Here is a 230,686-nt window from a genome sequence, read left to right as displayed (position 1 = left end):
GGCACTTCCGCATACTTCAACATCTGGACAATTGTTGTTTAATTCCTCTCTTAACGCTGTAACAGCTTGTTTTTCGTCTTCTATGATTACTGCTTTCATATTACCATATGTTTAAAATTGGAAGCTTTATTATTACCTCTGTACCTTGATTATTTTCACCGTCTTTAATTTCAAAATTGATGTTTTCACTATTATGGTTTTCAATATCAATTCTTTCCTTGGTTATTTTTAAGGCTTTTGAGGTGTTCTCACTTTTTGCATTATTCTTTTTTAAGGATTTAGAATAGCCTACACCGTTATCAATGACCTTGCAGATTAATTTTTCACCAACTTTTTCGAATGTGATGGTTAACTTCCCTTTTTTATTTAAAGGTGCCAGCCCATGAATTATTGCATTTTCTACCAGAGGTTGTAAAATTAGGCTAGGTAAACCTGTTTCAGATTGATTAATTTCTGGATCAACTATAATGTTATAATCAAAGACATCTACATATCTGAGTTGTATTAGTTTTATATACAATGTTATTATTTCAATTTCTTTGTCAATACTAATTAGCCGTTCGTCATTTTCAAGAATCAACCTCAATAATCTTGATAGCTTTGTGATATAGCTATTGGCTTCTTTTAGATTACCGCCGGAATAATATCCTTTGATGGTATTGAGCGCATTAAAGATAAAATGCGGATTCATTTGCATTCGCAATGCTTTTTGCTCTAAATCCAGCATTTGTTTTTCAATTTGTATTTGCTGTTGTTTAGCCTTTAACATCTTGCGCTCCTTGTTAAATCCTTTTTTAAGAGATGCAATACGTTTTCCTATTAAAAAATAGAGTAAAGTAAGAAGAGCAATTAAGATTATAAGGATAAAGGGTACAGTCTTATAAAATGGTGGGTTTATTTTTAGTTGTATTTGTTTTGATTTGCTCCAAATACCGCTTGTGCCTTGTGCTCTAATTTCAATGGTTTGGGATCCACTACTTAAGTTTTTTATTTCTAAATTTCTATTATTGGTTGTATTCCAAGGGCCATCATTAATTCTATATTGGTAGATGAGTTTAGAAAAATCTGAAAATGATATACCAGTAAATACAATGCTTAAATTATTTTCTGAACTTTTGAGATCAAAAAGATTATTAGGTTTGGTATTATTTATTAAAACGTTTTGAATTACAATACTAGGTACTGCGTTGTTTGCTTTAATAGTTGACCAATCAAAGGATAACAATCCTTTATCCGTAGCCAGATATATTAACGAATCATTTATTGCAATGTCATTGATCTTCTCTTCATCAATTCTTAGCAGTTGGTTTATACTCGATACTCTTATCTCATCGTTTTGAAATTCTATTTTGTCAAGACCTTTATTGGTGCCAACAAGTAAACTTTCACCAAAAGGCTTAATGACATAACAAGTATTACTAGATAACTCTTGCCTTTTTGAAATGTGATGCTTTATGCGTTCTCCCTTTAAAATAGACACACCCTTAGAATTTGTGGCTACAGCATATTCCTTTGTACGACCATTAAAATGAATATCATGTATAGAAGAGTTCAGTTCTTCAGCTTTCTTGTTAATACGATAAATAGAATCGTTCTTGTAAACAAATAAACCAGTCGTAGTTCCAAAGAAGATACCATGGTCATCAAAGGATTCTAATACGTTAGTGCGTCTTTTAAAGATATTGTAGTCTTTAAACTTATGTTTGTTTTTTTCTTCGTTATTTGTTAATGATGGAATTTTGTCAACTTCACTTGGTAAACACTTATATACCATGGAAGAGGCAATAAAATAATGAGATCCATTAAAATGAAAATCGTTTGCACCAAAGCCATATGTTTTAGTATCATTATTATCTAAAATGAAAGATTTGTTATTGCCGGTAACGACTATATTATTAGAAAACGAGCTTATGTTTTTGATATACTCGTCTTGTATGATATTATTAAATGGTCTTACTAACTTATTAGAATCAGAAGTTAGATTGAACAGACCTTTTTCTGAACCTATCCACAAATTGTTTGAGTCGTCAAATTGTAGGGAAGTTATTTTAATACGTTCATTTAATGTATCGTATTGTTTTAGATGGAAATTAGGGATGAATTTTATTCCATTATTCAAGGTTGTTATCCAATAATTGCCTTGTCTATCCTTTAAACTATTGGAAATAATATCACCATGAAAATGTTTTTCAATATTAGATTCTGATTTAATGAGCAGGCCATTTCTAGTTCCAATCCAAAGGCCATTATCAATTTGCTCTAAATCAATTATGTCTTCGTTTATTTTAGGATTATCATGCTTAACAATACCTGAAGATGTAACTTCTAAAAGGCCAATTTTATTTGCGAATATCTTCTTACTGTTAAAATTGACGGTTCTATAAGCAAAATAAGGGTTCATTTGATCACTGAATGAATGCAAGAGCTTCATGTTATGATCTAAAACAGATTCTAGAGTTAAATAAATAGGCTGGTCGCCATCAATCCAATACCCAAACAAAGTTGCAGGTGTTTGAAAAGATTCAATGTGGTTGGTTTTTAAATTGATTTTTCTAATTTGACCGTCTCTGTACAGAATAAATAAGAAATCATCAATTTCAAATGCATCAACAACAAGTTTGTCATGCGAAGCATTTTTTAGGAGTGTATTGTTTTTTGTATTGTAGAATTTACCATCCTTCAAAAAAGAAAGTGAGCCATTTAAAGTTAAAAACCAGATTCGGTTTTGAGAATCTTGGTAAACATTAAATACCTCGTTGTCGGAAAGTCCATCATCTGTACTAAAATGCTCGAATGTGTAGCCATCAAAACGTAATACTCCAACGTCGGTTCCAAACCATAGGAATCCATCATTATCTTCAAAAACCGAATAAACGTTTGATGTTGGTAATCCTTCTTCTATGCCAAATTTTATCGAATATGGATCTTGCCCAAAAATTGCTAAGCAATGAAATATAAAGAGAAGGTATAGTCTTTTCAAAGATTTTGAATATATTATTAAATATAGGCTTTTCCCTGCCTTTTTCAAATTTCACCATACCCACATATTAGCGGTTTCAATACACTTTTCAATTAAAACAAACCAATTAGTAAATCAGGATTACCAGTTATGTTTAGAGATAATTTTTTACCGAATAAATAAAACTATCCACTTATCATAAAAACAAGCATTAAGAATAGATAATATGGAGTTTTACAAAACTCTAAATTTATTTATTATGAAAAAAAATCTACTTTTCTTAACTGTGTTTTTCAGTGTGGTATTTGGTTTTGCTCAGACTACTTTAGTAAGGGATATAATGAGTGGAGCCCCAAATGGTATAAATATTAATACCGAATTATTTAAATATAATGACAAGATTCTATTCAAGAGTTTTGCAGGAGAACTATCTTATTCTGATGGAACCAATTCTGGAACATTCTGGATAAATATAGGTATCGGTAGGGCAGAACCAGAAGGGTTTACACTAAATTCTGTTACTAATGAAGTTTATTTTAGTGCCAGAGGACCTGGTGTTAATGATACAACTGTTACGGAATTGTGGAAAACTGATGGAACTGCCGTTGGCACAATGTTGGTTCATGATTTTTCGCCATTTACGGGATGGAGTAGCACACCAACAGATATTTGCGATAACAATGGTGTTATTTTTTGTAACGCCTATGTCAACAGTACAGGTAATGAACTTTGTATTTCTGATCCAATAAATACATCAAATAATACTATTTCGATTGATCCGACTGGTAGTAGTGGAAATCCTGAAAATTTATTTTCTTATAATTCAAAAGTATATTTTTCGGCGAGTGGTCCTGCAGGTTATCGCGAACTGTATGTTTCGGATGGCACATATTCTGGAACAGGATTATTGAAAAATTTAAATCCAGTTGGTTTTGGTGATCCTGAAGAATTTGTAGAGTTTAATAATAAGCTTTACTTCACGGCCAAAAACGGTTCAAGTGGAAGAGAGCTATGGGTAACTGATGGTACATCAGCTGGCACATACATGGTCACTGATATTAATCCAGGAGGTCATAGTAATCCTAGTAATTTCCATGCAGTTGGTAATCGGCTTTATTTTAGTGCCACGAACGATAGTACAGGAACTGAATTATATTATATGTTAACCAATGAAAGTGTCATATTATATAGAGATATCAATCCAGGTACTGCGAGCAGTAACCCTTCAGGATTTACATCATATAACGGATACACCTATTTCAATGCTGATGATGGAACTAATGGTCAAGAATTATGGCGAACTAATGGAAGTATTTTTGGTATAGGACTATTTAAAGACCTAAATCCAACCGGTTCGAGTAGTCCAGGTTCATTTCAAAAATATAATGGTAACCTATATTTTTCTGCAGATGATGGTTCAAATGGTGAAGAATTGTGGATTACTGATGGAACTTTATCGGGAACTGTTATGATTGCCGATATTAATCCTGGTGCTGGTAGTAGTGCACCTAGATTTCTGGTTGATGTTGATGGTGAACTATTATTCCATGCTGATGACGGTTCAGTGGGTAGAGAATTATGGAAGTATGTTGATCCATCACTTTCAACAGACGATGTTGAATTAAGCTCAGAAATAAAACTACTACCCAACCCAACACAAGATTATTTTTCAATTTCAACACAATTAAATATTGAAGATGTACTTGTTTATGATATTAACGGAAAATTGGTAAAACAGTTTTATGGATTGCAAGATCAATACAAAATAGAGGATTTAAGTAGTGGTTTATATTTGGTGAATGTGTATTCTGAGGATAAAAAGGAAACACTTAAACTTATGAAGTTGTAATTTTTGTATCGACTTTTTGAAAAATATAAGCTAGAACTTTTTTTAACCGTTTTCTATACCGTAGCCTTTGTAATCATATGGTTATTGTTTAGATAGTTTTAAAGTTAGGGCGAGCCTCCTGGATTATTCTAGGAGGTTTTTGGTTTTAGAAATTATATACAATGGTCAAGGTAATCTTTCCCACCGTAATGTGCTATACATGGTGTTGCCTGCTAGTGTTTTTTACTTAAATTTTGAATATTGCCCCTACATTAAAACTCATATGAAAATTCTTCCCGCTTTTTTGTTTAGTACTATCTGCTAGACCAATAAAATTGGAATTCTCAACGATGACTAAAAATTCAGGTGCTATATTAAATTTGTATCCAATTCCACAGTTAATTCCGAATTGAGTCGGGTTTGCAAAGTCATTAATATCAACATAACCATTACCGTCATTATAATTAGCCTCTGCATTAGTCAAAATTCCAAATCCTGCTCCATAATTTATATACCAATTTCTATTTGTTCCAAAGTGATAATTTACAGTCAATGGAATCGTAAGGTAAGTTGTCCTTTCAGAATATTCGTCGGTGAAGATGAAAAAGTCCACACTATTAGTTCCCATTCTTTGATAAAGCAAACCAATTCGTATGCTCCATCTATTATTAAAAAAGAAATTTCCGTATGCTCCAATCTGTATTCCAGACACAGATGATGAACCAAATAGGAAAGAATCTAATTGGTTGGAAGCACTATAACCAATTATTGGTGTTAATTCAATATTCCCTTTTTCTCTAATTTGACCGTTGCATATTAGGCTACTGATCATTATCCCAAAACAGAGTAAATATTTCATATTTTTTTAGCAGATTTAAATTTGGGTGTTGGTTTTAAATTGTGGGCAACGGTCTCGACTATGATTTCTACCGTAGAAATCAAGTCATTTAAAGTTAAACTAATTTTTGGAATAGGTGAGTATTAGCAATGACACGAGCGTAGCGAACTGGCGAAGCAATTATAGCCATTTTTAGCGCCAGTATTTTCTATTTTTATTTAAGAATCCGAGAACCTTATTAGAAACGGCACTTGTCAAGTTATTTGTCACGCAATTAATAGTTCCAGATTCACAAGCGAATGTAAATCCAGGATTTTGGTCGTATACAGTCAATTTTTCATCAAGGACTATTTCGTCAAATTTTAGATTGTATAATTGGTATCTTATTTCCCCACTCATTCCATTCTCATTCTTTGAAAATTCAACTTTTGGAATATTTACAACCCAATTCATATTGTGTTTTTTCGCAATCTTTTTCAATTCCGATTTTGTTGAGTTATTATTTTCGTGAGCTGGATAAACCATATGGTTTTCGTGGTATTCAAAAAGTTTGTAACTGAAGTAGAAATTAAGTCCAAACGTGATTTGAGAACCTAAGTCCATTTTTTCCATAAACAGAATTTCCTTTTCTGATTTCAGTTCAAAATTTTCTCCATTACTCTCCCTAACTCTTTGCTTATGTTCTTCTGTCAATTTTTGTTTTCGCTCATACATTTTTGCAATTGAATCAAGTCCTTTGTCAGTAAAAGTTTCTTGAGGACTTAATACAACGATAGAAGGAACCCTATTTTCTTGTGAAAAAGAGGTAAAAGAGTAAATGAGCGATATTGTCAGTAGTAGATTTTTCATATTATTCCCACTATGTTTTATACCCTAAAATTAGAAGAAAAGACAGGTTTTACAATACGTAAGCATACGTATTTTTCTTACTAATTGAGATAGATGTTGGTTACCAATCTAGAAACTGTTGGGTGATCATTACCACCTGCTGGTTCTATAGTGATATTTAAAGATTCTGCATGGTCAATATAATTCATCGCCAACAAGTTTTTATCCTTAGAAATAACACCCATATTTATCATTTCGCCTTCAACATCTGCCCACATTTGGTAATCGTGCTCTGCATCTAAATCGGGTAATTTTTCTGCATTGATTACCACAGATTTTGTGGTGTGGTTAACATAGCTCACTACCTTTCCCTCTGGCATTAAGGTATTGCCCTTAAGGATATACTGTTCTGTGTCTGGGTGTGAGAGTGTAGCGTATAGAGTTGTATTACTGTTAAGCTCCTTATTTAACTTATCTATGGTATTGTTTAATTCACTATTGGTGCTTTCTACTGTATTGAGCTGTTGTTTTACCTCACTAAGTTGAGAAAACATCCAGATGCTACCAACTAATAGCAGACCAGCAACACTAGCCGCAATACCAAGATAATATTTGTCATTACCACCAGAGTATAGTTTAATTACTTTGGCTTTTGGTATAGTAGTTTTAGAAACGAGCTTTAAGATGTTTGATTTAACTTCAACAGGAGGTTCGATGGCATTTTCTAATCCCATGGATTCAAAATCCTGTTCTAACAAATCATATTTTGCTTTTAGTTCAGGATCAGACGCAAGCAATTTCTCAATTTCATTGCATTGATCTGCATTGAGTTCACCTAGAAGGTATTGTTCTAATAATCCGTTATCTAATAGTTTCTTCTTATCCATCATCACAGCGCATTAAGTATTAGTAATATTACACTTAGTGTCTTTACATACGATTCTCTTAGTTGTTTAAGAGCTTGTCTAACATAAGATTTAAAGGTGCCAAGGGGTACATTCATAACCTTATGTGCTTCTCTATGTGTTAATCCATTAAAGTAGACTAACTCTAACGCATTTTTATGATGCGTTTCTAATGTTGTTATGGCCCCTTTTAACTTCAAAAACTCAGGGTCTATATTACTAACGTCTTCCTCTTTATTAGCATATACACCAAAATCATCGGTTTGGATGAGTAAATCCTTTTTTCTTAGAACATTTAACACTTTGTTTTTCGCAATTCTATACACCCAAGTATAGAATCTTCCCTTTTCAATATCATATCGATCGGCTTTGTCCCAAACGGTAATAAATGTTTCTTGTAATAAATCTTGTGCTTTGCCTTCATCCTTAATCATCTTTAGGATAACACTGTAAATGGCTCCTGAATATTTGTCGTAGAGTAACGATAATGCACGCTCATCCTTGTTTTGAAGTTGAGTTATAAGCGTAATATCGTTTTGCATGTGTGTTAAAGATTTCCCAAAAACAAAAGGTTGCTCATCTGTGGCAAACAAGCTTGTGTAAATATAAACGAAAGCACTTCAAAAATGAAAAAAGTGCATAAATAGTTTAACCAATAATATAAAATTATGAAAAAGTTAGTTTTTATTTTAACAACGTTTGTAGCCTTAACATTTAACCAAACTGCTACAGCTCAAAAAACAATTGTAGATGTTGCAGTAAGCAATGAGAATTTTACAACTTTAGTTGCAGCTTTAAAAGCAGCAGATTTAGTAGGTGCTTTACAAGGCGATGGACCTTTTACAGTATTTGCTCCAACCAACGACGCATTTGCAAAGATTGATCAAAATGCTTTATCTAACCTATTAAAGCCTGAAAACAAAAAAGCATTAGCAAACATTTTAACTTACCATGTTGTACCTGCTAAATTAATGGCATCAGATGTAGTTGCTGCCTTAAAGAAAGGAAACGGAAAAGTAGAGGTTAAAGCATTAAACGGTACAGTATTAACTGTAATGCAAAAAAATGGAAAGATTTGGTTGAAAGACCAAGCCGGAAATTACAGTGAGATCACTGCAACTGACGTAAAAGGAAGTAACGGCGTGATTCATGTAATTGACACTGTAGTAATGCCTAAATAGTTGGTTTTAGTGTATTAATTATTAGTTGATGCATTACTACAATCTGTTATTAATTAATGGTTGGTTGATGGTGATTGATTAATAGCGACAGCAATTTTAGCGATAAAATTGCTATGAAAGAGAAAAGCACTTACCTTTTGGTAAGTGCTTTTTGTATGAAAATAGTTTATTAATTAAGCTTTATTAGCAACTAAAGTTACCTTTAACTCAATGTCATCATTGATAAATTTATCTCCTAAATTATCAAAGAAAGATTTAGATCCATATTGAATATTCCACTTAGAACGATCAATGGTAAATGTTTCACTCGTTAGCTTCATTGTATCACCTTCTACAGTTGTACTCACAGGAATACTAATGTTATTAGTTTTTTCTTTCATTGTTAAATTTCCTGAAAGCATTGTTTTTCCTTCAACAACAGAGATACCTGTTACTTCAAATTTTGCAGTTGGGAATTTTTCAACATCAAAAAAGTCAGCACTCGTAAGATGGCCTCTTAATTTAGCATTTCCTTCTTCCTCTGCAGGTATATCAGTAACCACTATACTGCCCATGTCAATAGTAAAGTTTCCACTTTCAATATTCCCGTCGTTTACACTTACAGAACCTTCAGAAATTGAAATTGTTCCGTTATGAGAGCCCGTTGGCTTAAACCCTTTCCATTCAATCATGGAGTTTTCAGTATTGGCATTAAAAGTAATTGCAGTCTGTTCTGCCACTGCAGCTTCTTCAGCAGCTTTTGTTTCAGCTTCTTTCGCTTTGTCGTTACCGCAACTAGTAAAACTAATTAATGCTACAACCGCGAAAATTTTAAAAAATGATGTTTTCATGTTAATGTTTTAGATGTTTTATTTGAAGTTGCAAAGGTAGCTATAACTATACTCTAAGAATTATAAAAAAATGTTAATGACATTTTGACATTATTATTAGAATGGCAGTACTTTTGCCACAAATAAATCGAAGATTTAAAAATTGAACTCAAAATGAGTAAAAAAGATAAGAACAAAAAAGCTGATGAACCACAAATAGATGAAGCTACAACTGCAACTGCAGAGGCTGAAGTGGAAACCCAAGAAAAAGAAACTAAAACTCCAGAGGAACAATTGCAAGATCAATTGGCTGCAGAGAAGGATAAATTTATGCGTTTGTTCGCAGAATTTGAAAACTATAAAAAGCGTACCAATAAAGAGCGTATAGAGTTATTTAAAACTGCAGGACAAGATGTAATGACAGCTATGCTTCCGGTTTTAGATGATTTTGAGCGTGCATTGATGCATATAGAAGAAGACAAAGAAGCTGAAGAATTGAGAAAAGGAGTGTTGCTTATTTATAATAAGTTGGTGACTACTTTAGAGCAAAAAGGTTTGTCTAAAATAGAAGTTAAGCAAGGCGATGTGTTTAATGCGGATGATCATGAAGCCGTGACACAAATTCCTGCTCCGAGTGATGATTTAAAAGGAAAAATTATTGATGTCATTGAACGTGGTTATAAGTTAGGTGACAAAGTAATTCGCTTCCCAAAAGTGGTTATAGGGCAATAAATTCAACATGTTTCCAAAAAAATTTGGGAATAAAAAACAACCCAATTATTTAGGGTAATTAGTATGAAAGAAGATTATTACGACATTTTAGGCATAAGCAAAGGTGCTTCTGAATCAGAAATAAAAAAAGCTTATCGTAAAATGGCTTTAAAATATCATCCAGATAAAAATCCGGACGATAAGGAAGCTGAAGAGAAGTTTAAGAAAGCAGCTGAAGCCTATGAGGTATTGAGTAACCCAGATAAAAAAGCACGTTACGATCAGTTTGGTCATCAGGCATTTGAAGGCGCAGGTGGCTTCGGTGGTGGCGGAATGAATATGGATGACATATTCAGTCAATTTGGTGATATATTCGGTGGTGCTTTCGGTGGCGGCTTTGGCGGCTTTGGTGGCGGCGGAAGACAACGTGTGGTTAAAGGCAGTAATTTGCGCATAAGAGTTAAACTTTCTTTGGAAGAGGTAGCAAATGGTGTTGAGAAGAAGATAAAAGTAAAACGTAAAAAGCAGGCGCCAGGTACAACCTATAAAACTTGTGGAACATGTAAAGGTTCTGGCCAAGTAACAAGAGTTACCAATACTATTCTAGGACGTATGCAAACGGCTAGTGCTTGCCAAACCTGTGGTGGTGCTGGTCAGGTGATAGATAAAAAGCCTGCAGATGCTGATGCACAAGGATTAAAAGTCACTGAAGAAACAGTTTCTGTAAAAATTCCTGCTGGCGTAGTAGATGGAATGCAACTTAAGGTTACCGGAAAAGGTAATGATGCACCAGGTAATGGAATCTCAGGTGATTTGTTGGTATTAATTCAAGAGGAAAATCATCCTACCTTAAAACGTGAAGGTGATAATTTACATTATGATATGTATGTAAGTTTGCCAGATGCTGTTTTGGGTACATCAAAGGAAATAGATACTGTTACAGGCAAGGTTAGAATAAAGATAGATGCAGGAGTACAATCTGGAAAAATATTAAGACTCCGAGGCAAGGGTATACCAAGTATTAATGGTTATGGCAAAGGCGATTTATTGGTTCATGTAAATGTTTGGACACCAAAGACTTTGAGCAAAAAACAAAAGGAGTTTTTTGAAGAAATGAAGAATGATGAGCATTTTGAACCTAAACCAGAAAGTTCTGATAAGTCTTTTTTTGAAAAGGTAAAAGATATGTTCTCGTAAAACTGCCTTGTTAAATAAAAAATATTATCTTTGAATTATCGCTAATGCTAATTAGCGGTAATTTTTCTTTTTCATAGCAATTTTTTCCCATCCTTATTTAATTATAAGGGTGGGTTTTGTTTTTTATGGAGTTAACAGATTTGAGAATTGATAATACTAAATCAATTTGTGTCGCATAAATAACGTAAAACTCTATAACATTTAATATATTTACTTTCTAACCTAGAATATAAACTCCAGACTATATGAACAACTTATTAGTTGCTGATTCCGTCTCAAAAAATTTCGGAAAATTTAAAGCACTAAACCAAGTGTCTATTGGTGTACCAAAGGGCAGTATTTTTGGATTATTAGGCCCAAATGGAGCTGGTAAAACAACCCTTATCAGAATTATTAATCAAATAACCATGCCGGACGAAGGGCATGTTTATTTAGATGGTCAATCCTTAAAACCAGAGCATATAAAGGATATTGGATATCTTCCAGAGGAAAGGGGTTTGTATAAATCTATGAAAGTTGGAGAACAAGCACTTTACCTAGCACAATTAAAAGGCATGTCAAAATCCGAGGCCAAGAATAGATTAAAATATTGGTTCGATAAACTGGAAATTGGTGATTGGTGGAATAAAAAGATTCAGGAGTTAAGTAAAGGTCAAGCCCAGAAAATTCAATTTATTGTTACGGTTTTACATCGACCTAAATTATTGATTTTTGATGAGCCTTTTTCTGGATTTGATCCAATAAATGCCAATTTAATTAAAGACGAAATCCTAAAACTAAGAGACGAAGGTGCAACGGTAATTTTTTCTACTCATAGAATGGAATCCGTTGAAGAATTGTGTGACCATATTGCCTTGTTGCACAAATCCAATAAAATATTAGATGGCAAGCTCAATGATATTAAGCGCAACTTTAAAACAAACACTTTTGAGGTTGGTTTGCAATCATCAAATAGTGAGTCTGTCCTTTCTGAAATTAAAAATTCATTTGAGGTCTTACCTGCGACGTTTAAAAACCTTAATGATGATATTAAATTGAACATTAAAATAAACGAATCTACCTCGCCGAACGACTTATTATCATTTTTAACCTCTAAGGCTGAGGTGCACCATTTTGTTGAGGTAATTCCTACGGCAAATGATATTTTTATCCAAACCGTACAAAATAATTAGGCATGAATCATTTACCCCTCATTATAAAGCGTGAATATTTAACCAAGGTTAAAAACAAATCATTCATAATCATGACCTTTTTGAGTCCATTGATAATGATTGCCCTTATTGCATTGGTTTCTTATTTATCCCAAATTAATAATGATAAAAAACGAACCATTTCAGTCTTGGATGAAACCGGATACTTAATAGATATTTTTGAAAGCACTGAAAATACAACCTATTTAAAACTTACTGGATTAAATTTAGATGACGCAAAGGAAATAGTTAAAGAGAAAGAAGATTATGGTTTATTGCATATTGGTAATGTTACATCATTAGATGACGTTGGTAAGAATATAAAATTTTATTCAGAGGAATCACCTTCCTTAACAATTATATCAGGATTAGAGAGAAAAGTTGAGAAGAGGTTGCAAGAGATAAAATTGCAAAAAGATGGTGTTTCACTTGAGCAAATAGATGCCTCTAAAACAAGTATTGATATTGCACAAGAAAGTTTTGATGGTGAGAAAAGTTCTAAAATTGATAACATTATTAAACTGGCATTTGGTGGTATTGCAGGTTATTTATTGTTTATGTTCATAATTATTTATGGCAATATGATTATGCGTAGCGTTATTGAAGAAAAAACCAGTAGAATCATTGAGGTTATTATTTCTTCCGTTAAGCCTATTCAGCTAATGATGGGTAAAATTATAGGCACCTCATTGGCAGGTGTAACACAATTTGCTATTTGGGTAATTTTAGGAGGTGTTATGCTTACAATAGTCTCAGCCATCTTTGGCATTGATATGGCCCAAGTTAATACACCACAACAAGAAATAGTTAATCAAGCAATGTCAGCGCAAGGGTCGGATGAAGTGCAAGCCATGGCAGAAAATATATTAACGGCAATAAATAATTTACCTATAGGTAATTTAGTAGTTGCCTTCATATTCTTTTTTATTGGTGGTTATCTTTTATATAGTTCACTTTATGCTGCTATTGGTGCGGCGGTTGATAATGAAACGGATACACAACAATTTATGTTGCCTATTTTAATGCCGTTAATTTTGGCAGTCTATGTTGGTGTTTTTACTGTGATTGAAGATCCTCACGGAACTGTATCAACGGTGTTTTCTTTTATACCATTAACATCTCCAGTAGTAATGCTCATGCGAATACCTTTTGGAGTACCACTATGGCAACAAGGGCTGTCACTGTTGTTATTAATTGGTACATTTATTTTCGCGGTATGGTTTGCGGCTAAAATTTATAGAGTTGGTATTTTAATGTATGGTAAAAAAGCAACCTATAAGGAATTGTTTAAATGGCTAAAATATTAGATGTCTAGAATAAAGGAAATACTAAATTATAAATTATCGTTCTCTGATGATATATCCATCAGTGTAAAGGGATTGTTGTTTGTAATTCTAGTAATAATTCTTACTTGGATAGTATTAAAAATTATTAAAAGAATTCTAACTAGAAACTTACCAAAAGAGGATAAGGCAAAATTTAATACAGTTTTTTCATATGGTAAGTGGGTAGTATACCTTGTTTTCCTATTAATAACACTTAATGCCATAGGTTTTAATGTGACAGGCATTTTTGCTGCTTCAGCAGCATTATTGATTGGTGTTGGACTTGCATTACAAACACTTTTTCAAGATATAATTTCGGGTATATTTATTTTGTTAGATCAATCCGTTCATGTTGGTGATATAATAGAATTAGATGGTAAGGTAGGACGAGTAGAAGAAATTAAACTAAGAACAACAAGAGCTGTTACAATAGACAATAAAGTTCTTGTAATACCAAATCATTTGTATTTAACAAACTCACTGTTTAACTGGACACAAAATGGAACGCTTACTAGAGAAAATGTTGAAGTTGGAGTAGCATATGGTAGTGATGTTCAATTGGTAAAAAAACTACTTTTAGAAGCAGCAAATAACCATCCAGAGGTAATTAAAGTGCCTGAACCACTCGTTGTTTTTACCGAATTTGGTGAGAGCTCTTTAAATTTTAAGTTAATTTTTACGTTAAATGACAGTTTTAAGGCCACATTTCCAAAAAGTGATATAAGATTTGAAATTGATCGTTTATTTAGAGAAAATAATATTACCATTCCATTTCCTCAAAGAGATATACATATTAAAAACAAATAAATATTTAATGAAAATTAGGCTTCCAAAATGTATAATTCTGCAACTCATCATTGGATTTTGTTGTACTCATTTTGCGCAGGCCCAATTAACGGATTTGGCTAGGTTAGAATATTCGTTTATACCTAGTAGTAAATCTGAAGACCAATATACGAGACTTAGGGCATCTTTAAATTTTCCAATTAAAATAAAAGATAAGGACTATTTAATTATCGGTGGAGAGTATAATAGAATAATATTAAACCTTGAAGAAGAATATCCTTTTGATACTGGATCTTTAGAAACTTTACATATTATAGATTTTAGTCTTGGATATACATTTAAAGGTAAAAATGACTGGAGAGTTGGTATAAATATTAACCCAAGAATTGCGTCTACATTGACCAACTCAGTTACTTCAGACGATTTATTTTTAAATGGTGGGATCTTTGCAATAAGGGATAGAACTAAAGCAACTGATATTGATAAACCATATAGATTTATTTTAGGTTTAACATATAATACTACTGCAGGTGTGCCTTATCCACTTCCGTTTATTAGTTATTATAGAAGAGTGAATGAAAAATGGTCTTATAACGCAGGTATACCAAAATCAAACTTAAAGTATTTTTTCAGCGAAAAAAGTATGTTACAAGTATTTGCAACATTAGATGGATACTTTGCAAACATTCAACAACCTATTGATGTTGATGGGCAAAAGGTTAATAACATATCACTTTCTGTTGCAGTGGCAGGACTTGGGTATGAATATTGTTTTACCAAACATTTAGTTGCTTATGTGTATTCAGGTTACACCTTTAGGTTAAACAATGTACTACGGAATAGCGATAGAGATGAAATATTTGGATTAAACGAATTAAATGCGTTTTATTTCAGAACAGGAATTAAATTTAAAATATAGATATGCCAAAAATTTTAATAATAGAAGATGAATCGGCAATTAGAAGAGTATTAGTCAAAATACTATCTGAAGAAAATGATACCTATACGGTTGATGAAGCTGAAGATGGTTTAGCCGGAATTGAAAAGATTAAGAAGGATGATTTTGATTTGGTACTATGTGATATAAAAATGCCTAAAATGGATGGTGTTGAGGTTTTAGAAGCCATTAAGAAAATAAAGCCAGAAACGCCAGTTGTTATGATCTCCGGTCATGGCGATTTAGATACTGCGGTAAATACAATGCGTTTAGGTGCATTCGATTATATTTCAAAACCACCAGATTTAAACAGGCTTTTAAATACAGTAAGGATTGCTTTAGATAGAAAAGAGCTCGTAGTAGAAAACAAAAGGCTTAAGAAAAAAGTAAGCAAAAACTACGAAATGATTGGTGAAAGTGATGCAATTGAAAATATCAAAGAAATGATTGATAAAGTTGCACCAACAGATGCCAGAGTTTTAATTACAGGGCCAAATGGCACAGGTAAAGAACTTGTTGCTCATTGGCTTCATCAAAAAAGTGACCGCTCTAAAGGTCCAATGATTGAGGTTAATTGTGCGGCAATCCCTTCAGAATTGATCGAAAGCGAATTGTTTGGTCATGTTAAAGGTGCTTTTACCTCTGCAAACAAAGATAGAGCTGGTAAGTTTGAAGCGGCAAATGGTGGCACTATTTTTCTTGATGAAATTGGGGATATGAGTCTTTCTGCTCAGGCTAAAGTACTGCGAGCTTTACAGGAAAGTCGCATTCAACGTGTAGGTAGCGATAAAGACATTAAAGTAAATGTTAGAATTGTTGCGGCAACTAACAAAAACTTAAAGAAGGAAATAGAAGATGGTAAATTTAGAGAAGATTTATATCATAGATTGGCCGTAATTTTAATAAAGGTTCCAGCTCTAAATGATAGGAGAGAAGATATACCATTATTGGTAGATTATTTTGCTGATAAAATTTCGAAAGAGCAAGGAACGGTGAAGAAATCGTTTTCTGCTAAAGCCCTTAAGTTATTGCAAAACTATGATTGGACAGGAAATATTAGAGAGCTAAGAAATGTTGTAGAACGATTAATAATTTTAGGTGGTAAAGAAGTTAGTGAAGGAGATGTAAATGCTTTTGCATCAAAATAATAGAATTATGAATAAAGTTAATATTGAAGATTTTAGAATTTCATCTCAAATTGATATAAAGAATTTACCAACTTCTGTTGATTTAGGTGCTGGTAAAAAAACAATTGAAAAAGGACTGAGGCAAATCAGTAAGGATTTAGCAGGTATACAGAATACAATGTATGCTCATGGTAAATATTCCGTTCTGATGTGTATTCAAGGTATGGACACAGCCGGCAAGGATAGTCTAATTAGGGAGGTATTTAAAGAGTTTAATGTAAGAGGGATTGTTGCACACAGCTTTAAAAAACCAACAGATCTTGAGTTAAAACACGACTATCTTTGGAGACATTACATAGCACTACCAGCACGCGGAAAATTTGGTATTTTCAACAGAACACATTATGAAAATGTGTTGGTAACAAGAGTTCATCCTAATTATTTGATGTACGAGAACATGCCTGATATAAATTCAGTGGATGATGTTAATGATGCATTTTGGGATAGGCGTTTTAATGAGATAAATAGTTTCGAAAAACATATTTCTGATAATGGTACTATTATTTTCAAGTTCTTTTTAAACATTTCTAAAGATGAACAGAAAAACCGTTTACTCCGTCGTTTGAATAAACCCAACAAAAACTGGAAATTTTCATCAGACGATTTGAAGGAAAGAAAACTTTGGGATAAGTATCAGGCTTGCTATGAAGACGTATTGAATAGGAGCTCTAAACAACACGCACCTTGGTTTAATATACCTGCTGACGATAAACCAACAGCACGCTATCTAGTGGCTAAGATATTATATGATACCCTAAAAAATTATACTGGTATAAAAGAACCAGAATTACCTGCCAAAGAAAAGGCAAATATTGGTCTATATAAACAAGAATTAGAAAACGAATAAAAATGAAAGTCTTAAGAATTGCGCTTCTTTTTGTTATTGCAACTACATATTGCATTGCACAGAATGATGAAGATGTATTAAAAACCATTTATAAAACGTCTTTAACGAATGGAAAGAGTTATGATTGGTTAGATTATCTATCCAATACTATTGGAGGACGATTGTCTGGTTCTACAAGTGCAGAACTAGCTGTACAGTACACTAAATCCGAACTTGAGAAATTAGGATTAGATAAAGTATGGTTGCAGCCAGTAATGGTTCCAAAGTGGGTGAGAGGAGAGAAAGAAATGGCTTATTTCGAATCGTCTGATGGATTTCATAAAGTAAATATCTGTGCCTTGGGAGGTTCAATAGCAACACCAGATGGTGGGACAAAAGCACAAGTTATTGAGGTAAGCACATACAAGGATATAGCTGGCTTAGGTGAAGAAAAGATAAAAGGCAAAATCGTTTTTATTAATAGAGCCCTACAGCCAGAGTTAATTAATACGTTTCAGGCGTATGGAGGTTGTTCTTCAGAACGCTATAGAGGAGCGGCTGAGGCAGCAAAGTATGGTGCTGTAGGTACTATTGTGCGTTCCTTGAGTTCTAGGCAAGATGATTACCCTCATACAGGTAGTATGAGTTACGGTGATTTACCAGTAGCTCAAAGAATACCTTCTGCTGCTATAAGTACTAACGATGCGGTTAAGTTAAGTGAGGCGCTTAAGAAGGATCCTAATCTTGAGTTTTTCTTAGAGCAAAGTTGCCAACAATTTGAAGATGTTTTGTCATATAATGTTATAGGTGAAATTACAGGCTCTGAATTTCCAAATGAAATAATTTTGGTTGGAGGTCATTTAGATTCTTGGGATTTAGGAGATGGAGCTCACGATGATGGAGCAGGAGTTGTACAGTCCATGGATGTGCTAAGATTAATGAAGGAAAGTGGGATTACACCAAAAAGAAGTATAAGGGTTGTTTTGTTTATGAATGAAGAAAATGGTTTAAGAGGTGCAAGAAAGTATGCTGAAGTTGCAAAGGAAAAAGGTGAGAATCACATTTTTGCATTAGAAAGTGATGCTGGAGGATTTACACCACGTGGATTTTCTTTTACTACAAATGAAGCCAATTATAGTCAAGTCCTCGACTGGAAACCATTGTTTAAACCATATCTTATCCATTATTTTGAATTAGGTGGTAGCGGTGCAGATGTTGGTCCGTTACGATCAGAATCGAATGTTTTGGCTGGTTTAAGACCAGATTCCCAACGCTATTTTGATCATCATCATGCATCAAATGATATGTTTGAGCATGTTAATAAACGTGAATTAGAATTGGGAGCAGCAACAATGACGTCCTTGGTTTATTTGTATGATAAGTATGGTGTGAATCCAGTGCCTAAATCATCAAATTTTAGAGATTAGAAAATGAAAATTATATTCGTTTTTATTGTATTAGCTTTTAGTAATGTTTTGCTTTGTCAATCAGAAGAGCAATTACCCTATTATGAAATCCCAGAATATTCAGAGGAATTTACTGCAGGTACGATATCAGCGAGAATGGTTGATGCCCTGGGTTTCAGGTTTTATTGGGCAACTAATAATCTCACGGAGCAGGATTTGAAATTTAAAGCTACTGAAGAAGGACGTACTACAAGGGAAACGATTAAACATATTTATGATTTATCTAAAATTATTGTCAATTCCACCTTAAAAAAACCTAATGATAGAACAAATGAAGAATTAAACTATTCTGAAATGCGATCTAAGACATTGGTAAATCTTAAAACAGCAGCAGATATTTTGAGAGATAGTGACGATATATCTCAATTCAACATAATTTTCGGTGATCAAAAAATTCCATTTTGGAATCAGGTTAATGGACCAATTTCTGATGGTATTTGGCATTGTGGGCAAATTGCAATTTATAGACGTACTACAGGTAACCCAATTAATCCAAAAGTGAATCATTTTACTGGTAAGGTAAAATCGTAAGATTTATTTTCTCCGTGTATAGTATTTTCCTTGTTTAAGCTTTTTTGATTTTTGACCCTTAAAGTAAAACGGAATAGAAATTCCATTGGCTTTATAAACAACCAAATGAAGGTGTGGTATGGTTGTAAATCCTGTCATTCCAGAGATGGCAATGGGTTCACCAACATCTACCTTATCTCCAACTTCAACAAGAGCGCCATTTAATTTTAAATGAACATAATGTGCCATTGTTCCATCCTTATGGAGAATATAGACTTTGTTGCCCTTATCAATACATTTTCGGGTTCTACAGTGTTCGTCTGAGTCTTCTTTTACAAAAAACACAATACCATCTCTAGAAGCTGTAATGGTATCACCGACTTTAGTCCCAAAATCTATTGCATATTTAGAATGTGGTTTATTATGTGAAAATTTACCACCAAAGGACTGAATGATTTTATATCGCTTGTTTTTGGGATAGGGTAATGTATAGCGATATTCGGTATCTGCGATTGATTTTGGATCTCCAAAATTTCCTTTAAAATTTATATAATGACTACTATTAATATTGGAAGTATCCTTCACCATTGATTTCGGTACTACAAAAGCACCATGAAGTGTATCCTGATAATTTAATATAGCATTTTGTCTTACTCTAATATATGCTTTTGTTGAGTCTAAAGCGGATAGCTTCATTTCAATTGGTGCATAGAAGGGATTTATAAAGTCTATATAAACAGAATCATTTTCGAAGCGCTTTTGACTCTCTAAAGTTTGTCCATATCCAATCTGAAATGTGATTAAAAGTAGTATTGTGATTAAAAAATGTTTCATAATAATAAGAGGATGCAATAACTAAAATGTTACATTTAAGTATTAAAAATAAAGAAAAATCATGACAGGGTTTTTAAAGGCTATTCATCCGGTATTACCAGTAAAAAAAGTAAATGAAGCAATTGAATATTATTGTGATAAATTAGGGTTTGCGGTTGCATTTAGAGATCCTACCGATCCAAACGGTTATGCTGGTGTTAAACGAGACAATATTGAAATTCATTTGCAATGGCACGACGAAAAAGAGTGGGTTGCTGGTTTAGATAGACCGATGTTAAGGATTTATGTTGAAAATATTGAAGGATTATTTGAAGAGTACAATACAAAAAACGTGTTTCATAAAAACACGAGTCTTAAGGAAATGCCTTGGGGGACAAAAGAGTTTGCCTTTTATGATTTGTTTGGCAATGGATTAACTTTCTATAGAGATTTATAGTTTTTAAGAATAAGTTCTCAATGATTTTTCTTATGGATTACTTTCATCATTGTCTTTATCCTTCCGCATTTTTATATACTGAGTCACTAACCTAACACCAAGTCTAGCGAATAGGATAATGGCAATTACCATTACAATGTCAAATCCATTCATCAATTAAAAAATTATATCATACAGTATAGGTATGAAAGATTAGTTTAAAGTTACAAATAACTTAACCACCATTTATCTTTATTTATCAATTTATAACGCATATACTTATAACAAATAGGGTATAAGATTAGTACAATCGTTATCCAAATGATGTATACCGTTAATAGGGAATAACCATAACCATGAAGGGCTCCCGAGTTCATGGTCTCATTATCAAGTATCATCAATTTCCAATCCTTACCAGTAATAACCAAACCTATAATAGCCCCAAGGTGAATTACGAAAATATGGAGGATGTAATAGAAAAATGGTACTCTGCCAAAAACAATTAAATAATCTGCAATCTTATTTTTTACGTTTTCAATAGCATACAAGAACAAAAAGGCAGGTCCTAATGTCATTAACAAATAGACTAAGGATGGTGGGTATTTAGTTGCATTAAAAAATGATATTATACTTTTTTCTGTAGATTCCTGATATGACCAAGGCACTAAATCTCCGTAAACATTCAACCCTCTTAAAACAAAAAATAATATAATAGAAGTAAAGCCCATTATAAGCAACCATTTTTGTCTGTAGGCTAATGTTATATTTTTCTTATATAACAAGCCAAAGCAATAACCTAACGACATAACTCCAATCCATGGCAATACAGGATAAGAAAACCATAAAAATTTTCCTTCGGTATAACTGAAACCGTTCATTTGGTGCAAGAAATACCAAATTATTGAATCTATACTACTGCCTTCTTTAACGATTCCGTCCAATAAGTTATGCCCAAAAACAATAAGTAACCCAATACTTAATATTATCTTCTTTGGTAAATGTATTAACAGACCTAAAACGATCATACAGATACCTATAGCCCATATAACTTGGAGGTTAGTAAAACCAAAGGAAATATCAAACCACCATAAAAAATTATTGATTAAAATCTCAACCAAAATGAGCCATATACCTCTTGTAATAAGAAACTTAGATAAATGTATTTTAGACTTGTTTTGACCATAAAGAAATGCAGAAGTACCAGCTAAGAATACAAAAACAGGTGCGCAAAAGTGAGTCACAAATCGAGTTCCAAAGAGAACGATATTAGTTGACTCCATATTTTCCGGATAGTTACCTGTAAATGCATTGATATGGAAGTAGTCTCTAACATGGTCTAATGCCATTAGAACCATTACTAGACCTCTTAAAAGGTCAATAGAGTTTATTCTTTTAGATTTGATTGATGACTTAGTCATTTTATTGATTTATGACTTCGGGTTTTTAAAGGTATTAAAAAAGCGCCACTTTAAAGTGACGCTTTTACTATTTAGCAGTTTTAATTGATAGCTTAGTTAACATTGAATTTAATTTCTGATCAGCATTTTACTTTAACACTAAAACTAACAGAATATCCAATCAAAAAAAAAAATTGTTTTATTAATCACATTGTACTGCTAAATATTTGAAAAAAAATATTGCTCTAATATTTAGTCAGTTTTAGACATATCCATATTTTTACTATAGATATAAGACCATGAGCCATCTACTGCAGCATTAAATTTTGCACGCATTTCAGCCGTTTTTTCTTCACCATGTTCTTTAGAATAAACTGCCCAAACACCATCTTGGTCCTTATCAAGATCAGCATACTTTTCAAATGGCCATGCTACAAGATAATCTGCGTCTTTTTCGCTACCACCTTGTACCTCATACCAATATGCACGTTCGTCACCTTCAGCTTTTTTTATTGCGCCAGATACGGCTTTAATTACTGACATAAAATCTGCATAATTACTTACTCTAAAATAAGTAACCCAAACTTTGGTTGCAGGATCTTGAGAATCGTTACTGATATCAGGCATGCTCATAGTTATCATGTAATTCACATCTTTCATATGTGGCATAATAGATTCCATCATAAGTTCTCTACACTTTCCACTTGCTTCATCCGGACCTTCATCCATTTCTGCCCAATTTGCCATCGTGTCAGTGACAGCATATACAGATGATGAACCTTGAACACGGTTCCAAAAATTCCATGTGTCCTCACCGCCGTTTTCTGCGTAACACTTTTTGTACTTTTTAACACCATCAATAAATTGAGCATCATGGCCCATTTTTACCTTAATGTGTGTTACATTGTTAATCATAGCTGAGTTGTCGTCTTGTCCCATAAGAAAGAATGGAACAACAAGTAATAGAATACTTAGTTTTTTCATAATGTGAATGATTTAGTTGATTAATTAATAGCCACCAAAACATAATCATTCCAGCTCTAGAGAATAGAAAAATTAAAGACTAGGTACAAGTAGCTAGGGTGCAAATTGTAAGATAATTCTTGCTAAGAAATTGATTGTTAAGGGAGTATAACACTACAATATAACCATATTTAGGTTAATATTGTTGAAAAATCCGACGAAATGGAATAAAATCTCACAAATGGTAACCCTTTATATTGAAATTTCTACTTGATTCTGTAGAATGTCCTCGAAAGTTTCGCGTTTTCTAATAAGATGGGGTTTACCATTATGTATTAGTACTTCTGCAGGTCTATAACGCGAGTTATAATTACTTGCCATTGTAAAACAATATGCACCAGCATTTTTGAAACAAAGAATATCACCTTCTTTAATTTCATTGATACGTCTGTTGTTCGCAAAGGTATCAGTTTCACAAATGTAACCTACAACAGAGTAGAAACGCTCCCTTCCGCCGGGATTAGTAATATTAATAATTTCATGTTGAGAACCATAAAGCATCGGTCTAATGAGATGGTTAAAGCCAGAGTCTATTTGAGCGAAAACAGTTGAGGTTGTTTGCTTTACAACATTTACTTTTGCTAAAAACACACCAGATTGACTAACTAAGAACTTTCCTGGCTCAAAAGCCAAGGTTAATTCTTTACCGTAGGATTTACAAAATTCATTAAATCGTTTAGAAAGTTTCTTACCAAGTTCTTCAATATTGGTTTCAATATCGCCTTCTTTATAGGGTACTTTAAAACCAGATCCAAAATCAATAAACTCTAAGTTTTTGAATTGCTTTGCTGTTTCAAATAAAATTTCACTAGCATATAAGAATACATCAATATCCAATATATCGCTTCCAGTATGCATGTGTATACCGTTAATATTCATCTTAGTATTCTCAACAATACGCAATAACAACGGTATTTGATGAATGGATATACCAAATTTACTATCAATATGTCCCACAGAAATATTGGTATTGCCTCCAGCCATAACATGAGGATTAATTCTGATGCAGACAGGTATATTTGGATGCTTAGTGCCAAATTGCTCCAGAATTGATAAGTTATCTATATTAATCTGAACACCTAGTTTCGCAACATTTTCTATTTCCTCTAAAGAAACACCATTGGGTGTGTATATAATATGTTCTGGTTTGAAACCGGCTTTTAGTCCAAGTTGTACTTCTTGTATTGAAACAGTATCTAAACCAGATCCCAATGATTTAAATAATCTTAATATGGATATATTTGAAAGTGCTTTTACAGCATAGTTTACCTTAAGATTTTTTACATTACTAAATGCCTTAGTAAGTCTATTATATTGATTAATGATGGTTTCTGAATCATATACATAGACTGGACTCCCAAATTCAGAAGCTATATTTAAAAGTTTTTTAGACATACAAAATGTTTTGTTCAAATATATTTTATAGATTAATTAAACACATAAAAGTGATTAGAAATATCAATATTTAAACATTTTGTTAATTATATAACAATATATTTTATTTAATTCCTTTGATAAAAATTCATTTTCAAATCCTTGACTAATCATTGGGTAAATTAATTTGAGAAACGTTTTAGGTTCCTTATTTTTGTGCCTTGAAATAAATTTCTGATAACAAATGAATTTACACGAATATCAAGGAAAAGAATTGCTAAACAGTTTTGGTGTACGTATACAACGAGGTATTGTAGCACATAGCGCCAATGAGGCAGTTGATGCTGCAAAACAACTAACTGCAGAAACAGGAACTTCATGGCATGTAATAAAAGCCCAAGTTCATGCAGGTGGACGCGGTAAAGGCGGTGGAGTAAAACTTGCTAAAAATTTACAAGAAGTAGAAGAAATAGCAGGCAATATTATAGGTATGAATTTAGTTACTCCTCAGACATCTGCTGAAGGTAAAAAGGTTCATCAGGTTCTTGTTGCTGAAGACGTGTACTATCCCGGTGATAGCGAACCAGAAGAATATTATATGTCGGTTCTTTTGAATCGTGGAGTTGGCAGAAATATGATAATGTATTCTACAGAAGGAGGAATGGATATTGAACAGGTTGCAGAGGAAACACCTCATTTAATTTTCACAGAAGAAATTGATCCTGCGGTAGGAATTCTGCCATTTCAGGCAAGGCGTGTTGCGTTTAATTTAGGATTATCAGGTACAGCATTTAAAGAAATGACAAAATTTGTTACAGCATTATATACTGCTTATGTTAAGTCTGATGCATCTTTATTTGAGATAAACCCAGTCCTTAAGACAAGTGATGACAAGATTTTGGCTGTAGATTCTAAAGTTACTTTAGATGACAATGCTTTGTACAGACATAGAGATTTAGCTGAATTAAGAGATTTACGTGAAGAAAATCCAATTGAAGTTGAAGCTGGTTCTTTAGGATTAAACTATGTTGACTTAGATGGCAATGTAGGATGTATGGTTAATGGTGCTGGTCTTGCAATGGCAACAATGGATTTGATTAAGCATTCTGGTGGTGAGCCAGCAAACTTTCTTGATGTTGGAGGAACTGCAGACGCATCTAGAGTTGAAGCTGCATTTAAGATCATTTTAAAAGATCCTAATGTAAAAGCCATATTAATAAACATATTTGGAGGCATTGTACGTTGTGATAGAGTAGCACAAGGCGTTATAGATGCATATAAAAATTTAGGGAATATCAATGTGCCTATTATTGTTAGGTTGCAAGGTACTAATGCAGATATTGCGAAAGAACTGATTGATAATTCTGGTTTAGACGTTTTGAGTGCTACTGAGTTTCAAGAAGCTGCAGATAAGGTTCAAGAAGTCCTATCATAAAGTTATTTTAATTATAAATATTAAGCACCTATATAATAGGTGCTTTTTTTTGCTCTAATGTTAATGTTCTCCTAATCAACGTTAAACAGTGTTAAGACCTGTAACATAATATAATTCCTTCAGTCTATTAAGTATCAATCTTATAAAAACGAAAATTATGAAAGCATTAAAAATGTTTGTGCTAGCCGTAGCAATTACGTTTAGCTCTGTACTTTCAGCAAGTACAAACCCGGTCAAAGATGTTGAACCACAAACAGTAACTCAAACTGTAGGAGAATTACTCAAGAACCCTGACTTACAGATTAGTTCTGAAGTTTATGCCATTGTAGATTTAGTTATTAATGAAGACAATGAAATGGTTGTATTAAATGTTGATACAACTCACGAAAATGTAGAGAATTACATTAAGTATCGCTTAAACTATAAGAAGTTATCTAAAGAGGCAATTGGTAATAATAGGTCTTTTAAGGTACCGGTGAAAATTATTAATACAGACTATTAATAATTAGTAAAATTTAAAGAAGCGCCTTATTTGAGGCGCTTTTTTTATAAATGTAAACCACATTCGGTCTTTGGGTTATTGTTCCAACGTCCGCTTCTATCTTCACCAGAAACGGTACAATGTGTACAACCAATGGAGTGATATCCTTTTGCGACTAATGGATGAAAAGGTAATTTATGTTCCTTGATATATGCATCACGAAATTCCTTAGAAATATCTAAAAGGGGGTAGAATTTTAAAATGTTACCACGCTGTTCAAAAATATTTAAGCTTGATCTATGGTCACTTTGCCATTCCATTAATCCAGACATCCAAATATTATATTCAGCTTTAATACCATCTAGAGGTCTTACTTTATTAATTGAACAACAAAAATCCGGATTTTTGCTCCAAGTTTGATCTTTGGTAGTAAAGGCATGTTCTTCTTTTATTGCCGAAATAGAAGTGACATTTAATTTGTATTTCTCCTCTAGTGTTTTTTTGTACTTCAAAGTTTCTTCAAAATGATAACCAGTATCTATAAAAAATACTTCTTGTTTGAGGTTAACATCAGAGACCAGCTTTAAAAGAAATGCTGAAGTTGCAGCAAATGAGCTAGTAAGCATTACATCTGTTGTCTGAAAATCATGGTACAATTTCTCAATACGTTGTCTCGCAGTGAGCGGTTTATAGGTATCATTTAAAACCTTAATTTCCTGAGCTGTAAAAGTCCGCTTTGAAGCAATATTGCCAGTTGTTTCAAACATGTATTGAACCGTTTAAAGGTACTGCAATGTAGATGCTTATTTCTTAATTGAAAAATTCAAAGTCCATTTTTATGAACTTCATAATTTCAGGTTACTTTTTTTGCTTTTTTGGCATTGGGCCCCTTAAATGAATGATTAATCCATTAAGAAAATTTCTTAATATTTGGTCGCCACACTCCATGTATTTTGGATGATCTTCTCTTCTGAAGAAGGCATTTAATTCGCTTTTTGATATTCTAAAATCAACCAAAGCCAAAATTTTCACAATATCATCATCTCTCAATTTGTGAGCTACTCTAAGTTTTTTAAAAATGTCATTATTAGTCATTAATTTTAATTTTTAATTTGTTTTATAAAGCCATTGGTATGCCTCTCCGAAATAATTTGACCAAAACTTTTCATTATGCTCACCATTTGTAATAATGTTATTTGAAATACTATCTTCATTAACACCTTTAGAGATGAGAAGATCGATCATTTTCTTTTGATTCGGAACCATTGATTCTCCTTCTGCAGTGCCTACTAGAAAATAAAACTTACTTGTTTTTGGTATGTCTGAATTTTCAACGAGTTCAAAAACTTCAGGATTTATCCAAAATGCCGATGAAAAAATACCGGCTTTACTAAATGTTTTGGGATATTTTATAACTCCATAAAATGAAATCAATCCTCCTAGAGATGAACCAAACAAAGTAGTATGGTTAGGTTGTGAAAGTGTTCTGTAGTTTTTGTCAATATGTGGTTTCAATGTGTTTTTTATAAATGATAGATAGTAGTTACCTTTTCCACCGCCATATTTTTCGTGTGTATAAGGTGTCAATTCATCAATTCGCTTTTCCCCTCCATGCTCTATACCTACTATTATACTTTCATTGGTTGCTAGTGAATCCAAGTACTCATCAACTTGCCATTCACCAATATACGAAGTTTTATCATCAAATAAATTTTGAGCATCGTGCATATAAATCACTGGATATGCTTTTTTAGAATTTTCATAATCTTTTGGTAGATACAACCAGATTTTTTTAACAGTATCTAATTGAGGTGTTTCAATTGTAAAGGTGATAACTTGTTTAGAAGCAGTACTTTGACCATTAATATTCATCAAAAAAACTAAAGAAAAAAATATCAAAAAACGCTTGAATGGCATGCTATAGTTAAGATTTAAAATGATGAACGTGTAAAAAACACGACTAAGTACACATAATTTTTCGACAAGATACACTATATCCACGACAACAAATTATCTTACCTCTTTAACTTTACATTGTTAATATAATCCCTCTATAATGATTAACCGAGCTGAAAAATTAAGCCTACTTTCTGAGATGATTGCATTCGCTCAGACGGACGACAATATAAAGACTATTGAATATAACTTCTTGCTAAGTATAGCTAGGCAACTAGATATTTCAAAAGAAGATTTTGAATATTTATTTCGACATCCTGTTACTTATGTTCACCTTAAATCTCATAGTGAACGTATCGTGCAATTTCACAGACTCGTTTTATTAATGAACCTAGACCATAAAGTTTCTAACAAACAATTGGTAAAGATTCATAATTTTGGTCTTCGCATGGGATTAAGCCATGAATCAATTAATAGAGTATTGGATTTAATGGATAGTTTTCCAAATAAGATTGTACCACCAGACTTTTTAATAGATATATTTAAGGTACAGTATAATTAAGATTTTATTTAACCTTTAGTTTTTCAAGTTTTTCTTGATAAGCCGTAATTTCATCTCTGAAACGTGCTGCTTCCATAAAATCAAGAGCTTTGGCAGCTTGTTCCATTTGCTTTCGTTTTTCCCTTATTTTCTTTTCTAACTGACTCTTAGTTAAATATTCACTTTCTGGTTCTGCCGCTAATTTTGCTTCTAATTCGGTTTTATATGTACTTACCGAATTTTTGGCAAGAGCACTATCCAAACTTTTATTTAATGCCTTAGGTGTGATATTGTTTGCAGTATTATAGGCAATTTGTTTTTCTCTTCTATAATTGGTTTCGTCAATTGTTTTTTGCATGCTGTTCGTAATTTTATCAGCATACATAATTGCCATTCCATTTAAATTTCTAGCAGCTCTCCCAACAGTTTGTGTTAATGATCTATTTGAACGCAAAAACCCTTCTTTATCAGCATCTAAAATAGCGACTAAAGAAACCTCAGGTAAATCTAGACCCTCTCTCAGTAGATTAACACCAACTAAGACATCAAATAGACCTTTTCGTAAATCTTGCATTATTTCTACACGTTCTAAAGTGTCAACATCACTATGTATATAGCGGCATCTTATAGATATTCTTGTTAAATATTTAACGAGCTCTTCTGCCATTCTTTTTGTAAGCGTAGTTACTAAAGTACGCTCGTCTTTATCAACACGGTTCTGTATTTCCTCAATTAAATCATCAATTTGATTTAAACTTGGTCGGACTTCAATAATAGGATCTAATAGTCCTGTCGGTCTAATTACCTGTTCTACATAAACACCACCAGTCTTTTGCATTTCGTAATCAGCAGGTGTAGCACTTACATAAATAACCTGATTTTGCAATGCTTCAAATTCTTCAAATTTCAATGGTCTGTTGTCCATGGCAGCAGGCAGTCTAAAACCATATTCTACTAAGTTTTCTTTGCGACTTCTATCTCCACCATACATGGCATGTACTTGTGAAATTGTAACATGACTCTCATCAACAACCATTAAATAATCCTCAGGAAAATAATCCAATAAGCAAAACGGTCTAGTACCAGGAGCTCGTCCATCTAGGTATCTAGAATAGTTTTCAATTCCCGAACAGTATCCTAATTCTCTAATCATTTCTAGATCAAATTCCGTACGTTCTTTTAATCGTTTTGCTTCAAGGTGTTTACCTATATCTTTAAAATAATCGTGCTGTTTTACTAGATCGTCTTGAATTTCAATAATTGCATTTTGTAAAACATCTGGCGAGGTTACAAACATATTTGCGGGATAGATGTTTAATCTATCATAACGCTCAATCACCTCATTGGTTAAAACATCAAATGCTTCAATTTCTTCTATTTCATCTCCAAAAAAGTGAATTCTAAACGCATTATTAGAATATCCTGGAAATACGTCTACTGTATCTCCCTTAATTCTAAAGTTTCCATTTTTAAAATCTGCTTCTGTACGAGAATATAAACTTTGTACAAGTTGGTGAAGTAGTTTTGTTCTTGAGATGACTTGATCACGTTTTAAAGTGATAACATTTTTTTGAAATTCAACTGGGTTTCCAATACCATAAAGACAAGATACTGAAGCAACAACCAATACATCTCTGCGCCCAGATAGGAGCGAAGAGGTAGTGCTTAATCTCATTTTCTCAATCTCCTCATTAATTGAAAGATCTTTTTCTATATAAACACCGGAAACAGGAATATATGCTTCGGGTTGGTAATAGTCATAATAAGAAACAAAGTATTCGACAGCATTATTTGGAAAAAACTGTTTAAACTCCGAATACAATTGTGCTGCCAATGTTTTGTTGTGCGCAAGAACTAGTGTTGGTCTTTGTACCTCTTCAATAACATTTGCAACGGTAAAAGTCTTACCAGAACCGGTTACACCAAGTAATGTTTGGTATTTTTCATTTTGGTTAATTCCATTAGCCAATTGTTTAATAGCTTCAGGCTGATCTCCAGTTGGTTTAAAATCTGATTCAATTGTAAAACGCATAGCGCAAAGTTACGATAAAGAAGGCTCTAAATCAATTATCGCCTAAGCGCAAAATGTCCTTTAATTTGGAAGGTTACACCGTCTTGTACAACATCAGCTATATACCAATAATCGCCTGCTGGCAGAGGCATACCGTTAAAAGTACCATCCCATCCTATTGAAGTGTGGTCTAACAATTTAATTACTTTACCAAAACGATCAAAAATCTGGACTTTTGTTCCGGGAAGTGTTGCAACGCCTGTGATATGCCATGTATCAAAATCGCCATCATTATTTGGTGTAAGGTGTTTTGGTGTATCAATTACTAATACTTCTCTGGTCGTACGGTCACAACCGTTTCTATCAATTACTGTAATAGTATTGTAACCAATAGGAACATCATTAAATACATTTGAAAATTGAGGAACACCATTGTTTAAAATATACATATAATCACCAATACCATTAATTGTAATGGTAATATTATTTGGATCTGAAAAATCGATAGTTTCAACAAAATCAATGATTGCAGATTCAGACTGGGTAACATTGAAAGTACTTGTATTTTGACATCCAAAGGTATTGGTTACAGTAACAGAATAACTTCCAATATCATCTATTTCAATACTTGACGTCGTGGCATTAGTAGACCACAAATAAGTGTCACCAGGATTATTGGTTTCAGCTGATACTAATAAAGGTGAATTGTTTAAGCATAAAACTTGATCCTCAATTGAGACAAAAGGTATTTCATTTAAAATTATTTGAAAACTGGTTACATCAAAACATCCCGTAAGATCATTTTCCAATCTTGCAAAAATATAATCTTCATTTGTAGCTAAATATTCAGATTCTAAACTATTTAGGTTTTGAGTTGCCTCATCTTCCGTTGTATGATAGCTAACGGTAAATTGGTTTTGGTCCTGTCCGTTAAGGATACTTGCAGTTTGAGATGTAAGATCAACTATTTGAAGTCCGTCTGTATCTTCATCACATTCTATAATATCATTAGGTTGGTATGCTATTGGGTTAGTTGTTACATTTAATGTAAAGGGATAAACAATATAACATTTGGTTGTACTAAAAGATATTCTCGCATATATAGATTCTACCGTATTTGAATAGATATAGTTATAGTCTAATGGATTTTCATTTGCGTCAGCATCATTTACATTGGTATGATATGAGATATTTACATTGAAATTGAAATCAACTAAAAGATCATTTATATCTTCCAAATTAACTGCATTCGATTCATTTTCGCAGATATCGAAATTCTGAATATCATTGACCTGAGGAGGTAAGTTAATGTTAAGATCAAAAGGAACAATAATAAAACATCCGGTAGATAAATTCCTAACCTTCACATAAATGGTTTCACCTTCATTTGTATTTATATATTGTTCGGGTGATAATATTGTGTTAGTCTCATTTTCGGCATCATTTTCAGATCTATAATACTCAAAAGCAACATTGTACTGTCTTCCGTCGAGAATGTCTAATTCTATATCTGTTAAATCCCATTCCAAGTTGGTATTATTATAATTGGCACATTGTGTTAACGATTGATTGAAATTAACATCTGGAAGGTCTAAAATATTAATACTAAAAGTTTCAATATTATAACATCCAGATTCGTTGTTTTCTATTCTTACATATAGTTTTTCGGGATTACTTGTACTAGTGTATGAGAGATTTACAGAATTAGTACCAAGATATGCATTCAATTCTGTTGTATGAAAAGTAATGTTTAAATCATTCGGACTACCATTATTTATTTCAGCAATTTTTTCGTTTAAATTTATTAAATATGGTCCATTTCCATTTGTTCCACAAACTGGTATATCTGAAGGCATATTATAAATTGGTGCCTGCCTTACCTCAATTAACATTGGGGCTATTGCAGCACATGTGTTTTGGTTTTCATTTTCAATTCTTACATAAATTGTTTGAGGATTAGAGATGTTTTGATAAGGTATCGATTTATCAATTGCGTTTGTATTGCTTAGTGCATCAGCTTCACTTTCAAAATAAAAAACCTCCATTCCTACCTGTCCGTTTATTATTCCTGTTTCACGTTCTTCAAAAATAAAATTAGCATCTTCGTTTATGTCTAATTGGCAACTTATAAAATCTGGTAAAGGTTCAACTTGTGGATTGTCAAATACCCTAACTTCAAAATCTACAATGGCAAAACAATTTAAATTTGGACGCTCTAATCTCACATAAATATTTTGAGTTTCAGAGTTATAATTTGTAGGATTAGTAATTTCATTACGGTCGCCATACGCATCATCAAAAGATGTGTAAAAGGCAATTGAAAACTCATCTAAACCAGAAGAAATTGAAGGTAATACATCTAAGAGATTCAGAGTTGTAAAGCCGTCCTGATCTTCATCACAAACAATTATAGGATCAGGGGATTGAAAATTTAGACTTTCAACAATATTTATATCTAATGTAGTAATCCAATAACAACCAGTATTACCATTAATTACTCTTGCAAAAAACTGCTGTGAGTTACCAGCAACATTATAAGTTTGTGTAATTTCATTTTCATCATTATTTGCATCGTCAAATGATTGATAAAATTTTACTTGAGGCGAAGGTGTATTCTGAACCATTATATCTCTATAATATCTCAGGTTAATTGTTGTGGTACCATCCTCGGGATTATAGTTCCCACAGGCATCAGCAGAACGCGGTTCTAACGTTGGGACATCGTTCAGCCTTAGAGTAACTGAGGAGTATTCAGAGCACTCGTTATTATAATTTATTCTGATATATAACTGAGTATCTTGAGTGTTCACATTAAAAGGAACATTCGGGTTTACCTGGTTAACATCATTTAGCTGGTCTTCTTCACTTAAATAATAGGTTAAAGTTATATCACCGTAATTATCTAATAATTCTTCCGTAACATTTGCTATGTCAAAATCATAAATACCATCATTTGAGGGATCATCACACCGGTTAACAACTGCATTGTCACCTAATATATTATATGTAACATTTTTATGAAGTTCTAAGGGAACTACTGAGGTGCAATATCCGCCTTGTTCTGCAACAGTCATATAAATTGTAAGTTCCGGATTTGAAAGGGTAATTATAGGATCTCCAACAAATAGAAAAGCATTGGTTTGTGAAAGTGCATCCTCTGCTGAAGGGAAAAAGTTCACTCTAGGATCGGGTATCCATTCTCGTATTTGGTCAATGGCATCATTTAAATAAAAAGTTTCTTCGACTATATTGTAATTCTCATCAATTGCTGTGCATTTATTAATAATAATTCTTTCGTCTCCAACATAAGGACTTTCGTTAAACTCCATGGTAAAAGGCACTACAGAATGGCAAGCATTAAAATCATCTACAACCCTGGCATAGAGCACTTCAGTTTGAGTAGGGTAAGGGTAAGGTGACGGAATTGCGTTTTCCGCTAATTGAGCTTCTTCTTCTGTATAGTGAAAGGTAACTGTTCTGTTAAATTCATAATTAGCAACCCAAAAATCATAAAACTCAAAATCAACTGCAGATATTGATGGTATATATAATTCCTCACATACTATAATTGGTTCAATTTCTAGAGTATTTGGTGCTGACTTTACCATAATGTCGAAAGTACCAATTTGAAGACAACTGTCGTCTAAACTTTCTATTCTGTAGTAAATGGTTTCAAAATCTTCAGAATTTTGATAAATACCATTTATAGGGCTGTTATTGTTTTCTGCATCTTCGAGTGATGTGAAGTAGGTAATGACATAATTGGTAGATGGTAAATTATCATAAATCTCATCATTTCTTACAGTGAAATCAAAATCATAAATCCCATCGCTTGGCGCAGGATCACATACAACCATTTCTGAGATTGGTTCTGCCTGATCAAATCCTAGAACTTCAATTTCAATAGAATCGCTTAGGGTACATGTACCTCCTTCGATAGGTAATGTGATTTCTACATCATAAATGCCACTTTCAGTAATTAGTAATGAATCCTCATTTGCACCATTTATTATAGAACCATTTTGGTACCATGCATAATCTGCCTGATTATTATTAATATTTGCTTCTAAAGTTAGTGCATTACCACAAACTGCTTGATCTGGACCTAAATCTATAGCATCACCAAAGCTATCTGCTTCAATGAATACTGCAGAATCAAAGCGCTGATCAATATGATCTGCGATTACGAACTTTACATGATATGTCTCTCCAGGAACAACATTGGTTGAGGCTGTCAAAACTGTTGAACTGGCATTAAAATTTGAACCTACGGGATCGTAACCCAAGAAATAAGGTTCGTTTTGTGCTTCACAAAAACCATCGATTGCTGGTCTGATTGTACTAGTACTTATCTCAGTAAGTGTGTTGGGTACTAATGCAATATTGGTATATGGATCATCTGTGTTTGCTGGCTTAACCAAAATAGCAAAAACATCCCTAAAATTACAGGGATAATCTTGTTGGTACTCCTCAGATGCAAATAAATATTTAAAGGCAATAAAACTATTAGATGCTACTAAATCAAATTCTATGGAGGTTGCATTTAATGTTTGGTCAATTCCTAATACATTTAACACATCAGGGTCAGTTTCCCAATTTAATTCTCCTTCACTTAATGATTGCGGAATAAATGAATTGCCTGCAGAATTGACGCTCCCAGTAGATAAAATAAGACCACTGGAAAGTGGAAAGTTGGATGATCCTCTTTCGAAGAATCCATAGCTGTTTATGTTATTTACTTGACCATTTATATTTGAGGAAACGTTAGAGGTTAATACACAACTTTCACCAACGAGGTTGTCTATTAGTTGTTGAAGTTGAAGTGAATTATCTGTAGTAATTTGCTGCGCAAAACCTACAAATAAGTGCGCAAAAAAGAAGAGAAATATGTATGCACTTTTCTTTTTCATTAAGATATCTTCCTAAAATAATAGCAATAAAGAGAGTTCTTTATCCTTCTTTTTTGGAGTTAAAGATAAGAAAATGAAAGGAAAAGGATGATTTTAATTAGTGGCTTTCACGTTTTAGAAAATGATAAAAATGAATTATCGTCTTAGTGAAAAATGACCTTTAACTTCAAAGGCTTCATTGCCTTGTTGAATTTTTGCAACAAACCAATAATCACTTGAAGGCATTTTATTTCCGTTATAAGTTCCGTCCCATCCTGGAGTGCTTGATCCTAGTTGTTTGAGAAGTTTACCGTAACGGTCAAAAATGTAAACTGTACTTCCAGGTAATGTCTCAATACCAACAATATGCCATGTGTCAAAATCACCATCGTTATTTGGCGTCATGTGTTTTGGTGCGTCTATAACAATAACTTCTTCGGTTACTTCAGAACAACCGTTAAGATCTATTACGGTAATGGTATGATAACCTAGGCCGACATTTTCAAAAATGTTCGATTCTTGTGGCTCAAAATCATCTAATTGATATAAATAATCTCCAATACCACTTACGGTAATTGTAATGTTATTAGGATCTGAGAAATCAACAGTTTCAGTAAATTCAATATTGGCGGCTTCAGATTCAGATACATTAAAAACTTGTGTGTTTTCACAACCAAAGGTAGTTGTTACTGTTACCCAATATGTACCAACATTATCAATCTGTATTTCTGGAGTAGTTTCTCCTGTTGACCATAAGTATTGATCATTTCCAACGTTTGTATTTGCTGAAACAATTAGAGGAAGATCATCCAAACAAATTACTTGGTCTGGAATATCTAATACTGGTAGAGGATTTATTACGACAGAGAATTGATCAACAGTAAAACACCCTGTGTTGTTATTTTCAAGCCTTACATAGATTACTTCACCATCGAAGGCAATATAATCTGTATCCACGGATGAGGTGTTACTATTTGCATCATCTTCGGTATTAAAATAGCTTATGGTGTATTGAGAAGGATTAAGTAGGCCAAGTATATCGTTATTTTGAAAAGTTAGGTCAAACTCTAGTAGTCCATCAAAATCATCATCACATGCAACTAAGTCATTAAGTTGACTTACTGAAGGTGAAGGGTTAACATTTAAATTAAACTCATAAATGGCATAACAGTGGGTTGTTGTAAATGCAACTCTAGCAAATATTGTATCAAAGTTCGTTTGATAAACATAATCTGTATCTAGTGGATTTGATTCTGATTCGGCATCAATTGCATTGGAATAGTAACTAAACTCTACATTGAAGTTAGAATCAGTAATAACAGAGTTTATTTCATTTAGATCAAAACTATTAGTGTTATTTTCACAAATATCATATACCTGAAAATCATTTACTACAGGTGGTAGGTAAACAACTAATTCTATAGGTACTGCTACGTAACAGTTTGAGATTGTATTCGTAACCTTTAAGTAAACAGTTTGTGGATTGTTGTTATTAGTGAAATTTTCAGGATCTGCAATTTCATTTGTATGATTTTCAACATCCGTTAATGATCTAAAATATGATATTTCAATATTATCTTGTCTAACATCTAGTATATCAAATTCAGCAACTGTCAAATCAAAAGTGGTCGATCCATCATAATTGGTATCACATTGTACGATAGGTTGCGAAGGATTGACCTCAGGTACTTGAATCACATTTACTTCAAATGATGTGATAGAATTACAAATTGTACCATTATCTATTTGAACATAAATCTGCTGTGGATTAACTGTATTTGTAAATTGTTCTGGTAATGGATTTAGTCCATTTTCAGCGTTAAATTGAGTAGTATAAAAAGTAACATTTAAATTATCTGGAATACCTTGAGTAATTTCATTGATTTTAGTAGAAAAATCGAAAGTTTCAAATCCATCATTTGATATGTCATCACATACAAACCAATCTGTTGGTATGTTGTAAGTAGGATTAGTTCCTACCTCGATTATAAAACTTGCAGTACCATAACAATCTTGATCAGTTAGGTTTTCTACTCTAGCAAAAATTGTTTGTGGGTTGCTTGTATTTTGATAGATTGAATTTTTGTTAATTGCATTAACACGATTATCTGCATCATTCTGGTTTAGATAATATAAAACTTGTTTACCCGTTTGGCCATTGAGGATTTCTGTGTCTTTTGTATTGAAGATAAAATCCCCTATTCCATCGCTACTGTCTTCACAAATCTTATAATTGCTAATTGGGTTAAAAACAGGAAGAGTGTTTACAATTATTGACAGCGTCTCAACTGAATGACAACCCGTAATTGTATTTTCAACTCTGACGAATATTGATTCTGTTTCTGCATTGTATGTTGCCGTATTGTTAATTGCATTTGTTCCGTTATCTGCATTCTGTTGACTATTATGAAAACTGATTGCTCGGTCATTGGTGTCGCTTACAACTTCAGAAATTACATTGTTTAAGTTAACAATTGAAAATGCGTCCTGGTTTTCATCACAAATTATAATAGGAGATGGCGCAGTAGTAATAGGTGCTTCTAAGACTGTAATTTCAAAATTATTAATATCATGACATCCTGTGTCTAATGACTGAATTCTTGTATATACTGTAAATGGATTTGATGTGTTTGTATAAAAATTTGCTAAAGGATTAGTATTGGACCTTGCATCACTTTGAGATAAGTAATAAGTTACACCAAAATTAGTCTGACCTTGAGTTACTTGATTGTCAAATTGAGACAAATTAATTGTTGTAAAACCGTCTTGATTTTCATCACATACTGTTTGACTAGGAATTGGATCAAATTCTTGTACAGGCACTAGTATAAGTTGAATTTCTGCTACATCCTGACATGTTGCACTTTCTAGTGCCAAATAAATAGTTTGTGGATTACTAGAAGGAATGAATGGCACAGACTGGTCAATAGCATTTATACCATTATCTCTATCGTCTTCTGTTACATAAAATTGCACCGTAACATCTTCTAGGTCATTAATAATTCCATCTGCTACATTGATCATATCAAATTCTTCTGAACTATCATTATCTACATCACATTGGGAGAAATCTCTAATATTCGTTCCAGTTAATAATAAATTGGTGTGTAATTCTATTGGAGTTATTGAAGCACAACCTGTAGCATTGCTTTCTACTCTAATAAAAACAATCTGAACATTTTGATCAATATTATCATAGTTAGTGCTATTGTTAATTGGGTTTATTCCAGATATTGCGTCCTCATAAGTTTCATGAAATGTAACAGTGATATCAGTTAATCCTTCCAATACTTCAGGAATTATTGTAGATAAGTCAAATTCTGAAAACCCATCATGATCTGGATCACATGCGTCAATGTAGTGATCGTCAGTATTAATAACAGGATTATCTAATACACTTATGTCTAAAGAAGTCGTGCTTAAACAACCTGTTTGAGGATTTTGTACACTAACATAAACTGTTTCATTCGTATTCGTATTAACGTATGGCATAGGTAATGGATTAATGCTATTTGAAGCATCATTGGCAGTACTATGATAAGTAACTACTAAGTTGTTTTGTCCATTAGTGATTTCATTGTCTTTGACGCTTAAATCGATCGTGGTATATCCATCTGCAGTTTGGTCGTCACAAACATCTAAAGGAGTAGGATCAATAATGTTTGGCAATTCATTGACTACCAAATTAAAGTCAGAAAACGCAAGACAACCATTATCCACATCCTCAATCCTCACAAAAATTGATTGAGGATTAGATGAATTTTGAATTGATCCTGAAATTGCATTATTTCCATTTACAGCATCAGCACCAGTAAGGTGATATGATATACTATAGTTTCCTGTGGGAACTGATCCAAAAACTTCAGAATCTTTTGTGCTTAAATCAAATGTTTCTATTCCGTCATTGCTTATGTCATCACAAATTTCATAATGTGAAATTGGTTCAGACGACTGCGTATTGCTTAATGTAATATTGACATCATCTTCAATGATACAAACACCATTTGGAAGTGGTATTTCAATTTCTACACTGTAATTACCTGATTGAACAGCATCAAAGGTTGGTGAGTTTGCGCCAGGGATAAGGGCATTATTAAAAAACCAAGTATAGGTTGCCTGAGAGTTTTGAATATCTCCATTCAGTAATATGCTACTAGCACATGTTTCAATATCATCACCTAAATCAACAGATGCATTAAAACTACTTCCTTCGATAAAAACTGCAGAATCGTAATTTTCATCAGTTTGATCTGCAATTACAAGTTTAATCTGATATTGAACATTAGGCTGTATAGAAGCAATTGCGGTCATTACAGTTGTTCTTCCGTTATAGTTAGTGTCACCAAGATTATAACCTTCAAAGTATTGACCATTTGAGGCATCACAAAAACCAACGATCTCATCATGCACAGTATTTGTATTTACAGGAGTAGATGTACCAGGAACTAATGCAATATTGGTGTAAGGATTCCCACTACCAGCTTCTCTAATCAAAAGTGCAAAACCATCCGAATATTGACATGGGAAATTACCAAAGTATTCTTCTGAGGCAAGTATATAATTAAATTGAATTTGATTTGATATTGAAACAAAATCAAATTCAATTGAAGTTGCATTTAATGTGCCTGTAATACCTAATGCTGTTTCAAGATCTACATCTGTTGTCCATGCATCATCACCTTCATTTAGTACTGCATTATTTTGTCCATTTCCTGCGGAAAGTGCATTACCTGTTGTAAGTACAATACCATTTTCAAATGGAAAAGAAGATCCAGCCCTTTCAAAATAACCATAGCTTCCTAAACCTGAAACGCTACCATTTATTGGAGATGATATGTTAGAAACCTCGACACAACCCTGAATAAGAGTATTTTCAACTAAGCTCTGTGGTGAAACAGAATTGTCTACAGTTATTTGTTGTGCAAAATTTATTGTACTTATAGTACAAAAAAGGATGAGGATAATGCGGTTAATGCGGTCCATATATTTCGGTTAAGCTAAAAGTGTAATTAGACTAGTTTGGGGCCAATACTTAATTCTACCTTTAATGTGCGCGGAAATTTAGATTTAAATTAGATAAAATACAAAAAAATACGATGAAATACATAAAACGTTAACATATTTCTCTTGAATAAAGAGGGAATCTTAGCCAAATGGTCTGTTTATTTCAATTTTAGAATTTAAAGAAGGAAAAAGAGTCTCATTAATTCTTATTCGTTTTAATAGTTGACATAGACCCAACCTACAAAAGATTCAAAATTTGGGTCATTTAAATTGAGAACATAATAGTAGGTGCCAACAGGTACAATATTTCCGTTCGCATTTATGCCATCATTTACAACACCAGACCATGGTTTATCATTATTACCTTTGAAGATCAGATCACCATATCTATTAAATATCAAGAGTTCATGTTCAGTGAATATATCATATAGCCCTTGTATATTAAACCAATCATTAGCATTGTCGTCATTAGGTGAAAATCCATTTGGTATTGTTGGCGGACAATTCTCGATATTCAAATTGAATTGATAAACCTCATAACATGGAGGACTAGATAACCTTACATAGACGACATCAGGAGCTGAGACATTATTGTAGTTGGTAGGAATAAGAATTTCATTGGATTGGTTTTCTAAATCATCTAAGTCCTTGAAAAAAGAAACGTCCTCCTCATTATAGTCTAATGATTCCAGTGCTTCAAATAAGTTAAAGGTTGAAATTTCAAGGCCTTCATTGCACTCAATTAACTCTGGTAATTCAATGATATCAGGAATAATGAGTAATTCAATATCCTCAAATGTGATGTTATTATCCTCATTAGTTTCAGTAATAATGCCATTCATAGTGCCATCATCATCAACAATGCCTATTATGGTTAAATCCGAATCAGTTCCTTCAGGTATTGTTATTATTGTAGAGTTACTCTCGCTTTCATTTATTTGAATATCGTTTACTGTTTGACTTTGTCCAATTAATAAACCATCTAGATAAAATGCAATGGGAGTATTAGCTGGTAGAATCGCTGTACTATTAAAATTATTTACAGTATAAAACAATTCTACACTATTATCACCACAGTTCACAATGCTACCATCTATACTCAATGTAGCATCAGGTAATTGACTGTTGAGTACAGTGATAATATTATTTATCATAACAAAATCTTGCCCAGATGTAAGGGTTATCGATGCAGAAGTATCTCCTATGGAAATGTTGTCTTGGATATTATAAACATCAATATCCATATTATAGAGGTCCATTGCACCTGTAAAAGAATTTGTGCCATTGAATGCATTATTAGCTGGATTTAAAGGTAAGTTACTAATCACATTGCCATTGATTGTGAGTTGTTCATTAACCGCTAATGAGCGATCACCTTCCCATGCAATAAATCCAATTTTGGCATCTTCATTATCTAGTACATTAAGATTGTCTAATGTTATATTTAGGATAGTTGGTACACTTTGTAAGCCATCATAAACATTTAGTTGATTTAGAGGTAAATTTTGGTCTTCATAAATAACCGTAATTGCCCACCCACCGAAATTTGTTCCTGTAGGACAATAGGGTGAAATTATACCGGAAAGATTGAAATCTGATACTGTATAATTTGAGTTTCCTTGTGAAATAATTAGCTCAGTAATATCGGTAAAAGCTGCAAAAAAGATTCGGTTTTCATCTAATGCGTCACTAAAGGTACGATCTGCTGTTATCGCTTCACCATTTAATAAAATATTGAAATCACCAGTACCAGACCCAGCCCAATATAAATAAGCGGCTACAATGTTTTGACTTGGTAATAAGTTTAAGGTTGCAGACGATGAAGATTGAATGGTACATGGAGTTCCTGGGCCATTTTCAAATACGTTTAATGTGTTTCCAATTGCTGTATAATCGTACCTTCCGTTAAATTGCTGAAAAAGGGTTACATCTTGTGCAAATAGGGGGATAGATACACCAAACAAAAGCAAAATCATTATGTATTGAATCGGTTTCAAGAACGATAGTTTGGTATAACTAAGTTACATATTTTTTATCGCTTTAATGTGAAGTGTTGTGTAAAGGTTCTGCCATCTTGGAGTTTAACCCTGAACCAATAGTCAGATGTAGGCATTTTGTTTCCGTTGAATGTTCCGTCCCAACCCGGTCCCAAGGGGTCTAGTTCTTTTATGAGCTTTCCGTACCTGTCAAAAATCAGGATCCTTGAATTGGCCTGGAACTGTTCGGTGATGCCATAGACCTGCCAGAAATCGTTCTTGTCGTCGCCGTTTGGCGTAAAGTACTTTGGGAAGCCGATGACTGAGACCAGTTCTTCGGCAATGCCGCAGTTGTTCCTGTCCCTTACATAAATGGTATATAGCCCTGGCTGGACATCGGTGAACAGGTTGCTTACCTGGTATGGGCCGTTGATGTTGTCAAGTGCATATTCATAGTCGCCCTCTCCGGAGACAAAAACGGTGATGGAATTGTTCCTTGTAGCATCTATTACCTCTATGTCCGTAATGGTTGCGATGTTTGATGGCAGTACGCTAATGGTCCTGTCCTTGAAACAGCCGTTCGCGTTGGTTACGCGTACCGTATAGGTTCCGGGCTGGTTTACTTCAATGGTTGTAGTGTTCTCTCCTGTTGACCAGTCGTAGCTGTAGTTGCTAGGTGAGTCGTTTATAACTCCTCCATCCAAAACAATGGTCTCCGGGAAGAAGTTGAGGCAGTATAGTGTTTCTGCCTGTGTCTCGATATTTGGAAGTTCGAAGACGGTTAACTCTACTTCGCTGATACCGAAGCAGACGTTGTTATTTTCTACCCTTGCGTAAATGGTCTGGTTGTATGCCACGGTATTGGTAAATGTGCTTCCCAATGGATTGTTCTCCACAAGGGCATCGTCATAGGTTTGGTAATAGACCACGTCAAGTCCTACCGGAGTACCGGCAAGTACAACACCGTCCGCATCGGATAGCTGAAAGCTTGTAAAACCGTCTTCCTGTCCATCGTCGTCGCATGCGGTGAGGCTGGCATCGTTAGTTTCGGTTAGGCTTACCTCCAAAGATACCTCGCAGAAATCGAAACATCCTGTGGAAGGATTGGTAACACGGGCAATGATTACCTGTGGGTTGACAAAGTTCTCAAAGGCATCGCCGTCTATAGGGTTGGATTCCGTATCTGCATCCGCTTGGGAGAGATAGTAATCCACATTTACCTGAGGGTTGCCACCCGTAATATCGTCGAGGAGTTGGTTGATGTTGAAAACGGTAAAGCCTTCGGGTATGCCATCCTCATCGCACTGCAATACCGATACATCGTTGGCTTCTGGGATAGGATTAACAATTAAATTGAATCCTCTTGTTCTAAAACATGCGGTATTTAATGTGTTTTCAGCTCTTATAAATATTGTTTCATTGAAGGGTTGAGAATTTACGTAACTTAATGGGACTGGTGCATTTCCCATGTCTGCATCATTTTGAGTTGTGTGAAATGTGACATTTATTTGAGAACTATCTTGAGAGCCAAGGACATCTGGAATTAAACTATTGAGATCAATTTCTGCAATGCCATCTGTTGGGTCTCCAAAACTATCGCAGAAAATTTCGTCATTAATGTTTGCAATCTGTGGTGTGTCAAATACTTCAATTTCAAAAGTATTTATATCAAAACAATTGGCATTATTTATATTATCCACCCTCACGTATATAGTTTGTGGGTTAGAAATATTGTTGTAGGGTAAAGCAATTTGATTTTCCTTGTTCGTAGCGTCTTCTAATGATTCATAATAACCTACAATAAATCTATTAGGATCTTGACCAAGCAAGGCCTCTTGATCTTTATTATTAAATGTAAATGCCGTAACACCATCATTTACATTGTCATCGCACAATGTTACATCAGTTAATGGGTTTGCAACAGGAATCTCAAAAATACCAACCACGGCACTTCCTTCAATTGGACATTCTCCATTATTAGGTTCTATAAAAACCTCATAGAAACCAGGTGTGTCTACAAATAAAAGCGGTTGGTTATTTCCTGCTATTGGTGTACCATCGAAAGACCATAAATAATCAGCACCAGGTAAATCGTCTGCTTGTAATGTGTAAGAATCTCCTGTACATAGTCTCAGCTCTGTTGTACTAATACCATTTCTTATAATATCGGTTTGAGAATTAAATAATGACTGAATAAAAGGTGGTAATCCGATCCTACTTGTATTTAGACCAACGGGATTTGTACTTAAAAACACACCTTGCTCATTATATATTACATTATTTCCATCTGCTTCTGGGTTTTCAATTACACCTAAGTAACGAGAAACATTATTGTCGCCTACAAAGCTGAATTGTGCTCTGTATATTCTTCTATCTATACCAAGTTGTAATGCACCTGCACTAATTGTGTTTGATGTGTGTATAACTTGCAGAGAATTAGGGATATCAGCACTTTCTAAATCCCATTGAAGAACTTGGCTAGTACCACCACCACCAGGCCCAAAACCAATAGTGGCGTATGCTTTTCTATTTTCTGCCGAGAATTCTACACCATATGGACTATTATTATTCTGGGCACTATAAATTTCTAATGGATTTGAGACAACTCCTGTATCATTATTAAAATCAAATAAATAAATTCCACCACCGGCATCTTCACTAAGAATCGTTGATTCTCCGAAATTTGCTGAAATAAGTTTGGTACCATCAGGAGAGGCTTTTAAATAACCCAAGGCATTTCGTCTATACCCTTCAATAGGAATATTTGGTCCAACTGTAGATATTACTGGAGTAGTATTTACGCCATTTTCATCTATTTTAAAGGCATAAAACGTGTCTCCAAAATGAGTCAAGACCCAAAATGAAGAACAATCATCTGCTCTTACAGCCGTAATTTTTTCAGAACATTTTAGTTCACTCTCAAGCTGATTCGTTGGGTCGTATGTTACTAATGGAATGTTTTTTTCTGTTGCATCAACAGCACCTAATCCACCATCATCTAGAATATTAATTCTTGAATACATAAAACCATCATTGATGCCATCATTAGCGCTCATAGTAGGAAATGCTGACGTATTATTATGATGTGGTTCGTCCACTGTGAATAAATAATAAAAATCAGAATCTTGGGGTTTTGGGACTATAAGACCGGATGATGTACTTGAATCGTCACCTTTAAGACCCGTACCATTAAGCATTACTTGATGGTTTCTGTTCCATATTGTACTACCATCAGAATAGAACAATAAATTACCATCCTCATCTGAAATGGAAGTACAGCCTTCCAACGTACTTAACTGTCCATCAGTAACTGCTGTTACCGTTCCCAAATCCGCATCAAAACGAACGCCTGCATTTTGGCCAAAGTACCAAAAGGAAGCTTCATTTTGAGCTAATAATGGTGCGTAAATAAATAGGAATAAAAACAGTAAACTTATTCTCTTCATAACATCTTTGGTGTGCAAGGCACAATAACATACTATTTAATTAAAAGAACTTAAAAACTCTTGTTTTTAGTATGTCGATTTTTATAGCAATAGCTATCAAAGATATTATAAATCTCTCTTTTTTAATAATCGATAGGATAAAAAGATAAAAAGCGCCGTCCAGCCTAAAACCACAGCTATTTCATACCAATGCACAGCATAGTCGTAAGCAATGTCTGTTTTCTCTGGAAACTTAGTCATTACTATTCGTTGAATAGGTTGATCTATTAGTTTGTACATGGACTCTAAGGGTAAAAGGTTCTTCACCTTAAACGCACTGTCAGCACTTCCCAACGCCTCATATGCTCCCCAAAATATTAACCATTCAAATATGTACAACACAAATAAAAATCCTAATGCAAAAGCCGAGCGTTTTAATAACATTCCAAAGAATAAACACAAACTAAAGAAACCAACAAGTTTAACAAAATAAGCTAATAAGAACTCGACTTCTCTAAATATAATAGCTGCTTCGGTATAGCTAGAATAGTATAGGCCAATTAAAAACGTGGCTAGACCAATTAAGACTGTAGCACATATTGAGAAGAATACAATTGTATAAAACTTAGACAATATGAATTCCTTCTTGCTTAGGCCATCAATGAGGTTTTGTTTAAGCGTTTTATTACTGTATTCATTACCAATCATACTCACAACTACAATAGCAAAAAAGAACTTAAAGTACGAAGCAAAGAATGTAGTGATATGCCAAATTATTGGAAAGTTAAAGATGCCTAACTCACCCAGTTCTAAGGTAAAAAAACCAAAGAAATTTATCTTAATTGAGGATAACACTAAAACGGTAAACGGTAATATAAATGATACAAAAATTAGGATACGACTCACTTTATTAAGCCATAATTTTTGTAGTTCTAATTGTATAAGTCGTAACATATTTTGATTGGTTTACTTCAATTAAATTGAAGCTGTTTTTTAATTGATTATTGGTCGTCGGTTAATTGTAAAAACTGCTCTTCTAAGCTTTCTTTGCGTTTAACTAAATGTGATAGTGTAATACCTTTTTCAAACATCAGTTTATTAAAGTCAGAGGCCGACATTGGTTCGTTTAAAAATGCAGTTATTAGGTCTTCTTCAACTTTTACATTGCTAAAGTTTTCATGAGTTTCAAGTAAATTGAAAAGCTCATCATGTTTTTCTGATTTTAATTCAAAGAACCCGTGACTGCTTATCATTTCATCTACACGACCAGAATATAATTTCTCACCCTTTCTTAGTACAACAACATGCGAACATACTTTCTCTACTTCGTCTAATAAGTGTGATGCTAATAAAATGGTTGTTCCGTCTTTTGCAATGTCCTTTATTATCTGGCGTATCTGATGAATTCCTTGAGGATCCAAACCGTTTGTGGGTTCATCTAGAATTAAAATTTCAGGATCATTAAGAAGGGCAGAGGCTATGGCTAAACGCTGTTTCATACCAAGAGAATACGTTCTGAACTTATGATCTTTTCGATCAAAAAGACCAACAACTTCTAATTTCTCTGCTATTTTACTTTCATCCACCCCCTTAATTTTACAGACCAATTTTAGGTTTTGTTCCGCAGTCATATAAGGATAAAAATTTGGACGTTCTATAATGGCACCAACTTGTTTTAAAGCATCATGGGTTGATGTATTTCCATCAAACCAGTGAAAGTCTCCACTTGTTTTATTTACTACGTTAAGTACTATGCCTAATGTGGTTGATTTACCACTACCATTTGGTCCAAGTATGCCATAAACATTCCCCTTGTTAATAGTGAAACTTAAATCTTTAACGGCCGTTAAATACCCGAATTTTTTAGTAAGATTATTGAGTGATAAGATTGGTTCCAATGTATGATTGATTTTAGTACTGAAAAAACATCAGTAAAAGTTGGTTATGAAGGTAAGACGATTGAAGTATTTTTTTGTTACAAAATTTAAATAAAAGGATTAAATTTAGCTAATGGCAGACGATATAAAAATTTCAAAGAAGAAACCTTCTTTTCCTGTATCTGAAAACTTAAATGCGTATCTCTCTGAGTATAGGAGAAACATAGAATTACCTATTTTATATTCGGATTTATTACGTTTTCAAGGTTCCGTAATTGTTTATGATGATAATGACGAGGATACGCTTTGGATAAGGGTTTATTATAGCGATTCGGATAGAAAGGAAATTGATCTTAGTTTAAAAAAAGTGTATTCTTATTTGGTTTCTGATGGTGGAGACTGGATATTAAAATATCTCAATGTAGATGCCATTGATTATTGTACATTCGGAAATTCTAAACCATTTAGAATTAAGGTTAGAAATATACTTAATGACAACTATACATATTTCTATGTAAAAAAGGCTGATGCCTCGAGAATTTATGGCTTAGAAATAGAACACATGTTATCACCATACAGTCTTAATTTTTTGGTTTGCGAGGACACACTAATTGAAGAGCATATTGCCGGAATACCTGGTGATGAATTCATTAAAAACAGTTTGGATGACCGCACGGAAATGGAAAAGGCGCAAATAGCAAAAGAGTTTATTAAGTTTAATGAGCGTTGTACAATTACATTGTTAGGTGATATGCGTTCTTATAATTATGTTATTATACCAATTCATGATTTTGACCAGGTTATTTTTAAGATTAGGGCAATAGATTTTGATCAGCAGTCTTATGAAGGAAAATTAAAAATATATATGCCACAGTTTTTTAAAGAGAACTTTAAGATGGTAAAAATGGTCCAAAGTAAAATTCAGGAAGAATCTATTGAGCAATATAAAATTGAAGAACGATCAATAGTAGCTAAGCGTATTATTAGTTACAGAAATAGACTGAATGCCTTATTAAATTGTATGCAGTCTGATAAAATTTCAAACAAAAAAAATGTGAATAATTTAAAGGAAGAAATCTATAATTATTCACATGACAAAAATTTTAGAAAATGCGAATCAATGGGTGAAATTGTGAAATTTATTTTGGATTTTGTGAAGCGAAATTATGAGAATGTGAGTACTAGTAGATTGTAGCTGTTAGTTCCAATTTTCATCAAAGTCTAAGTCGCTATAATCATCCACATCAACATCATCTTCAAATTCATCAAAAGCATCATCAGATTCTGCTTCAAAGGTTTTGTCTGGAGCCTGATCAGGTATTTGTCCGTGAACAAACATTAAGTTTGGATAATCAGTACCGTCCGCTTCATCTACGATTTCAGCAAGTTCTACATAAAAGGTCCACATACTTAGAAAATCATAAACATAAATAAGTTTCGGAGAAGCTTCATGCACTACATTTTTAATAATAGTCTGGCCCATTACCATAACTTCATTGCCAGCTTCACTCATATCAAACATGGCAATCTCTTCACCTTGGTTCCACTCATCATCACTGATGTAAAAAGAAGCCATTTCCATACCATCAAAACCAAAAGATTGTGTAATGATATTATGAAGATCTTCCATGGTGTCTGTTTCACGAATTTCTAAATCACGGAAAACATCTTCTTCGGTGTCATTATCTAATATGACTCTAAATCTGTAAATCATTTTGCAAAGTTAATTCAAATATTGACTATTTACTAAATCGGTGAAGTGTAAATATCATAAAACTCAATAAAATAAATGCACCAACTTGATGCAGTACGCCTAACCAAACAGGTACTGCTAATAATAAGGTTAGTACACCAAGAAAAAATTGAACTCCTACCATAATTAAAAGACCATTTATTCCTTTGGTTTGCAAAGTGGTTAATCCAATTCTTTTGGCTTTATACCAAATTGCTAATATGAATATTACAACTATGTAGGCCAAAGTTCTATGTACAAATTGCACACCGCTTTTACCTTCTACAAAGTTAAGGTAGGTAGGGTTTTGCTCAGTATATACAGTCTCATGGACTAACTTACCTTCATTCATAAAAGGCCAGTGATTATGAATCCATCCTGCATCCAAGCCAGCAACAAAGGCACCGTAGATTATTTGTAAAATAAGAACGGCTAATCCAATTCTTATAAAGTTTCGCAATTTCTTATCAACGGTCTTTTTATCTGGAAATATTAAGTCTAAGGCTACCCAAAATGTATATGCAAAGGTTAAAAATGCTGTAGTTAAATGCATAGCTAATCTATAGTGACTAACATCTGGCCTATCTACTAGACCACTTTTAACCATGTACCACCCTAAGAATCCTTGAAATCCTCCCATTAAAAGTAGGATTATAGATTTTTTAATAGTTGATGAACTGAGTTGCTTTCTAATTAAGAAATATAAAAATGGAATTATAAATACGAGGCCTATGAAACGGCCAATGACTCGATGAATCCATTCCCAAAAATAAATACCTTTGAATTCTTCTAAATTCATATTATAGTTCAATTTCTGGAACTCTGGATATTGTTTGTATAGGTCAAAAGCTTCATTCCACTCAATTTCATTCATTGGAGGTATAACGCCAGAGATTAATTTATAATTAGATATAGATAATCCTGAATGGGTAAGTCTTGTAATTCCTCCTACAATAACCATAATAAATATTAGCACACATCCTGTGAGCAACCAATAAACAACTGCTTTATTGTCCTTTTTCATTTTCAATCTTTTTTTTAAAACACACACTGTTTTTAACACCTATATATTGGCCATAGTTCTCAGTGACTTCATAAAAATTTTTCATGTAAAATTTCACAGCTTCCTTTTGTCTTTTACCTGTTTCTAGCACGCAAGACTTGAACCCTAGTTCAAAAGCCCAGTTTTCTAATTCCACCAAAATTTTTGTTGCAATACCTTGGTCCCTGTGATCCACACTCGTATACATGCGTTTAATTTCAACATTACTGGCATCAAATTTTTTAAAAGCACCACAACCAATAGCAACGTTATTTTTATACGCCAAAACAACATTGTCTAGAAATTCAATAGAGTTAAATTGATTATAAAAGCTATGTTCTTCACCATCAGTAATTTTTAAATATGCATCAAGCTTCTTTACAAGATTGATAAAATCTTCGTTTTTAGAATTTGTTCTAACGAGTTTTATCATAATTTATCTGTTTTAAGACCTAATGATTTCCCTTTTTCAATCATCAACTTATGTGCAGACTCATATTCATTGGGAATGACACCTTCAAGAATTGCTTCTTTTATAGCTTCTTTAATAATGCCAATTTCCTTTGATGGTTTTAAATTGAAGGTTTTCATAATTTCTTCTCCTGATACTGGAGGTTGGAAATTTCTAACATGATCTCGTTCTTCTACTTCAATAATTTTATCCCTAACAATCTTAAAGTTGTTATGATATTTCTTGAATTTTTTTGGATTCTTTGTAGTAATATCAGCTTCGCAAAGTGTCATTAAATCATCTACATAATCACCTGCATCAAAAACTAATCGTCTAACTGCAGAATCTGTAACTTCAGTAGCTAATACAATTGGCCTTGAGCTCATTAATACCATTTTTTGGACAAATTTCATTTTGTCGTTCAATGGCATCCTTAGTCTCTTAAAAAGTTTATACACCATTTTAGAACCAACGAATTCATGGCCATGAAATGTCCAGCCAACTTTTTTGCTAAACTTTTTGGTAGGTGCTTTGCCTATGTCATGTAATAACGCTGCCCAACGCAACCAAAGATTATCAGTTGTTTTGCTAATATTGTCTACAACTTCTAGGGTATGATAAAAATTATCTTTATGACTTTGTCCTTCCTTTTCGTCAATACCTTTTAGAGCGGTTAATTCCGGTAATATAAAATCAAGTAATCCAGTTTTTTCAAGTAGTTTGAATCCTACTGATGGTTTATTGCTTTCAAGAATTTTATTAAGTTCAACGACAATTCGCTCCTTAGTTATTATCTTAATGCGATTCTTGTTTTTACTAATAGCATTCAGAGAAGCCTCTTCAATTTTAAATTTTAATTGTGTTGCAAAACGTATGGCTCTCATCATCCGGAGTGGATCATCGCTATATGTAATGTCTGAGTCTAAGGGAGTTTTAATTATGCCTTTTTCGAGATCTGAAAGTCCACCAAATGGATCTAGTAAATCACCAAAATTGTCTTTATCCAAGTTTAAGGCGAGTGCGTTTATTGTAAAATCACGTCTGTTTTGATCATCTTCTAAGGTGCCGTTTTCAACAATTGGATTTCTGCTGTCTTCATTATAACTTTCTTTTCTTGCGCCTACGAACTCAATTTCAATATCGTCATATCTCAACATTGCGGTGCCATAGGTTTTAAAAATTTTAACCTTGGGTTTGTTGTCGAGTTTTTCCGATACTTTTTCAGCAAGCTCAATGCCACTGCCGATGGCCACGATATCAATATCTTTTGCGTCAAGTCTATTTAAAAAATAATCACGTACAAAACCACCAATAACGTAGCTGTCCATACTTAAATCTTGAGCTGCGTCAGATATAATTTTAAAAATATTATGACGTAATGCTTGTGCGTGATTCATACCTTTCTCAAACCGCAATTAATTTCATTTATTTTGAAACATTAAATGCTTTTTTTTTGATTGGGCAAAGATACGATATAAGCCTTATGTATTAAAGTCTGAAAGACTAATTTCTTTAAGTCTTTTAGTAATCATTTTAAGAATGGTATTTTTGCTTAGAATGCTATATTCAACTTTACGTTTAGTATTCTTTTGCTTAAAATGATAAATAATATGAGAAATTATAAATGAGGGAAAATAAGACTATACATACCAGTTTTATTTCTTTCTCTAATGAAATTGAGGATATCATTCATAATTATGATATCAAAGGCGAGGCCTATGGTAATCAAAATAGAAATTCCTTAAGGCTGTTTCAATTAAATGAGAAGACAGTAAATGTAAAATCATTTAAAATTCCAAACCTTGTAAATCAAATTGCATATCGTTTTTTTAGAAAAAGTAAGGCGCAACGATCATTTGAGTATGCGATGAAATTACAGGAGCTAGAAGTAGGTACACCACAACCAATCGCTTTTTATGAATATATGACTTCATTTCTCTTTAAGAAGAGTTATTATATGACAAATCAGTTGGACTGTGATTTAACTTACAGGGAACTAACATTAGATTTGGAATATCCAAATCACGATGAAATTTTACGTGCGTTTACAAGGTTTACCTATTGTCTACATGAAAAGGGTATTAAGTTTTTAGATCATTCACCGGGTAATACATTAATCAAAAAAATAAGTGATGATTATGAGTTTTATTTGGTAGATCTTAATAGAATGGAATTTAAGTCTTTGTCCTTTGAAGAGCGAATCGAGAATTTTAAAAGATTAACTATTCATAAATCTATGGTTGAGGTAATGAGTGACGAATATGCAAAGTGCATTGAAAAACCATATCAAAAAGTCTTTGATCTTATGTGGTCAGAAACCCAAAAATTTCAACGTAAATATAGAGCACGCAGAAGCTTAAAGAAGAAAATTAAATTCTGGAAAAGCTAGTTTTTGTTGTTACGATATAATTCTCTAAGCTTAGAATATTTTAAAAAGGTAATATTGGCGGTTTGAGCGCATATTACAAAACCATTAAACCCATCTAAGAACCCAAGCCTTAAGAAGTAGGCTTTAAAAAAGGCCCAAGTGGGATTCCAGATTACTTTCCAAAATGATGCAGTTTGCCCTTTATCATAATAGGCTTTGGCCGCGATTGTAGAAAAGTATTCTGTTTTCTGATTAAACTCGGAATAACTTTGATAGGTGTTATGTAGAATATCACCTTTAAGTCTACTGGTTTTTGTATTAGGAACTAATTGAAAATTATCATGCGGATTTATGCCAGCCCATTGTCCTTTCCTTCTGTCAAATACCCTAAGTTTTTTATTGGGATACCAATCAGAATATTTAATCCACTGGCCACAGAAATTATTAAAGCGGTTACAGTAATAACCATCAAATTTCCAGTTGTTTTTTATTTCTAAAATAGATTTCTGAAGTTTTTCGGAAAGTGATTCATCACCATCTAACGAAACAATATAATCGTTATTTGCTTGTTGTAATGCAAAGTTTTTTTGTTCTATATAGCCCAAAAATTCCTGTTCAATAAATGTTACATTGAATTTATTGCAAATGTCCTTTGTATTGTCAGTAGAATAAGAGTCTACAACTATTACCTCATCTACAACATTAATTAAAGAGCGCAAGCATTCTTCAATGTTTCGTTCTTCGTTAAATGTAATAATAACTCCAGATAGTTTTAACATAGTTGCATTTTCAATGCTGTAAAAATAGTATTTTTACGCTTATGCAATTTAGGCCTAAAGCTTCAGTAATAATTAGCACTTATAATCAACCAGAATGGTTAGAGTTAGTTTTGCACAGTTATCATATTCAAACACTGAAAAGTTTTGAAATTATTATTGCTGATGATGGTTCTAATGAACTTACGAAACTTGTTATAGAGGCTTTTTCTAACATTTCAGATCTCAAAGTAATTCACATCTGGCAAGAGGATAATGGTTTCCGAAAGACTAGAATATTAAATAAGGCAATAACAGCGTCAAATTCAGATTATTTAATTTTCACAGATGGGGATTGTGTAGCACGTGAAGATTTTGTAGAAACGCATTTAAAATTAAGAAAATCCCACACAGCATTATCTGGAGGCTATTTTAAGCTCACTAAATTAATTTCGAGCAGATTGTCTAAATCTATCATTAGTAATCAAAAATGTTTTAATAAAGATTGGTTACTTGAACAAGGACAACCAAAAAGTTTTAAACTTAATAAATTAACTAAATCAAAATTTAAAGCTAATCTCTTAAATTGGATAACACCAACAAAGGCTACATTTGACGGTATGAATGTTTCTTGTTGGAAAAGTGATATTACTGCGGTTAATGGTTTTGATGAGCGCATGCAATATGGTGGTGAAGATAGGGAAGTTGGAGAACGCATGATGAATAATGGAGTAAAATTTCTACAAGTTAGATATCGTACAATTTGTGTTCACCTTTATCATGAAAGGCCTTATAAAAATGAAGATAATGAAACCTTAAACCAAAGAATAAGGCATACTACTAAAAGAGAAAATGCAAAATGGACAGAATTTGGTATTGAGAGTAATTTCTAGTTTTATCTTATCTAAAGGAACTGATTAGCTGTAATTTTTTATAACTTTGATATGAGTTTTTAACTTTCTGAAAGTTGAAATACTGCGCCTTTTTGGAACATTGTGTGTTTTTAAATAGCTTTCAACAGCTTCGACCATTCGCAAAGCAGATTTACCATCGTTGTATGGGTGATAGTCTTTAATTATGCTTTTTCGTAACTGATCATAACGGTCTTTATTTAATGTATCCGAAACCTCTTCCTTTAAGTTATCATAGGTTGTTAAATCCTTCCATACAATATTATTTGATATACTATTAAATGTAATAGCGGGCTTATCTAACAGTAAAAATTCGTATACTACAGATGAGGTATCACTTATAATTATGTCTGATATAATCAGGAATTTTGTAATGTCATTTTCATTTTGGTAACTGATATTATCAGTGTTTTCAGCAAGTTGTTTATACTTTTCCACCCATTCTTTATCCATAAGCGGATGAAATTTTAAAAAGATCAGGTAATCTTTATACTCAGAAAGGCTTTTAATTTCATCTAATAAATGTGGAGCAGAGGTTAACTTAGGAGAAAATGTCGGAGCGTAGAGAATTATAGTTTTTGCATTATTCTTTTGAAGGAGACTCTTCTTTTCTGTCATTATGGCTTCATTGTTTTTATAATAGACATCTAGCTTTGGCCAACCTGTTTCAATAACATCGAAATCTTTATGCTCCTCTTTTAATTTATTGAATCTATTGGTAAAATATGGTCCTTGAGTTAAGTATAAGTCAAAATATTGTCGAATTCTAAAATGTCCTTTTTTTTCGCCAGCTAATCCATGGAATATTTGAGTTTTTAAACCTCTAAGAAAATAAGGTACTTCATTGCCAGGTGCAAAAATAACATCGCTTTCATATGTTCTAATTTCTTTAATTGAAGACGTATTTGCATCTGAATTATAAGGAAAACTCTTTCTGATTTTTGGAGCGACATACCAAATAAAATCATGATTCTTTTCTTCCAAAACCTCCTTTATTGGGTTTAAGATGGCAAATGCATAATTATTTAAGCAGAAGAGTACAATCTTCATTATAAAGTCTTGTTTACCTCATTAAGATCTTCAACAAAGTCTATTTCCATACAATTGTATTGAGAAATATCTACAGCTCGTACTTTAAGGTTATCTTTTTCAATTGCGATTTCTAAGCCACGTTCAAAGTAGTCATTATCATCGCACTCTTCTAAACGCACTATAAACGTTTTTATATCATTTGAAGAGATAAAATTAATACCAACTGCCTCACCTAAACCATTTTTTACGGTTTTGGATAGCTCATTAATATAACCATCTTTTAGCGTATATTTTACTTCTTCTTCAGCAACCTTACTTGTATTGACAGCTACAAAAGATTCATTAGCCTCAATATAAGGATTTAAAATATCTAGTAGGTCAACATCAAAAACCACATCGCCATTAAACCATAGCACAGATTTGTCTTTGTGCTTTTTTAGAGCCTGTAGCAAACTTTTAGAAGTATTAGTCCTATCAAAAAAAGGGTTGTATACAAAGGTCAATTCTGGGAAGCGTTCCATGATTAAGTCCTTCTTAAAACCTACCACGACGTTAATATCGTCTATGTCATAACGCGAAGCAATATTATCGGTTTGCATTCTCATAATACTCTTACCATTCTTTAATGGTGTCAATGGTTTAGGAAAAGGATTTCCTAGTCTAGACCCTATACCAGCAGCAAGTATTATTATTTTCATTTAAAGAAAGTTTTAAGTGCCCTCAAAGATAAAGCTAATAATGAAGTAACAAAATAGCTTTATTTTGCAATAAGAAGCTAAAGCTTTGCCTGATTAATTTTTACTAGTAATTTTGTTTTATGCTACAGCTGGAGAAAAAACATTATATAGGTGAAGGTGAAATAAGATTTTGTTATGAGCATCCTGAGAATTTAAACTTGTGTATAAAAATTCCAAGACCAGAAACCACTCGAGAGTACACTAATAAAGAACTGCTGTATTTTAAAAAACTTTCTAGGCGTAATACCTCGAAGTATCAATATCCGTTTTATTCTGATTTTCATGGTGAGGTTGATACTAATTTAGGCTTAGGGCAGGTCTTTGATTTGGTACGAGATGAAACCACAGGAGACATTTCTAAAACTTTAGAGTACTACCTTCTTAAAAGTAACGAAATAGCTGATGAAAGGCTAAAGTCTGCTTTAGACGATTTAAGACAACATATGATCAAATATAAAGTCTTTACACGAGATTTACGTGCCAGAAACATCTGTTGTAAGCTAAATAAAGATGATTCTGTAGAGCTAATTATCATTGATGGTATAGGTCATAGAGACTTTTTTCCGTTTGCAGACAGGTTTCATTATTTCTCAAAGAAAAAAGTGGATCGCACTTTTACGAAATGGCATTTTGATAGTTTGGAAGATCAACGAAAGTTTTTAAAAAAAATAGGTTAAGAAGTTCGCTTCTCCAACCAACCTAATAAATAGTCTAAAATTAGGTTTGGTGCTCTGTCTAAACTTTGCAATCCCAGGAACAATTTCTTTTTCCCTTTAATATTCAATTTAAATTTATACCAATACAAAGGTTTTTTATAAGATCTAAAATAAAGTAATTGAAGATCTTTTTTTAATACACAGGTCTTTTGTTTTATTTCTAAATGATTGGCAAATCCTTGAGGAGTAAATTGTTTTGGGTTTCTGAATTTATATTTGATGTTTTCAATAAATACTTCTGGATGTTTTTTAAAGTAATTTTCAAAGGTTGACTTTCTAAGAGGATGGGGTGTATGTCTAAAATTATAATATTTTTTAAATCCTAATATTTTAGCACCTAATTGTTGTGCATGCTTATGTCCAGTTTTTGCTTTCTTAAATTTATTTTTGAATTTATCTTCAGAGAACTTCAACCATTTTCCTCTAAGAATTGGCATACCATTTTTAAAGAAATCTTCTGGTTTTATTTCATTAATTAAAAAGAAATCATCATTAAAATAGATAAAATGCTCAGCTAATTCTGGGATACGGTGCATGCAGGTCTCAATAGGTCTGTTATTAAATGTTGGTAAATAGGCTTCATAATCTTTAAAAACGGTTTTGTGATCAACAATCTTAACATTACCATATTTATTTTTTCTTTCGTTTTCTTTTAAGAAAGAAGGTGTTTGATCGTCTGTAATAACATAAATATTTCTTATAAATTTGGCGAACTTTAAAATAGAATCAATGGTAAATTTTATCTCATTGACCTGATCATAGCGTGTTCTAAAACGTTTAGAATTCACCTTAGATTTTTCTTCTAAATAAAGCAACATCTTAGAACGATGTTTTTCATCATTACCATCTACCCAGAGGATAACAGCGTCAATAGGATGTTTTTGTTGTTCATGTTTCCCCATTTTTTAATATACTTTAGAAACTCTAGCTAATTAATTTCTGTTATTTCTTTTTGCCCTATTTTCAATATAGGTAATTCAATGTAATCTCCGATAATTTTATTGTACTCTTCTGGTATATAATCTTTTCTTCCATCTGACGGATAAAAGGTCATCTCTCCAAAAATAGTTTTACCCTCAATAGAGTAAAAGTCAACACGAACAAAAGGAAAATCACCAGCTAAAATTTCGGATAGTTTTATCATTTCATCCATGTTACTTGGTTTTTCTACTTTTTTGGAAATACTTTTTTCTAATGAAACATAGCGAAATGGTAAAAGGTTGAGTTCAAAATCATAAAAAGCTCTTTTATGATTATCTGCTCTATCCAAGTGTACTTCTAAAAACTTTGCTGTTCCTTTAAAGCAATAAAATTTATAATCTATGAGCGACCTTTCTTCTTTGTCCTTTAAAAATTTTTCGACAATTAATCTCGGTGGCACATTTTTATAAGCCCATTCTTGCCCAATTCTATAATATTGATTTTTGCCTAACCATTTTTTAAATGATTTAAGAGCTTTAGATTTGTTAAGGTTATTTTTATCAGCCACTATCAAATTATGACTACTTGTATGAGTTGCTTTAATTACAAATTTATTAGGTAATTCATCGAATGGAACATCATTAGGTTTGTTATAAACACCATAGATTTTGTTGAGATATTGTTCACCTATCTTCTCTTTAACATATTCTCTAACGGCATATTTATCTACTAATTGAGTGAGAATTTTTGGATGATAATAAACTTTTAACCACTGAATTTTCTCATTAAACTCTTCAGGATTACTTAAGTTTAATTTTTTACCTGTGTAGTATTGATACGAAATCTTTGTGTAGATTTTTGGTGGTAACCAACGCATTTTACGTAGCTGTTTTAAGAAGAACCGATGTAATTTAATTGGCATGTTACATTATTAATTTATAAACTATAGGTTTAGTCTTCTTTCCAAAGTTTTTCCAAGTTTTGATTTGCAAAGCAAGGTACTGTAGTTGTTACACTAAATTTAAATCCGTTTGTTATACCATTTAATTCTGGTTAATATTCAATTTTTTCTAAGCTGTTTATAACTGATTTTTCACGATTGAGTTTTGGTAACTTAAAATAATCACCTATTACTTTATTGTATTCTTCTGGATAAAATTTGTTTCTGGCATCTCCAGGGTAAAATGTTAATTCTCCGAATATTGTTTTCCCATTTACAGAATAAAGATCAACTCTAACAAATGGTAGTTTTTTAGCTAACAGTTTAGCTACCTTAACCATTTCTTCAAAATTAATAGGTTTTTGTAAATCTGAAGGACTACTATTAAACTTTTTACTTTTCACAAAAGGGAGCAGATTAAACTCTAAATCATAACACCCTGATTTATGATCTTCTTCTCTGTCTAAATGGACATCTATAAATTTTGGTTCTCCATTAAAACAATAAAACTTATAGTCTGCCAAGGTATCCGTGTCATCTTCCTTTAAGAATTTTTCAATAACTATCTTTGGTTTAATATCTTTATAGGCCCATTCTTGACCTCTTCGATAGTATTGATTTTTACCCAACCATTTTTTAAACTTTTTAATTACCTTTTTCTTATCTAGATCTTTCTTGTTTTTTACAATAATGTTATGACCATTGGTATGATTAGCTTTGATAATAAAACTATTAGGTAATTTGTCAAAATCAATTTTTTCTGGACTATCATAGACTGCATAAAGTTCATTAAGGTATTTTGCACCAATTTTTTCTTCCACAAAAGACCTAACTTCATACTTGTCTGCAAGAGTGGTTAAGATTTTTGGTCTAAAATACACTTTGTACCATTCGATTTTCGCGTTAAAATCTTGAGGGTTAGCGAGATCTAGTTGATCACCAGAAAAATACTCGTAATGAATTTTTACGTAGAGTTTTGATGGTAAAAACCTCATTTTTCTCAAATGTCTTAATAAAAAACGACGAATGTTATTTGGCATTGATTTTAGAGTTTATTTTAATAAAGTATATAATTATTTAGATTTAAACAGCCACGTCATATTCCCTAAGTGCATCGTTTAGTGAGGTCTTCTTATCTGTACTTTCTTTACGCTTGCCAATTATTAATGCACAAGGAACCTGAAACTCTCCAGCATTGAATTTTTTAGTATAGCTACCTGGTATCACAACCGATCTTGCTGGTACTACACCTTTCATTTCAACGGGTTCATTGCCAGTTACATCAATAATTTTAGTACTCATTGTTAGTACTACATTGGCTCCTAATACCGCTTCTTTTTCTACTCTAACTCCCTCAACGACGATACATCTAGAACCAATAAAAGCTCCATCTTCTATTATAACTGGTGCAGCCTGTAAAGGCTCTAAAACGCCTCCGATACCTACACCACCTGAAAGATGAACATTTTTACCAATCTGAGCACAGCTACCAACTGTAGCCCAAGTGTCTACCATTGTGCCCTCATCTACATATGCACCAATATTAACATAACTTGGCATCATAATGACACCTTTAGAAATAAAAGCACCATGTCTGGCAACAGCATGAGGAACAACTCTGATACCTTTTTCTTTGTAATTTCTTTTTAATGGTATTTTATCGTGATATTCAAAAATGCCTACTTCAAACGATTCCATTTTTTGAATAGGGAAATAAAGAACAACTGCTTTTTTTACCCATTCGTTAACTTGCCATCCACCTTCAATTGGTTCAGCTACACGTAGCTTACCTTCATCAATTAGGTCAATAACATTTCTTATGGCGTCTATTGTTTGTTGCTCAGATAATAATGAACGATCATTCCAAGCACTTTCTATGGTTTTCTGTAATTCTTTCATTTAATAATCAAAATTTGTAGTGCCAAAGATAACCCTACAAATAGGCATCAGGAAAAAAAAATTAAAAAATTGTGACCTATATTAAAAAGTGGTGTCTTATTAATAATTGAATCGAGGATAATTAACTACATAGTGAGTGTATCTGAGAATTTAATTAATAGCTAATTATGAAAACTCCTCTCCCCTTTAATTGAGGAGTTTTCTTTTAAGAAGAAAGAAAAAATATTATATAAACGTGACCTGCTTAAAAATTTAGTGTCTAATTAATAATTAACGACATGATTTATTTAAATGAGGGAAATAAAATCATAACTTAATTGATAGCTAAATTAAAAACGCTTCTGTAACAAGGAGCGTTTTTTTATTCAATAAGGTTGTACATTTGCAAAATATGGGAAGAATATTAGCCATTGATTATGGGACAAAAAGAACTGGTATTGCTATTACAGACGAGCTACAAATAATTGCATCTGGACTAACAACTGTAGACACAAAATCTCTTATTTCCTTTCTAGTTGATTACGTTAATGAAGAAAAAGTAGAAAAGTTTGTGGTTGGTTTACCAAAACAAATGAATAATACAGCTTCTGAAAGCGAGATTCATATACAATCCTTTTTAAATAAACTGAATAAAGCTATTCCCAAAATACCAGTAGAAAGGATCGATGAAAGATTTACATCAAAAATGGCCTTTCAAACCATGATAGATAGTGGTTTAAAGAAAAAGCAAAGACAGAATAAAGCACTCGTTGACGAAATTAGCGCAACACTAATATTGCAAAGCTATTTGGCTTCAAATTCTTAAATAAGAATTGTACTTTTGCTCCCGTAAATAAATAAATTATGATTTTACCTATTGTTGCATATGGCGATCCGGTATTAAAAAAGAAAGCAAAGGATATTGACAAGGATTATCCAAGGCTTTCTGAATTAATTGAAAACATGTACGAAACAATGTATGGAGCTTATGGTGTTGGTTTAGCCGCACCTCAAATTGGGTTACCTGTTCGTTTATTTTTGGTTGATACGGAACCATTTGCGGAGGATGATAGTTTTTCTGAAAAAGAACAGGAGCAACTTAAAAATTTCAAAAGAACGTTTATAAATGCACAGATTCTTGAGGAAGAAGGTGATGAGTGGGCCTTTAATGAAGGGTGCTTAAGTATTCCAGACGTGAGAGAAGATGTATTTAGACAACCTAAAATTAAGATTCAATACCAAGATGAAAATTTTGAGACACGTGTTGAGGAGTTTGATGGACTCATCGCACGTGTAATACAGCATGAGTATGATCACATTGAAGGTATTTTATTTACCGATAAACTTTCCTCGTTTAAAAAACGTTTGATTAAAGGAAAGCTATCCAACATTTCGAAAGGAAAAATAAAAATAGATTATAAAATGCGTTTTCCTCTTATGAGCAGAAAACGTTAATACAAGATATATGAGTTTAGAAAAAATATTGGCAATATCTGGTAAGCCAGGATTATACGAAATTGTTACCCAAACCAGAACTGGAGCGGTTGTAGAATCGTTGCTCGATAGAAAAAGACTTACGGTTGGTGCGCATAGTAACATTAGTATATTAAGTGAAATTGCTATTTATACACTTACTGAAGAAGTGCCATTAAAGGATGTTTTAAAGAAGGTAAAAGACAAAGAGAATGGTAATCCTACTTCTATTAGCCATAAAGACGGCAAAGATGCTCTTGAAGAATATTTCTTTGAAGTATTACCAGATTATGATGAAGATAGAGTCTACGCATCTGATATAAAAAAGGTTGTACAATGGTACAACTTACTTCAGAAAAATAATCTATTAGATTCTTTAGAGTCTGAAGATGAATCTGATACCTCTGAGGAGGAATAATTATGCCTGAGAAAAGTTCACAACTTAAAGCCTTTGAACGTTTATTGATTGTAATGGATGAATTGCGAGAGCAATGTCCATGGGATAAAAAGCAAACCATGGAATCCTTACGACACTTAACAATTGAAGAGGTATATGAACTTGGTGACGCCATTTTAGATAAGGATTTAGACGAGGTAAAAAAAGAACTTGGTGATGTGCTATTGCATATTGTTTTTTATTCTAGAATTGCCAGTGAAACCAATGACTTTGATATAGCTGATGTTTGCCACAGTATTTGTGACAAGCTTATTGAACGTCATCCGCACATATATGGTGACGTTAAAGTAGATAACGAAGAGGATGTTAAGCGCAATTGGGAACAAATTAAACTTAAAGAAGGTAAAAAAAGTGTATTAGAAGGTGTTCCAAGAAGTTTACCAGCAATGGTTAAGGCCAACAGAATTCAGGACAAGGTGGCTGGTGTAGGATTTGACTGGGAGAAGCCTGAACAGGTCTTTGAAAAAGTAGAGGAGGAGTTGGCTGAATTAAAATCTGAAATTGTAAGAGGTGATAAAAATGCTATTGAGAGTGAATTTGGAGATGTGTTATTTTCAATGATAAATTATGCGAGATTTCTAAAAGTGAATCCTGAAAATGCTTTAGAACGTACCAATAAGAAATTTATAAAGCGCTTCCAATACCTAGAGTCTAAGGCAAGAGAGCTTAATAAATCCCTAAAAGACATGACCCTTTCTGAAATGGATGTATTTTGGGAAGAGGCGAAATCAATTTAGTCCTTCAGTTATAACATGAGATTAATGAAATAATCAATAATGTTAAATCTTTCTAAATATTATTATTCTAACATCCAAGACTAACATTTGTGCGTAAATACTGTAAATAAAAACATAAACGTTTTTATATTCTTAGTAGGAGATCTTAATTATTATGTAAGCGGTTGTAATTAAGATTAATTTAGTTTAGTTAGGGCAAAACCCATCTGTTAATGGCAGATGGGTTTTGATTTTAACTATACATTCCTCTGATCTTGGTCAATTTAGCTTTCCAAGTATCTAATTCTTTCTTGTGCCTATCAATATTTTTTATAACATCCTTGACCAATGGGTTGGATTCATCAACATTAGAGAAAAATTGTAGATTATTTTCTAACTGTGTTATTTCACTTTGTACCTCACCAATTCTTTTACGAATAAAGTTTTGTTCATTGTCTAATAACCTTGTGTCGTTATGATTATTAGCAAGGTTTTCTAGTTTGCTTTCAAACTTTACCATTTCTAGCTTGGCCTTATCCATTTTAAGTTTATCAAAAGCCTCATCGATTGCCTTATAGAATTTACCATCTATATAGCGTTTATTCTGTGGTACATGTCCAATGGTTTTCCATTCGGAAATTTTAGATTTTAAAGTTTCAATAAATTCTTTATTGTCTCTTTTTAACTCTAAATTCTTAATACCTTCTAACAGTTTTACTTTTTTATCAAATGCATCATACAAATGCTGATTTTCAGCTTTGCGTTGAGAATGCATTCTGTCAAAATAATGGTTGCAGGCGTTTTTAAATTGTTTCCAAACTTTGTCACTGTCTCTTCGAGGTACATGACCTATCTTTTTCCAATCGTTTTGAATTTTCTTCATAAGAGGAGTAACAACAGCAAAGTCCTCACTTTCTTTATTTTCCTCTGCAATTTTAATTAACTCCTTTTTTTTCTGAAGATTTTCGTATTGTTCTTTCTTTAGATCTTTATAGAATTGATTTTTACTTCTATTAAAATTTCTAACGGCATCTTTAAATTTTGCCCACGTGGCTTCATTTACTTTTAATGGAACTTTGCCAGCATTAAAGAAAGACTCCCTCAAGGCTTCTATCTCTCGTATTTTTTTCTGCCAAGCACCATGAGAGTTTACTTTATCTTCTGCAACTGCCTGAATATTTGCAATAATTTCTTCTTTCTTTTCTAAATTCTTTTCGTAGGCTTTATCTAAATCCGCATAATATGCTTGTCGCTTATCATGAATTGTTTTAGTTGCACTACTAAATCGTTCCCAAATTTCTTCCCTATGCTGTTTCGCTACAGGACCTAATTCTTCTTTCCAAAGTTTATGTAAAACTTGTAATTCTCTAAATGAACGATTTATATTTTCGTCTTTTGCAAGTTCCTCAGCACGTTCAATGATCTTAAGCTTCTGCTCATAATTGTGCTTAAAGTCCATATCTCGCAAATCATTATTTAGATGCAAGAAATCATAAAATCGTTCTACATGGTGATGATAAGAATTCCAAGCATTATTGTATTTATCTCTAGGGATAGGACCTGCATTACGCCATTTCTCTTGTAGTTCTTTAAAATGCTTATAAGTTGTATTTATATTTTCTTCAACATTCAACAAACCCTTTATTTCCTCAATTATACTTAGTCTGTTTTCCAAGTTTTGCTTGAGGTTTTGTTCCCTTTCTTTATAGTAAGAACTTATAGACTGTTTGTATTCTTTGTAAAGTTGGTTGAATAATTTTTTGGTATCATCAGTGTAGAAAAAGTCTATTTCATTGCCACCTTCATTAACGAATTCTTCCTTCTTCTCATCTAATAACGTGCTAAATTTCGAGTTGAATTCTGCTTTTATTTGATTAACATGCTTTGATATAGTCTGAATTTTATGGTGGTTCAATAATCTATTAAACTCAGTAACCAACTGGTCTAATGTCATAGCGTGGTAATCTTTCTCTTCTACCTCATGACGTTCTGCATTAGACTCATCTTCAGCATCTTCAGCGTTAGATGCTTCGATTTCATCAACATGTTCTTCCTTTGTTTCAGAATCATTTTCACTTGAATTGGTAGTGTCTTCTGAAACTTCTGTTTTAGTTTCTTCTTTTGGAGTAGCATCTAAAACTTCTACTTCTTTTTTTCCTTCTGCTTCTTGCAGGTTATCATTCTCAGACATATGTCAATTATTTTAATCGAATGTTAAAGATACTAACAACTCCTTGAACTACAAAGGAAATGAATGGTTTGGTCTGTATTAAGACTTATTCCAGATTTGCCAGGACTTTTCTGCTTGAATTTCTAACATTTTAAGACCATTAATTGTTGTAGCACCTTTTTCATGACCTTTCTTTAAAAATTTAGTCTGTTCTGGGTTGTAAATTAAATCAAAAAGGACATGTTTTTTAGTAATTGCCATATATGGAATACTTGGACATTGATCAATGTCCGGAAAGGTTCCTAAAGGCGTACAATTTATGATTATTTGATATTTTGAAATTATATTGTTATCCAAATCTGAATACTGATATTCTACACCCTTTTTCTTAGACCGTGAGACATATGCATATTCAATATTTAATTTTTTTAAAGCATAGGCAATTGCTTTAGATGCACCGCCAGTCCCTAAAATTAAGGCACGTTTATGATGCTTTTTTAAATGCGGACTTAAAGAGTTTTTAAACCCATAATAGTCAGTGTTATAACCTATTAGTTTATTGCCCTTAAACTGTATAGTATTAACTGCGCCAATTTTTCGAGCGCGTTTGTTCAATTTATCGAGTAAGGGAATGACTTCCTCCTTATAAGGAATGGTTACATTAAGACCCTTTAAATTCGGTGTATTATTTATTGCATTCAAAAGATCATCAATAGATTCTAAATCAAAATTTACATAGGAGTAATTAAGATTTTCATTTTCAAACTTTTTGGCAAAATAACCTCTTGAAAATGAGTAGGAAATATTCCGCCCTACTAGTCCGAATTTAAGCTTTGATTTGTCGTGTGCGTTGTCCATACCATTCTAATCCTAAAACTATAAGGATACCAAGGGCAATATAAGCAATTGCAATATAAGTTTCAGTACTTGCTTCTGGTAAAAAACGCTTATAATTCAATATGATTTGTTTACCTGTAGAATCAAGAATGTAACCACCGTTGTCATTAGTCATGTATATGGTTTCCTTCCAAGGCCATACAACACCAAGCGATCCAATTATAAAACCAATTATGGTAGCGAGTGTAATATTTTTATAATGATGTAAAATGTAGTTTAAAATATGAGAAAAAGTTACAAGACCGGTAACAGAACCTAATGTGAAAACAGCTAAAACCTTCAACATTCGTATTCTAACAGCGTCTTTTACAAAATCAAAATCTCCAGTAAAAACATCTGCAATGGTATCATAAAGAGCGTTTACAGAATCAACAAGAAGCAGAACATAATTTCCAAGGAGAATTAGAATAAATGAACCCGAAAACCCTGGAAGCGTCATTCCAGAAACGCTAATTATTCCGCAGAAAAAAACAAAAATTAAATTATCATTCTCCTTGGCAGGATCTAAAAAACTTATGCTTAATCCAACCAGAGCTCCAATGATTAGGAAAGTTAAAGTTCTTCTATTCCAGCCTTTAAAATCTTTGTTTATGTAATATATTGATCCTAAGATCATTCCAAAAAAAGTACTCCAAACATAGAGCTCATAATTTATAATTAAGTAGTCTAGAATTTTAGAAACACTAAAATAGCTGATTATCATACCAAGGAAAAGTAAGCCTAAAAACTTACCATTCACGTATCTGTAAAAACTACTGAAGCGTCCATTAAACAGCAGTCTAAATGCAGTTTTATTAACACGTTGTAATGAATAAATAAATTCTTCATAAAAGCCCGCAACAAATGCTACCACACCACCTGAAACACCAGGAACTTTATTTGCCGCTCCCATTGCCAGCCCCTTAATTACCAAAAAAACCCGATCTTTAAAGCGTCTTGTGCTTTGCATTTAAACAGTGGTTTTGTTCTTACCTAGTCTCTCTAATATTAAAATAGTCGCAAACCCGATAACGATAAATACAATTGCTATTACTAATTGATTGTCTCCTTCATAGGAAGTAGGTAATATACTTCTATCTAGTAAGGTAACTTCTTCGCCTTTAGAATTAATGCGCGTTTTTAAGATTTCTTTCCAAGGCCAAATTTTATTTAAAGAACCAACCATAAAACCGGTTAGAATTGCCAATGTGAGATTCTTTTGATGCTTGAACATCCAGTTTAAGGCTTTTGAAAATACTTTTAAACCTATAACAGCTCCGACAGCAAGTAGGATAAAATTTAAAAATGCCTCTTTAAATAAGGTCATGTCACCCTGTAAAAGGCCATCTCTTAGATTATTAATTGTGTCAATAGCAGTTTGGTAGGCACCTAATATCAATAATATAAATGCTCCTGAAACTCCAGGTAATATCATTGCAATTATTGCAATAAAACCACAAAACAATAAATAGTACGGGCTGTCTGGCGATGCAAAAGGTTCTGCCAAGGTTATATAGTAAGATAATATTGAAATTGGGATAATAGCCAGTATTACTTTTAATGACCATTTGCTAATTTGTTTAGCTATATAAATAATACTTGCTAAGACTAAACCAAAAAAGAACGACCACAATATTATTGGTTCATTATGAAGTAACCATTTAATTATTTTGGCCAATGAAAGTATACTGATTGCAATTCCAAGAAATAAAGCGAAAAGAAAACTTCCATTAATAGATTTCCAAGCTGTTAGAAACCCTTCTTTTTTCCAAACTTTAAAAAAACCCAAATTAACCTTGTCAATACTCTCAATTAATTCTTCGTAAATACCTGAAATAAATGCGATTGTACCACCAGAAACTCCTGGAACAACATCAGCTGCACCCATTGCTATTCCTTTGAAAGTTATAACAAGATAATCTATTATTCTTCGACTCATTTTATGTGAAATAGTGAGTCGCTAAGGTATGGAATTTTTTAGTTGGAAGTCTTTTTAGAATCTGAAATAATAGCTCTAACAATTGCCCTTTCATTTAACTTAGGAAACAGCTCTGCTATAATGAAATTATACTCGTAATTGAGCTGTACCGCATTTTTTAAATGAAATCTCCCTTCCTCAATTTGGTGCATTGTAAAATATAATCCAGCAAGTCTATATTCAACCTCTGCATTTTCAGGGTAGAATTCTGATGCCTGCAATAAATTATATACAGAAGCCTCATATTCACCGAGAGAAATTAGTATATCAGACCTGTCAAGCCACGTGTCTAGTTCGTAATTTCCAAGTTCTAAGCTTCGTTTGTAGCCTCGTTCTGCTTCTTCGAGAAAGTTTAAGCGTTTGTTTACAGTTGCGTAAAGTTTCCAATAGAGTACATTATCGCCATCAATGTTAACAGCTTTATTTATGTAGTAAAGCGCTTTCTGATAATCAAGACGCTTCATGTAAAACTTTGTAATGGCCAACCAACCTTTATCTAAAAGAGGATCTTCGTCAACGGTTTTTTTAAGAAACTGAATGGCCATATCATCTTCACCCAGCTTTTCGTAGCAATGTCCAATTCTTAACAATGCAAATGATGTTGGTTCATCTAGTGCTAATGTGATTTTATAGTTTTCTATGGCATCATCATATTGTTTCAGTTTTTCTAAGACCTTACCCTTTTCAATATATGCACCTACAAATGTATCATCAGAAATTATTGCAAAATCAAATGCGGCGTTGGCCTTCGCATACTCTTTTATTGCAAAATACTGTCGTCCTAATTGGTGCCATGCCACTTCACAATATGGGTGATTATCCAAGAAACTATTTAAATAGGTTATAGCCTCGGAATTCTGATTTAAGAAATCATAACAATAAATGATATTATGTAGAGCAGAATAGTCTGTCGTATCAACTTCAACACACTTTTTAAAATATATTATTGCGTTTTCAAATTGGTCCAAAAAAAGATATTCCATCCCTATAAGAGCGTACAAATCACTATCATCATCTGGTGTTTTTGATTTGTCTATTGCTAACAATAGAATTTCAATCGCTTTTTCGTGCTCATCTTGTTTAGATAAAACATTGGCCTTCTGGATATAAACTTCTTCATTGTTTGGCTCTAAGTCATTTAGCATATCCAAAATATCATTTGCTTCTTCAAATTTATTTTCGATTACTAAAATTTCAACTTGATATAATCTAAGATTTATCGAAGATGGATGCTGTTCTAGACCAAGCTTAATTGCACGCTTTGCTAGTGCAATTTTACCACTCTCAAGATAGTGGTGAATGATGTTTTCGAATTCATTGGAGTCAAAAAACAAAATGTCATTTGTTTTTAACATTGATTCAAATCTAATAAGTGAGAAATTTTCGTCGTTCTGACTATATTCCATAAGCGGTTTTAAAATTCACTGAAATAAATTTACTGTTATCATGCACTAATATTAAAGAATTAATTTATTGTTTTTAACAAATTAATTAACATTAAAATAATGCTTTAATAAGCATTATTTTACTCTTGATTTTCAATAGTTTAATAGCAAAAATTAATTATGGATAGAATCTAAAACTGAGCAGATAATTTGACAACCTTTAACAATTTCTTCGTTAGAAATAGTTAATGGAGGTGTAATTCTTATTGCTTTCGATTCAAAAAGTAACCAGAATAGTATTAATCCTTTTTCTTTGCATTTTAGAATAACTTCATTTGTAATTTCAGCATTTTCTGTAATTGCGGCAAGCATTAACCCACGCCCTCTTATTTCTTTGATCAGAGGATGAGAAAGATGGTCTCGAATTAACTTTTCTTTTTTAAGTGTTTCAGCAATTAGATTGCTATTTGTAAGCTCCGTTAATGTTGCAAAGGCTGCACTTGCAATAACAGGATTACCTCCAAATGTTGTAATGTGTCCTAATTTAGGATTATCAGTTAGGTGCTTCATCATTTCGTGAGATGCTGTAAAAGCACCAATTGGAAGTCCGCCACCCAAACCTTTGCCTGTGACCACTATATCTGGTTTGCAATTATAATTTTCAAATCCAAACATTTTACCTGTACGGCCAATACCAGGTTGTATCTCATCTAATATTAATAACGCACCTACTTCATTACACCGTTTTTGAACACTGCTTAAATACCCTTCGATAGGTTCTATAAAACCTGCACCACCTTGTATCGTTTCCAGTATTACTCCAGCTGTTTTTTCTGTAATTTGTTCAAGACACCATTCGCAATTAAAGGCGATGTGCCTAATGTCAGGTAGTAAGGGTAGAAAAGGTCTTTTACGTTCTTGATAGTCCATAAGACTTAAAGATCCCAAAGTATTCCCATGATATGAATTTTTAGCGGCAATTATTTCAGATCTTCCCGTATAACGTCTAGCTAACTTTATACTTCCTTCAATTGCCTCTGTACCAGAATTGACTAAGTAAGTTGTGTCTAAGGGTTCTGGTAGTAATTCAGCCATTTTTTTGCAAAGATCTACAGCTGGTTGTTGTATATATTCACCATATACCATTACGTGTAAATACTTATCGAGCTGTTCTTTTACAGCATTAACAACCGCAGGATGACTATGTCCTAAGGTACAAGCAGAAACACCAGCAACAAAATCTAGATGAGGATTATCATCCGAATCATAAATATAAGATCCCTTAGCATACTTTATTTCCATTGCCAATGGATGCGGTGTTGTTTGTGCTTGATATTTAAAGAAGTCGCTTACTTGCATTCTGCATTATTGACTTGATTTTTTCTTTAATCCTGCAGGTACTTTTAACTGATCTGGTGATGGTATTTGTTTGTCTTTTTTGGGTAGATTACGAGCTGCCTTATTTGGTTTATTAGGAGTGTCTTTACCAGCATTTTCAATTCTTTCGGTTACTGAATCATCAATAAACTCTTCTGGAGGTACATAATCTTTTAATCCTTTAATTACAGGTAATACCAATGGTGGGTCATCTTTAAATAAGTCATCTACAGACATAGGACGTTCCTCACCACGCCAATCAAATCCGCGTAATCGCCTACCGCTTTTTGGAAACTTTGATTCAGGATAAAGTTCTCCATCAATTTGATTTATAAATCTAACCTCTTCTATGGCCTGTTCTTTTATTTTCATATTTATGCTGCCAGATTTAGACTTTTGTATGCCAACGAGTTCATTTTCCTCATTGCGCATGTAGTAAATCATTTCAGCATTTTTAATAATATCAACATTATAAAGCTCATTGTTCTCAAATAAACCTATCAATAATTTACCTTTTACTTGGTTAAAACCTGATTCACTAATGGTGTCCTTACTAACTAAAAAGGCATTATTAAATACTTTAAGTGAATCTAATTTTTCTATTTCAACATTTGAAATTAAATGGATAGTATCACCTGTCATCTGATTGCCCATATTCCATAGAATTGGTTTTCTTTTGGTGGCAAATGCATCATTAGAACTGAAACGGTCCAAATTAATCATCTGGGTTAATCCAGTCTGATGATTGACATGTATTGAGTCTGATTTACCGGCAAGATCACTCTTGTAAAGTCTAACATTATAAAATGCTCTGGTAATTCTATTATTTTCCTTACCAGTTACCATTAAGGTATCAGCATGGATGTATACAGAATCTTGTTCTTGAACGGTTATTCCTAAGGCTCTTTTGGTTATAAAAATTGAATCTCTATCTCTCCATAGTTCGGCATAATGACCTTTTACAACACTTCTGTTTATTGTATCTGTTACTGTTATGTTATTGGTTGCGGATGCAAAATTTCTATTTCTGTCAAAATAAATACTGTCGCCTTCTACTGTTCTGTTTTCATAATCGATACGTGCATTACGCTGAAAATGTCCTCTATCAGTCTTAGTGTTATAGAATCCGCGTTCTGTATATATATTACTGTCTTCGCCAACTATTGTTGATGGGCCAAATAAATATGCATGTCCATTTTCAGTGAAGAAATCTAATCGTTCTGTGTTAAGTGTGTAATCTGGGTTTACAAGAACAACATCCTTTACAAATTGATATTTGCTCGAATTTGTATAATATCTTCCAATCTGACTTGTAATTGTACCAGAAGAGTCTCTTACTACTTTTCCTTTAGTGTTGTAGTAAGCAATCTGTCTTGTTCTATCGAAATATAATTTTTCTGTTGTTAGTACTGATTGCGGTTCTGTCAGTACAACGTCGCCTCTTGCAAATGCTAACTGTGATTTACCACTATACTCAACATATTTTGCAACCATATTTATGGAATCGCCTTGTTTCATAACAACATTGCTGAATGCCTCAATGAAATCTTGGTCCTCGTAATAAATGGCTTTGTCACACCACATGTTAACGCCCTTATGTACGAAATGAACTTGTTGTGATTTGTCTCTTAAGAATACTTTTGCTCCTTCCTCTATTTCGGAGTCTGTATAGGCAGTACCTGCATACTCTATTGTAATTTTCTGTTTTTCTTGAGAAAAACCTAGAAACAAGGTGTTTAGAAAAATTAGTAAAAGAAGTTTCTTAAAACTATTCAAAACCATAAATTTTTTACAAAATAACATTTATGTAATAGCTTTATTATAGGTTAACAGAATTTTTAACACTAAATGTTAGCGAAAAACTAAACTGTCTTTCTTACTATTGTCTGTTTACGGTCAGGCCCAACAGATACAATTGTTATTGGAATATTCAGTTCATTTTCCAAAAACACTACATAAGCATTAAATTCTGCAGGTAATTGTGAAGCCTCTGTCATTTCTGTTAGATCTTCTTTCCATCCATCCATTTCGGTATAAATAGGTGTAACATTTTCAGCTTCAATATTATACGGCAAATGTGAAATAGTTTCGCCTTTGTAGTTGTATGATGTACATACTTGCAGTTTTTTAAATCCTGAAAGAACATCGCCTTTCATCATTATAAGCTGCGTTACTCCGTTTACTTGACAGGCATAGCGAAGTGCAACCAAATCTAACCATCCGCATCGTCTAGGTCTACCTGTAGTTGCTCCAAACTCATGGCCAACACGTGCCATTGTTTCTCCATTTTCATCAAAAAGCTCAGTCGGAAACGGCCCAGAACCTACACGTGTAGTGTACGCCTTAAAAATACCGAATACTTCACCTATTTTATTTGGAGCTACACCCAAACCTGTGCAAGCACCTGCCGCAGTAGTGTTTGAAGAAGTTACAAAAGGATATGTACCAAAATCTATATCTAAAAGTGAACCTTGTGCACCTTCAGCGAGTATTGATTTCCCAGAATTTTGGGACTGATGTATAAATTCTTCTGAGTCAATAAATTTTAAACTTTTAAGAGTTTCTATCGCATCGAAGAAATCAGTTTCTAACTCTTCCAAGTCATACTGAATGTCAACATTGTAAAATGCAATCATTGCTTCATGCTTATCTGCTAATGCTCTGTATTTATCTTTCCAGTTTGAAAGTTCAATATCACCAACTCTAATTCCGTTTCTACCGGTTTTGTCCATATATGTAGGGCCAATTCCTTTTAAAGTAGAACCAATTTTAGCTTTACCTTTTGATGCCTCACTCGCAGCATCCAGCAATCGATGTGTTGGCAGAATAATGTGAGCTTTTCTAGAAATACATAATGATTTTCTGTAGTCTACATTCTGTTCGTCTAGTTTGTCTAATTCTTTTTTGAAAATTACAGGGTCTATTACTACACCATTTCCAACAAGATTGGTAGTATTATCATGAAATATTCCTGAAGGAATCGTATGTAATACGTGTTTTCTTCCATTAAATACTAAGGTATGACCTGCATTTGGTCCACCTTGAAATCTTGCAATAATATCGTATTTAGAGGTGAATACGTCAACAATTTTTCCTTTGCCTTCATCTCCCCATTGTAGTCCTAGTAGTAAATCTACTGCCATTTTAATAAATTAGTTAGTCGTCCTTATTACGTGTGCCGTAAAAATAAAGTGAATGATTATTAATTTTTATGTCGAAAACTTCTTCGATTGTCTTTTTAATAGTTTGAATGCGCGGATCACAAAACTCAATAACTTCGCCAGAATCCGTTAGAATGACATGATCGTGCTGTTTGTCAAAATAAGACTTCTCGTAATGTGCTTGACTTTGACCAAACTGATGCTTTCTCACTAAACTACATTCTAGTAATAATTCGATGGTATTGTAAAGTGTTGCCCTACTTACACGATAGTTTTTATTCTTCATTTTAATGTAGAGTGATTCTATATCAAAATGCTCTTCACTATCATAAATTTCTTGAAGTATAGCGTAGCGTTCAGGTGTTTTTCTATGACCCTTTTCTTCTAAGAATTGAGTAAAAACTCGTTTTACGATTTCCTGATTGCTTTCTTCTTTCTTTGCATTCATAATTAAGGTGCAAATTTACATAATTTTATGCTCTTGATACCTTATCAATACCATTAATTTTTTTCAACCGATCTATTAACTTTTTTAGCATTGTTTGGTTCTTAACCTGTACCGTAATCTTACCTGTAAACACTCCGTCATCACTGGTAAAACTGATGCTTTTCATATTAACATGCATGTTCTCAGAAATTAAAGTTGTAATGTCGTTAACAAGTCCTAAATTATCGATTCCTGAGAGGTTAATTTGTGAGGTATATACCTGCTGTGAGGAATCAATCCATTTAGCTGGCATTATACGGTAGGCATAATTAGATTGTAAGCTAACTGCATTTGGGCAGTTCTTTTTATGCACTTTCATACCGTCATTTATGGTTAAGAAACCAAAAACTTTGTCACCTGGTATCGGGTTACAACAGTTTGCTAATTTATAATTTAGCTTCTCTTCCTCCTGACCAAAAACCAGCATGTCATATTTAGACGTGATTTCTTCCTTGTCAAGATCTTTTGAAACCTCTGGTTTTCTAATTTTATTTTTAATGTAGCTTACAAATGCATTACTCCTCGACGAAGCAAAGGCCTTTAATTTTGTATTATCTATGGTTCCAATACCTACACGGTAGAATAGATCTAGAGATGTACTTAATTTAAAATAATTGACTAGTTCGTTCACTGAACTTTCATTCAGTGTAATCTTTAACTGTTTTAATTTACGTCTAAGAATTTCTTTACCTTCTTCAGCAATAATTTTGGTATCTGCTTTTAAAGCTGATTTAATTTTACTCCTTGCCCTTGCCGTTGTTGCATAATCTAACCAGTTAGAATTTGGTTTTGCATTTTCCGAGGTTAAAATTTCTACCCGATCACCACTTTGTAGTTTGTGACTTAAAGGGACCAATTTGCCATTCACCTTGGCTCCTCTAGTTTTCATTCCAACCTCAGTATGAATACTAAAAGCAAAATCCAATGGCGTCGCTCCCTTAGGTAATGATTTTAGATCTCCTTTTGGAGAAAAAACGAAGATTTCTTTGGAATAAAGATTTAATTTAAACTGTTCAACAAAATCAACAGCATCGGCTTCATTATTCTCTAAAGCTTCCTGAAGCTTATTAATCCATAAATCTAAATTGTCTTCCTTGACATTTTGATTTTTGTACTTGTAATGTGCAGCATAGCCTTTTTCGGCTATTTCATTCATGCGTTCGCTTCTTATCTGAACCTCGACAAACCTGCTTTTAGGACCAACAACAGTAATATGTAATGCTTCGTAACCCGTTGATTTTGGAGAAGAAATCCAATCTCTTAATCGTGTTGGGTTAGGAGTGAAGTGATCGGTTACAATTGAATATATTTTCCAAGCTAAAAACTTTTCATTCTCAAAATCGGATTTGTAAATTATTCTTACGGCAAACTTATCATACACTTCATCAAAAGAAACACCTTGCTTAACCATTTTTCTTCTTATGCTAAAAATGGATTTTGGCCTACCTTTTATTTCATAATTTAGACCCTCTTTGTTCAAAGATTTCTCTATTACTTTAGAAAAGGATTTTATATAAGCATCTTGTTCTTCTTTGCTCTCTTGCATTTTCTCGGCAATGTCCTGATATACCTCTGGTTCTGTATATTTTAAGCCAAGATCTTCAAGTTCAGTTTTAATATTGTATAATCCTATTCTATGGGCTAGAGGCGCATAAATATAAAGTGTTTCTGATGCTATTTTTACTTGTTTATCCGCACGCATTGAGTCCATTGTTTGCATGTTGTGTAAACGATCAGCAATCTTTATGATAATTACTCGTACATCTTCATTTAAGGTCAACAACATTTTCCGGAAGTTCTCTGCCTGGAGAGAAACATCCATATCTTTTTTTAAGGATGAAATTTTTGTAAGACCATCTACAATCCGTGCAACTGCCTCTCCAAAAAGTTGTTCAATATCATCAATTGTGTAATTAGGATTGTCTTCTACTACGTCATGTAGAAGGGCAGAAGCAATAGAAGTAGCATCTAAACCTATTTCTTGAGCGACTATTTTAGCAACAGCAATTGGGTGAAATATATAGGCTTCACCAGATTTTCTTCTCTGATCTTTATGTGCATCTACAGCCACATCGAAAGCCTGTCGAATCAATTTTTTATCCTCCTTGCTCAATGTTTGATAGCTTACTTTTAGTAGTTCCTTGTAAGCTTTTGCAATTGCTGCATTTTCTTTTTCTATATCCACATCAGTCATAGAACTAAAGTAGTGAAAGCTTATTTAATGTGCAACGCTTTGTTGAAGTGAAATTTTACGAAAATTACTATTTCATTTTGAACTTTGAGACTTATAATCTTGGTAGCCTTTAATTGATACACCTAAGCTTGCAATAGTTCCAAAAATACCTATCATCAAGTTGTCTTGAAATATCAGAATTAAACCTGCAATTGTTCCTAAGAGACCAATAGCCAATGCTAGTTTACCGTTGTTTTTATTTTTTGCCATTCTATTTTATTTCCTAAGGCTCCAAATTTCATGGATTGGATCTCCTTTACTTGATAATCCCTTATGATGCCAGTTTCCATCAATTAACGTATAATTGAATTTTAGACTTAAACCAGCCTTGGAGTTATCTCTCGAAAAAAACTCGATATTCTCTGTATAATTACCGTCAATGGTTGTATATGTGCCACCACCAGTACCCTTAAATTCTTTTGTTTCAGTATTATATGCAATCCATTGAAACCGAGTACCTGATAATATTTTCATAGTTTTTCTTGGCCTGTTTGTATCCCGTGATTGTGTTTTGCCATCTCTAACTCGTCCAGACATTAACCAAGCACCTTGTAAATTGCCAGGTGAACCATCATCAATTCTTTTAAAGACTTCATTGCTATCTGCAATCTTAATTTCATTCTCCGAAATATCAACCTTAAAACTATGCTCATTACCAATGTTCACAGGATCATCAGAATTAAATTCAACTTTCTCCGTCATAACATCACCTTCCAATTTCCAGGAACCTCCATTTGTGTTTATGAATTCTCCAGTTGTTGCATTGTAAGTTGTTAAGACTTGAAATCCATCCGCAAACACGAGGACACTTTTCAGTTTTTCACCAGAAGATGTTGTTGAATAAGACTCCCATGCTCCGATAAGATTTTAAGCATTTATGCTAACAATGAAACATAAAAACGAAAGAGTGGAAATGATTTTTTTCATGACTTAATATTTTAGAATTAATTCTGTCGATTTGGATTTGGTCTTTACAATTATATTTTCATTATCAGTTACCGGCTGGATTGTGCTTTTAATTATTTTAAAAGTTGTTTTACCCTTTGATTTCGGCATTATTATTTCTACTTCCCATTCAGGATTTTTTTGATCAACAGTAAGTTTTAAGGTGCCATTAGATTTTGAATAGTGTACAGAAATTGAGTTATCTGATACGATAACATTTTCGATAGATGCATTATCCCACTTCTCAGGCATTTGTGGACTGATAATTATTTTTTTGTTTTGTGCCTGTGGTTTAATCCCAAAAAATTGTTGAACAATAGGAACTGCAAAACCATAAATATTCCAAGCTTGTGTTATCATACCGTAGTCTGGAGAAACTTCATAAATACTTCCAGGAAATGCATAGCTAAAAGTTCTTGTCATTCTTTGAATATAGTTTAGTGCCTTATCTGGGTTACCATAATTATTTTCAGCAACCGCCTGGACACTTGTAGGCAGTGTCATTACAGCGCCAGTATAAGAAAACACTTTAGTTCCTTTAAAGGAGCCATCATCAGACCCTGCCGATTCATCCCTGTCTATTCCTGTAACAAAAACACCAAATGGGTTTACGAATTTTTCAGTAGTTTTCAATGCTTTTTCTGCCTTATCCTTATCTGCAATGTTCATTTCCATTGGCGTATTTACAACCCAATTGTGGTGCAATACAAAAGGTCTTGATTCTGCAGAAGGATTTTTTAGAATTGCCGTTTTGGTGGCTTTGAGTTCTTCTACAGCCCAAGGCTTATTCAATGTTTCAGCTCTTTTTATGGCATCTTCAATTAAATGAAGTGCCTGCTCATCCGTACCTATAAAATCTGCATAGGAGTTGAACTCGTCTGACCAGAATTCTGAATTTATCTTTTGCTTTATCTTATTTGCCGTTAAACTATATTCTTCTGATAATTCATTTTCACCTAATTCATGAGCAATTTTTGAAGCGTCAACAAAAGCACGTTGAGTATATGCAGCAACATCTATCATTTCGCTATCCATACCATGAATTTCCATCATGCCATAACCATCAGGAAATAAATTATTGTTCGCATCGTTTTCGGTCATTAACCATTTTAGCCCTTTCTTAATAGTTGGGAAGTACGTTATTAAAAAGTCCTTATCGCCATTCCACTGATATACTTCCCAAATTAAAGAAGCAAATTGAGGTGTTTCGTTAATATTTCCTTTATTAAATACCGCACCATTGGTTGAAACTTCATGTACTATTCTGCCATTTCCGTTAGTCGCTTCAGATAGACTATCTAATAATCGAATGGTTTCGTAAACCGCATCGGTTTGACCTATCGCCATATAACCTTTCAATGCATATTCGCTATCTACACCGAACCACCATGGGTAATCTGGTATACCTGCGGTTATACCTGTCCCGATTTCAGGTACTTTTCTAACTAACCAATCACAATTATATTTTAACCATTCAAAAGCTTCCTCTATATCTTTATCTGGAATTGAAAGTTTGGATTGATTTGCCAACTCATTATATCTATTGAGCTTTGAACTGAAATTAGAATTGACACCCTCTTTCAAAGCAATATAGGTATCTATAGCGTCTTTTTCTGACGTATACGATCCCGCCACATAATAATTGACAATGTGGGTTTCACCAGCAAATAAAAACAAGGTATCCTCAAGGCTGTTAATACTTGTATTATCTTTAGTTGGGTATGAGTTGGTTCTTGATTCTTGTTCAAATTCTAAATCCGATCCATATACTGTATGCCAAGGGTTTAAGCTGTCCTTTACTTTCCATGCTTGGAATTTTTGATCAAATATAGCTTGGTCCTTGCCATCTATCATATCGGTTCGTTCTCCAAGCCAAGTAGGCCTTAAATCTGATGTACCGGTAAACTTTAATTTAAGCTTTTGTTCACCACCAAGGTTTTTAATTATTAGCTGAATAACGGCACCTTGTTTTTTATCTGGTATATATTGCCATCGTTCAATTTCAATATTTCTTTTTTCCCAATGATAATTGAACTTACTTGCCATAGGATAGTTGGTGAAGCTTTTGGCTTTATCTAGATGTAACGTGTCAATTGCATCATAAAATTTAATATCAAATCCATCCATTAATTTAATAGGATGATTCCATATCCCACCCATTTCACCTTTAATGTGCCAACCCAAATCAGGGAATGAACCATCTTGATGTCCAACTATATAAACTCTGTTGCCTGCGGTTACGTAAGGCGAGGTTAAATATTCTTTTTTTCCAGAAATACTAGTGCTACCAATGCTTAAGTCATTTAAATTGGTATTTTCTTTTTGACTACAGCTTACTATAAGGGCAGATGCCAGTATAAGTATTAACAGTATTCGCATTAAAAAACAATATTAAATTATATTCATTTTCTAGCTGAAAGATAATTAAAATGATAATAGTTTAATGATAGTCAGGTCATTTAGATTTCAACATCCTTATTCTGGCATCATTGACTAATCTTAAGATTCGTTTTTGGATTACAGTGAAAGTTTTCTCATAATAATGATAGGTAAACCAACTTACTAGTAAAGTAATACCAATACACAAGAAGAAAAATAATAATTGGTTGTTTTTTTTGTTGATGAACTGGGCAGAGTACCAATAAATAATGGCATGCATTAAGTAAATAGAATAAGAGATATGCCCCAATTTTAGTAGTAGCCAATGAAAAAGCTTATGAATTTTAATGTCTATTAGATAAAAGGCAGAAGTAAGAGTAAAAGCACATGCTGAAAAATAAATCCTATTATTTCCTGTAACCAGATTGATTAAGTCTCCGTCAACTTGATATAGAATAATAAATAACACACACAATAATAAAAAGGTTATTGCAATGAAGTTGTTTTTTTTATTTGAGAGATATTTCGCAATTATAGAACCACCAGCAAAAAGATAAATCTGATTTAACGGATTTATATAATTAGACCACTGACCTGAAAGACTTTCTGTTGGGACGAGCTTAAAATACGCGAAATATAAACCAACAATTAAGGAGATTATAAAAAAGAAATTATTTAAATAGTGTTTCCAACTTGAAGAGATAATTATTAATGGGAAAAGACTATAAAAAACCAGTTCATTCCCAATTGACCAAGCGCCTGTTGTGACATAGTTATCATGGTCTAAATAACCAAATAAACCAGTAAGATTTAGAAAAACAGTATTAAAGTCATAGGACTTATTTAATAAAAAAATATTCAACCCTACACTTAACCAAAGTAATGGTAATATTCTGAAGATTCTTTTAATGAAAAAATCTAAAGTATTTTGGAGTTTCAGCGATTTGTTATAAACATGATATAGTGTTAAACCACTTAATATGTAGAAAACTGAAACACCGTAGACTCCTGTAATTCCAATTATTGAATCTGCACCTAATTTATTGAAAGTCCATATATAATAATGATATATCATTATCCCTAAAGCCATAAGACCTCTGAGGTAATCTAAAGTATTGATTCTATTGACCGCCAATTAATAATTATATTTAGTGACTAAACCTTAAAATGAAAGTTGAAAATTTTACTGTATTTTATTGATAAACTCTAATATAATCTACTAACATAGCACTTTCTTTAAAGTTTGGGTCTATATTTGGTTCAATGGCTATGTTCAATATTAGATAGTAATCAGAGTCATATGGCCAGGTCTTTGAATTTTTAACCTTCGGATTATATTCATAATGATTTACACCATCTACACTAAAAATCATTTTTTCAGAAGTCCATTCGAGTGCGTATATATGAAAGTCATCTGTAGCATTTTTGATTTTTCTACCTCCAACATTTTTTACATGTCCACCATAACTTGATCCATTATGTAATGCACTCGATACATAATCTTGGTTTTTGCCCCAATGTTCAATAATATCTATTTCACCACAATTTGGCCACTTGGTTGTTCCTAGTCCTTTGTTATCCCAATGCGCACCGTCCTCATCAATATTTGTGTTAAGCATCCAAATTGCGGGCCAAGTGCCAACACCTTTAGGAAGTTTAGCTTTAACTTCCACTTTACCATAGGTAAAAGCAAATTTAGAATTTAACCTAGCAGAAGTATAGTGCTTGGTTTCACCTTGATCGGTTAATGTTTCTTTTTTTGCCACTAGGTTTAAGTACCCATTTTCCATATATGTATTTGTCTCACTATCTGTATAATGCTGAATAATTCCGCCCCACCAACTACCTCCTGGAGGTAACTGTGTTTGGTGAAACCATTTTTCAGAATTTAACTTCCCATTTCCATTAAATTCGTCTGACCATACTAAATTGTCATAATCAGAATTTGTCGTTACTTCTAAGTAATTCAAATTTTCATTTTGTGCGGAACTATTATCATTGAGTACTATATAGAGCAACACAAAAATGATTACTAATAATGAGATATATAAGCTTGATTTTTTTTTCATCCTTAAAATTTATTGTAGAGTGAAATCCATCTGATAGCATCAATTTTGTATTCATTTGGTAGGATATGGCCAGAATCAAAAAACTTTAACTCTTTTTCATTAATAGAAATATTATTGTAGAAACGTTCAGCATCCTCAACAGGTGTGAAGTAATCTCTCTTACCCATTAATAGTAGTATGGGTGTATTTTGATTTATAGCATATTTCATTGGTGTAATATCTAATTGCCCCTGAACTAAATCATCTGGCCAATCAAATGTTTCTATTCCCTTACCCGGAAGGTTAATTGGAGGTACACATGCAACAACAGATTCCACACGCTCATCGTGGTTACTCAACAAAATTGCAATATTACCACCCATACTGTAACCAATTACACCAAATGACTGGTTTTTCACCTTATTAAATTGTTGAACATAATCCATAATTATTCTTAAATCCTTTGCGGTTGATGTCATTAAGATTTCGAATAGTTTCGTGTCTTTTTCATTTCTGGATAGAATAGGAGGTAAAGACTCAGGTGGTCTAAAATCTAATTCATAATTACGCTCACCATGAAATTTGGCGTCTGGTATAATTAGGCTATACCCTAATGTTAAAAGAGAATCTTTAATTGAAGTCAAATTTTGACTCCATTCTAGATATGGTTCTGAGGGATAAACCCAACTTTCTTTTGAGTCTCCCAATCCATGAAGTAAAATAGCATAGTTAACTTTACTCTTTCTTTTATTGATATAATGATAAAAAGGAATTTTAGAATCAAAGCCATCCAACACTACTTTTTCAAAAATTGTGACAGAATCTAAATTTCTACTTTGAACAACAACTGCTAACTTTTCTTTTTCCTTGTCATAATCAAATAAATTTCTGTTAGACTGTGCAATTAAGTTACTAGTAAAGAAGAAAATAAAAAATAAAGCAATGTGAATTCTCATAATTTCTATGACTTTCTGAATTCATGCTTTACCCAATCTACTTCCATTACCCATTCACCTTCCATTGGTGAGTCAGTGATTTTAGCAAAATTCAAAATTGCAAACATAGGTTCTGGATATTTATCACCTTCACCTTCATTTCTATATACTTCATTACCGTCCAAGCGGTAAACAAGGTCACTGCCTTCCCATTCAACGGAATATTCATGAAACTCATTTAATGTAGCTGGGAAATTACGACGTTTGCTTTGCCAATCACCCTTATCACATTCACCTAAACTAACAATAGCACCAGTTGTGAATTCATCTTTCATATGATCTCCATGATGCTCAAAAATGTCAATTTCACCAGAACCGGTCAACGGCCAACAGATATTCTCATCTTCTTCTTGAACAGGTGGCTCATTGTTTTGTGCACCTAATAACCACCATGCTGGGAACATACTTGGTTCTCCATTGCTCGAAAGCTTAAGACGTGCTGTCCATTTGCCTTTTACAAATTCCTTGCGGTTTTTGGAGCAAATACGACCAGCCACATATTCGGTGTCAGGATGTTGAATACCATGCTTGTCAAAATTATCACAAGGTCTTTTCTCATCAATCTTTACTACTTTGATTTTTAATGTACCATTACTCACTTCTCTAGTTCCATATTCGCCATCAGGTACGTAACAATGATTTTCATTATTAACCCAAATGCGCTGGTCTTGCCAATTCTCTGGATTAAAGGTTTCAAATTCATCAAGGAAATCAACTTCCCAGGTATCCGTAGTCTCTTGCATAGTATTTTGTGTTTTCTTTTCATCTTTACAACTAAATAGTATTAGCGAAAGAATAATTATTAAAATGGTTGGAATTTGTTTCATTAGGTTTGTTTTATAATCTGTTTTCTTAAATATTATTTTAGTGATAATCTTATGCTTTGCGTAAAATTTTGTCCATTTTACGACCTCTTGCCAACTCATCAATCAATTTATCAAGATATCGAGTTTCTCTTGTTAGTTGTGTCTCTATATCCTCAATTCTATAACCACAGATAACACCTTTTATTAGATGTGCGTTTGGGTTTAAGTTTGCGCGTTCAAAAAAGGTTTTAAAGGTAACTTGCTCATCAATTAGTTGTTGTAATTTTTTACTATCAAATCCTGTTAGCCATTCTATAACTTGATGTAATTCTTCAACCGTTCTTCCTTTTTTCTCAACTTTAGTAACATAGTGTGGATAAACAGATGAGAACTTCATGTTGGCTACACGTGCATCATGTTCTGGTGTTGTTGTCATACCTTTATTCATTTAGTTAATTATTGTCTTGGATTTAATTGTCTTTTATTCTCAACCATTCTTCATAAGTAACCACACGTTTTTCACTGTTAGGTTGAGATTTACCAGTTAAAATTCCAATAAACTCAAGTTCGTGACCATCTGGGTCATTGAAATATATAGAAATTGCTGGCATCCAACAGAATACCATAGGTTGTTCAATATCATTATTTAAAAAATTCCAGAAATTTAGATTGTGTGATTTAAGAAAATCAACTGATTCGTTTAAAACCCAATCTGGCTCACATTCAAATGCAAAATGACGAGCATCTATTTCTTCTTTTGGTTTTTCCCATAAACCCAGCATATAATGTTTGTCTTTTCCTATCCATAAAAATGCTGTTCTGTGTTCTTCATTAAAACGACATAGCTTTAAACCCATTGTTTTAGAATAAAAATCAATTGATCGTTCTATATTCTCAACAAATAAATGTGTTTCGTAAAGACCCTTTATCATATTGCATTTCTAATTATTTGAAAAGGATGACATTAGAGTTAGTATTGAAATCCTAGACTAAGTACTAAGATAGAAAAAAGAAATCCAATTTTATTGTATTCTATTTCCTCAAGTTTCTAACCCTATCCAATAATGTTGGATGTGAGTAGTGCATAAAAACATAGGCCCTGTGCGGTGTTAGATTGCTAAGACTGTTTTTAGAAAGTTTTTTTAAGGATGTAATAAGTGGTTCAGCCATATATGTGTTTTTGGCATAATCATCTGCTTGGTACTCAAAAACTCTAGATACGTAATTCATTATTAACCCTGTAAGTTCTGAAATCGGCGAGTAGAGTAGGCCAAAGGCAATTAAACCAACATGAAAGCTTGGTGTTTCTACACCAATAGCATTGGACAATAATGGATTTGAAATAAAAATGGAGAGAATATACAATGTTAATCCCGTTAGTAAGATTGAAGTTGTTAAATTAAAAATGATGTGTTTCCGTTTATAATGTCCAACTTCATGTGCTAAAACAGCAACTATTTCTTCATCCTCCAAGTCATTTATTAAGGTGTCGTAAAGTGTAACTCTTTTTTCACTTCCAAAGCCAGAAAAATAGGCATTTGCTTTTGTACTGCGTTTTGAACCATCAATGACAAAAATTTTACTTAGACTAAATCCTACAGACTTGGCATAATCTGAAATTTTTTGTCGCAATTCCCCTTCTTCCAATGGTTTTTGTTTATTAAACATTGGCACGATAAGCTTAGAATAAAACATATTCATAAACACAGTAAAAAATGTAACAATTCCCCAAGCATATAGCCAAAACTGATTCCCAGTAAGTTGATAAAACCAAATGACTACCGCTAAAATACCACCTCCTAGAATTGCCAACATCAGTAATCCTTTAAGTTTGTCTAGAAGAAATGTCTTTTTAGTGGTTTTATTAAATCCAAATCTTTCTTCAATCACGAATGTCTTGTAATAAGAAAATGGAGTTGTAATTATATCACTGGCAATCATTATAATTCCAAAAAATAATAAACCAACTATTACTGGATTGTCCGAAACACTTCTGGCTAGATTATCAACAAATTCAAACCCATCTAATAATAAAAAAGCTAAGGTAATTGCAAATGAAAAAAGCGATGTCCAAAGATTAAATCCGTAATTGGTGGCTTTGTATGCCTGTGATTTTGCATAATCATCTTCATCATAAACATCACTTAACTCTTCAGGTATTGGATCATTATAATGTTTTGCATTTAGCGAATCGAGGATTTTATCTTTAATAAAATTGATAGTAATAATACCAATGATAATATAGAAGAGTATATCTGCAGTCATATTAGTTAAAATCGCGTTGTCTTTTGGCTTCAAAAATAAGGATTCCTGCAGCAACAGACACATTCATAGAATCAATAACGCCTTGCATTGGTATACTGATATTGGCCTTGGATTCATTTCTCCATTCTTGGGTTAAACCTGTAGCTTCTGTACCTACAACTATTGCTGTAGGTAATGTATAATTTTGAGTATGATAGGGCTCTGATTCTTGTAATATTGCTGAAAATATATTGAAGTTGTATTTGTTTAAAAAGTCAATAGTGTCCTTGGTACTAGCTATAGCAATTTCTGTTGTGAATACACAACCAACACTAGATCTTATAATATTTGGATTGTACAGATCAGATTTAGGATTGGCAATAATCACAGCATCGATATTTGCAGCGTCTGCTGTTCGCAATAATGCACCAATATTACCAGGTTTTTCGGGTGCCTCAGCAACAAGTATTAAAGGGTTTTTAGAAGTGAGTTTTAATTCTTCTATGGTATGTGGTTTAGCATTCACAATTGCTATTACGCCTTCAGTTGTATCTCTATGGGCTAACTTTTGAAAAACATCTTTCGAAATTTCAATAATTTCAATTCCATATTGAGACATGGCTCGTGCTTCACTTTCAGAAAACAAATCGGGATAAAATAATAGTGTTTCAATTTTGTAACCACCTTTTATTGATAAGGAAAGTTCCCTCTTGCCTTCAATAAGAAATTGCCCTTTTTTCTTGCGTTCACGCGATTTATCCTTTAATAGAACTAATTGTTTTATTAACGGATTTTGAGTGCTTGTAATAGCTTTTATCATAATTATAACAAAAGTAATGTAATTTTAAAGTTTGGTTGACGTCAAATACACAAAACAAAAATCAAAACATGAAACACATTTTACAAATGATCTTAATGTTAGTCATAGTTTCATCCTGTAAAAATGAAACAACTATAGCGTCTACAGCAATTGAGGATATTAAAAAAGAAGATATTACAACAAGTATTTTTCCAGATGTTATAACCAAAGTATTTGATGCACATGGAGGCATTGATACATGGAATACCATGCAGACCTTATCATTTACAATGAACAAGCCTAATGGTAAAGAATTGACTATAACACATCTTAAGACTAGGGCAGAACGTATTGATACACCTACCTATACAATGGGTAATGATGGTAATACGCTTTGGGTAAATGAAAAAAATGATATTGAGTATAAAGGTAATGCCAGATTTTATAAAGGACTAATGATGTACTTCTATGCAATGCCTTTTATTTTAGGAGATAGTGGTATTATTTACGAAGAGACAGAACCACTTACATTTGAAGGTACCACATATCCTGGACTATTGATTTCTTATGAAGCTGGAGTAGGAGAGTCACCTGATGATCAATATCTTGTATATTATGATGAAAAAACTGGTAAAATGGAGTGGTTAGGTTATACTGTAACATTTGGTAAAGAAGGTAAGAGTAAAGACTTTAGATTTATCCATTACAACAATTGGCATACTGTAAATGGTTTAGTTCTACCTAAAAGTATTGATTGGTATAAAGTTGAAGACGGTGTACCAACCGAAAAAAGAAATACAGTTAAATTTGAAGAGGTTACTCTCAGTGAAGAAGCACCAGATTCAACTTTGTTTATAAAACCTGATACTGCTAAAATTGTTGAATAAAATAAATGAAACAACAAAAAAGCGAACCAATTGGTTCGCTTTTTTGTTTTAGTCTTCTACACCATATTTCTTGGCGTATCGTTGCCAAAGTTCGGTTTGGTGTGTCTCTAAGCTTAATTTCCTACCATCAATAAAGGCATGCATCACTTTATTAGTGCGCATATCCAAGGCATCACCTTCACTTATAAAAAGTGTTGCACTTTTTCCTTCTTCCAAGGTGCCATACATATCATCAATACCTAAAATCTTTGCTGGATTTTCTGTAATGAGTTGTACGGCTTGTTCTTTTGTTAAACCATATGCTACAGTCGTACCTGCGTAGAATGGCAGATTACGAGAATTCATACGTTCCATTTGACCGCTAGGTTCTAACGCAACTAAAACTCCAGCATCAACCAATTTTTTTGCGAGCTTAAATGGTAAGTCATAGTCATCATCTTCTGCATTTGGTCTGGTATGCACACGTCTTAAAAAGACGGAAATATTATTTTGCTTTAAGAATTCGGTCATATTTCCAGCTTCATAAGCACCTACAATAGTTATGTTGCTAATACCATGAGATTTAGCAAAATTTACGGCATCGGTAATACCTTTTTCGTCATTTGCACTAATATATAGTCTCTTGGTACCATCAAAAACCCCAGCCATACCTTCAAAAGGTAGGTGTACATCTTTTGTTGAGCCGTTATTATAACTTTTCGCTTCCTTAAAATAGTTGTCTAACTCCTTTACTTGTTTAGAATAGTTTTTATTTGGTTTTAATCCAGGATCTTCACCTAGCCACCAACGGCCTCTGCTAAAACTATTTGGCCAATTAACATGTAACCCATTGTCGGTTTTAATAGCAGCATCTTCCCAATTCCATGCATCATACTGCACTACAGATGAGGTGCCGGTAATCCGACCACTTCTTGGAACTACCTGGCCTAATAAAACACCATTAGGTCTCATGGATTCCACAATTTTAGATTCAGCATTATAGGCAATTATACTTCTTATGTGTGGGTTAAAAGTTCCTAATTCCGACAAGTCATTAGAAGCTTTTACAGCATCTACTTCAACCAATCCCAAAGTACCATTAGCAACTATAAAACCAGGATAAACGTGCTTTCCTTTAGCATCAATAATATCCATAGCTTGTAGTGTGACTGCATTTGGCTGACTATTATCTAATACTCTAGTTATTTTACCGTTACTCACAATTATTAAACTATTGTCTATAACAGTTCCATTGCCAATATGTGCAGTTGCACCAACTATTGCAAAGTCCATTGCTTGATCTTTGGCTGGCGTCTGTTGTGCATAACTAAATGAGAAACACAACAGAATTAATACGAGGTTTATATTTTTAAATGTTTTCATCGTTTTATTATTTTTCAGTTGTGTTAAAATCCATGGAGTCGCAGTGTAGTAACACTTTTTCCTTCTTCCTAACAGGTTGAGTTTTCAATCCTTTGTTTTTGTCTTGTAGCATCATATTAACCAAAGTGCTTTTCTCCTTTTTTATGGTTTCTCGCATTTGCTTGTCCTTTTCTATATCAAAATAGGTGACACCTTCGATTATGGTCTTTTCTGCCTTCGCATAAACCGATAATGGGTGATCTGACCATAAGACAACATCAGCATCTTTACCAACTTTTATACTTCCAACGCGTTCATCCAGATGTAAGAGCTTAGCTGGATTTAGGGTAACAAACTTAAGTGCGTCCTCTTCACTTACACCACCATATTTTATTGATTTTGCTGCTTCTTGATTTAATCTGCGAGACATTTCAGCATCATCACTATTTATTGCGGTAACAACACCAACCTTATGCATTATAGCGGCATTGTAAGGTATAGCATCATTAACTTCATATTTATAAGCCCACCAGTCACTGAAAGTTGAACCACCTACACCATGTGCCTTCATTTTATCAGCAACTTTGTATCCTTCTAGAATATGTGTAAAGGTGTTGATGTTAAAATCGAACTTCTCAGCAACTTTCATTAGCATATTGATTTCACTTTGTACATAGGAGTGGCAAGAGATAAAGCGTTCCTTATTTAATATTTCAGCCAACACTTCCATTTCTGTATCCTTTCGATAGGGTTTGCCACTTTTCTTTAATTCGTCATAAGCCTTCGCTCTACTGAAGTAGTCCATATAAACTTGTTCAACACCCATCCTAGATTGTGGGAAACGCACATTAAATCTACTGCGTGATTGTTTTACGTTTTCTCCCAAGGCAAATTTTATAAACTTAGGAGAGTTGTCGTAAACTAAATTTTCTACTGATTCACCCCATTTTAATTTAATGATTGCAGAACGGCCACCTATTGGATTGGCGCTTCCGTGCAGAATCTGAATTGAAGTTACACCACCTGCTAGGTTTCGGTATATATCAATATCTTCATCATCAAGTACGTCTTCAATTGTAACTTCGGCAGAGGAGTTATGACCTCCTTCATTAATTGAAACTGCTCCTATGTGTGAATGTTCATCTATAATTCCTGCTGTAATATGCTTACCAGAAGCATCGATAACTTTAGCATTTCTGGCATTTAGGTCTTTCCCGACCTTAGCTATTTTCCCATCCTTAATTAAAAGATCTGAATTCTCTAAAACACCATCGCCTTCATTCGTCCAAATGGTTGCATTTTTAAATAAGATGGTTTCGGCTTTTGGATTTTCGGTAAATCCATAGGCCATGTTAGGATAGGTCACAGGACTCATGTAAGCATCTTTAGTTTTGCCATTTTCACCTTTTTTACCTTTTTCTCCTTCTGCATTTGCACTTTTAACTTCACTACTTGCATAGAAAGAGTAATCATTACCATTTGGCATTGTTGCTTTACCGCTTAGGCTTTTACCACTTGAAGGAGAAGCTACTATTCTAATAAATTCAGTTTTAGTAGTATCAGCTGTTTTAAATGTCATGGTCACCCAATCATTTTTATAACTCATTTTAGTGCCAAGTTCATTTTTACCACTAACCAGTTTAGCACTTGGCTTAGAACTACTGCCAGAGATCTTTAGCTGATAAAGTTTACCTGCAAGTTTAAAGTTGTAATCGCCATCAATATCTTTAATAGCCATATCTGTGATAAAGTGAGGTGTTCCTTGAACCCAATTTTCATAAAGCTTTGTTTTCTTATCAAAAATATCACCACTTGTAATTAAGAAATTAGCATAGCTACCAGCTTTTAAAGTTCCTAATTCGTTAGATTTCCCTAATAGTTGTGCAGGAACTGTAGTGAGCGCTTCAAGTGCTTTTTGCTTTGATAAACCACTTTCAATAGCTTTCATTAAATTATCCTTGAAGGATTTCTTAGATTTTAATCCATGCGTAGTTAGTGCGTAAGTAACACCATTCTCAGATAGAATTCTCGGATTATGAGGTTCTTGGTTCCATGCGCGCATATCACTCAGCGATAGTGTTTTTGCTAAAAAGGCGTTGTCTACATCATAAGCTAACTGAAAATCTATTGGTAAAATAAGTGTAGCATTTGTACTTTTTATCTCATCGATGCGCTCATATTCGTCACCACCACCAACAATGGTATATTGTATATTAAATTGATCTCCTACTTTGTCAGCACGCATTACATTCGCTCTACCATTAGCTTCAAATATTTGAAGAAGATTTTTATTGCCGTTTAATGCTTCTAATGAAAGATCTCTTGTGTCTACATTCCCATCTGCATACCACTTAGCATCATTATACATTTGTCTAAGGAGTGCCATACTACCCATTAATGAAGAAGGGTAGGACTGACGTGAGGCAACACTTTTACTAAACGATAAATGTTGAGCAGTTTCGCCATCAATGACACGCATGGAATTATCAGCATTATTGTTGAGTGCTATTAAGGCACCTGTACCTCTTACAATTCCATCAGGCATGTGGGTGTTTACTACTCCAAATCCAAGTTTGTGCATTTCAGAAGCAGCCTTATCGTCATATTTGAAACTTGCCATAACATCTTGTTCTGGCATTATGTGATCGTTCCAATAGAAGCCACTTCTACTCGCTTCATATTGGGGCAAATTACCTGTAGCTCTCTTTGGTTTTTTTACTCCGAATGAGGTATAAATATCAATAAATGAAGGATAAATCTCTTTACCTTCTAAATCAATTGTTGTGGTATTTTTTGGAATAGATACCGATTTACCAACACTAATCACCTTTCCTTCTTTTATAAGAAGGGTACCGTTATCAATAACTTCAGAAGCTGAAACATGGATTTTGGCATTGGTCAATGCCGTGTAATTAGTGTTATTTGCAATTACTCCAGAGTTGCTTGGAAAATAATCTTGTGCGAATAACGAAAAACTGCACATAAAGATGAGCAGCCGTAAATGTATTTTAATCATAAAAAAATGGTTAGTTAAATAAGATGTTTAAAGATAGGGATATATGATTAGTCTCTTCTTTTTGTTAAGAATTTTTAACGTTTGTAGTAATTAATTTATCTTATTACTACAAGGTCTTGTTTTCATAATAGTTAACCAATAAGGCCACGACATAATTATAACTTTTCATGCCATTCGCTTGGTTATTTACTTTTAAGAAACTATCAAATGTTTTTTCAAATAATGGCTCTAATGGATTTTCGTAGTCCATCCAAAAGGTTTGAACCTCTTGGTAATTCCTTATGATTCCATAATTCACTCTTGGCAGAATGTTGTAGTAGATTTCAGAATCTCTTCTAAATAATTCTGCTAAACAATATCTCAATGCGAAAGTATAGCCTGCATATTTAAAATAGTCATCCTTATTATGAATCGCAGCCAAACTACCTATAAAATTAGCCTCATTCTCCGCAGCATAACCAAGTTGATGGGCAACTTCATGGCAAGAGGTCGTAGGAAATTTATAGGTTGGTATTAAGCCATCTACTTGCGCCTCGTTAGTAAATGGATTGAGGTAACCTGAAAAGCCCATATACGTGAGAGGTATACTATATATTGATTTTTTAATACTAGCTGGATTATATTTTAAATGCGGATAGTTTTTGGCTAACTCATCATAACCATTATTGACAATATTGAAAATTTCGGTTTTTGAATATGGAATTTCAATCTTTAATGAATCATCTTCAGGGCTTAACTTGTTATGAAAACTGTTGGATTTTTCAATTAATCGCTCAGTAAATGTAACGAGCTCATTGGTGCTGTATTCCGCCTTAATACCCAAGGATTTGTTCAGTGGTTGTCTGTAATAATTAAATGCCCAAAGTATATGAAATGAAATAAAAGCTATTGACAAAGTGGCTAAAATATCTAACACCCAATTTAAGGTGTCTTTTACGATGCGTTTACGGTTGAGAATTAACCACCTAATAATGTATATTGTCGCGATGGTATAAAATACATCTCCAACTGAAAAAGGTAGCCATCCAAAGGTATAGCGCATAAGTTTAGAAATAAATATGTATACACCGTTACTGTAAAAGCGTTCAACAAATTCTGGATAGTGCTTCAAAACATTATTCAATAGAATTTGTAGTCCAAAAAGAAGAATTAAAACAAGCCTTTTGTTTTTTAACATGGTTCAAAAATAAGCAAAACTTATGGTCTATTAAACCACTGCAAATACAACTGGTTTTGTAATTTTGTAATTCACAAAAAATAGAGATATGAGTGCAGAAATTAGAGCATTAGAACCAAAAGTATTATGGAATAAGTTTGCAGATTTAAACGAGGTACCAAGACCTTCTAAAAAGGAGGAACGCGTTATTCAATTTATGAAAGACTTCGGCAAGAATTTAGGTTTAGAAACTCTTGAAGATGAAGTTGGAAATGTGATTATTAGAAAACCTGCGTCTTCAGGAATGGAAGATAGAAAGCCAATTGTGATGCAATCGCATCTAGATATGGTGCACCAAAAGAATAATGATACTGTTTTTGATTTTGATACTCAAGGCATTGATATGTTTATTGAAGGAGATTGGGTAAAAGCAAAAGGCACCACACTTGGTGCAGATAATGGTCTTGGTGTTGCAACCATAATGGCAATTCTAGAAAGTGATACAATTGCTCATCCTGATCTAGAAGCCCTATTTACAATCGATGAAGAAACCGGAATGACAGGTGCAAAAGGTCTTAAAGGTGGTATTTTAAAAGGCGAAATATTATTGAATTTAGACACTGAGGAAGATGACGAAATAGGTGTAGGTTGTGCTGGAGGTGTAGATGTTACAGCAACTAGAAATTATATTGTGGTTTCAGTATCGGATAACGCTGTTGGATTTAAGATTGAGGTCAAAGGATTACAAGGTGGTCACTCAGGTATGCAAATTCATGAAGGTTTAGGAAATGCCAATAAAATCATGAATCGATTGCTCTATACTGGTAACAAAAATTTTGGATTACAAATAGATGAAATTGATGGTGGCAGTTTACGTAATGCAATACCTAGGGAAAGCAATGCTGTTGTTGCAATTGATAAGGCTAAAGAAACTGAATTTTTATCTCAATTAACAAAGCTTGCCGAAACTATAAAACATGAGTTTAAAACCATGGAGCCAGACTTGGAGATTAACATTAAAAGCATTGAAACGCCTAATATGGTAATGGAAAATGAAGCTCAAGATAAATTAATTAGAGCACTTTATGCAGCGCATAATGGTGTATATCGTATGAGTCCAGACATTCCGGATTTGGTTGAGACTTCAAATAATATTGCAAGAGTTATAGTAAAAGATGGTAATATTAGAATTGGTTGTCTAACACGAAGTTCCGTTGAAAGCTCTAAGGCGGATTTGGCAAATGCATTGACATCAACTTTTGAGCTAGCTGGTTGTAATGTAGAATTATCAGGTGATTATCCTGGATGGGCTCCAAACATGGATTCAGATATTTTGAAGGTAATGGTTCCTATTTATGAAAGATTAAACAATGGTGAGAAACCTCATGTGGCAGCATGCCATGCAGGATTAGAATGCGGTATTCTTGGTACTAATTATCCTAAAATGGATATGATAAGCTTTGGACCAAACATAAAAGGTGCACATTCACCAGACGAACGTGCACAGATTTCTTCCACACAGAAATATTGGAAATTTGTGTTGGAAATTCTAAGGCACATTCCTAAAGCAAGTTAAATAAAGCAAATAAAAAAGCAGCGTTATCGCTGCTTTTTTATTTCAATAAGGATTGAGGTTATTTTTTAAGGCCTACCAATTCAATGTCAAAAACAAGATTGGTGCCACCAGGAATTAGCGGAGCTCTACCAGCATCACCATATCCTAAATAGTAAGGAATAAAGACTCTTGCCTTATCACCAATTTTCATGTTTAACATCGCTTCTTTAAAACCTGCTACAAGCGTGGCTGTTTCATTGTAAGGCATAGCAAATGGTGCATATTGTCCTGCATTGTCTTGTTGCTCGTTATATTGACCATTCTTTTCTGCAACATCTTTCATAGTGGTCCAGAATAAAGTGCCATCTTCAAAATATCCGGCACAATCAATATTCACGTAATCCGTAGACTTAGGTTTAATTCCATTAGACTCTTTAGTAAAAATCATCGCCATTCCTGTTGGAGATTCTATACGACGACCATCTAGAGCTTCGTTTTGCTTTAACCAATCAACTTTTGCTTGTCTCGCTAGATCCTCAGCTTTCTTATTCTGCTCGGCTCTAATTGCATTAAAGTTAGCTTCAACTTTTGGCATCTCCTCTTCAAATACTTTTGGTGCATCGAAGAATTTAGCATCATTACCTTTTCTTATGATATTTACCGTTTTGATTACAACATCTTCTACAGGTTTGTTTCTGCCTGCTACTTTTACATTAGAAATTGAATCTTGAACTTCAAGACCCATAACAAGTTCCCCAAATACTGAATGACAACTTACCCTAGGCTGATCACAAGGTTTTAGATTACCGTTTTCATCGTAAAAATTACCTCGTGGATAAGGTCTTTCAGTTATAAAAAACTGGCTTCCATTTGTTTTTATTCCACCTGCATTTGCCATTGACAAAATACCTGGCTTATCATGTTTTAATTCTGGACTAAAATCAGCGGCAAACTGATAACCAGGAGTACCGGTTCCCATACCTTGCGGATCACCACCTTGAATCATGAAATTATCCATTACACGATGAAAAATTATACTGTCATAGAACGGTTTTCCTTGGTATTGTTCCTCAGCTAAAGGATGATTTCCTTCAGCTAGTGCTACGAAATTAGCTACTGTTACTGGTACTTTATCATAGTGTAATTTAGCTACCATTGTACCTTTTGAAGTTATGATTTCTGCATAAAGTCCATCATCTAAATCAGGGTAACGTTCTTGGCAAGAAATATTAGCCAAGACGAGTAATACAACAAATACTGTTAACGTTTTTCTAATCATTGTTTTTATTTATATTATTTAAAGTTACTTCACATATTAATGGAACATTAGTCCCAATTTTATTTTCATCACCATAGTATCCATATGCTATTTGAGAAGGGAAAATAAATGTTACGCTTTCTGAAGGCTTCATTAGTTTTAATCCTTCTCGAAGACCTGTGAATAATTCCTCCTTATCCATGACATAGGTTTTGTTTTCTGATGCATATATTTCTGATCCTTCTAGGTTTGAAACATTGAAATCAAAGTCAATAACATCACCAAATACGGGTTGCAAGGTATCTGATTCAACTTTATTTGTGTAGAAATACCAAAATCCATTTTCTGAGGCTATGTAATCCTTGTCTGGGTTACTTTCCATTATAGATTCTATCATTTTCTGTTCTAAGGCATTGAGTTTTTTATTGCGTTCTGCAGACTCTTTTAGAAATGATCCAGATTTTACTGACTCTGGCATTCGAGCTTCTGGAGATTTGCAACTAGCAAGCGTTACAAGCAATATTAATATGAGGTAAAGGTTTTTCATTTTTGGGACAATTGTTCTTTATACTGTGGTAAGATACTAATAAATTTATCAATGGTTTCTTCTAAGTTGGTATGACTACGTCCACCAGCAGCGTTTGTATGTCCACCACCATTAAAATGGGCACGTGCAAATTCGTTAACGGAGAATTCTCCTTTACTTCTTAGTGAAATTTTTATAATCTCCTCAGCTTTGCTTTCAATAAAGATTCCTGCGAATATGATACCCTTTAACGATAAGGCATAATTTACAAACCCTTCTGTATCACCTTTCTTAAAGTTGAATTCATCTAGTTCTGCTTGAGAAAGTGTTATGTAAGCCGTTCTTATTTCTGGAATCACTTTTAGGTTTTGCATTGCTCTACCAAGTAATTGTAAACGTCCGTAACTATTGGTATCGTATACATTGTTATGAATTTCAGAATTCTCTGCGCCTTTATCAATTAGTGTTGCAATGACCTGGTGTGTTCTGCTTGTTGTTGATGGAAATCTGAAAGAGCCCGTATCAGTCATAATACCAACATATAAACAAGTAGCAATTGTGGCGTCTATTTTTTCTATATCACCAAGCATTTCAATGAAGTTAAAAACCATTTCGCAAGTAGAGGACATACTTACATCAGAGTAGACATATTTAGCATAATCATCAGGTTGCTGGTGATGATCTATCATTATTTTTGTTGCCTTCGAAGCTTTTAAGGATGCACCATATTCTTCACCAGCTCTATGTAAGGCATTGAAATCTAATGTAAAAATGAGATCGGCATTTTCAATGAGATCTGAACTTTCTTTTACTTGGGAATCAAATTTTAAAACCTTTTCATCTCCAGGTAACCATTTTAAAAACTCAGGATAATCATTAGGTGCTAATACGACTGCATTGTGACTATATTTAATTAAATAGTGACATAAACCTAGAGTAGAACCCATTGCATCACCATCTGGATTTTTATGCGGTACAATAACCACATTCTTAGGTGTTTTTAAAAGTGATTTTATTTCAGAGATGTGTGCTTTAATCATAGTTGACGAAGATACAATTTTTTATAATCTCAGTGGAGTTTTTGGGTTTTTGAAATGATAAAGATTTATTAAAATTAGGGACTTGATAAATTAAAGAAATACATTACTTTTGCACCACATTTAAAAAAAGATACATGGCAACTAACAGAACATTTACAATGTTAAAGCCAGATGCTGTTGAAAAAGGACACATTGGCGCAATATTAGAAAAAATTACTGCTTCAGGATTTAGAATCGTAGCAATGAAGCTAACTCAAATGACTGCTGCAGATGCAAAGGAGTTTTACGCAATACATAAAGAGCGTCCATTCTTCCCAGAATTAGTGGAGTATATGACACGTGGGCCAATTGTTGCAGCTATTTTAGAAAAGGATAATGCTGTTGAAGATTTTAGAACTTTAATTGGTGCTACTAATCCTGCTGAGGCTGCTGAAGGAACTATCCGTAAATTATATGCTGCTTCTATTGGTGAGAATGCTGTACACGGAAGTGATAGTGACGACAACGCTGCTATTGAAGGTGCATTTCATTTCTCAGGTAGAGAAATGTTCTAAACTCAATTTTATAAGATTTAAGAAGGCCATCAGAATTGATGGTCTTTTTTTTGCCTTAAAATCACTTAATTATTATAAGTCAGTTTGATTTTTTTAACTCATTAACCAACTTTTCAGTAATGACTCTAGCGGCTACTTTACTTCCTAATAAAGACGGATGAAATCCATCTGGTCCATAGTATTGAAAATTGTCAGTTCGGTCAAAATATGCTTTCCAAACTTCACCAACAGGTAGGAGAATAGCATCATTGAGTTTTGCGGCATCTCTATGATTTTTAATTACACCATCATAGGTGTGGTAATAGGTTCGTGAAGGCCAAACCATATAATAACATAGCTTGGTATTGGTTTTATCACAAAGTTGTTTATAGTCTTTACCAGATTCTATAAGCATTTGCCTACCTTCATATTGAGATGATGGTCCTTGTTGCAAAATCACATAGTCAAATTTTTTCTTAGTAATTAGTTTTTGCACTTTACCCTCTGCCCAATGGTCTACAATTGCATAATTGGGTTTTGCTACCATCTCGTATTTTACTCTAACATTGTATTCCCTTGCGGTTTGTTTTACCAATTCTGGAAGATTATTGTAATAGGTAAGACTATTGCCAATGAATAATATGGACACTGTCTTTTTTTGGTCATTATTTTTTTGACCAAAAGACAATGTTGCAGCAAACAATAAAATAAGGAAGGTTATTCTACGCATTGTATATGACATCAAGTTAAGCTTAAAGTTAGTGTAATAAGTTATTTATTTAAAATTTTAAGCTCAACTTAGATTCAATTAGGTATTTATAAAATCAATATTTTAAAATAAATTGATTCCTTTTACCTCTTAAGTGTTATAATCTCAAAAGACCAACTGCCATCATTTTTAAATTTCCGATTAAAATTGGGTGATTTTATGCCAGCATAGACCAAGCCAGCACCAGGTATTATGAGCCAAAAAGCAGTGCTGTCTGCCAATACTCCAATCAGTCCACCTAGACCAATAGTAATAGCACCTGCATATATAAAAAAGGAACTGGTGAGTATAGAAAGTAATAGTGGATTTCGCTTCATCTCAGCGATGTCTTCTAATTGAAATCGTTCTTCATCTATAATAATGGTATTATTTTCAATTTTTAAGCGACCTGTAATTTTGCGACCGTCCATGGTCTTAATTTTAACGCGCTTATTTTCCTTAATAATAATTTCTTTGTCCGAGTTCTGCTTTGTGAGTTTTATGGCTTGTTCTTGTGAGTATAGCGAACAGGATAGAAATAGTAATAGGCTAAAAATAATAGATCTTTGCATAACAACTGAGTTTTAGATTTAGATGTAAAAAGATACAATTGGTTGCGTACGAATTTTTCTAAAGAATTTAATCATTGGTTAGTGTTTGGTTATCTTATAGTACAACTGGTTTATCTAAACTTTTAGTTACAGGATTTAAGTTACTGTTTTTTTGTTTGTTCAAAAGCTAAAATAGTAATGAATAAAAGTGTTATGAGAAGTGTTTTTTTCATGAGTTTAATTTTATACAATTACTTTTTACCATAGCGGATGAATGTTAAGGTTTTTTATTCCCAAAGTGTGGATAAAATTTGTTTGTGACCATCCTTCAGAGAATTTTTTAAATTTCCAGATTTAGTGCCAGCAAGAAAGACTTTGTATTCATTTGTCCCAATAATACTAATATTTTGATCTGGAAGCATATAATCAATGTTAACGTTCATTACAGCTTTAGTACCATTAATAAATACCCAATCTATATTTTTAATGTCTGCCATTACCGAAATGACTGAATCATTTGGAAATATATACTTAGGAGAATAAAACAAGTCAATATTGATTTCTTCAGATAATTCCTCCACTGATTTTCGAAATACATCATAAATGTTTGGATCTCTTGAATTGCCTATATGTTCACCAATTTTTTTCACTTTTTGATAAGATGAACCTTCTTTTAAGGAAAAATATACTTTCTTGCTACTAAAGCTATCGGAGTTAATATAGTACTGTTTTTTTGTTTTACAGCTCGTAACAAATACTAGCAATAAAAGAAAGGAGTACTTGTTCATTAATCTAACCATGCCTTTATTTTAGAGTAGATTTTGGGGTTGCTTAATAAATCCATATGGTTATTCCCATAAGCGACCCAAGTATTTTCGTCTTTAAAGTCCAAATTTTTAGCAGGATTCTTGTGTTGTCCTAAAGCACTTTTTACATCAACTAAACTATCTCCTATTATGGCGGAGGATATAGGGTTTGTTGCTTTTCCGGTAACAGCGGCGATGCTATAACATTCTATCTGTTGAGGTAAGGGAATATTTTGTCTTTGGTCTCCATTTATTTCAAATCGGTCATTATCCTGCCAGTCTTCATCAATTAGGTTACCATATCTTAAGTCTGTAATACCAGCACTTCTAACTTTCCCTAATCTTGCAAAAGGTTTTGCATAAGGGATCGCACCAAGAATATTATCTACATAATTGCCTATTCGTTCCAAAGGAGCACCATGGTGTGGCGTTCCCAAGAAAACAATTTTCTTGAGGTGTTTTGTCCACGTTTTTTGTTGTTGTTGGCCATAATGTAGCGCACTTCGAACTACTAAACCACCCATACTGTGGGCAATAATAACCAGCTCTTCTACAGGTACCGTCCAATGAAGTATTAAATCTTCTAACAATTCATTTAAATTTTTCCCATTGGAAGAAATATGGCGACCACTGTTGTAATGCAAGTAAATCGGTGTTTTGCCTAAATCTTTTGCTAGTGATGTGCCGTGGTTGTGCTCTTGTCTGGTCCATTGAATATCATTCATACAAGAACCATGTACCATCAAAAGAATTTTGCCATTGATAGTTGGATAAGCCTCATCAATGCTTTTACTATCAAGTTGTATTGCCTCTGACATATGCCTGAATTGCATAGTTATCTTTAAGGGGTTTTCCTTTTCTTCCAAATAATCACCCACAACTCCATTTAAGGCAGAGCTTATCGCTTCCTTTTTATCCGTACTTTTTATTTTTCCGAGCACAGGAGCTAATTGCCCTAATCCATTGTCCAAGCTTCTACTTATGAGTTTAGTACTCCATCTTATATTTTTATATGTAATACCAGCAATACTGGTTATCAGATGTTGTATTGGTGTTGATGGTAAAAAAGGAGGATGTACAACTCGATTGTGCATGGTTTCAACTAGGTCTGTAATGCCTATTGTTGCATCCGCAATTAAACGGGTATAACCTTGTAAATAAGAGCTTGTATTTTTATTATTTGACATTTATTTTTTTAAAAAATAATCAAGGTGTTGTTTTTCTTTTTGACGAATCACAGAGGTTTTGGGTATGTTTTCGAATTAGAATGAAAGATAGCAAATTGCAATGACACGAGTGCAACGAACTGGCTTTAGCAATTCCGATTGAGTGAGTAATTCCGCAACTTGCTAAATTCCGTATTGAGTTCGGTTTTACTTTTCAATTCTGAGTTCACAATGTAATTGCTTTCTTCATAAAAACCCATTTCAATTGGGTTTGTTTTCCTGATTGAGTTTCATATTCTGTTATTCTTGGTGACAGCAAACCAGCAATTCCGCCACTAATAATTCCCTTATATGGACTTTCTAAATTATCAAATGCAAAAAGTAAAATAGTCCAAACGGCTAAAAAAATAAACAAAAAAGATAAGTTCCATAAAATTCTGGCTTTTGTATTCTTATTCATAATATTCAATAATTGTTTGAGTTCCACCAATGAATGCCAACGGTCTCAACTATGAGTAGTTACGTAGCAATTCCTTATAGCCATTGTTGTGCGTTCGTACTTTTTATTCCGATTTATGTACTTCCAGTTCGATTTCCACCATAAATTCAGGTAATGCCAATCCCTTTACTTCAAGCCAAGAGCCAGTTGGAAACCCGTTTTTATAAATTTCAGCTCGATATGCTGATTTTTCCAGCATTTGTGCCATATCAGTTGTAAAAATGTCTTCTTTTACCACATCGTCAAATGTGCAACCATAGTGTTTTAATATTTTTTCCAAATCCGCATAGCAGTTTTTCATTTGTTGTTCTATATCGCCAATTGCGGTTGGATTTCCTTCATTGTCCATACTAACAGCTCCAGAAATTTTTATATCATTTCCAATTTTTACTGCGTGGGAATATCCATAAGCTTTTTCAACTTCTGGTCGTAAGAGAAAATATTCAGGTTTTTCAGATTCAACTATTACTTCTTTTTCAACTTCTTTAGTTTCTTCCTTTTGCTTTTGTTCACAACTTTGAAATCCAAAAGTCAATGCACAAAGTGTTATGAGTAAAGTCAGTTGGTTCGTTAGTTTTTTCATAATTCTGATTATTTAATGCCTACTTTGGTCGGTTTTCGGCTATCCCGTTTTTCTTTTGAGTTTCCTTTTTCAGTATGACGCACAACGGTGTTGTGTATGGTTAGCTGTGTATTTTAGCAACTAATTTAGCAAACAAATCACAGATAGAAAATTCCAGCGGAATTTTCGTAAGTCGGCAGTGACCAAGCAATTAATTATGCACGGTGTTGTAAGTAGTTTTAAATTAATTAAACTAATAATATTCAATAATTCGTTCAATCAAATAGTTTGGTTTGTTTTTTTTGTCAAAGTGGATACATTTTATCCAATGCCCTCTGCTATTACTGGTGTATTCAAGAGTAATATTTCTCACAATTTTATTTTTTTTACTAAAGGTGTAACGTTTAAGTTCTCCCTTTGAATTGTATTCATATGTTGTTGTTCGGTTTGGAGAAATCCAACGGTTAGTGTATTTCGTTAATATGCCATCAATATTTTTTACTATTCGCCCCTTCCGAGATAAATTGCCTTCATTAAAGTATTCAATATCATGGATTAACCCATCACTTAAATACTTATGTTGTTCTGTGCTTATCGATGTATAATTTTTATGGAGGGAATTAATATAGTTGTTGATATTTGTAACTTTACTAATCTTATTTTCTTTATTGTATTGATATTTAATCGAATGTATTATAGAGTCTGGTTTGTAAGGAAATGGATTTATAGAATTTATTAAATATTTTTCTTCGACCAATTTATTTTTACCATTGTATAATCTGTAATAATTATTCAATTCTAGTTTACAACTTTTAAATTGATTTAGTCCAGTTGAATCATTTTCTAATAAATAATAATTGTTGTAAACCTTGTCGATTAGAGATTCATATGCATAATAATTACTATCTAATACATAATTTAATTTTGGTTCAGAAGCTTTCATCTTTTTGGTTTCAATATTACCTTGGATATCATAAGAGTAATAAATGATAATACTATCCTTTGATCTTGCAGGATCAGGATAAAGAATCTTTTTAATTATTTGATTTTTAGAATTGTAATACGTAGTATCTTTTTGATTAGAGTTATCTTTTTTTATTAAGAGTCCATGTTTATTGTAATAAAGCTTTGCTAAAGGATATTGTATTGGATAATAATCATAAAGTATTGTGGGCTTACTTTTGATTACCTTGTCATTCTTTGTTTTTACCTTAAAGACTTTAAAAGCCAAACTTTTTATAGAATCGGATTTGCTCACGACAATATTGAGTTGAGCTCTAGACTGTAGGCTTATAAACAAAATTGAAATTGCCAATAATAATTTAGAGATTTTCATTTCCATATTATTAAATTTAAAAAGCTCTTTTAGTTCGAATTTTGAAATCAAAAATGAAAATTCACATCCTAAAGAAATTACTTACAACGGCAGGATAAAAACATTGTTTTTATTCCCACTATGTTTTATCCTTTTTAATTAGAATAAAAATGTAAGATTTAGAATGCGTAGCCTTACATATTTATTCTTCTTTTCGAGTGCCTTTAAATGTGCCGTTTGGCTGTATAAATTTAATCTCGCTAATCTTACCATCGGTTTCTCTAAACTCTACTTTAAAGCCTTCTAAAGTCTTAAAATTAAATTTATGTTCTGCTGTTGGTACCAGTTCATATTCGGGTTGGCCAGGTACAAAAACATAGAGCACGTTTTCGTCCTTGATATAGGTTTTAATTTCGGTGCCCATTAAATCGTACAGGCCTACATACTGCTCTAAAGTGGTAGCATCTACATCTATGGTATTTGGTGTGCGTTTAAAGGCTATGGGATCTGTCATAGGCTCTATATTGGCCTTCATATAATCTATATCGCCAGCCACATTAGTGGTAAACGTTACTTTTAGTGCACCACCAATCTGAGATTCTTCAATCTTTCCATCATTAACATCTATAAGCTCAAAAGTGTCATAGTGGTAATGGTGCAGGTATTGTCTGTTGTTATCCAACTCTGCATACATCGTATCGTTTTCTACAACAACCTCAAACTTACCATAACCTTGATGTTCGTAAAAACCAGTATAGTCTAGCAAAATATGTGATGGTTTTGTCCCTTTAACATTAGCATCTTCTTTGCCACCATCTTCTGCTTTCGCTCGGGCTTCAAGAGCCTTTTCAACATCCTTTTTATATTCTTCTGCCCATTCTGTTTTTTCAACCTTAAGCATATGATCTGCCGCAATGCTTCTTATTAATCGTGGTACCGCAGATCCATTTTGGTTGGTTAGTACCACTATACCTATATTATCCATAGGATATAAGGCTACGCTCGCTGAGAAACCATCTATGTTACCACCATGTTCTACCAAGTAATGCCCTTTATAGGAGTGTAAAAACCAACCGTAACCGTAATTGGCATATTGTACGTCTGGTAATTCCTCTGACGGGAAACCTGCTGCGGCAACCATTTGCGAGCTCATAGCTTCTTGTATATAATCTTCTGGTAAAATCTGCTCTTCACCAAGTTTACCTTTATTGAGCCATAACATCATCCATTTGCTCATATCATTAACACTACTGTTAATGCTTCCGGCTGGTGACATGCCTGAGATGTCGTAATAGTCCATTTTCTTAACCATTCTATCTTCATCGAGTCGGTAACCCACGGCAATGTTGCTAGAGCTTTTCCAGCCAGCCAAGTTGGTTTTAGAACGGTCCATACCCAATGGCTTAAAGAATTCTTCTTCAATATTGCGTTCCCAAGATTTACCTGTAAGTTTCTCAGTGATAACGCCTTGTAGTAAAAAACCAAAGTTATTGTAATACCAACGTTGGCGTACACCTGTAAATGGTTCGTGATACTTCATACGTGCCACTAATGTGTCTTTGTTTTTATTTGGGAAAAAGTACCAAGCACCATCGTGTCTTGGTAAGCCTGTGCTATGGCGCATCAAGTCTTTAATGATAATATTGTTATTCATATCACCATTATAAAACTCTAATCCTGGGACATGCTGTATTGGGCTGTCGTCAAAATCTAGTTTGCCTTCCTCACGCAATAAGCCCAATAAAGCTGAGGTAAAGGCTTTGGTTGAGGATCCAATGGCATATAAGGTATTGGCATCTGCTGGTAATTTCTTTTCATAATCTTTATACCCAAATCCTTTGGCATAGACAATTTTATCGCCTTCAACAATGGCAACTGCAAAACCAGGTGCTTTACTGGTCTCTAAAATAGAATTGAACTGTTTTTCTATACCCTTTAATCGCTTGTCGGTCTGTGCAAAAGCGAAGGTGATACATAGGGAAAGGATAAATAAAATGGAAATACGTTTCATATTTGGATTGGTTTAATGGTATGATATGCTATAAGTAGCAAAATGTTATAACAAGTTACTGATTTTTGAGGTGAATTTTTAGAAAATTACAATTCGTCTGTAAAATTTTACAATTCGGTAATATGGGTTTTAAAAAACTGGAAATGTGTCGGATATTTGTATCAAATAAAAAAGTAAGTCATGAACGTGTTAACAAAAATTGCAATTATCATCATATTGAGTCTGGTATCTTATATATCAAATGCACAGAAGGGATTTAAACTAACTGTGCATATTGAGGAAGCAAATAGTAATGAAGGTCAAATGATGATTGCGCTTTATGATAGTGAATCGGATTTTTTAGATAAAACCTTTAAAGGTACCAAGAGTGAGATTAGCAATAATGGATGTACGGTAACCTTTGAAAATGTACCTGAAGGGACCTATGCGGTTTCCATTTTTCATGATGAAAACAAGAATGATAAATTAGATAGCAATTTTATTGGTATCCCAAAAGAAGATTATGGATGCTCAAATAACGCCAAAGGTTTTATGGGACCTCCAAAATGGAAAGATGCCAAGTTTGAATTAAAAGAAGATAAATCAATAACAATAACACTTTAAAATCAATCAACAAATGAAAGAATTAATCATCATGGCTTTGTTAGTCGTTACAGGAATGACTCAAGCACAGACTAATTACGAAAAAGGAATGGCAAAGGCGTTTCAGCTTTGGGAAGCTGATCAATGGGATGAAGCAGAGAATTTATTTGTACGAATCTCAAATGCTGAAGAAAATGAGTGGTTGCCAAATTACTACGTTGCTTTTATGAACAGTTTAAAAAGCTGGAATGTAAAAGACGAAGCGATCTTAAAAGCACAATTAGACAAAGCCCAGGAACACCTAGATATTGCAATGACAAAAAGCGAAAATAACCCAGAGCTAATGGTAATGCAAGCACAAGTTTTAACCAATTGGATTGCTTATGATGGGATGACCTACGGTATGAAATACTCTGGCAAAGTAAGTGAGCTTTACTCCAAGGCTTATGCAATAGCACCAGAAAATCCTAGAGTAGCATATTGTAAGGCAAGTTGGGCTATGGGAAGTGCGCGTTATTTTGGACAAGATACTAAACCATTTTGTGCCTCTATTGAAGCGACAATAGAACTTTTTGATACCTTTAAAGGAGAGAGTGAGTTTCACCCAAAATGGGGAAAGGATAGAGCAGAGGGTGACATTGCTGCTAATTGTAAAGAGTAATAAAACTAGATAAGAAATGTTTAAGTCAGTTAAGAGTATTGTCGTTGTTTTTATAATTGGATGTGGTATCTATGCCATCAGATTTTTCATGGTAGTTAATGAGGTTAACTATGATGACATCAATCTATACCTAATTGATTTTGGCATTACACAGTTGTACACGTTTGCATTAAGTTATGTCAACTCCTTGTATTTTGATTTTATCCAAAAACTAAAAATCAGAAATTACGATGTACTAAAACGCATTATCTATGGTATATCAGGCGCAACTGTAATTACCTTGGCTACAATATTTATAATGAGAATATTGGTCTTGGTCTTTTTGTACGGTCAGTCCTTTAAGACATTTTTCCAAAACGACGGATGGAGTGGCTATGCATTTGGCCTGTGGATAACACTAAGCATTTTATCAATATTTTATATTACTTATTTCTACAACCGTTATCAGAAAAATAAGGTTAAGGAGCAAAAAGTAATTGCAGGTGCAGCGAGTGCTAAGTTTGATGCTTTAAAGAATCAATTAGATCCACACTTTTTATTCAACAGCCTGAATGTATTAACAAGTTTAATTGAGGAAAATCCGGATAGTGCACAGAAGTTTACTACCTCTTTATCTAAGGTCTATCGCTATGTATTAGAGCAAAAGAATAAAGAACTGGTTACTGTAGACGAAGAATTAAAGTTTGCAAGAACCTATATGTCGCTATTAAAAATGCGATTTGAAGATAGTATCATTTTTGAAATTCCGGATAAGGCTTCAAACCCAGAAAACAAAGTTGTGCCGTTGTCCTTACAGTTGCTTTTAGAAAACGCTGTAAAACATAATATGGTTACCTCAAGTAAACCATTGCACATAAAAATATATGAAGACGGAAATCATCTGGTAGTGATGAATAATCTTCAGCCAAAACAAATCGTAAAGAAGGGTAGTGGTGTTGGATTAGAGAATATTAAACAACGCTATGCACTTCTTACAAAGAGAAAAGTTTACATCAATCAACGAGAGAAGGATTTTGCAGTAGCAATTCCAATGCTCACAAAACAAGTATCAATCATGAGAACATCACAACAATCAGACGAACGACTGCGGGACGATTACGTAAGAGCACGTAAGCGCGTAGACGAATTAAAAGGATTTTATTATAGCTTAATTTCCTATGTAATTGTAATACCATTTTTATATTTTATCTGGCGCACTTTTACACCATTCACCATCCAATGGTTTTGGTTTCCGCTAATATTTTGGGGATTAGGATTAGTATTTAATGCTTACCGAGTCTTTGTAGATCAAGGCGCATTAGGAGCTAAGTGGGAAGAACGCAAAATACAGGAGTATATGCGTGAGGAAGAACAAAAAAATCGTTGGAATTAATTTGTGGAATTATGAAAAATCAAAACACTAATTTAAGTTATATAAAGGCTAAAAACCGCGTGGAACGTGAGAAGGGCTTTTACACACACCTAATTATTTACTTACTTGTAAATATTGTATTAACCGGATTTAAGGTTTGGGGCGATTTAAGCAGTTGGGATAGTTTTATAAATGAAATTCTAACCATAAACGTACTGAGCACATGGGTAATTTGGGGCATATTTATAGTGCTACATTTTCTATCGGTTAAGTTTGGACAAGCGTGGGAAGAGCGAAAAATAGAACAGATTATGAATGAAGAATTATCTAATAATTCAAAATAGAAAATATTATGGAAAAGTATAGTATAGAGCCTTATGGCAAAGAAGATAATGTTTCGGATTATAGAAAAGAAGAAGCATATTTAAGAGCAAAAAAGAAAGTAGAATCGTTAATAGGATTTTATTGGCACTTCGCAGTTTACATTGTAGTAAATGCCTTTTTAATTATTCTCATAGGCGTTAATGCAGGTTTTGATGGTTTCGGACCATATGCAACTGCAGTATTTTGGGGAATAGGTTTATTCTTTCACTTTATTGGTGTGTTTGGACCAGATTTCTTCTTTGGGAAGAATTGGGAGAAACGCAAGATCGAAGAGTTTATGGATAAGGAACGCAAGAACTGGGAGTAGCCATGACAGAATTCAATGAACAAGAAAGCCTCATTAGAGCAAAGAAAAAGGTTAAACAGATTCAGATTTTTTACCTTCATTTGGTAGGCTACCTAGTGGTAGTTAGTTTGATTCTGTATAACTTTTATATTATGGACGATGGTCCACACAAAAAGGCCGTTACATGGGTTAATACGAGTACCTTAGTAGGTTGGACAATTTTTATAATCATCCATTGGTGGCGAACATTTAAAGGAAGATTCTTGTTTAAAAAAGAATGGGAAGATCGAAAGATTGAAGAATACCTTAATAAAAATACAGAGGAGGAAACAACAATGTGGGAATAATGGACTATCTCAGTCAAATCATACAAAATTGGGTAGGTTGGTTTCACTTTATAACCTCAGTATTGGCCTTGGTAACAGGTACCATAGTATTGCTAAATAAAAAGGGTACTGTATTCCACAAACGGACAGGTTATGTTTATGTAGCATCTATGTTAATGTTAAATATCAGTTCATTTTTTATAGTCAATTTTGAAGGCTTTAGTGTCTTTCATTTTTTCGCTATTGTAAGTTTGATTACTATTTTTGGAGGTATGATACCTGCATATAAGCGAGGTAAAAATTGGTTGGCCTATCACTTTTATTTTATGAGCTGGTCTGTAGTTGGTTTATATTGTGCTCTTTGGAGCGAAGTAGGAACCAGATTTGTAAATAACATGAAGGATTTTTGGTGGATGGTTGCTCTGGCTACCTTTATCACAGCCTTTATTGGTGCAAGAATTATTAATAAAGAAGCAAAAAAACTGAATTTTAAATAATGAATGTAATCATAATTGAAGACGAAAAACCTTCTGCAAGACGCTTACAGCGCATGTTAAGTAGTATTGGGATAGAAGCTGAAACAATGTTGCACTCCGTAGAAGAATCCATAGATTGGTTTCAGAATAATGAACACCCAGATCTTATATTTTTAGATATTCAACTTAGTGATGGGCTTTCGTTTGAGATCTTTGAAACACTCGAAATTAATTCTGCAGTTATATTCACTACGGCATACGATGAGTATGCACTACAAGCCTTTAAGCTAAACAGTATAGATTATTTGCTCAAGCCAATTGATGAAGATGAATTACAAGCGGCCATAAAACAATATAAAAGCACTACGCAACAACAAAAGTCGGTAACATTAGACTTTAATGACATTAAGAAACTCTTGGTTAACCCAATTGAACGTGAGTATAAAAAGCGTTTTTCCGTAAAAGTTGGCCAACATTTAAAGCTGATTAATATTGAAGATATAGAATGTATTTACAGCGAAAACAAAGGTACTTACGCACATACGGTTGAAGGCAGAAATTATCTTTTAGATTTAACTTTAGATCAGTTGGAAGATGAGTTAGAACCTCACATGTTTTATAGAATTAGCCGTAAGTTCTATGTGAATATTAATGCAATTAAAGATATTATTAGCTATACCAATTCTAGGCTTCAGATAAAACTCAACCATTATAATGAACAAGATGTTATTGTGGCAAGAGAACGTGTAAAGGATTTTAAAAACTGGCTAGAATAAATCAAGCAATTCATCTAAGTCGTCCGTAAGCCCATCTATTAAATTATCAGAGAATATACTACCAAGTATATCACCATTGAGTACAAAAATATCTAAAAGTAAAAGTTCTTCTAGCCCAAAATCTTCCCACTTCTTAGACTTCTTTTTGGCTTCCTTTTGCCAATCTTTATATTGCTCCTTTTGCTCAATAATCACGGGTTTGTTTGTAGCTTCAAACTCTAGCATTTCATTATAAGCCTTACGTTTCTCAGGATTAGATAGTATATCAAAAGCTTCTACAATTTGTTCAAAACGTGTTTTTGCCTCAGGTGATTTATTATTGTCTGGATGATAGAGAGCAACCTCTCTTCTAAACGCTTTTTTTATGTCGTTGAGGTCTGCCTTTGGATCAATTTTCAAAAGCTGGTAATAGTTAGTCATAATTCTATAGCTTATACTTATGAGTAACGGTAGGAGGAGAAATGTTACAATTTAATCTTCTTCGATTCTATTATCATCAAAAGCAGATGGCAATAATTTTGGAATAAACTTTACAAATAGTGGTAGTAAAAGCATGCCACCTGGCAACATAAAAATAGCTAAACTAGGTATGGATTTAAAGATATCTAACAATTGAGTCTGTATCTTCTTTTGCTCATCGTCAGTAAGATGTCGTTGTGTAGATTGTGCTAGTAATGACATGGCTTCCTTGCTTTCAGACAGTTCTCTTATTAACCTTTTACTATTTCTTTTAATAAGTCTTGTCACTACCTTACTGCTATTGTCATAAAAACTTTGAGCCAGATTTTTTGAACTTAAAAATGCTACATCTTCCTTGTGTTCGTTGTAGAATGTGTTTATATCATCTACAGACTGTGTAATAACGCTGTTGTCAAGTGCTAAACTCGATTTTAATTCGCTCAAAAACTCACGCTCAGCCTTGTCAATAACCTTGTCAGTCCATGATGCCATACACACAAGATCAACCACATAGAGTTTTTCTAATGGCGTTGTGATAAAAGATATTGCCTCATGATAAGATGGTGGCTGTGATTTTTTATGTCTAATTGAACCTTCAAACAACTTAATAAGGTTTTGATCGTAATGGGATTTGTTTACTTTTTTCTCCATTACCGAAAAAATGATTGTCTCTAAGGATGCTTCGAGGTTATTTACATAGGTCTTAATGCTATTATTGTCGAGTAAAAAGCGCTGGTAGCCTAAAACGTCTACAAATAGTAAAGCATTTATTAAAAAGTAATTGAAGCTTTTGGTAATAAAATTATCATCAACATGAATACGTTTATGTATCATTTTCTCCAATAAACTATCCGAAGAATTATCGCTAAACAATTCTTCAAAAAACGATCTCTTTTTTTCACTAATGGCTTTGTAATAACCAATTAAGCTTTCAATAAAATCTTGATTGGTATTCGCTTTTTTATAGATAAAATAATAGGTGAGAAGCAGATTAATTTTACAGCGTTCTTCCTCAGTTAAATCAAATGGTTTTACAATATCCAAGACCACTTTGATATTGCTTCCGTATATGAAACCGGTTTGCTTAAGTTTGATGTAAAACTCAGTTAATTCGGTATCTGAATACATAGTTTCAGAAACTTCCTTAATTAATTTTTTTATCCAGCCGTGAGCTGATGGATTCATGCGCATTTAATTAGAATTATAAAGGTACTTCTTTCTGCTAAAAAACCATCAATTTTTTATTTAACAAAATTTTAACAAAACCGCTATAATCAAAATCTCGTAGGTAGAGCAGAGACAATAATAATTAACAAAATCTCAAATTATGAAAAAAACAAAATTTTTAATTGCATCAGGAATATTGGCTGTGGTCACACTTGTTGCAATTGCAGCAGATCATATAGATGCTCCTGCTGTTCAAGGTGGTACAAGTGATATCACAGATTTTTACGCCTTTCAAGGTGAAAACTCATCAAATATTGCATTTGTAGCAAATGTACAAGGATTACTAAGTCCTGGAGATGCTACTTCAAATGCCGCATTTGATGAAAATGTGATGATAGAATTTAACATTGACACTACTGGTGATAATGTTGAGGACCTCGTTATCCAGGCAGTCGCCAAAGAGGGTAAAATTTATGTATTTGGTCCTTCAGTTCCAGGGCAGACAGGTTTGAATAGTACGGTGTTATCAAATTCTATCAATCAGTTATCTGTTGATATTACACCATATGGACAAGACGCCATTGTAGAATCTTCTGGTGGCATTATGGCGTTTGCAGGCCCAAGAGATGATCCGTTTTTTATGGATTTTGCTCAATATGGACAGATCATTGCTGGTAATGCTACAGGATTTAATGATCCAGGAAGCGACACCTTTGCTGGCACAAATGTGATGTCTGTAGTTGTTGAGGTTCCAAAATCTTTAATTGGAGGTTCAGGTACTATAAATACGTGGGTTGAAACTAAAAGAAAACAATAATCTTAAATCTTAGAAAATATGAATTTTAAATATATAAAACTGTTTACCATTGCAGTACTGGTAGCGTTTAGTGCCGTAAACTGTAATGACGATGATGATAATATAAATATGCAACCAATGGGACCTGATTTCTCTGGAACTTATACTCAAGAAGATCAAATGGGTAGACCTGCTGTAAATACGGTGTTTGTGTCATCAGGCATGAAAGATATCTTTAACACAACAATTCCATCGCAACAAAGTGCATCGTTTCAATCGATGTTTCAGACAAATTTGGAAGCACTGAGTCCTGCGTACAATGATCCAACGGATGCAAACGCACTTGGATTAACCTCTGCACAATTTACAGGGTTGTTAGCCACAGACGTTCTTAATGTTTCTTTAGATGGTACAACTACCTTCTTTGATGGTACCAATGTATTAACAGGAAGAGCATTAGCAGACGATGTAATAACTGTTGAGTTGCTTTTAATATTTGGTGGTGAGGATTTTTCTGAAAACCCAAGCCTTTCAAATGATAATGTGGATGCCAATGACAAGGCATTTTTAAGCTCATTTCCATATCTGGCTACTCCATGGTAGAATAACTTAAAAATTCTGGGGTGAGAACTATTCTTACCTCAGAATTATTGCTAAACTCAAAAAACAAAACACATGAAACTTTATAAAATTCTATCCCTAATATTATTTTTTAGTCTTATTAATTGTAATTCTTCCATTACTAATAATGAAGATTACAGTACGTATATACAGACCAAACCAAATTTTGATCAATCCTTTGCTAGTGTTGATTTTTGGACAAATAAGCTAAACAAAAACCCAAACCAATATCCTTATTTAGTTAAGCGTGCAAGTGCGTATACTAAACTTTTCAACCAAAAAGGAGAAATCTCATATCTCATAAAGGCGGAGAAAGATCTAGCAAATGCTAATATCGTTACAAAAGAAAAAAATGTAGGCTATCTAAGAAGCCTAGCGTCAAATTATATTTCTCAACACCGCTTTAAGGAAGCACTTGATCTTCTTAACAAAGCAAAGTCAATTGGTGATGAATTATTAAGTACTAGGAAAATGCTCTTTGATACTCATATGGAATTGGGTAATTATATTGAAGCAGAAGCATATTTAAAAGACATTAAAAATCCCTCTGATTTTGATTATAGGATAAGACTTGCCAAATGGGAAGACCATCAAGGCAATTTAGAGGGAGCTGTAGTACAGATGGAAGAGGCTATGAAAATTGCAGAATCATCTAATCTTAAAAGCCTAAAACAATGGTCTTATACCAACATTGCAGATTTTTATGGTCATGCAGGAAAAATTGAAAAATCCTATAACTATTACTTAAAGGCATTAGAATTAGATCCTAATGATGCCTATGCCAAAAAAGGTATTGCCTGGATATTATACTCTTATGAGAACAAACCTGATGAGGCACTGGCCATCTTAAATCATGTGTCAGATTATTATAGCGCACCAGACTATAATTTGTTAGTTGCGGATATAGCATCTTACACAGGTGATATGGAAACAAAGAATAGAAAACTTACAGATTACCAGAATGCTGTTAGAAATAATGCATATGGTGCTATGTACAACAAATACAACGTTTTGGTATATACAGAAGAGCTGTTATTACCAGAATTAGCCGTTGAAATTGCTAAAGAAGAAGTACAAAATAGACCTACGCCAGAGTCTTACGATTTACTGGCGTGGAGCTATTTTCAAATGGGAAATCAACAAAAGGCGAAACAAATAATTGATGCGTATGTCATAGGGAAAACCTCAGAGCCAGATGTTCTTTATCACATTGCTGAAATTCAAAAAGCTAATGGAGAACTAGAATCAGTTAAATCAATAAAACCAGAACTGCTTGCCAGCTTGTATGAATTAGGTCCAACAATGAAGCAAAAAATTAGAAACCTATAATTATGAAGAAGCAATTTTTAGCGTTTTTATTGAGTTTTCTGAGTCTTGGATTAATGGCCCAGACGCTTAAAGGTAAAGTGATCAACGAGATTTCTCAACCAATTGAAGGTGTTTATGTTTTTAACCTAAACTCTGAGAAACATGCACATACCACAGAAAATGGCCAAATTATTTTAGCAGAAACAAAAATTGGTGACAGTATAAAGCTCGGACTTTTGGGCTATAAATCTAAGACCCTCAAAGTTGAGTCATTGGATAAAATTACAATAGTGCTTCAAGAGAAGACCTTTCAGTTAGAGGAAATGGTACTAACGGAGGAGCTCAATACGGTGAGTACAATATCTAGATTAGACCTAAGCATTAACCCGGTTAATTCCTCACAAGAAATATTACAACGTGTGCCAGGATTGTTTATTGGTCAGCATGCAGGTGGTGGAAAGGCAGAGCAGCTTTTTTTGCGCGGTTTTGATGTAGACCACGGAACAGATGTAAGTATTACGGTTGACGGAATGCCAGTAAATATGGTATCTCATGCACATGGTCAAGGTTATAGTGATTTGCATTTTATAATACCCGAAACCATTAATAAAATAGATTTTGGAAAAGGAAGTTATTACGCTGGCAAAGGGGATTTTAATACCGCAGGATATGTGGATTTTTCAACTAAAGATTATCTAAAAGAAAGTAGTGTCACTTTTTCGCTAGGAGATTTTAACACACTAAGAACTATTGGTCTTTTTGATTTGTTGAAAAATGTAAAAAACAAAAATGCTTATTTGGCAGTCGAATATTTAGAATCTGATGGACCATTTGAATCACCTCAAAATTTTACCCGTTTAAATTTAATGGGTAAGTATGTGTTGTTTACACCAGAAGATGATAAGATTACACTAAGCGCATCACACTTTACCAGTCGCTGGGACGCCTCAGGGCAGATACCGCTACGCGAAGTGGACAACGGCAACATTACAAGATTTGGTGCTATAGATGATACCGAAGGCGGTTTTACCGAACGTTCTAATTTTAATATAGCATACAATAAATACATTAATGATAATACGCGTTTTAATGCCAATGTATTTTATTCGCGATATGCTTTTGAGTTGTATTCTAACTTTACGTTTTTTCTTGAGGATCCAGTAAACGGTGATCAAATAAGGCAGAAAGAAGACCGATCTATTTTAGGATTAAATACTGATATTCAATACACTAAATTTCTAGGAGATACCGAGTTTAACCTTAACGGAGGATTAAGTTTTAGACACGATATTATCAATGACATTGAACTTTCGAGAACACTAAATAGAACCACAACATTAGAAAATATCCAGTTAGGTGACATTAATCAGACCAATGTCTCGGCATTTGTAAATACAAGTTTTGAGTTTGGAAAGTTGCGTGTAGATCCTGGTGTAAGATTAGACTATTTTAAGTTCTTGTATAACGACCAACTGCAAACCAATTACGAAACGCAGTCACAGACCAAATCCATATTAAGTCCAAAACTTAATTTTTACTTCGATGCCGATGATAATCTTCAATTATATTTAAAAACAGGAACCGGATTTCATTCTAACGATGCTAGGGTAGTGCTTGCCAATGAAGCAGATGATATCTTACCACGTTCTTATAACGCAGATTTAGGTGGTGTGTGGAAACCAACGCCAGATCTTGTCGTAAAATCGGCATTATGGTATTTATTTTTGGAGCAGGAGTTTGTTTATGTTGGTGATGCTGGTGTTGTAGAGCCTAGCGGTGAAACGGAGCGTTACGGCCTTGATTTTGGGTTACGCTACCAGTTTAGTGATTGGTTTTTTTTAGATGCAGATGCCACATTGACCGAGGCGAGAAGCGTAAATGAGCCAGAAGGTAACGACTATATACCTTTAGCGCCAGACTTTACCTTGGCAGGCGGATTGTCTGTTAATAATTATAAAGGATTTTCAGGTGGACTGCGATTTAGATACTTAGATGATAGACCTGCAAACGAGGATAATAACATTGTTGCAGAGGGTTATTTTGTTACAGACTTTAACGTTAATTATCAACTTAAGGATCTCACTTTTGGGATAAGTATAAATAACCTTTTTGATGTGGACTGGAACGAAACACAATTTGCAACAGAATCTAGATTGCAAAATGAGGCTCAGTCTGTAGAAGAAATTCATTTTACACCAGGTACGCCATTTTTTATTAAAGGTATGGTCTCGTACAGGTTTTAAATATGTAGTCTCAGCCAATTAATAATTTAGGGAAGTAAATTAGTTAGGTTGATTAGTAGCTAGCAAAAAAGATTGGTTTGCAGTTAGGGGCAAAACTAATCGGTATCATGTTTAATCATGATAGTTTTTTGAGTTTTTTTGTTAGTTGAACACCCACTCTTTTGAGTGGGTGTTTTTCATTAGTAGTGGTATTGTTTTTTGTCTCTATAAATCTTAAACTACTTCATTTATTAGCTTGGTCTTTTTATTAAAAGCTTCTAAATTTTCAAGAGTGGTAGTTGTAATTTCCATCATTGCTTCTTTAGTGAAAAATGCTTGATGTGATGTTATTAGCACATTCGGAAAACTCATTAGCCTAAGAATGTCTTCATCTTGAATAATTCGTTCAGATAAATCTTCAAAAAATAAATTTTCTTCTTGCTCATAAACATCAATTCCTAAATAGCCTATTTTCTTAGTAATTAACCCTTCAATCGCGTTTGCTGTATTAATTAGAGCTCCTCGACTAGTGTTAATTATCATAACATCAGTTTTCATTTGTGATATTGAAGCTTTATTTATGATATGTTTGGTGTATTTGTTTAAAGGACAATGCAACGAAATAATATCTGAATTTTTAAATAATTCATCCAGATTCACGTAAGTGATACCATTGTCTTCGAGCACTTCATTCTTATAAATATCATAGGCTATGATTTTGCAACCAAAGCCCTTGATTAACTCACAAAACGTTGCACCTATTTGTCCTGTGCCAATTACACCAACTGTTTTGCCGTGTAAATTGAACCCTATTAAATTTGTTAACGAAAAATTACCTTCCCTTACGCGATTATATGCCTTGTGCGTTTTTCTATTTAAAGTTAAAATCAATGCCATAGCGTGTTCAGCTACGGCTTCTGGTGAATAAGCAGGTACTCTTACAACTTTAATTTTGTGATTTTTGGCAGCAACTAGATCTATATTATTATAACCAGCGCACCTTAGTGCTATTAGACCAATTTTGTTTTTTGCTAATATTTTGATAGTTTCTTCGTCTATTATATCGTTAACAAATGCACAGATTGCATCAAATCCTGATGATAGATTTGCTGTATCCTTATTTAATGAAGTTTCATAATAGTTAATACTAAAGTTAAATTTACTATTATATTTATCGAAGTAAAACCTATCATAAGGTTTTGTACTGAACATAGCAATTTTCATATTGTGATAATTCTAAAATAATTTAGTTAAGATTATCTGTAGGAGATGGGTTGGTCTATAATTACTTATAAGTAAAAATTCGTTTTTCAATTCTTATGAGTGTATCATTAAAAAACATATGTCGTTCTATCCACTCATTATAATTGTCGAATTTTAAATAATTCCAAGTAAATTTACCGTACAAGCTATCGTTATCATCATATTCCACTAAAGAGACAAACTCCTTTTGGTCATTGTATTTATAAACAGCATTGGGTCTAAAAGGCTCGGTTCCTTCAATTGGTCCTTTCTCTTCCGTCTTTCCGTCATCTTTCCACTGATGTATAAAGCCCGAAACAAATTCGTCTTTAGTGTTAAATGATTCGCTCTTTATCAACTCATCCTTGTCGTTATAGGTCATCTTAACGTACTTAACTTTGTCGCCTTCTCCATTAATCCAGTCTATTTGAGTTTTATTACCGTTGTTAAATTGATTAACAAATTGCATCATAATTTGGTCATCTGCAGTGTAATATACTGACTTTGCTTCAAGACCTACATCATTAAACTCCTTGATAATATAACTCGCTAAAGAGCTGTTGTCTGCATTTCCTTCTTTTACGGCATACCGCTCTATTTTTATTTGAGAAAAATTATTGTTTGCTTCTGTTTTCTTTTCTGTCCTATTGTTATCGCATGATGTTAATAGGAGTAGATAGATAAAGACATTTAATAATTGTTTCATGGTTTTTTAGTTCTTACAATAATTATTTCTCGATATTTAAATCTTTTTTGTAGGATTATTTGAATATTAGATATATCAAATTTCACCTTTCAGACATTAGCTTATAAACTCTTCGCTATTATCTTTGCTATCACAATTTTATATAAAATCTAGCTTGGCGCAACTATTTTAATACTTCAAATTACCCGAACAGAAAACGTCAATTCTTGAATGTTTCTTTCACATAAATTGTTTAAAAATGAAATTTTTTACTGGGATTTCAACAAATTTGTCTTTGTTATGGTCAACATCTTTAAAATTACAATTTAGCTAAAAATTATGCATCAACCATACCTAAAACCATATGAGCATTTTCCTTTTCCTTTGAGCATTTAAACTTTAAGATTTAATACTATTTAACCACAGATTGGCTGTTTAAACAAACAATTGAAAAATTAATATTTCATTTATAAAACTTAAGTCTAATCGAATATATTATCAATAAAAAAAAAGACCCTAAATATTATTTTTGAAGGCTATCATCGTTATTTGCTTCCTCGTACTCTTCAAAAATCTCTTCCTCTGTTAATTCAGGATAGTGATTTTCTTTCTGTTTTCTGTGAGATACGTAAATATTCCAGTAAGTGAAGTATATGTATACTGCAAATATAACCGCACCAAAAAATAAAAATCCTTTATTCATGTTGTACGTCTTTGTCTAATTGCTATAGCGAACAACAATATTGTACCTGGCCAATGCGCTGAATATTCAGCTTCTTTTTCCATTCCCAATAGACCTAATCCTACCGAATAAAGTAAACAGATAAATGCAAGGATAATAGGATACCACTTGTAGATGAATTTTTTCATGCTTTTTAAATTTTATGTAACGTTTTTCTGAAAGATACGAATAATAAGTCGCAGAAACCCTGTATTTTATGGCGTTGGGAAAGATTTAAAACAATTTGTTAATAAATGTGAACTAATCTCAGAAGATGAGATTATGATAAAAAAATTGTATAAATAGTTTGTTTCACTAAGGTGTTGTTGGCACTACACCCAACGTATATAATTGCTCCATTGTTGGAGAATCGCTACCACCTTCTGGCTCAAGCGTTATCCCAAATGCCTGACTTTCATTGGCATTGGCGATTGGGAATATTTTATTGTCGTCTGTATTGAAGTTGTCTATGGTACCCAGACTTGTTGGTGTGAGTGGATTTAAGGTCAGCGACCAAACTTGCCATACCTTTCCTTCTGGTGCATTTGGTAGGCCTTCAGCATCTAGATAGATGGTATTATCAGCTTTGTTCCAATATACTTTAGCGTAAGAGGAGGCAAACTCGCCCTGACCACCTAATGGAACGGCTATAATATTTTTGTCCCGAATACTTTCTAAGAGATTTTTTGTATTGGCTAGATTTTCTCTTGCATCTTCAATCTGTATTTCAAGATACTGTTTTTGGGTTTCAACAATTTGTAATTGTTCTTCTAGGGTATTCTTTTTACCTAATGTCCAAAGCAATCCACCAGCTAACAATATTGATGCCGCCCAACCTGTGTAAGAGATCCAATTAGGTTTCTTAGGTTGTAAGTCTACTACTTTAGTGTCATCAATTTTATCTCTAAAAGAATCAAAATCTATGGCATGAGGTGATACTGACGCTGTAAGCTTTACTACAGCCGCCTCTATTTCTAACACCTCTTGTAAAATTTGAGGATGTTTTTGCATAAGCTCATATACCTCCTGATTTTCTTTTTCAGAAAGTTTCCCGGCTACGTATAGCTCTAAAATTCCGGATTCTATGTATGCATTAATATCCATGTTTACAAAACCATATCGCGTAATTGCTTAATACAGTTTCTGTTTCTTGTTTTTATTGTTCCTATTGGTGTTTGCATGGTTTGCGATGCTTCTTTCTGGGTAAAACCTTTAAAATATAGAAGTTCAATAACCTCTTTGCATTTTTCTCCTAACCGTGATACAAATTTTTTAATACCTATGGCATCTGTGCGGCTATTTAGATTTTCATTGCTCTTTATTATATCTACGAAAAAATCGGCATCTAGGTTTTGTTTTTCTTGCTTATAGGATTTTGATCTTACTTTATCAATGGCTGCGTTTCTCGCAATATTTAAAATCCAAGTGAAAAATCGGCCTTTTTTAGAAGAATAGGTACCTGATTTATGCCAAGCCTTGATAAAAACATCTTGCATTAGCTCGTCTGCAATTGCACTGTCTTTTACAATGTTAAAAACAACGCCATGTATACTTTCACCATACATAGTGTACAATTCCTCAAAAGCTGATTGATCCTTGTCTTTGAATCTTATAATTAAATGCTGGATATCTACCATTAGTTTTAACTGACTTGAGGCCTAAAATACAAAAGATGAATTAAATCTTATGACAAAATATTTAATTTCGAATAAAGTTGTACTTGGCTAAAAAATCAATTATTGATACTTGAACACTTGGTGAAATCCTAAAAAAACGCCAATAGGATTGATTTTCATTTAAAGTGATATACTTACCTTTTGTTTCCGTGCCATGTTCGGCATCATGTGCAATTGTAATATTTAATAGCTCCTGTCTGTCACCACTAAATTGTTGCTTAAGCCTCTCCACATTTTCTTTGTAAGGTACAATCCAGTCAATTTCACCATAAATAGCTAGAAAGGGTTTATTAAATGAAGAAAGCGACTTATTTGGATCGTAATTGTGACGTCTTACCCATAAATCGTCAATGCCATTAATACTAGCTGGTACATCTGTGTCATCTAAGAGTTCATTCCATCCATCTCTTTTAGCATTTTCTATTAATGCTTTAAATCTTTTATAATTAGATGGTGTTGCTTCAGCTTTGAACATCATATTGGTATATTCTATAAGATCTGCTTTAGCGGATTCCGGTAATTTGTATACGTCTAATCCATATTCCATGGACTGTATTTGTTGTTCATAGACAGAAGTTGAAGGCCCAACAATACTAATCATAAAATCAAAATCCGTAGATTCTTCTGCCTTTGCGATTACCCATCCACCAGCACTACTGCCAATTACTCCGATATTTTCATACTTGTTATGATGTTGTGCTAGATAATTTTTGCAAGCAACGACATCGTTTGCCAAGTCATCTATAGTTGCAACAGAGCAGTCTCCAGTAGACTTTCCTGTACCTCGTTTGTTAAAGACTAAAACTGAAATACCATACTGTCGCAAAAGTTTGGCATAGAGGTCGTATTTGGTGCTTCCAGCATAGCAACTTCTTCCACCTACAATAATTATGGCTGTTTTATTGCTTTTATCATTTGGTTGGTGCAAATGGCCATAGAGGGATACCTCATCGTTATTTATTGTTACTTCTTCTACAGCATATTTAGATGAAGGAGGCGTCGGGATCTTTTTAAGGTGAAGGTAAATTGCAGGTACACTTTTTTCTATACTTCCATTCAGTTCTAGTGATTTTTCATCTAGACTTAAAATAGCCTTACCCAAACCCGTATTGAATTTAATTTGATTTAAGGAATCAATCTCCACTGGTATTACAAACTCTCCAAATTGTGGATGCCATTCTTCAATAACTTGAAGCGATTTTATCCCGTCATCATCTTTATAGAATTTTACTTCAAATTTTTGAATGCTATTGTTTTTAATAAATCCGCCTTCCCAATAGCCTTCAATTGTATCGTAAATACTGTTGTCCACATTTTGGGCATAGTGTTCAAGAACTATTAGATTAAATATGCATAACACAATAAGTTTTATTGACTTAGTATTCATAGGAATCTGTATTATAAATTTTTAGCCAACCTGAAGCCTGGACCTTCAAAAGTTGGTTTAACATAAGCTCTGCTTGCAGATCTTGAATGCCATGGATCTGCATTATAACTACCTCCACGACCAACTTTTTCAATCCCAGTTTTTGGACCTTTAGGATTAATTCTTTTTTCACTTGTATATTCTTGATGCCAGTCATTGCACCATTCCCAGATATTTCCATTTATATCATAAACTCCTAATAGGTTTGATTCAAAAGAACCAACTGGCGACGTATGAGCAAAACTATCATCATAATTTTTCCATATACCATTACTATTATTAGCATTACCAAATGAAATATCTGCTAAATTTTCATTTTTGGGTTGTCCATCACTCCAAGGATAAGTTCCAGTTTGACCTCCATTTCTAATGACATATTCAAATTCTGCTTCTGTAGGCAATCTATAGTTTTTTGATGAAACCTTATTTAACCAAGATATATAATCCTGTGCATCATACCATGTAGTGTTAATAATTGGATGGTTATCAATCCATCCCCATTTTGGTTGTTTGGGCATGTCTCTATTTGTTGCATTGCAAAACTTTCGATACTCTTTAACGGTTACCTCATACTTGCCCATGTAAAAACCTAAAATTTGTACTTCATGTTCAGGTTTTTCGTCACCCTCACCGGAGTTTTGACCCATTATAAACGTACCACCTTTTATTTTTACCATTGGGTGTTTAACTTGCAATGGTTGTTCATAGGATTTATAACCAAATATAATTGAGGACAGAATCAAATAGATATAGAAATTTGTAGGTATGGTCATACTTAAATATTATTTGGTTTTTAGGTTTAGTTTTTCGGACTTTAAGGTATAAATATTATCGCCATCGGTATACATAAACTTTGCGTTGTTATTGATCATTCTAGCACTCCAGCCATATGGAAGCATTTCTAATCTTGTTGGTTTGCTCCATTCAACACTATTTGAGTTTCCTTGATTGTAACTCACAAAAAATCCTTGGTTATTTTTATCGCCTTCGAGATATCTTGTGAAAATAATGTATTTTTTATCTGACGAGATGTATGGACTAAATTCTGTTCCAGTCTCTGTATTTAAAACATCCAATTTATCAGTTAGTTTCAGTTTATTCTCTTTGAGTTCAACTATAACCAGGTCGCCATTATTTTCTTCAGACTGAAAGCATAGTTCTAAGTCGTTTAACCAGTGAAAATAACCACCATGCAAACCTGAAGTAGCCGTTAAATCAATAACATCAGTCCAATGATTATTCTTTTTATTTGCTAGGAAAATCGTTAATTCATTATCAGATCTTGTACAAAAAATGATTTTATCTCTAGAAGGTGAAATGGCTCCATTATAGATAGTTCCGAGTTCTGTTATTTGTTCGGGTTCGGTATAAATACCGTTTTTTAATTTTGAAATGTAGGGTGTTTGATTTACCCAATCTGACGTTCGAGTGAAAAAGAGCAAAGATTCGTCCCTGGTAAAACTGAAGACATTCTCCGACCATTCTCTTGTAGAGATGAATCCTTCATAAAATCTTCCATTATCTGCGATATAGTCGTTCTCATAATGAATTTCTCTTTTTTGGATTTCCCTAATGGTATCATCCATAATTTTTCTTCGAATAACCCAGTCATTATTTGAGTTTGTAGAATCATATTCAAAGCTCCTGTCGTTATATACTTTACCACTAACACTTGTAAAAAAAATACGTTTTTGGAATCCTTCTCTGGTGTAAAATGTGGAATCAAAACCATGGGATTTGTCTCCAATAAATTCTGCTCGGTAAGTTTTATTGAATTTATTTAGATTGTCAACCATAGTATAATAAACATTACCAATGGAATCTAACCACTTGGTAATCATTGTACTATCATTTCTAAAAGATACTTTTTCAACAGAAAAGTCTGTTGTGCCATCTTCTCTGTACTTTGCCCCTGTCTGAACCCAGTTCTCATCATATTCATAGATGTAATCTGTCATAACCTTTCCTGCCGAATCCAATTCTAACCAACGATATGGTTTTTGGTTCTCATAATTATAAGAGATTTTAAATTTGAAAGGCTTGTCATTTTGAGAGACTGGATACTTGTAATAATTAATTTTATCGAAAACTAAATTCTTTTTTGAAAGACTGTCGGGATTAGTCATTTCTGATTTACAAGAAACAAAGATTGCTAGAAAAATGAGAGAAAATTTTAATAACTGGTGTTTCATGTTAGGTGCGATTCTATAACCTCTCTAAGTTAATAAAAAAAGCCATCAATAATGATGGCTTTTTTTGAGGCTTGTCAGTTTTAAATTACTCAATAATTCCAGCACAACTTACTCTTGCACCTGCTGCACCTGATGGTTGTGAGGTTAAATCATCTTCTCCTTGGTGAACGATTACCGCTTTGCCCATGATATTTTTAGATAAGTCACCACATCCAATGCACCATTGATCCGTTGTAAGTGAAATTTCAGCATTACCTTCTGCATTTGCAGTCATATTACCAATATCTCCCTTATGGAAACCAGACTCTGCTCCCCAAGCACCATGTGGTTGCCCTGTAGGATTCCAATGGCCACCAGATGATTTTCCGTCTGGCGACGAACAATCTGCTTTTTCATGTAGATGAATGGCATGCACACCTTCGGTAAGTCCAGAGAATTTACCTTCCATTGTTACTACACCATCCCTATCGGTAAAAACCACTGTACCTGTAACGTTACTATCACTTTTTGGAGACATCGTTACAGTAATTGATTTTTCGGTTTTGGTTCCTTCTGCCACTTCCTCAACTTCTGTTTCGATAATTTGCTCAGTTTCTTTTTTATCTTCTTTACATGCAGTAGCAAAAATTAGAGTTAATGCTAATGCAATTAGTTTTAAGTGTTTCATTTTAGATGTTTTATTTAGACGTAAGTAAAGTTAAGCAACTGATTGCTTCAAAACAAACTAGAAATGCTTCTTAAGCCAAAGTTTTTGATCCGTAATACCTCGTTTTAAATTTTCAGTGAGTATTAAAGACTTGTCTACACGCGTTTGAGAAGATTTGTAACGTGCTATTGCATAGATGATACTACGCTGTTTTCCAGGCGTTAAGCCTTCAAAAATTAAAAAAGCATCATAATCACTGAGCAATACTGCCTCAAGTTCTTCGCACATTTCAACACCATATTTGGATGTATCTTCAAAAATTTGAAGCATGAAATAATCGTTTATGAAAATGCCAAGATCTTTTTGCTTGCCCTTACTGAAATAAATTCGAAAGAGTTCTGTTTTTTCGTATTTCAATTGTGCATAAAACTCCAAGGATTTATCTTCAAAAGTAGCTTTGACCTTTATTCGCTTATGGTTGTTCTTAATGAACTCGGTAATAAATTCTTTAGGCAAAATAACACTTTGTTTATCTGCAAGGGAAACTTCAAAAGGTTGAGAATTAAGCATCTGCCTATATATTAGGAATCTACATGACAAATATCATATTTTTTAACAAGCCTTACCAGTAAATTTGATTAAGAATGATTAGGTATGTGCATATCCTTAGTTAATAAATACAACGTGGCAGGACCACGATATACAAGTTATCCAACTGTTCCGTATTGGGACAATACCACATTTTCATTACAGGCATGGAAACAATCTTTGAAACAATCCTTTGATGAAAGTAACGAACTAGAAGGGATAAGTTTGTACTTGCACTTGCCATTTTGTGAAAGTTTGTGCACATTTTGTGGTTGTCATAAGCATATTACAAAGCGTCATGAGGTTGAAGAACCTTATATAAAAGCATTAATGAAAGAATGGGATTTATATCGCGAAGTATTGGGATATAAACCAAAAATTAAAGAACTGCACTTAGGTGGTGGTACTCCAACATTTTTCTCTCCAGAAAATTTAAATAGATTATTAACTGGGATTATTAAAGTGTCTGAGGTTGCTCGTGATTATGAGTTTAGCTTTGAAGGGCATCCCAACAATACAACAAGAGAACATTTACAAGTTTTATTTGAACTTGGTTTTAGACGCGTAAGTTTTGGTGTGCAAGATTATAATCTTAAGGTTCAAAAAGCAATTAATCGTGTTCAACCGTTTGAAAATGTAAAACGTGTTACTGAAATGGCTAGGGAAATAGGCTATACTTCTATTGGTCATGATATAATTTTTGGCTTACCGTTTCAAACAGAAAAAGATGTTATTGAGACTATTAATAAAACTCAATCCTTAATGCCAGACCGTATTGCATTTTACAGCTATGCACATGTACCATGGATAAAAGGAAATGGCCAGCGAGGTTTTAACGATGCTGATTTGCCAAGTGGTTCCTCTAAGCGTCAACAATATGAAACGGGTAAGGACCTTTTAGAAAAGGTTGGATATGTTGAAATAGGAATGGATCATTTTGCTCTTAAGAGTGACTCACTTTATAAGGCTATGGAACAGGAATCCTTGCATAGAAACTTTATGGGATATACAACCTCCAAGACCAAAACAATGATAGGTTTGGGCGTGTCTTCTATAAGTGATAGTTGGTATGGATTTGCACAAAACACAAAGTCATTTGAAGAGTATTATAAATTGGTTGATGAAGGTATTTTACCAGTTTATAGAGGACATATTTTAAATACTGAAGACTTAATCATTAGAAGGCACATACTTAACCTAATGTGTCATTTTAAGACTTCCTGGTTAGATACTAAAATGATGTTTAGTCAATTACCTGAAGTGCTTATAAAACTTAAAGAATTTGAATTAGACGGATTATTGGAGTTTGAAAGAAAACAAGTAACCGTGACTGAAAAAGGGAAACCTTTTATTAGAAATATATGTATGGCTTTTGACCTGTTATTACAACGAAAAAAGCCTGATACTCAATTATTTTCAATGACCGTATAAAACAGAAACAATGAAACGAATAATAGTACCAATTGATTTTTCGGAGCAATCAGAATTTGCTCTTGAAGCAGCGGCCAATTTAGCTCAAAAATATGGTTCTGAACTTATAGTATTACATATGTTAGAGTTATCTAATGCCATACTTACTACAAATGGAACTGCTATTAATGATGAGGCCGTTTTCTATTTAAAATTAGCAGAACAGAAATTTGAGGCATTTTTAGATAAGCCATACCTAGAAGGAGTAAAAGTTACACCGATAGTAAAACATTTTAAAGTTTTTAGCGAGGTTAATGAAGTTGCAAATGAACACCAGGCGAATCTTATCGTTATGGGATCTCATGGTGCTAGTGGTGTAAAGGAAGCTTTAATAGGTTCTAATACAGAAAAAGTAGTCCGTAATTCTGATATACCAGTTTTGGTTATTAAGCACAATCCAATATTGTTAGATTTTGAAAATGCAGTCTTTGCTAGCGATTTTTCTGATGATGCTGTAAAACCATATTTAAATGCTAAAGTTACATTTGACAAACTTGGTGCGAAGATGCATTTGGTTTATGTTAATTCACCTGATGGTAATTTTAGAAGTTCAGCTGAAATAGATAAGAGAGTATCACTTTTCCTAAAAAAAGCAGATGGAGATCTTTCAAATATTAGTAAGGTGAATGTAGTTTCAGATTATTCAATTGAGAAAGGCATTTTAAACTTTGCCAGTATTATCGGTGCAGATTTAATTGCTGTTGCAACACATGGTAGAAAAGGTTTAGCACATTTCTTTGAAGGAAGTATTTCAGAAGATATTGCAAATCATAGTACATTACCTGTGATGACATTTAAAATATAGTTTCTTGATGTTTATTAGTTAGTATTGTTTATAAAATGTCAAGATAAACGCCAGAGAAATTCTTCTCTGGCGTTTTCGCTTTAAGTAGTAATTTAGTTTTGTTTAGTTAATGCAAAACATCAATGACATTCTATTGCACTTGTTGCCATTTCAACAACTGGAGAAGGAGACACGTATGGAATTCCTAACCCTAAACCTCGAAGAATAAACAATACTCCAATGATTACCACAAATACAGGAATTGCTTTTTGAATACGTTGTTTTACCGTGCTATTTAAAAACTTACCAAGGTAAATGGCTGTGGTCATAAGAGGGATTGTGCCTATACCAAATAATACCATATATAATCCACCTTCTAACAAACTACCAGTTGCAATAGATCCAAATACTGCCATATACACTAGTCCGCAAGGCAAGAAACCATTTAAAAAACCAATGGTTAATAAAGTATCAGGCGATTTTTTCTTTAGGGCTTGGCCTAAATTAGATTTCACTTTAGAAATTGCTCTATGAAGAGGTTTAGATAAGTTATATTTATTAAAAGTCTTGTAGGGTATTAAAACAACTACTATCATTAAAATCCCAATAGCAATAGATAGCTGTTGCTGGATACCAAAGATGTATAAACTTTTACCAACCAATCCAAAGACAAGTCCAATGATGCTATACGCTAATAATCTACCAAGGTGGTACAGACTAATTTGACCCACCTTTCTAAAGGAATTTGATCGGTCTACAGGTAACATAAAGGCAATAGGTCCACACATGCCTACACAGTGTAAACTTCCTAAAAGCCCTAGTATGAGACCTGATAAAAGCATATTAATAGTTTATTTCTTTTTTGTAGAGATAAGGCTTGTTATCGTAAGTCCAATCAATTTTAATGTTCCAACGACCATCCAATAAACGTTTGTCAGGTATGAGCAAATTGTGGTCAGATAATGAAATCGGTATTTCAAAATCTAGTTGTTTATTAGATGGTCTGTATAGGAACACTGTACCTTTAATATTTTCTTTGTTTAGATTTTCTGGAAATGTTATTACAATACCTTGGTCAGTCTTTTTCCAAGTGATATTTGTGATTAAGGTCTTTGCATTTTTTTCTTTGTCTATGTCAGTTTGAAATTCTAACTCTAGTTTATAGTAGTCTTCAACTACCAAATCGTGATCATACTTTTTATCTGTACTCATATTTATCACGAAATACATGATAAAGCTTATGAAACATATAAATGCTATTACAATTGCTGTTCCCCAATTTAATTTCATAGTCTTTCTTAATTAAAGCTTCGAGGACCTAAGAAACTAACCGTTGTAGTTTCAATAAGTTTCTCACCACTATATACATCTATTCTCAATTTCCTTTTGTCACCACCTATATCACTTTGTTTTAATTCTATAAACATGGTTCCTTCCGCTAGTCCTTGTTCTTCAATAGTAATACTTTCTAAGGTTGAAACCATTTTAATTTCGCCCTCTATTCCTCTTAATCTAAAACTGACATCTTCTATTGTTTCACTTGTCTTATTGACTAGTTTATAGGTAAATACATTACTAATAATATTATTTTCCTTGTGCTCATATAGTTGGCCTGGTAACCTTAAAACTCTTGCTTCAACATCATTTCTTAAGGCAAGCATTCCTAGTAATACACCAATTAATATGACTAATACAGCAATGTAACCTTTCATTCGAGCAGTTAACTTAAAAGGAGCCTTCTTTTCAATATTCTCTTCACTTGCATAACGGATAAGGCCTTTGGGTAACTTTATTTTTTCCATTACAGTATCACACTCATCGATACAAGCTGTACAGTTAACACATTCTAACTGTGTACCGTTTCTAATGTCTATTCCTGTAGGGCAAACATGAACGCATTGTAAACAATCGATACAATCACCATGACCTAATTCTTGACGATCCTCGTTCTTTCTGAATTTTTTTCGTCCATTTGGTCCTTCACCACGCTTATGGTCATAGGCTACAATTATTGATTTTGTATCTAGTAAAACACCTTGTAACCTTCCATAAGGACAGGCGATAATGCAGACTTGCTCTCTAAACCAAGCAAATACAAAGTAGAATACACCTGTAAAAATTAGTAGGGGAACAAGGGTTCCCATATGCTCTTTTGGCCCTTCGGTTATATATCTTATTAACTTATCACTACCAATTAAATAAGCTAAGAAAATATTTGATATTAAAAATGAAATAACCAGAAACACAAACCATTTAAAGAGTCGTTTTCTAATTTTTTCAGCATCCCATTTTTGTTTTTGCAGACGCATTTGTTTCTTACGGTCACCATCAATCCAAAACTCTATACGTCTAAATACCATTTCCATAAAAATGGTTTGTGGACATATCCAACCGCAAAAAATCCGACCAAACCCAACTGTAAAGAGTGTAATAAAAATTACACCTATGATCATGGAAATAACAAACAAATGAAAATCTTGTGGCCAAAACGGAAATCCGAAAATATTAAATCGTCTTTCTAATACATTAAACATAAGAAATTGATTACCGTTTATTTTTATAAAAGGTGACGCAAATAAAAAGGCTAGTAAAAAATAGCTTACTATTTTACGTTTTTCATAAAATCGACCAGAAGGTTTTTTCGGAAATATCCAACTGCGTTTACCTTCTTCATCTATGGTTGCAATGGAATCTCTAAAAACTTCATTTGGTGGTGTTTCCATTTTAGGACTTTAAATGCTTTTTTAGTTGTTTGATGCAACGGTTGTAGCTTCTGCAACCTCTTCAGTTGATTCTGCTTCACTTTCAGACGCTTCATCTGTTGCTGAGTCTGTACTTTCTGCAGATTCATCTACCCAAATATCACCTTCAGGATCTTTAGGATTCGCAGGTGTTGTGCCTTGGAATTGAAGCAAATAACTTGAAACCTGTGCTATTTCTAACGGTTTTAAACTTGCTTTCCAAGCGACCATACCCTTTCCATCTCTACCACCTTCTGAAACGGTTTTAAACACATTTTTGATACCACCACCAAGTATCCAATATTCATCTGTTAAATTAGGTCCAATACCACCACCACCATCTGCCATGTGGCAAACAACACAGTTGGCTTCAAATACTTTCTGACCAGCATTTAAATCAGCAGTTTCGGTTAAAATTTCTACCGTATTTATATCTACTAGGTTTTTAGCGGTTTTCTTGTATTCTTCTATAGCACGCTGTGCTTCGGCATATTCAATTTCATATTCAGCAAATTGATCATCAGCATTTAAGACATGATAGCGAACCATATATATTACACCGAAAATTATGGTTGCGTAGAAGCCGTATAACCACCAAGGCGGTAAATTGTTATCAAGCTCTTTGATGCCATCATAGTTATGATCTAATATAATTTCACCTTCTTGTTCAATAGGTTTGGAACCAAGTAATTTTTGATAGGTATCTTTAACCCATACTGTTAATTTAGAAGGCTCTGCGCGTTTAGAATCATATCTTGCTTTTGCCTCTTCATCTAAACTTTGATACAAAATATTGTCCATTGAACCCACTATACCCTCAATGGCTAAAAGGATAAGTAGCACTAATAATAAGAATAGCATTATTATTGGCTGTTCCATAAATGCTGGTTGATCACCAGAATCTACGAAGTATTCTACAAGTCCTACAATGATGAAAAACACCACTGGAACTCTTATGAATGATGGAATTAAATGTCTCATGATATTGTATCGTTTTGATGGTTTTCTAATGGTAAATTACTGACTGTTTTTATGTATTCTTTTTTTGCAGTAAATACCCAATAGAATAAGACTACAAAGAATATAAAGAATATAAGGAGCGATATAATCGGGTAAATTTCTATACCAGTTATACTTTCCATATGGTTTTTTACAAATTTTAGCATGATCGTTTAGTTTTGAGCGGTTTTGTTAATCATATCCTTGACTTTAATGTCAGTTCCTAAGCGCTGTAGATAAGCAATCATTGCTACTATTTCTCTATTACGCATTTCTACAAATCCTTCACCTGCGGAAGCCTTATCTGCTTCATATGCTTTTACAAAGTCTGGATCAGCATATAAGTTCTTTTCAATCTCAGTTCCTTGTTCTAACATAGCTTGTTGCGCATTGGCAATTTCTTCATCCGTGTAAGGAACACCAAGACTCACCATAGCTTCCATTTTTTTCTCTGTCATGGATTTGTCTAGCTCATTTCTAATTAACCATTGATATGCAGGCATAATGGAACCACTCGACGTACTTTGTGGGTCGTACATATGGTTAAAGTGCCAGTTATCTGAGTACTTGCCACCAACTCTATGTAAGTCTGGTCCTGTACGTTTACTTCCCCAAAGGAATGGGTGATCATAAACAAATTCTCCAGCCTTAGAGTATTCACCACCATATCTTTCAACCTCACTTCTAAATGGTCTTACCATTTGTGAGTGACATCCAACACAACCTTCACGTATATATAAATCTCTACCTTCTAGTTCTAAAGGAGTGTATGGTTTTACACTACTAATAGTAGGTATATTAGATTTTACAACTATTGTTGGTACAATTTGTACTATACCACCAATTAAAATTGCGATAGTAGCATAAATAGTAAGCAATACTGGTTTACGCTCTAACCAAGTGTGCCAGCCTTCTCCTGCAACTCTACTTTTTGAAACACGTTGTAGTGCTGGTGCTTCGGCAAGCTCGTCCGTAACTTTATTACCAGATCTTACAACTGTTATAATTACGTTGTATACTAAGATTAACATACCTGTGATATATAATGTACCACCAATGGCACGCATCCAATACATTGGAATAATTTCAGTTACAGTCTCTAAGAAGTTACCATAAACTAATGTTCCATCAGGGTTAAACTGTTTCCACATACTTGCTTGTGTGAATCCAGCAACATACATTGGTAATGCATAAAGTATGATACCTAATGTGCCAATCCAGAAATGCAGATTAGCTAATCCAACAGAATGCAGTTTGGTTTTAAATAATCTTGGTATTAACCAATATATCATACCAAATGCCAAGAATCCATTCCATGCAAGTGCACCAACGTGTACGTGAGCGATAATCCAATCGGTAAAGTGAGCAATGGCATTTACATTTTTTAGTGATAACATTGGTCCTTCAAAGGTTGCCATACCATAACCAGTTATAGCTACAACCATGAATTTAAGAACAGGATCTGTACGAACCTTATCCCAGGCACCTCTCAATGTCAATAATCCATTAATCATACCACCCCAAGAAGGCGCAATTAGCATAACGGAAAATGCAACACCTAAATGTTGTGCCCATTCTGGTAAAGCTGTATATAATAAATGGTGAGGTCCTGCCCAGATGTAAATGAAAATTAAGGACCAGAAGTGAACAATAGAAAGTCTATAAGAATAAACAGGTCTATTTGCAGCTTTAGGTACAAAGTAATACATCAATCCTAGGAACGGTGTTGTAAGGAAAAATGCTACCGCATTATGTCCATACCACCATTGTACCAGTGCATCTTGCACACCAGCGTATACTGAATAACTCTTTAATGCACTAACAGGTAATTCTAAACTATTAAAAATATGGAGTACCGCAACGGTTACGAACGTGGCTAAATAAAACCAAATAGCAACGTATAAATGACGTTGACGACGTTTTAATATTGTACCGATCATGTTTACACCAAATGCAACCCAAATTAAAGCGATGGCAATATCAAATGGCCACTCTAATTCAGCATATTCTTTAGATGTTGTGATACCTAACGGCAATGTAATTGCTGCGCCGACAATTAGTAATTGCCATGCCCAGAAATTAAAATTACTTAATAAATCACTGAACATTCTGGCCTTCAATAGACGCTGCAGTGAATAATAAACACCAGCGAAAATTGCGTTACCTACAAAGGCAAAAATCACTGCATTAGTGTGTAACGGTCTTAGGCGTCCAAAACTTAGCCAAGAAATACCGTCGGTCATGTTTGGGAATAAAAACATAAAGGCCAATATTAGGCCAACAAGCATCCCAACAACTCCCCAAAGTATGGTGGCGTAAAGGAATTTTTTAACGATTTTGTTATCGTAGTAAAATTGTTGCATTTCCATATTTAATAAATTAGTCAGTTTTTGATTTTATTGAATCTTTAGATTTTCCTTTTACGAGTTCATCTTCAAACAGCATACGCACTGATGGCGTATAACTATCATCATATTGGCCTGATTTTACAGCCAATAAAAAAACGACAAAGAAGGCAATGCCAACAATGACGCTTACTGTTAAAACAATATATATAACACTCATACCTGTTTGAAGTTATGGTTCAAAAATAATTTCATACTTTTTTTAAAAACATGACATTTATCATATCACGTAATTTATTTTAAGTTTCTTCCTAACAAATTGGTACAGACAGTCGTAAATACTACTATGCTTATAGAACTTAAAGGCATTAAAATGGCAGCAACTACAGGTGCCAATTGACCTGTAACTGCAAAATATAATCCAATGACATTATAGATGAATGACAATACAAAACTCCATTTGATGATTTTAATGGCGGATTGTGATGCTTTGATATAATCAAATAGGCAATTTAATTTTGAAGCATCTAAAATCGCATCACATGCTGGTGAAAAAACATTGACATCCTCTGATATTGCGATACCAACATTACTTTGGGCCAAAGCACCTGCATCATTTAAACCATCACCGATCATTAGTACTTTTGCTCCTTCATTTTGGTGGTAGTTAATATAATCTAGTTTATCATCAGGTTTTTGATTAAAAATCAACTTGGTTTTTGATGGTAATAATTTCTTTAAATTCTCGCGTTCACCTTCATTGTCACCAGAAAGAATAACTAAATCAAATTCTTTTTTTAGAAGGTTGAATAATTTTGAAACACCCTTTCTATAGCTATTGTAAAAGGTGTATTTTCCTTTATATACATTATTGCTACTTATGTGTACCGTCGTATTCAACGAAGAAGCAGGTTCAGTCTTTCCAACAAAACTAGCAGAGCCAATTTTCAAATTGATGTCCTTGTGGTTGGCCTCAATTCCTTTGCCAACATGTTCTTCAAAATTGTCTAATGTAACAATATTGTGTTCGTCTAATAGATTGTATAGGGTTCTACTAAGGGGATGATTTGATCCCCTTAAAGAATTCTTTAATACCAAGTTTTCATTTTGGGAAAGTGTTAACCCGTCATAAACAGCATTACTACTTTTATTTGAGGTAATAGTACCGGTCTTATCGAATATTATGGTATTTATTTGGGCAAGTTGCTCTAAGACACTTGCATTCTTAATATAAAACTTAAGTTTACCAAATATCCTCAATAGATTACCAAATGTGAATGGAGCAGAAAGTGCTATCGCACACGGACATGCAATAATTAAAACAGCCGTAAATACATTCATGGCCTTACTTGGTTCTGTAAACAACCAAAAACTGGTTGCAATAACAGCGATGGAAAGAATTGTTATCGTAAAATGTTTACTTATTGTATTAGTAATGTTTGTAAACTGATCTTCTTTATTTTTACTAAAGATATCATTGCTCCAAAGTTGAGTTAGATAACTCTGTTCAACCGATTTAACGGCTTCAAGTTCTATAACTCCTGAAGTTTGTTTGCCACCAGCAAATAATTTATCACCTGATTGCTTGCTTATGGTTTGAGATTCACCAGAAACGAAGCTATAATCAATTTTGGCATTACCCTTAATCAATATAGCATCAACAGGTATGAGTTCTTCATTTCTTATTAATAACCTATCACCTTTTTTAATATCATATACCTGTATTGATGTTTCGTTACCACTACTGTCAATTTTGGTAATGGCAATTGGGAAATACGACTTGTAATCGCGTTCAAATGAAAGAAAATCATAGGTCTTTTGTTGAAAAAATTTGCCAACTAATAAAAAGAAAACCAACCCAGCCAGACTATCGAAAAACCCAGAACCCAAGTCAAAGGCAATTTCAATGGTACTTCTTAAAAAGAGTACCGTAATACCTAAGGCAATTGGAACATCTATGTTAAGTAGTTTTGCCTTAAGACCTTTATAAGCTGAAACAAAATAATCTTGAGCAGAATAAAACACAACTGGTACGGCAAGTGCAAACATTAACCATCTAAACATATGTTTGTATTGCTCTAACCAAAACTCATTGATTTCAAAATACTCAGGAAAGGATAAAAACATGATGTTGCCAAATCCAAAACCAGCTACACCCAGCTTATAGATTAGTGTTCTATTGATATGGCTTTTACCAGAGCTAAAATCATCAAGACTAATGTATGGTTCATAACCAATTGAACTCAATAGCAAAACAATTTCCTTAAGATTTGAAGCAATAGAATTATAGGTAATTCTAACTGTTTTCTTTCCGAAGTTTACTTGAGAATCAGAGATGTTTTCATTGAGTTTGTTTAGGTTTTCAAGAATCCAAATACAAGAACTACAGTGGATATGTGGAATATAAAGTGTAGCAATTTCTAAAGTATCACTTCTAAAATCTGTAAGTTTTTCAATGATGTTTTCTTGTGATAAGAAATCGTATTTGCCTTCTATTTCCTTAGGAATAGCGCCAGGAGAATTTCCCATATCATAATAACAAGTCAACTCATTCTCGTTAAAAATCTCAAATACAGTTTTACAACCGTTACAACAGAATGATTTATTTTGAAAAGAAATTGGGTGACTACCACAATCATCACCACAATGAAAACAGGAGTTATTTACCATTTAAAATTTGCTCAATTATACCTGTAACAAAAGTGGCATTATAATAATACTTAAAATATGATATTTGTCATGTAATTCTTATATTTGATATCGTCACAAAATCAATTGGTATGAGTAAATGTGAATCTTGTATTGTTAAGGAATTTAATTCTTTAAAATCCTTGACAAGAGAGGAGCTAATGAGAGTATCGGCCTGTAAAACTGGTAAAATCTACAAGAAGGGTCAAGTTATTTTTGAAGAAGGAGAGACCTTAAATGGTGTTTACTGTGTTAAAGATGGTGTATGTAAACTAACTAAGCTTAGCGAAAACGGAAAGGATCAAGTTGTTAAACTTGTGGTGAAAGGAGGTTTATTGGGTAAACGATCTTTGGTTACTGAGCAGAAAACCAATTTGAGTGCTGTTGCACTTAATGATATGGAAATGTGTTTTATTCCAAAAAGTGAGATCATGGCAGACTTAGCCAAGAATCCAAAATTCACAATGGATGTTTTAAAGAAAATGGCTAACGACTTAAAAGATTCTGATATTTCATTAGTAAATATGGCTCAGAAATCAGTAAAGCGTAGAATGGCCGAAATATTAATGTACATACATGATAATTTCGGAACCGATGCTGACGATTATTTAAATATTGTAATATCTCGAGAGGACTATGCAAGCATAGTAGGTACAGCAACAGAGTCAGCCATTAGAATCTTATCACAATTTAAAAAGGAAGGTCTTATTTCCACAAAAGGAAAACAGATAAAAATTGAAGACTATGGAAGTCTTAAATGGATAGAATAAATCTATCCTTAATTAGCTTTCATGAAGTATCGCAAATACCAAACAGAGTATTCAAATCAATTTCCTGCGATTCAGGATTTGGCCAAAAAAGCGAAGAAACGTATACCACATGTAGCTTGGGAGTATTTAGAATCTGGAACAGGTGATGAAGCTTTACTAGAACGCAATAGGCTAGCCTTTCAAAACATTCAATTCACACCCCAATTCTGTAAGGGTCATATAGAGGCTGACATAAGCACTAAGCTTTTTGATAAAGTTTATCCTAGTCCTATTGGTATTTCTCCAGTCGGTTTAACAGGTTTAATTTGGCCAGAAGCAGAAGTAATACTTGCTAAATCTGCAAAACGACTTCAAATGCCATTTTGCCTAAGCACTGTTGCGACTGAAACACCTGAACGTGTTGGTCCAATCGTTGGTCGACAAGGTTGGTTTCAATTATATCCGCCAAAATCTTTAGACTTGGCTTTTGCATTATTAGACAGAGCTAAGAATTCAGGATTTCACACTCTCGTAGTCACAGCAGATGTGCCAATGGCAAGTAGGCGAGAACGCACTAAACGAGCTGGTATGAGTATGCCACCTAAAATTACGCCAGGTCTAATTTGGGATGGAATAAAGCATCCAAAATGGAGTTATAACACCCTTAAAAGAGGGTTGCCAAGACTTCGTACAATTCAAGATTATTCTGAGCAAACCGATTTTAAATTTGTTAGTGGATTTGTGGGAAATCGATTAGGAGGTACTCTAGATTGGGATTACTGTAATGCTATAAAAGACTATTGGGATGGGCCAGTTTTAATAAAGGGGATTTTGCACCCAAAAGATGCTGAGAAAGCTATTGAAATTGGTCTGGATGGAATTTGGATGTCAAATCATGGTGGACGTCAATTTAATGGTGCACCAGCTTCCATTGAAGCATTGCCAGATATTACAAATATTGTAAATAAGAGAGTGCCAATTCTTTTCGATAGTGGTATCCGCACTGGGTTAGATGTGATGCGCGCCATTTATCTAGGTGCTGATTTCGTTATGCTTGGACGTCCATTTTTGTACGGTGTTGCAGCATTAAATAAGTATGGCCCTGACCATGTAGCTCATATTATTAATGATGATTTAAAGAATAATATGGTACAATTAGGTGTAAGTAACATAGATGAACTAAAGGCCTTAAGATAGTTGTATGTCCTTTTGAAACTAGTTGATAATACCCATAAAAAAACTGTCCATAATACATTATTGGATGATTTTGGACAGCTTTTTAATTAATGATAATTATTCTAATCTATTCCAAACTGTTTAATATCTTTAAAAGGGTCCATTTTTACTTGCAACATTTTTTCTTGATAGCTTTTCCAATCCGTATTGAAGAAATTATTAGTTTCTCCAAACAACTTATCTAAAGCATCTTTTGCATGTTTAATCAATGCAGTTTCTGTAGAAGTTAATCCATTTTGGCTATTAAATACATAGCTGGCAGCTGTTCTTAGTCTTTGAAGAGGTGTTACTTCAGGATTTCTAGTTATACCTTGACGCTTATCTACCTTACCTAAATATTTGTCAATTAAACTGTCAATTGCTTTTACAATCTCTTTTGATTCTTTAATCTGATCTTTAAATCCTTCTTTGTCTAACTTACTTAGATCTTTTTTAAACTTTTCTGCAATGGTTTTACTTTCAGTTAATTGTTTAACAGCATCGGCAGAGGATTTTTGTAGTTTTTCTAGCTCTTTAGCTGCTGCATAGACTTCATCGATATTCTTCTGTGATACTTCTAATCTTGGGTCTGACGCAACTTTTATATTAGATTCAGATGATTGGTCGCCATAATGTAAAACTACTCTGTAAGTTCCTGGTTTTACAACTACACCACCAGGTTCACCGCGTCGTGGTCTAACTCTTCTAGATGGTCTGTCAACACCAGCTTCATCCATATACCAAGTCCATTTTTGAATACCGTTTTCTTTTGGGGCTTTGCGTTTAAGGGTTCTTATTAGTCTGTCACCATCATAGATTTTTAATGTTAACGAATCCCATTTCACTGCTTTCTCTATATCTACTTTTTTATCACTAACATTTCTATCAGCTTTTTTCGCATTATCCTTTATGTCCGACTTCACAGCGTCCTTATTATTGAACATATATGATAGCCTAGCACCACCAGGACGATTTTCGCCTTGATACATTGCATCTGCACCAAAGCGACTACCAGTTGGTTGCTGATAAGCAGCTTGATATGCTATTGGAGTATCAAAAAGTTTGATGTTTGAGTTGATTACAGATGGGTTTTTAGCCATTTCTCTTAATGGTCTAATATCATCCAAAACCCATGCGGCTCGACCGAATGTGCCAATTACCAAATCATGTTCACGAGGGTGAATTACTAAATCCTTTACTGAGGTTGTTGGGAATCCTTCTGTCCATTTAGTCCATTTATCACCTGCATCAATAGAAACATAAAGTCCATCATCAGTACCTAAGAACATGAGATTTGGATTTTCTAAGTCTTCAACTATAGCCAAAGTATAGCTCTGAACATCATTCTCATCTACAATACGCTCCCAAGTTTTACCATAGTTTTTGGTTCTATAGGCATATGGTGTATAATTAAAGCGTCTGTAGTCATTGGCAATTAAAAGTGCTTCTCCTTTATTTTTATTAGAAGCTTTTATTTGTGCAACCCAACTTCCTTGAGGTAAACCTTTTATGTTTTTCGTAACCTCTATCCACTGTGTTCCTCCATCTGTTGTGTAATGAACACGTCCATCGTCCGTTCCTGCCCAAAGCATATCCTTTTCAACAGGTGAGGGTTCTATTACTAAAATAGTAGTATGGTTTTCAGCGCCAGTAGCATCCATCGTCAAACCACCACTTTCTGATTGTTTTTGTTTTTCAGGATCATTAGTTGATAGGTCAGGAGAAATTATGGTCCATGTCTCACCCTTGTCTGTTGATTTATGTACAAATTGACTTCCAAAGTATATGGTGCTATTATCAAAAGGATCAATATTTATTGCAGAGTTCCAGTTGAACCTCAGCCTAACATCTGGGTCAGGATGTGTTGGTCTTACCGAGTAGTTATTTCCAGTTTGCCAGTCGTATCTACTCACAAACCCTTGTTGGCTCATGGACCATCCAAATCTTGAATCGTCTCTGTCTGGCACTACGTCGAATCCATCGCCAAAACTAATTTCTTGCCAATAGCTATTTCTAATCCCTTGTGCTCGCCAAACATAGGCTGGTCCACGCCAAGATCCATTGTCTTGCATTCCGCCATATACGTTATAAGGATATTCATTGTCCACAGCAATATGATAAAACTGCGCAACAGGTATGTTGCCAATAAAACGCCAGGTTTTACCTCCATCTCTGGTAATATTCATCCCGCCATCGTTTCCGTCTATCATAAAACTTCCATCTTCGGGATGAATCCACCACGCATGGTGATCTGGATGTACACCATTACTCACACCATAGGCTGGCATTAACTGGCTGAAATTTTTACCGCCATCTTCAGAAACATTTACATAGGTGAAAACTGAATAGACTCTGTTTTCATTTTGTGGATCTACATAGATTTCAGAATAGTAAAAAGGTCTATTGCCAATATCATTTTTGTCATTGATTTTCTGCCATTTAAACCCACCATCAACACTTTTGTAAAGTGCATTTTTCTTGGCTTCAACAAGGGCATATACAATATTTGGTTTACCAGGTGCTATGGCCACACCAATTCTTCCTAAATCACCTTCTGGCAGTCCATCCTCATCTGTAATTTTTTTCCAAGTTTTACCACCATCATGAGTCATATGCAACCCAGATCCTTTGCCTCCAGAATTAAAAAACCAAGGGTCACGCTTATGCTCCCACATTGCAACAAATAATTTGTTTGGATTGGTTGGATCCATTACCATATCAGCAACACCAGTTTTGTTATTTGCGAATAAAATTTTATTCCAAGTTTTACCTCCATCGGTAGTTTTAAAAACACCACGCTCAGGATGTTCGCCCCAAGGTGAACCAATGGCGCCAACATAAACAATATCTGGATTTGTAGGGTCCACTATAATTCTATGGATGTGACGTGTTTTCTCTAGACCCATAGCATTCCAAGTTTTACCACCATCAAGGGACTTGTAGACACCATAACCACCATTTAAGGAGTTACGAGGATTTCCTTCTCCTGTACCAACCCAAATAACACTTGGGTTTGATTGCTGAATTTCCACTGCTCCTATTGATGCAGTAAGCTCATTATCAAAAACCGGGTCCCATTTTATGCCTCCAGAGGTAGATTTCCAAAGGCCACCAGAAGCCGTTCCTACATACATTACATCAGGATTGTTATGGACTACATCAATTGCGGTGACACGACCAGACATGCCACCTGGACCAATATTTCTTGGTGCCATATTTTTAAGCATGTCCATTGATAATTCTTGTGCGGTGAGAAGTGTTACGCTTAAGAGCATAACAAGAGAGAAAAGTTTTTTCATTCTAAATTAGGTTAGTTTTTGATAAAATTAAGGAAAAGAAATTTCGTATTTCTAAAAGAGATGTTAATGCTTTCATCAGCGTCTTAAAAAGCAGTATTTTTATACTCATATGAAAGAGAAGTTGAAAAAATCCGGATTTGTTTTTAAGCAATATGAAGCTCCGAATCAGTCTCCATTTGATAAACTTTTTGAGATTTTCAAAGAACTCATAACTTATACTTCAGGTGATTTTGATGAAGCTATTGATTGGTTGCGTCAGTTGGATGAAGAATACAACCTAACAACACCAGATTATACTATCGAAGATTTCATAGAAGATTTAAAAAATAGAGGCTATATACGTGAAGAATTTGATGAGGAAGGTACAGGTGATGGAGATGGGCAGGGCAGATTAACAATTACTGAAAAAACGGAAAGAGCCATACGCAAACAGGCTCTTGAACATATTTTTGGTAAGATAAAACGGAGTGGTTCTGGAAATCATAGGAGTAAAGGCGTTGGAATTGGAGATGAGCATACAGGTGAATTTAGATCCTATCATTTTGGTGATGCCTTAGAAAAAGTGTCAATGACTGAAAGTCTTAGAAATGCTCAAATAAATCATGGCGTTGGTGATTTTAATCTCACTGAAGATGATTTGGTTGTTGAGGAGACTTTGCATAAAAGTCAAATGAGTACTGTACTCATGATTGATATTAGTCATAGTATGATTTTGTATGGTGAAGATAGGATTACACCAGCAAAAAAAGTTGCCATGGCATTATCTGAATTGATAATGACTAGATACCCAAAAGACACTCTAGATATTTTAGTTTTTGGAAATGACGCTTGGCCCATTAAAATTAAGGATTTACCATATCTTAAAGTAGGACCATATCATACTAATACCGTGGCTGGTTTGCAGCTGGCAATGGATATGCTTAGACGTAAGCGTAACACTAACAAACAGATTTTTATGATTACGGATGGCAAACCAAGTTGCTTGCGAATGCCAGATGGACAGTATTATAAAAACAGTAATGGACTTGATCCATACATAACTAATAAATGCTATGCAATGGCTCAACAAGCAAGGCGATTACATATACCAATTACAACATTTATGATTGCTGAAGATCCATACTTGATGAGATTTGTTAGGGAGTTTACCCAAGCGAATAGAGGTAAAGCATTTTATACAGGATTGAAGGGATTGGGCGAAATGATATTTGAAGATTACGAGAACAATAGAAAAAGAAGAATTAAAGGATAATATGAAAAAGATACAGATAAAAACATTAGGAGACCTTAAGAAATCAGGTTATCAAAGTAAATCGATTAAAGATGAATTACGAGATAATTTGATAAAGAATATAAAAGAAAAGAAGTCTACTTTTGAAGGAATACATGGCTATGAGAATACGGTTATACCAGAATTGGAGCGCGCCATCTTGTCTAAACATAATATAAATTTATTAGGACTAAGAGGGCAAGCTAAGACCAGGTTAGCACGTTTGATGGTTAATCTTTTAGATGAATACATTCCTTATGTGGATGGTTCAGAAATACATGATGATCCATTACAACCCATATCTCGTTTTGCAGTCGAGTTAATCAAAGAGAAAGGGGATGACACACCAATCGCCTGGATACATCGAAATGAGCGTTTTGCCGAAAAACTGGCAACTCCAGATGTTACGGTAGCTGACATAATTGGTGATGTAGATCCTATTAAAGCGGCCAATTTAAAATTGAGCTATGCTGATGATCGCGTTATTCATTATGGTATGATACCTCGTGCTAATAGATGTATTTTTGTGATTAATGAATTACCAGATCTACAAGCAAGAATACAAGTAGCACTATTTAATATTTTACAAGAAGGGGATATTCAAATACGTGGTTTCAAGTTGAGGTTACCTTTAGACATGCAGTTTGTTTTTACTGCAAATCCAGAAGATTACACAAATAGAGGAAGTATCGTAACACCATTAAAGGATAGAATCGGTTCTCAAATACTAACGCATTACCCTAATACGACTGAAATAGCAAAGACTATTACAAACCAGGAGTCGCGTTTAGATGATCGTCAAAAATCTACAATTTATGTACCCGAACTTGCCAAGGACCTTATTGAGCAGATAAGTTTTGAAGCTCGAGAAAGTGAGTTTATAGATGTAAAAAGTGGTGTTAGTGCGCGAATGAGTATTACGGCCTTTGAGAATCTGCTCAGTACGGCAGAACGACGTGCTTTAATTTCAGGTGATGAACCTACAACAGTTAGATTATCAGACTTTATTGGAGTTATTCCTGCAATTACGGGTAAGGTTGAACTTGTTTATGAAGGTGAACAAGAAGGTGCGGATTTTGTGGCTCAAAATTTATTGGATAATGCCATTAAAACGTTGTTCCCAAAGTATTTTCCCAAAATTGAAAAACTTCAAAAGCAAGATGAAGAAACACCTTATGATGATTTGATATCTTGGTTCTTTAACGGAGATGGATTTGAACTCTTAGATGATTATGATGATGTAACTTACCAATCTAAATTAGATGAAGTTAAACCTTTAGATAGTTTAATCGCAGATTACCAACCAGACATAGATCCAAAAGATGTTTATTTTGAAAAAGAGTTTATTCTTTGGGGCTTGGTACAATTTAAAAAGTTGAGTAAATATAGATATTCTGAAGGGTTACAGTTTCAAGATCCATATGGAAGTTATATCAGTGGTTTATAATTTCACCAAGTATCTCTGCTCTTAATATTGGCATCACAAAGTTTTATAATCTCGGCTATACGCTTTTGACGTGTAGCTTCACGTTTAGCACTATTGAGCCAAGATAAATAGCTTTTTCTGTAACCTTTAGAAAAGTTTTGATAGTTTTTGAATGCTCTTGGATTAGCATCAAATGCTTTTTGCAATTCAGGTGGAATAACACCGTTTTCAACATCGTCCATAGCAGTCCAAGTTCCTGTAGTTTTAGCTAATTCTATCACTTTCCATCCTGGTTCTTGGATTAAACCAGCTACTTCAAGTTCTACAATATATTTTTTGTTCAATGCACTCCAGGTACTTTTAGGATTCCGTGGAGAAAAGTATTGCCTGCGTTTACCATTACCAAGACTTTTTACAGTAGAGTCTATCCAGCCAAAGCAAAGTGCAACTTTTACAGCTTCTTCCCATCGCATTGTTGGAATTCCTGTTTCAAGCTTATAAAAAATGAGATGGACAGCTTTGTGCTTTTTATGATTTAGCTGAAGCCAATCATACCATTCTACATGCCGTTCAAAATATAATTCAGGTATTTCTAAAGACATTATAGCTCTTTAGTGTAAATATAAAAATCTCTATCTACATTGAACTTAGAACTCGTAACTGCTGTAGTTTGCCATTCGGAATTCGGGAATAACCATTGAGATTGTCCATTAAGTTCAATCTGTATAGGCATGTCAAAACCATCTACAATATTGGTGTACCTATATTGCAATTCAGAATTTTCAATTTTATATTCTAATGTTGGTATTCTCACGTCTCTTAAATATTGATTGAAAAATGCCGAAAGATCTTTATCAGTCATTCTACTGATGTAATTCTCCACTTGCAAACTTGAAACAGTTTTATGATAAAACTCTTTATTCAATCCACGTAAGATTTCTCGCCATAAGCCATCATCCTCAATTAATTGGCGCAATGTGTGAAGCATATTGGCGCCTTTATAATACATATCACTTGACCCTTCATTCTTGACGTTATATTGTCCAATAAGCGGTCTGTCATTTTGAATATTAGCTCTTGTCCCTATAACATAGTCTGCTGATGCTTCCTTGCCGTAATAATAGTCTAGAAATAAGTTTTCCGAGTAAGCTGTAAATCCTTCATGAATCCACATATCTGCAGCGTCATTGTAAGTAATGTTATTTGCAAACCATTCATGTCCGGCTTCATGAATTATTATAAAATCGAATTTTAGTCCCCAGCCAGTTCCTGACAGATCGTTACCTAAATATCCCTTTTTGTATTGATTACCATAAGTAACAGAACTTTGATGCTCCATACCTAAATAAGGGACTTCAACCAGTTTAAAACTATCCTCATAAAATGGGTAAGGACCAAACCAATGTTCAAAAGCCTTCATCATTTTTGGAGCATCCTTAAAATGTTCTTTCGCTATTTCTAGATTATCGGATAATACCCAGTAATCCATATCTAATGCTCCTTTTTCGCCATTATACGTTTCTGAAAAGTGTGTGTAGTCACCTATATTAATGTTGACACCATAATTATTAATAGGATTGCTCACAAACCAATGTGATGTTACTGTGTTATCATCATTTTCTTCAAGATTGCGAAGTCTACCATTAGAAACATTTGTTAAATCCTTTGGGTTGGTGACACTGATTAACATACTGTCTGGTTCATCATACATATGATCTTTATTTGGCCACCATACACTTGCACCTAATCCTTGGCAAGATGTGGCAACAAAATGTTTGCCATTTTCATCCTTTTTCCAAGATAAACCACCATCCCAAGGTGCACGTTTAGCTTCTCTTGGATGACCTTTATAATACACGGTTAAGGAATTTATGGTATTGACTTCTTGCTGGTCAACGAGATTAATAAAATGTGCATTAACTTCAGATGTAAAGGATAATTCTTTTCCATTCTGAATCACTTTTTCAATCTGCAATGGAGGTTGTAAGTCTATTTGAATCCTATTGTGAGGTTTAAGTACTTTATACTGAACTGTATTCTTACCCGAAATAAACTTTTGGTCTGGCTTAACTTCAATATCTAAATGATAATATGTGAGATCCCACCACTCACGTTCTGGAGTGATACTACCACGTAATGAGTCTTGTCTTGTAAAGTTGTTCTTTTCTTGAAGTAGTTGAGCAAAGCTTACTGAGAGGCATAATAAGAAAATTGCTGTTATGGCTATTTTTTTCATTATCTAAAAATTTTGTTTGGGAATACCACCAAACTTTCATGTCCGTTTGCACCAACTGCAGATATTCCGAAAAAATAATTATCAATTACTATACCTTCTAATGTGAATTCTGAAATATCGCCAACGTACCTACTATTATCCCAAGTAGGGGAAGTGGTATCTCTCCAATAAATTTTATAGCCTTTAGCACCTTCAACTTTATTCCATTTAAATTTAGCTGAGGCTTCAACGATACCTCCAATTCCTACTTCTTTTGGTGATGGAGGAGCAGAAGCAAGGCTGGCCATGGTTATGGCATTAACAGCTGTTAATTTTTTACAATATGGAAAATTTACATGTTCAAAAGTATCACCATAATTAATTCCATTTTCTGTTCTTATATCTTGGTGCTGTTGGGTATAATTTTCATGGGCTTCCATAATACGAATACCAGCAAAACCTTGATCATTAAATGGCCTGTGGTGACCACCACGTCCAAATCTGTCTAGGCGATATACCATCATTGGATTCATTTCAGGCATATAGGTTTTAGTCGTTTTATGAACATAACGAGCCAACTGCCTTGATATTCCGTCTACTTCACCACCATAAAAACGTCTACTTCTTGCTTGTCTAGCTAATGTTTTTGGGTCGGTTATGTCTGTTGTAATAGGCTCTGAAAAAATTCTGAATGTTCTATTGTCAACTACGCCATCAACACCAGTAATGTTACCTATCATATCATTATTTAACACACCAATAATTTCCCATTCATTTTCCTTAGCATATTTTGCTAAACCTTGACCTCCAAATAACCCTTGCTCTTCTCCAGAGAGTCCAACATAAATAATACTATTTTCAAATTTATATTTAGAAAGAACCCTTGCAGCCTCCATGGCACCAGCCATTCCAGTCGCGTTGTCATTTGCTCCTGGAGAATCTGTGGTATAATCAGTTGGGTCAGAAACTCTAGAATCTATATCCCCACTCATGATAATATACCTATTTGGATATTTTGTTCCTCGTTGTATTGCAACTACGTTGACCACCATTACATCTTTTACAATGCGTTGGTTTGTCCCTTTTTCAACCAAATCCTTTTGATAAAAAACTTCTAAGCAATCGTTACAGTTACTAGAAATTTTATCAAACTCTGATTTAATCCAACGTCTTGCAGCACCAATACCTCTTGTCTCAGAAAGCGTATCGCTTAAGGTATGTCTAGTCCCAAAATCTGCGAGTTTTTTGACATCATTTCTTAATCTATCTTCTGATACTGCATCAACAATATCATAAATTTTAGGATCTGTTTGTGCTTCAATTGTAATGGAAAAAAGCAATGCTATGGCAATAATGGTTGTTTTCATTGTATTTGTATTGAAATAAAGCTTAAAAATAATTTATTGAAAAATGAGATTGTATAAAAATTTGTTAATACAAACTTAGTTTTTAGAAGATTTAAGTATGAGAGTTCCAAAAATATTGGCATCTATCCAGCCTCTGTTTTTATCATCACCTTCTACATATACCGATCCTATAAAGTTTTCCCTGTTTTTACTGTTATCATTATCACAGTAGGCTAAAGCAAAACCTACATTTTTATTAGTATGTAATTTTACAGGATAATTTTTATCATCATCATTATATGAATCATCATAAAGAGAAACTTTAACCTCCCAAATGGTGGTATTGCCCTCCGTTTTAATTTTTGATTGTACATGTGAGTTATACAGTTTCCCTTCCTTTTTAGTTGACATGTCAACTATATTTCCATCTAATGCAATGTGATAAGCAAAAGCATTATGATTAAATTGATGTTCACCACCACTATTATCTTCATCTATGAATATTTCTAAACAATCATCATCCCACCACGTGGTTAAAGGATCTTCATAAAAATCAACAAGTTTGTCATCTTGAATTTCAGCTAATAAGTAAAGGGCATCCTCAGTCCATGCAAGTTTGTATTTGCCTGAAAAGTCTTTTTCTGAATATGGATTACCAAGCCACCGTTGATCTAATTTGTGCCATTCACTCTTTTTCCAAATTTCTTCATCTGCCTTACCGTCTAATACTGGAGCTGTAGTAGTATGATATACTTCAATCAATTGTTTTATCGGTTTAGAATTTTGAACTGCTTTTTTATAATTAAATGTTATGGTTTCAACTTTACCTTTTTCATTTATATCAACATGAACGTTCATCTCAGAATCACTAATTTTTTCGAATGTCATCCCTTCGAATACGACTTTATTCTCAGTTATCTCCTTTAGAGGAAAGTCTACAGTTTCGTCTTTTGTTTCCCAACCTTTTAGATCTGTTCCAAAATGTTTTAATTGTAGAATAAGGCTGTTTTTAATTTCCCTAATTATTTCAATTTCATAAAATGTAACCTTGCCTTCATTAATTAACTTAAAGGTGGCCATCATTGATCCACCAGATGGTTTACTCCAAATTTCCTCCGTAATACCACCAAAGGCTTCACCATGCCATGTGCCAGAAATCCATGAAATATTTTCTAGAGTTGGTTCAATAGACTTCTGTTGTGCTACTATATTTAAACATATTAGTAGCGAGAATAGGTAAGTGATTTTCATTAAATGATTCTTTTAAGTCTTTATAACTATTATTATCTTTCGTCAAGATAACATAATCTTTAATTATGAACAATTTCACGAGGATTCTACTTATTGTTTTGTTCTGCTTTTCATGTAAGAATGTAAGCAATGAAAATAAATCAATTGAACCAGATACTTATTGGGGTGAAAATCCCTGGCCAGAAATAAGAACAAAACGAATCAATCAACTTTTACCAAAAGCACTTAAAAATTCTGATGTGGATTGTTGGATGGTTGTGTGTAGAGAAAATAACAATGATCCTATTGCAGATCATATAGGTGGTGAAAATGCTGGTGGTACGGCTGCATTTCTGTTTTATAATGATGCAGATGGTTTTCACTCTAAGGTCTTTTCACCTTCTGGTGAAGCAACAGCTTTAGATGATTTAGATATACATGATGAAGTAATAAGTGTAGAACGTGGCACTTCAGCTGTTAAGATGGCGGTAAATTTTATTCTAGAAAAGGATTTTAAATCAATTGCAATTAATTCTTCGGATAGTAACTCTATGGCTGATGGCTTGTCATACACTCAAAGACAATACATTGAAGAGTTGATGGGTGAAAATGCAGACAGGTTGGTATCTTCAACTGAAGTAGTATATGAATGGTTATCAATTAAGTTACCTGAAGAAGTTGAAATTCTTAGAAAGGCGGCTCAACTCACGGCAGATTGGCAAATTGAAGCCTATAAGGAAGTAATACCAGGTAAGTCTACGGATGCTGATATTGCAAAATTTTTAAAACAAAAAATGATTGAATATGGTGTTACTGATGGTTGGGCACCAGACCAAAACCCAAATGTAAATTCTGGTGCAGACAGAGGTCATTCTCATGCTACAAAAAAAGTAATAATGCCAGGAGATGTGATACAAATTGATTTTGGGATAAAAGTTTATGATCGCTGGGTAAGTGATATACAGCGATTTGCTTATGCTTTGAAAGAGGATGAAACAGAAGCACCTGAAGATATAATGCATTATTGGGAAAGTGGCAAAGCAGGCAATAGAGCTGCTCTCGGTGCAATGAAACCAGGAGTTAAGGGTGTAGATGTCGATAGAGCACAACGTATCCTAATGGAAAAAGCAGGTTCAGAATATGTTATGTGGAGTACAGGTCATCCTGTAGGTTATGTAGCACATGATGTAGGACCAAATTTAGGAGGTTCACAAGCATCGCATGTTAGACCTGCATCTGAAAAAATTATAAAAGAAGGAATGACCTTTGCATTTGATGGATTTCATGCTTGGAAATTAAAAGATGGTGGCACCAAAACAATCTCAGTTGAAGAAATGGCTGTGGTTAAAAAAGATAAAGCCGAATATTTAATTGAACCTCAGGAAGATTTAGTTTTAATTAAATCAAACTAATTCTGAATAAAGGTTACTTTGAATATTTTACCATTTTCTATTTCATAGATTGCTACTGCATTAAAGATTTGACCATTTGCAGTAACTTGCTCTTCATCAATGACCTTATTGCCAATGACAATCCGTTTTTTGATAAAAGCCCTTAAATCTGGAACTCTGTCAAACCAATCTTTATATCCTTTTCGCATGGCTTCCTTACCTTCTGTTTGCAAGGTATTAGGATAAGCATATAACTTAATATCATCTGCATAATCCTTCATAAATGAATCTATATCTCTAGCATTGTAAGCATCTAAATTACGTTGAACAATGGTTTCTATTTCTGTTACTTCTTTGTTACTTTCCGTTGATGTTGTACCAGTATGATCCTGTTCTTCGTCTTGATTAGTAGCTTCAGTATTATCATTTGCAGTTTTAAAATCAGCTGCAATAGCGAGCTTATCTATAGACGGGTTTACTGTCATTCTTGTAATTGAAGTAATTCCAAGAGAACTAAAATCACTTATTTCTACCCAATTATTGTCTTTGTTTAAAGTGAGCTTATACAATTTTGTTCCTTTCCCAGATAAAATGGTTTTATTGTTGAGCCAACATATATCCTCAACACCCTCTAAGGTATTTGCTATTAATTTCGTAACACCTGTGTCTGGATTTATTGATTTAATTTGCCATTGATTCTCATTTTCTTTTGAAATAAAACTTACCAAATTTGAGTTGGGGATTTTGTGAAATGATCGTCCAACTTTAGTAGCATATTTTCTACTTGTACCTGCTGAAATATTAGTTACAAATAAATTAAGTTGCTGATCTTCAATTACAGCAGAGACAATAGTTTCCTCGTTAAGCCATGTATAGTATGCAACTACTAAATCTTGAATTAACTCGCTTGATTCCCCATTACTAAGATTGTATCTGTAAAGTCGCTGTTTGCCATCTTTATCTAGTCTAACAGCCGAAACTTCATTTCTATTTGGAATTTTTAATGGTGAATATTCACTGCCTTCCGTAAAGTTAATCCACACCTTAGATTTGTAATTGCTAAAATATTGAGCAATATCTGTTTGACCATTTCTTGTGGAAGAGTATAAGATTCTATCTTCATTTAAAAATGAGGGTTGGTTATCATAACCTTCATTATTTGAAATGTTAGTGCCATTGGTAACCTTAATAGAATTGTTTATGGATACTAAGTCAAAAAGAAATATATCTGTATTTGACTGGCAAAAGCTAATTAAGGTAAAAAAATAAATGCATAGAGATAATACAGGTTTCATGTAATAAGAATTTTCTAATGGAAAGGTAATAAAATAAAAAAGCCAATTCAATTAAGAATTGGCCATAACATTTCTAATTAGTTGTTAGGGGTTATTAGAAACAGTATTTATTTTCTGCTTTAACCTTCTCAGCTATAGTGTTTCTTAGTTCAACAACGTTAGGGTAATTAGTATACTTTGTAAAACGTTTTAAGCCCATTAACATCATTTTTTGTTCATCACCTTCGGCGAAAGAAATAATGCCTTCCATACCATTTTTCTTGATAATTTCTACGGCATTAAACAAATATAGCTTTGCCATTGCAATTTGCTCTTCTTGAGCTTCTACACCAATTCGCTTAGCATTCTTTTCGGCCCGTAAAATTGCAGATTCTGCCATATATATTTCTATCAAGATATTTGAGGCATTCAAAAGCAATTGTTGGTGCTTTTCTAAATCTGGACCAAATTTTTGTACCGCAGATCCTGCTACCATCAAAAATACTTTTTTAAGCCTTGCTATGATATCTTTTTCCTCTGAGAATAATTCAGAATAATCAGGAACGTCAAAGGATGGTATACCCATTAGTTCATCCGCAACTTTCATTGCTGGACCTAATAAATCAACATGACCCTTCATGGCTTTTTTAACTAACATACCTACAGATAACATGCGGTTTATCTCATTAGTACCTTCGTAAATGCGTGCAATACGAGCATCTCTCCAAGCTGCTTCCATAGGTGTCTCTTCAGAAAAGCCCATTCCTCCAAATATTTGGATCCCTTCATCTGCACAATTCTGTACATCTTCGGAAACTGCTACCTTAAGTAAAGAACATTCAATGGCATATTCTTCAACACCTTTTAATTCTGCTTCTTGATGTGTGTTTCCTGAAGCTTGTCTTATTGCGATGCGATCTTCAATATTTTTTGCTGCTCTATAAGATGCTGATTCTCCAGCATAAGCGCTTGCTGCCATCTCTGCAATTTTAGATTTTATAGCTCCAAAATCTGCGATTGGCGTTTTAAATTGTTTACGTTCGTTTGCATATTGAACGGCTGTAGTTGTAATTCTTCTTTGAGAGTCTAAACAAGCAGCAGCTAATTTTATTCTACCCACGTTAAGTGCATTCATGGCGATTTTAAATCCTTCACCACGACCTGCTAACATATTTTCTACAGGAACTACAGTATCGTTAAAAAACACTTGTCTTGTAGAACTCGCTCTAATACCTAGTTTATGCTCTTCTTCACCTAGGGTAATACCATTTGATGGGTCATTCTCAACAATAAACCCAGTGATATTTTTATCATCTTCAATCCTCGCAAAAACTATAAATAACTTACAAAATCCGGCATTGGATATCCACATTTTCTGCCCATTAATTTTATAGGTTTTACCGTCATCAGATAATACAGCAGTTGTTTTACCAGAATTAGCATCACTACCTGCTCCTGGTTCCGTTAAACAGTAAGCACCAAACCATTCTCCAGTAGCTAATTGAGGTACATATTTTTGTTTTTGTTCTTCAGTACCATATAAGGTGATTGGCATTGTACCAATACCAGTATGAGCACCAAATGCCGTACTAAATGAACCTGTACCACTAGATATGTAGTCACAAACAAGCATTGTAGAAACAAATCCCATTCCTAATCCTCCATATTCTTCAGGTACGGCTACACCTAAAAATCCAAGCTCACCTGCTTTACGCATACACTCTTCCGTAAATGCATAGTCTTTTTTCTCAAAACGTTCTCTATGAGCAATAATTTCACGGTCATTAAATTCTATTACCGCTTCTTTCATCATTTGCTGCTCTTCATTAAAATCTTCCGGTGTAAATACATCCTCACAGTTAGTTTCCTTAACTAAAAACTGTCCACCTCTTAATAATTCTTTCTCAATTGTTTCCATTGCTTATATAATTGATATTTTTCTATTAGTTTAAAAATTCAAATATTCCGGCAGCACCTTGTCCTGTACCAACACACATGGTTACCATGCCGTATTTGTTTTTCATATTTTGTTTTCGCATTTCATCAAATAATTGAACCGATAGCTTAGCACCAGTACATCCTAGAGGATGCCCTAATGCAATAGCACCACCATTTACATTAACGATGTCTTGATTTAAATCTAGTTCTCTCATTACTGCAAGTGATTGTGAGGCAAAGGCCTCATTCAATTCTATTAGCTCAATATCTTTTTGTGAAAGTCCACCTTGTTTTAAAGCTTTTGGAATTGCTGCAACAGGTCCAATACCCATAATTCTTGGAGGAACACCAGCGGCTGCATAGCTTACTAAACGTGCGATTGGTTCAAGATTTAGTTCTTTAACCATATCTTCACTCATTACCAAAACAAAAGCCGCACCATCACTAGTTTGAGAGGAATTACCTGCAGTTACAGATCCACCTTGAGCAAATACAGGTCTTAGTTTTGCTAATGCTTCTTTGCTTGTGCCTTTTCTTGGTCCTTCATCTTTAGTTACGGTGAATTTTCTATTCGCCTTTTTTCCATTTGAATCAACATAAGTCTCTTCAACCTCAATTGGTACTATTTGATCTTGGAATCTATCTTCTGATAAAGCTTTTAAAGCTTTCATATGTGAGTTATAAGCAAATTCGTCTTGATCTTCTCTAGAAACATTGAATGTGTTTGCTACAGCTTCCGCAGTATTTCCCATTCCCCAATAATAATCTTCGTGTCCAGAATTTACGATGTCGTAGTTTAATTCTGGTTTAAAGCCTGTCATAGGAACACTACTCATACTTTCTGCACCACCTGCAATAATGCAATCTGCCATTCCAGCTTTTATTTTTGCAACAGCCATTGCGATTGTTTCTAAACCAGATGAACAAAAACGATTTACCGTAACACCAGGAACATCAACAGTGTTCAGCCCTATTAATGATATTATACGTGCCATATTAAGGCCTTGAGAACCTTCTGGCATTGCATTACCAACAATAACGTCATCTATACGAGTAACATCAAAGTCAGGTAACTTGCCCATCATATATTGAATTGTCTCAGCTGCAAGTTCATCAGCTCTCTTAAATCTGAAACCACCTTTTTTAGATTTTCCTACGGCAGTTCTATATCCTTTTACTATATATACTTGTTTCATTGTCTTAGTTTCTTAAAGGTTTACCGGTTTTAAGCATGTGCTGAATTCTTTCTAACGTTTTACGTTCTGTACACAATGAGAGGAAGGCCTCACGCTCTAGATCTAATAAATATTGCTCAGTAACTAATGTTGGTTCTGATAAGTCTCCACCAGCCATCACGTAGGCTAGTTTATTCGCTATTTTTTGATCGTGCTCACTAATGTAGTGGCTTGCCTCCATAGAATCCGTTCCCACTAAGAACATACCTAAAGCCTGCTTACCTAATACCTTTACATCTTTTCTTCTTACTGGTTGAGTATAACCAGCATCAGCTAATAGCTTTGCGTGCGCTTTCGCAGTTGCAATCTGTCTGTCTTTATTAACAACAACTATATCTTTACCTTTCTGAAGAACTCCTATATCATAAGCTTCATAAGCAGAAGTTGCGACTTTAGCCATTCCTATAGTTAGAAAATACTCTTGAAGAACATTTAATTCCACATCACCCTTGCTGAAAGTATCTGAAGCTCTTAACGCCATTTCTTTCGATCCAGCACCACCTGGAATTACACCAACTCCAAATTCAACTAAACCAATATAAGTTTCAGCGGCAGCAACAACCTTGTCAGCATGCATTGATAACTCACATGCACCACCTAAGGCCATACCATGAGGTGCGGCGACAGTTGGAATTGCCGAATAACGCATTCTCATCATTGTGTCTTGGAAATACTTAATGGCCATATTCAATTCGTCATATTCTTGCTCGACGGCCATCATAAATATCATTCCAATATTTGCACCAACAGAGAAGTTGGCACCTTGGTTACCGATAACCAAACCATCAAAATCTTTTTCAGCAAGATCAACTGCTTTGTTTAATCCAGCTAAAACGTCACCTCCAATGGTATTCATTTTAGATTGGAATTCACAGTTTAGAATCCCGTCACCTAAATCTTCAATAACTACACCTGAATTTTTAAATACTTCATTCGTTTTACGGATGTTATCTAAGATTATAAAGCTATCCTGACCTGGTATCTTTTCTTGTGATTTGTTAGGTATGTCATAGCAAAATGACGCACCATTTTTAACAGTGTAGAATGAAGTACTTCCTGCATCAAGCATCTCAGTTACCCAAGAATTAGGCTCTAAACCTTCAGCTTTTATCATTTCAATTCCTTTTTCAACACCTATTGCATCCCAAATTTGGAATGGACCGTCTTCCCAGCCAAAACCAGCTTTCATCGCATCATCAATCTTATATATTTCATCAGTAATTTCTGGTATACGATAGGATACATATGCAAATAGAGCAGCAAAGTGCTTTCTGTAGAATTCTGCAGCTTTGTCTTTACCACTAACAAGAACTTTAAATCTATCTGCTACTTTGTCAATGGTTTTGGTAAGCTCTAGTGTAGCAAATTTTGCTCTCTGTTTTGATCTGTAGTCTAACGTTTTCAGATCCAAGGAAAGTATTTCTTTTTTACCTTCTGCAGATATACTTTTCTTATAAAAACCTTGACCAGTTTTACTTCCTAACCATTTGTTCTCCATCATGGTATTGATAAAACCTGGTATGGTAAATAGTTCAAGACGCTCATCATCAGGGCAGTTATCCTTGATTCCGTTTGCAACGTGAACAAGTGTATCTAACCCAACAACATCAACAGTACGGAAAGTTGCAGATTTAGGACGACCTATAACAGGACCAGATAATTTATCTACCTCTTCTATTGTCATTCCTAATTCTTCTACAACATGGAAGACATTCATTATGCTAAAAATCCCTATACGATTACCAATAAATGCTGGTGTGTCCTTGGCGACGACAGAGGTCTTGCCAAGAAATTGTTCTCCGTAGCCATTCAAAAACTCTATTACTGAAGCATCAGTTTTTGGGCCAGGAATAATTTCAAATAATCTGAGATACCTCGCTGGATTAAAAAAGTGGGTACCACAGAAATGCTTTTGAAAATCTTCACTGCGACCTTCACTCATGAATTTAATAGGAATACCAGAAGTATTAGATGTTATAAGCGTACCTGGCGTTCTGTGTTTTTCAAGTTTTTCGAATACTTGTTGCTTAATATCCAAGCGTTCTACAACAACCTCCATGATCCAATCTACATCAGCAACCTTTGCAATATCATCTTCTAAATTACCTGTTGTAATTCTATTTTTAAAGGAAGGATGATAAAGAGGTGCTGGTTTAGATTTAATCGATGTCATTAAAGCATCATTAACCAATCTGTTTCTAACAACCTTATCATTAAGAGTTAAGCCTTTTGCTTTCTCTTTGTCATTAAGTTCTCTAGGTACAATATCTAATAATAAGACATCGACACCGATATTGGCAAAATGGCAAGCAATACCGCTTCCCATTATACCAGATCCAATAATGGCTATTTTTTTAATTCTACGTTTACTCATTATTTATAGTCTGTTCTTTTTTAGGATATATTTTTTTGTTGGAAATCATATTGTTTATAACCTCAGCTACCTCATAAAAATTCTCAAGTTTTTCTGTTGTGATATTCGATTTTATAGCATTGTTAAAAATTAAAACACGCTCTTTAGAATATTCTCGTTTCTCTCTACCAAACTCGGTTAAATGTATTAACACTCCTCGTCCATCTTCTGGATTTGGTTTTCTCTCAATCAGCCCTTTTTCTTCCATTGCTTTTAGAGTACGTGAGAGACTAGTGGCTTCCATGCCCATTTTTGGGCCCAAAGAGGTTGAAGGTGTCCCTTTTTCAGGGTCAATACTTAACAAAGCAAACCCTGTGGCCATTGTAGTGCCAAACTTTGAGGCCTCCTCATTATACATTTTATTGACTGCTAACCACGTGGTTCTCAGTATGTAATCTATCGTTTTGTCTTTCATAGTTTTTCGGTAGTTTCCAAATATAGCAAAAATATACTATGCACGCATAACAAATTAAAAAAATTATGCACGCATAGTAAATAAAAAGTTTACTAAATCTATTTATGAAGGAATTAACTATCTAAGGACGATAGATTTTTTCGTATAAATCGTCGTATTTTTTACGAATGACGTTTCGTTTCATTTTCATAGTAGGGGTAAGGTGGCCGTCATCAATACTCCAAACATCCGGTGTAAGCTCAAAGCGTTTGATTTGCTCCCATTTACCAAAGTTTTTATTAAACTTGGTAATGTCTTCTTGTATTTGCTCAATGACAATGGAAGAAGAAGCGATTTCAGCATTTGAAGTTCCGATCTCATAATCATTATCATCAATCCAATCTTTGATATATTCAAAATTTGGTTGAATAATTGCGGCTGGCATTTTTTCTCCTTCACCTACCACCATAATTTGCTCAATGAAAAGTGATTGCTTCATGTCATTTTCCAGAAGAGGCGGAATTACATATTTACCTCCTGAAGTTTTAAACATTTCTTTTTTACGCCCAGTTATTTTTAAAAATCCTTCTTCATCAATTACACCTTTATCTCCTGTGTGGAAATAATCATTAGTCATTACATCGGCTGTTTTCTCTGGATCTTTATAGTAACCCATCATTACATTAGGCCCTTTAATTAAGAGCTCACCGTCTTCAGCAATTTTTACTTCAACATTATCTATAGGTTTGCCAACTGTCCCAATTTTATAATTTTTATCGTTATACATTCCTACTGAGACAACAGGAGAAGTTTCAGTAAGTCCATAACCTTCCATCACCTTCATACCAGCAGCTCCAAATACTCTAGCTAATCTAGTTTGTAATGCAGCACTACCAGAAACCATTGTACCTAATTCGCCACCTAAAGCTTCTCGCCACTTACTAAATATCAATTTGTTGGCAATTTTCAATTTAAATTCGTACCAGCTCCCATTTGCATTATAAGGTTCCCACTTTTCACCTAGACGTACTGCCCAAAAGAATAGTGCTTTTTTAATTCCTGTTAAGTCTTCCCCTTTAAGCATTATCTTATCAAATACTTTTTCTAGAAGTCGAGGAACGACACTCATTAAATGAGGATGAATTTCTTTTGCATTATCTCCAATTTTATCTAGTGCTTCCGCGAAGTAAATCGATGTCCCTGCGTATTGATAAACGTATATAAGTACTCTTTCAAAAATGTGACAAATTGGTAAAAAACTTAAGACCCTTGTTTCACCTATTGGTGGAAGGGGAACTCGAGGTGAGCTTGCCAGAACGTTACTAGTAATATTCCAATGAGATAGCATTACACCTTTTGGCCTACCAGTTGTTCCTGATGTGTATATAATTGTTGCTAAGTCCTCAGGCTTTACTTCATCTTTTCTCTTTTCAACTTCTCCCTGTGTACTTTCATCCTTACCAATTTCAAACAATTCAGAATAGTGTTTACAACCTTCAATATGATCAAAACAATATACTTCCTTTAGTTTTGTGTTGTTTTTGATCTTGTTAACCTTTTCCAAAACTTCTTCATCAGAAACAAAGCAATATATGGATTCACTATGGTTCAATACATATTCATAGTCTTCCGAACATATTGTTGGATAAATAGGAATATTCTGTGCACCTACTTGTAATACACCAATATCCATGATATTCCATTCAGTTCTGTTAGTTGATGAAATCACTGCGATTTTATCATTTTTTTGAACACCAAGTTTTAATAGTGCTCTACTTACCGCATTAGCTTTATCTAAATACTCCTTAGTTGACATAGGAGTCCATTTCCCATCGTATTTAGTCACCAGGGCAGAATCGTTTGGTTTATTTTCTAATTGATAATAAGGGAAATCAAAAAGACGTGTAACTTCAATCATAATCGTTTATGCAAATAATTAGTCGGAATATTACGAAAATATAAAAATCTAGGTTATAAATATTATAATATGACTTTTGTAGTCGGTTTTTTTTACAAATTAGCAACAATTGAACATTTTTATTAATGTTTTCTCCAATTGAATATCTAAAGTATTATCATTTTATATAAAATCCGATAAAGTAAAACCAACTAAAAACTGAAGTTGGCTTAATCAGATATTTAATCCTGTTTTAAATTGAACAAATCTTATGTAGAAGCATAATTCTTCATATTGTACTATGCTAAATTAATTTCAATTTAATATCTCAAAATCAGGGCGAGCCTTTTCTTATTAGATGATAATTATCATGTTAATTTTAAGGTATTCAGACTACTTTTACATCATCTTTTGGAACAATTTTCAAATAATTAATAAGAATCAAAAAATATATATAAATGGAACTACTAAAAGAGTTAAAAACTCGAGTCTACAGATTTGGAAACAAAACTGCAGATGGAAACAGTAAAATGAAAAATTTGTTGGGTGGTAAAGGTGCAAATTTAGCAGAAATGAGTGCCATAGGAATCCCTGTACCACCTGGGTTTACAATTACAACAGAAGTATGTACCGAATACAATGAATTAGGTAAAGAGTCTGTGATTGAACTGATTAGAGAAGAAGTAGAGCAATCTGTTGCGAATATTGAATCTCAAATGGGAACCGCCTTTGGTGATAAAGAAAATCCATTATTAATATCTGTTAGATCTGGTGCAAGAGTATCTATGCCAGGAATGATGGATACCGTATTAAATTTAGGTATGAATGATGAGGTTGTTCTTGGTTTAGCAAAACGAACTAATAATGAACAATTTGCGTGGGATTCTTACCGAAGATTTATCCAAATGTATGGAGGTGTAGTTTTAGGTATGAAACCTGAATCAAAGGATGATATAGATCCTTTTGAGGAAATCATGGAACATCTTAAACATAAACGAGATATTCAATTGGATACCGAATTTACAATTCAAGATTTACAAGATTTGGTTTATGATTTTAAAGATGCAGTAAAGAAAAGAACAGGGCATGACTTTCCAACGGATCCTTGGGACCAACTTTGGGGTGCGATTATGGCAGTTTTCAATAGTTGGAATGGTGATAGAGCTGTGTATTACCGTAATATGAATGGTTACCCTGCAGATTGGGGAACAGCGGTAAATGTACAAGCCATGGTTTATGGTAATATGGGTGACAATTCTGGTACTGGTGTATGTTTTACACGTGACGCTGGTACCGGTGAAAATGTTTTCAATGGCGAATATCTAATAAATGCTCAAGGTGAAGATGTAGTTGCAGGTGTACGTACACCACAACAAATCACAAAACTAGGATCAAAACGTTGGGCAGAATTAGCCAAAATTGAAGAAGAAGACCGAAGAGAAAATTATCCTTCTCTTGAAGAACTTAAGCCACCCATTTTTAAAGAATTAAATGAGTATCAAGATATTTTAGAAAAACATTATCGCGATATGCAAGATATGGAGTTCACTATTCAAGATGGTAAACTTTGGATTCTTCAAACTAGAAATGGTAAACGTACAGGTGCTGCAATGGTCAAAATTGCCATGGATTTACTTAAGGAAGGAATGATTAATGAAAAAGAGGCTTTACTGTTGGTTGAGCCGAATAAACTTGATGAACTCTTACATCCAATATTTGATCCTAATGCATTAAAACGTTCAAATATTATAGCTCAAGGATTACCAGCTTCACCTGGTGCAGCCACTGGTAAAATTGTATTCTTTGCAGATGAAGCGAAAAAGTATAAACATAGTATCCTGGTACGAATAGAAACTTCTCCAGAAGATTTAGAAGGTATGAATATTGCCAAAGGTATCCTAACTGCACGGGGAGGTATGACATCACATGCTGCAGTTGTTGCTCGAGGTATAGGTAAGTGCTGTATATCTGGAGCAGGAGCCTTAAATATAAATTATAAGACTCGTACTTTAAAAGTTGGAGACCAAGAGTTTCATGATGGTGACTGGATTTCATTGAACGGAACGACCGGAAATATTATAGAAGGTAAAGTGGCTACGATGGAACCAGAACTCAGTGGAGAGTTTGCAGAATTAATGAAATTGGCTGATAAGTATGGTGAAATCAAAGTACGTACTAATGCAGATACTCCAAAGGATGCTAAAGTGGCACGTAATTTTGGTGCACAAGGTATAGGCTTAACAAGAACCGAGCATATGTTCTTTGAAATGGATAGAATAAAGGCCATGCGCGAAATGATTTTAGCCAATACTGTTAAAGGACGTAAGCATGCCTTAGAGGAGTTATTACCAATGCAACGAGAGGATTTTGAAGGAATCTTTGAAGCTATGCAAGGACATTCCGTTACTATCAGATTATTAGATCCACCATTACATGAGTTTGTACCTCACCAATTGGCTACACAAAAGGAGTTGGCCGAGGATATGCATATTTCATTGCAAGCGGTTAAGAATAAGGTAGCAGAATTAGAAGAGTTTAACCCAATGCTTGGGCATAGAGGCTGTAGATTAGGTAATACCTATCCAGAAATTACTGAAATGCAAACAAGAGCCATTATTGAAGCAGCATTAAATTTGAAGGAAAGAGGTATTATTTGTAAACCAGAAATAATGATTCCTTTAGTAGGTACAGTAAAAGAATTTGAAGCACAAGAAGAGATCGTTAGACGTACTGCTAATGCAATTTTTGAAGAACGCAATGATAAAATTGAATATTTGGTCGGTACAATGATTGAAGTACCAAGAGCTGCTTTAATTGCAGATCTTATTGCTGAAAAAGCAGACTTCTTCTCATTTGGTACTAACGATTTAACCCAGATGACATTTGGTTATTCTCGTGATGATGCTGGTAAGTTCTTGCCTATTTATATTGAAAAAGGCATATTAAAAGTAGATCCTTTTGAGGTAATTGATCAAGAAGGCGTTGGTCAATTAATTAAATTGGGTACACAAAGAGGTAGAGCTACAAAACCAAACTTAAAAGTTGGTATTTGTGGAGAACATGGTGGAGAGCCAAGTTCAGTAGAGTTCTGCTATAACACAGGAATGGATTACGTTAGTTGTTCCCCTTTTAGAGTTCCAATTGCAAGGTTGGTATCTGCGCAAGCGGCTATCAAGACAACTATGTAAATATTTTTTGGTTCCAAAAAGCCTGAAGATTTCTTCAGGCTTTTTTTATTAATTTGATTATCTGCTTTCAATCCATTTTCTGGCATTTACAAACGCTTCGAGCCATGGAGAAACTTCATCTTTTCTATCACTCGGATAATGCGCCCAATTCCATTGGAAAGTAGAACGTTCAATATGTGGCATAGTTATCAAATGCCTACCTGTTTTATCGCACATCATAGCGGTATTAAAATCTGATCCATTTGGGTTAGCAGGATATCCTTCGTAACCATATTTGGCAACAATATTGTATTTGTCTTCTGAATATGGTAAATCAAATTTACCTTCACCATGAGATATCCAAACTCCTAATTTAGAACCACTTAAAGTTGAAAGCATCACCGAATTATTCTTTTGAATTTTTACTGAGGTAAAACTACTTTCGTGTTTGTGTGAATCGTTATGAACCATTTTACCATGAACTTCATGTTCTGGGTAAATCTCTTCGAGTTCCATAAATAATTGACAACCATTACAGATACCTACAGATAATGTGTCTTTTCTGTCAAAGAAATTTTGGATAACTCTATTGGCCCTTTCGTTATACTTTATAGCTCCAGCCCAACCTTTTGCTGAGCCTAAAACATCACTATTACTAAAACCGCCAACCGCTCCTAAAAACTGGATATCTTCAAGATTTTCTCTACCTGAGATTAAATCAGTCATATGGACATCCTTGACATCAAATCCAGCTAAGAACATGGCATTAGCCATTTCCCGTTCAGAATTACTTCCTTTCTCTCTTAATATGGCAGCCTTTGGCTTTGGTTGGCCTGAATTTATCTTCGGTAGCTTGCCAGTAAAATGTTCTGGGAAATTATACTCTAAAGGTTGATGCTTGAAATTGTTATAACGATCGGTCGCCAAGTTATTAGCGGTTTGTTTCTGGTCTAATAAATACGAGGTTTTATACCAAACATCTCTTAAACGAGATATTGTCATGGTGTATACTTGGTTGCTATTGATAACACCTAATACATCACTTTCAGTAACTTCTCCTATATTATGGAATTCAATATTTGCATCTGATAACTCTGCCTCAATAGAGTCATCTTTAGATTGAATAACAATACTCGCATTCTCTGCAAAGAGGACCTTAAATGAATCTTTCTCACCAAGATTTGTAAGATCTATCTCTGCGCCCAAATTATTAGTAGCAAAACACATTTCCAAAAGGGTAGTTATTAAACCACCTGAAGCAACATCATGCCCTGCAACTATTTTATCATTTTTAATCAGGTTTTGTATAGTATTGAAAACAGTTTTTACATAATTGGCATCTCTTACATTTGGAGTATTGCTTCCAATTTTATTATTAATCTGCGCAAAAGAGCTTCCACCTAATTTATAGGTGTCTTGCGATAAATTGATGTAATAAATGGAACCTTTATTCTTTTGAAAAACGGGTTCAACTACTTTTGAAATATCATTACAATTTGCAGCTGCAGAGATTATTACTGTACCAGGAGCTATAACATCACCATCAGGATACTTTTGCTTCATTGAAAGCGAATCTTTCCCTGTTGGGACATTTATACCCAAGTCAATGGCAAAATCAGAAACTGCTTTAACCGCTTCATATAATCTAGCATCCTCACCTTCGTTCTTACAAGGCCACATCCAATTTGCAGATAATGATACACTTTTTAAGCCATCTTTAAGTGGTGCCCAAATAATATTGGTTAGTGCTTCCGTTATCGAATTTCGACTACCTGCTTCAGGATTTATTAGCCCTGAAATAGGTGAATGACCAATTGAAGTTGCAATACCTTCTTTTCCTTTATAATCTAGAGCCATAACTCCAACATTATTTAAGGGTAATTGCAATGGTCCGGCACATTGTTGTTTCGCAACTTTACCACCAACACAACGGTCTACTTTATTTGTTAGCCAATCTTTACAAGCAACCGCTTCTAATTGAAGCACTTGATCTAAATAATCATATAACCTGTCAATATCGTATGATATACCAGTGTACTGTTTTTCAATTTTTGAATCTGACATTATTGTTTTTGGTGAACTGCCAAACATATCTTCTAATGCCAAATCCATAGGCTTAGCACCAGACTTTTCAGACTCAAAAGTGAAACGATCATTCCCTGTAACGTCACCAACGTCATAAATTGGAGAGCGCTCTCTATCGGCTATGTTGTGTAATATATTGAGGTGTTCTTCTGAAATAACTAAGCCCATACGCTCTTGAGACTCGTTTCCAATAATCTCCTTAGCTGAAAGTGTTGGGTCACCAATTGGTAAATTATCAAGATTAATCTTACCTCCTGTATCTTCTACTAATTCCGATAGACAATTTAGATGACCGCCTGCACCATGATCGTGTATTGATACAATATAATTCTCTTCACTTTCAACCATTCCTCTAACAGCATTAGCAGCACGCTTTTGCATTTCTGGATTTGAACGCTGTACGGCATTAAGCTCAATTCCCGATTCAAATTCTCCCGTATCAGCAGAGGACACTGCCGCACCTCCCATACCAATACGATAATTATCACCACCAAGAATTACAATTTTATCTCCGGTTTTCGGAGTGTCTTTAAGGGCTTGATCGTTTTTGCCATAACCGATACCACCGGCTAGCATTATTACTTTGTCAAAACCGAGTCTATCCTTTTGTTCCTGATGCTCAAACGTTAATACGGAACCACAGATTAAAGGCTGGCCAAATTTATTTCCAAAATCTGATGCACCATTACTTGCTTTAATTAGAATGTCCATTGGAGTTTGATACAACCATTTGCGTTCAGGAAAGGCTTTTTCCCAAGGACGTTCTTCTTCTAGTCTAGAATATGATGTCATATATACTGCTGTTCCGGCAAGTGGGATAGATCCTTTTCCACCGGCTAGTCTGTCTCTAATCTCACCTCCCGAACCAGTTGCCGCACCATTAAATGGCTCTACAGTAGTTGGGAAATTGTGCGTTTCTGCTTTTAAAGAAATTACAGATTCAAAATCTTCTGTTGTATAATAATCTGGGATATCTGCTCTTTTTGGTGCGAACTGTTCAACAACAGGTCCCTTGATAAAGGCGACATTGTCTTTGTAGGCAGATACAATATCATTTGGATGTTTTTCTGAAGTTTTTTTGATAAGCTTAAACAATGAAGTTGGCATTTCCTCACCATCTATGACAAACGTACCATTAAAAATTTTGTGTCTACAGTGTTCTGAATTTACCTGAGAAAAACCAAAAACTTCAGAGTCTGTTAGTGGACGACCAATTTTCTTAGATACACCTTCTAAATACTCAACTTCTTCTTTACTCAGGGCTAAACCTTCCTGTTGATTATAAGCCTCAATATTATTAATATCTTTAATAGCTTCAGGCAGAATATCAATTGTGAAAATATCTTGATGTAATTGGTTGAATTTTTCGGAAATCATAGGATCATAGTCCTTAAAATCCTTTGTCACTGACATGAATTCTTCAATACGAACAATTCCATCTATTCCCATGTTTTGGGTAATCTCAACAGCATTTGTACTCCATGGTGTTATCATTGCTGCTCTCGGACCAACAAAAAAAGCATCAATTGATGCTTGTTCTATTTTAGATTGGTTGCCAAATAGCCATACCAATTTAGATGTTGTTTCAGTTGATAATTCTTTTGTTGCTTGAACAGCAAAAACTTTGCTGTTTTGGTTTCCAAAGAAATGAATCATTTATGTCTTAGTATTTGGTGTGAAAAATAAAAACACAAAGTTAATCGAAATTGTGATAAACTGACTTAAAAATCAATTTCAAATGTTTAAGTATTCAACATGTTTTGAACAAAAAACCTACACGAAAATAAAATCAAAAATGATTGTTTAAGATACGTTTTACTGAGCCATAATAAGAGGTGCCAAAAATATTTAAATGAACGAGTAAATAATATAATTGATAAATCTCAATACGTTCTTCATAATATTCAGTAATTGGTTTTTCATTATGATAGGCTTGGTAAAAACTTGAATCAAACCCTCCAAAAAGTCTACTCATTGCGATATCCATTTCAGAATGACTGTATGATACCGAAGGGTCAATTAAATATGGTCTTCCGTCTTCTGAAACTATAAAATTACCGTTCCATAAATCGCCATGTATTAAGGATGGTTTTACCTTCTTGCAATAAGATTGTAAACAAGTTTTGATATCATCAATTGATGGAATCTCTGAGTTTATTAAAAGCCCTTTTATAATGGCCATTTTTATTTGAAATCCTAAACGTTGTTCACTATAAAAGTCAACCCAATTATCAATGAGATTGTTTTTTTGTTCAAGACTTCCAATAAAATTATCATCGTCTAAGCCAAAATTATCAGATGTGTGGAAATGGAGTTGTGCGAGTTGATATCCGAGTTTTTCGTAGTCTTCTTTAGATGGAGATTTTCCTTTGACATACTCCATAAGGATGAAGGAGATGTCACTATGAGTTCCGTAATTCAAAATACTTGGTGTTGCGATGGTGTTTGTACTCGCAATATGTTGAAGTCCAGAGACCTCTGCTTCAAACATATTCACAGAACCAATATTCCGACTATATTTAAGTATAGAAGACGTCTTATCAGCAAAGTCTAATTTGTAAACAGAAGCTGTATCACCACCTGAAAGTGATCTAGAGCCTACTATTGACGTATCAAGTAAATCCTCAATATGTCTCTGTAAGCCTTCAATTAAATGCATTTTTATAGACGAACTAATTTATAGGTTTTACTATTTTCACCTACCGTAAATTTTATTAGGTATATCCCTTTTTTCAAATCGCTAATATCTATTTGATTTCTAATGAGATTCCCTTCAGAAACCTTCTTGCCCAAAATTGAAAAAACCTCAAATTGAAGATTTGTATTGGTGCTAAGATATAACGTGTTTCCTCTTGTAGGATTTGGATAAATACTGAAATTTAAAACTTCAAAACTTTCAATATTTAAAACCTGAGAGTGGCTACCTAAACCCGAGCAATCATTATTTGGAAGAATATTCCATTCTGCACTGTTATAGGTTGTAGTGGGAAATTCTATTGACTCTTGTCGTTGTAAAGTTACATTCTCAGCAAAATCATTGCCATCACCTTCAATACCTATGATATCTATTAATACATTATTTTTAAACAATCCTATTGCATCATTACCATTAAATGAAGTTATACCATTATTAACATCATCTTGTTGAGGTTGGCAAGCGCTATCTAAACCGCTATTCGCAACAACAAATACATCACCATTTGCAATCGATATATTTGGGAAATTATACACAGTACTAAATGAATTGCTATTAAATGCTAGTTTTAAGGTGTAATTAGACAAATTAACTGATCCACCAGTAAAATTTGCAATTTCAAGGGCTTTGTTTGTACCTGACCCTTCTACATATTCAGAGAAAAAAAGATCATTTGTACCACCAGAAGTATCTAAGGTGGTTTCACATGATTGGTTACTTGACGCGGAAGTATTCATTGCAGCATCTCTTGCAAAAACAGTGAAACAATATGGGGTATTCGAAACTAGACCAGTAATAGTTGTACTTGTGCCAACAACACTTTCTGAATAAGAACCACCAATGTATATATCATATTGAGTTACTCCAACATTATCGGTTGATGCTGTCCAAGTTAAATCAATGGTACTTAAGGTTGGGTTGGATGCCACTAAATTAGTTGGTGCTGTAGGGGCTTCTGTGTCTGCTGTTGGATTCCATATCATTGAAGCATATTCAGGGTGATCTACAAAAGGATTTGCATTTCCTTGAAAATTGTATGCTTCATTATTTCTATCAATTTCACGTTGGTCTACAGGATCTATATTATTATGCCAGTCTAAAAGTAAATCGATAGCCCAAGTCTGGAAGACTTCATCATTAGTGCCATTAAACATTACAAAACTTGTATAGTCGTCTACAGTATCTTCATAACGTACTGCAAAGTAAAGTAGTGCTCTTGCGATATCACCTTTAAACTCATCAATTGGTTCAAACATATCACCTGAGTAACCACTAACATCACTATCACCTCGCTTTGAACCATTCATTGAAACCCATAAATCAGGATCGCTATTATCAACGATACCAAATGGTAAAGATCCTCTAAAGTTATTTACTCTACCGTCTGTTGGTATAACATGGTGAATATCACTTTGCATAGGAAATGCACTGCTAAAAGATGATTGTGGTACTAAATGCTCTCTGTTATAACAATCGCCTTCTGCCATTTGATTGCCACATTGATCGTTACCATGTGTATAATTGTATGGGTCTGCACCAATCGGATTTTCTGAATAGAAATCTAGGATGGTCCCATCATTTTCATAATTATTACCTGAAGACACATTTATATCTGAATGTGTATCTACATAGCCATTAGAACCCGAAATACCGTTACCGTCATATAATTGGTCATAGGTACGAGCTATGTGTCCATTTGATACGATATTTTTAAGCTCAGTTTTAAGTGTGTAACCGCTTAAACCATTTGCACTATCGTAGTAATTTGAAGGTATTTGACTGTATGCTAAGCTAGATATAAATAAAAATAAAATGTAAAAGTGTTTCATATTATCCTATTGTATTGATGATTTGGGCTATTTGTTTTTCTCTAATTGAGCCATATAAAATCCGTCAAATCCAGATTTATGCGCCAATATTTTTTTGTCTTTCACAAATTTAAAATCTTTTCCTGCCTCTGAAGTTAAGAATTTTTCAACTTGGTCCTGATTTTCAGACGGTAAAACAGAACATGTCGCATAGACCATTTTGCCACCAGGTTTAACCATTTTTGAATATTTTTCTAAAACTTCAGATTGTACTTTTTTAATGTTTTCAATAAACTCAGGTTGCAATTTCCATTTCGCATCAGGATTACGTCTTAATACGCCCAATCCAGAACATGGTGCATCAATTAATAATCTATCCGCTTTTCCATATAATTTTTTAATTGGTTTTGTGGAATCGATCACCTTTAACTCTATATTATGTACACCATTTCTTCTTGCCCTAATTTTTAGCTTTTTTAATTTACTCTCATAAATATCCATTGCTATAATTTGCCCTTTATTTTCCATTAGAGAGGCCAAGTGAAGTGTTTTTCCACCAGCACCAGCGCAAGCATCTACAACTTTCATGCCTGGCTTAACATCTAAGAAGTCTGCAACAAGTTGAGATGATGCATCTTGTACCTCAAACCATCCATTTTTAAATGCCTCAGTTTTAAATACATTTGCACGCTCTATTAGTTTTAGCGCACTTGGATAATTTGGGATAACTTCAGTTTCAATATTTTCAGATTGAAGTTTTAATTGTAAATCCTTTTTATTTGTTTTTAAGGTATTAACACGAAGAATGACATCAGCTTGCTCATTCTGCATTTCAATTTCTTTTGCCCATGCAGACTCACCAAGTTCTTCAATACCCAAATCATCAATCCAATCAGGTATAGATTCTTTATATTTTCTGGTTTTGGAAAGTTCATCGAACCGCCCTTTAATCTTACGAGTTGGTGTCGTTTCAAAATATTTCCAGTCTGGAAGTTTGATACCTTTCAATGTTGCCCAAACTGCAAACATGCGCCAAAGATTATCTCTGTCAAAAGGCTCTTTCACATTGGCAATTTCTGCATAAAGCCTTTTGTAACGAACAATTTCATATACAGTTTCTGCAATAAATCCTCTATCTCTGCTTCCCCAGCGTTTATCTCGTCTCAACAATTGTTGAACAACTTTATCTGCATACTCATTTTCATTGAAGATTTTATGTAATCCATCAATTACCGCAAAGCATAAATTTCTGTGTAGTCGCATTATAATTAATTAAGACGCAAAGGTACATAAATGTTTAAATGCCTGAAGGTATATTCGATTAATCACGAGACTTTTCTATTTTTATGGAAAATTGATCTATGAGAAGTATTACCTTAATATTTATTTTACTGATTTTCTTTGGTTGCAAAGATGAATACAAAAGATCCCCTAACATTACTCAAGTTGAAATTGAAGATATTTTAACCGATTCTACTTTTAGTATTAGGGCCTTAGATTTTAATGATGAATATATATTTTACGGTAGTTCTGATCATTTTGGAAGGAAGGCATTGCAATCGGAGTTTAAAATAGACTTAACTGAAATTGTTATTAGTGATCAAAAAGTACATGACAGATATCAAATGAAAAATGATTCTCTTTATCTGCATTTTAGGGCAATTGAGGAAGTGAATGGTAATTTATTTGCCTTGTCTATAGGAAACCCTTCCAGACTATTTAAACTTTACAGAAAAGCCAGAAAGCCTAAATTAGTTTATGAGGAAGTAAATGAAAAAGTATTTTATGATTCAATGGTTTTTTGGAACGAGAATGAAGGTATTGCGATAGGTGACCCAACTGAAAATTGTATGAGTATTATTATTACCAGAGATAGTGGAGAATCGTGGTCTAAAATTAGCTGTTCGGATTTACCACCTGCCTTGGATGGTGAAGCTGCTTTTGCTGCGAGTGATACAAACATAACTATTGTGGGTGATCATACTTGGGTTGCAACTGGAGGAAAGTCAAGTAGAGTTTTATATTCACCAGATAAAGGTATTACATGGCAAGTTTTTGAAACTCCAATTATTCAAGGGAAATCAACCACAGGAATGTATTCTATTGATTTTTATGATGAAAATAACGGCTTTGCCATTGGCGGAGACTATACTAAGCCTAATGATACAATAGCTAATAAAATAAGAACAACTGATGGTGGTAAGTCTTGGCAAGTTGTAGCCAATGGAAAAGAACCTGGATACAGAAGTTGTATACAATACATACCAAATAGAGAAGGGAAGGAGATGGTTGCCGTTGGGTTTAAAGGAATTGATTTTAGCAATGATGCAGGTAGTACTTGGTCGCATATTAGTGACGAAGGTTACTATACCATAAGATTTGTAAATGATTCTATGGCCTTTGCCGCAGGAAGGGGAAGAATCAGCAAGCTAATATTTAGATAAAAAAAGGAAGCCAAAAAGCTTCCTTTTTTTAATTTCTGTTCCCCCGTTTTTGGCGCATCTGTTTTAACCGCTCTAATAGTATGCGGTTAAATTCATCTTCAGCTGCTCTTAACCTTATAATTTTCTTTGGTGACAAAACCGATTGCAAGTCTTTGGCCAATTTCATTTTAGCATTATGGATTTCGTTCTCAGCATTTAAAATTTGTTCTAACAGCTTACTAGCTTCGCTGTCAGACATGTCCGGGTTTTGTCTTATCTTCATTTTCACCTCTCTAAGTTTACCGGATTTAATACCTTCTCGCTTTTCTTCAAATGCATTATATATTGGCCAGAATTGCTGTGCTTCTTCTGCCGTAAGACTAAGTTTCTCAGTTATAAAAGCTACTTTTTGTGCTTTTATACGCTCGTTCATTCTGCCATCACGTTGCGCATAGCTTGAGAGACCTATTAGTAATACTAATATTGGGATTAATCGCTTCATAATATTGTAAAGTTCTATTCTATAATTAAGTCTATTTCTGAGTTTTCTAAAAGATAAGATTCTAAATTATCTTCTTCAAAACTTGTTTCGGTTATTACAAAATCATCTTCTAAAAGGTCAGAATCTAATAATAGTTCTGCTAATTCATAACTACTTAAATCTCTATCTTCTAAATAAGCCTCAACCATTTCAACAGATATTTCATCCTCAAATGGTTTGTTTATGAAAATAGCAAGAATTAATACTATTGAAGCAGCAATACCGGCTATATAATACAAAGGTTTTCTTGAGTTTAAACTTATAACAGGAGTATCCTCCTTATTAAGCTTATTGAAAATCTCATCATCCACTGAATTGAAATAGTCTTTAGGTACAGTAAATCCTGGGTCATTAAGATTAGGGATTGACTCTGTTCCTTCAAGCTTTTTCATAAGGTTTTCTTCAAAAGACTCAAAGTAGTTTTCAGGTGTTTTAAAACCTGGGTCATTGATGTTATGTAAATTACCTTTTTTCATTTATTTATTGGACTTCAAATTTTCTCAATGGTTTAATTTGAAGTTAAATAGGTTTCTATTTTTTTAACCGCTATATGATATGATGCCTTTAATGCGCCTTCACTTGTCTCTAATATATCTGCCATATCCTTATATTTAATCTCATCGAAATATTTCATATTAAACACAATTTGTTGCTTTTCTGGTAAGGATGCAATTGCTTTTTGTAATTTAAGTTGAATTTCATCACCTTCAAAATACACATCAGCAGTTAAGTTGTCTATTGCATTGGTTTTTTGTTCTTCATTATTAATCTGTAAACGTTTTGCATTTTTATTGATAAACGTAATAGATTCGTTAGTAGCAATGCGATAAAGCCACGAAAACAATTTACTTTCTCCTTTGAACTTATCTATACTCCTATATACCTTTATGAAGGTGTTTTGTAATACATCATCTGCATCATCATGGCTAATAACAATCTTTCTTATATGCCAATACAACCTTTCTTTATAAAGTTGTAATAACTCTCTAAAAGCGGCTTCTTTAGACTTGGGGTCTTTTAGACGCAATATGAATTCTGATTCGTCGGTCAATTAAATTGTTTTGCTTTTTTGACTCTGTAAATTAATAAAAGTTTAATTAGAAATATTTTTAATTTCCCAGTAATTTGAATAAATACTGATAATCAATGAGTTACATTAATTAATACCGATAAAAAGCAAAAAAACACGATAAAAAGCACTTTTTTCTTGGATTGTACCATATTTTGTTATATGTTTGACCCGCTTAACCTATTAACCGTTACCAGTGTCCCCAAATCTGGTAACAAACAGAAAAGGATGTACCGAAAGGCGCATCCTTTTTGATTTTATATAATCCATTTATAATTTATTCGAAACTTTGCATCTCAACAAGCTTTTTGTAAACAGCATTCTTGTCAATTAACTCTTGGTGCGTGCCTTGCTCTGCAATCTGTCCTTTTTGCATAACAACAATTTGATCAGCATTTTGAATTGTAGACAATCTGTGAGCAATGACTATTGACGTTCTATTGCGCATCATATTTTCAAGTGCTTCTTGAACTAAACGTTCACTTTCAGTGTCTAAAGCTGAGGTTGCTTCATCAAGTATCATAATAGGAGGGTTTTTCAATACTGCTCTAGCAATGCTGATACGTTGTTTTTGTCCTCCGGATAGTTTATTTCCTGAATCACCAATATTTGAATCTATGCCATTAGGTAAATCTTTAACAAATTCCCAAGCATTGGCAATTTTTAACGCGTCGATTATTTCTTCATCAGTGGCATTTTCTTTACCTAAAAGAACATTATTCTTAATACTGTCATTAAATAATATTGAATCTTGCGTGACTAATCCCAATAGGTTCCTTAAGGAATGTTTGGTTAGATTTTTAATGTTTTCACCATCAATAGTGATATTTCCTTCATTTACATCATAAAAACGAGTTACCAAATTTGCTATTGTACTTTTACCGCTTCCAGATTGACCTACTAAAGCAACACTTTTACCCTTAGCTACTGTCAAATTAAAATTCCTAAGCACAAGATCCTCTTCATATTTAAATGAAACATTGTCCAGTGTTATTTCAGAATTGAAACTTTCTTTGATTTTAGCGTTAGGTTTATCTTCAAGAGGAGAATCAGTATTTAATATTTCTAGTACACGGTCTGCGGCAGCGTTACCTGCTTTAACCTTATAACTTGCCTTACTTATCGCTTTTGCAGGTGTTAATATTTGATAGGCTAATGCCATATAACCAATAAACGCACCACCAGAAAGTGTTTTTTCTACCAATACCATACTGCCACCATACCAAAGCAATGCTGCAATTGTAACAATACCTAAAAACTCACTAGTGGGAGAGGCTAAATTTTGACGATTAATTAATGTATTTGAAAAATTGTAAAATCTATTGGTTGAATCCTTAAATCTATTATTAAATTTTTCTTCGGCATTAAATCCTTTAATTACCTTCAATCCACCAAGCGTTTCTTCCAACGTCGATAGGAATATTCCTTGTTCTCTTTGAACGCGATCGGATTTTTTCTTTAAGCTTTTACCTATTCTCGAAATGATAAATCCTGATATAGGAATGAATAGAAATACAAAAATGGTGAGTTTCACAGAAATTGTAAACATTGCAATAATTGCAAATAAAATAGTCAACGGCTCCTTTACTATTAGCTCCAAAATGGCCAAAAGAGAATTTTTCACCTCATTAACATCACCGGAAATCCTCGCGATTATATCACCTTTTTTCTTTTCTGAATAATAGGAAATTGGCAGACTTGTAACCTTAGTATAAATTTCATTTCGTAAATCCTTAAGTACGCCATTTCTTAGAAAGGTAATAAAATAAAGACCTAAATAGTTAAACAAGTTTTTAAGTAGAAACAGACTAATGATTAGAACAATCATATACAATAAGGAACGTTGTGCTCCGTATTGTTCTGATGTTGACGTTATTATGTAATTGATAAAATTCTCAACATAGTCCTTTAGGTTTCTTATCCCTTCATAAATTGGCTTTTCTGTTACCTTTTTACCTTCGCCAAATAATACATTTATCATTGGCATTAAAGAAACCATTGCCAATGTACTGAACAAGGCATAAAAAATATTTGAGATTATATTTAATATTCCATAACGCTTGTAAGGAACAATAAATCTCGCAAGTTTTTTGATATAATCCATTAATTATAAATTCATATCCTTAAGGATAGCGTCAATTCTAGCTTCCAAATACTGCTCCGTTTTTTCAAAATCGGACACATTGTCTAATTTGGTGTTAACGCTTACGTAGAATTTAATTTTTGGTTCAGTACCACTTGGTCTTAATGCAATTTTACTTCCGTCTTCAGTATAGTAGATCAATACATTAGATTTTGGTATATCAATGTTACTTTGGGAGTTGTTGACCATATCCTTTGCAATTGACAATTGATAATCTTCTACTCTAATCACCTTCGATCCATTTACTTCACTTAGTGGGTTTTCCCGAGCATCAACCATCATTTGTTTAATCTCCTGCGCACCTTCAATACCTTTTTTAGTAAGCGAAACCAAACGTTCTTTGTAGAACCCAAATTCTGAATATAGTCCTATTAAACTTTTGTAGAATGAACTTCCTTTTGATTTAGCTTCTGCAGCAATTTCACAAGCTAATAAGGTTGAAGTATTTGCATCCTTATCTCTTACAAAATCACCTACCATATAGCCAAAACTTTCTTCACCACCACCAATAAAATCCATATCTGGAAAATCTTTTATCATTTTGGCAATCCATTTAAAACCGGTTAATCCAATTTTAAGTTCAGTATTATAACCATCTGCCAAAGCTTGCATCATTGGTGTTGAAACAATGGTAGAGCCAATAAACTCGTTGCCATTCAATCTGCCTTCTTTTTTCCAATTGTTTAGTAAAAACTCAGTCATTACAACCATGGTTTGGTTTCCGTTTAGAAGTTTCATGTTGCCTTCTAAATCGCGTATTGCTATTCCTAATCTATCGCTATCAGGATCAGTGCCAATTACAATATCAGCATTAGTTTTTTCAGCAAGTTCCATAGCCATTTTAAGTGCTTCTGGTTCTTCAGGGTTTGGTGAAACAACTGTTGGGAAATTCCCGTTAGGTTCAGCCTGTTCTTCAACGATTTGTACATTACTGTATCCTGCACGTTTTAAGGTTTCTGGAATGGTAGTAATGGATGTACCGTGAAGTGAGGTGAATACAATTTTTAGATTACCTCTTGCTTCTTGAGACGTAAAACTTCCCTTGTTAACAGAAGCATTAATGAATACATCATCTACATCTTTACCTATGTATTGGATTAGGTTTTCGTTAGCATCAAATTTAATTTGATCATAATTCAAACTATTTATCTCAGCAATAATTTCTGCGTCTTGTGGAGGTACTAATTGACCACCATCTTGCCAATATACCTTATATCCATTATACTCTGGTGGGTTATGAGATGCCGTTAATACAATACCACAATGGCAATTTAAATGTTTAAGGGCAAACGATAATTCTGGTGTTGGTCTTAAATCTTCAAAAAGGTAAACCTTGATTCCATTTGCCGAAAAAACATCTGCAACGACCTTACCAAATGTTTGGCTATTATGTCTACAATCATATGCAATTGCTACTTTTATATCTTCATTTGGAAACACCTTTTTTAAATAGTTACTAAGGCCTTGAGTATTTTTACCTAATGTGTACTTATTTATGCGATTGGTTCCCAGTCCCATAATGCCGCGCATACCTCCAGTTCCAAACTCCAAATCTTTATAAAAGCTTTCTTCTAATTCTTTAGGATTAGATGCAATAAGGTTCTTTATTTGAGTTTGAGTCTCTTCATCAAAACTTGGTGTTAGCCAAGTGTTTACACGCTTTAGAATTTCTGGTTTTATATAAATCATGCTGTAAAATATTTATAGTATAAAGGTAAACAATTACCGATTTTGTTAATGTTATTTTGGTGAATTTAATTCTTTGTCTATGTTATAGCGTTGTTGTTGTCTTTTTGTTCTAAGTATTAGTTCTCCTAAGAAACCTGCAATAAAAAACTGAACACCAATTATCATTGTTGCTAATGCAATGAAAAACTGTGGTCTGTCAGTTATTAGCCTTCCTTTAGGATTTAAAAAGAGTTTGTCTATTCCAAGATAAAAGGCGAAGCCAAATCCTATTATAAACATTATTACACCGAGAGCTCCAAATAAGTGCATTGGTCGCCTTCCGAATTTAGAAATAAACCATACGGTTACGAGGTCTAAAAAACCATTAATAAATCTATTCATGCCAAATTTTGTATGTCCATATTTACGAGCTTGATGCTGTACTACCTTTTCACCTATTTTTGTGAATCCGGCATTTTTTGCCAGAACTGGTATGTAACGATGCATTTCTCCGTAAACATCTATGTTTTTAACCACTGCCTTCTTATAAGCCTTTAAACCACAATTAAAATCATTGAGTTTAACTCCAGACGTTTTTCTTGCGGCCCAATTAAATAATTTAGAAGGAATATTTTTTGCTATAACCGAATCGTACCGCTTTTTCTTCCAACCAGAAACTAAGTCATATCCATCATTTATAATCAAATTATAAAGCTCAGGGATTTCTTCAGGATTATCTTGTAAATCTGCATCCATTGTAATTATAACATCTCCTTCCGCTTTGGCAAAGCCAGCATGCAATGCTTGAGACTTACCAAAGTTTCTGAGGAACTTGATGCCTTTTACGCTTTTATTGGAAATAGAAAGTTGTTGGATTACATCCCAAGAATTATCAGTACTACCATCATCAATAAATAGAATTTCGTATGAAAACGAATTGGATTGCATCACTGATACAATCCAATCGTGTAATTCTTTTAAAGAATCTTCTTCATTAAGTAGTGGTATTACTACTGATATGTTCATATTTTAAAAGTCTTCGTAAGTAGACCTCAAAAATAATTAAATTATTTAAGCATTAGTTAGATTTAGTTTTCATTACTAAACCACCTATTATTGAATAAATTAATCCAAAGAATGCACTCATAGCTACCCAAAAAGCAGATCCGATAAATGGGTTAAACATCATTTCTACCATTTTCATACTTTGGTCTAACTGTGCTTGTGACATGTTAGGATTCTGTTCAATAGTTTTATCTCGAATAACCTCCATCATTTGGGGCATAAAATCTGGGTCAATTACATAGTTAAAAAGTAACCCATAAATTAAATAAACAATTGCACTTATTACTGCAATAGATAATCCAACTTTTATTGCATCACCAAGGCTAAGGGTATTCGCATTGGCTTTTTTGTATTGACTAATTGCATACATAATAACAACTGGGAAGGCTATGTAATAAATGATATTTGGCCATTGCTCTCCTTGGAGTGCTAAGCCAGTTACGTAGGTTACAACACCTATTGCTATCATTAATACACCAAGAATTACTCCATAATTAAGTGCGAATTTACCAGCTGTTGGTTTCTGATTTTCCATGATTGAATTTTGATTTTTTAGTTAATTGTCTAGTTAGTATATAAATATAAGGAATTGTTACATCATAAATAACAAATAAAAAAGAATAAAAAGATTGTACATTTACAAAAAATACTTAAATTTGCACCTCGAAAAAATTGAATGTAAGTTTAAACAATTTAGTGATGAAAGCAGGAATACATCCAGAAAATTATAGATTAGTAGCGTTTAAAGATATGTCTAATGATGATGTGTTTTTAACTAAGTCTACTGCTGATACAAATGAAACTATTGAAGTAGATGGTGTTGAATATCCATTGGTTAAGTTGGAGATTTCTAGAACATCTCATCCATACTATACTGGTAAATCTAAATTAGTAGATACTGCTGGTCGTATTGATAAATTCAAAAACAAATACGCTAAGTTTAAAAAATAAGTTTAGCTACAACAACATATTAAAAAAGGCCTTTCTTACAACAGAAAGGCTTTTTTGTTTTATACAATTACGCTACTTTTGATAAGTAACTAAAGCAACGTCCTTATTATGAATTACATATTATTTGATGGTCCATACCGAAACAACCTATTACCCTTTACATATACAAGACCTGTTGCAGACATTAGAGTTGGGATTCTTACAATACGTCAGAAATGGGAATCATATTTAGAGTATACAACAACAACAGTTACAGAGGATTATCTGGCAGATAAGTATCCAATGGTAGAAATGGAGGATAACATAATGATTAACGCCTCTTTTCTTCCAAATATGGAAGTGTCAGAGCTTGTTAAGGGGCTTAAACATAATCAGGCATTATTTAATGGAGAGGATGTTATTGCGTTCTTTGCGAAGGAAGGTGAAGAGGTCAAGGATTTTTCAAATTTCGAGGCGATTGATTTTAATGGTGAAATAATAAAAATTGAACACACGTGGGATATTTTTTCAAAAAATGGAGATGCAATCTCAGAAGATTTTAATCTAATAACAAAAGGCCGTCAATCACAACCTATACCAACAACATTAAATACTATTAAGCCTGAAAATATTTTTATTGAAAAAGGTGCAAAATTGGAGTATGTGACTCTAAATGCTAGTTCTGGCCCTATTTATATCGGTAAGGATGCAGAGGTAATGGAGGCCTCTGTAATTAGAGGCCCGTTTGCACTTTGCCAAAACGCAACTGTTAAGTTGGCCTCTAAAATTTATGGACCTACTACCGTTGGACCATATAGCAAGGTTGGTGGAGAGGTAAATAATTCGGTGCTGTTTGGTTATTCAAATAAAGGACATGATGGATTTTTAGGTAATTCTGTTCTTGGAGAATGGTGCAATTTAGGAGCGGATACCAATAATTCAAATTTAAAAAATAATTATGCCGAAGTTAGACTTTGGGATTATAAAACAGAAGGGTTTGCTAAAACAGGTCTTCAATTTTGTGGACTAATGATGGGAGACCATAGTAAGTGCGGTATTAATACTATGTTTAATACTGGTACGGTTGTTGGTGTTAGTTCAAATATATTTGGAAGTGGATTCCCTCGTAATTTTGTTCCAAGTTTTTCTTGGGGCGGAAGCAAAGGTTTTGTAACCTATAAAACGAACAAGGCTTTTGAAGTAGCAGAGGTTGTTATGGCGAGGCGAGGCGAGAAATTTACAAATAAAGACAAAGCAATATTAGTACACGTTTTTGAACAAACAAAACAATACCGAAGAGAATAACCATGTTTAGAATTAAGATTACTTTTCTATTATTATTCACGCTCACCTTTTCTTTTTCCCAAAGTAAGGATGTGGAAGTGACACAATTATCAATAAATTCAAATCTAGATCATTTCGCGGCTAGAGTTGTTGGCGATAAAGTTTTTTTTAGCCATAATCTTACTACAAAAAGAGGAAGACCAATAAAAGATAAGTATTCGGGATTTGTATATGGTATCTATGAAGGTGAAATGTCTAAAGATGGTGAAATTATCAATTCAAAGCCAATAGTAAAGACAGAACTTGGACAATTTAATATGTCTGCTGCAACCTATTCAAAAGATGGCAAATTCATGTATTTTACTTCTAATCATTCGGGTAAAGGATCTAATAAATTAAAAGGAATTGAAACTTACAATCTTTTAATACAACGAGCTGAGTATGTTGAAGGAAAGGGTTGGACAAATTTTGAAACTTTACCATTCTGTAAACCGAATAATAATTTTGCGCATCCGGCTTTAAGTCCAGATGGCAACACACTATATTTTATTGCTGATATCAGAGGAACAAAGGGAAAATCAGATCTTTATAAAGTGTCTGTATCAAATCACAAGACTTATGGTGAGGTTACAAAATTGAGCGAAACTATAAACTCTTCAAGAACTGAAATATTTCCATTTGTTAGTGCAGATAACGTCTTATACTTTACATCTAATCGTAGATATGGTAAGGGTGGGTTAGACATTTATAGTTATGACTTAGAATCAAGCGACCCAGAGCAAATACCAGTTTCTCTGGAAACTCCAATAAATAGTCCTGGTGATGATTTCTCTTTTTTCTTAAATGATGATTTAACAACTGGTTATTTATCATCTAGACGTCTTAAAGGAGCAGGAGGTGACGATCTATATTATTTCAGTAAATTTTAGATTTTTTAACTGATTTTAATTCTAATAAGTTAGTTGCGTTTATACCAAGACCGTTCACTGTTTTACGTGTAAATCTTACAACTTCATCATAGAACATCGGTACAACGGGAGCTGATGTCATTACAAGGGAATCCATTCTTGTATAAAGTTTAGATCGTTCTCCAGGATCAGTCTCTAAATAAGATGCTTCATATAATTTATCAAAAATTTCGGTTTTATAATGTGTGTAATTTGGTCCATTTGGAGCAAAATTATTACTGTAATAAAGTGATAAATAATTTTCTGCATCAGGATAGTCAGCCACCCAACTTGCTCTAAAAAAATCTAACTGTCCATTTGCTTTAGCATCTTTTAAACTTGAAGCTGGTATTACATCCACATTTACATTTAAGCCTATTTTCTGAATTTCTCTTTGTATAAATTCGCAAAAATCTAGATAGTTGCTAGTAGTGGTTAAAGTAATTTCTGGATTTAAAATACCTGTTTCCTTTTTAAACTCTTCAATAAGTTGGCTAGCTAGTTCTGGGTTATAAGAGAAGCCTATTTCCTTATTATACCCTGGGAGCCCTTTAGGAATAAAACCACCATTGGCAGGTGTACCTATTCCATTTCGTAAATAGGTAATCATTTTATTACGATCAAACCCAAGATTGATTGCTTTTCTTAATTTAAGATTCTGAATAGGTTTAACCTTCGTTTCCATAAAAAAGGCTAGGTATTCTGTATTGAGATACGGACCCCTTATCATGTTTACATCATTTTCATACAACGGTTTTAGTTTACCATCGGTCGTCAAAATTTCATCCTTGTAAGAAGCGTCTAATCCAGAAACAAAATCAATATTACCTTGTGCAAATTGCAAGAATTCACTTTGCTTATCCGGTAAAAAGGTTACGGCAACAGCTTCTAAATAAGGTAATTGATTACCATCACTAGAAGTTTCAAAATAATTATTGTTCCTTCGAAATACAAGCTTAATATTTTCCTCCCATCTTTTAAATTTAAAAGGACCTGTACCGATAGGGTTAGACCTAAATTCACTACCGTAATGTTCAACAATCTCCTTTGGTACAACTGAGCAATACTTCATTGTTAAGAGTCCTAAAAATGCAGGAAACGGTTGTTTAAGTCTAATCTGAAAAGTTGTGTCATTAATTGCTTTAAAACTATCAACTTTATTTAAAACCCAGCTACCAGGTGATGCTAAGGAATTGTCTTTTAGTCTATCCAGACTATATTCAAAATCTAAAGCTTTAACGATTCGGGAAGAATCCTTACCAAATAGAGGGTGCTTATGAAAATACACATCGTCTCTAAGTTTGAAAGTATAAACTCTGGCACTATCAGTAATCTTCCAATTCGTTGCAATACATGGCTTTACATTCAGTAAGTCATCCATTTGCACTAGTCCATTAAATAATTGGTGTGTTGCCCAGATATCTGCTATATCCTTTGAGAATGCAGGATCTAGTGAACTTATATTTTTATGTTCATTATACCTGAAAACAAGGTGGTCTTTTTCAGATTCGTTTTTTGAAAAACAAGAAACCAAAATTAAACAACTAAACACTGCTAGTAAGTAGTTGAATAAGAATCTCCTGTGTTTTAGCATATAACTTATATATTGTAAATTTGCAGACTCTAAATTTAGAGAAGAGTAAATATATACCATTAATGATCTTGAAACAAGTTCAAGAGACCAAAACATGGAAACAAAGAAAGTAGCTTTTTATACACTAGGTTGTAAACTTAATTTCTCTGAAACTTCAACTATCTCTAGGAGTTTTAATGATGAAGGATTTCAGCGTGTTGATTTCAAGGAGAAGGCAGATATCTACGTCATAAATACCTGTTCTGTAACTGAAAATGCCGATAAAAGATTTAAAACTATTGTTAAACAAGCTCAAAAAGTAAATCCGGAAGCTTTTGTTGCTGCTATTGGTTGTTATGCTCAGCTTAAACCTGAAGAACTTGCTGATGTTAATGGAGTAGATTTGGTATTAGGAGCCACCGAGAAGTTTAAAATTACTGATTACCTGAATGATCTTTCTAAAAATGATTTTGGCGAAGTACACTCATGTGAAATTGAAGAAGCAGATTTCTATGTTGGTAGTTATTCCATTGGAGATAGAACAAGAGCATTTTTAAAAGTACAAGATGGATGTGATTATAAATGTACGTACTGTACAATTCCATTAGCTCGTGGCATATCGAGAAGTGATACTATGGAGAATGTGTTAAAGAATGCGCAAGAAATATCTCAAAAAGGTATCAAGGAGATTGTTTTAACTGGTGTAAATATTGGTGATTATGGCAAGGGTGAATTTGGTAATAAGAAACACGAACATACTTTTTTAGATTTAGTTACAGAACTTGATAAAGTAAAAGGGATAGAACGTTTAAGAATATCATCCATTGAACCCAATTTATTAAAGAATGAAACTATAGACCTTGTTTCTAAATCCAGGGCATTTGTACCACATTTTCACGTGCCACTTCAAAGTGGGAGTAATGAGTTGCTAAAAAGAATGAAACGCCGTTACATGCGGGAATTATATGTTGATAGGGTTTCGAAAATAAAACAAGTAATGCCTCATGCATGCATTGGTGTAGATGTTATAGTTGGTTTCCCGGGAGAAACAGATGAGTTGTTTTTGGAGACTTATAACTTTTTAAATGAACTCGATATTTCGTACCTACATGTATTTACTTATTCTGAAAGAGACAATACAGAAGCTGCGGAAATGGATGGTGTTGTACCTAATAATATAAGGGCAAAGCGAAGTAAAATGCTTAGAGGGCTATCAGTTAAGAAGCGTAGAGCATTTTATGAAAGTCAACTGAACACCGATCGCGTAGTATTATTTGAAGGTGAAAACAAACAAGGCTATATACATGGATTTACTGAAAATTATGTAAAGGTCAAGGCACCTTGGAATCCCGAATTAGTGAATACACTACACAAGGTTAAACTAACCAAAATTGATGAAGATGGTTTGGTACGCTTTAATTTTAAAGAAGCTCTAGTCCATTAAAATAAAAAACCCACAACTATAATAAGTCATGGGTTTTTAAAATGTATTTCTTTTTCAAATTATATACGAATACCTACTGGTAACATTCGCTTATATTTTCTATTACTTCTTACAAATTTTGCTATTTCTGGACTTGTTGGTACCACACTGATATTTCTATCTTTAATATTATCAAATACCATCGCCAAAAATTCTTTTTCAAAAGTGTCAGACTTCATTACGTCTGGAATTACCATTTTAGTCAGGAATATTTTGCGTTCTTGAAGGGAATATTCAATAACAGCCATGTCGTTATCTACCTTTAATTCAAATTGACGTAGGAAATCATTATCAATCAATTCAACAGTTTCTGTCATATTTACGTTATTTAAGATTAGCGGTTGGCGTGTAGATTCTATAATTTATATAGATTTGCAGTGCAAAGGTACAAATTATTAGGGAATTCTCCTAAGTTATAACTGTTAAATGCTTCTGAAATGGGCATTTATAAAGGCCTAACAACATTATAAGCTCTAAATTGAAACTGAAAATGGCTTCTGAAATTACACATGTCTATTTAATGCCAGGTATGGCTGCGAGCCCAACTATTTTTGAGTATATAAAACTACCGGAGGACAAATACAAAATTCATTGGTTAGAGTGGCAAATTCCTGGAAAGAACGAAACTTTAGAGGAATACGCTAAACGAATGTGCAATTTTATTACTGAAGACAATATAGTGCTTTTAGGTGTCTCATTTGGAGGTATTTTGGTGCAAGAAATGAGTAAGTTTTTAAATATTAAAAAATTATTTGTGGTTTCAAGTATTAAATCTCGTCATGAATTACCAAAGAGGTTTAAACTTTTAAAAATTACAAAAGCATATAAAATATTACCCACCCAATTGGTTGGAAATGTTGATTTTTTGGCAAAGTATGCTTTTGGAGAAACTATTAAAAAACGTGTTGACCTTTATAAAAAATATTTGTCGGTTAATGACAAAGTTTACCTAGACTGGTCAATAAAGCAAGTATTATGTTGGTCACAAGATGAACCAAACCCAAATGCTATATATATTAATGGTGATAATGATTCTGTATTTCCTCATTCTTGTGTTGGAGATTGTATAGTAATTAAAGGAGGTACACATATTATGATTATTAATAAATATAAGTGGTTTAATGAAAATTTACCAAAACTTATAGAGTCCTGAATTTGAAAGAATTAAATAGATTTTTTACATTTAGACAAAATTGAAAGCCATGCAAATCTTAAAAAACGTATTAGCCGGTATTGGATTAATCTGTATTTCAGGTTTATTCATCTTTGCAATGCAGAAGGCACCTTCTGATGAAACATTAGGCAAAGAACAACCTATTTTAAACGATTATAACGTCTACGCACTTGAAATGCCAGAGGACTTAAATTTTGCTGGGGAAGCCGTACCAGTTGAGAATCCTGACATATATGAGAGAATGGACAGAGAACTTTTAGTTAATACTTATTGGCAATCAAATGGATTGTTGATGTTTAAAAGAGCTCAAAAATATTTTCCGATTATTGAACCAATATTAGAAAAAAATGGTGTCCCTAATGATTTTAAATATTTAGCCGTTATAGAGAGTGGTTTGACTAATGCAGTATCACCAGCTGGAGCAAGGGGTTTTTGGCAAATAATGAAAACAACTGGTCGTGAAAACGGATTAGAGGTCAATAGCAATGTTGATGAACGCTATAATTTAGAATTGGCTACTGAAGTTGCTTGTAATTATTTAAAAAAGGCTAAAGAAAAACTTGGTTCTTGGACTTTGGCTGCCGCAGCATATAATGCTGGTAATGCTGGAATTTCAAGAAGATTAAACGAACAAGATGTTGATAATTATTACGATTTATTACTTGGAGAAGAGACAGGACGCTACATGTTTAGAATTGTTGCTCTAAAGGAAATTCTAAATAACCCTGCCAAGTATGGTTTTAACTTTAATAAGGATCACCTGTACAAACCAATACCAACTTATAAAATAGAAGTTGATACAGCCGTAACTGATTTTACTCAGTTTGCTGAACGTTTTGGTATTAATTATAAGATTTTAAAGCTTCACAATCCTTGGTTGCGAGAAAAGCACCTCAATAATAAATCAAGGAAAATGTACCAAATTGAAATTCCTGTAGAAGGATATTACAAAACCATACCCTAAAATTTGGAGTTTGTAAAAGATAACCTCCTTTATGTATTATTTGGGCTTAATTATTTCTTGGCCTTATCTGCAACTATTACGTTGCTTTTCAAAAAGATAAATCCAACCAAGACATTGACGTATATAATCGTTTTATTGGTTTTTCCCTTCTTTGGGCTCATAGTGTATTATCTTTTTGGACAAGACTATAGGAAAACCAAGCTATTTAACAGAAAACGTGTTTTAAATCAATCAATAATAGCCAAAATTCAGAATGAGCTGGAAATTGATTTCAATACAATTTCTGAAATCGATGAATTGCTCGAGGAAAAATCTAAACTAATTCCGCTTTTATATAATAGTGAACAATCTAAGTTAACCTTAAAAAATGATGTTAAGGTTATAGGTAGTGGTGATGAAAAATTAGAGCTATTGTTAAAAGATCTAGATCAAGCAAAGAGCCATATTCATCTAGAGTACTTTATTTTTAAGGATGACAAAACAGGTAAAGAAGTACTAGATATATTGTATCAAAAGGCAAAAGACGGCCTAGAAGTTAAGCTGATAATTGATGATGTTGGAAGTTCTATTTCAAGAAAGCACATTTCTCAGCTTAAAAATAGTGGTGTCGAAATATATAAATTTATGCCAGTTCTCTTTAGCCGTTTTACAGGTAAGATGAACTATCGTGATCACAGAAAAATTTTAATAATTGATGGTAAAATTGGTTATGTCGGTGGCATTAATATTTCAAACAATTACCTTAACAAAAGAAATAAAAGATTTTGGCGAGACGCTCACTTGAGAATATATGGAGAAGCTGTTCATCAACTTCAAATATTATTTTTTACAACTTGGGATTTTGTTAGCAATGGAGAACTCAAAGTAGATGAATCTCACTTTCCAAAACTAGAAATAGATTCTAAAATCCCTCTACAAATTGCGGCTAGTGGGCCAGATACAGATTGGTCTAACATAATGGAGGCAATTTTTGTGGCTATTACCAATGCTGAAGAGTTTATTTACTTAACAACACCATATTTTATTCCTAATGATGAAATAGTGACCGCTTTGCAAGTAGCTACCAGAAGTAATATAGAGGTTAAGATGATATTGCCAAAGAAGTCAGACTCTTGGATTGCTGAATATGCAACAAATTCCTATATAGAAAAACTATTGACTGCTGGTGTTAAGGTGTACCAATACCACAAGGGATTTATCCACTCTAAAACTATGGTTGTGGATGATGTCTTTTCTTCTGTTGGAACGGCTAACATGGATTATAGGAGCTTTAATATTAACTTTGAGGTCAATGCTTTAATTTACAATAAGGATGTTAGTAGTGAGGTGAAAAAAATGTTTAAAGAAGATTTATGTAATTCAAGTCAAGTAGACCTAGAAGAATGGCAAAAACGTTCTACCAAGAACAAATTTCTTGAGGGTCTAGCGCGTTTAATGGCACCATTACTGTAAAATTATTATCTTCTACTTCTTCTGTTTTGTCTAGATGAAGTTGGCTGTCCGTAATGTTGTCGAGGTATTGAAGCCTTTTTCATTTGTTGCTTCATCATCTTAATCTGATCAGCAATCATATCTCTCTTATCAAGCTTTTCTGCCTCAGACAATAGTTTTTGTGCTTCTTGCTTTCGTCTTTTAGAGAAGGCTATTCCAGCAAGATTTAATTTTGCCATAGCTAAATCATGATCCATTGACAATCCTAAATTAATAGCATTCTTAAAGTACTTTTCTGCCTCGTTCATATTGGTCTGTGAAACCATTATACCATTAAGATAGTTCAGATATCCTTGTTGCTTCCTTACTAGTGAGGCTTTAGGGTTTTTAATTTTATCAAGCCATTTTTTTGCACCTACAAAATCTTGCTTGCGCAATCTTAAAAAGGCAAGTAGTATTATTTCATTTTTAAAATAAAGAAATATGAATATTGTAGATAATAGAATATACATAATACCATTACCAATGTATCCTTCAGTGAACTGATATATGGCATATGCAACTATTAGTGCGGTAATAACTAGTTTTATATTTTTATTAAACATGTAGTTGTATATTTTTTGGAAGGGCAAAGTTAATAAAAAGTAATAGAAATATTTTTATTTAGGTACTTGTTAAAGTAAAAACTTGTTGTATATTTGCACGCAGTTTTGAGATAAGGCTCAAACTTAAAAAGATATTTAGATTTTAAAAAGATAGGACAATGCCAAAAAGAACGTTTCAACCGTCGAAAAGAAAGAGAAGAAACAAGCACGGTTTCAGAGAAAGAATGGCTTCTGTTAATGGAAGAAAAGTTTTAGCACGTAGAAGAGCTAAAGGTAGAAAGAAGTTGTCTGTATCTTCAGAATCAAGACATAAGAAATAATGATTAACAATTGTTAATATTTTTAAGGTGTTACTTAGATGTAACACCTTTTTTTGTACCCAAGTGATAATTATTTTTGCACACCAAAACAAATACTCATGCCAAAAAACAAAAACATCAAATCAATTTTACTAATCGGTTCAGGTCCAATAATCATAGGTCAAGCATGTGAGTTCGACTATTCAGGTTCCCAGGCTTTAAGATCTTTAAGAGAGGATGGAATTGAAACCATATTAATTAATTCCAACCCAGCAACAATAATGACGGACCCTACTATGGCGGATCATGTATATCTTTTGCCATTAACAACCAAGTCTATCATTAAAATATTAAAGGAACACCCTCAGATTGATGCTGTATTACCAACCATGGGAGGACAAACTGCTCTTAATCTATGTATAGAGGCTGATGACAAGGGTATTTGGGACGATTTTGATGTAGAGATTATTGGTGTTGATATCGACGCGATTAATATAACAGAGGATAGAGAGAAGTTTAGAGAATTGATGTTAGAGATTGGTGTTGGCATGGCACCACAGGAAACGGCAACATCTTTCTTAAAGGGTAAAGAAATCGCTCAAGAATTTGGTTTTCCATTATGTATTAGAGCGTCATTTACCTTGGGAGGTGCTGGAGCTTCAATTGTTTACGATGAAGCAGAATTTGACGAAGCATTAACAAGAGGGTTGGAAATTTCTCCAATCCATGAGGTAATGATTGATAAGGCAATGATGGGCTGGAAAGAGTATGAGCTTGAGTTGTTAAGAGATAAAAATGATAATGTTGTTATTATTTGTACAATAGAGAATATGGATCCAATGGGTATTCATACAGGTGATTCGATTACAGTTGCACCAGCAATGACATTATCAGATAAGACGTTCCAAAAGATGCGTGATATGGCAATCCATATGATGCGTAGTATTGGAGATTTTGCAGGTGGTTGTAATGTTCAGTTTGCAGTAAGTCCTGATGAAGAAGAAGAAATTATAGCAATTGAAATTAATCCACGTGTATCTCGTTCATCTGCATTAGCAAGTAAAGCAACAGGATATCCTATTGCGAAGGTGGCAGCTAAATTAGCCTTAGGTTATACTTTAGATGAATTAAGCAACCAGATAACAAAATCGACTTCAGCTTTATTTGAACCAACCTTAGATTATGTAATTGTTAAAATACCACGTTGGAATTTCGATAAGTTCGAAGGTTCAGATAGAACACTTGGACTTCAAATGAAGGCAGTAGGTGAAGTTATGGCAATAGGCCGTTCATTCCAAGAGGCTTTGCACAAAGCCACACAATCATTAGAGATTAAACGCAATGGTTTAGGAGCGGACGGAAAAGGCTATAAGAACTACGAACAAGTAATAGATAAACTTACAAATGCAAGTTGGGATAGGGTATTTGTGATTTATGATGCAATACAAATGGGTATACCATTAAGTCGTATTCATGAGATCACAAAAATTGATATGTGGTACTTAAAACAATATGAAGAATTATTCCATTTAGAAAAGGAAATTTCTAATTATAGTATTCAGACTATTGAAAGAGAATTGTTACTTGAAGCCAAGCAAAAAGGATATGGTGACCGTCAGATAGCCCACATGTTAGGATGTTTAGAAAGCCAAGTATATAATAAAAGACGTGAGTTTAATATTAATAGGGTATATAAGTTGGTTGATACATGTGCTGCGGAGTTTAAAGCAGAGACACCATATTATTATTCAACATTTGAAAGTGAAGTTGAAACTGCTGAAGGTGAAGTATCAGTTCACAATGAAAGTAAAGTAACGGATCGTAAGAAAATTATAGTTCTAGGCTCTGGACCAAATAGAATTGGTCAAGGAATTGAGTTTGACTACTGTTGTGTTCATGGTGTTTTAGCTGCGGCGGAGTGTGGTTACGAAACTATTATGATAAACTGTAATCCTGAAACAGTTTCTACTGATTTTGATATTGCCGACAAGCTTTATTTTGAACCTGTCTTTTGGGAGCATATTTATGATATTATACAGCATGAAAAGCCTGAAGGTGTTATAGTACAGTTAGGTGGTCAAACAGCTTTAAAACTAGCAGAAAAGTTAGAAAGATGGGGCGTGAAAATTATGGGAACAAGTTTCCAATCATTGGATTTGGCTGAAGATAGAGGAAGCTTCTCAACATTATTAAAGAAAAATAATATTCCGTATCCAGAATTTGACACAGCAGAAAGTGCAGAACAAGCACTAGAAGTTGCAGATAGATTAAACTTCCCAATATTGGTAAGACCTTCTTATGTACTTGGTGGTCAAGGGATGAAGATTGTTATTAATAAGCAAGAGCTAGAAGAACATGTTATTGACTTATTAAAATCTATTCCAGGAAATAAATTGTTATTAGACCATTATCTTGATGGTGCAATAGAGGCAGAGGCAGATGCCATATGTGATGCTGACGGAAATGTCTACATAATAGGTATCATGGAGCATATAGAACCTTGCGGTATACATTCTGGAGATAGTAATGCAACACTACCAGCATTTAATCTTGGTGATTTAGTTATGCAACAAATAATTGATCATACGCATACTATTGCGAGAGCATTAAATACTGTTGGTTTAATAAACATTCAATTTGCCATTAAAGATGATACGGTATTTATAATTGAAGCTAATCCAAGAGCGTCTCGTACTGTTCCATTTATAGCAAAAGCTTATAAAGAACCATATGTTAACTATGCCACTAAAGTTATGCTTGGTGAGAAAAAAGTTACTGACTTCAATTTCAATCCAAAGCTTGATGGATATGCCATTAAACAGCCAGTATTCTCTTTTAATAAATTCCCAAATGTTAACAAGCAATTAGGGCCAGAAATGAAAAGTACTGGAGAGAGTATATTGTTTATAGATAGTCTGAAAGATGATGAATTCTATGATTTATATTCGCGTCGAAAGATGTATTTAAGTAAGTAAATTCTTTCTATTTGTTAAAGTTAGCATGGTATTTGCCATATTATTATTAACTTAGCTTAAAATAACCTACATATGAAAAGAACTTTACTTTTATTTTCCATTTGTTTAATCTCTTTTGGTCTTACTGCTCAAGTTGTCTTAAATCAAGTAGATGATTTCCAAGGTGGAACTACAGAAAATTGGAGAATTGGTGGTGCTGGTAATGCTTCTAATGGTCCCATTAATGTAGCAGATGCTGGCCCTAGTGGAGTTGGTGATAACTGTTTGCAATACACTTCTTTAGGCTCAGGTACAGTCGCAAGTAAAATGGTTTTTTATTCTCAAAACAGCCAATGGAGTGGAGACTTTACTACAGCTGGTGTGGATGAAATTAATTTTGATGTTAATGTTCAAACAAATGACTTAAACCTAAGAATAGCAATGCAAGGAACTAATGGTACTCGTATTTGTACTACAAACGCTATAAATGTTCCTTCAAATGGAACCTGGTCAAATATTACTATTCCTATTGATGCTTCTGATTTCTCTATTGTTTCTGGTGGAGGTGATGCTGCTTCGGTACTTACGGATGTTTTTACTATTCGAATTTTGAGTAGTTCTACACCAACATGGGCGAATGCGGATATTATTTCGGCAGTTATTCAAGTGGATAATATTTTAGCTTCTTCTTCATTAAGTACTGATGAATTTTCATTGGCTAAAACAGAATTTACAATTTCTCCTAATCCAGGAAGAAATAAATTAAATATAAAATTACCATCTTCGGATGGAGAAATGATTCTTGAGGTATATGATGTCTTAGGCAAAAGAGTGTACAAGGGATTAATTACTCAATTAGAATCATCAGTAAACGTTACTAATTGGAAAAGTGGTGTTTATTTGGTAAGAGTATCAAACAACGAAATAGTACAAACCAAACGCTTTATTAAGCAATAAACTCAAATAAGATACGTACTATAAAAGCCACTTTAATTAAAGTGGCTTTTTGTTTTTAGAAATCTATGACTACTCGGTAATCTTTTAGTTGATCTAAATAATTATTAACATTCTTGTAGACCAAACTCAAATCCTCCTTCTTTCTTTCCTCACTTTCCCGTCTTTTGATAGCTTTAATAAAACGTTTGGCATCTATTTTGGTTTCTAGTTTTAACCCTGGAACCTGAGTGGTTTGACCATTATCATCAATGGCAACCATTGTAAAATATGAGGAATTACAATGTTTTTTTGTTCCAGTCCTAATATTCTCAGATTCTACTCTAATACCAACTACCATAGATGAACTCCCGACGTAGTTAATTGAGGCCATCATGGTAACCAATTCACCAACTTCTATTGGGTTTAAAAAATTAACCTTGTCTACAGAAGCTGTTACACAATAGCTTCCCGAATGTTTGGATGCACATGCAAAGGCAATTTGATCCATTAAACTTAAGATATAGCCACCATGTATTTTACCTCCAAAATTAGTGTAAGATGGTAGCATTAATTCTGAAATTTGAATACGTGATTCGTCAGGTGACTTGAACATATGTTTTTAAAATGATTTATTTTAATCGAGGTCTTCAGTCGCTCGCTTAATGATACTCTCAGGTAAAGATTTTTTAGCTTTGGCACCCATTTTCTTGATTTTTTCTACACGTGAAATAAGGTTACCCTTTCCTTCAACAAGTTTGTTCATCGCAGAGGAGTAGTCGTTTTTGGCGGCGTCAATCTTTTTACCAACACCAGTTAAATCTGTAACTAATCCTTCAAATTTATCGTATAAAGCACCTGCTTGTTTTGCTATTTCAATGGCATTTTGTTGTTGTTTCTCGTTATTCCACATTGTATCAATAGTCCGTAATGTTGCTAATAATGTAGAAGGGGTTACAATAACAATATTTTGTTCAAATGCTTTATTGTATAATGAATTGTCTTCGTTTATTGCCACGGCAAAGGCTGGTTCTATTGGTATAAACATTAAGACAAAATCAGGAGACTCAATATCGTACAAATCTTGATAGTTTTTTGCTGATAACTGATCTACATGTTTCTTAATTGAATTTACATGTGCTTTAAGATATGTATCTCTGTCATCACCATCTGCATTAACCAAGCGCTCATAGTCGGTTAAGGATACCTTGGAGTCAATGATCATTTTTTTAGAATCTGGGAGATGTAAAACAACATCTGGCATTACTCGCGTACCATCTTCTCTTTGAAAATTTTGTTGTACAAAATATTCTCTATCCTTTTCTAAACCAGACTTTTCTAATACACGTTCTAAAACTAATTCTCCCCAATTACCTTGAGTTTTACTGTCTCCTTTTAAAGCTTTTGTGAGATTGGTTGCCTCTTTCGCCATTTGTTGGTTGAGGTCCTTAAGGCCTTTTAATTGCTCCTCTAGTGCTGTATGCATCTTGACACTTCGCATTTGGGTATCTTCAACCTTCTTCTCAAAACCTTGGATCTTTTCTTGTAAAGGATTTAATATGTTTTTAATATTTTCTTTATTCTGCTCTGTGAACTTGTTGGATTTTTCTTCAAGAATTTTATTTGCTAATAATTCAAAATCTTTACGTAATTGTTCTTGGCGTTCTTCTAATTCCTTATCTCGTCGTAAGTTCTGTTGCTGTAGGTTTTCAATTTCTGTATTACGTTTAGAAAGTTCAGAGTTTAAAAATTCCTTGTCCCTTCTAATGGCTTCGCGTTCTGATTCAATCTTTTCAACATTTTGTTTTAAATCTTCTATTGTGTTGCTTAATTGGTGTTGGCGTTCTTCTAAAGCGCTCTTATCTCCTTTACTTTTTAATACGGCAAATTGTAAACCAAGAAAAGCTCCAATACCGGCTGATATTATAATTGTAATAAAAAGTATGAGTGTGTCATTCATGTTGAAAAGTGTATTTCTCAAAGATAAAGTTTAAATACCTAAAATAAAATGGTATTTACTTAACGATTACAAACTTTATTTTATTTACTCACCCTGAAACTTCCAGTTGAATTATCGAATGTAATAAGGTCTTTAGGAAAGAGAGTTTCAAATATACCTTCTGAAATTAAATTGCATGGTTGGTCACAAATAACGTCATTGTCCGTCATTACAATCATGGTGTCACAAAGTTGAATCGCTAGCTCAATTTCATGTGATGAAAATAATATCGTTTTTCCTGTTTCTTTTGTAAGCCTTTGCAATAACTTTAATATATAGGCCTTATGATACATATCCAAATGCGTAGTAGGTTCATCTAAGACTATAATATCTGTATCTTGGGCCAAGGCTCTGGCAATCATGACTTTTTGTAGTTGCCCATCACTTAGCTCAAAGCACTTTTTGTCTTTTAAACTTGAGATATTTACCAATTCTAAAGATCTATTAATGATCTCTATATCATTTTGAGATAAATTCCCAATCCAATTGGTATAGGGATGTCTTCCTAAGGCAACCAGTTCATAAACAGAAAGATTTTTAGAAGTCATCTGTTCAGTTAAAACAATACTCAATTGTTTAGCCAATTCTTGAACACTAGTTTGATTTAAATCCTTATTATTAATGTGTATTAAACCTGAGAGCGATGGTTGAACTTTTATTAAAGTTCTAAGCAATGTGGATTTTCCAATTCCATTTGCACCTACTAAACCTATAAGTTTCCCTTTTTCTAGTTCAATATTAATATTTGAAGCAACCACAAGATCTTCTCTCTTGGTTTTGTAACCAATTGAAAGGTTTTCTGTTTTTAGTATGATATTTATATTCTTTTTTGTCATTAAAACATCATTTTTCTTTGCCTTACTAACAGCCAGATAACAACAGGAGCACCAACTAAGGCTGTAATAGCATTTATTGGTAATACATAGTCGCTAGATGGTAGTTGAGCTATGCTATCACAAACTAGCATTACGATTGCTCCAAATAATAAAACTGCAGGTAAAAGTATCCGATGGTTTGAGGTTCTAAATATTTGTCTGGTTAAATGAGGTATTGCCAAACCAATAAAGGCAATTGGCCCTGCGAAAGCTGTAATGGTTCCTGCAATTAGACTTGTTGCTAATATTATTACTAGCCTGCTACGTTTTAAACTCAACCCTAAGCTCTTGGCATAGTTGTCGCCCAATAAGAGACTGTTCAAGTTTTTAATTGAAAAAACTGCTAAAAACAATCCTAAAATATAAAGCCCAAAAAACAATGATAATTCATTCCACGAGAGATTACTTAAACTGCCAAAACCCCAGAAAATGTATTGTTGTAATTGTTCGGCTGTGCTGAAATACGATAATACACTAACAACTGCTGCAGTAATGCTACCAAACATTAATCCAATGATGAGAATGGCCATCGTATCCCTTACCTTGCTCGAAACAGCCAATACAGCCAATAACACCAAAAAACTACCGAGACTTGCCGCAATTACAATGCTCCATTTTGAAATTAAGTAGGTCGCAAAAACACCACCGAATAATCCAGAACCTAAAATTATAATTGCAACACCTAAACTTGCTCCAGAACTAATACCTAGTACAAATGGACCTGCTAAAGGGTTCCTAAACAAGGTTTGCATTAATAAACCTGAAATGCCCAATCCTGATCCAACTAGTATTGCAGTAATGGCCTTTGGAAGTCTAAAATCCTTAATTATTATTTGCCAAGTTTCATTTTCTAATGAACCAAATAACCCTTCAATAACATTACCTAACGGAATGCTTATGGAACCTAGACTAATATTAACTAAAAAGCATAATAACAACACAATTAATAGTGTCAAAAATTGAATTCGGTATGTCTTATTATTGTTCAATTATTTAAGCTTTTTAAAAAAATATGGTGAGTAATCTTTTAGGAGTTCTGGGTGGCAAATTTTAATCAGATCTTTTAGGATTAAATCTGGTCTTGAAGTTCCAAGTTCGTAATACAACACACCTCCTGTTGAACCTGTAGTTCTTGAAAAAGTATAAATATTTTTTGATTTAAAGGCTTCAAAATTAGTATACAATTCACTTGCTTCTTTAAGTTGATCGAAACTGGTGTAATAAGAAGGACTTAACCATATTTCAGCATTCTTTGCTTTGGCCAGAACAGCTTCAAAACTTAATGACAAGCTCCCATTACCTGTTGTATCACTCCATAGGTAATCTACATTAGCATCCTTTAGAAATTCTGCTTCTGGACTTGAGCCATTCGGTAAATACCAAACATCTTTGTGCATAGCACCACTAACTACGGTTGGTCTATTTGATGCTTGTTTTGCTTGGCTTTTTGCCTCTAAATAATTCCTTTCTATAGATTGAAAAATTGAATCTGCTTCCTTTTCCTTATTAAACAAAACACCAAAAAACTTAATCCATTCAGCTTTGGCTAATGAAGAAGATTCAACCCAATCACCATTGTAAATAACTGGGATACCGGCTTTCTTTATTGTTTCAAAGGTTTTATTTACACCATCAACACCAAATCCTATAACAACATCTGGATTTAATTCTAGTAATACTTCTGTATTAATCCCTTCATTTTTTCCTAGTTCTCTAATATCTCCAGTCTCAATTCGTTTTCTTGTTTTTTCAGAGGATATATAGTCTGTACCAGGAAATCCAACCAAACCGTTTTCAACACCTAATAATTCTAAAGATGGAATATGAGTTGTAGAAGTAACCACCAAATTATTGATGGGCTTTATAATCCCATCAAAACTATTACCTATTTGGGGAGTCGTGCCATTATCCTTGAGTAGAGCGTATTTGTATGTTTTAGTAGCTTTTGGCCAAGGATTTTTAATTTCCAATACTATGTGAGTACCGTAGTCATTGGCAGAAAAACCTGTAGCATATTTTAGATTTAAATTATTACCATTATTATTCTGAGAAAGCTCTTTTGAAGTTTCACTTATACAAGAGACTAAACAAATAAGCATTATTAACAATACAATATGTATGGTATGTAACTTAAGTGGCATATAATAACTCGTGCAATTTTTAATTTTGATTTAAATATTACCCATTACAATGAGAGGTGATTCAAATTTAACACTATATATTGTTGCAGGTGTTATCATTCTGCATTTTTTAGTTGGATTTATATATCTCATATATAAATTGAATAATAAAAAGTAAGATTATAATCTGCTAAAGGATTATAAGTATTATTTTCGCATCGAAATCTGGTTCGACTTTTTATTAAAAGTTGATTAAAAGGGAATCTGGTGAAAATCCAGAACTGTTCCCGCAACTGTAAGCTATTACGCTTGTTATTTCTTCAATGTCACTGGAATTATTCTGGGAAGACTAATAACAAGACGCAAGTCAGGAGACCTGCCAATTTCAACAAATAAGTCAAACTTTCGGGATAAAAGTTTACGTATAGTTCGCTGTATGTTCTCGAGCAATTAAATTAAAATGAACAAAACTAAATGGTTTTGCATGCTAACTATTGGTATGCTAACTGCTGGATTTGCACAAACAAAAAAGGATTCAGTAAAAGTAGAAACGTTGGGCGAAGTAGTGCTGTCAGACACACGTTTTAAAATTAAACGTGAAAACTCTGGTAAAACAGTTGTTAAAATTACCAGAGATGAGATAGAACGTAACCAAGGTAAAACTGTTGCAGAATTAATTAATACCAAAAGTGGTATTGAAATTAATGGCAGTAGGAGTGTAGCCGGTCAAAATCTTGGTTATTTCATAAGGGGTGGTAACAATAGGCAAGTATTAGTTTTAATTGATGGTATTCAAGTCAATGATCCGTCATTGGTATCGAATGAATTCGATTTACGATTATTAGACCTAAACACCATTGACTCTATTGAAATCTTAAAAGGAGCGTCTAGTACATTATATGGTAATAGTGCTTCTACTGCGGTTATAAATATTACTACGAGAAAGGCAGCTGAGGAAGAATTTTCTGCGAGTATCTTAAGTGTTTTTGGAACCAATCAAACTCAAGATAATCTTAACTACAACGTATCAAGTTTCACTAATAATATATCATTAAATGGAACATTGCATAAATTTTCATATGTAGCTAGTTTTGGGAATCAGTATATGGATGGGTTATCGGCTGCAAAGTCTGATAATCCTGAAATAGATCCATTTTCTAGATACAATACTGGTATAAAATTAGGATATGAATTTTCAGATAAATTTAGTTTGTCTGCATTTACAAGTATCGATAAATTTAAAACGGATATTGATGGTTTCCCTCCACCAAATTTTACATTAGCTGATACGGATGATACATTTACTTCAGAACAATTTAGATTTGGATTAGCACCAAAATTTGAATATAAAAATGGAAGTTTTCAGGTTAATGCATCATTTACCAAAATTAATCGAGAAACCATTTCCGCATTTAGTACAGTCAATGATGCAGAAAGTATTATAGTTGATGCATTCAATAAATACGTAATTAATGATAAATTCTACACTATAATTGGAATAAACTATGGTGATTATAACAGCATCTTTGCCGAAGAAGAAAGTTTCTCAAATTCAGATCCTTATGCAAATGTGGTTTATGTTTCCGATTACGGCTTAAATCTAAATATTGGTGGAAGATTAAACAATCACAGCGAGTATGGTTCTCAGTTTGTTTACAATATCAATCCTTCTTATAATTTTGATTTAAACAAGGGGTATACTAAAGTATTTGGTTCTTATGCTACTTCATTTATTGCTCCTAATTTGTCCCAGTTATTTGGGTTTTTTGGCGCTAATCCAGATTTAGAACCAGAAGAAAATAAAACCATAGAAGGTGGTCTAGAATATAATTCTAAGGATGGTATAAGACTTAGTGGTGTTTATTTCAATAGAAATGAAAAGAGCACCATTATATTTACCTCTGAATATGAAAACTCCGAAGAAGACGCCACAGTTCAAGGTTTTGAGGTCGAGGCTGAGCTTGATTTAATTGAAAATCTTCAATTAACAGCAAATTATACCTTTACCGAGCTAATAGATGGAGAACGCATTAGATTGCCTAAACATAGAGCCAATGCTTATTTGGGATATGATTTTTCAAATGAAACTTATGCGTCAATTAATCTTCAATATGTTGGTGAACGAAGTGATTTAGATTTTTCTACATTTTCAAATACAGAATTGGATGCATATGCTCTATTCAATCTATACTTCAGTCATAAAATATTAGATGATAAAATGAAACTATTTATCACACTTGATAATATCTTAAATGAGGATTATTTTGAAATTCTTGGTTACACCACTCGAGGGCGAAATGTTAGTGTTGGGTTTAACCTAAACTTATAAAAAAAAGCCACTTGTTTAAAGTGGCTTTTTTTTAATCTATATACATTTCAAATTCTAATGGATGGAAGAATTTACTCATGTTAACTTCTTTGGGAGGAGTTGGATAATCATAATATTCTAATGCATTTCTTCCAGTTGATCCGGTGATTTGAAAAATAGCTTCTGCCAATAACGGCTCGTCAACGTTACCGAATCTACCAAGATTACCAGGAAACTCAGAAAGAAAAATATCTGGCACTAGCCCATCAGAAGGTACTAATTGATTATTTACATTTGATGAATTGGCAACTAACGGTTGCATTGCATAAGTATGATTTGGGTTAATATTTTGGGTAGAGAATAATACTGGTGTATCATAAACAGTGAGAGATGCCTGAGTCTTTCCTGCGGTATTTTCACCAATCACAATTACCTCTATGTAAGGTTTTAAACTATTAATTAATAATTCACTAGCAGAAGCCGTTCTTCTATTTGTGGTCAACACATATATTCTTGATAGATTCAAGCTGTTAATAGATCCACCACCTTCAATAGAAGTAGTGAAAAGATAATCTCTGTTACGACTAGTTAAGTTATCATTATACCTTAATTGCGAATATACTTCACCATTGAACTGCCCAGTAATCATGCTTCCTAAATAAGCAGCTGTTTCAACAGACCCACCACCATTATATCTCAAATCAATAACAAGTTCATCAATATTTGCATTTTGAAATGTTCCAAAAGCGTCGTTCAATTCGTCATCAAAACTACTTAAGAAACTATTATATACTAAATATCCTATTGAGGTATTGTCTATTTCCAATACGTCTGTATAATGAATTGGGTTTTCAGAAAAACCTTGCTTAGTCAGTGTAATGCTCTCTCCATTTGATGTAACTGAATCATCTTCCGCCTCTGGAGTGCCATTATCATTGTATTCTGCAAAATTAAGAGTGTAAGTTGTTTGACCTAATAGACTACTTAAATTGCTTGTGTTTAAATCTTCACCATCAATGGCTCTAAATATCATTCCTCTTTCTAAACCTTCGTTATCCGCAACACTATTATTTAACACTAATGTTATAGCACCAAAAACTTCGAATTCACTTCCAGGCACAAAGTATAGGTTAAATTCAAGACCATTAGTTATTGAATTGCCTTGTAATAAATTTTGAAGATCAAAATAATTTGAAAACAATCGGCTAAATCTATCTATATCTTCAGGCAAGTATATTAATGACTCAAATAAATCTTCTGGAGATTCAAATCCATTAAGGTATTCTGCATACTCTTCGTCAGAAGAAAATCTATCATTCGCTAGGTCAGGTATCTCAGATTTGTATAAGTAAGCGGCATTCATGCCTTTCCAAATAAAATCGGTAATCTCTGAGGCATTAATAGCATTGTCGTCAAGGTCTTCAAAACAACTGGTAGCAAAAAACAGCACCAGACAACCTATTGTTAGGGTCAGTATCTTTTTCATCATTTCCTTTTTAAAGTAGCAATATTTTACTTCTGTCTGTAAAACTCTAAATTTACTTACATTATTGTGAAAAAAAAAACTTTGTAACAAAATGTAATGTCTATCGTCGTAATGTTGAAGAAGGATAAAAACCAACTTTACCACCAATCAAATTAGTAATGAAACAAGCAGATTTTGTAAGCTTAGTAATGCCTTTTAAGGATAAAGTGTTTCGTTTAGCAAAACGATTACTGGTTTCTAGAGAAGAAGCAGAAGATGCCACACAAGAGATTTTACTTAAGCTGTGGAGAAATAAGGAAAAGATTGGTGAGTATAAAAATGTTGAGGCTTTTTCAATGACAATGACCAAGAATTTTTGCCTAGATAGGTTAAAGTCTAAACAAGCCCAAAATTTAAAAATTGTTCACAGTAATTATACGGATAGCAATTCGTCATTACAGAAACAAGTAGAGGCAAAGGATAGTATCGACTGGGTTTCTAAAATAATGGAAGAATTACCAGAACAACAAAAAATAATAGTGCAACTAAGAGATATAGAACAATACGATTTTGCAGAAATTTCTAAAATGTTGGATATGAACGAAACTGCAATTAGAGTAGCGTTATCTAGAGCACGTAAAACGATAAGAGAAAAGTTAACTAATACACATAGTTATGGTATTAAATAATATAGATAAACTTATAGAGAAGTATAATAATGCTGAAACATCGCTTAAGGAGGAAGCTCAATTAAGAGCATATTTTAAAAGCGATAATGTAGCGCCTCACTTAGAGCACTATAAGCCATTATTTCAATATTTCTCTATGGCACAAGAAGAGCAGTACACAAAAGACGTTCCATTAAAACCTAAGAACAGAACAGTATTTTATCAGTGGATTTCTGTCGCAGCGGTCGCAATTCTAATGCTAGGCATCTTCATACCAAATTGGTTTGGAGGACCAAAGACTCTTGCAGATTACTCGCAAGAAGAACAAGAAATGTATTTGGAAGCTAAAGAAGCTTTAGCAATGCTTTCGAATAATTTCAATCAAGGGACTACAAGTATAAATACATTGAACTTGGCTTCCGAAAACTTTAATGTTGGTTTAGAAAAAGCTAACCACATTACAGAATTTAGTGAAACAACAAACAAATTATTAAAGAATTAAAAACAAGAAATCATGAAAAAATTAGTTTTAATCATCGCAGTAGTGTTTACATCTATGACTGCATTTAGTCAGAGTGTATTCGATAAGTTTGAGGATAATGAAGAAGTAGCTTCTGTTATTTTGAATCAGAAAATGTTTAAAATGTTAGCTACCATGGGAGTGGACATAGATGATCCAGAAATGAAAGAATATGCAGAAATGGCAAGTAGCATTACAGGATTTAAAGTTTTCACAACTGGAGATGAAAAAGTATCTGCAGATATGAAAGCAACTGTAAATAGATACCTTAAGTCATCTGACCTTGAAGAATTAATGAGAATTAAAGATGGTGACCAAACTGTTAAGTTCTATGTAAAAGAAGGTAAGGACGATAACCATGTTAAGGAATTGCTGATGTATATCACAGGTCTTAAAGAAATGACTAAAGACTCTAATATTGAAATTAATGGTCAGAAGCGTGAATTTGAAACCGTAGTTATGACATTAACAGGAGATATAGATTTAAGACAAGTGTCAAAAATCACTAATCAAATGGATATTCCAGGTGGTGAGCAGCTTAAGAAAGCTGGGAAGAAAAATTAATGAAACATGATAAAATCAATCAAAAAATTAATGGTAATGTTGCTTTTGGTTACAGCTTATACAAGTTGTAACCAAGGGCCTACATTACAGACTTATTATGTAGATAATGAGTTGCAACCTGGATTTTCTTCTTTTGATGTTCCAACTAGTGTGGTCAATGTAGAAAAAGTTGAAATGACAGACGAGCAACGCGAAGCATATAATTCTGTTGACAAACTCAACGTACTAACCTTTGTGTTAAATGACACTAATGCAGATGACTATAAAGTTGAATTAGACAAGGTTAATACTATTTTAAAGAATCCAAAATACGAGGAATTGATGCGAGGGTCTACAGCAGAGGGTAGGTTTGTAGTTAAATTTCTTGGGGAGTCTGAAACTAGTATTGATGAATTAATACTGTTTGGAAGTGCAAGTGACAAGGGGTTTGCAATAGCACGAATTTTGGGTGATGACATGAATGCCGGAAAAATAATTCAATTAGGAGAAGTTCTTCAGAATGCCAATATAGAAGATTCTCAACTAAATGGCCTAACGGAATTTTTTAAATAAACTGACAATTATTTAAAATGTTAATGAGAATCGTCTTGAAGTTTATCTTCAAGGCGATTTTTTCTGTTTTTAACCGCAAAGAAAATTGCAACAGCAACCAGACCAATAAAACCGCAAATCAATAGAAATTTGATAATCAAATAGTCTAAAACTTCAAAAAGTCCAGCTATAAAAAAACCAAGTGTCACTATTATTACAAATAGTAAGGCAATTGTATTTTTATTTATTGGAAACCACTTCATATACCAGTATAGTTACTTGGTGATATAGCTTTTAATTCGGTTTTAATTGAGTCGTTAACTTCTAAAGAATCAATAAAACTCGATATCGATTGCTCTGTAATTGCTTCATTAGTTCTTGTAAGACCCTTTAATGCTTCATATGGATTTGGATAGTTTTCGCGTCTCAATATAGTTTGTATTGCTTCAGCTACTACAGCCCAATTGTTTTCTAAATCTTGTTCAAATTTGGAGGCATTGAGTAATAACTTACCTAATCCTTTTAATGTAGATTTAAATCCAATTATAGTATGTCCAAAAGGCACGCCTACATTACGTAAAACTGTGCTGTCTGTTAGATCACGTTGTAATCTTGAAACCGGTAGTTTGGCAGATAAGTGCTCAAAGATTGCATTTGCAATTCCTAAGTTTCCTTCACTATTTTCAAAATCAATAGGGTTAACTTTATGTGGCATCGCCGAGCTACCAACTTCACCCTTCTTTATTTTTTGCTTAAAATAGTCCATGGAAACATATGTCCATATATCTCGATCTAAGTCAATAATTATTGTGTTAATTCTTTTTAAGGCATCAAAAAGGGCGGCCATATGATCGTAATGCTCTATTTGAGTTGTAGGGAATGAGTGTTGGAGTCCCAATTTCTCTTGTACAAATTTTGTTCCGAAAGCCTTCCAATCTATATCTGGATATGCAACGTTATGAGCATTAAAGTTACCTGTAGCTCCACCAAACTTAGCTGCACTTGGTACGTCGTTAAGTAAATTGAATTGCTCCTTTAACCTCACCGTAAAAACCATTATTTCTTTACCTAATCTAGTGGGTGATGCAGGTTGACCATGAGTTCTAGCAAGCATTGGTACATTGCTCCATTCATTTGCTAACCCCTCAATCTTTTCTAAAAGTGTAAAATATTCAGGAACGTAAACATCATTCATAGCATCTTTGATGCTTAATGGAATTGCAGTGTTGTTAATATCTTGAGATGTTAACCCAAAATGAATAAACTCCTTGAATTCTGATAAACCAAGCTTATTAAATTTCTCTTTTATAAAATATTCAACAGCCTTAACATCGTGGTTTGTAACCTTTTCAATTTCTTTTATTTCAGAAGCATCGACTGGAGTGAAATTTTGATAAATAGCCCGAAGATCTTCAAAACTAGAAGGTGAGATTGATTTTAACTGAGGTAATGGAATTTCGCAAAGCGCAATGAAATACTCAATCTCAACCAAGACTCTATATTTTATAAGGGCCTCTTCAGAAAAGTATTTTCCTAAGGCATCAACTTTAGATCTGTATCTGCCGTCTATTGGTGAAATTGCATTGAGCGTTGTAATTGCCATTTGTTATAAATTTTGAAGCATCAAATATAACGAAGATAGTTAAGAGTATTTTATAGATTATTGGTTTTTTGTGTATTAATTCTTCCTAAAATGTGTCTGGCTCTGGCTTTATATCCAGCACTTTGATTTGCATATTCTCTACCCAATATTTCACTCAGTTCAGGATAAATCCAATCATATTCGATACCTAAATAATATAATGAATTCATACTGTATGCTTTTACAGCAATTTTTTCATCCCTTATCATCCAATCAAAACTAACTTCTATGATGTCTTCTTTATTCTTTTTACTTAAAGATTTTTTAATTACTGGATTTTCCTTTTTGTAATAAAGCTCAATTATAATTTCAATAATTTTTGCGCAGGGTCTAATGGCTGAGTCTAATTTAAGTTTTGGCAGATTTTCTAGAAAAAAGTCCAAGTGCGGTAAAATGAGATTAATATTTTGTTTACATGCAAATTCTAACACCCAAGCAGCACGTGTAGAAATTTTGTCATCTATCATAAACAGAATATCTAGTAAGGGTTTTATTAACTCAGAATTATTGAGGATTAAATTGGCATATTTTGTTCTACATACTCGCGTTGCATTTACATAATTTAATTCATCATAAAGTTGGTCTTTTGTCAAAACGTTTATTATTTTTAATCCTTCTAAATTAATTAAAAATCATGATAAAATCACTTCTTAAAAAAATAGGCTGGGTAGCTCTAATTGTATTAATTATAGCTCAATTTTTTGGACCAGATAAAAATGATGGAGATATTGCAAGTATTGAACCTTTCTTGGCAGATACTAATCCGCCAGAGGATGTGAATTTAATTTTGAAAAACGCATGTTTTGATTGCCACAGTGACCATACTCGTTATCCTTGGTACAATAATATTACTCCAGTAAATTATTGGCTTGCGGATCATGTAAGACATGGTAAGGGTGATTTTAATGTATCTAAATGGACCGAGTATTCAGACAAAAAGAAGGATCACAAACTTGAGGAACTGGCAGAAGAAGTTGAAGAAAAGCACATGCCTTTGCCAAGTTATACCTGGACTCATTCCGATGCTGATTTAACTCAAGAGCAAATCGATGCGGTTGTGGCATGGGTGAAAACGGCTAGAATAAAATATGCCTTTTTAAAAGAAGCAGAGTGATTAAAAAGCTTCTGATTATCGGTTTTGTGTGGCCTGAGCCTAAGAGCTCTGCAGCAGGAAGCCGAATGTGTCAACTGATTTCATTTTTTCAAAAGCAAGACTATAAAATCACGTTCTGTTGTACAGCAAATAAAACAGACAAATCATTTGATTTGGAACAAATTGGGGTGTGTACAGATTCAATTTTATTAAATGATGCATCCTTTGATGATTTTATAAAAAAGTTGAACCCAGATATCGTTTTATTTGACCGGTTTATGACCGAAGAACAATTTGGTTGGCGCGTATCAGAGCAATGCCCTAATGCTCTTAAAATATTAGATACTGAGGATTTACATGGTCTAAGAAAAGGCAGGGAAATTGCATTAAAAGCAAAGGAAGAATTTAGCACACAACATCTTTATAATGATGTAACAAAACGTGAGATTGCAAGTATATATAGATGTGATTTAACCTTGATAATTTCTAAGTTTGAGATGGATCTTTTAGTTAATGACTTTAAACTACCTCAAGAAATACTTCAATATTTACCATTTCTAATTGAGGATGCAAACAAGGAAAGAGATGATTTGCCCAACTTTGATTCACGACAAAATTTCATAATAATTGGTAATTTTTTACATGCACCTAATTATGATAGTATTATCTATTTAAAGAATTCCATTTGGCCATTAATAAAAAAGGAGTTACCAAATGCTCAATTACATGTTTATGGAGCTTATGAGTCTCAAAAGGTTTCACAATTATCAAATAGCCAAGAAGGATTTATAATCAAGGGTTTTGCAGACGATGTAAACGTTGTTATGCAGAATAGTAGAGTATGTTTGGTTCCATTGAGATTTGGGGCAGGATTAAAGGGAAAGGTTATTGATGCATTTATTAATGGAACACCTTGTGTTTTGTCTTCTATTGCCTCTGAAGGTATAATTGAGAATTCACATTTAATTCAAGATGATCCTGAGTTATTTGCAAAGAAAGCAATTGAACTCTATAAAGATTCGAATGAATGGAATGAAGCTAAAGATATTGGATTTAAAATATTGAATAAAAATTTCTCAAAACCTGTTTTTGAAGAAAAATTTAGTGCGAAACTTTCCGTATTATGCCATTCATTATTTAATCATCGCGAACACAATTTTATAGGTCAAATGCTGATGCATCAAACTATGCAAAGCACTAAGTATATGAGTAAGTGGATTGAAGAAAAAAACAGAAAATAAATATTTATGTCTTTTTATTAAGTGTACTGAGCTGTTTACCAAATATCGCAGCAATTCCACTTGCAATACCACCCACTAATCCTGTAATAGTAAGTAATAAATAGATATTTCCTTGTAGATCTAGTAGTTCTGCAATTCGCTTACCTAAAATAAAGTCATTGTTAGACCCTAAAATGAAACTATAGATTACCCAAAACACAAATATTGCCAAAAACGGAACAAAGAAAACAGCAACACGTTTGAGTGGAATTAATAGTGCCGTTAAAATAGATGCCACCATCACAGAATACCAATCCATAAATAATGAAAGAATATAGGCAATGATAATTGTTGCAATAAAATTTAAGATATTCTTATTCATTTGAAATTGGTTTTAGGATTTGACTGCCAATAATTTTGTCAGTTGCTTTGTTAGATTGAAGAAAATTAAGCTCATGATATGAACCTTCGGCCCATTCATCAATGAAATTATCGTAATACTTACTTCCTGGATTTCCTGACTGCCCACCAGGATATATTCCTAAGGCAGTGGGAGGTGAGGTCATCTCAACAATCATTCGCCAAGATGGACCGTGATTTTCTGATGTAGCATTAACTATATTGCGATCTCCTCCTATAGGTATATCAAATACTGAAAATGCCGGTAATGCTTGTAAAAGGTGACCTGCGTAAGTGGCTTTGTAATTATACCAATTATAGTCTCCGTTCTCATTTTTCCAATTGTTTAACGATGTAACTGCCTCACTAAAACTTAATTGAAATAAATCCTTTGAGGTCTCTTTTTCTGGCGTATCAACGATATCCATAAACTCGTTATCGCCATTATTTTTTAACATATGAATGGTTTGGTATGCAAAAGGAGACTTCATGACACTATCTTCCATATCAAATTCGTCCCATGTTAGATTATAAACGGCTTTCCACCATTCGCGCCATATACTTGGTCCAACTTCATTTATATCATTGTTAAATTGCCATGATTTAGCCTGATTGTATACTTCTTTTTCAGCCTCATTTAATTTACTTGTGTCTAGGTTATCAAGCATATGTGGCATTAACTCAGCAGCTTTAAGATTGTAATTGTTATTATGTAAGGCCTTGAAATCTTCAACGCTAATTTTTTCCTTTGAATTAAAATAATTGTTGATCACTCTATTTCTGTATGTTTCATAGCGATCATTAAAAACAAAATATGGATAATTTTCATCTACCGGATGTTGGTTAGCAGAACTAACAAACCCCCGTTCAGGATTCTTTGAGTGGGCATTATATTTTTGAGGAATAAAGCCTTGCCAATCATTTTCAGAAACACTTCCATCCATTACAAATTTGCCTTGACCTTCCCACTTATTAGGTAGTTTACCTTGAATCCAAAGCGCAATATCACCTTCTACAGAAGCAAATACAAAATTCTGAGCAGGTGCATTCCAGTATTGCAATGCTTCGGTATATTGGTCATAATTTTTAGCTTTATTTAAATCTATAAATGTGCGTTGGTTATTACCTCCCATATGTCCAACCCATTTCATGGCGTAGCCTGCTAATTCCATGTCAGATTTGAAGTTTTTGTAATATACTACAGGACCATGATGTGTATATAATACAGTGTCTTTGTAACTTTCTTTACCTTTAATTTTTATGTGTTCAACTCTAATTCTTACATCTTTCCATTCACCATCAAATTTATACTTACTACGGTCTTCATTAAATTCTATTTTGTACCAGTCTATAACATCTCTTGTTGCATTGGTTTCACCCCAAGCTATGTGCTCATTAAATCCTGAAATTATACCTAACGCACCAGGTATTGTAGCTCCAAAGGCTTTATGATTTGGTGTGCTAAGTTGCATTACAAACCATATGGAAGGTAGATTAAGGCCTAAATGAGGATCGTTAGCCAATATAGTATTCCCAGTGGCAGATTTTTCCTTAGAGATAGCCCAATTATTACTGCCATTATCTGGATTTGGTTGATCTATAACTTCACGGATTGTATCTAATGCAATTTGCTGGTTTGCAGGAAATGGAGTTTGAGGTACATCTATAAAACTCCAATCTGTTTCTTTTGGTATTACAGGATCAGTGATGTCAAAAAAATCAGGAAACAGCATATCAAACCGTTCTTTTCCAAAAAGCCTTAAGGCATTGGTATATTGCATATCAGAGTCTGCACCAGCCAGCATTTTTGTCATATACATTAGGAGTAATGCAGTTTTATCAACACTCCAAGGTTCTGGTTTGTAGTCTAATAATTTATATTCAACAGGATAACTTTCAGGAGTTAATTGATCTATATAGGCGTTTACACCATTAGCATAAGCTTGTACCAATTTAAAAGTTTCAGGATTCTCTTTCATTACCTTTACCGCTTGATCGGCGCCATAACCCATTCCTCGTCTTCGCTCCTGTCGGTCATAATTTAGAGCCTTTTCACCAAGTATTTCCGACAGTCTTCCTGCAGCAGCATAAGTCTGAAAATCCATTTGCCATAGTCGGTGTTTTGCTGTAAGATAGCCTTGGGTTAAATATAAATCTTCCTCGTTTTGAGCGAAGGCATGTGGAATTATTTGTTTGTCGTAATGTACAGTTACTTCGTCCTTTAATCCTTTTATCAAAACTTCACCAGATAAGGATTCATCAGTCTCATTTTGCCAAACTCCCGAGTATGGATTTAGAAATTTCCCTATAGGTGGAATTGAGCCAAACTTTGTGTTTAGGGCATAAAAAATTCCTATGGTAAGTGCCAAGGAAATCAGAATTTTGAGGTATTTCATTAGTTATTGTTTATGAAGTATCTAAAGTACCAAATATTATTTATTCTATGGAAATTGAATCTATGAGAAGTCTAAATTCTTCTTGTTTTTTATTAGAAATTAAAAAGGCTATCTCTTGTATCTGGTCACCTTTAAAGTTTGGAATATCTAATCTATATCCTCTAAAAGATGCGTACATTTTATTATATGGAATCTCTACTGTTTGCCATTCTCCATTGGTCTTAAACTCAGAAATGTAAGAATAGCGATTGTATGTGTTGTCTTTCACTCTGAATTGGTAGTTTTTCCCATCACCCTTAATTCTCAATACAAACTTTGAATAGTTATGGCTATCAATTTTTTTGAAATTGTATCTAACTGAAGAAAATCCACCATTATTTTCTAAAGAAACCTTTCCAAAAAATTCTCCATGACCGCCATTGTTAATCCTAAATTTTCCATCAGATCTTCCACCCATTACTACGTCATCAACAATATTCCAATTTGTTAAACTACTGTTTTCATTAAAATCGAAAATGGTCATATTTTGTGTAAAAATTGAAATTATTAATATGTATAAATACCTCATTTCAGTGCTTTTTGTAAAGATACAATCGCAGTATCAATTCGGATTTTACTTTTTGAAAATTTTATAAATTGGTTTTAAAAACCAAAACAACTTTCTGAAGAAGTGAATTGACCTGAAGTATGTTACCCTATAGAGTTTTCCTTGATACTCTGAAACTGCTATCGACTCTGTTCTTTTATCAGGTCTTAATTGAATTAGTCCGAATCCGCCCCACATTTCTCGGTACAAACCATCATGATTGAATGCACCTGTTACATAGTCTAGCTCAACTTTATGTACATAATCATTGTTACTGTAGTCATAGGCTTTCATTCCTTTTCTGCACGCTGGGTTAAAACTATCATGGAGAATTATTGTGATAGGTTTTTTAGGTACAATTTTTAAAATATTGGTAATATCTTCTAAAACACCTTTTGTGCTATGGTCGCCATCTATCAAAACAAATTCTATATTTTCATTTGAATCGTTGATTTTATTAATTAATTGTGGAATCATTACTTTAGAATCTCCTAAAAGGTATTCTACATTTTTGAGCCTATTACATTGCTCATCCCTATATTCTGGAGTAATATCTATCGCATAGACTTTTTCTGAAAATTCACTCAAAACCTGCAAGCTACCACCATTGTATGTCCCTATTTCTATGGCAACTTCTGGTCGTATATTTTGTAGCAGTTGAATTAATGTAGCTTTTTCAGCCCTAGTCATGGACCATGGAATAGGGAAGTTGCTAGAAATCATATCTTCCATGGGACTATCTCAAGACTAATTTTTTTACTATTTCTTTACCAAGAGATTCGTTGAGCATATTCACGATTTTTTCATTGCCATAGCTTAATTCTTCTCGCAAAACACTTGAACTCAGTTGAACATATAATGTATCATGTTTTAGCTCTATGGCCGTGGTATAATTATTCACACCATTACCCATAAGATTAGCCCATGCCTCACGAACGTTAACCTTATCTAATCCAGATTGAAGGTTATTGCTTTGCACAAATTCCTTAAGGATGTCTTGAATGGGTTGATTATCGTTTTTTCGCTTGGACATTATTTGGTTTTAATATAATGGTCTAGTTATTCGATCTCTATATTAATTGGTTGATAACGCTTATATAAATATACAACGTTATTCTCATTGCGTACTTTTAATTGATTCTCATCTGCATCTAATACAGTTTCTTTCCAATTGGAATATAATGTTGAGTAATATAGATTCAATTCATTGTCCTCAATTTTAGCTGTAATGGCTTCAGCGTCATCAGAAGTAAAATAAGTATCATTTATTCCTGGTTTCATTTTTTTTCTAAACCCTTTAAGACTGTCATTGAGTTGAATATAGTCAATAGTTTCATTGATTGAATATTCTCGTTTTTTGCCGTCAGAAAAAACAACCTCTTTTATTTCCCAATAACCATTTAAGTGTTCAATATATCCTTCTGGATTATTTGAACAAGACATTACCACCATGAAAAAAATCAGAACAAACTTTTTCATAATTTAAAAAGTTTATAAGATTGATGTATCTGCTTTACAATATTTTCGGTACGGTCAGCATGTGTATCACTTATAAATATTTGTCCGAAATGATCATCGTCAACCAAACTTATTATTTGAGACACTCTATTTTCATCTAGTTTATCAAAAATATCATCAAGAAGAAGAATAGGAGATACACCACTTTGTTGTTTAATAAAATCGAATTGAGCTAACTTAAGAGCAATTAAAAAAGACTTTTGTTGCCCTTGGCTACCAAACTTTTTAATTGGAAATCCGTCAATTAAAAAAACCAAATCATCTTTGTGAATACCAACGCTTGTATATTGAAGTGCTTTATCCTTGTTAAGATTTTGGTCTAAAAGCTGATTCAGATCATTTTGAAATAAATCACTTTTGTATTCTAAGTTGATAGATTCTTTACTTAAGCTTATAGCATTATACCGTTGAAGAAAAATGGGAATAAAAATCTTTAAAAACTCCTCACGCTTTTTGAAAATTTCGTTACCATAACCTGTCATTTGCTCATTGTATACGGCCAGAGTATCGGCATTAAATGTATTGTTAAGAGCAAAGTACTTTAAAAGTGCATTACGCTGCGACAACACCTTATTATAAGAAATTAAGGTGGTTAAATAGCTCTTGTCGCTTTGGGAAATAACACTGTCTATAAATTTTCTTCGTGTATCACTACCTTCTATAATTAAATTACGATCGGCTGGTGAAATAATTACTAGTGGAATAAAACCAATATGTTCACTGAACTTCTCATAAGCTTTGCCGTTTCTTTTTATAACTTTCTTTTGACCTCTTTTAAGGGAAACAACTATTTTTTCTTTACGCTCATTTTTAGTGAATGATCCGTCGATTACGAAGAATTCTTCACCATGTCTAATATTTTGAAGCGCTACAGGATTAAAATAACTTTTACCAAAAGCCAAATGATAAATGGCATCTAATGCATTTGTTTTACCAATTCCATTTGCACCCACAAAACAGTTGATTTTAGAATCAAAATCAAAAACCTGACTTTCAAAATTTTTATAATTAACTAAGGATAGTGTGTTTAGATTCATATAAAACGAATGCTTCGCTTATTTTTGTTGTCCTAGCTGATGGTTTTTCGAGTAAAAATTTATTCAAAAATAACAAATAAATAGGCTTTTAAATCCCAATAAAAATTTTATTTTTGCGCACGCATAAATTGACAAAATATGGCAACGTACAAGAAAAGAGGCTATAAACCAAAAACCAAAAAAGAGAAGGTGGAAATTGTTGAGGAAAACTCAACAACAGCTGAGGTATTTAAGTCTTTGGACGAAGGAGCTTCTAAAACCGAGCAATGGGTTGTAAAAAATCAAAACTATATTTTTGGTGTAATAGGAGCAATCGCTTTGGTGGTATTAGGGTACCTAGGATACAATAAGTTTGTAGCTGAGCCTCAACAAAAAGAGGCAATGAATGAAATGTACCAAGCTAAAAAATATTTTGAAGAAGCTGTAAATGGAGTAGAGTCTGATTCATTGTACAACATGGCCTTAAATGGTGGTGAAGGAAAGTATGGTATGTTAGATATAGTAAACGAATATGGTGGAACTCCTGCTGCAAATCTAGCAAACTATTATGCTGGTATGGCTTATCTTAATTTAAAAGATTATCAAAATGCCATTACTTATCTAAGTGATTTTTCCAGCGATGATAAAATGCTAAATCCAATCTCAAAAGGAGGTATTGGTGATGCATTTGTTCAATTAGAACAATTAGAGGAAGGTTTAGAATATTACGAAAAGGCAATAAACGCAAGTACTAACGATTTCACAACACCACTATATTTATTAAAGGCTGCTAGAGTAGCTATTGACCTTGGAGATAATGCTAAAGCATTAGATTTTTTAAATCGAATCAAAAAAGAATTCTCTTCATCAACCGAAGTAACTCAGGCTGATGTATTAATTGGTAAAGTACAAGCAAGCTTATAGAATATGGCCACTGCAAATCAGAATTTATCAGATTATGATAAAGCCACAATCCCAAACGCGAAAGATTTTCGGTTTGGGATTGTTGTTTCTGAATGGAACACTAAGATAACGGAAGGTCTTTGGCAAGGTGCTTTCGATGCTTTAATAGATTGTGGCGCACAAAAGGAAAACATTGTCCGTTGGAATGTTCCAGGAACATTTGAGCTAACCTATGGTGCTGCCAGAATGTCCAAGAGTATTTACGCAGATTCTGGAATGCTAGACGCAATAATCGTCATTGGGTGCGTAATACAAGGTGAAACTAAGCATTTTGATTTTGTCTGCGAAGGTATTACGCAAGGCATTAAAGATCTTAATCTAAAAGGTGATATTCCTGTAATCTTTTGCGTTCTTACGGATAACAACATACAACAATCAATAGAACGTTCTGGTGGTAAGCACGGTAATAAAGGTACGGAAGCAGCTATAACAGCCATAAAAATGGCTGAACTAAGAAAGACTACAAATTAGTGTTGATTTCATTTAAAAAACTTTTTATTTAAATTTTCTTTAGACAATTGGGTTTGTAAGTTGGCAGGCTTTTTGTTGATAATTTTAAGGAATCATTAAGCAATATGTCTTAGTATTTTAAGTACTTTTGAGATATAACAGGTTAAGTAAAACCCCTTTTGTATAAGCAAAGAAAAAATAAACGATTTAGCTATAAACCGCGCTTTAATGATTCTTCTGAAGAAAAATCAAAAGATAGTTTTGAGGCTAAGTGGAATGATGCAAGAAGAGAAACTAAGCGCAGAGGGAGTTTTTTAACATCATTGCCAGCCTTAATTTTAATGCTAGTTGCAATTGTTGTATTAATGTATATTCTTGATGGATATATGAAATAAGAGAGATTATGGGACCAATAAAATTTACGCTAATTAAAAGACTTCCTCGTAATAAGAGGTTTAATTATACGCCAAGATATTATAAGGGTAAGGAAGATGCGGATCATGCAAAATACACAACTAAGTTTGATGCTTACGCAGATACCTATAATAAGAATGACTTTTCTGGTCAATGGCACGAAAGCAGAATAAGAAACAGAACTAGAAATAATTCTGGATTCAATAGTACTATACTAATCTTAATTGCCATTTTTATTTTAATCTTCTTGTTTATTATAGATTTTGATTTATCCATATTCTCTTTAGGCAGCTAATGGCAGATATCATTCAACTATTACCAGACCATGTTGCGAATCAAATTGCGGCAGGTGAAGTGGTGCAACGACCAGCTTCCGTGGTTAAAGAGCTATTAGAAAATTCTATTGATGCTAATGCAACTGACATCAAACTTATTATAAAAGATGCAGGTAAGACCCTAGTGCAAGTTATCGATGACGGTAAGGGAATGAGTGTAACAGATGCACGACTAAGTTTTGAGCGTCATGCTACTTCAAAAATTAGAAATGCAGAGGATTTATTCCAACTAAACACTAAGGGATTTAGAGGGGAGGCATTGGCAAGTATTGCTGCAATTGCACATGTAGAGTTAAAGACAAAAAAAGAAGAAGAAGAACTTGGTACTGCAATTGAAATTGAAGGTAGCAAAGTTGTATCTCAAGAAGTTTCTGTTACACCATCAGGGACTTCAGTGGCAGTTAAAAATCTATTTTTTAATATACCAGCAAGACGAAATTTTTTAAAGTCTGATACCGTAGAGCTAAGACATATTACAGATGAGTTTCACCGTGTTGCATTGGCTCATCCTAATATTAGTTTTACGTTCTATCACAATGGAGGCGAGTTATTTAATTTACCTCAAGAAAACTATAGACAACGCATTGTTCATGTTTTTGGATCTAAAACCAATGAGCGTTTAGTACCAGTTGAAGAGTCTACTGAAGTACTGAAAATTAAGGGTTTTGTTGGTAAGCCAGAATTTTCGAAAAAGACCAAGTCAGAACAGTTTTTCTTCGTTAATAATAGATTTATTAAAAGTCCTTATTTAAATCATGCTGTGAAAGCAGCATTTGAAGGTTTAATAAAAGACGGTTATCATCCGAGTTATTTCTTAAATCTAACGGTTGACCCTAAAACAATAGATATCAATATTCATCCGACAAAGACTGAAATTAAGTTTGATGACGAGCATACTTTATATGCAATTTTGAGATCTTCAATAAAACATAGTCTGGGTCAATTTAATATTGCTCCAGTTTTAGATTTTGAGCATCAAGAACAATTGAATACGCCCTATAATTACAAGGACAAGGTGGTAAAAGTACCTCAGGTTCAGGTAGATAGAGGTTTTAATCCATTTAAAGATGAAAACTTTAAAAAAGGTTCTTCATTTACAGATTCTTTTACCAGAAAGTCTACAGAATCTTGGGAAGGATTATATGTTGGTTTAGAATCTGATAGTAATACTTTAAAACAACCATTTGGAGAGACTGCATTTGAAAGTGATGCTCAAACTAAATCTATTTTTGAAAATGATCAATCGGTAGAAGCACGGAATACGACCTTTCAGTTGCAACACAAATATATTGTTAGCACCATTAAATCGGGTATGTTAATAATAGACCAAAATAGAGCGCATCAACGCATTTTGTATGAAGGCTTTTTAAAACATATTACAATTAAAGAAGCCACAAGTCAGCAACTATTATTTCCGATTGAATTGAATTTTACATCAAATGAGCGGAATATTATAAGTCAATTAAAAAACGATTTAGAGTTTACAGGATTCGATTTTAAAGATATAAATGAGGAAGGAATTATAATATCTGGTATTCCAGTTGGTGTACCTGAAAGTGAGGTTTCAATTATTTTAGAGCAACTCATTAGCGATATAGAAAACGAAGTACCAGATGCTAATTTTAGCCCAACGGATTTATTGGCTAAATCAATGGCAAAAAGCTTAGCTATTAAAAATGGTCAAACTCTAGGTAATACTGAGCAAGAACATTTAGTAAATAGTCTTTTTGCATGTAAGGAACCAAATTTATCACCAACCAATAGGCCAACATTTATAACATGGAGTGTTGATGATATTGAAAAAAAATTCAAGTAAAGAAGTATGAGACAATCAATGACAGAAGGAGTAAAGCACTTGTTGATTATTAATGTTATCATGTATGCAGGTATGATGCTAATGGGTAATAATGGTGAGCTATTTATGCAGTGGTTTGCCTTGTACTTTCCGAAAAATGAATTATTTCAGCCTTGGCAAGTATTAACTCACATGTTTATGCATAGCAATGCGACTTTTGCACACATCTTATTTAATATGTTTGCATTATGGATGTTCGGGACAGCAGTAGAACAAATATTTGGCATGCGCAAATTTTTAATTTTCTACTTATTATCAGGATTTGGTGCAGCAACAATTCAAATTGCATTTTTATATTTCCAATTTAACACTGGTTTATCAACATTATTAGGTGCTGGCTTTGGAGAGACTGAGATTTTAAGTACGCTTGCAAATGGAGAGTATAATACGCGATGGGTTCCAATTTTGGGAAAAGATTTAAGTAGTTTCGTAGGTTCTTATATTGCACCTATGGTCGGTGCATCAGGAGCAATTATGGGTGTATTAGTGGCCTTTGGTATGTTGTTTCCGGAATCGAAGTTGATGCTTATTTTCTTGCCTATACCCATTAAGGCAAAATATTTTATTCCTGCTATAATAGGTTTGGATTTGTTTTCTGCATTAACAGGTAGCTCAATTTTTAGTCCGAGTAATACGGCATATATGGCTCATGTTGGTGGTGCATTAACAGGATTTTTACTCATGTATTTTTGGAAGAAAAATGAGACTGATAAATACCGTTGGAATTAGTTATGAGCAACTTTAATGATCTTAAATACAAGTATAATAACCTTGATCTGTTCGGTAAAACAATCGTTGTTAACTCCATTATTTTTGTTTTAAGTTTTTTGATAAACGTTTTATTAAAATGGGATGTTGCACAATATTTTGTGCTACCATCTAATTTTATGGACGCAATACTTCAACCATGGTCAATTCTTACTTATGGTTTTTTCCACAGTGGTTTTTGGCATATTCTTTTTAACATGTTATTGCTGTTTTATCTAGCCAGAGTAACTACAAATTTATTTAGGCCTAAAATGATGCTCAATGTGTTTCTTTTGGGTATTATTTTCGGTGGATTGGCGTATTTGGTAGTGGCAAATATTCTACCAACAAATTTTTTGAGAACACGTGGCGTACTCTTGGGTTCTTCAGCTGGTGTTTCTGCACTATTAATGTTTGTTGCAGTATATATGCCAGAAACCCAAATAAGACTTTTTAACGCCTTTACAGTAAAATGGAAGCACATAGCTATGGTTTTTGTAGCATACGATATATTTAGATTTTTTCTAGGTTTTAATCAAGGTGGATACGTTGCGCATTTTGGTGGTTACCTATTTGGTTATTTATATGCATCAAATCTATTGAAGGGAAAGGATATTGGTTCTGGCTTTGAACGAATGATGGATGGATTGTTTAGTTGGTTTAAACCAAAATCAAAGTTAAAGACAGTTCATAGAAAAAAAGGGAAAAGTGGCTATACTGGTAAAACAAAGCAAGAGTTTGATGCGTTTAATAAACAAAAGAAAATTGATATGATACTGGATAAGATTAGTAAAAGTGGTTACGACAGTCTTACTTCTGAAGAAAAGGAATTTCTATTTAAAGCCGGTAAGGATTAAAAATTAATGAAAAAATTAAATTTTTGGAATAAAATAGTTTTCACCATCAATTCATTGGTGGCTTTTTTATTGCTGATTTCTTATTTGTTGCCCTATGTTCCGCCTAAAAGCTTTGCTACGATATCTGCACTTAGTTTAAGTGTGCCAATTTTAATAATATTAAACATATTGTTTTTTATTTATTGGTTACTGCGTGTTAAGAAACAACTCCTTTTATCCTTATTGGTATTAGTTCTGGGATGGAATCATGTGACCTCCCTTTATAAATTCTCATCATCATTAAATGAGAAGGATAAGGACAATATTTCTATAATGTCTTTTAATGTGAGATTATTTAACCATTATAATTGGATACCAGATAAATCGGTTAGGGAAGATATTATAGCGTTCTTTGAAAGTGAAAGCCCAGAAGTAATTTGTTTACAAGAATATACAAGAGGCTTACCAATAAAGCTCGAAGGTTATAACCATTTCAATGCTCGATATATGAAAAATGTTAGGCCAGGAATGGCAATGTTTTCAAAATATCCAATTATCAATGGTGGTTCCTTGGACTTTCCAGATTCTAATAATAATGGATTATTTATGGATATAGTTAAGGGAAAGGATACCATAAGGGTTTATAATGTTCATCTTCAGTCCTCTGGCATTAATACGGATGTAGAAGCATTAAAAAATGAACCTTCAGATGGGTTATTTTCTCGAATAAAGAATGTATTTCAAAAACAACAAGAACAAGCTGAACTCATAAATCAGCATAGATCTGAAACAAGTTATAAGACAATTGTAGCCGGAGACTTCAATAATACTGCACATTCTTATGTATACAATGAAATTAAAGGTGATTTACTAGATACCTTCGAAGAGGCTGGCAACGGTTTTGGACGAACTTTTGACTTTAAGTTTTTCCCGTTTCGGATTGACTTTATTCTTGTTGATGAAGCTTTTAAGGTAAATGGGTTTAAGAATTACAATAAAAAATTATCCGACCATTACCCAATTAAGGCAACGATTAAATTAAATCAATAGGCAATCTGCACTATCAGCTATAATATGGCTTAACAATCCAATTGCGAAAAGTCTTGTTTTACCTGGTATTAATAAAACCAGATATACCATAATGGCATAATAAGAATGAAGAGGGTGGAAGTTGATACTGCATCTACTCGGATCAAATATGGGTGAAGCAAGTAAGTGGTCTAAATCAATACTAAACGCTAGGAGCATTATTAAATACCCTTTAAGCCATTTTTTTCTATAAAACAATAATGCAATGGCCAAAGGCAGAAAAAGATGTATTCCGTAATGAATTATTGGTTGAAGCATTAATCAATTTGTTGTCTAGTCAAATACAATTCTGTATTTGGACCTTCATTAAATAATAAATCGAGTATGCTTAGATTAGGTATAAATCCATGTTTTTGTGAAAAAACTTGAGTATAAGGTTCGAATTTAATAGCATTAAATTTCTTATTAACCAGATGCCTGTAATCATTGACATTAGATGGTGAATTTTCATACTGATTTGTGAAAGCCAAGTTCAAATCAAGTTGAAGGCTTTCTGTAATAATTTCAAAACACTTTAAATTCAGATCTAAAATAAATTTGAAATTATCTTCAAATATTGGCATAATATCATCAATATAGAATTCGTAAAAAGGTGACATGCGATAGGCAGATTCTAATGATTTTAAGTGAATCTTTTGCCAGTCATTTTCATTGGCGATTTTAACATCCTTATACAATTGCCTGTTTTTTTGAGTGTAAATAACTGGTACGGTAAGCGCTAATTTACCATTGGCGCCATAGATCTCAAAACGATTTCTAAAGGTTTGCTTTTGATAATTGTCACAGATTTCAAAATAAATTTTATCTGCATTAACAGCAGCTACAACATGAGCAATATTTGGAAAGTAAGTAGGATGTAGTAACCTCTGCATTATTTATTTAAACTACTTGCTTGCCTTAGCTTTCTTCTTTTTTCTCCATTTATTCAAGAATGTAATGCCAAAAACAACAACAATAAATGGGATTAAGTACGATGTTCTTTTACCACTTCCGCTAACAGTTGTAAATATTCTGTCCCATCGGAAGCTCCAATTTTTTACACCTTCCATTAAACCGTCTATACTCATCCATATAAAAACAGGCTTCCCAAACACATGGTCGTATGGCACAAATCCCCAAAATCTACTATCAATAGAATTATGTCTATTGTCTCCCATCATCCAGTAATAGTCTTGCCTGAATGTATATGAGGTTGTAGGGACATCGTCAATTAAAATTTCATTTCCTCTAGTCACTACCTTGTGTCCTTCATATTCTGAAATAGCACGTTTATATAAGGCTATATTTTCTGTGTTCAATTGAACAGTTGCTCCTTTTTTAGGTATATAAATTGGCCCAAAGTTGTCAATATTCCAGCTATAATTTGGATCTCTTGGGAATATATCTTCTTTAAGACCCTTTTCTTTTTTTATTGGAATTATCTCTGCAACCTCTGGATGCGCTTTTAATCTAGCAATTGCCCTATCTGTTGCTGCTGGTATTCTGTAATATCCTTCCTGAGTTCCATAACCCAATCCATCAGTGATGTCATGTTTATCTAAAATATCATAAATTCTTGAAGGTTGAAGGTTTCTCTTAAACCTTATATCATATGAAAATTGAATAATAGATCGAGGAGGTAATTTATTCTGCTCGCCATCAATGAATACATATCCATCTCTAATTTCTAATGTGTCTCCGGCAACACCAACACAACGTTTAACCAAATTAGTCTTTTTATCTATAGGCTTGTAATAATTCCGATCTGGCTTAAATTTATTCATATCCAGAAGCGTATCAGCCGGCTGATTGAATACCACTATATCATTTCGCTCAATTTTTTCAAAACCAGGTAACCTAAAATAGGGTAGCTGAAGTTTGTTAAGTAAACTGGTATTTCTATCTTCAAATTTATCACTAAACAAATATGATTTTTTCTTTAAAACCGGAATTGTATCATGAACCATTGGCGTTGCAACAGTTGTCATAGGTGCCCTTGCACCGTAATGAATTTTACTAACAATAAGAAAATCTCCTATTAGTAATGACTTTTCTAATGATGATGATGGAATAACAAATGGCTGAAAAAAATAAGTATGTACAATTGTTGCGGCTACTATGGCAAAAAGTATGGATGTAATCCACTCACCTGAAGATGTTTTGGGTTTTAGCCTTCTGGTTTCAATATATGTTACATCTTCAACATAATTAAGGTAAAATAGGTAAAACCCTAACGTCACTATACAAATAAGAGCATCTTTCTTAGTGTCTTTACCAAAACTACGTGCAGTTTCTACCCAAACTGCAGGAATCATTATTAGGTTAACTATTGGTAAGAACATTAATATTATCCACCACCAGGGACGGCTAATTATTTTCATCAAGATCACAGCATTATATATTGGTACAAAGGCTTCCCAAGCTTTTCTACCTGCTTTAATATATAATTTCCATGTGCCAAGGCCATGTATTATTTGTATAACTATTAAAAAGATGAACCACTGTGTCCAGGTCATAATATTATGTTTAGTCTAGTAGGTTGAAAAATATTTTAAAATGTTTCAATTCAAAGTTTAATTAACCAATGTTTAACACATCTTTCATTGTAAAAACACCTTTTTTGTCTTTAATCCATTCTGCTGCAATTACGGCTCCTAAGGCAAATCCTTGTCTATTATGAGCAGTATGCTTAATATTAATTGAATCTATTTTAGAATCATAGGATATTTCGTGTGTACCAGGAACATCTTTAATTCTTTTAGCGTTTATATAAATTTTATTTGCTTCAGGCTTTTCTATTGTCCAATTTTTATAATGGGTATTATCAATAATTTGCTCAGCAAGTGTAATTGCCGTACCGCTTGGTGCATCTAATTTTTGAGTATGGTGTATTTCTTCCATAGATACGGAATAATCATTAAGCCCTCCCATTAATTCGCTTAGTACTTTATTGAGCTCAAAAAATATGTTCACTCCTAAACTGAAATTAGACGCATATAAGAATGTTCCATTTTTTTTATTACAATAATCTACTATTGATTCATAGTCTTCAAGCCAACCAGTTGTCCCGGAAATTACAGGTATATTAGCATCTAGAGCTTTTGTTATATTCCTTACTGCTGCACTTGGAACGCTAAAATCTATGGCAACATCGCAATTTGAAAAATCAAATTTATCTTCCGGTTCGGAAATTTTTAATGTTATATGATGATTTCGATCAATGGCAATCTTTTCAATACTTTTACCCATTCTGCCATATCCGAGTAATGCAATATTCATATTCTAAAATTTAAAATTTACAGTTACTCCTAAATCCGAACTATTCTCCATTTCATTGTATTGGTAATGTGGCCTCAATGATAAATTTTCATCAACATTAAATTGAAGTAGATGTGCATCAACATTTGCATCTATAATGTTTAATGCATACAAACCAATAGTGATTAACAAAGAGACCTCCTTATTTCGCCGGTATAGTTCTTGAGCACGTATTAGACCGTCATCAGATATTTGTGGTGTGGTACCATCTCCATAAAACTCATCGTCAGTAAAACCAGCTAATCTGCGTTTATATGCATCACGAAACCTATCGAACTGCTTATCATTTTTCACATAAAAGTAAACGCCTGTACCTATAGCTCCCCAAACAATTGGTATTTTCCAGTATTTCTTATTGTAAGCTTGTCCTAATCCAGGTAATATTGCCGAATAAAAGGCTGCCTTAGACGGCCTCAGAGGATCAATTGGTGTTGTTTCAACTATACTTTGATTAATTTGAACGAGATCTTTGTCTAATCCAATGTTTGTGCTATCCTTTTCCTTTTGAGAAAATAATAGGCAGACTGAAAATAAGCACAGACAAAGTGTATATAAATGCTTATTTAGCACGTTGAACTAATTTTTTTATTCTATTAAAATCTTCTTCTGAGTGAAATGGTATAGTAATTTTACCGCTTCCATTTTTGGCTAGTTTAACATCTATTTTATGACCAAAATATTCGGAGAAATCTTTAATTCCTTTCTTAATAAACTTAGGCATTTCAGAAGTGGACTCTTCTTTTTTAGGGTCTTGTGGACCATTTAAGTTTTTCACTAATTGCTCTGTTGCTCTTACTGAAAGTTTGTTGGAGATAACTTTTTCATAAACTTCAAGCTGGTCTATTTGGCTTTCAATATTAACCATAGCTCTACCATGGCCCATACTAATAAAACCATCACGCATTCCAGTTTGAATAATTGGGTCTAGTTTTAATAGCCGCAAGTAGTTTGCTATTGTGGAGCGTTTTTTTCCAACACGCTCACTCATTTGTTCTTGGGTAAGATTGATTTCGTCAATTAAACGTTGGTAGGATAAAGCAATTTCTATTGGGTCTAAGTCTTGTCTTTGAATGTTTTCAACCAAAGCCATTTCTAAAGACTCTTGATCGTTCGCAATTCTTATGTATGCTGGAATTGTCTTTAACCCAATTAGTCTAGAAGCTCTATATCGTCTTTCACCAGATACAAGTTGATATTTGTTGAACGCTAATTTTCTAACCGTTATAGGCTGAATCACACCTAGTTCCCTAATCGAGGAAGCCAATTCTCTTAATGACTCTTCGTTAAAATTGGTTCTAGGTTGAAATGGATTTACCTCAATACTTTCTATATCTAATTCAACAATATTACCAACAACCTTATCCGCATTTTTATCCTCTGCAGAATTAATATCATTATCTGGATCCTTCAATAAGGCAGAAAGTCCTCTTCCTAAAGCTTGTTTTTTAGTTGCTTTCGCCATATACTTCATTTTTATTAATCAACTCTTTGGCTAAACTCAAATAGTTTGATGCTCCTTTACTACTAACGTCATAGTTTATAATGCTTTCACCGTAGCTTGGGGCCTCACCTAATCTTACATTTCGTTGAATAATAGTTTCAAATACCATATTACTAAAATGTTTTTGTACCTCTTCAACCACTTGGTTAGAAAGCCTCAAGCGAGAATCAAACATGGTTAATAACATACCTTCTATATCTAACGCCTCATTGTGTATTTTCTGTACACTTTTAATAGTATTTAACAGTTTACCAAGACCTTCAAGTGCAAAATATTCGCACTGAATCGGTATTATGACCGAATCTGAAGCAGTTAACGCATTTAAAGTTAATAATCCTAAGGAAGGTGCACAATCAATTAAAATATAATCGTAATCTGATTTGATATCGGCAATCGCCTTTTTTAGCATGTACTCACGCTCATCTTTATCAACTAGTTCAATTTCTATTGCTACTAGATCAATATGCGCTGGTATAATATCAACATTTGGTGCATTTGATTTTACAATGGCATCTTTTGCCAATTGTGTATGCTCGAGCACTTGATAAGAGCCAATTTCAACAGCATCTACATTTACGCCTAAACCAGAACTGGCATTGGCTTGAGGATCTGCGTCAATAAGTAGGACTTTCTTTTCTAATACACCAAGAGAGGCCGCTAAATTAACCGATGTTGTGGTTTTGCCGACACCTCCTTTTTGGTTAGCAATTGCAATGATTTTACCCATTAAATGATTTGGTTTTAATAGGGTTTAAAAATACAATTAATTATGGGTTTTGAAAACGGAAGTTGTTAACAGGTTATCCCTTAATTTTTTTGAATAATTTACAATTGTTAATCTATCAATATCTCTAAAATTTGAATTGCAGCTTCACTTATTTTAGTTCCTGGTCCAAAAACAGCTACTGCACCAGAATCGAATAAAAATTGGTAGTCTTGCTTAGGGATTACACCTCCAACAATAACCATAATATCATCTCTTCCGTAAGATTTTAATTCTTCAATTACTTGTGGGACTAGTGTTTTGTGACCAGCTGCCAAGGAAGAAACTCCAAGTATATGTACATCATTTTCTACCGCTTGCTTCGCTGCTTCTTTTGGTGTTTGAAACAGAGGGCCAATATCTACATCAAAGCCAACATCAGCATAGCCTGTAGCCACTACTTTAGCACCTCTATCATGACCGTCTTGTCCCATTTTGGCAATCATAATACGAGGTCTACGACCGTCTTGCTCAGCAAACTTATCAGCTAATTCCCTTGCTTTTTTAAAGCTTTTATCATCTTTGATTTCTTTACTATACACTCCTGAAAAAGATTTGATTTGTGCTTTGTAACGTCCAAATTCTGCTTCTAACGCATCACTTATTTCACCTAAAGTTGCGCGTTTCCTTGCCGCATCTACTGCCAAAGCTAGTAAATTTTCATGTCCTGATTTAGCAGCTTCAGTTAATTTATTTAAAGCCGCTTCAACGTCTTTCTTATTGCGCTCGGCCTTTAACTTATCTAATCGTTCTATTTGTTGATTTCTAACAGTCTGATTATCTACTTCTAAAATATGTAGTGGGTGCTCTTGTTCTAACTGATATGCATTAACACCTACAATTATGTCTTGTCCAGAATCTATTCTAGCCTGTTTTCTGGCAGCGGCTTCTTCAATTCTAAGTTTTGGAATACCTGCTTCAATAGCCTTAGTCATTCCGCCTAATTCTTCAACTTCTTCAATAAGTTTCCAAGCTTTATGGGCAATTTCATTGGTTAGGCTTTCTACATAATAACTTCCAGCCCAAGGATCTACAGTTTTGGTTATATGTGTTTCTTCCTGCAGATAAATCTGTGTGTTTCTTGCAATCCTCGCAGAGAAATCTGTAGGTAGTGCAATTGCTTCGTCTAATGCATTGGTATGTAAACTTTGTGTACCACCAAATGCAGCCGCCGCAGCCTCAATACAAGTTCTTGCCACATTGTTAAAAGGATCCTGTTCTGTTAAGCTCCAACCAGATGTTTGACTATGTGTGCGCAATGCCAATGATTTTGGATTCTTTGGATTGAATTGTTTTACCAATTTAGCCCATAGCATACGCGCTGCACGCATTTTGGCTATTTCCATAAAGTGATTCATTCCTATGGCCCAGAAGAATGAAAGTCTAGGAGCAAAGGTATCTATATCCATTCCAGCTTCTAGTCCCTTTCTTATATATTGTAGTCCGTCAGCAAGCGTATAGGCTAATTCAATGTCGCAAGTTGCTCCAGCTTCTTGCATGTGGTATCCAGATATACTAATACTATTAAATCGAGGCATATTTTGACTAGTATATTCAAAAATGTCTGATATAATTTTCATAGATGGTGTAGGAGGGTAGATGTAAGTATTTCGTACCATGAATTCCTTAAGGATATCATTTTGAATAGTACCTGCTAACTGTTCTGGTTTAACACCTTGCTCTTCTGCTGCGACAATATAAAAGGCCATAATTGGTAAAACAGCACCATTCATTGTCATAGACACAGACATTTTATTTAGAGGGATTTGGTCAAAGAGAACTTTCATATCTTCAACCGAATCTATGGCAACACCAGCCTTACCAACATCACCTACAACGCGTTCGTGGTCAGAATCATAACCTCTATGGGTTGCTAAATCAAATGCAACGGACAATCCTTTTTGGCCAGCAGCTAAATTTCGTCTGTAAAAAGCATTACTTTCTTCAGCTGTTGAAAAACCAGCATATTGTCTGATGGTCCAAGGTCGTCTAACATACATAGTAGAATAAGGCCCACGAAGATTAGGTGCAATGCCTGCAACAAAATCTAGATGTTCAAAATCTTGAATATCTTTTTTTGAATAGGTTGATTTAACTTCAATGTCTTCTGCAGTATGAAAAATTGACGCTTCTTTCTTGATTGAAGTGTTCTTTTTTGATTTTAAACTGATATGTTGAATTGATTTTCTCATAATATCATTTTCTCAATAAACGGGTCAAAATAAACCTCAAACGGAGCCATTAGATTTATTAGGACAGTTTTTTTATTTGACGATATAAAATAAGCATGTTGAAATGCCTGTTGTTCTAGTTTTTTATTTT

210 protein-coding genes, 2 pseudogenes and 1 riboswitch (2 of these 213 only partly in view) are annotated in these 230,686 nt (G+C 33.6%); of the genes and pseudogenes, 73 read left to right on the top strand and 139 right to left on the bottom strand.

The window, feature by feature from the left end; genetic code table 11:
• Positions 1-99 carry the start of a LytR/AlgR family response regulator transcription factor gene (locus LBV24_RS10145; RefSeq protein ID WP_224478536.1) on the bottom strand. 639 nt of this gene lie to the left of the window's left edge, so 99 of the gene's 738 nt are visible here — the first part of the coding sequence; its start codon is at positions 97-99; the stop codon falls past the left edge of the window.
• 1 nt (position 100) lies between these two features.
• The gene (locus LBV24_RS10140; protein WP_224478535.1) at positions 101-2,980 is read right to left on the bottom strand and encodes a sensor histidine kinase; all 2,880 of its coding nucleotides are present in this window, start codon (positions 2,978-2,980) and stop codon (positions 101-103) included.
• Between the two features lie 238 nt (positions 2,981-3,218).
• Between LBV24_RS10140 and LBV24_RS10135 the strand changes: the two genes are divergently transcribed.
• Complete coding sequence (locus LBV24_RS10135) at positions 3,219-4,808, top strand: ELWxxDGT repeat protein (RefSeq protein ID WP_224478534.1); 1,590 nt, start codon at positions 3,219-3,221, stop codon at positions 4,806-4,808.
• Positions 4,809-5,034: 226 nt separating this feature from the next.
• Here LBV24_RS10135 and LBV24_RS10130 read toward each other — a convergent pair whose 3' ends face one another.
• From LBV24_RS10130 to LBV24_RS10115, 4 genes are all read right to left on the bottom strand, one after another.
• Positions 5,035-5,646, bottom strand: a complete 612-nt coding sequence (locus tag LBV24_RS10130; protein WP_224478533.1) for an outer membrane beta-barrel protein — start codon at positions 5,644-5,646, stop codon at positions 5,035-5,037.
• Between the two features lie 171 nt (positions 5,647-5,817).
• Complete coding sequence (locus LBV24_RS10125; RefSeq protein ID WP_224478532.1) at positions 5,818-6,474, bottom strand: hypothetical protein; 657 nt, start codon at positions 6,472-6,474, stop codon at positions 5,818-5,820.
• 80 nt (positions 6,475-6,554) lie between these two features.
• Positions 6,555-7,340, bottom strand: coding sequence for an anti-sigma factor (locus LBV24_RS10120; protein WP_224478531.1), 786 nt, complete (start codon positions 7,338-7,340; stop codon positions 6,555-6,557).
• 2 nt (positions 7,341-7,342) lie between these two features.
• Positions 7,343-7,900, bottom strand: a complete 558-nt coding sequence (locus tag LBV24_RS10115; RefSeq protein WP_224478530.1) for an RNA polymerase sigma factor — start codon at positions 7,898-7,900, stop codon at positions 7,343-7,345.
• 126 nt (positions 7,901-8,026) lie between these two features.
• On the opposite strand from LBV24_RS10115, the gene LBV24_RS10110 reads away from it, so the two are divergent.
• On the top strand, positions 8,027-8,539 hold the full coding sequence (locus LBV24_RS10110) for a fasciclin domain-containing protein (protein WP_224478529.1): 513 nt from the start codon (positions 8,027-8,029) through the stop codon (positions 8,537-8,539).
• A gap of 173 nt (positions 8,540-8,712) precedes the next feature.
• Here the strand turns inward: LBV24_RS10110 and LBV24_RS10105 are convergent, their stop codons facing one another.
• Positions 8,713-9,369 (bottom strand): YceI family protein, encoded by a 657-nt coding sequence (locus LBV24_RS10105; protein WP_224478528.1) that lies wholly within the window; start codon positions 9,367-9,369, stop codon positions 8,713-8,715.
• Positions 9,370-9,522: 153 nt separating this feature from the next.
• On the opposite strand from LBV24_RS10105, the gene LBV24_RS10100 reads away from it, so the two are divergent.
• The 10 genes from LBV24_RS10100 (at position 9,523) to LBV24_RS10055 (ending at position 19,504) form a co-directional block, all read left to right on the top strand.
• Positions 9,523-10,080: a nucleotide exchange factor GrpE gene (locus LBV24_RS10100; protein WP_224478527.1), complete on the top strand. Its 558-nt coding sequence runs from the start codon at positions 9,523-9,525 to the stop codon at positions 10,078-10,080.
• 63 nt (positions 10,081-10,143) lie between these two features.
• Positions 10,144-11,256: a molecular chaperone DnaJ gene (dnaJ, locus tag LBV24_RS10095; protein WP_224478526.1), complete on the top strand. Its 1,113-nt coding sequence runs from the start codon at positions 10,144-10,146 to the stop codon at positions 11,254-11,256.
• Between the two features lie 245 nt (positions 11,257-11,501).
• Complete coding sequence (locus LBV24_RS10090) at positions 11,502-12,428, top strand: ABC transporter ATP-binding protein (protein ID WP_224478525.1); 927 nt, start codon at positions 11,502-11,504, stop codon at positions 12,426-12,428.
• 2 nt (positions 12,429-12,430) lie between these two features.
• Positions 12,431-13,753 (top strand): ABC transporter permease, encoded by a 1,323-nt coding sequence (locus LBV24_RS10085; RefSeq protein ID WP_224478524.1) that lies wholly within the window; start codon positions 12,431-12,433, stop codon positions 13,751-13,753.
• Positions 13,754-14,578 carry a mechanosensitive ion channel family protein gene (locus tag LBV24_RS10080; RefSeq protein ID WP_224478523.1) on the top strand — a complete coding sequence of 275 codons (825 nt, stop codon included), beginning with the start codon at positions 13,754-13,756 and terminating at the stop codon, positions 14,576-14,578. It abuts the gene before it with no gap.
• Between the two features lie 7 nt (positions 14,579-14,585).
• Entirely contained in the window at positions 14,586-15,476 is an 891-nt protein-coding gene (locus LBV24_RS10075; protein WP_224478522.1) for a DUF6268 family outer membrane beta-barrel protein, read from the top strand.
• Positions 15,477-15,478: 2 nt separating this feature from the next.
• Complete coding sequence (locus tag LBV24_RS10070) at positions 15,479-16,642, top strand: sigma-54-dependent transcriptional regulator (RefSeq protein ID WP_224478521.1); 1,164 nt, start codon at positions 15,479-15,481, stop codon at positions 16,640-16,642.
• 7 nt (positions 16,643-16,649) lie between these two features.
• Complete coding sequence (locus tag LBV24_RS10065) at positions 16,650-17,528, top strand: PPK2 family polyphosphate kinase (protein ID WP_224478520.1); 879 nt, start codon at positions 16,650-16,652, stop codon at positions 17,526-17,528.
• A 2-nt stretch (positions 17,529-17,530) separates the two neighbouring features.
• Entirely contained in the window at positions 17,531-18,934 is a 1,404-nt protein-coding gene (locus LBV24_RS10060; protein ID WP_224478519.1) for a M20/M25/M40 family metallo-hydrolase, read from the top strand.
• A 3-nt stretch (positions 18,935-18,937) separates the two neighbouring features.
• Positions 18,938-19,504, top strand: a complete 567-nt coding sequence (locus LBV24_RS10055) for a hypothetical protein (protein ID WP_224478518.1) — start codon at positions 18,938-18,940, stop codon at positions 19,502-19,504.
• 3 nt (positions 19,505-19,507) lie between these two features.
• On the opposite strand, the gene LBV24_RS10050 is transcribed toward LBV24_RS10055, so the two are convergent.
• On the bottom strand, positions 19,508-20,317 hold the full coding sequence (locus tag LBV24_RS10050; RefSeq protein ID WP_224478517.1) for a M23 family metallopeptidase: 810 nt from the start codon (positions 20,315-20,317) through the stop codon (positions 19,508-19,510).
• A 61-nt stretch (positions 20,318-20,378) separates the two neighbouring features.
• On the opposite strand from LBV24_RS10050, the gene LBV24_RS10045 reads away from it, so the two are divergent.
• The gene (locus tag LBV24_RS10045; RefSeq protein WP_224478516.1) at positions 20,379-20,753 is read left to right on the top strand and encodes a bleomycin resistance protein; all 375 of its coding nucleotides are present in this window, start codon (positions 20,379-20,381) and stop codon (positions 20,751-20,753) included.
• Between the two features lie 30 nt (positions 20,754-20,783).
• On the opposite strand, the gene LBV24_RS15210 is transcribed toward LBV24_RS10045, so the two are convergent.
• The 4 genes from LBV24_RS15210 to lysA form a co-directional block, all read right to left on the bottom strand.
• Positions 20,784-20,906: a hypothetical protein gene (locus LBV24_RS15210; protein WP_262902018.1), complete on the bottom strand. Its 123-nt coding sequence runs from the start codon at positions 20,904-20,906 to the stop codon at positions 20,784-20,786.
• 50 nt (positions 20,907-20,956) lie between these two features.
• Entirely contained in the window at positions 20,957-22,150 is a 1,194-nt protein-coding gene (locus LBV24_RS10040) for a DUF1624 domain-containing protein (RefSeq protein WP_224478515.1), read from the bottom strand.
• Positions 22,151-22,381: 231 nt separating this feature from the next.
• Positions 22,382-23,113, bottom strand: coding sequence for a hypothetical protein (locus tag LBV24_RS10035; protein ID WP_224478514.1), 732 nt, complete (start codon positions 23,111-23,113; stop codon positions 22,382-22,384).
• A gap of 231 nt (positions 23,114-23,344) precedes the next feature.
• Complete coding sequence (lysA, locus tag LBV24_RS10030) at positions 23,345-24,547, bottom strand: diaminopimelate decarboxylase (protein ID WP_224478513.1); 1,203 nt, start codon at positions 24,545-24,547, stop codon at positions 23,345-23,347.
• Between the two features lie 223 nt (positions 24,548-24,770).
• Here lysA and sucC point away from each other — a divergent pair, with 223 nt between their 5' ends.
• Both sucC and LBV24_RS10020 read left to right on the top strand, forming a co-directional pair.
• Complete coding sequence (gene sucC / locus LBV24_RS10025; protein ID WP_224478512.1) at positions 24,771-25,961, top strand: ADP-forming succinate--CoA ligase subunit beta; 1,191 nt, start codon at positions 24,771-24,773, stop codon at positions 25,959-25,961.
• Positions 25,962-26,118: 157 nt separating this feature from the next.
• Positions 26,119-26,463, top strand: a complete 345-nt coding sequence (locus LBV24_RS10020) for a hypothetical protein (RefSeq protein WP_224478511.1) — start codon at positions 26,119-26,121, stop codon at positions 26,461-26,463.
• A gap of 44 nt (positions 26,464-26,507) precedes the next feature.
• Here the strand turns inward: LBV24_RS10020 and LBV24_RS10015 are convergent, their stop codons facing one another.
• From LBV24_RS10015 to LBV24_RS10005, 3 genes are all read right to left on the bottom strand, one after another.
• Positions 26,508-27,209, bottom strand: a complete 702-nt coding sequence (locus LBV24_RS10015) for a phosphoadenylyl-sulfate reductase (RefSeq protein ID WP_224478510.1) — start codon at positions 27,207-27,209, stop codon at positions 26,508-26,510.
• Between the two features lie 91 nt (positions 27,210-27,300).
• Positions 27,301-27,537, bottom strand: a complete 237-nt coding sequence (locus LBV24_RS10010) for a DUF1456 family protein (protein WP_114299582.1) — start codon at positions 27,535-27,537, stop codon at positions 27,301-27,303.
• Positions 27,538-27,549: 12 nt separating this feature from the next.
• Positions 27,550-28,314 carry an alpha/beta hydrolase gene (locus LBV24_RS10005; RefSeq protein WP_224478509.1) on the bottom strand — a complete coding sequence of 255 codons (765 nt, stop codon included), beginning with the start codon at positions 28,312-28,314 and terminating at the stop codon, positions 27,550-27,552.
• A 184-nt stretch (positions 28,315-28,498) separates the two neighbouring features.
• Here LBV24_RS10005 and LBV24_RS10000 point away from each other — a divergent pair, with 184 nt between their 5' ends.
• Positions 28,499-28,900: a TerB family tellurite resistance protein gene (locus LBV24_RS10000; RefSeq protein WP_224478508.1), complete on the top strand. Its 402-nt coding sequence runs from the start codon at positions 28,499-28,501 to the stop codon at positions 28,898-28,900.
• Positions 28,901-28,904: 4 nt separating this feature from the next.
• On the opposite strand, the gene uvrB is transcribed toward LBV24_RS10000, so the two are convergent.
• The 7 genes from uvrB to LBV24_RS09965 all read right to left on the bottom strand — a co-directional run bounded on the left by uvrB (position 28,905) and on the right by LBV24_RS09965 (position 48,082).
• On the bottom strand, positions 28,905-30,911 hold the full coding sequence (gene uvrB, locus LBV24_RS09995; protein ID WP_224478507.1) for an excinuclease ABC subunit UvrB: 2,007 nt from the start codon (positions 30,909-30,911) through the stop codon (positions 28,905-28,907).
• A gap of 35 nt (positions 30,912-30,946) precedes the next feature.
• Complete coding sequence (locus LBV24_RS09990) at positions 30,947-35,800, bottom strand: T9SS type B sorting domain-containing protein (protein ID WP_224478506.1); 4,854 nt, start codon at positions 35,798-35,800, stop codon at positions 30,947-30,949.
• 135 nt (positions 35,801-35,935) lie between these two features.
• A complete protein-coding gene (locus LBV24_RS09985; protein WP_224478505.1) occupies positions 35,936-40,762 on the bottom strand; it encodes a T9SS type B sorting domain-containing protein in 4,827 nt (1,608 codons plus the stop codon).
• A gap of 236 nt (positions 40,763-40,998) precedes the next feature.
• Positions 40,999-42,780 carry a gliding motility-associated C-terminal domain-containing protein gene (locus LBV24_RS09980; protein ID WP_224478504.1) on the bottom strand — a complete coding sequence of 594 codons (1,782 nt, stop codon included), beginning with the start codon at positions 42,778-42,780 and terminating at the stop codon, positions 40,999-41,001.
• A 35-nt stretch (positions 42,781-42,815) separates the two neighbouring features.
• Positions 42,816-46,205, bottom strand: a complete 3,390-nt coding sequence (locus tag LBV24_RS09975) for a T9SS type B sorting domain-containing protein (protein ID WP_224478503.1) — start codon at positions 46,203-46,205, stop codon at positions 42,816-42,818.
• 105 nt (positions 46,206-46,310) lie between these two features.
• Positions 46,311-47,138 (bottom strand): ABC transporter permease, encoded by an 828-nt coding sequence (locus tag LBV24_RS09970; protein ID WP_224478502.1) that lies wholly within the window; start codon positions 47,136-47,138, stop codon positions 46,311-46,313.
• Positions 47,139-47,185: 47 nt separating this feature from the next.
• Positions 47,186-48,082, bottom strand: coding sequence for an ABC transporter ATP-binding protein (locus LBV24_RS09965; RefSeq protein WP_224478501.1), 897 nt, complete (start codon positions 48,080-48,082; stop codon positions 47,186-47,188).
• 112 nt (positions 48,083-48,194) lie between these two features.
• Here LBV24_RS09965 and LBV24_RS09960 point away from each other — a divergent pair, with 112 nt between their 5' ends.
• A complete protein-coding gene (locus tag LBV24_RS09960; RefSeq protein WP_224478500.1) occupies positions 48,195-49,256 on the top strand; it encodes a hypothetical protein in 1,062 nt (353 codons plus the stop codon).
• 3 nt (positions 49,257-49,259) lie between these two features.
• Here the strand turns inward: LBV24_RS09960 and LBV24_RS09955 are convergent, their stop codons facing one another.
• The 4 genes from LBV24_RS09955 to LBV24_RS09940 are packed head-to-tail and all read right to left on the bottom strand — an operon-like array spanning position 49,260 to position 52,683.
• Positions 49,260-49,775: a plasmid pRiA4b ORF-3 family protein gene (locus tag LBV24_RS09955; protein ID WP_224478499.1), complete on the bottom strand. Its 516-nt coding sequence runs from the start codon at positions 49,773-49,775 to the stop codon at positions 49,260-49,262.
• 25 nt (positions 49,776-49,800) lie between these two features.
• A complete protein-coding gene (locus tag LBV24_RS09950; RefSeq protein ID WP_224478498.1) occupies positions 49,801-50,817 on the bottom strand; it encodes a COX15/CtaA family protein in 1,017 nt (338 codons plus the stop codon).
• Complete coding sequence (locus LBV24_RS09945) at positions 50,801-51,268, bottom strand: GNAT family N-acetyltransferase (protein WP_224478497.1); 468 nt, start codon at positions 51,266-51,268, stop codon at positions 50,801-50,803. The genes LBV24_RS09950 and LBV24_RS09945 overlap by 17 nt, the downstream gene beginning before the upstream one ends.
• Entirely contained in the window at positions 51,265-52,683 is a 1,419-nt protein-coding gene (locus tag LBV24_RS09940) for a CCA tRNA nucleotidyltransferase (RefSeq protein WP_224478496.1), read from the bottom strand. Before LBV24_RS09940 ends, LBV24_RS09945 begins: the two co-directional genes overlap by 4 nt.
• Positions 52,684-52,910: 227 nt before the next feature.
• Between LBV24_RS09940 and LBV24_RS09935 the strand changes: the two genes are divergently transcribed.
• Positions 52,911-53,675 (top strand): lipopolysaccharide kinase InaA family protein, encoded by a 765-nt coding sequence (locus LBV24_RS09935; RefSeq protein WP_224478495.1) that lies wholly within the window; start codon positions 52,911-52,913, stop codon positions 53,673-53,675.
• Here LBV24_RS09935 and LBV24_RS09930 read toward each other — a convergent pair.
• Positions 53,672-54,433 (bottom strand): glycosyltransferase family 2 protein, encoded by a 762-nt coding sequence (locus LBV24_RS09930; RefSeq protein ID WP_224478494.1) that lies wholly within the window; start codon positions 54,431-54,433, stop codon positions 53,672-53,674. The genes LBV24_RS09935 and LBV24_RS09930 overlap by 4 nt on opposite strands.
• 41 nt (positions 54,434-54,474) lie before the next feature.
• Between LBV24_RS09930 and LBV24_RS09925 the strand changes: the two genes are divergently transcribed.
• Positions 54,475-55,302, top strand: a complete 828-nt coding sequence (locus tag LBV24_RS09925; protein WP_224478493.1) for a glycosyltransferase family 2 protein — start codon at positions 54,475-54,477, stop codon at positions 55,300-55,302.
• Positions 55,303-55,326: 24 nt separating this feature from the next.
• Here LBV24_RS09925 and LBV24_RS09920 read toward each other — a convergent pair whose 3' ends face one another.
• Positions 55,327-56,370, bottom strand: a complete 1,044-nt coding sequence (locus LBV24_RS09920; RefSeq protein WP_224478492.1) for a CDP-glycerol glycerophosphotransferase family protein — start codon at positions 56,368-56,370, stop codon at positions 55,327-55,329.
• Entirely contained in the window at positions 56,370-57,050 is a 681-nt protein-coding gene (locus tag LBV24_RS09915) for a phosphocholine cytidylyltransferase family protein (protein WP_224478491.1), read from the bottom strand. Before LBV24_RS09915 ends, LBV24_RS09920 begins: the two co-directional genes overlap by 1 nt.
• 119 nt (positions 57,051-57,169) lie before the next feature.
• Between LBV24_RS09915 and LBV24_RS09910 the strand changes: the two genes are divergently transcribed.
• On the top strand, positions 57,170-57,766 hold the full coding sequence (locus tag LBV24_RS09910) for a YrbL family protein (protein WP_224478490.1): 597 nt from the start codon (positions 57,170-57,172) through the stop codon (positions 57,764-57,766).
• On the opposite strand, the gene LBV24_RS09905 is transcribed toward LBV24_RS09910, so the two are convergent.
• The 4 genes from LBV24_RS09905 to LBV24_RS09890 all read right to left on the bottom strand — a co-directional run bounded on the left by LBV24_RS09905 (position 57,763) and on the right by LBV24_RS09890 (position 61,565).
• Positions 57,763-58,707 carry a stealth family protein gene (locus tag LBV24_RS09905; protein WP_224478489.1) on the bottom strand — a complete coding sequence of 315 codons (945 nt, stop codon included), beginning with the start codon at positions 58,705-58,707 and terminating at the stop codon, positions 57,763-57,765. The two genes, LBV24_RS09910 and LBV24_RS09905, sit on opposite strands and share 4 nt — an antisense overlap.
• A 26-nt stretch (positions 58,708-58,733) precedes the next feature.
• A complete protein-coding gene (locus tag LBV24_RS09900) occupies positions 58,734-59,603 on the bottom strand; it encodes an ATP-grasp fold amidoligase family protein (RefSeq protein ID WP_224478488.1) in 870 nt (289 codons plus the stop codon).
• A gap of 176 nt (positions 59,604-59,779) precedes the next feature.
• Positions 59,780-60,706 carry an ATP-grasp fold amidoligase family protein gene (locus LBV24_RS09895; protein WP_224478487.1) on the bottom strand — a complete coding sequence of 309 codons (927 nt, stop codon included), beginning with the start codon at positions 60,704-60,706 and terminating at the stop codon, positions 59,780-59,782.
• A 43-nt stretch (positions 60,707-60,749) separates the two neighbouring features.
• Positions 60,750-61,565 carry a 2,3,4,5-tetrahydropyridine-2,6-dicarboxylate N-succinyltransferase gene (locus tag LBV24_RS09890; protein ID WP_224478486.1) on the bottom strand — a complete coding sequence of 272 codons (816 nt, stop codon included), beginning with the start codon at positions 61,563-61,565 and terminating at the stop codon, positions 60,750-60,752.
• Positions 61,566-61,956: 391 nt separating this feature from the next.
• Between LBV24_RS09890 and ruvX the strand changes: the two genes are divergently transcribed.
• The 4 genes from ruvX to mazG are packed head-to-tail and all read left to right on the top strand — an operon-like array spanning position 61,957 to position 64,211.
• A complete protein-coding gene (gene ruvX / locus LBV24_RS09885; RefSeq protein WP_224478485.1) occupies positions 61,957-62,370 on the top strand; it encodes a Holliday junction resolvase RuvX in 414 nt (137 codons plus the stop codon).
• Positions 62,371-62,408: 38 nt separating this feature from the next.
• Positions 62,409-62,999 (top strand): peptide deformylase, encoded by a 591-nt coding sequence (gene def / locus LBV24_RS09880; RefSeq protein ID WP_224478484.1) that lies wholly within the window; start codon positions 62,409-62,411, stop codon positions 62,997-62,999.
• Positions 63,000-63,009: 10 nt separating this feature from the next.
• Positions 63,010-63,435 carry a DUF5606 family protein gene (locus LBV24_RS09875; RefSeq protein ID WP_224478483.1) on the top strand — a complete coding sequence of 142 codons (426 nt, stop codon included), beginning with the start codon at positions 63,010-63,012 and terminating at the stop codon, positions 63,433-63,435.
• A 2-nt stretch (positions 63,436-63,437) separates the two neighbouring features.
• On the top strand, positions 63,438-64,211 hold the full coding sequence (gene mazG / locus LBV24_RS09870; RefSeq protein WP_224478482.1) for a nucleoside triphosphate pyrophosphohydrolase: 774 nt from the start codon (positions 63,438-63,440) through the stop codon (positions 64,209-64,211).
• Positions 64,212-64,443: 232 nt separating this feature from the next.
• Here mazG and LBV24_RS09865 read toward each other — a convergent pair whose 3' ends face one another.
• The 21 genes from LBV24_RS09865 to LBV24_RS09765 form a co-directional block, all read right to left on the bottom strand.
• Entirely contained in the window at positions 64,444-66,381 is a 1,938-nt protein-coding gene (locus LBV24_RS09865; RefSeq protein WP_224478481.1) for a DUF349 domain-containing protein, read from the bottom strand.
• A 78-nt stretch (positions 66,382-66,459) separates the two neighbouring features.
• Complete coding sequence (locus tag LBV24_RS09860; RefSeq protein WP_224478480.1) at positions 66,460-67,218, bottom strand: shikimate dehydrogenase family protein; 759 nt, start codon at positions 67,216-67,218, stop codon at positions 66,460-66,462.
• On the bottom strand, positions 67,187-68,206 hold the full coding sequence (locus LBV24_RS09855; protein ID WP_224478479.1) for a DUF368 domain-containing protein: 1,020 nt from the start codon (positions 68,204-68,206) through the stop codon (positions 67,187-67,189). Before LBV24_RS09855 ends, LBV24_RS09860 begins: the two co-directional genes overlap by 32 nt.
• Positions 68,207-69,175 carry a DUF368 domain-containing protein gene (locus tag LBV24_RS09850; RefSeq protein WP_224478478.1) on the bottom strand — a complete coding sequence of 323 codons (969 nt, stop codon included), beginning with the start codon at positions 69,173-69,175 and terminating at the stop codon, positions 68,207-68,209. It lies immediately after the preceding gene.
• A gap of 38 nt (positions 69,176-69,213) precedes the next feature.
• Positions 69,214-70,620 (bottom strand): tetratricopeptide repeat protein, encoded by a 1,407-nt coding sequence (locus LBV24_RS09845; RefSeq protein WP_224478477.1) that lies wholly within the window; start codon positions 70,618-70,620, stop codon positions 69,214-69,216.
• Between the two features lie 153 nt (positions 70,621-70,773).
• Positions 70,774-71,958 (bottom strand): aspartate aminotransferase family protein, encoded by a 1,185-nt coding sequence (locus LBV24_RS09840; protein ID WP_224478476.1) that lies wholly within the window; start codon positions 71,956-71,958, stop codon positions 70,774-70,776.
• A 6-nt stretch (positions 71,959-71,964) separates the two neighbouring features.
• Positions 71,965-73,758, bottom strand: coding sequence for an OstA-like protein (locus LBV24_RS09835; protein WP_224478620.1), 1,794 nt, complete (start codon positions 73,756-73,758; stop codon positions 71,965-71,967).
• A gap of 80 nt (positions 73,759-73,838) precedes the next feature.
• Positions 73,839-75,119, bottom strand: coding sequence for an adenylosuccinate synthase (locus LBV24_RS09830; protein ID WP_224478475.1), 1,281 nt, complete (start codon positions 75,117-75,119; stop codon positions 73,839-73,841).
• A gap of 13 nt (positions 75,120-75,132) precedes the next feature.
• Positions 75,133-75,585 (bottom strand): Fur family transcriptional regulator, encoded by a 453-nt coding sequence (locus LBV24_RS09825; RefSeq protein ID WP_224478474.1) that lies wholly within the window; start codon positions 75,583-75,585, stop codon positions 75,133-75,135.
• Between the two features lie 25 nt (positions 75,586-75,610).
• Entirely contained in the window at positions 75,611-77,818 is a 2,208-nt protein-coding gene (locus LBV24_RS09820) for a RelA/SpoT family protein (protein ID WP_224478473.1), read from the bottom strand.
• A gap of 72 nt (positions 77,819-77,890) precedes the next feature.
• Positions 77,891-78,067: a hypothetical protein gene (locus LBV24_RS09815; RefSeq protein ID WP_224478472.1), complete on the bottom strand. Its 177-nt coding sequence runs from the start codon at positions 78,065-78,067 to the stop codon at positions 77,891-77,893.
• 6 nt (positions 78,068-78,073) lie between these two features.
• Positions 78,074-78,658: a membrane or secreted protein gene (locus LBV24_RS09810; protein ID WP_224478471.1), complete on the bottom strand. Its 585-nt coding sequence runs from the start codon at positions 78,656-78,658 to the stop codon at positions 78,074-78,076.
• Between the two features lie 129 nt (positions 78,659-78,787).
• A complete protein-coding gene (locus LBV24_RS09805) occupies positions 78,788-81,181 on the bottom strand; it encodes an alpha-L-rhamnosidase-related protein (RefSeq protein WP_224478470.1) in 2,394 nt (797 codons plus the stop codon).
• 76 nt (positions 81,182-81,257) lie between these two features.
• Positions 81,258-82,316, bottom strand: a complete 1,059-nt coding sequence (locus LBV24_RS09800; protein ID WP_224478469.1) for an acyltransferase family protein — start codon at positions 82,314-82,316, stop codon at positions 81,258-81,260.
• Positions 82,317-82,374: 58 nt separating this feature from the next.
• Positions 82,375-83,250: a glycoside hydrolase family 16 protein gene (locus tag LBV24_RS09795; protein ID WP_224478468.1), complete on the bottom strand. Its 876-nt coding sequence runs from the start codon at positions 83,248-83,250 to the stop codon at positions 82,375-82,377.
• A gap of 2 nt (positions 83,251-83,252) precedes the next feature.
• Positions 83,253-84,185 carry an alpha/beta hydrolase family protein gene (locus LBV24_RS09790; RefSeq protein WP_224478467.1) on the bottom strand — a complete coding sequence of 311 codons (933 nt, stop codon included), beginning with the start codon at positions 84,183-84,185 and terminating at the stop codon, positions 83,253-83,255.
• Positions 84,186-84,190: 5 nt separating this feature from the next.
• Entirely contained in the window at positions 84,191-85,051 is an 861-nt protein-coding gene (locus LBV24_RS09785; protein WP_224478466.1) for a glycoside hydrolase family 16 protein, read from the bottom strand.
• Positions 85,052-85,100: 49 nt separating this feature from the next.
• Entirely contained in the window at positions 85,101-85,466 is a 366-nt protein-coding gene (locus LBV24_RS09780; RefSeq protein WP_224478619.1) for a DUF2200 domain-containing protein, read from the bottom strand.
• Between the two features lie 34 nt (positions 85,467-85,500).
• Entirely contained in the window at positions 85,501-85,962 is a 462-nt protein-coding gene (locus LBV24_RS09775; protein WP_224478465.1) for a VOC family protein, read from the bottom strand.
• A gap of 100 nt (positions 85,963-86,062) precedes the next feature.
• The gene (locus LBV24_RS09770) at positions 86,063-87,295 is read right to left on the bottom strand and encodes a M48 family metallopeptidase (protein ID WP_224478464.1); all 1,233 of its coding nucleotides are present in this window, start codon (positions 87,293-87,295) and stop codon (positions 86,063-86,065) included.
• A 1-nt stretch (position 87,296) separates the two neighbouring features.
• Positions 87,297-88,094, bottom strand: coding sequence for a TrmH family RNA methyltransferase (locus LBV24_RS09765; protein ID WP_224478463.1), 798 nt, complete (start codon positions 88,092-88,094; stop codon positions 87,297-87,299).
• 68 nt (positions 88,095-88,162) lie between these two features.
• Here LBV24_RS09765 and LBV24_RS09760 point away from each other — a divergent pair, with 68 nt between their 5' ends.
• Positions 88,163-88,960, top strand: coding sequence for a DUF6503 family protein (locus LBV24_RS09760; protein WP_224478462.1), 798 nt, complete (start codon positions 88,163-88,165; stop codon positions 88,958-88,960).
• A 48-nt stretch (positions 88,961-89,008) separates the two neighbouring features.
• Here LBV24_RS09760 and LBV24_RS09755 read toward each other — a convergent pair whose 3' ends face one another.
• The 3 genes from LBV24_RS09755 to LBV24_RS09745 all read right to left on the bottom strand — a co-directional run bounded on the left by LBV24_RS09755 (position 89,009) and on the right by LBV24_RS09745 (position 94,494).
• Entirely contained in the window at positions 89,009-90,322 is a 1,314-nt protein-coding gene (locus tag LBV24_RS09755; protein WP_224478461.1) for an amidohydrolase family protein, read from the bottom strand.
• Between the two features lie 7 nt (positions 90,323-90,329).
• Positions 90,330-93,317 carry an amidohydrolase family protein gene (locus LBV24_RS09750; RefSeq protein WP_224478460.1) on the bottom strand — a complete coding sequence of 996 codons (2,988 nt, stop codon included), beginning with the start codon at positions 93,315-93,317 and terminating at the stop codon, positions 90,330-90,332.
• A 106-nt stretch (positions 93,318-93,423) separates the two neighbouring features.
• Positions 93,424-94,494, bottom strand: coding sequence for a DUF3810 domain-containing protein (locus LBV24_RS09745; RefSeq protein WP_224478459.1), 1,071 nt, complete (start codon positions 94,492-94,494; stop codon positions 93,424-93,426).
• An 88-nt stretch (positions 94,495-94,582) separates the two neighbouring features.
• Here LBV24_RS09745 and LBV24_RS09740 point away from each other — a divergent pair, with 88 nt between their 5' ends.
• On the top strand, positions 94,583-96,049 hold the full coding sequence (locus LBV24_RS09740) for an aminoacyl-histidine dipeptidase (RefSeq protein ID WP_224478458.1): 1,467 nt from the start codon (positions 94,583-94,585) through the stop codon (positions 96,047-96,049).
• Between the two features lie 58 nt (positions 96,050-96,107).
• Here the strand turns inward: LBV24_RS09740 and LBV24_RS09735 are convergent, their stop codons facing one another.
• From LBV24_RS09735 to LBV24_RS09725, 3 genes are read right to left on the bottom strand one after another with little or no spacing between them, the layout of a single operon-like run.
• Positions 96,108-97,307, bottom strand: a complete 1,200-nt coding sequence (locus LBV24_RS09735; RefSeq protein WP_224478457.1) for a peptidylprolyl isomerase — start codon at positions 97,305-97,307, stop codon at positions 96,108-96,110.
• Complete coding sequence (gene gldI, locus LBV24_RS09730) at positions 97,300-97,833, bottom strand: gliding motility-associated peptidyl-prolyl isomerase GldI (RefSeq protein ID WP_224478456.1); 534 nt, start codon at positions 97,831-97,833, stop codon at positions 97,300-97,302. The genes LBV24_RS09735 and gldI overlap by 8 nt, the downstream gene beginning before the upstream one ends.
• On the bottom strand, positions 97,830-98,852 hold the full coding sequence (locus LBV24_RS09725; RefSeq protein ID WP_224478455.1) for a DHH family phosphoesterase: 1,023 nt from the start codon (positions 98,850-98,852) through the stop codon (positions 97,830-97,832). The genes gldI and LBV24_RS09725 overlap by 4 nt, the downstream gene beginning before the upstream one ends.
• Positions 98,853-98,986: 134 nt before the next feature.
• Between LBV24_RS09725 and LBV24_RS09720 the strand changes: the two genes are divergently transcribed.
• Complete coding sequence (locus LBV24_RS09720) at positions 98,987-99,406, top strand: nucleoside-diphosphate kinase (protein ID WP_224478454.1); 420 nt, start codon at positions 98,987-98,989, stop codon at positions 99,404-99,406.
• A 79-nt stretch (positions 99,407-99,485) separates the two neighbouring features.
• Here the strand turns inward: LBV24_RS09720 and LBV24_RS09715 are convergent, their stop codons facing one another.
• The 8 genes from LBV24_RS09715 to LBV24_RS09680 form a co-directional block, all read right to left on the bottom strand.
• Complete coding sequence (locus LBV24_RS09715) at positions 99,486-100,115, bottom strand: SGNH/GDSL hydrolase family protein (RefSeq protein WP_224478453.1); 630 nt, start codon at positions 100,113-100,115, stop codon at positions 99,486-99,488.
• Between the two features lie 122 nt (positions 100,116-100,237).
• The gene (locus tag LBV24_RS09710) at positions 100,238-100,705 is read right to left on the bottom strand and encodes a hypothetical protein (protein ID WP_224478452.1); all 468 of its coding nucleotides are present in this window, start codon (positions 100,703-100,705) and stop codon (positions 100,238-100,240) included.
• Between the two features lie 266 nt (positions 100,706-100,971).
• A complete protein-coding gene (locus LBV24_RS09705) occupies positions 100,972-101,334 on the bottom strand; it encodes a hypothetical protein (RefSeq protein WP_224478451.1) in 363 nt (120 codons plus the stop codon).
• A 137-nt stretch (positions 101,335-101,471) separates the two neighbouring features.
• A complete protein-coding gene (locus LBV24_RS09700; protein ID WP_224478450.1) occupies positions 101,472-102,677 on the bottom strand; it encodes a GPI inositol-deacylase in 1,206 nt (401 codons plus the stop codon).
• 205 nt (positions 102,678-102,882) lie between these two features.
• Positions 102,883-103,116, bottom strand: a complete 234-nt coding sequence (locus LBV24_RS09695; RefSeq protein WP_224478449.1) for a hypothetical protein — start codon at positions 103,114-103,116, stop codon at positions 102,883-102,885.
• Positions 103,117-103,219: 103 nt separating this feature from the next.
• Entirely contained in the window at positions 103,220-103,738 is a 519-nt protein-coding gene (locus LBV24_RS09690; protein ID WP_224478448.1) for a RidA family protein, read from the bottom strand.
• Positions 103,739-103,970: 232 nt separating this feature from the next.
• Complete coding sequence (locus LBV24_RS09685) at positions 103,971-105,059, bottom strand: hypothetical protein (protein ID WP_224478447.1); 1,089 nt, start codon at positions 105,057-105,059, stop codon at positions 103,971-103,973.
• Positions 105,060-105,234: 175 nt separating this feature from the next.
• Positions 105,235-107,043: a serine hydrolase gene (locus LBV24_RS09680; protein WP_224478446.1), complete on the bottom strand. Its 1,809-nt coding sequence runs from the start codon at positions 107,041-107,043 to the stop codon at positions 105,235-105,237.
• Positions 107,044-107,223: 180 nt separating this feature from the next.
• Here LBV24_RS09680 and LBV24_RS09675 point away from each other — a divergent pair, with 180 nt between their 5' ends.
• Genes LBV24_RS09675 through LBV24_RS09640 form a run of 8 tightly spaced genes read left to right on the top strand, consistent with a single transcriptional unit; the run spans position 107,224 to position 111,885 of the window.
• Positions 107,224-107,646 (top strand): DUF2141 domain-containing protein, encoded by a 423-nt coding sequence (locus LBV24_RS09675; protein ID WP_224478445.1) that lies wholly within the window; start codon positions 107,224-107,226, stop codon positions 107,644-107,646.
• 13 nt (positions 107,647-107,659) lie between these two features.
• Positions 107,660-108,286 (top strand): hypothetical protein, encoded by a 627-nt coding sequence (locus LBV24_RS09670; protein ID WP_224478444.1) that lies wholly within the window; start codon positions 107,660-107,662, stop codon positions 108,284-108,286.
• Positions 108,287-108,302: 16 nt separating this feature from the next.
• Complete coding sequence (locus LBV24_RS09665; RefSeq protein ID WP_224478443.1) at positions 108,303-109,658, top strand: histidine kinase; 1,356 nt, start codon at positions 108,303-108,305, stop codon at positions 109,656-109,658.
• A gap of 11 nt (positions 109,659-109,669) precedes the next feature.
• On the top strand, positions 109,670-109,981 hold the full coding sequence (locus tag LBV24_RS09660) for a 2TM domain-containing protein (RefSeq protein WP_224478442.1): 312 nt from the start codon (positions 109,670-109,672) through the stop codon (positions 109,979-109,981).
• A gap of 8 nt (positions 109,982-109,989) precedes the next feature.
• Entirely contained in the window at positions 109,990-110,328 is a 339-nt protein-coding gene (locus tag LBV24_RS09655) for a 2TM domain-containing protein (RefSeq protein WP_224478441.1), read from the top strand.
• A gap of 2 nt (positions 110,329-110,330) precedes the next feature.
• Positions 110,331-110,654, top strand: coding sequence for a 2TM domain-containing protein (locus LBV24_RS09650; RefSeq protein WP_224478440.1), 324 nt, complete (start codon positions 110,331-110,333; stop codon positions 110,652-110,654).
• The gene (locus LBV24_RS09645) at positions 110,654-111,130 is read left to right on the top strand and encodes a DUF2306 domain-containing protein (protein WP_224478439.1); all 477 of its coding nucleotides are present in this window, start codon (positions 110,654-110,656) and stop codon (positions 111,128-111,130) included. The genes LBV24_RS09650 and LBV24_RS09645 overlap by 1 nt, the downstream gene beginning before the upstream one ends.
• Positions 111,130-111,885 (top strand): LytR/AlgR family response regulator transcription factor, encoded by a 756-nt coding sequence (locus LBV24_RS09640; RefSeq protein WP_224478438.1) that lies wholly within the window; start codon positions 111,130-111,132, stop codon positions 111,883-111,885. The genes LBV24_RS09645 and LBV24_RS09640 overlap by 1 nt, the downstream gene beginning before the upstream one ends.
• On the opposite strand, the gene LBV24_RS09635 is transcribed toward LBV24_RS09640, so the two are convergent.
• Positions 111,877-112,305, bottom strand: coding sequence for a DnaJ domain-containing protein (locus LBV24_RS09635; RefSeq protein WP_224478437.1), 429 nt, complete (start codon positions 112,303-112,305; stop codon positions 111,877-111,879). The two genes, LBV24_RS09640 and LBV24_RS09635, sit on opposite strands and share 9 nt — an antisense overlap.
• A gap of 51 nt (positions 112,306-112,356) precedes the next feature.
• A complete protein-coding gene (locus LBV24_RS09630; protein ID WP_224478436.1) occupies positions 112,357-113,529 on the bottom strand; it encodes an LETM1-related biofilm-associated protein in 1,173 nt (390 codons plus the stop codon).
• 142 nt (positions 113,530-113,671) lie between these two features.
• Between LBV24_RS09630 and LBV24_RS15315 the strand changes: the two are divergent.
• The 4 genes and pseudogenes from LBV24_RS15315 to LBV24_RS09615 all read left to right on the top strand — a co-directional run.
• Positions 113,672-113,947 (top strand): annotated as a pseudogene (locus LBV24_RS15315) (DUF4331 family protein); the annotation flags it as partial.
• Positions 113,948-114,031: 84 nt separating this feature from the next.
• Positions 114,032-114,910 (top strand): annotated as a pseudogene (locus LBV24_RS09625) (DUF4331 family protein).
• Between the two features lie 72 nt (positions 114,911-114,982).
• Positions 114,983-116,257: a tetratricopeptide repeat protein gene (locus LBV24_RS09620; RefSeq protein ID WP_224478435.1), complete on the top strand. Its 1,275-nt coding sequence runs from the start codon at positions 114,983-114,985 to the stop codon at positions 116,255-116,257.
• Between the two features lie 2 nt (positions 116,258-116,259).
• The gene (locus tag LBV24_RS09615; protein ID WP_224478434.1) at positions 116,260-118,479 is read left to right on the top strand and encodes a TonB-dependent receptor; all 2,220 of its coding nucleotides are present in this window, start codon (positions 116,260-116,262) and stop codon (positions 118,477-118,479) included.
• A 213-nt stretch (positions 118,480-118,692) separates the two neighbouring features.
• Here the strand turns inward: LBV24_RS09615 and LBV24_RS09610 are convergent, their stop codons facing one another.
• The 11 genes from LBV24_RS09610 to LBV24_RS09560 form a co-directional block, all read right to left on the bottom strand.
• Positions 118,693-119,682: a 2-hydroxyacid dehydrogenase gene (locus LBV24_RS09610; protein ID WP_224478433.1), complete on the bottom strand. Its 990-nt coding sequence runs from the start codon at positions 119,680-119,682 to the stop codon at positions 118,693-118,695.
• Between the two features lie 61 nt (positions 119,683-119,743).
• The gene (locus tag LBV24_RS09605) at positions 119,744-120,406 is read right to left on the bottom strand and encodes a hypothetical protein (protein WP_224478432.1); all 663 of its coding nucleotides are present in this window, start codon (positions 120,404-120,406) and stop codon (positions 119,744-119,746) included.
• Positions 120,407-120,908: 502 nt separating this feature from the next.
• A complete protein-coding gene (locus tag LBV24_RS09600) occupies positions 120,909-121,088 on the bottom strand; it encodes a hypothetical protein (protein WP_224478431.1) in 180 nt (59 codons plus the stop codon).
• A complete protein-coding gene (locus LBV24_RS09595) occupies positions 121,085-121,255 on the bottom strand; it encodes a hypothetical protein (protein ID WP_224478430.1) in 171 nt (56 codons plus the stop codon). The genes LBV24_RS09600 and LBV24_RS09595 overlap by 4 nt, the downstream gene beginning before the upstream one ends.
• Positions 121,256-121,421: 166 nt before the next feature.
• On the bottom strand, positions 121,422-122,210 hold the full coding sequence (locus LBV24_RS09590; protein WP_224478429.1) for an anti-sigma factor: 789 nt from the start codon (positions 122,208-122,210) through the stop codon (positions 121,422-121,424).
• 2 nt (positions 122,211-122,212) lie between these two features.
• Positions 122,213-122,743: an RNA polymerase sigma factor gene (locus LBV24_RS09585; protein ID WP_224478428.1), complete on the bottom strand. Its 531-nt coding sequence runs from the start codon at positions 122,741-122,743 to the stop codon at positions 122,213-122,215.
• 61 nt (positions 122,744-122,804) lie between these two features.
• Positions 122,805-124,169 (bottom strand): alpha/beta hydrolase family protein, encoded by a 1,365-nt coding sequence (locus tag LBV24_RS09580; RefSeq protein ID WP_224478427.1) that lies wholly within the window; start codon positions 124,167-124,169, stop codon positions 122,805-122,807.
• Between the two features lie 11 nt (positions 124,170-124,180).
• Positions 124,181-124,981 (bottom strand): formylglycine-generating enzyme family protein, encoded by an 801-nt coding sequence (locus LBV24_RS09575; RefSeq protein ID WP_224478426.1) that lies wholly within the window; start codon positions 124,979-124,981, stop codon positions 124,181-124,183.
• A gap of 9 nt (positions 124,982-124,990) precedes the next feature.
• Positions 124,991-126,400 carry a hypothetical protein gene (locus tag LBV24_RS09570; protein WP_224478425.1) on the bottom strand — a complete coding sequence of 470 codons (1,410 nt, stop codon included), beginning with the start codon at positions 126,398-126,400 and terminating at the stop codon, positions 124,991-124,993.
• Between the two features lie 85 nt (positions 126,401-126,485).
• Positions 126,486-127,067, bottom strand: a complete 582-nt coding sequence (locus LBV24_RS09565; RefSeq protein WP_224478424.1) for a superoxide dismutase family protein — start codon at positions 127,065-127,067, stop codon at positions 126,486-126,488.
• A 57-nt stretch (positions 127,068-127,124) separates the two neighbouring features.
• Entirely contained in the window at positions 127,125-127,616 is a 492-nt protein-coding gene (locus LBV24_RS09560) for a YdeI/OmpD-associated family protein (protein WP_224478423.1), read from the bottom strand.
• Between the two features lie 84 nt (positions 127,617-127,700).
• Here LBV24_RS09560 and hemN point away from each other — a divergent pair, with 84 nt between their 5' ends.
• Together hemN and LBV24_RS09550 are read left to right on the top strand one after the other, a co-directional pair.
• Positions 127,701-129,065: an oxygen-independent coproporphyrinogen III oxidase gene (hemN, locus tag LBV24_RS09555; protein ID WP_224478422.1), complete on the top strand. Its 1,365-nt coding sequence runs from the start codon at positions 127,701-127,703 to the stop codon at positions 129,063-129,065.
• A gap of 10 nt (positions 129,066-129,075) precedes the next feature.
• Entirely contained in the window at positions 129,076-129,909 is an 834-nt protein-coding gene (locus LBV24_RS09550) for a universal stress protein (protein WP_224478421.1), read from the top strand.
• Between the two features lie 119 nt (positions 129,910-130,028).
• On the opposite strand, the gene LBV24_RS09545 is transcribed toward LBV24_RS09550, so the two are convergent.
• The 8 genes from LBV24_RS09545 to LBV24_RS09510 all read right to left on the bottom strand — a co-directional run bounded on the left by LBV24_RS09545 (position 130,029) and on the right by LBV24_RS09510 (position 138,643).
• Positions 130,029-130,730: a sulfite exporter TauE/SafE family protein gene (locus LBV24_RS09545; RefSeq protein ID WP_224478420.1), complete on the bottom strand. Its 702-nt coding sequence runs from the start codon at positions 130,728-130,730 to the stop codon at positions 130,029-130,031.
• A 1-nt stretch (position 130,731) separates the two neighbouring features.
• Positions 130,732-131,178: a FixH family protein gene (locus LBV24_RS09540; RefSeq protein WP_224478419.1), complete on the bottom strand. Its 447-nt coding sequence runs from the start codon at positions 131,176-131,178 to the stop codon at positions 130,732-130,734.
• A gap of 8 nt (positions 131,179-131,186) precedes the next feature.
• The gene (gene ccoG / locus LBV24_RS09535; RefSeq protein WP_224478418.1) at positions 131,187-132,611 is read right to left on the bottom strand and encodes a cytochrome c oxidase accessory protein CcoG; all 1,425 of its coding nucleotides are present in this window, start codon (positions 132,609-132,611) and stop codon (positions 131,187-131,189) included.
• Positions 132,612-132,632: 21 nt separating this feature from the next.
• A complete protein-coding gene (locus LBV24_RS09530) occupies positions 132,633-133,610 on the bottom strand; it encodes a cbb3-type cytochrome c oxidase N-terminal domain-containing protein (protein WP_224478417.1) in 978 nt (325 codons plus the stop codon).
• Positions 133,607-133,795: a CcoQ/FixQ family Cbb3-type cytochrome c oxidase assembly chaperone gene (locus tag LBV24_RS09525; RefSeq protein WP_224478416.1), complete on the bottom strand. Its 189-nt coding sequence runs from the start codon at positions 133,793-133,795 to the stop codon at positions 133,607-133,609. The genes LBV24_RS09530 and LBV24_RS09525 overlap by 4 nt, the downstream gene beginning before the upstream one ends.
• 6 nt (positions 133,796-133,801) lie before the next feature.
• Entirely contained in the window at positions 133,802-135,997 is a 2,196-nt protein-coding gene (gene ccoN / locus LBV24_RS09520; protein ID WP_224478415.1) for a cytochrome-c oxidase, cbb3-type subunit I, read from the bottom strand.
• Between the two features lie 10 nt (positions 135,998-136,007).
• Positions 136,008-136,193 carry a cbb3-type cytochrome oxidase assembly protein CcoS gene (ccoS, locus tag LBV24_RS09515; protein WP_224478414.1) on the bottom strand — a complete coding sequence of 62 codons (186 nt, stop codon included), beginning with the start codon at positions 136,191-136,193 and terminating at the stop codon, positions 136,008-136,010.
• 74 nt (positions 136,194-136,267) lie between these two features.
• The gene (locus tag LBV24_RS09510) at positions 136,268-138,643 is read right to left on the bottom strand and encodes a heavy metal translocating P-type ATPase (protein ID WP_224478413.1); all 2,376 of its coding nucleotides are present in this window, start codon (positions 138,641-138,643) and stop codon (positions 136,268-136,270) included.
• A gap of 110 nt (positions 138,644-138,753) precedes the next feature.
• On the opposite strand from LBV24_RS09510, the gene LBV24_RS09505 reads away from it, so the two are divergent.
• Together LBV24_RS09505 and LBV24_RS09500 are read left to right on the top strand one after the other, a co-directional pair.
• A complete protein-coding gene (locus LBV24_RS09505; RefSeq protein WP_224478412.1) occupies positions 138,754-139,431 on the top strand; it encodes a Crp/Fnr family transcriptional regulator in 678 nt (225 codons plus the stop codon).
• A 21-nt stretch (positions 139,432-139,452) separates the two neighbouring features.
• Complete coding sequence (locus LBV24_RS09500; protein ID WP_224478411.1) at positions 139,453-140,607, top strand: alpha-hydroxy acid oxidase; 1,155 nt, start codon at positions 139,453-139,455, stop codon at positions 140,605-140,607.
• Positions 140,608-140,708: 101 nt separating this feature from the next.
• On the opposite strand, the gene LBV24_RS09495 is transcribed toward LBV24_RS09500, so the two are convergent.
• Positions 140,709-143,924 carry a VPS10 domain-containing protein gene (locus tag LBV24_RS09495; RefSeq protein ID WP_224478410.1) on the bottom strand — a complete coding sequence of 1,072 codons (3,216 nt, stop codon included), beginning with the start codon at positions 143,922-143,924 and terminating at the stop codon, positions 140,709-140,711.
• 109 nt (positions 143,925-144,033) lie between these two features.
• Here LBV24_RS09495 and LBV24_RS09490 point away from each other — a divergent pair, with 109 nt between their 5' ends.
• Together LBV24_RS09490 and LBV24_RS09485 are read left to right on the top strand one after the other, a co-directional pair.
• Complete coding sequence (locus tag LBV24_RS09490; RefSeq protein ID WP_224478409.1) at positions 144,034-145,176, top strand: vWA domain-containing protein; 1,143 nt, start codon at positions 144,034-144,036, stop codon at positions 145,174-145,176.
• Position 145,177: 1 nt separating this feature from the next.
• On the top strand, positions 145,178-146,641 hold the full coding sequence (locus LBV24_RS09485) for a MoxR family ATPase (protein ID WP_224478408.1): 1,464 nt from the start codon (positions 145,178-145,180) through the stop codon (positions 146,639-146,641).
• A 2-nt stretch (positions 146,642-146,643) separates the two neighbouring features.
• On the opposite strand, the gene LBV24_RS09480 is transcribed toward LBV24_RS09485, so the two are convergent.
• From LBV24_RS09480 to LBV24_RS09465, 4 genes are all read right to left on the bottom strand, one after another.
• The gene (locus LBV24_RS09480; protein ID WP_224478407.1) at positions 146,644-147,222 is read right to left on the bottom strand and encodes a YdeI/OmpD-associated family protein; all 579 of its coding nucleotides are present in this window, start codon (positions 147,220-147,222) and stop codon (positions 146,644-146,646) included.
• On the bottom strand, positions 147,222-148,856 hold the full coding sequence (locus LBV24_RS09475) for a M1 family metallopeptidase (protein ID WP_224478406.1): 1,635 nt from the start codon (positions 148,854-148,856) through the stop codon (positions 147,222-147,224). Before LBV24_RS09475 ends, LBV24_RS09480 begins: the two co-directional genes overlap by 1 nt.
• A complete protein-coding gene (locus LBV24_RS09470) occupies positions 148,856-150,202 on the bottom strand; it encodes a M28 family peptidase (protein WP_224478405.1) in 1,347 nt (448 codons plus the stop codon). The genes LBV24_RS09475 and LBV24_RS09470 overlap by 1 nt, the downstream gene beginning before the upstream one ends.
• 75 nt (positions 150,203-150,277) lie before the next feature.
• A complete protein-coding gene (locus LBV24_RS09465) occupies positions 150,278-151,432 on the bottom strand; it encodes a DUF6265 family protein (RefSeq protein WP_224478404.1) in 1,155 nt (384 codons plus the stop codon).
• Positions 151,433-151,497: 65 nt separating this feature from the next.
• On the opposite strand from LBV24_RS09465, the gene LBV24_RS09460 reads away from it, so the two are divergent.
• Positions 151,498-152,823 carry a M24 family metallopeptidase gene (locus LBV24_RS09460; RefSeq protein WP_224478403.1) on the top strand — a complete coding sequence of 442 codons (1,326 nt, stop codon included), beginning with the start codon at positions 151,498-151,500 and terminating at the stop codon, positions 152,821-152,823.
• Here LBV24_RS09460 and LBV24_RS09455 read toward each other — a convergent pair.
• The 6 genes from LBV24_RS09455 to LBV24_RS09430 all read right to left on the bottom strand — a co-directional run bounded on the left by LBV24_RS09455 (position 152,820) and on the right by LBV24_RS09430 (position 161,974).
• Positions 152,820-154,097: a nuclear transport factor 2 family protein gene (locus LBV24_RS09455; protein ID WP_224478402.1), complete on the bottom strand. Its 1,278-nt coding sequence runs from the start codon at positions 154,095-154,097 to the stop codon at positions 152,820-152,822. The genes LBV24_RS09460 and LBV24_RS09455 overlap by 4 nt on opposite strands.
• Positions 154,098-154,191: 94 nt before the next feature.
• Positions 154,192-155,994, bottom strand: a complete 1,803-nt coding sequence (locus LBV24_RS09450; protein WP_224478401.1) for an acyl-CoA dehydrogenase family protein — start codon at positions 155,992-155,994, stop codon at positions 154,192-154,194.
• 25 nt (positions 155,995-156,019) lie between these two features.
• A complete protein-coding gene (locus LBV24_RS09445) occupies positions 156,020-157,210 on the bottom strand; it encodes an acetyl-CoA C-acyltransferase (RefSeq protein ID WP_224478400.1) in 1,191 nt (396 codons plus the stop codon).
• A 4-nt stretch (positions 157,211-157,214) separates the two neighbouring features.
• A complete protein-coding gene (locus LBV24_RS09440; protein WP_224478399.1) occupies positions 157,215-159,623 on the bottom strand; it encodes a 3-hydroxyacyl-CoA dehydrogenase/enoyl-CoA hydratase family protein in 2,409 nt (802 codons plus the stop codon).
• On the bottom strand, positions 159,616-160,077 hold the full coding sequence (locus tag LBV24_RS09435) for a MarR family winged helix-turn-helix transcriptional regulator (RefSeq protein ID WP_224478398.1): 462 nt from the start codon (positions 160,075-160,077) through the stop codon (positions 159,616-159,618). The genes LBV24_RS09440 and LBV24_RS09435 overlap by 8 nt, the downstream gene beginning before the upstream one ends.
• A 121-nt stretch (positions 160,078-160,198) precedes the next feature.
• Positions 160,199-161,974, bottom strand: coding sequence for an AMP-dependent synthetase/ligase (locus LBV24_RS09430; protein WP_224478397.1), 1,776 nt, complete (start codon positions 161,972-161,974; stop codon positions 160,199-160,201).
• A 437-nt stretch (positions 161,975-162,411) separates the two neighbouring features.
• On the opposite strand from LBV24_RS09430, the gene ppdK reads away from it, so the two are divergent.
• The gene (ppdK, locus tag LBV24_RS09425) at positions 162,412-165,141 is read left to right on the top strand and encodes a pyruvate, phosphate dikinase (protein ID WP_224478396.1); all 2,730 of its coding nucleotides are present in this window, start codon (positions 162,412-162,414) and stop codon (positions 165,139-165,141) included.
• Between the two features lie 57 nt (positions 165,142-165,198).
• Here the strand turns inward: ppdK and purL are convergent, their stop codons facing one another.
• The 4 genes from purL to LBV24_RS09405 all read right to left on the bottom strand — a co-directional run bounded on the left by purL (position 165,199) and on the right by LBV24_RS09405 (position 172,971).
• On the bottom strand, positions 165,199-168,861 hold the full coding sequence (purL, locus tag LBV24_RS09420) for a phosphoribosylformylglycinamidine synthase (RefSeq protein ID WP_224478395.1): 3,663 nt from the start codon (positions 168,859-168,861) through the stop codon (positions 165,199-165,201).
• A 133-nt stretch (positions 168,862-168,994) separates the two neighbouring features.
• On the bottom strand, positions 168,995-169,864 hold the full coding sequence (locus tag LBV24_RS09415) for a fructosamine kinase family protein (RefSeq protein ID WP_224478394.1): 870 nt from the start codon (positions 169,862-169,864) through the stop codon (positions 168,995-168,997).
• 2 nt (positions 169,865-169,866) lie between these two features.
• Positions 169,867-171,729, bottom strand: coding sequence for an endonuclease (locus LBV24_RS09410; RefSeq protein ID WP_224478393.1), 1,863 nt, complete (start codon positions 171,727-171,729; stop codon positions 169,867-169,869).
• A gap of 27 nt (positions 171,730-171,756) precedes the next feature.
• Positions 171,757-172,971: an RsmB/NOP family class I SAM-dependent RNA methyltransferase gene (locus tag LBV24_RS09405; protein ID WP_224478392.1), complete on the bottom strand. Its 1,215-nt coding sequence runs from the start codon at positions 172,969-172,971 to the stop codon at positions 171,757-171,759.
• Positions 172,972-173,069: 98 nt separating this feature from the next.
• On the opposite strand from LBV24_RS09405, the gene LBV24_RS09400 reads away from it, so the two are divergent.
• Positions 173,070-174,152 carry a WD40/YVTN/BNR-like repeat-containing protein gene (locus tag LBV24_RS09400; RefSeq protein ID WP_224478391.1) on the top strand — a complete coding sequence of 361 codons (1,083 nt, stop codon included), beginning with the start codon at positions 173,070-173,072 and terminating at the stop codon, positions 174,150-174,152.
• Between the two features lie 28 nt (positions 174,153-174,180).
• On the opposite strand, the gene LBV24_RS09395 is transcribed toward LBV24_RS09400, so the two are convergent.
• The 7 genes from LBV24_RS09395 to LBV24_RS09365 form a co-directional block, all read right to left on the bottom strand.
• Positions 174,181-174,633, bottom strand: coding sequence for a sensor of ECF-type sigma factor (locus LBV24_RS09395; RefSeq protein ID WP_224478390.1), 453 nt, complete (start codon positions 174,631-174,633; stop codon positions 174,181-174,183).
• Positions 174,634-174,647: 14 nt separating this feature from the next.
• Positions 174,648-175,148 carry a hypothetical protein gene (locus LBV24_RS09390; protein ID WP_224478389.1) on the bottom strand — a complete coding sequence of 167 codons (501 nt, stop codon included), beginning with the start codon at positions 175,146-175,148 and terminating at the stop codon, positions 174,648-174,650.
• A 32-nt stretch (positions 175,149-175,180) separates the two neighbouring features.
• Entirely contained in the window at positions 175,181-175,723 is a 543-nt protein-coding gene (locus tag LBV24_RS09385; protein ID WP_114300900.1) for an RNA polymerase sigma factor, read from the bottom strand.
• A gap of 295 nt (positions 175,724-176,018) precedes the next feature.
• A complete protein-coding gene (locus tag LBV24_RS09380) occupies positions 176,019-177,845 on the bottom strand; it encodes an ABC transporter ATP-binding protein (protein WP_224478388.1) in 1,827 nt (608 codons plus the stop codon).
• A gap of 3 nt (positions 177,846-177,848) precedes the next feature.
• Positions 177,849-179,573: a phospho-sugar mutase gene (locus LBV24_RS09375; RefSeq protein WP_224478387.1), complete on the bottom strand. Its 1,725-nt coding sequence runs from the start codon at positions 179,571-179,573 to the stop codon at positions 177,849-177,851.
• A gap of 51 nt (positions 179,574-179,624) precedes the next feature.
• Entirely contained in the window at positions 179,625-180,578 is a 954-nt protein-coding gene (locus tag LBV24_RS09370) for a glycosyltransferase family 2 protein (RefSeq protein WP_224478386.1), read from the bottom strand.
• 52 nt (positions 180,579-180,630) lie between these two features.
• Positions 180,631-181,152, bottom strand: coding sequence for a DUF4199 domain-containing protein (locus LBV24_RS09365; protein WP_224478385.1), 522 nt, complete (start codon positions 181,150-181,152; stop codon positions 180,631-180,633).
• A gap of 164 nt (positions 181,153-181,316) precedes the next feature.
• Between LBV24_RS09365 and LBV24_RS09360 the strand changes: the two genes are divergently transcribed.
• The 3 genes from LBV24_RS09360 (at position 181,317) to LBV24_RS09350 (ending at position 183,760) form a co-directional block, all read left to right on the top strand.
• The gene (locus tag LBV24_RS09360; RefSeq protein ID WP_114300980.1) at positions 181,317-181,568 is read left to right on the top strand and encodes a type B 50S ribosomal protein L31; all 252 of its coding nucleotides are present in this window, start codon (positions 181,317-181,319) and stop codon (positions 181,566-181,568) included.
• 108 nt (positions 181,569-181,676) lie between these two features.
• Positions 181,677-182,852: a GlmU family protein gene (locus tag LBV24_RS09355; RefSeq protein ID WP_224478384.1), complete on the top strand. Its 1,176-nt coding sequence runs from the start codon at positions 181,677-181,679 to the stop codon at positions 182,850-182,852.
• 2 nt (positions 182,853-182,854) lie between these two features.
• Positions 182,855-183,760, top strand: coding sequence for a TolB-like translocation protein (locus tag LBV24_RS09350; RefSeq protein ID WP_224478383.1), 906 nt, complete (start codon positions 182,855-182,857; stop codon positions 183,758-183,760).
• On the opposite strand, the gene LBV24_RS09345 is transcribed toward LBV24_RS09350, so the two are convergent.
• Positions 183,747-185,372: an ABC transporter substrate-binding protein gene (locus LBV24_RS09345; protein WP_224478382.1), complete on the bottom strand. Its 1,626-nt coding sequence runs from the start codon at positions 185,370-185,372 to the stop codon at positions 183,747-183,749. The genes LBV24_RS09350 and LBV24_RS09345 overlap by 14 nt on opposite strands.
• 94 nt (positions 185,373-185,466) lie before the next feature.
• Here LBV24_RS09345 and mtaB point away from each other — a divergent pair, with 94 nt between their 5' ends.
• Positions 185,467-186,795 (top strand): tRNA (N(6)-L-threonylcarbamoyladenosine(37)-C(2))-methylthiotransferase MtaB, encoded by a 1,329-nt coding sequence (mtaB, locus tag LBV24_RS09340; RefSeq protein WP_224478381.1) that lies wholly within the window; start codon positions 185,467-185,469, stop codon positions 186,793-186,795.
• A gap of 59 nt (positions 186,796-186,854) precedes the next feature.
• Here mtaB and LBV24_RS09335 read toward each other — a convergent pair whose 3' ends face one another.
• Positions 186,855-187,151, bottom strand: a complete 297-nt coding sequence (locus LBV24_RS09335) for an N-acetyltransferase (protein WP_224478380.1) — start codon at positions 187,149-187,151, stop codon at positions 186,855-186,857.
• Between the two features lie 173 nt (positions 187,152-187,324).
• Here LBV24_RS09335 and LBV24_RS09330 point away from each other — a divergent pair, with 173 nt between their 5' ends.
• The 3 genes from LBV24_RS09330 to cls are packed head-to-tail and all read left to right on the top strand — an operon-like array spanning position 187,325 to position 190,424.
• Positions 187,325-187,987: an alpha/beta hydrolase gene (locus LBV24_RS09330; protein ID WP_224478379.1), complete on the top strand. Its 663-nt coding sequence runs from the start codon at positions 187,325-187,327 to the stop codon at positions 187,985-187,987.
• A gap of 49 nt (positions 187,988-188,036) precedes the next feature.
• Entirely contained in the window at positions 188,037-188,972 is a 936-nt protein-coding gene (locus LBV24_RS09325; protein WP_224478378.1) for a lytic transglycosylase domain-containing protein, read from the top strand.
• Positions 188,973-188,975: 3 nt separating this feature from the next.
• Positions 188,976-190,424 (top strand): cardiolipin synthase, encoded by a 1,449-nt coding sequence (gene cls / locus LBV24_RS09320; RefSeq protein ID WP_224478377.1) that lies wholly within the window; start codon positions 188,976-188,978, stop codon positions 190,422-190,424.
• Between the two features lie 5 nt (positions 190,425-190,429).
• Here cls and LBV24_RS09315 read toward each other — a convergent pair whose 3' ends face one another.
• Positions 190,430-191,008 carry a tetratricopeptide repeat protein gene (locus tag LBV24_RS09315; protein ID WP_224478376.1) on the bottom strand — a complete coding sequence of 193 codons (579 nt, stop codon included), beginning with the start codon at positions 191,006-191,008 and terminating at the stop codon, positions 190,430-190,432.
• Between the two features lie 158 nt (positions 191,009-191,166).
• Here LBV24_RS09315 and rpmH point away from each other — a divergent pair, with 158 nt between their 5' ends.
• The 3 genes from rpmH (at position 191,167) to LBV24_RS09300 (ending at position 195,218) form a co-directional block, all read left to right on the top strand.
• A complete protein-coding gene (gene rpmH / locus LBV24_RS09310) occupies positions 191,167-191,328 on the top strand; it encodes a 50S ribosomal protein L34 (RefSeq protein WP_114300889.1) in 162 nt (53 codons plus the stop codon).
• A 98-nt stretch (positions 191,329-191,426) separates the two neighbouring features.
• On the top strand, positions 191,427-194,282 hold the full coding sequence (carB, locus tag LBV24_RS09305; protein ID WP_224478375.1) for a carbamoyl-phosphate synthase large subunit: 2,856 nt from the start codon (positions 191,427-191,429) through the stop codon (positions 194,280-194,282).
• Positions 194,283-194,354: 72 nt separating this feature from the next.
• Complete coding sequence (locus LBV24_RS09300) at positions 194,355-195,218, top strand: T9SS type A sorting domain-containing protein (RefSeq protein WP_224478374.1); 864 nt, start codon at positions 194,355-194,357, stop codon at positions 195,216-195,218.
• A gap of 55 nt (positions 195,219-195,273) precedes the next feature.
• Here the strand turns inward: LBV24_RS09300 and LBV24_RS09295 are convergent, their stop codons facing one another.
• The 5 genes from LBV24_RS09295 to LBV24_RS09275 all read right to left on the bottom strand — a co-directional run bounded on the left by LBV24_RS09295 (position 195,274) and on the right by LBV24_RS09275 (position 200,209).
• The gene (locus LBV24_RS09295) at positions 195,274-195,810 is read right to left on the bottom strand and encodes an acyl-CoA thioesterase (RefSeq protein WP_224478373.1); all 537 of its coding nucleotides are present in this window, start codon (positions 195,808-195,810) and stop codon (positions 195,274-195,276) included.
• A 21-nt stretch (positions 195,811-195,831) separates the two neighbouring features.
• A complete protein-coding gene (gene rmuC / locus LBV24_RS09290; protein WP_224478618.1) occupies positions 195,832-197,154 on the bottom strand; it encodes a DNA recombination protein RmuC in 1,323 nt (440 codons plus the stop codon).
• 80 nt (positions 197,155-197,234) lie between these two features.
• Positions 197,235-198,029, bottom strand: coding sequence for an ABC transporter ATP-binding protein (locus LBV24_RS09285; RefSeq protein WP_224478372.1), 795 nt, complete (start codon positions 198,027-198,029; stop codon positions 197,235-197,237).
• Positions 198,029-199,057, bottom strand: coding sequence for a FecCD family ABC transporter permease (locus tag LBV24_RS09280; RefSeq protein ID WP_224478371.1), 1,029 nt, complete (start codon positions 199,055-199,057; stop codon positions 198,029-198,031). Before LBV24_RS09280 ends, LBV24_RS09285 begins: the two co-directional genes overlap by 1 nt.
• The gene (locus tag LBV24_RS09275) at positions 199,058-200,209 is read right to left on the bottom strand and encodes an ABC transporter substrate-binding protein (protein ID WP_224478370.1); all 1,152 of its coding nucleotides are present in this window, start codon (positions 200,207-200,209) and stop codon (positions 199,058-199,060) included.
• Between the two features lie 187 nt (positions 200,210-200,396).
• A riboswitch (cobalamin riboswitch) is annotated at positions 200,397-200,586 on the top strand.
• Positions 200,587-200,648: 62 nt separating this feature from the next.
• Here LBV24_RS09275 and LBV24_RS09270 point away from each other — a divergent pair.
• Complete coding sequence (locus tag LBV24_RS09270; protein WP_224478369.1) at positions 200,649-202,517, top strand: TonB-dependent receptor plug domain-containing protein; 1,869 nt, start codon at positions 200,649-200,651, stop codon at positions 202,515-202,517.
• A 31-nt stretch (positions 202,518-202,548) separates the two neighbouring features.
• On the opposite strand, the gene LBV24_RS09265 is transcribed toward LBV24_RS09270, so the two are convergent.
• The gene (locus LBV24_RS09265; protein WP_224478368.1) at positions 202,549-203,982 is read right to left on the bottom strand and encodes a S41 family peptidase; all 1,434 of its coding nucleotides are present in this window, start codon (positions 203,980-203,982) and stop codon (positions 202,549-202,551) included.
• Between the two features lie 158 nt (positions 203,983-204,140).
• Here LBV24_RS09265 and LBV24_RS09260 point away from each other — a divergent pair, with 158 nt between their 5' ends.
• Genes LBV24_RS09260 through LBV24_RS09245 form a run of 4 tightly spaced genes read left to right on the top strand, consistent with a single transcriptional unit; the run spans position 204,141 to position 206,265 of the window.
• A complete protein-coding gene (locus tag LBV24_RS09260; RefSeq protein WP_224478367.1) occupies positions 204,141-204,650 on the top strand; it encodes an RNA polymerase sigma factor in 510 nt (169 codons plus the stop codon).
• Entirely contained in the window at positions 204,637-205,131 is a 495-nt protein-coding gene (locus tag LBV24_RS09255; RefSeq protein ID WP_224478366.1) for a hypothetical protein, read from the top strand. The genes LBV24_RS09260 and LBV24_RS09255 overlap by 14 nt, the downstream gene beginning before the upstream one ends.
• A 12-nt stretch (positions 205,132-205,143) precedes the next feature.
• Complete coding sequence (locus tag LBV24_RS09250) at positions 205,144-205,713, top strand: DUF4252 domain-containing protein (RefSeq protein WP_224478365.1); 570 nt, start codon at positions 205,144-205,146, stop codon at positions 205,711-205,713.
• Positions 205,714-205,719: 6 nt separating this feature from the next.
• Complete coding sequence (locus tag LBV24_RS09245; RefSeq protein WP_224478364.1) at positions 205,720-206,265, top strand: DUF4252 domain-containing protein; 546 nt, start codon at positions 205,720-205,722, stop codon at positions 206,263-206,265.
• A gap of 20 nt (positions 206,266-206,285) precedes the next feature.
• Here the strand turns inward: LBV24_RS09245 and LBV24_RS09240 are convergent, their stop codons facing one another.
• The 3 genes from LBV24_RS09240 to LBV24_RS09230 are packed head-to-tail and all read right to left on the bottom strand — an operon-like array spanning position 206,286 to position 208,479.
• A complete protein-coding gene (locus LBV24_RS09240) occupies positions 206,286-206,507 on the bottom strand; it encodes a hypothetical protein (protein ID WP_224478363.1) in 222 nt (73 codons plus the stop codon).
• On the bottom strand, positions 206,504-207,847 hold the full coding sequence (gene purB, locus LBV24_RS09235) for an adenylosuccinate lyase (protein WP_224478362.1): 1,344 nt from the start codon (positions 207,845-207,847) through the stop codon (positions 206,504-206,506). The genes LBV24_RS09240 and purB overlap by 4 nt, the downstream gene beginning before the upstream one ends.
• Positions 207,848-207,897: 50 nt before the next feature.
• A complete protein-coding gene (locus tag LBV24_RS09230; RefSeq protein ID WP_224478361.1) occupies positions 207,898-208,479 on the bottom strand; it encodes an adenylosuccinate lyase in 582 nt (193 codons plus the stop codon).
• Positions 208,480-208,520: 41 nt separating this feature from the next.
• On the opposite strand from LBV24_RS09230, the gene LBV24_RS09225 reads away from it, so the two are divergent.
• Complete coding sequence (locus tag LBV24_RS09225; RefSeq protein WP_224478360.1) at positions 208,521-209,000, top strand: heme-binding domain-containing protein; 480 nt, start codon at positions 208,521-208,523, stop codon at positions 208,998-209,000.
• On the top strand, positions 208,997-210,220 hold the full coding sequence (locus tag LBV24_RS09220; RefSeq protein ID WP_224478359.1) for a glycosyltransferase: 1,224 nt from the start codon (positions 208,997-208,999) through the stop codon (positions 210,218-210,220). The genes LBV24_RS09225 and LBV24_RS09220 overlap by 4 nt, the downstream gene beginning before the upstream one ends.
• A gap of 4 nt (positions 210,221-210,224) precedes the next feature.
• Here LBV24_RS09220 and LBV24_RS09215 read toward each other — a convergent pair whose 3' ends face one another.
• From LBV24_RS09215 to recF, 7 genes are read right to left on the bottom strand one after another with little or no spacing between them, the layout of a single operon-like run.
• Positions 210,225-210,581, bottom strand: coding sequence for a hypothetical protein (locus tag LBV24_RS09215; protein ID WP_224478358.1), 357 nt, complete (start codon positions 210,579-210,581; stop codon positions 210,225-210,227).
• Positions 210,574-212,994: a penicillin acylase family protein gene (locus tag LBV24_RS09210; RefSeq protein WP_224478357.1), complete on the bottom strand. Its 2,421-nt coding sequence runs from the start codon at positions 212,992-212,994 to the stop codon at positions 210,574-210,576. Before LBV24_RS09210 ends, LBV24_RS09215 begins: the two co-directional genes overlap by 8 nt.
• Positions 212,995-213,034: 40 nt before the next feature.
• Positions 213,035-213,562 (bottom strand): CIA30 family protein, encoded by a 528-nt coding sequence (locus LBV24_RS09205; protein ID WP_224478356.1) that lies wholly within the window; start codon positions 213,560-213,562, stop codon positions 213,035-213,037.
• Positions 213,563-213,607: 45 nt separating this feature from the next.
• The gene (locus tag LBV24_RS09200; RefSeq protein WP_224478355.1) at positions 213,608-214,312 is read right to left on the bottom strand and encodes a class I SAM-dependent methyltransferase; all 705 of its coding nucleotides are present in this window, start codon (positions 214,310-214,312) and stop codon (positions 213,608-213,610) included.
• A 4-nt stretch (positions 214,313-214,316) separates the two neighbouring features.
• On the bottom strand, positions 214,317-214,613 hold the full coding sequence (locus LBV24_RS09195) for a DUF721 domain-containing protein (protein ID WP_224478354.1): 297 nt from the start codon (positions 214,611-214,613) through the stop codon (positions 214,317-214,319).
• 26 nt (positions 214,614-214,639) lie between these two features.
• Complete coding sequence (locus tag LBV24_RS09190; RefSeq protein WP_224478353.1) at positions 214,640-215,059, bottom strand: lipocalin family protein; 420 nt, start codon at positions 215,057-215,059, stop codon at positions 214,640-214,642.
• The gene (gene recF / locus LBV24_RS09185) at positions 215,056-216,135 is read right to left on the bottom strand and encodes a DNA replication/repair protein RecF (RefSeq protein WP_224478352.1); all 1,080 of its coding nucleotides are present in this window, start codon (positions 216,133-216,135) and stop codon (positions 215,056-215,058) included. The genes LBV24_RS09190 and recF overlap by 4 nt, the downstream gene beginning before the upstream one ends.
• A gap of 138 nt (positions 216,136-216,273) precedes the next feature.
• On the opposite strand from recF, the gene LBV24_RS09180 reads away from it, so the two are divergent.
• The 8 genes from LBV24_RS09180 (at position 216,274) to LBV24_RS09145 (ending at position 222,764) form a co-directional block, all read left to right on the top strand.
• Entirely contained in the window at positions 216,274-217,038 is a 765-nt protein-coding gene (locus LBV24_RS09180) for a tetratricopeptide repeat protein (protein ID WP_224478351.1), read from the top strand.
• A gap of 3 nt (positions 217,039-217,041) precedes the next feature.
• Entirely contained in the window at positions 217,042-217,548 is a 507-nt protein-coding gene (gene ribH / locus LBV24_RS09175) for a 6,7-dimethyl-8-ribityllumazine synthase (RefSeq protein WP_224478350.1), read from the top strand.
• Between the two features lie 158 nt (positions 217,549-217,706).
• A complete protein-coding gene (locus LBV24_RS09170) occupies positions 217,707-217,922 on the top strand; it encodes a hypothetical protein (RefSeq protein ID WP_224478349.1) in 216 nt (71 codons plus the stop codon).
• An 8-nt stretch (positions 217,923-217,930) separates the two neighbouring features.
• Complete coding sequence (locus LBV24_RS09165) at positions 217,931-218,236, top strand: hypothetical protein (RefSeq protein ID WP_224478348.1); 306 nt, start codon at positions 217,931-217,933, stop codon at positions 218,234-218,236.
• Positions 218,236-220,092 (top strand): DNA mismatch repair endonuclease MutL, encoded by a 1,857-nt coding sequence (gene mutL, locus LBV24_RS09160; RefSeq protein WP_224478347.1) that lies wholly within the window; start codon positions 218,236-218,238, stop codon positions 220,090-220,092. Before LBV24_RS09165 ends, mutL begins: the two co-directional genes overlap by 1 nt.
• Positions 220,093-220,098: 6 nt before the next feature.
• A complete protein-coding gene (locus LBV24_RS09155) occupies positions 220,099-220,860 on the top strand; it encodes a rhomboid family intramembrane serine protease (RefSeq protein ID WP_224478346.1) in 762 nt (253 codons plus the stop codon).
• Between the two features lie 2 nt (positions 220,861-220,862).
• Positions 220,863-221,735, top strand: a complete 873-nt coding sequence (locus LBV24_RS09150) for a rhomboid family intramembrane serine protease (RefSeq protein WP_224478345.1) — start codon at positions 220,863-220,865, stop codon at positions 221,733-221,735.
• Between the two features lie 6 nt (positions 221,736-221,741).
• Complete coding sequence (locus LBV24_RS09145) at positions 221,742-222,764, top strand: endonuclease/exonuclease/phosphatase family protein (protein ID WP_224478344.1); 1,023 nt, start codon at positions 221,742-221,744, stop codon at positions 222,762-222,764.
• On the opposite strand, the gene LBV24_RS09140 is transcribed toward LBV24_RS09145, so the two are convergent.
• The 9 genes from LBV24_RS09140 to LBV24_RS09100 form a co-directional block, all read right to left on the bottom strand.
• Positions 222,753-223,061: a DUF6122 family protein gene (locus LBV24_RS09140; protein WP_224478343.1), complete on the bottom strand. Its 309-nt coding sequence runs from the start codon at positions 223,059-223,061 to the stop codon at positions 222,753-222,755. The genes LBV24_RS09145 and LBV24_RS09140 overlap by 12 nt on opposite strands.
• The gene (locus tag LBV24_RS09135; RefSeq protein WP_224478342.1) at positions 223,061-223,675 is read right to left on the bottom strand and encodes a WbqC family protein; all 615 of its coding nucleotides are present in this window, start codon (positions 223,673-223,675) and stop codon (positions 223,061-223,063) included. The genes LBV24_RS09140 and LBV24_RS09135 overlap by 1 nt, the downstream gene beginning before the upstream one ends.
• 12 nt (positions 223,676-223,687) lie before the next feature.
• Positions 223,688-225,298 (bottom strand): signal peptidase I, encoded by a 1,611-nt coding sequence (lepB, locus tag LBV24_RS09130; RefSeq protein ID WP_224478341.1) that lies wholly within the window; start codon positions 225,296-225,298, stop codon positions 223,688-223,690.
• A gap of 61 nt (positions 225,299-225,359) precedes the next feature.
• The gene (dapB, locus tag LBV24_RS09125; RefSeq protein ID WP_224478340.1) at positions 225,360-226,061 is read right to left on the bottom strand and encodes a 4-hydroxy-tetrahydrodipicolinate reductase; all 702 of its coding nucleotides are present in this window, start codon (positions 226,059-226,061) and stop codon (positions 225,360-225,362) included.
• Between the two features lie 3 nt (positions 226,062-226,064).
• The gene (locus tag LBV24_RS09120; protein ID WP_224478339.1) at positions 226,065-226,670 is read right to left on the bottom strand and encodes a DUF5683 domain-containing protein; all 606 of its coding nucleotides are present in this window, start codon (positions 226,668-226,670) and stop codon (positions 226,065-226,067) included.
• On the bottom strand, positions 226,660-227,562 hold the full coding sequence (locus LBV24_RS09115) for a ParB/RepB/Spo0J family partition protein (protein ID WP_224478338.1): 903 nt from the start codon (positions 227,560-227,562) through the stop codon (positions 226,660-226,662). Before LBV24_RS09115 ends, LBV24_RS09120 begins: the two co-directional genes overlap by 11 nt.
• Positions 227,546-228,328, bottom strand: coding sequence for a ParA family protein (locus LBV24_RS09110; protein ID WP_224478337.1), 783 nt, complete (start codon positions 228,326-228,328; stop codon positions 227,546-227,548). The genes LBV24_RS09115 and LBV24_RS09110 overlap by 17 nt, the downstream gene beginning before the upstream one ends.
• Positions 228,329-228,435: 107 nt before the next feature.
• A complete protein-coding gene (scpA, locus tag LBV24_RS09105; protein ID WP_224478617.1) occupies positions 228,436-230,559 on the bottom strand; it encodes a methylmalonyl-CoA mutase in 2,124 nt (707 codons plus the stop codon).
• A protein-coding gene (locus LBV24_RS09100; protein WP_224478336.1) for a hypothetical protein crosses the window boundary here: on the bottom strand, positions 230,553-230,686 show its final stretch. Its footprint extends 511 nt past the window's final position; only the last 134 of its 645 coding nucleotides appear in the window; its start codon lies beyond the right edge, outside the window — the gene reads right to left on this strand; it ends in the stop codon at positions 230,553-230,555. Before LBV24_RS09100 ends, scpA begins: the two co-directional genes overlap by 7 nt.

The sequence above is a fragment of the Winogradskyella vincentii genome, assembly GCF_020166345.1.
Lineage (GTDB): Bacteria > Bacteroidota > Bacteroidia > Flavobacteriales > Flavobacteriaceae > Winogradskyella > Winogradskyella vincentii.
The sequence above is the reverse complement of the archived record's forward strand: the minus strand, read 5'-3'. Positions and strand labels throughout refer to the sequence as shown.

Excerpts from the sequence above, each read along its gene's own strand:
- LBV24_RS10135 (WP_224478534.1), top strand. The coding sequence starts at position 3,219 with ATGAAAAAAAATCTACTTTTCTTAACTGTGTTTTTCAGTGTGGTATTT.
- LBV24_RS10130 (WP_224478533.1), bottom strand. The coding sequence starts at position 5,646 with ATGAAATATTTACTCTGTTTTGGGATAATGATCAGTAGCCTAATATGC.
- LBV24_RS10125 (WP_224478532.1), bottom strand. The coding sequence starts at position 6,474 with ATGAAAAATCTACTACTGACAATATCGCTCATTTACTCTTTTACCTCT.
- LBV24_RS10120 (WP_224478531.1), bottom strand. The coding sequence starts at position 7,340 with ATGGATAAGAAGAAACTATTAGATAACGGATTATTAGAACAATACCTT.
- LBV24_RS10115 (WP_224478530.1), bottom strand. The coding sequence starts at position 7,900 with ATGCAAAACGATATTACGCTTATAACTCAACTTCAAAACAAGGATGAG.
- LBV24_RS10110 (WP_224478529.1), top strand. The coding sequence starts at position 8,027 with ATGAAAAAGTTAGTTTTTATTTTAACAACGTTTGTAGCCTTAACATTT.
- LBV24_RS10105 (WP_224478528.1), bottom strand. The coding sequence starts at position 9,369 with ATGAAAACATCATTTTTTAAAATTTTCGCGGTTGTAGCATTAATTAGT.
- LBV24_RS10100 (WP_224478527.1), top strand. The coding sequence starts at position 9,523 with ATGAGTAAAAAAGATAAGAACAAAAAAGCTGATGAACCACAAATAGAT.
- dnaJ (WP_224478526.1), top strand. The coding sequence starts at position 10,144 with ATGAAAGAAGATTATTACGACATTTTAGGCATAAGCAAAGGTGCTTCT.
- LBV24_RS10090 (WP_224478525.1), top strand. The coding sequence starts at position 11,502 with ATGAACAACTTATTAGTTGCTGATTCCGTCTCAAAAAATTTCGGAAAA.
- LBV24_RS10085 (WP_224478524.1), top strand. The coding sequence starts at position 12,431 with ATGAATCATTTACCCCTCATTATAAAGCGTGAATATTTAACCAAGGTT.
- LBV24_RS10080 (WP_224478523.1), top strand. The coding sequence starts at position 13,754 with ATGTCTAGAATAAAGGAAATACTAAATTATAAATTATCGTTCTCTGAT.
- LBV24_RS10075 (WP_224478522.1), top strand. The coding sequence starts at position 14,586 with ATGAAAATTAGGCTTCCAAAATGTATAATTCTGCAACTCATCATTGGA.
- LBV24_RS10070 (WP_224478521.1), top strand. The coding sequence starts at position 15,479 with ATGCCAAAAATTTTAATAATAGAAGATGAATCGGCAATTAGAAGAGTA.
- LBV24_RS10065 (WP_224478520.1), top strand. The coding sequence starts at position 16,650 with ATGAATAAAGTTAATATTGAAGATTTTAGAATTTCATCTCAAATTGAT.
- LBV24_RS10060 (WP_224478519.1), top strand. The coding sequence starts at position 17,531 with ATGAAAGTCTTAAGAATTGCGCTTCTTTTTGTTATTGCAACTACATAT.
- LBV24_RS10055 (WP_224478518.1), top strand. The coding sequence starts at position 18,938 with ATGAAAATTATATTCGTTTTTATTGTATTAGCTTTTAGTAATGTTTTG.
- LBV24_RS10050 (WP_224478517.1), bottom strand. The coding sequence starts at position 20,317 with ATGAAACATTTTTTAATCACAATACTACTTTTAATCACATTTCAGATT.
- LBV24_RS10045 (WP_224478516.1), top strand. The coding sequence starts at position 20,379 with ATGACAGGGTTTTTAAAGGCTATTCATCCGGTATTACCAGTAAAAAAA.
- LBV24_RS15210 (WP_262902018.1), bottom strand. The coding sequence starts at position 20,906 with ATGAATGGATTTGACATTGTAATGGTAATTGCCATTATCCTATTCGCT.
- LBV24_RS10040 (WP_224478515.1), bottom strand. The coding sequence starts at position 22,150 with ATGACTAAGTCATCAATCAAATCTAAAAGAATAAACTCTATTGACCTT.
- LBV24_RS10035 (WP_224478514.1), bottom strand. The coding sequence starts at position 23,113 with ATGAAAAAACTAAGTATTCTATTACTTGTTGTTCCATTCTTTCTTATG.
- lysA (WP_224478513.1), bottom strand. The coding sequence starts at position 24,547 with ATGTCTAAAAAACTTTTAAATATAGCTTCTGAATTTGGGAGTCCAGTC.
- sucC (WP_224478512.1), top strand. The coding sequence starts at position 24,771 with ATGAATTTACACGAATATCAAGGAAAAGAATTGCTAAACAGTTTTGGT.
- LBV24_RS10020 (WP_224478511.1), top strand. The coding sequence starts at position 26,119 with ATGAAAGCATTAAAAATGTTTGTGCTAGCCGTAGCAATTACGTTTAGC.
- LBV24_RS10015 (WP_224478510.1), bottom strand. The coding sequence starts at position 27,209 with ATGTTTGAAACAACTGGCAATATTGCTTCAAAGCGGACTTTTACAGCT.
- LBV24_RS10010 (WP_114299582.1), bottom strand. The coding sequence starts at position 27,537 with ATGACTAATAATGACATTTTTAAAAAACTTAGAGTAGCTCACAAATTG.
- LBV24_RS10005 (WP_224478509.1), bottom strand. The coding sequence starts at position 28,314 with ATGAATATTAATGGTCAAAGTACTGCTTCTAAACAAGTTATCACCTTT.
- LBV24_RS10000 (WP_224478508.1), top strand. The coding sequence starts at position 28,499 with ATGATTAACCGAGCTGAAAAATTAAGCCTACTTTCTGAGATGATTGCA.
- uvrB (WP_224478507.1), bottom strand. The coding sequence starts at position 30,911 with ATGCGTTTTACAATTGAATCAGATTTTAAACCAACTGGAGATCAGCCT.
- LBV24_RS09990 (WP_224478506.1), bottom strand. The coding sequence starts at position 35,800 with ATGAAAAAGAAAAGTGCATACATATTTCTCTTCTTTTTTGCGCACTTA.
- LBV24_RS09985 (WP_224478505.1), bottom strand. The coding sequence starts at position 40,762 with ATGGACCGCATTAACCGCATTATCCTCATCCTTTTTTGTACTATAAGT.
- LBV24_RS09975 (WP_224478503.1), bottom strand. The coding sequence starts at position 46,205 with ATGAAGAGAATAAGTTTACTGTTTTTATTCCTATTTATTTACGCACCA.
- LBV24_RS09970 (WP_224478502.1), bottom strand. The coding sequence starts at position 47,138 with ATGTTACGACTTATACAATTAGAACTACAAAAATTATGGCTTAATAAA.
- LBV24_RS09960 (WP_224478500.1), top strand. The coding sequence starts at position 48,195 with ATGGCAGACGATATAAAAATTTCAAAGAAGAAACCTTCTTTTCCTGTA.
- LBV24_RS09955 (WP_224478499.1), bottom strand. The coding sequence starts at position 49,775 with ATGATTTACAGATTTAGAGTCATATTAGATAATGACACCGAAGAAGAT.
- LBV24_RS09950 (WP_224478498.1), bottom strand. The coding sequence starts at position 50,817 with ATGAAAAAGGACAATAAAGCAGTTGTTTATTGGTTGCTCACAGGATGT.
- LBV24_RS09945 (WP_224478497.1), bottom strand. The coding sequence starts at position 51,268 with ATGATAAAACTCGTTAGAACAAATTCTAAAAACGAAGATTTTATCAAT.
- LBV24_RS09940 (WP_224478496.1), bottom strand. The coding sequence starts at position 52,683 with ATGAATCACGCACAAGCATTACGTCATAATATTTTTAAAATTATATCT.
- LBV24_RS09935 (WP_224478495.1), top strand. The coding sequence starts at position 52,911 with ATGAGGGAAAATAAGACTATACATACCAGTTTTATTTCTTTCTCTAAT.
- LBV24_RS09930 (WP_224478494.1), bottom strand. The coding sequence starts at position 54,433 with ATGTTAAAACTATCTGGAGTTATTATTACATTTAACGAAGAACGAAAC.
- LBV24_RS09925 (WP_224478493.1), top strand. The coding sequence starts at position 54,475 with ATGCAATTTAGGCCTAAAGCTTCAGTAATAATTAGCACTTATAATCAA.
- LBV24_RS09920 (WP_224478492.1), bottom strand. The coding sequence starts at position 56,370 with ATGAAGATTGTACTCTTCTGCTTAAATAATTATGCATTTGCCATCTTA.
- LBV24_RS09915 (WP_224478491.1), bottom strand. The coding sequence starts at position 57,050 with ATGAAAATAATAATACTTGCTGCTGGTATAGGGTCTAGACTAGGAAAT.
- LBV24_RS09910 (WP_224478490.1), top strand. The coding sequence starts at position 57,170 with ATGCTACAGCTGGAGAAAAAACATTATATAGGTGAAGGTGAAATAAGA.
- LBV24_RS09905 (WP_224478489.1), bottom strand. The coding sequence starts at position 58,707 with ATGGGGAAACATGAACAACAAAAACATCCTATTGACGCTGTTATCCTC.
- LBV24_RS09900 (WP_224478488.1), bottom strand. The coding sequence starts at position 59,603 with ATGCGTTGGTTACCACCAAAAATCTACACAAAGATTTCGTATCAATAC.
- LBV24_RS09895 (WP_224478487.1), bottom strand. The coding sequence starts at position 60,706 with ATGCCAAATAACATTCGTCGTTTTTTATTAAGACATTTGAGAAAAATG.
- LBV24_RS09890 (WP_224478486.1), bottom strand. The coding sequence starts at position 61,565 with ATGAAAGAATTACAGAAAACCATAGAAAGTGCTTGGAATGATCGTTCA.
- ruvX (WP_224478485.1), top strand. The coding sequence starts at position 61,957 with ATGGGAAGAATATTAGCCATTGATTATGGGACAAAAAGAACTGGTATT.
- def (WP_224478484.1), top strand. The coding sequence starts at position 62,409 with ATGATTTTACCTATTGTTGCATATGGCGATCCGGTATTAAAAAAGAAA.
- LBV24_RS09875 (WP_224478483.1), top strand. The coding sequence starts at position 63,010 with ATGAGTTTAGAAAAAATATTGGCAATATCTGGTAAGCCAGGATTATAC.
- mazG (WP_224478482.1), top strand. The coding sequence starts at position 63,438 with ATGCCTGAGAAAAGTTCACAACTTAAAGCCTTTGAACGTTTATTGATT.
- LBV24_RS09865 (WP_224478481.1), bottom strand. The coding sequence starts at position 66,381 with ATGTCTGAGAATGATAACCTGCAAGAAGCAGAAGGAAAAAAAGAAGTA.
- LBV24_RS09860 (WP_224478480.1), bottom strand. The coding sequence starts at position 67,218 with ATGGACAACGCACACGACAAATCAAAGCTTAAATTCGGACTAGTAGGG.
- LBV24_RS09855 (WP_224478479.1), bottom strand. The coding sequence starts at position 68,206 with ATGCAAAGCACAAGACGCTTTAAAGATCGGGTTTTTTTGGTAATTAAG.
- LBV24_RS09850 (WP_224478478.1), bottom strand. The coding sequence starts at position 69,175 with ATGAGTCGAAGAATAATAGATTATCTTGTTATAACTTTCAAAGGAATA.
- LBV24_RS09845 (WP_224478477.1), bottom strand. The coding sequence starts at position 70,620 with ATGGAATATAGTCAGAACGACGAAAATTTCTCACTTATTAGATTTGAA.
- LBV24_RS09840 (WP_224478476.1), bottom strand. The coding sequence starts at position 71,958 with ATGCAAGTAAGCGACTTCTTTAAATATCAAGCACAAACAACACCGCAT.
- LBV24_RS09835 (WP_224478620.1), bottom strand. The coding sequence starts at position 73,758 with ATGGTTTTGAATAGTTTTAAGAAACTTCTTTTACTAATTTTTCTAAAC.
- LBV24_RS09830 (WP_224478475.1), bottom strand. The coding sequence starts at position 75,119 with ATGGCAGTAGATTTACTACTAGGACTACAATGGGGAGATGAAGGCAAA.
- LBV24_RS09825 (WP_224478474.1), bottom strand. The coding sequence starts at position 75,585 with ATGAATGCAAAGAAAGAAGAAAGCAATCAGGAAATCGTAAAACGAGTT.
- LBV24_RS09820 (WP_224478473.1), bottom strand. The coding sequence starts at position 77,818 with ATGACTGATGTGGATATAGAAAAAGAAAATGCAGCAATTGCAAAAGCT.
- LBV24_RS09815 (WP_224478472.1), bottom strand. The coding sequence starts at position 78,067 with ATGGCAAAAAATAAAAACAACGGTAAACTAGCATTGGCTATTGGTCTC.
- LBV24_RS09805 (WP_224478470.1), bottom strand. The coding sequence starts at position 81,181 with ATGCGAATACTGTTAATACTTATACTGGCATCTGCCCTTATAGTAAGC.
- LBV24_RS09795 (WP_224478468.1), bottom strand. The coding sequence starts at position 83,250 with ATGAAAAAAAAATCAAGCTTATATATCTCATTATTAGTAATCATTTTT.
- LBV24_RS09790 (WP_224478467.1), bottom strand. The coding sequence starts at position 84,185 with ATGAGAATTCACATTGCTTTATTTTTTATTTTCTTCTTTACTAGTAAC.
- LBV24_RS09785 (WP_224478466.1), bottom strand. The coding sequence starts at position 85,051 with ATGAAACAAATTCCAACCATTTTAATAATTATTCTTTCGCTAATACTA.
- LBV24_RS09780 (WP_224478619.1), bottom strand. The coding sequence starts at position 85,466 with ATGACAACAACACCAGAACATGATGCACGTGTAGCCAACATGAAGTTC.
- LBV24_RS09775 (WP_224478465.1), bottom strand. The coding sequence starts at position 85,962 with ATGATAAAGGGTCTTTACGAAACACATTTATTTGTTGAGAATATAGAA.
- LBV24_RS09770 (WP_224478464.1), bottom strand. The coding sequence starts at position 87,295 with ATGACTGCAGATATACTCTTCTATATTATCATTGGTATTATTACTATC.
- LBV24_RS09765 (WP_224478463.1), bottom strand. The coding sequence starts at position 88,094 with ATGATAAAAGCTATTACAAGCACTCAAAATCCGTTAATAAAACAATTA.
- LBV24_RS09760 (WP_224478462.1), top strand. The coding sequence starts at position 88,163 with ATGAAACACATTTTACAAATGATCTTAATGTTAGTCATAGTTTCATCC.
- LBV24_RS09755 (WP_224478461.1), bottom strand. The coding sequence starts at position 90,322 with ATGAAAACATTTAAAAATATAAACCTCGTATTAATTCTGTTGTGTTTC.
- LBV24_RS09750 (WP_224478460.1), bottom strand. The coding sequence starts at position 93,317 with ATGATTAAAATACATTTACGGCTGCTCATCTTTATGTGCAGTTTTTCG.
- LBV24_RS09745 (WP_224478459.1), bottom strand. The coding sequence starts at position 94,494 with ATGTTAAAAAACAAAAGGCTTGTTTTAATTCTTCTTTTTGGACTACAA.
- LBV24_RS09740 (WP_224478458.1), top strand. The coding sequence starts at position 94,583 with ATGAGTGCAGAAATTAGAGCATTAGAACCAAAAGTATTATGGAATAAG.
- LBV24_RS09735 (WP_224478457.1), bottom strand. The coding sequence starts at position 97,307 with ATGATTAGAAAAACGTTAACAGTATTTGTTGTATTACTCGTCTTGGCT.
- gldI (WP_224478456.1), bottom strand. The coding sequence starts at position 97,833 with ATGAAAAACCTTTACCTCATATTAATATTGCTTGTAACGCTTGCTAGT.
- LBV24_RS09725 (WP_224478455.1), bottom strand. The coding sequence starts at position 98,852 with ATGATTAAAGCACACATCTCTGAAATAAAATCACTTTTAAAAACACCT.
- LBV24_RS09720 (WP_224478454.1), top strand. The coding sequence starts at position 98,987 with ATGGCAACTAACAGAACATTTACAATGTTAAAGCCAGATGCTGTTGAA.
- LBV24_RS09715 (WP_224478453.1), bottom strand. The coding sequence starts at position 100,115 with ATGCGTAGAATAACCTTCCTTATTTTATTGTTTGCTGCAACATTGTCT.
- LBV24_RS09710 (WP_224478452.1), bottom strand. The coding sequence starts at position 100,705 with ATGCAAAGATCTATTATTTTTAGCCTATTACTATTTCTATCCTGTTCG.
- LBV24_RS09700 (WP_224478450.1), bottom strand. The coding sequence starts at position 102,677 with ATGTCAAATAATAAAAATACAAGCTCTTATTTACAAGGTTATACCCGT.
- LBV24_RS09695 (WP_224478449.1), bottom strand. The coding sequence starts at position 103,116 with ATGAATAAGAATACAAAAGCCAGAATTTTATGGAACTTATCTTTTTTG.
- LBV24_RS09690 (WP_224478448.1), bottom strand. The coding sequence starts at position 103,738 with ATGAAAAAACTAACGAACCAACTGACTTTACTCATAACACTTTGTGCA.
- LBV24_RS09685 (WP_224478447.1), bottom strand. The coding sequence starts at position 105,059 with ATGGAAATGAAAATCTCTAAATTATTATTGGCAATTTCAATTTTGTTT.
- LBV24_RS09680 (WP_224478446.1), bottom strand. The coding sequence starts at position 107,043 with ATGAAACGTATTTCCATTTTATTTATCCTTTCCCTATGTATCACCTTC.
- LBV24_RS09675 (WP_224478445.1), top strand. The coding sequence starts at position 107,224 with ATGAACGTGTTAACAAAAATTGCAATTATCATCATATTGAGTCTGGTA.
- LBV24_RS09670 (WP_224478444.1), top strand. The coding sequence starts at position 107,660 with ATGAAAGAATTAATCATCATGGCTTTGTTAGTCGTTACAGGAATGACT.
- LBV24_RS09665 (WP_224478443.1), top strand. The coding sequence starts at position 108,303 with ATGTTTAAGTCAGTTAAGAGTATTGTCGTTGTTTTTATAATTGGATGT.
- LBV24_RS09660 (WP_224478442.1), top strand. The coding sequence starts at position 109,670 with ATGAAAAATCAAAACACTAATTTAAGTTATATAAAGGCTAAAAACCGC.
- LBV24_RS09655 (WP_224478441.1), top strand. The coding sequence starts at position 109,990 with ATGGAAAAGTATAGTATAGAGCCTTATGGCAAAGAAGATAATGTTTCG.
- LBV24_RS09650 (WP_224478440.1), top strand. The coding sequence starts at position 110,331 with ATGACAGAATTCAATGAACAAGAAAGCCTCATTAGAGCAAAGAAAAAG.
- LBV24_RS09645 (WP_224478439.1), top strand. The coding sequence starts at position 110,654 with ATGGACTATCTCAGTCAAATCATACAAAATTGGGTAGGTTGGTTTCAC.
- LBV24_RS09640 (WP_224478438.1), top strand. The coding sequence starts at position 111,130 with ATGAATGTAATCATAATTGAAGACGAAAAACCTTCTGCAAGACGCTTA.
- LBV24_RS09635 (WP_224478437.1), bottom strand. The coding sequence starts at position 112,305 with ATGACTAACTATTACCAGCTTTTGAAAATTGATCCAAAGGCAGACCTC.
- LBV24_RS09630 (WP_224478436.1), bottom strand. The coding sequence starts at position 113,529 with ATGAATCCATCAGCTCACGGCTGGATAAAAAAATTAATTAAGGAAGTT.
- LBV24_RS09620 (WP_224478435.1), top strand. The coding sequence starts at position 114,983 with ATGAAACTTTATAAAATTCTATCCCTAATATTATTTTTTAGTCTTATT.
- LBV24_RS09615 (WP_224478434.1), top strand. The coding sequence starts at position 116,260 with ATGAAGAAGCAATTTTTAGCGTTTTTATTGAGTTTTCTGAGTCTTGGA.
- LBV24_RS09610 (WP_224478433.1), bottom strand. The coding sequence starts at position 119,682 with ATGAAAATTGCTATGTTCAGTACAAAACCTTATGATAGGTTTTACTTC.
- LBV24_RS09605 (WP_224478432.1), bottom strand. The coding sequence starts at position 120,406 with ATGAAACAATTATTAAATGTCTTTATCTATCTACTCCTATTAACATCA.
- LBV24_RS09600 (WP_224478431.1), bottom strand. The coding sequence starts at position 121,088 with ATGAATAAAGGATTTTTATTTTTTGGTGCGGTTATATTTGCAGTATAC.
- LBV24_RS09595 (WP_224478430.1), bottom strand. The coding sequence starts at position 121,255 with ATGAAAAAATTCATCTACAAGTGGTATCCTATTATCCTTGCATTTATC.
- LBV24_RS09590 (WP_224478429.1), bottom strand. The coding sequence starts at position 122,210 with ATGGATATTAATGCATACATAGAATCCGGAATTTTAGAGCTATACGTA.
- LBV24_RS09585 (WP_224478428.1), bottom strand. The coding sequence starts at position 122,743 with ATGGTAGATATCCAGCATTTAATTATAAGATTCAAAGACAAGGATCAA.
- LBV24_RS09580 (WP_224478427.1), bottom strand. The coding sequence starts at position 124,169 with ATGAATACTAAGTCAATAAAACTTATTGTGTTATGCATATTTAATCTA.
- LBV24_RS09575 (WP_224478426.1), bottom strand. The coding sequence starts at position 124,981 with ATGACCATACCTACAAATTTCTATATCTATTTGATTCTGTCCTCAATT.
- LBV24_RS09570 (WP_224478425.1), bottom strand. The coding sequence starts at position 126,400 with ATGAAACACCAGTTATTAAAATTTTCTCTCATTTTTCTAGCAATCTTT.
- LBV24_RS09565 (WP_224478424.1), bottom strand. The coding sequence starts at position 127,067 with ATGAAACACTTAAAACTAATTGCATTAGCATTAACTCTAATTTTTGCT.
- LBV24_RS09560 (WP_224478423.1), bottom strand. The coding sequence starts at position 127,616 with ATGCTTAATTCTCAACCTTTTGAAGTTTCCCTTGCAGATAAACAAAGT.
- hemN (WP_224478422.1), top strand. The coding sequence starts at position 127,701 with ATGTGCATATCCTTAGTTAATAAATACAACGTGGCAGGACCACGATAT.
- LBV24_RS09550 (WP_224478421.1), top strand. The coding sequence starts at position 129,076 with ATGAAACGAATAATAGTACCAATTGATTTTTCGGAGCAATCAGAATTT.
- LBV24_RS09545 (WP_224478420.1), bottom strand. The coding sequence starts at position 130,730 with ATGCTTTTATCAGGTCTCATACTAGGGCTTTTAGGAAGTTTACACTGT.
- LBV24_RS09540 (WP_224478419.1), bottom strand. The coding sequence starts at position 131,178 with ATGAAATTAAATTGGGGAACAGCAATTGTAATAGCATTTATATGTTTC.
- ccoG (WP_224478418.1), bottom strand. The coding sequence starts at position 132,611 with ATGGAAACACCACCAAATGAAGTTTTTAGAGATTCCATTGCAACCATA.
- LBV24_RS09530 (WP_224478417.1), bottom strand. The coding sequence starts at position 133,610 with ATGAGACATTTAATTCCATCATTCATAAGAGTTCCAGTGGTGTTTTTC.
- LBV24_RS09525 (WP_224478416.1), bottom strand. The coding sequence starts at position 133,795 with ATGCTAAAATTTGTAAAAAACCATATGGAAAGTATAACTGGTATAGAA.
- ccoN (WP_224478415.1), bottom strand. The coding sequence starts at position 135,997 with ATGGAAATGCAACAATTTTACTACGATAACAAAATCGTTAAAAAATTC.
- ccoS (WP_224478414.1), bottom strand. The coding sequence starts at position 136,193 with ATGAGTGTTATATATATTGTTTTAACAGTAAGCGTCATTGTTGGCATT.
- LBV24_RS09510 (WP_224478413.1), bottom strand. The coding sequence starts at position 138,643 with ATGGTAAATAACTCCTGTTTTCATTGTGGTGATGATTGTGGTAGTCAC.
- LBV24_RS09505 (WP_224478412.1), top strand. The coding sequence starts at position 138,754 with ATGAGTAAATGTGAATCTTGTATTGTTAAGGAATTTAATTCTTTAAAA.
- LBV24_RS09500 (WP_224478411.1), top strand. The coding sequence starts at position 139,453 with ATGAAGTATCGCAAATACCAAACAGAGTATTCAAATCAATTTCCTGCG.
- LBV24_RS09495 (WP_224478410.1), bottom strand. The coding sequence starts at position 143,924 with ATGAAAAAACTTTTCTCTCTTGTTATGCTCTTAAGCGTAACACTTCTC.
- LBV24_RS09490 (WP_224478409.1), top strand. The coding sequence starts at position 144,034 with ATGAAAGAGAAGTTGAAAAAATCCGGATTTGTTTTTAAGCAATATGAA.
- LBV24_RS09485 (WP_224478408.1), top strand. The coding sequence starts at position 145,178 with ATGAAAAAGATACAGATAAAAACATTAGGAGACCTTAAGAAATCAGGT.
- LBV24_RS09480 (WP_224478407.1), bottom strand. The coding sequence starts at position 147,222 with ATGTCTTTAGAAATACCTGAATTATATTTTGAACGGCATGTAGAATGG.
- LBV24_RS09475 (WP_224478406.1), bottom strand. The coding sequence starts at position 148,856 with ATGAAAAAAATAGCCATAACAGCAATTTTCTTATTATGCCTCTCAGTA.
- LBV24_RS09470 (WP_224478405.1), bottom strand. The coding sequence starts at position 150,202 with ATGAAAACAACCATTATTGCCATAGCATTGCTTTTTTCCATTACAATT.
- LBV24_RS09465 (WP_224478404.1), bottom strand. The coding sequence starts at position 151,432 with ATGAAAATCACTTACCTATTCTCGCTACTAATATGTTTAAATATAGTA.
- LBV24_RS09460 (WP_224478403.1), top strand. The coding sequence starts at position 151,498 with ATGAACAATTTCACGAGGATTCTACTTATTGTTTTGTTCTGCTTTTCA.
- LBV24_RS09455 (WP_224478402.1), bottom strand. The coding sequence starts at position 154,097 with ATGAAACCTGTATTATCTCTATGCATTTATTTTTTTACCTTAATTAGC.
- LBV24_RS09450 (WP_224478401.1), bottom strand. The coding sequence starts at position 155,994 with ATGGAAACAATTGAGAAAGAATTATTAAGAGGTGGACAGTTTTTAGTT.
- LBV24_RS09445 (WP_224478400.1), bottom strand. The coding sequence starts at position 157,210 with ATGAAACAAGTATATATAGTAAAAGGATATAGAACTGCCGTAGGAAAA.
- LBV24_RS09440 (WP_224478399.1), bottom strand. The coding sequence starts at position 159,623 with ATGAGTAAACGTAGAATTAAAAAAATAGCCATTATTGGATCTGGTATA.
- LBV24_RS09435 (WP_224478398.1), bottom strand. The coding sequence starts at position 160,077 with ATGAAAGACAAAACGATAGATTACATACTGAGAACCACGTGGTTAGCA.
- LBV24_RS09430 (WP_224478397.1), bottom strand. The coding sequence starts at position 161,974 with ATGATTGAAGTTACACGTCTTTTTGATTTCCCTTATTATCAATTAGAA.
- ppdK (WP_224478396.1), top strand. The coding sequence starts at position 162,412 with ATGGAACTACTAAAAGAGTTAAAAACTCGAGTCTACAGATTTGGAAAC.
- purL (WP_224478395.1), bottom strand. The coding sequence starts at position 168,861 with ATGATTCATTTCTTTGGAAACCAAAACAGCAAAGTTTTTGCTGTTCAA.
- LBV24_RS09415 (WP_224478394.1), bottom strand. The coding sequence starts at position 169,864 with ATGCATTTAATTGAAGGCTTACAGAGACATATTGAGGATTTACTTGAT.
- LBV24_RS09410 (WP_224478393.1), bottom strand. The coding sequence starts at position 171,729 with ATGAAACACTTTTACATTTTATTTTTATTTATATCTAGCTTAGCATAC.
- LBV24_RS09405 (WP_224478392.1), bottom strand. The coding sequence starts at position 172,971 with ATGCGACTACACAGAAATTTATGCTTTGCGGTAATTGATGGATTACAT.
- LBV24_RS09400 (WP_224478391.1), top strand. The coding sequence starts at position 173,070 with ATGAGAAGTATTACCTTAATATTTATTTTACTGATTTTCTTTGGTTGC.
- LBV24_RS09395 (WP_224478390.1), bottom strand. The coding sequence starts at position 174,633 with ATGAAGCGATTAATCCCAATATTAGTATTACTAATAGGTCTCTCAAGC.
- LBV24_RS09390 (WP_224478389.1), bottom strand. The coding sequence starts at position 175,148 with ATGAAAAAAGGTAATTTACATAACATCAATGACCCAGGTTTTAAAACA.
- LBV24_RS09380 (WP_224478388.1), bottom strand. The coding sequence starts at position 177,845 with ATGGATTATATCAAAAAACTTGCGAGATTTATTGTTCCTTACAAGCGT.
- LBV24_RS09375 (WP_224478387.1), bottom strand. The coding sequence starts at position 179,573 with ATGATTTATATAAAACCAGAAATTCTAAAGCGTGTAAACACTTGGCTA.
- LBV24_RS09370 (WP_224478386.1), bottom strand. The coding sequence starts at position 180,578 with ATGAACATATCAGTAGTAATACCACTACTTAATGAAGAAGATTCTTTA.
- LBV24_RS09365 (WP_224478385.1), bottom strand. The coding sequence starts at position 181,152 with ATGGAAAATCAGAAACCAACAGCTGGTAAATTCGCACTTAATTATGGA.
- LBV24_RS09360 (WP_114300980.1), top strand. The coding sequence starts at position 181,317 with ATGAAAGCAGGAATACATCCAGAAAATTATAGATTAGTAGCGTTTAAA.
- LBV24_RS09355 (WP_224478384.1), top strand. The coding sequence starts at position 181,677 with ATGAATTACATATTATTTGATGGTCCATACCGAAACAACCTATTACCC.
- LBV24_RS09350 (WP_224478383.1), top strand. The coding sequence starts at position 182,855 with ATGTTTAGAATTAAGATTACTTTTCTATTATTATTCACGCTCACCTTT.
- LBV24_RS09345 (WP_224478382.1), bottom strand. The coding sequence starts at position 185,372 with ATGCTAAAACACAGGAGATTCTTATTCAACTACTTACTAGCAGTGTTT.
- mtaB (WP_224478381.1), top strand. The coding sequence starts at position 185,467 with ATGGAAACAAAGAAAGTAGCTTTTTATACACTAGGTTGTAAACTTAAT.
- LBV24_RS09335 (WP_224478380.1), bottom strand. The coding sequence starts at position 187,151 with ATGACAGAAACTGTTGAATTGATTGATAATGATTTCCTACGTCAATTT.
- LBV24_RS09330 (WP_224478379.1), top strand. The coding sequence starts at position 187,325 with ATGGCTTCTGAAATTACACATGTCTATTTAATGCCAGGTATGGCTGCG.
- LBV24_RS09325 (WP_224478378.1), top strand. The coding sequence starts at position 188,037 with ATGCAAATCTTAAAAAACGTATTAGCCGGTATTGGATTAATCTGTATT.
- LBV24_RS09315 (WP_224478376.1), bottom strand. The coding sequence starts at position 191,008 with ATGTTTAATAAAAATATAAAACTAGTTATTACCGCACTAATAGTTGCA.
- rpmH (WP_114300889.1), top strand. The coding sequence starts at position 191,167 with ATGCCAAAAAGAACGTTTCAACCGTCGAAAAGAAAGAGAAGAAACAAG.
- carB (WP_224478375.1), top strand. The coding sequence starts at position 191,427 with ATGCCAAAAAACAAAAACATCAAATCAATTTTACTAATCGGTTCAGGT.
- LBV24_RS09300 (WP_224478374.1), top strand. The coding sequence starts at position 194,355 with ATGAAAAGAACTTTACTTTTATTTTCCATTTGTTTAATCTCTTTTGGT.
- LBV24_RS09295 (WP_224478373.1), bottom strand. The coding sequence starts at position 195,810 with ATGTTCAAGTCACCTGACGAATCACGTATTCAAATTTCAGAATTAATG.
- rmuC (WP_224478618.1), bottom strand. The coding sequence starts at position 197,154 with ATGAATGACACACTCATACTTTTTATTACAATTATAATATCAGCCGGT.
- LBV24_RS09285 (WP_224478372.1), bottom strand. The coding sequence starts at position 198,029 with ATGACAAAAAAGAATATAAATATCATACTAAAAACAGAAAACCTTTCA.
- LBV24_RS09275 (WP_224478370.1), bottom strand. The coding sequence starts at position 200,209 with ATGCCACTTAAGTTACATACCATACATATTGTATTGTTAATAATGCTT.
- LBV24_RS09270 (WP_224478369.1), top strand. The coding sequence starts at position 200,649 with ATGAACAAAACTAAATGGTTTTGCATGCTAACTATTGGTATGCTAACT.
- LBV24_RS09265 (WP_224478368.1), bottom strand. The coding sequence starts at position 203,982 with ATGAAAAAGATACTGACCCTAACAATAGGTTGTCTGGTGCTGTTTTTT.
- LBV24_RS09260 (WP_224478367.1), top strand. The coding sequence starts at position 204,141 with ATGAAACAAGCAGATTTTGTAAGCTTAGTAATGCCTTTTAAGGATAAA.
- LBV24_RS09255 (WP_224478366.1), top strand. The coding sequence starts at position 204,637 with ATGGTATTAAATAATATAGATAAACTTATAGAGAAGTATAATAATGCT.
- LBV24_RS09250 (WP_224478365.1), top strand. The coding sequence starts at position 205,144 with ATGAAAAAATTAGTTTTAATCATCGCAGTAGTGTTTACATCTATGACT.
- LBV24_RS09245 (WP_224478364.1), top strand. The coding sequence starts at position 205,720 with ATGATAAAATCAATCAAAAAATTAATGGTAATGTTGCTTTTGGTTACA.
- LBV24_RS09240 (WP_224478363.1), bottom strand. The coding sequence starts at position 206,507 with ATGAAGTGGTTTCCAATAAATAAAAATACAATTGCCTTACTATTTGTA.
- purB (WP_224478362.1), bottom strand. The coding sequence starts at position 207,847 with ATGGCAATTACAACGCTCAATGCAATTTCACCAATAGACGGCAGATAC.
- LBV24_RS09225 (WP_224478360.1), top strand. The coding sequence starts at position 208,521 with ATGATAAAATCACTTCTTAAAAAAATAGGCTGGGTAGCTCTAATTGTA.
- LBV24_RS09215 (WP_224478358.1), bottom strand. The coding sequence starts at position 210,581 with ATGAATAAGAATATCTTAAATTTTATTGCAACAATTATCATTGCCTAT.
- LBV24_RS09210 (WP_224478357.1), bottom strand. The coding sequence starts at position 212,994 with ATGAAATACCTCAAAATTCTGATTTCCTTGGCACTTACCATAGGAATT.
- LBV24_RS09205 (WP_224478356.1), bottom strand. The coding sequence starts at position 213,562 with ATGAGGTATTTATACATATTAATAATTTCAATTTTTACACAAAATATG.
- LBV24_RS09200 (WP_224478355.1), bottom strand. The coding sequence starts at position 214,312 with ATGGAAGATATGATTTCTAGCAACTTCCCTATTCCATGGTCCATGACT.
- LBV24_RS09195 (WP_224478354.1), bottom strand. The coding sequence starts at position 214,613 with ATGTCCAAGCGAAAAAACGATAATCAACCCATTCAAGACATCCTTAAG.
- LBV24_RS09190 (WP_224478353.1), bottom strand. The coding sequence starts at position 215,059 with ATGAAAAAGTTTGTTCTGATTTTTTTCATGGTGGTAATGTCTTGTTCA.
- recF (WP_224478352.1), bottom strand. The coding sequence starts at position 216,135 with ATGAATCTAAACACACTATCCTTAGTTAATTATAAAAATTTTGAAAGT.
- LBV24_RS09180 (WP_224478351.1), top strand. The coding sequence starts at position 216,274 with ATGGCAACGTACAAGAAAAGAGGCTATAAACCAAAAACCAAAAAAGAG.
- ribH (WP_224478350.1), top strand. The coding sequence starts at position 217,042 with ATGGCCACTGCAAATCAGAATTTATCAGATTATGATAAAGCCACAATC.
- LBV24_RS09165 (WP_224478348.1), top strand. The coding sequence starts at position 217,931 with ATGGGACCAATAAAATTTACGCTAATTAAAAGACTTCCTCGTAATAAG.
- mutL (WP_224478347.1), top strand. The coding sequence starts at position 218,236 with ATGGCAGATATCATTCAACTATTACCAGACCATGTTGCGAATCAAATT.
- LBV24_RS09155 (WP_224478346.1), top strand. The coding sequence starts at position 220,099 with ATGAGACAATCAATGACAGAAGGAGTAAAGCACTTGTTGATTATTAAT.
- LBV24_RS09150 (WP_224478345.1), top strand. The coding sequence starts at position 220,863 with ATGAGCAACTTTAATGATCTTAAATACAAGTATAATAACCTTGATCTG.
- LBV24_RS09145 (WP_224478344.1), top strand. The coding sequence starts at position 221,742 with ATGAAAAAATTAAATTTTTGGAATAAAATAGTTTTCACCATCAATTCA.
- LBV24_RS09140 (WP_224478343.1), bottom strand. The coding sequence starts at position 223,061 with ATGCTTCAACCAATAATTCATTACGGAATACATCTTTTTCTGCCTTTG.
- LBV24_RS09135 (WP_224478342.1), bottom strand. The coding sequence starts at position 223,675 with ATGCAGAGGTTACTACATCCTACTTACTTTCCAAATATTGCTCATGTT.
- lepB (WP_224478341.1), bottom strand. The coding sequence starts at position 225,298 with ATGACCTGGACACAGTGGTTCATCTTTTTAATAGTTATACAAATAATA.
- dapB (WP_224478340.1), bottom strand. The coding sequence starts at position 226,061 with ATGAATATTGCATTACTCGGATATGGCAGAATGGGTAAAAGTATTGAA.
- LBV24_RS09115 (WP_224478338.1), bottom strand. The coding sequence starts at position 227,562 with ATGGCGAAAGCAACTAAAAAACAAGCTTTAGGAAGAGGACTTTCTGCC.
- LBV24_RS09110 (WP_224478337.1), bottom strand. The coding sequence starts at position 228,328 with ATGGGTAAAATCATTGCAATTGCTAACCAAAAAGGAGGTGTCGGCAAA.